Genomic DNA, 228,488 nt, shown 5'->3' on the forward strand with positions numbered 1-228,488 from the left:
CCGACGCCGAGGAACTGCGGGTCATGCGCGACGTGCTCGACCCTAAGGGCCTTCGCGAGCGAGAGGTCCCGGCCTGATGGAGCAGCTGCTCGACACCCCGCTGACCCGGCTGACGGGCGTGCGGCACCCGGTCGTCCAGACGGGCATGGGCTGGGTGGCCGGGCCGCGCCTGGTCACCGCAGTGGCGAACGCGGGCGGCCTCGGGATCCTGGCGTCGGCGACGATGACGCTCGACCAGCTCGCGGACGCGATCCACGAGGTCAAGGACCGCACGGACGCGCCGTTCGGCGTCAACCTGCGGGCCGACGCAGGCGACGCGGGCGACCGCATCGACCTCCTGATCAAGGAGGGGGTGAAGGTCGCCTCGTTCGCGCTGGCGCCGAAGAAGGAGCTGATCGTCAAGCTCAAGGACGCGGGCCTCGTCGTGATCCCGTCGGTGGGCGCGCGGCGGCACGCGGAGAAGGTCGCGGGCTGGGGCGCGGACGCGGTGCTGGTTCAGGGCGGCGAGGGCGGCGGGCACACCGGCGCCGTCGCCACCACGCTGCTGCTCCCGCAGGTCGTCGACGCGGTGGACATCCCGGTGATCGCGGCCGGCGGCTTCTTCGACGGGCGCGGCCTGGCCGCAGCGCTGTCCTACGGGGCGGCGGGCGTGGCGATGGGCACCCGGTTCCTGCTGACCTCCGACAGCTCGGTGCCGGACGCGGTCAAGCAGGTGTACCTCAAGACCGGCGAGACGATCGTGACCCGCCAGGTCGACGGGATGCCGCACCGGGTGCTGCGCAGCGAGCTGGTCGACGAGCTGGAGTCGTCCGGCCGGGTCAGCGGCCTGGTCCGGGCGCTGCGCAACGGCGCCCGGTTCAAGAAGCTCTCCGGCATGTCGTGGCGCGCGATGATCGCCGACGGGAAGGCGATGAAGCACGGCAAGGACCTGTCCTGGTCGCAGGTCCTCATGGCCGCCAACACCCCGATGCTGCTCAAGGCGGCGATGGTGGACGGCCGTCCCGATCTCGGCGTGATGGCGTCGGGCCAGGTCGTCGGCGTCATCGACGACCTGCCGAGTTGCGCGCAGCTGATCGACGGGATCGTCGAGCAGGCCGTGCAGGCGATCGCCGGGCAGCAGGCGCTGCTGGTGCGCTAGCCCGCGCCGTTCCCTCCGAGGCCGCGCAGCACGGCCGCCAGTCCCCCGCGGAACTCCTCGTCGGGGCCGATGTGGCGGGCGTGCCGCGCGGTCTCGGCCATGTTCGGGAACTCGTCTTCGGGGAGCGCGGCGATGGCGAGGGTCCCCTCGCCCTCCAGCGGGCCCAGGTGCTCCAGCTGGATCGCGCCGATGATGTAGGCGATCACCGCCCGCAACGCGATGGCCGCCCGCGGCCCGGTGATGCCGGCCTCCGCGAGGATGCCCGCGACGGTCTCCCCCCAGCACAGCGACCCCCGCGAGTCGTGCCGGTGCGTGAGCGTCAGCGGCATGATCGCCGCGTGCGCGACGAACGCGTCCCGCAGGCGCAGGGCCATCGTCTCGATCCTGGCGTCCCACGGCCCGGCGGGCGGCGGCGCGGGGTCGACCTCCGCGTACACGAGGTCGACGACGAGGCCCTCCAGTTCCTCGCGGTCGCGCACGTAGCGGTACAGCGCCATGGTGCTGAGTTTCAGCTCCTTGGCGACGGCGCGCATGGACAGCCCGGCGAGGCCGTCCCGGTCGATGACGGCGAGCGCCGCCGCGGCGACCTGGTCCTGGGTGAGAGAGCGGGGTCGAGGCATGGCGCTTGACAGCGTACGACATACGCCTACCATCGTAGGTGTACGCCATACGCTTAAGGAGCGACGCCATGCGCCTGGCCCCCGGATCCGACGTCCCGGCCCGCGAGCTGACCCCGGTCGGCGGCCCGCCGGTCCCCGTGCCCGACCCCGCCCGCCTCGTCCACCTGCAGTTCCGCCGGTTCGCGGGCTGCCCGATCTGCAACCTGCACCTGCGCTCGTTCGTCGTCCGGCACGCCGAGGTCGAGGCGGCGGGCATCCGCGAGGTCGTGGTGTTCCACTCGCCCGACGAGGAACTGCGCAAGCACGTCACCGGCCTGCCGTTCCCCGTGGTCGGCGACCCCTCCAAGAAGCTCTACGCCGAGTTCGGCGTAGAGTCCGGACGCCGTTCCCTGCTCGACCCGCGCGTGTGGAGCCCGCTGGTGCGGGCGGTCCTCACCGGGACGTGGCAGACGATCCGGGGCCGCGAGCACCTGCCCTCGTCCAGCCCGGCCGGCGGCCGGCTGGGCCTGCCCGGCGACTTCCTCATCGGCCCCGACGGCCGCGTGCTCGCGGCGAAGTACGGCGAGCACGCCTACGACCAGTGGTCGGTCGACGAGCTGCTCGCCCTGGCCGCCCAGGCCCCCGACCCGGCGCGGAAGCCGTGACCGTGGAACCCTCCGACCGCGCCGCCGACGCCGCCCGCTACGAGGTGATCAGCGGCGGGTACGACGAGGCCCTCTTCGCCGCCGCCGCCATCCCTCCCGCCGGGCGCGTGCTCGACATCGGCTGCGGCTACGGCGCGACCTCGCGCCGCGCCGCGCGGCTCGCCGCGCGCGGGAGCGTCCTCGGCAACGACATCGTGGAGCCTCTGCTCGTCCAGGCACGCGCGTTCGCCGACGGCGAGGGCCTGGGCAACCTTGTGTTCGAGGCGGCCGACGCGCAGACGCATCCCTTCCCCCGCGGCGAGTTCGACGTCACGATCAGCCGGTTCGGCATGATGTTCTTCCGCGACCCCGTCGCCGCCTTCGGCAACGTCCGCCGGGCCCTGCAGGCGGATGGACGGCTGGTGTTCACGACCGTCGGGCCGCCCGAAGGCAACGACCTGCCCGGCATCGTCGCCGCCGCCATGCCCCCGGCGCCGGCGGGCGCGCCCCCTTCCGACGTGCACTCGCTGTCCGACCCCGACCGGATCGCCGCCGTGCTCGGCGCGGCGGGGTTCGCCGACGTCCGCTCCGAACCGGTCGAGACCTCCCTCGTCCTCGGACCGGACGCGGAGGCGGCCGCCTCGTTCCTCCTCGCCTGGGGCGCCTTCGGCGGCGCCTTGGACGAGGCCGCCGCCGGACGCGCGCGGGCCGCACTGGCCGACGCGGCCCGCCCGTTCGAGACGCCCGGCGGCGTCCGGCTGCGGAGCACCGCATGGCTGGTCACGGCGGTGTGAGCGTCAGCCGCGCACCGCGAGGACGAGCTTGCCGGTGGTGGCGCCGGACTCGATCCGCCGGTGCGCCTCGGCGGCCCGCTCCAGCGGCAGCGACTCGACCCGCACCCGCAGGTCACCGGAGGCCGCGGCGGTCACGGCGCGGTGCAACGCACGGCCCGCGTCCGCGGGGAACGCGGCCGAGAACGCGGCGAGGTTGAACCCCGACACCGTCTTGTTGGCGAACCACAGCTCGTTCGCCGACACGCCCACGTCGTCCGCTCCGGACGCGTTTCCCATGACGATCATCCGGCCCATCGGGGCGAGCGCGTCGAGGCTGGCGCGGCGCGCCGGACCGCCGACCATGTCCACGACGATGTCGAACCCGCGCCCGCCGGTGAGGCCGGCGACCCGGTCCGGCAGCTCGTCGCGGAGCACGACGTCGTCGTAGCCGAAGCCGCGGGCCGTCTCGATCTTCGCCGGGCCGCCGACGGTGCCGACGACCCGGCCCGCGCCGAGCAGCCGGGCGGCCTGGCCGAGCTGGCTGCCCACTCCCCCGGCGGCCGCGTGCACCAGCACGGTCTCGCCCGGCTCGATGCGCGCCACCCGGTCCAGCACGAGGAACGCCGTCGTGCTGTTGGACGGCACGGCCGCCGCGACGTCCAGGCCGAGATCGAGGCCGTCCAGCGGCGCGACCAGGTCGGCGGAGGTGACGGCGACCTCGGCGTACCCGCCGCTGTCCACGATCGTCAGCGCGGCGACGGGCTGGCCGGGCCGCAGGCCCTCGACCTCGGGGCCGACCGCGCGGACGTGCCCGGACACCTCGATGCCGGGGACGAACGGCAGCGGCACGTCCACGACGCCCCGCCGGTACAGCACCTCGGCGAAGTTGGCGCCCGCGTAGGCGACGTCGATCGACACCTGGCCCGGCCCCGGCTCGGGGACCTTGACCTCGTCCACGCGCAGTACGTCGGCCTCGCCGAACGCGGGAATGGTGACGGCCTTCATCAGTAACGCCCTCCAACGGCCGCGGGAACGGCGTCCAGCTCGGCCAGGTCGGTCTCGGTGAGGTCCAGGTCGGCGGCGGCGGCGTTGTCGCGCAGGTACCGCTGCTTCTTGGTGCCGGGGATCGGGATGACGTGCTCGCCCTGCGCGAGCGTCCAGGCGATGGCTACCTGCGCCGAGGTGGCGCCGTGCCGCTCGGCGACCGCCTTGACGACGTCGACGATGCGCAGGTTGGCCTTCAGCGCCTCCTCCTGGAAGCGCGGGTTGGCGCCCCGGAAGTCGCCGTCCTCGAAGTCGGCGGCGGTGACGGTCCCGGTGAGGAAACCGCGGCCGAGCGGCGAGAACGGCACGAACGCGGCGCCGTTGGCGGCGCACCAGCCGACCACGTCGCCCGCGTCGCCGGTGCCGCCGACACCGGAGGCGGGGCCCGCGCCGTCGCCGGAGGCGCCCGCCGCCGGCTGCCCCAGCGCGTCCCGCGTCCACAGCGACAGCTCGGACTGGATCGCCGCGACCGGGTGGATCGCGTGGGCCTCGGCCGCCTGCGCGACGCTCACCTCCGACAGCCCGAGCCGGCGCACCTTGCCCTCGGCGACCAGCTCGGCCATCGCGCCCCAGGTGTCGGCCAGCGGCACGTCGGGGTCGATGCGGTGCAGGTAGTACAGGTCGATCACGTCGGTGCCCAGGCGGCGCAGGCTGTCCTCGGCGGAGCCCTTCACGTGCTCGGGCCGCCCGTTCCGGACGATCTTCCGGGTGGCGAGCGACTCCACGACCAGGCCCGTCTTGGTGGCGAGCACCGCGTCGTCGCGGCGGCCGGCAAGGGCCCGGCCGACGAGCGTCTCGTTGTGGCCGTCGCCGTACGGCTGCGCGGTGTCCAGGAACGTGACGCCCAGGTCGAGCGCCTCGCGGATCAGCGCCACCGACGCGTCGTCGTCGCGCTCGGACTCGGTGTAGGCCCAGCTCATCCCCATGCAGCCCAGGCCGACGGCGCCCACCTGCGTACCCGCGAAATCGCGCTTCCTCATAATCGCTCTCTCTCCTTCATCCGGTTCGTTCGAGAACGATCGTGCCGGACGGGGCGGAGAGCAGACAGACTCCGTTCATCCTGGGTGTGCCACCACCACCCTGGCGGGCGGGGGTCAGCTCGCGGCGGCGAGCCCGCGGCGCGACATCAGCCTCTCCAGGCGTTCGAGGGTGCCGGTGCCGGGGCGCGGGTTCTGCAGGACGAGGTTGGTGCCGGGACGGTCGGCCAGCGGCAGCAGCGTCCCCTCGAAGATCATCTCGCCGGCCTCCGGGTGCCGGACGCCCTTCACCGCCTGGGCGGCCGCGCTCACCTCGTGCCGGGGCCACAGCTCGGCGAACTCCGGGCTGGCCGCCATCATGTCCTCGGCGATCCGGCCGAACTCGGGATCGTCGGGATGGCGGGCGGCGTCCGCGCGGAAGCGCGCCACGACGTCCGGCGCGGCCGCGGCCCATTCCATGTGCATCTCCCGGTAGCGGGCGTTGGTGAAGAACGACACCAGGCAGTTGTGGTCGGTGTCGCCGAACCCGAACACCGCGCGGGCCGCGTCGTTGATCGCGACGAAGTTCCAGTGCCGGTCGCGGACGTAGGCGGGCCGCGGCGACCAGGCGTCCAGCACCCGCCGCAGCTCCGGGGTGATCGGGGCGGCGGGCCCGGCCTCCCGCTGCGGCGGGTTCAGCCCGGCCAGCAGGTAGAGGTGCTCGCGTTCGGCGGCGTCGAGCCGCAGCGCCCGGGTGATGGCGTCCAGCACCTCCCCGGACACCTTGATGTCGCGGCCCTGCTCCAGCCACGTGTACCAGGACACCCCGACGCCCGCGAGCACCGCGACCTCCTCGCGGCGCAGGCCCGGGGTCCGGCGCCGGCCCGCGTCGGGCATGCCGACGTCGGCGGGCATCAGCCGGGCGCGGCGGGTGCGCAGGAAGTCGCGCATCTCCTCGCGGCGGCGGTCGGTGGCGGAGGCGGGGGTCGAACGGGCCATGGCGCCACCATATCCGGTGGCCAGGCCGTGATCGCCGAGGACGGCGGCCGCTCCCGCGCCGGGCCGGTCACGTGGCCAGGACGGTCCCGGACGCCCGCAGCCGCTCGATGGCCGCGCCGTCGCGTCCCAGCTCGCGCAGCACCGCCTCGGTGTGCTCGCCGAGGGCCGGGACCGGGTCCATCCGCGCCTCGACGTCGGCGAAGGTGATCGGCGGGCGGATGGCGCGGATCGTCCCGACCGGGGAGCCGACCTCGCGCCAGCGGTCGCGCTCGGAGAGCTGCGGATGCGCGATCAGCCCGTGCCCGTCGTTCAGCGACGCGTTCGCCACGCCCGCCTCGTCCAGCCGCCGCAGCAGTTCCTCGCGGCCCATCCCGGACGTGACGCCGGAGACGATCGCGTCCACCTTCTCGCGGTTGCGGACCCGCGCCTGGTTCGTGGCGTATTCGGGATCGGTGACCAGGTCGGGACGGTCCAGCACGCCGGTGGCCAGCGCCGCCCAGCCCCGGTCGTTCTGCACGCCGATGACGACGTCGACGCCGTCGGCCGTGGGGTAGGCGTCGTACGGGGAGATCACCGGATGGCTGAGCCGGGTGCGCGGCGGCACGGCACCGGTGTAGAGGGTCGTGTACATCGCCTGGCCCATCCACTCGGCGACCGCGTCGAACATCGTGACCTCGATCGCCGCGCCCTCGCCGGTGGTGCCGCGCCGGACGAGCGCCGCGAGCGTCCCGGAGAAGGCGTACATCCCGGCGGCGATGTCGGCCAGCGGCGAGCCCGCCTTCACCGGCGTCTCCGGGGTGCCGGTGACCGAGATCAGCCCGGCCTCGGCCTGGACGAGCATGTCGTAGGCGCGTTTGTCGCGGTACGGGCCGCGCGTCCCGTACCCGGACATGTCGACGACGATCAGCCGCGGGTCGCGGGCCCGCAGCGCGTCCGCGCCGAACCCGAGGCGTGCGGCGGCGCCCGGCGCGAGGTTCTGCAGGAACACGTCGGCGCCCGCGACCAGCTCGGCCAGGATCGCGCGCCCCTCCTCCTGCTTGAGGTCGAGCGCGACCGACTCCTTCGACCGGTTCAGCCAGGCGAAGTGGGTGCCGAGGCCGCCGCGCACGTTGGCGTCATAGGCGCGGGCGAAGTCGCCGCCGTCGACCCGTTCGACCTTGATGACGCGGGCGCCGAGGTCGGCGAGCTGCCGGGTGGCGAACGGCGCCGCCACCGCTTGCTCCAGCGCGACGACGGTGATGCCTTCGAGGGGGAGCACGAAAGATCAGCCCTCCAGCAGCCGGCGGCCGATGATCATCTTCTGGATGTCGGCGGTGCCCTCGCCGATCAGCAGCATCGGCGCCTCCCGGTAGAGCCGCTCGATCTCGTACTCCTTGGAGTAGGCGTAGCCGCCGTGGATGCGGAACGCGTCCTCCACGACCTCCTTGCAGTACTCGCTGGCCAGGTACTTGGCCATGCCGGCCTCCAGGTCGTTGCGCTCGCCGGAGTCCTTGCGGCGCGCCGCCATCACCATCATCTGGTGGGCGGCCTCGACCTTGGTCGCCATCTCGGCGAGCCGGAACATCACGGCCTGATGCTCGGCGATCGGCTTGCCGAACGTCTCGCGCTGCCGCGCGTAGTCGATCGCCAGCTCGTAGGCGCGGCGGGCGACGCCGCAGCCGCGCGCGGCAACGTTGACGCGTCCGACCTCGACGCCGTCCATCATCTGGTAGAAGCCGCGCCCCGGCGCCCCGCCGAGGACCTGCGCGGACGGGATCCGGTAGGAGTCGAAGACCAGCTCGGTGGTGTCGACGCCCTTGTACCCCATCTTCTCGATCTTGCCGGGGACGGTCAGGCCGGGCGCGACCTCACCGAAGCCGGGCGTCTTGTCGACCAGGAACGTCGTCATGCCGCGGTGGCCTGCATCGGGGTCGGTTTTGACGAGCGTGGCGACGAGGTTGGCGGAGCCGCCGTTGGTCAGCCACATCTTCTGGCCGTCGATGACGTACTCGTCGCCGTCGGGGACGGCGCGGGTCTTGATCGCCGACACGTCCGAGCCGCACCCCGGCTCCGACATCGAGAACGCGCCGCGGATCTCCCCGGTCGCCATCTTCGGCAGGTAGTGCGCCTTCTGCTCCGGCGTGCCGTGGTGGGTGATCATCCAGGCGACGATGAAGTGGGTGTTGACGATGCCGGACACGCTCATCCAGCCGCGCGACAGCTCCTCCACCGCCAGCGCGTAGGTCAGCAGCGACTCGCTGAGCCCGCCGTGCTCCTCGCCGATCGTCAGCCCGAACAGGCCGAGGTCCTTCATCCCGTCGACGATCGCCTGCGGGTAGGCGTCGGCGTGCTCCAGCTCCGTGGCGACCGGGAGGATCTCCTTGTCGACGAACGCGCGCACCGTCGCGACGATCTCCCGTTGCTCGTCCGACAGCCCGTAGGTCTGCTGCAGCCTGCTCACGTTCCGTTCCTCCCGAGTCGGACACCTGCGCTGGACATGTGGGGGCGGCGGCTCAGCGGCCCTCGAAGCGGGGCGGGCGGCGCTCGGCGAACGCGGCGCGGCCCTCGGCGAAGTCGGCGGTGCCGAACAGCCCGGCCTGCTCCTCCCGCTCGGCCTCCAGCAACCGCTCCAGGCTGTGGTCGGCGCGAGCGAGCAGCCGCTTGGCGGCGGCGACCGACAGCGGGGCCAGCGTCGCGGCCTCGGCGGCCAGCTCCAGCGCCGCGTCCAGCGCCTTGCCGGAGGGGGCGAGCGAGTCGGCGAGCCCGATGTCGTAGGCGCGCGTCGCGGGCACAGTGCGGCCGAAGACGAGCATCTCCTTGGCTCGGCCCATTCCGACGCGCTGCGGGAGCGTCCACAGCAGCCCGCCGTCGGCGACGAGGCCCACCTTGCCGAAGGCGGCGACGAACCGGGCGTCCTCGGCGGCCACCACGTGGTCGCAGACGGCGGCGAGCGACACCCCGAGCCCGGCGGCGGCACCCTCGACGGCCGCGATCACCGGCGTCCCGCAGGTCGCGATGGTCCAGACGGCCTGGTGCACGGGTGCCAGCCGCTCGCGCACCGCGTCGGGCCCGGCGCCCTCCATCGAGCGCAGGTCGCCGCCCGCCGAGAACGTGCCGCCCGCGCCCGTCAGCACGACCGCGCGGACGTCGGGGTCGTCGGCCGCGCGTTGCACCTCTTCCAGGAGCCGCAGGCGCATCGGGATGTCGATCGCGTTGCGCGCCTCGGGACGGTTCAGCGTCAGGACGCGGGTGGCGCCGTGGTCGGTCACCGCGACCACATCGTCCGGCCGGTCGCCGGCGATGCCCTGCTGGCCCATCGGTCCCTCCTGGCTATTTTTTATACGATTCATCCCGGTCGCGTTCAGGCGGTCTGGTCGGCCCAGAACCCCTGCGCCTCAAGGTGGACGACGAGCAGCGTGCCGGCGTGCCGGATGTGGGCGCGCATCGCGTTGCGCGCGCCGTCGGGATCTTCGGCCCGCAGCGCCGTCAGGATCAGATGGTGGTCGTCCACCGACGCCTGGGGCCAGCCCTGGATGCTGGAGTAGAACCGGCGCGGCGCGTATCGCACCACGAGCTGCAGCAACCAGGCCGTCTTCGGCGACTGGGCGCACAGGTTGATGACCCGGTGGAACTGGTGGTTGGCGCGCTCGATGCCCTCGGCGTCACCGGCCTTGGACGCCTGCTCCAGCAGCCCCTGCGTCCGGTCGAGGCTCTCCAGCTCGGTCTGCGCGATCTTCTCGGCGGCGCGGGCGGCCAGCTCGCCGGCGAAGTACGCCTGCGCCTCGAACAGGTCCTGGACGTCCTGGCGCGACAGCGGCGCGGGCATGAACCCGCGGCGCGGCTCCAGCGTGACGAAGCCCTCGCCGCGCAGCGAGAGCAGCGCCTCGCGGACCGGCGTGACGCTGATCCCGAGGTCCTCGGCGATCCGTTCCAGCCGCAGGAACTCCCCGTGCCTGACCTGGCCCGACATGATGAGCTCGCGGACGTAGGCGGCGACCTCGTCGCTGAGCTGGCGGCGCCTGCCGAGGGCCGGGCCACCGGAAACCACCACGTGTAATCGTCTCCCGCGCGCTGCGTCCGCCGGCCGTCGTCACGTTGACAACCGGTGTTTTCAAATCAAATATATGAAAAGGCGTTCGAAAGCGCCAGGGGCGGGAGGAGACCGGCAGCCGTGTTCACGCTGAGCGAGGAAGAACGGGCCGTCGTCGAGGTCGTCGCGGACTTCGTCGACAAGGAGGTCCGGCCGGTGGCCCGCGACCTGGAGCACGCGAACGAGTATCCCGAGCACCTCATCGCCCGCATGAAGGAGCTGGGCGTCTTCGGGCTCGCGGTGCCCGAGCCGTACGGCGAGGTGTCGGTCTCCAAGACCTGCTACGCCCTGGTCACCGAGGAGCTGGCGCGGGGCTGGATGTCGCTCGCGGGCTCCTTCGGCGGGCACACGGTCGTCTCGCACCTGCTCGCGGTCTTCGGCACCGAGGAGCAGAAGCGCCGGTACCTGCCCCGGATGGCGACCGGGGAGCTGCGCGCGACGATGGCCCTGACCGAGCCGTCCGGCGGCTCCGACCTGCAGTCGATGAGCACCACCGCGCGCCGCGAGGGCGACCGGTACGTGATCGACGGCGCGAAGATGTGGATCACCAACGCGCGGACGTCCGGCCTGATCGCGCTGCTGTGCAAGACCGACCCGGAGGCCGTGCCCCGCCACCGCGGCATCAGCGTCCTGCTGGTCGAGAAGGGCCCGGGCCTGACCGTCTCGCGCGACCTGCCGAAGCTCGGCTACAAGGGCGTGGAAAGCTGCGAGCTGTCGTTCGACGGCTACGAGGCGCCGCTGGACGCCGTGCTCGGCGGCGACGAGGGGCGCGGCTTCGCGCAGATGATGCGCGGGCTGGAGGTCGGCCGGATCCAGGTCGCGGCGCGGGCGCTCGGCGTCGCCCGCGCGGCGCTGGACGACTCGGTCCGCTACGCGCAGGAGCGCGAGGCGTTCGGCAAACCGATCTGGAAGCACCAGTCCGTCGGCAACTACCTCGCCGACATGGCCACCGAGCTGCGCGCGGCGCGGCTGCTCACCCTGGACGCCGCCGAACGGCTGGACGCGGGCGAGCGCTGCGACATGGAGGCGGGCATGGCCAAGCTGTACGCCTCCGAGGCGGCGATGCGGATCGCGCTGAACGCCGTCCGGATCCACGGCGCGGCGGGGTACTCCACCGAGTTCGACATAGAGCGCTACTTCCGCGACGCCCCGCTGATGATCGTCGGCGAGGGGACCAACGAGATCCAGCGCAACGTGATCGTCAAGCAGCTGGTGGAGCGGAACCGGATCTGACGCGCGGCGGGGTCAGGGCCCCTCGTCGGAGTCCTCGCCCGCCCGGATCCAGTCGAAGGTGCGCTCCACGGCGCGCTTCCAGTTGTCGTACTCGTGATCGCGGCGGCCCGCGTCCATCGCCGGGACCCAGCGGGCCGCGCGGTGCCAGTTGCGCCGCAGACCCTCCAGCCCCGCCCAGTAGCCGACGGCGAGCCCGGCGGCGTACGCGGCGCCGAGCGAGACGGTCTCGACCACCATCGGCCGCGCGACCGGCACGTTCAGCATGTCGGCGACCATCTGCATGAGCAGGTTGTCCGACGTCATGCCGCCGTCGGCCTTCAGCTCCTTCAGGCTGAGCCCGGAGTCGCGGTTCATCGCGTCCACGACCTCGCGGGTCTGCCAGCCGGTCGCCTCCAGCACCGCCCGCGCCAGGTGGCCCTTGGTGATGTAGGAGGTCAGGCCGACGATGATGCCGCGGGCCTCGCTGCGCCAGTGCGGCGCGAACAGGCCGGAGAACGCGGGCACGATGTAGCAGCCGCCGTTGTCGCTCACGGTGCGGGCGAGCGTCTCGATCTCCGGCGCGGTGGAGATCAGCCCGAGGCCGTCGCGGAACCACTGGACGAGCGCGCCGGTGATCGCGATCGAGCCCTCCAGCGCGTACACCGCCGGCTCGTCGCCGATCTTGTAGCCGACGGTGGTGAGCAGCCCGTTCTCCGACCGCACCGGCTTGGTCCCGGTGTTCATCAGCAGGAACGCGCCGGTGCCGTAGGTGCACTTGGTCTCGCCGGGCGCGAAGCACGTCTGGCCGAACAGCGCGGCCTGCTGGTCGCCGAGCGCGGCGCCCACCCGCACCCCGGGGAACACCTTGCGGGCCGTCCCGTAGGTCTCGGTGGACGACCGGATCTCCGGCAGCATCGCCCGCGGCACCCCGAAGAACGCCAGCAGGTCGTCGTCCCACGACAGCGTGTGCAGGTCCATCAGCAGCGTGCGGCTGGCGTTGGTGACGTCGGTGACGTGCACGCCGCCGTCGACGCCGCCGCTGAGGTTCCAGATCAGCCAGCTCTCCATGGTGCCGAACAGCACCTCGCCGCGCTCGGCGCGCTCGCGCAGGCCGGGCGTGTGGTCGAGCAGCCAGCGGATGCGCGGCGCGGAGAAGTAGGTGGCGAGCGGCAGGCCGCTGCGCTCGGTGACGATCGCGGCCCCGGGTGCGCGGCCCAGCTCGTCGACCAGCGTGCCGGTCCGCATGTCCTGCCAGACGATGGCGCGGCCGATGGGCGCGCCGGTGAGCCGGTCCCACAGCACGGTGGTCTCGCGCTGGTTGGCGATGCCGACGGCCGCGACCTGGTTCGCCGTCACGCCCGCCTGGGCGAGCGCCTCCGGCGCGATCCGCTCCAGGTTGCGCCAGATCTCCATGGGGTCGTGCTCGACCCAGCCGGGCTTCGGGAAGTGCTGCCGGTGCTCGCGCTGCGCCACCGACACCAGCCGGCCGCCGTGGTCGAACAGGATGCACCGGGTCGAGGTGGTGCCCTGGTCGATCGACATCACGTAGCGTTCGGTCACGTTGCGCCCTCTCCCCCGCCGTGCCCCTTCCCCGTCACCGGCGGCTTCCCCATCACCGGCGGCTTCCCCGTCGCCAGCGGCCCCCGGGCGTCACCACCGCGAGCCGCCGAGGTCGCGGGAGACGGCGCGGGCCGCGTCCCGCACGAACGCCACCAGCCGGGGCTCGGGGACGCGGGCGGCATCGCAGATCCGCTCGACCGCGCCGGATATCCCGATGGCCCCGACGACGAGTCCCCCGTACCCGCGGATCGGGGCGGCGATGCCGGCCTCGCCGATGGACAGCTCCTCGACCTCCGCCGCCCAGCCGTTCTCCCGGACCCGGGTGGCGGCCCGTGCGAGCAGGCGCGGATCGGTGATCGTCCGGCGGCAGTACGACTCCAGCTCGGTGTCGCGGATGGACGCCGCCGCGTTGGCGTCGTGCGCCAGCAGCGCCTTGCCGAGCGCGGTGGCGTGCAGCGGAAGCAGCGACCCGACGTCCAGCGCCTGCAGGGTGTCGTCGGGCCGGAAGACGTGGTGGACGACCAGCACCTTCCCGTCGAGCAGGGTGCCGATCCGGACGGCCTCGCCGCTGCGCGAGGCCAGCGCGTCGGCCCAGTTGATCGCCCGGGAGCGCAGCTCGTTGACGTCCAGGTAGCTGGTGCCGAGGTGCAGCAGGGCCGCGCCGAGCTGGTACTTTCCGGTACCGCCGTCCTGCTCGACGAAGCCGACCCGCTCCAGGGTGCGCAGGATGCCGTGCGCGGTGCCGCGGGCGAGCCCGAGCGAGCCGGCGATCTCGCCGACGCCGAGGCGGCCGGAGCTGGCCGCGAGCAGCCGCAGGATGGCGGCGGCCCGCTCGATCGACTGCACAGGTCCGGGCATGAATCCGATGCTAGTTCTCGGGCCAGGGTGCCGACAATGTCGGCAGTCGTCGTCATCACCGCCGTTTCCGTTCCGAACTGCCCGGATTCTGTGATCTGGTGCACAGGGGGGAGGGTAACCGGCGGCGGGCGATGGCGAAAGTGTTCGACATTGTCGACAGCCCACCGTTGTATCCGGTTCGTCCGCGTCTTACGTTCTGGCCAGCCTCACGGGGCTTCGCGTCCACCCCCGCAGCCGAGGAGCACAGACATGGCGGAACGCCGGAAAATCCCACCCCTGGCCGGTGAGCTCGCCGCCGAGTTCGCCGGGACGATGATCCTCATCCTGTTCGGAGTCGGCGTCGTCGCGCAGGTCGCCGGGGCCGACATCGGCGACCACGACAGCATCGCCTGGGCCTGGGGCCTCGGCGTCACGCTCGGCGTCTACGTCGCCGCGCGGATCAGTGGCGCCCACCTCAACCCCGCGGTCACGGTCGCGCTGGCGGCGTTCAAGGAGTTCTCCTGGCGGAAGGTGGCGCCCTACGTCGCCGCGCAGACCGCCGGGGCGTTCATCGCGGCGCTGATCGTCCGGTGGAACTACAGCGAGATCCTGGCCAAGGTCGACCCCGGCCACACGATCAAGACCCAGGGCGTGTTCTCCACGCTGCCGGGCAACGGCAGCCTGCCGGTCGGCACCTGGGGCGCGTTCCGCGACCAGGTCATCGGCACCGCGATCCTGCTGTTCGTCATCAAGGCGCTGACCGACGCGCGCAACGCGCCGCCGCTGGCCAACCTCGGCCCGTTCCTCATCGGGCTGCTGGTGGTGGCGATCGGGATGGCGTTCGGGTCCGACGCCGGGTACGCGATCAACCCGGCGCGCGACTTCGGGCCCCGGCTCGCCTCGTTCTTCACCGGCTACGGCGGCGCCTGGAAGGACCAGAACGGGGACCTGTACTTCTGGGTGCCGATCGTCGCGCCGCTGATCGGCGGCGTGCTCGGCGCCGGGCTGTACAAGTTGCTGATCGGCTGGTTCCTGCCGCCCGACGACGCGGAGCCGGACATCGCCAAGCCCGAGCCGGAGTACGAGACCGCATGAGCGAAGCGATCCGGGGGGTGTGGGGGGTCGTCCCCCCACGGGCAACCCGCATGAGCGAAGCGATCCGGAAGGCGTGGGGGCCGTCCTCCCACAGGCAACCCGCATGAGCCGGTCCCGTCCGTCCCTTTCCACTGGAGATTCCGCACATGGCTGACTTCGTCGGAGCGCTCGACCAGGGCACCACCAGCACCCGGTTCATGATCTTCGATCACGGCGGCAACGAGATCGCCCGCCACCAGCTCGAGCACGAGCAGATCCTGCCGCGGGCCGGCTGGGTGGAGCACAACCCCACTGAGATCTGGGAACGCACCCGCGCGGTCATCCAGAGCACGCTGAACAAGGCGAACCTCGGCCACACCGATCTCGCGGCGTTCGGGATCACCAACCAGCGCGAGACCACGCTGGTGTGGAACCGCCGCACCGGTCGTCCCTACTTCAACGCGATCGTCTGGCAGGACACCCGCACCGACCGCATCGCGTCCGCGCTGGAGCGGGAGGGCAAGGGCGACGTCATCCGGCGCAAGGCCGGGCTGCCGCCCGCCACCTACTTCTCCGGCGGCAAGATCCAGTGGATCCTGGAGAACGTCGACGGGGTCCGCGAGGCCGCGGAGCGCGGCGACGCGATCTTCGGGACGACCGACAGCTGGGTGCTGTGGAACCTCACGGGCGGCCCGGACGGCGGCGTGCACGTCACCGACGTCACCAACGCCAGCCGCACCATGCTGATGGACCTGGAGACCCTCGACTGGGACGACGAGCTGCTGTCGTTCTTCGGCATCCCGCGCTCGATGCTCCCGGAGATCAGGCCGTCCTCGGCGCCCGGCGGCTACGGGGTCACGCGCGCCGACGGCCCGCTCGGCGGCGAGGTCCCGCTGACGGCCGCGCTCGGCGACCAGCAGGCCGCCACCGTCGGGCAGGTGTGCTTCTCGCCGGGCGAGGCCAAGAACACCTACGGCACCGGCAACTTCCTGCTGCTCAACACCGGCAACGAGCTGGTGCGATCGAAGAACGGGCTGCTGACCACGGTCTGCTACCAGTTCGGATCCGATAAGCCGGTGTACGCGCTCGAAGGCTCGATCGCGGTGACGGGGTCGGCGGTGCAGTGGCTGCGCGACCAGCTCGGCATCATCTCCGGCGCATCCCAGAGCGAGAACCTGGCCCGGCAGGTCGAGGACAACGGCGGCGTCTACTTCGTCCCCGCCTTCTCCGGCCTGTTCGCCCCCTACTGGCGCTCGGACGCACGCGGCGCCATCGTCGGCCTCTCCCGCTTCAACACCAACGCCCACCTGGCCCGCGCCACCCTGGAATCCATCTGCTACCAGTCGCGGGACGTCGTCGAGGCCATGCGCGAGGACTCCGGGGTCGCCCTCGACACCCTCAAGGTCGACGGCGGGATCACCGCCAACGAGCTGTGCATGCAGATGCAGGCCGACATCCTCGGCGTGCCGGTGTCGCGGCCGGTGGTCGCCGAGACCACCGCGCTCGGCGCCGCCTACGCCGCCGGCCTGGCCGTCGGATTCTGGAACAACACCGACGAACTGCGCCAGAACTGGAACGAGGACAAGCGCTGGCTCCCCACCTGGGACGACGAGCAGCGCGAGAAGGGCTACGCCGGCTGGAAGAAGGCGGTCGAGCGCACCCTCGACTGGGTCGACGTGGACTAGACCCGGCCGGGACCACGACGCGCGGCGGGGCCGGGAAACCGGCGCCGGCCCCGCCCGCACCTTCCTGACCGACCACTCCTCATCGGGAGCATGCAGTGACATCCGTAGCCCTCGGCCCTCGGTACCGCGAGGACACCCTGCGCGCCCTGGCCGAGACCGAGTTCGACGTCCTGGTCGTCGGCGACGGCATCGTCGGCGCGGGCGCCGCGCTCGACGCGATCTCCCGGGGCCTGTCCGTCGCCCTGGTGGAGGCGCGCGACTGGGCGGCCGGCACCTCCAGCCGCTCCAGCAAGCTGATCCACGGCGGGCTGCGCTACCTGGAGCAGCGCGACTTCGGGCTGGTCCGGGAGGCGCTGCGGGAGCGCGGCCTGCTGCTGCACCGGCTCGCGCCGCACCTGGTGCGTCCCGTCCAGTTCCTGTATCCGCTGCGCAACCGGGTGTGGGAGCGGGCGTACGTCAGCGCGGGCGTCACCTTGTACGACACCATGGGCGGCGCCCGGTCGCTGCCCCGGCACCGGCAGCTCACCCGGCGCGCCGCGCTGCGGGAGGCGCCGGCCCTGCGCTCGGACGCCCTCGTCGGCGCGATCCAGTACTACGACGCGCAGGTCGACGACGCCCGCTACACGATGATGGTCGCCCGCACCGCCGCCGAGTACGGCGCCCGGGTCGCCACGCGCGCCGAGGTGACGGGGTTCCTGCGCGAGGGCGAGCGGGTCACCGGCGCGCACGTCGTCGACCTGGAGGGCGGTCGGGAGATCACCGTCCGCGCGCGCCGGGTCGTCTGCGCGACCGGCGTGTGGACCGACGGCGCGCAGGCGATGACCGGGTCCCGCGCGGCGTTCGCGGTGCGCGCGTCCAAGGGCGTCCACCTGGTGGTGCCGCGCGACCGCATCCCGATGAGCACCGGGCTGATCGCCCGGACCGAGCGCAGCGTGCTGTTCATCATTCCGTGGGGACGGCACTGGCTCGTCGGGACGACCGACACCCCGCACGACGAGGGCCCGGATGAGCCGGTCGCCGACCACACCGACATCGGCTACCTGCTCGACCAGGTGAACGCGGTGCTGCGCACACCGCTGACCATGGACGACGTCGAGGGCGTGTACGCGGGGCTGCGGCCGCTGCTGTCGGGGAAGATCGACGACACCGCCCGCCTCTCCCGCGAGCACGCCGTCGCCGAGCAGGTGCCCGGCCTGGTCGTGGTGACCGGCGGCAAGTTCACCACCTACCGGGTCATGGCGCGGGACGCGATCGACGTCGTCGCGGAGGGCCTGGACGAGTCGGTGCCCGCGTCGGTCACCGGACGCCTGCCGATCATGGGCGCGGTCGGCTTCGAGGTGCTGTGGAACGAGCGGCGCCGGATCGCGGCCCGGTCGGGCCTGCACGTCGCGCGGATCGAGCACCTGCTGCGCCGGTACGGGTCGTGCGCGCAGGACCTCCTCGCCCTGGTCGCCGGCGACCCGGCGCTCGGCGCCCCGATCCCCGGCGCGGAGGACTACCTGTGCGCCGAGGCCGTCTACGCGGTGACGCACGAGGGCGCCCTGCACCTGGAGGACGTCCTGGCGCGGCGGCTGCGCGTGTCGATCGAGGCGTGGGACGGCGGCCTCGCCGCGGCGGAGCACGTCGCCGGGCTGATCGCGCCCCGGCTCGGCTGGTCCTGCGAGGACGCCGCCGACGAGGTCAAGCGGTACGTCCTGCAGATCAGGGCGGAGCGCCGAGACGGTCCGGCCGTCGTGGAGCCGCCCGTGACGGCCGCCTAGGCGGAGTCCTTCAGGCGGTGGTGAACGTCGCGGTCATCGCGGTGACGCCGCCGGGCGCCTCGATCGACAGCTCCCCGTCCGGCGACCCGGCCGCCACGAACGGCTGGTGCGCGTAGACGGGCCTGCGGGCGCGGAACGACAGTTCCGTCACCTTCAGGCCCGCCCTGCGCGGCAGTTCCAGGCAGAGGATCGCGAGCAGCGGCCCGTGCACGACGAGCCCGCCGTGCCCCTCGACCTCGGTCGCGTACGTCTCGTCCTAGTGGATGCGGTGGGCGTTGTAGGTGAGCGCGCTGAACCGGAACAGCAGTACCGGGTCGGCGGTCACCGGCAGCGTCCACGGCGTCGTCACGTCGGGCGCCTCGAAGGACACCTCCGGCGAGCGGGACGCCGCATCGCCGCTGCGGTAGACGAGATCCTGCTCCTCGACCGCGATCTCGGCGCCGTCTCGTAGGAAGGTGTGGCGGACGGTCACGAACAGCATCTCGCCGCTGCGTCCCTGCTTGACCGCTGTGGAGGCCAACCCCGCGCGTCGCGTGACGGTGTCACCGATGCGCAGCGGTTCGCGGACGCGGAACCGGCCACCGGCGAACATGCGCCGCCGGTCCGGAATCGGGGGCAGGAAGTGCCCGGCGAGCGGGTGACCGTCGGGGCCGAGTTCGCGCTGCGCGGGCCGTTCGAGGAAATGCAGCCAGTGCCACAGCGGCGGCAGCTCCGTCCCCGGCGGCTCGGTGTCCAGCACCCCCGCGAGCGCGGCCGACGGTGCCGCGTCGATCACCTCGGCGGTCTCCACCGGTTCCGGCGACCAGCCGTCGACGTCGATCATCAACCCACCCCTCGGCCGCCCGTCGTTCCCCACGGATTATGCCGACGCACGGAAACGGCACCGGGCCCGGCCCCCGCGAGGGCGCGGCGTGCGGCTACTTCGCGAAGGCGTCGACGCCGGTCAGCTCGGCCGAGTACGCCCACAGCCGGGCGGCCTCGTCCGGGTCGGTCGCGTAGGGCCGGACGCCCACGGGCGCGGGCTGGCCGGCGGTCCGTCCGCGCACCTCGGGCACGTCGTCCGGCGTGGGCTCGGCGATGTCGCAGTCCATGCAGTAGACGCCGCCCATCCCGTCCAGCCGCGGCGACGTCGCCGCCCACACCGCCGTCGCGGCGCCCTGCTCCGGGGTCTTGAAGCCCTGGCCGATCTCGTTGCCGTCCTCGTCGATCCACCCGTAGGCGATCTTGTCCTCCTTCGGGATGTGGCGCTGCAGCGGCGTGAGGATGCTGCCCGGGTGGAGGGAGAACGCGCGCACGGCGTCCTTCGCCAGCGCGTCGAGGTGCACGGCGAACAGCACGTTGGCCGTCTTCGCCTGCCCGTAGGCCTCCCACCGGTCGTAGCCGCGCGTGAAGTGCGGGTCGTCCCAGCGCATCCGGGAGAAGTGGTGGCCCTGCGAGGACACCGAGACGACGCGGGCACCCGGCCTGACTGCCGGCCACAGCCGGTTCACCAGCGCGTAGTGGCCGAGGTGGTTGGTGGCGAACTGCGCCTCCCAGCCCGGCCCGACGCGGGTCTCCGGGCAGGCCATGACCGCCGCGTTGCCGATGATCATGTCGATGCCGCGTTCGGACTCCAGGAACCGGTCGGCGAAGCCGCGCACGCTCTCCAGGTCGCCGAGGTCCAGCTCGTCCACCTCGGCGCCGCCGATCCCGTCGAGCGCCTCCTTCGCCACCGCGGGACGCCGCGCCGGGACGACCACGTGCGCGCCGGCCCCGGCCAGGGCGCGGGTCGTCTCCAGTCCGAGCCCGGAGTAGCCGCCGGTCACGACGGCCAGCCGCCCCGACAGGTCGATGCCCGCCAGGACGTCGCGCGCCGTGCTCTCGAACCCGAAACCCGAATCGATCCTGCGTTGCGGAGTGATCATGCTTCCACGCTACGAGTTAGAGCGCACTCTAGGTCAAGCCGGGATCTCCGGGCAGTGGGTGCCGGTGTAGATGGTCGGCATGCAGCGGTTGCAGTGGATGCACAGCGACCGCGTCGCGGGGTCCTCCGCGATCCTGTTGACCAGGTCGGGCTCGCGCAGGAGCGCGCGTCCCATCGCGACGAACTGGAAGCCCTCCGCCATCGCCCTGTCCATGGTCTCGCGGTTGGTGACGCCGCCGAGCAGGATCAGCGGCAGGTCCAGCTCGGCGCGGAACCGGCGGGCGTGTTCGAGGAGGAACGCGTCCTGGTACGGGTAGGCGCGCAGGAACTTCGTGCCGGACATCCGGATGCCCGCCCGCAACGGCTGCTTGAAGTTGGCGGCGAACTCCTTCACCGGCGTGCCACCGCGGAACAGGTACATCGGGTTGAGCAGGGAACTGCCCGCCGTCAGCTCCAGGGCGTCGACGGTGCCCTCCTCCTGCAGCCACCGGGCGACCTGGACGCTGTCGTCGATCTCCAGCCCGCCCGGCACGCCGTCCCGCATGTTGATCTTCGCGGTGACGGCGATCCGGTCGCCGACCTCATCGCGCACCGCGCGGGCGATGCCGAGCGCCACCTTGGCGCGGTTCTCGATCGGCCCGCCGTATTCGTCGTCGCGCTTGTTCAGCCGCGGGCTGAGGAACGAGCTGGCCAGGTAGTTGTGTCCGAAGTGGATCTCGACGGCGTCGAACCCGGCCTCGATCGCGAGCCGCGCCGCGTCGGCGTGCGCCCGCGTGACCCGCTCGATGTCCTCGGCCGTCGCCGCCTTGGTGAAGCGCATCCCGAGCGGGTTGAAGAACCGCCCGGCCGACAGTCCCCGCATCTTGTTGGAGCTCGCGTCGGCGACCGGCCCGGCGTGCCCGATCTGCGCGGACACGGCGGCGCCCTCCGCGTGCACCGCCTCAGTGAGGCGCCGCAGCCCCGGAACGGCCTCGGGCCGCATGTAGATCTGCCGCCGCTCGGTGCGCCCCTCGGGCGCGACCGCGCAGTAGGCGACGGTCGTCATCGCCACTCCCCCGGCGGCGGGCCGCCGGTGGTACTCGATCAGGTCGTCGGTGACGAGGGCGTCCGGCGTCATGCCCTCGAACGTGGCGGCCTTGATGATCCGGTTCCGCAGGGTCAGGGGCCCGAGCCTCGCGGTTTCGAAAACGTCCACGACGATCTCCGATCCGGGGGTGGGGGTAGCGCCGGGCCCGCGGCCGTCCGCGGGCCCGGTCCGGTCAGAGCCGTTCGAGGATGGTGACGTTGGCCTGGCCGCCGCCTTCGCACATGGTCTGGAGGCCGTAGCGGCCGCCGGTGCGCTCCAGTTCGTGCAGCAGGGTGGTCATGAGCCGGGCGCCGGTGGCGCCGAGCGGGTGGCCGAGGGCGATGGCGCCACCGTTGGGGTTGACCTTCGCCGGGTCGGCGCCGGTCTCCTTCAGCCAGGCGAGCACGACCGGCGCGAACGCCTCGTTGATCTCGACGGCGTCGAAGTCGCCGATCGTCATGCCGGTCTTCTTCAGCGCGTGCGCGGTGGCGGGGATCGGCGCGGACAGCATCCGGATCGGGTCCTCGCCGCGCGCGGAGATGTGGTGGATGCGGGCGCGCGGAGTGAGGCCGTGGTCCTTGACGGCCTGCTCGGACGCGATGAGCAGGGCGGCGGAGCCGTCGGAGATCTGGGAGGCGAGCGCGGCGGTGAGCCGGCCGCCCTCGACGAGGGTCTTCAGCCCGGCCATCTTCTCCCGGGTGGTGTCGCGGCGCGGGCCCTCGTCGGTGGTGACGCCCTCCAGCGGGACGATCTCCCGCTCGAACCGGCCCTCGTCGATGGCGCGGATGGCCCGCTGGTGCGACTGGTACGCGAACTCCTCCATCTCCTCGCGGGAGATGTCCCAGTCGCGGGCGATCATCTCGGCGCCGTTGAACTGCGACACCTCGGCGTCGCCGTACCGTTCCGTCCAGCCCTTGGAGCCGGCGAACGGGCCCTGGGTGAAGCCGAGCGGCTCGGCGGCGGTCATCGCGAACGAGATCGGGATCTGCGACATGTTCTGCACGCCGCCCGCGACGACCAGGTCGGACGTCCCGGCGAGGACGGCCTGCGCGGCGAAATGCACGGCCTGCTGCGAGGAGCCGCACTGCCGGTCGACGGTGACGCCGGGGACCTCCTCGGGCAGCCCGGCGGCGAGCCAGCAGGTGCGGGCGATGTCGCCGGCCTGCGGGCCGACGCTGTCGACGTTGCCGAACACCACGTCCTCGACGGCGGCGGGGTCGACCTTCGCGCGGTCCATCAGCGCCTTCAGCACGTGGGCGCCGAGGTCGGCGGGGTGGACGCCGGCGAGCCCGCCCTTCTTGCGGCCGACCGGCGCGCGGACCGCTTCGACGATGTAGGCCTCGGCCATGGGGGGTGTCTCCTTCGGGACTAGCTCGCCTGGATGCCTTCGAGGACCATGGCGAGGTACTGCTTGGCGATGTCGTCGGCGGACAGCCGCCCGCCGTGCTGGTACCAGTTGGCCGCGACCCAGACGGTGTCGCGGATGAAGCGGTAGATCAGCGTCCGGTCGAGGTCGGCGCGGAAGGCGCCCTCCTCGACGCCCTTGTCCAGCAGGGAGAGCCACATCTTCTCGAAGCGGCGCTGCGATTCGAGCAGGTAGTGGAAGCGCTCGCTGGTCGCGAGGTGCTTGGACTCGTTCTGGTAGAGGACGACGGCGGGCCGGTGCCGGTCGATCGAGCGGAACGACTCGACGATGACGCCTTCCAGGGTGTCGCGGGCGCTGAGCCCGGCGGCGAGGACGCGCTCGTAGGACGCCCACATCTCGTCCAGGAAGGTCGACAGGATCTCGTCGGCCATCGCCTCCTTGGAGTCGAAGTGGTAGTAGAGGCTGCCGCCGAGGATGCCGGCGGCGTCGGCCACCTTCCGGACGGTGGTGGCGGCGTAGCCCTGGGAGGCGAACACCTCGGCGGCGGTGGCGAGCAGTTCGGCCCGCCGCTCCGCGCGTGCGGCGGCGGTGCCCTCGGCGTCGCGCCGTCGTGGACTCATGGTCGGTTCCTAAGCGTGCTGAGAGGACACGGAGACGACCTCCCCGGTCATGTACGAGGAGTAGTCGCTGGCCAGGAAGACGATAACGTTGGCCACCTCCCAGGGCTCGGCGTAGCGGCCGAACGCCTCGCGCCGCGTCAGCTCGTCCAGCAGTTCCTCCGAGGTCACCTTGACCAGGTGCGGGTGCATGGCCAGGGACGGCGAGACGGCGTTGATCCGCACGCCGAAGTCGGCGGCCTCCAGCGCGGAGCAGCGGGTGAGGGCCATCACGCCGGCCTTCGCGGCGGCGTAGTGGGACTGGCCCTTCTGCGCGCGCCAACCGATCACCGAGGCGTTGTTGACGATGACGCCGGCGCCCTGGTCGCGCATGATCCGCAGCGCGGCGCGGGTGCAGCGCATCGTGCCGTTCAGCGTGATGTCGAGGACGCGTCCCCACTGGTCGTCGGTCATGTCGACCAGTTCGGCGGTGCCGCCGAGGCCCGCGTTGTTGACGGCGACGTCGATCCGCCCATAGCGCTCGACGCCGAGCGCGTACAGCGCCTGGACCTGCTCCTCGTCGGTGACGTCGCAGGGCAGCGAGGCGACCCGGTCGGCGCCGAACTCCTTCTCCAATTCCTGCGCGGACGAGGCGAGCCGCCGCTCGTGCGCGTCGGAGATCAGGACGCGGGCGCCCTCCTCCAGGCAGCGGCGGGCGGTGGCGCCGCCGATCCCGGCGCCGGCCGCGGCGGTGATCACGACGGCGCGGTCCTTCAGCAGGCCGTGCCCGGGAACGTAGGGGGGCGGCGTCATCCGCGAGCCTCTCTGGGGAGCCCGAGCACGCGCTCGGAGATGATGTTGCGTTGGATTTCGTTCGACCCGGCGTAGATCGTGTCGGAGCGGGAGAACAGGAACAGCCGCTGCCAGTCGTTCAGGTCATAGGGCTGTGTTTCCTCCGTTCCCCTGTCGGGGGCCCGCCCCCGCCGTCCGTCGGCGACCATCCCGGCGGCGCCGAGGACGTCCATGGCCAGCTCGCCGAGTTCGCGGTGCCAGGTGCCCCAGACGAGCTTGGAGATCGACGACTCCGGGCCGGGAGCGCCGGACGCGACGCCCGCCATGGTGCGCACCGCGTTCAGCCGCATGACCTCCAGGCCCATGTAGGCGCGGGTGAGCCGGTCGCGCAGCAGCGGGTCGTCGATAGCGCCGGTGCGGCGGGCGAGGTCGAGCACGCCCTCGAACTCGCGGCGGAACCCGACCTGCTGGCCGAGGGTGGCGACGCCGCGCTCGAAGCCGAGCGTGGCCATCGCGATCTTCCAGCCCTCGCCGGGCGCGCCGACGATGTTGCCGGCGTCGGTGCGGGCGCCGTCGAAGAACACCTCGTTGAACTCCGAGGTGCCGGTGAGCTGGACGATCGGCCGGATGTCGACGCCGTCCTGCCTCATGGGGACGAGCAGGTAGGACAGGCCGCGGTGGCGGGAGGAGCCGGGCTCGGTGCGGCAGACGACGAAGCACCAGTCCGATTCGAGGGCGTTGGACGTCCAGACCTTCTGCCCGTCGATCGTCCAGTGGTCGCCTTCGAGCGCGGCGCGGGTCTGCACGTTGGCGAGGTCGGAGCCGGCGTTGGGCTCGGAGTAGCCCTGGCACCACAGTTCCTCGACGGCGACGATCGGCGGCAGGAAGCGGGCCCGCTGCTCGTCGGTGCCGAACGCGATGATGGTGGGGCCGAGCAGGTTCTCGCCGATGTGGCCGACGCGGGCGGGGGCGTCGGCGAGCGCGTACTCCTCGTTGAAGATCACCTGCTGCCGGACGGTGGCGCCGCGGCCGCCGTGCTCCTCGGGCCAGCCCACGCACGTCCAGCCCGCCGCGGCCATGTGCCGCTCCCAGGCCAGCCGCTCGTCGAACGCCTCGTGCTCGCGGCCGGGCCCGCCGAGCCCGCGCGCGTGCGCGAACCCGCCGGACAGGTTGTCCTCCAGCCAGCCGCGGACCTCGGCGCGGAACGCCCGGTCCGCCGGGGACTCGTTCTGCTTCACGCCCGGCACTCTACCAAACAGTTGTTAGAAAGAATCGGCCTCCAGGGCCGGTTCCGCCCCGGCCGCCCGCCCGGCCGCGGGCGCGCGCTCGGGCGCGGGCACGGCGGGCCGCTCCTTCACGGCGGGCTCAGGCACCTCGGGGAAGTCGCCGTGGAGCAGGTCGAACAGCCGGTCCCAGCGGGCGAGCACCGCGTCCGGACGGAAGCGCTGCACCGACGCGCGCGCCTCGGCGCCGAGTTCGCAGCACAGCTCCGGGTCCTCGATCAGCCGCTCCAGAGCACGGGCGAACGCGGCCGTGTCACCCGGCTTCACCAGCAGGCCGCCCGTCTCCTCGCCCCGCTCGCCGAGCAGCAGGCGGACGCCCGGCGCGCAGTCGAACGCCACCGTCGGCAACCCGTAGGCCATCGCCTCCATCACCGACATGGGCACGCCCTCGGCGCGCGACGGCAGCGCGAACACCGACGCCTCGACCAGCGCCTCCTCCACGTCAGCGACCACGCCCCGGAACTCGACCGTGCCGTACAGGCCGGCGTCCGCCGCCTGCTCGCGCAGCGCCTCCTCGTCCGGGCCGTCGCCGTAGATGTGCAGCCGCCAGTCCGGATGGTGCTCGTGCACCCGCTGCCACGCCTCCAGCAGCAGGTCGACGCCCTTCTCGTAGGACAGCCGCCCCACGCAGGCGACCGCCGGGAGATTGAGCGTCGGGTAGACGGCCGGGGTGACGTGCAGCGCGTTCGGGATGTGGTCGGCGTTGGTCATGCCATCCCTGGCCCACGCGTCGGCGTCCTCGCAGGTCAGCGTGAGGAACCGGTCGACGTCCGCGAAGTGCCGCTTCACCCGCTCGTACCGCGAGGACTTGCGCGTCGCCTTGTACGACTCGTGGCTCATGCCGACGACCCGCATTCCCGAGGTGTCCGCCCGCCGGACCCACTCCATCGCCCACACCTGCGGCACGATCACCACGGCGCCCGGACGTGCCGCGGCGAACATCCGCGTCAGGCGGGCGGCGCCGCGCCGCTGGACGGCCGCGCGCCACACGTCGCGTCCGCGCGCCGCCATGTCCAGCCGGTCCCGCAGCCTTCCGGGCCGCCACTCCAGCACCGGCGGGCGCCAGGTGTCGTGCAGGACCTCCACGGTGTAGGAGCCGTCGCGGCCGTGGTGGTGCTGCACGGTCCCGCGCGTGACGCCGACGAGGGTGACGCGGTCGCCGCGTCCGGCCAGCATCTGCGCCATGTGGTGCGCCCAGCGCTGCAGGCCACCCATCTCGTCGACGTTGTTGCAGACGATGAAGACATCGCGCGGCGCGCGGTCAGCGGTCCCGGTGGGAACCATGGGCGCTCCTTTCTTCGAAGTAACGGTCGACCACGGCGCGGGCGGCGGTTCCGCGGTCGTGCTCGCCGAACCGCTCGGCGAACGCGCGGCGCCGCGCGGCGTGCGCGGATCCGGAGGCGTCCAGGTCCGCGAGTGCGGCGATCAGCTCGTCCTCGGTCCGCGTGACCGGGCCGGGCGCGTGCAGTTCGAGGTCGAAGTAGCCGGCGGGGTGCTCGGTGTCCTCCGGCAGGTGCAGCACGATCGGCCGGTCCAGCAGCGCGTAGTCGAACATGATCGACGAGTGGTCGGTGACCAGGGCGTCGGCGAGCAGCAGCAGCGGCGTCACGTCCGGCACTCCGCCGACGTCGCGCATGACCCGCGCGGCCGACGGCGGCAGGTTCGCCCGGCACAGGTAGTGCGGCCGGACGAGCAGGACGACCTCGTCCCCGAGCTCGCGCGCGAACCGCGCCGGGTCCACGGGCGGCTTCATCAACCGGACGGGGCCGCCCTTCGGCCCGGTCCTGAACGTCGGCGCGTACAGCACGGCGCGGCGCCCGTCGCCGAGCCCGAGGGAGCGGCGCAGCTCATCGACCTCGGCGGCCAGCTCGGCGTCCCCGTCGACGCCGGTGACCAGCGGGTCGTTGCGCGGATATCCCGCCGGCAGCAGCTCGGCCCGGACGCCGAGGCTCTTGGCGAGGGTGTCCACGTCGTGGTCGGAGCGGACGAGGAAGCAGTCGAAGCGGTCCACCATCCGCTCGAGCCGGGCCCGGCCGGACGCGGGGCCGCTCTTGATCTGCGGCTGGTCGACGCCCATCAGCTTGTACGCCGACCCGTGCCAGGTCTGGATGTAGGTCGTCTCGGGACGCTTGCGCAGCCGCTCCGGGTAGCCCTGGTTGTCGATCCAGAACTGCGCCCGCGCCAGAGCCAGGTGGTAGCGCCAGGAGCCGCGTCTCACCAGCGTCGCGTCGGACGGGAACCCCTTCGCTGACGACGCGTACGACCAGACCGCCTCGACCGGCCGGCCCGAGCGGCGCAGCTCCCGGTAGATGTACTTCGGGTTGTCGGAGTACTGCCGGCCGAGGTGGCTCTCGAACACCACCAGGCCCTTGCGGACCGGCAGCCGGGACAGCACCCGGTTGAACACCGCGGCCTTGGTCCGGCCGGAGGTCAGCGTGCGGCGCACGGACCGTTCCAGCCGCCGCGCCCGCCGCCAGCCGAGCCGCGCCGGCGGGCTGCCGGCGGCGCGCGCGGCGGCGATGGCGGCGCGCCGCCTCTGCGGGTCCTCGGTGCCGAGCGTGAACGCCAGGTGCCCGCCGTCGGTGACGTAGGAGCGCAGCGTGTCCCCGGCGAGGCGCGTCAGCAGCGGACGGACGGGCAGCCCGACCCCGGCCAGGTCCGGCGCCCCGGGGCCGGCGAGCGGCCCGGGGCGGACGATCATCTCCTCGCCGTCCACCTTCACGCGGAGCCGGACGTCCCACACCGGGTCGACGAACCCGAGCGGCCGGACGCGGGCGCGCGGATCGAACCGGGCGCGCCAGGCCAGCCGGTCGCCCTCGTGGACGATCTCGGCGGGGACCCGTGCCCGGCGGGCCGCCCGGCGCCGGTCGCGGAACTCCAGCGAGGCGGCCAGCTTCGCGCCCGGCGGGATCCGGTCCAGCGGGTTCAGCACGTGTCCGGCCATGTGCGCGCGCCCGTCCCGCACCTCGAATCGCGTGACGACGGCGGCCGGGCGCAGCTCCCCGAGCGGGCGCAGATGGAAGCCGAAGTCGGTGACGTCCAGGACGCGGCGGCCGAGGTCGCCGCGCGGCCGGCCCGCGCCCCAGAAGATCCGCCCGTCCCGCTCCACCAGCGGGGCGTGCAGCTCGGATCCCCGGTCCGGGAGGTGCTCGGCCGCCGCGAGCGCCCCCGCCTGGTCGCCCTCCTTGATCAGGTACGCGGCGATCGCGGGCAGCGGGTTCGCCGCCTCGAACACCTCCGGGTCCAGCCCGGCCAGGTAGCCGGCGGCCAGGTCCAGGAACCGGGCCCGGTAGACCGGGTCGCGGTCGCGCAGCTCGCGCAGGTAGAGCAGCAGGTCGTGGTTGACGAACTTGACGTCCTTGGCGTGCTTCAGCCCGTCCGCGCCGCGCAGCTCGAACAGCATGTCGATGCGCCGGTGGATCTCCAGCCGGTCGGCGAAGTTGTGCAGCTCGTCGCGCCGGTTGGAGATCGTCGGCATCACCGTCCGGTCCCGGACGAGCCAGTTGTAGACGCGGTGCGGGATCAGGGCGGTGCGCCGGGCGGCCAGGTAGGCCTCGGCGCTGAACAGCAGGTCCTCGTAGTGCAGCCGCTCGACGAACCGGAGCGCGCCTTCCTCGAGGAATCCCCGCCGGTAGAGCTTGTTCGTCGACAGGGTGTCGTAGAGCAGGTCGGGGTTCTCCTCCAGCGACCCGTACACCACGCTGCGCCGGTACAGCCACGGGTACCAGGGGCGGATCCGGTCCTTGGCGCCTGCGGGCAGGTCCAGGAAGACCCGGTGGCAGAGCCCGGAGACCAGGTCCGCGTCGCTCTCCTGCGCGGCCGAGAGCAGGTTGAGGCAGGCGTGCCGGTCGAGCAGGTCGTCGCTGTCCAGGAACATCACGTACCGGCCGTCCGACCGTTCGACGCCCACGTTGCGCGGCCGTCCGCAGCCCCCGGAGTTGACCGGCAGGTGCACCGCCCGGACCCGGCCGGGGTGCGCGGCGGCCAGCCGGTCGGCGGCCTCCCCGGTGCCGTCGGTGCTCGCGTCGTCGACGATCACGGTCTCGACGCCGCGCAGCGACTGCGCCAGCGACGAGGCGACCGCCCGCGGCAGCCGCCGCGCGTCGTTGTAGGCGATCACCACCACGCTGACATCCGGGCGCACCCGCATGGGCATCCCCTTCCGCTCTCCGGCGTGCAGGGATTCCTTTCCAGCAAGGCGGCGTCAAGGGCCAACAGTGATCAAAAGCTGTCAATGCTTAGCATTACCCGACAGGCTCTGGCAGATCACCAGGGAACGCCGAAGGCGCCCGGCCGGGGCCGGGCGCCTCCATTCCCGTCGAAAAACGATCTTTCCGAGCGGGGCGGGCGATCAGGACTTGGCGTAGTCCGGGTACCCGTAGCCGACGACCTCGGACTTGTCGCGGACCTTCTCCTTGACGGCGTTGTCCGTGTTGCCCTCGATCGTGGAGATCGTTCCGTTGCCGTTGTCCTTGACGACGAGGCCGACGTGGTCGATGTCGTCGATCCCGCCGCGGGACCCGTTCTGCCAGTCGAAGAACACGACCGCGCCCGGGCGGGCCTTCGTGCCCCACTTGCCCTTGTCCTTGAACCAGCTGGCGTGCTGGACGGTGTAGGCGTCCCAGCCCATGTTCCGCACGCCGGTCTGCGCGCTGAGCCAGGAGACGAACATGTCGCACCACTCGGCGCCCTTGTAGTCGTGGACGCTGCCGCCGTCGCGCCGGGCGGTCACCGCGGCGTGCGAGGTGGAGGCGTACCAGTTCGCGTACTTGGTGAACCCGTTGCGCCCCTCCTCCACGCCGACCTGCGACTTCGCCAGCTTGATCACGGTGGACGCGGCGACCGCGCGGGAGGCGGACCGCGCCTCGCGGGCCGACCGCCCGGACTCGGCGCGCCCGGACTTCGCGTGCTCGGACCCGACGCGCTCGCCGACGGCCGCCGCCCCGGCGCGGCCGGCCACGGCGGCGGCCTGCGCGGGCGTCTCGGCGGACGCCGTGTCGCCGGTCAGGGGGTTGAAGATCGCGAGCCCGACCGCCCCGGCCATCACACCCGCCACGGCGACGCCCACGGCCCGGTCCTCGGGGCTCATGCGGGCGAGCGCGGCGCGGGGGGCGGCGCCGGTCGGGCGCAGCGCGCTCAGTCGGGGGGCGATGTTCTCGATTAGACGATCGAAACGACCGGTCATGCAGGGAATCTCCTTGTCTCCCATGACGCCTACCGGGTTAGCTGACGGATTCGGGCATGGAAGAGCCCTACGGCGGGTCCCGAAGGACGCGCCGATTCACCCCTGGAACCTTGGGTCCCCGGCTCCGTCCGGTCGGGTGGACCTGGACGGACTCGGCCTCGCACCGCGCGACGCGGTGCCGGATATTCGGATGTGTCTCAGCGACTGATCTCGAGGAGGGCGCGCATACAGGTGGCGCGCGTCGCGTGCGGATTCCGCTCCGCGACCCTCGGCCGCGCATGGAAGCGGCCGGCGTGCAACGCATGGAACGCGCTGCGTGATTCGGAAATGAAGGTACCAACGCTCAGCGGAAAAGCAAACCAGGCGCAAAAGGATCTTTTGCCTGCTCAGGACCCTTCCCCGGGGTCGCCGGCCGCCCTCGTCGGACCGGTCTTCGCGATCTTTGCCGGAGACACCGGAAGCCCTTATGGGAAAGGGCTTCGCGAATGCCGCGCACGCCTCGCGAAAGGTAAAATGATCAAATGGCGCCGGGCGCCCGCGCCCGCGCGGACGCGGCCCGGCGCGCGGCGCAGATCACACGAACCCCGCCGCGCCGGAACCGATGTGGCCTGCATCACCCCAGGTCGCCGGCCGGTCCGACCAGCGGATGATCACTCCACGTGCAGGGCGAACATCGTGGTGTCGTCGGCCGCCCGGTCGTGCTCCATCCGCGCGAGCACCTCGTCCAGCGCCAGTTCCGGCCCGGCCGAGGACTCCCGCAGAATGCCGGTGAGGCGTGCGATCCGCTCGTCCAGATCCGCGTCGCGGCGTTCCACCAGGCCGTCGGTATAAAGAAAGATCAGGTCTCCCGGCAGCAGTTCCGTGGAGATCGTCGTGTACTCCCATTCCGGCAGCGCGCCGAGCAACGGGTCGCGATAGACCTCCAGCGGCGCGGCCCGCCCGTCCCGCACCAGGATCGGCGGCAGGTGCCCGGCGCACGTCCACTCCATCACGCGCCCCTCCGGCCGGAAATGGCCCACGATGGCGGTGCCCGTCGCCGGGGGGTCCATGCTGCCGACCAGCTCGTTCAGCCAGCCCACCAGCCGCCCTGCGGGCTCCCCCGTGCACGACAGGCCCAGCAGGCCGTTGCGGCTGCGCGCCATGGCCGCCGCGGCCGGCAGCCCGTGTCCCGCCGCGTCCCCGATCGCGAACAGCGCCCGGCCGTCCGGCATCGCGCGGGTCGCGAACCAGTCCCCGCCGATCCGCGCCGTGCTCTCGGCGGCCAGCGCCCGGATCGCCACCCGCAGCCCCGGCAGCGCCTCGACCTCCTCCTCGTCGGGCAGGATCGCCCGGCGCAGCGTCACCGCCACCTTGCGCTCCTGCGCCGTGCGCGCCTGCTGCTTGAGCATCTGCCGGCGCGTCTCGGCCAGCGCCCGCTCCACCCCGCGCCGCCGGGTGATGTCCTGCGACACGATGTTGATCGACACCGGCAGCCCGGAGTCGTCCAGCACCGGCTCGGCGAACACCCACAGGTGCCGCGGCGCCCCGTCCTTGCCGATCACCCGGTGCTCGGCCTCCACGGGCTCGCGGCGGGAGAACATCGTCTGGACGGCCTCCTCGACCAGCGGCAGGTCGTCGTCGGCCACCACCTTCGGCAGGTCGTGCGGCGCGGGCGGCACCTCGTCCGGGCCCAGCCCGTAGTTGGCCAGCATCTGCGGCGTCCAGTCCGCCTGCCCGGTGACCAGGTCCCACTCGCCGAACCCGATCAGCGCGAGCCGCTCCACCCGCTCCAGCCGCCGCGCGCTGCGGTCCTCGCCGGAGTGGTACCGCCAGGTGATGCAGACGCCCGTCGGCACCTGGACGCACCGCACGCTCATCCTGGACGAGCGCGACAGCCCGCCCTGGACGGTCGAGTACATGATCGAGTCGCGGTCCAGGGTCGTCCCGCCCTCCAGCACCGCCACGTACTCCTCGAAAAGCCCGCTGAGCGCCGCACCCGGATCCGTCCGCAGCAGCCGCAGGCCGGTCAGCTCCTCGGCGCCGCGTCCGAACAGGTCGCGCGCGGCCGGGTTGAGCTCGACGTACAGGAAGTCCTGAACCTCCCCGCCCGGGCCCCGCACCGGCACCAGGTGCGCCACCGAATCCAGCGTCCCGTCCAGCAGCGCCCGGGCCACCGGGTCCGCGGGCAGCCCCTCGACGAGCTCGGCGTCCCCGCCGGTGTCCTCGGCCGCCAGCCGGTGCAGCAGGTCCTCCGCCTCGGACACCACGCCCCGCTGGTCGGTGCCCTCCGCGCGGGGCGGCCGCCGCCCGGCCACCACCGCGCCCTCCGTCCCCACGCCCCCGCCCTGGACGACCATGACCGCCGCCTCCGGCAACTCCATCTCCAGGTCCCGGGCGAGCCAGATGAGGTGCTGCAGCGCCTCGCCGGCGGGCACTCCCAGCCGCCGGGCCAGCACCACCCGCGCCTCGGCGACGACCGCTCGGTCGTGCGCCGCCCCCCGCAGGCCCTCGAGGTCCGCCGCGTGCACTCCGGGCGGTCCCCACGTGCCGTCCGCTTCCGACACCCCAGTCCCCCATTCGGCGTTTCATGCCCTGGGAGAAAAAAGCTACATACGTCGGCGAAGGTCCGTTGGCCGCCATCTTCGTTAGCAGCCCGGATCTTTACGCGCCTTTTTCTTTTCGCCCCGATAAGACCGCTTTCACTGACCGTCCGGGGACGAACCCATGGCCACCCCTGTGACCCCCATCACATGCCGCGCCAGCGCCGTCACGCGCCCCGCCGCCGCCTCGGCGGACGTACCCTCCGGATGCAGCGTCAACACCGCGACGATCCTGCCGTCCACCAGCCCCGTCGTGTGCAGCGCGGGCCGCCCGAGCCCCAGCGCCTCCGGCGCGGGCCGCCGGTCCGGCACGTCCTCGAACCCCGACCACCCCTGCTTGACCGCCCACTCCCCCGCCACCCGCGGTAGCCCGAAGACCTGATCGAACCCGTCAGCCGCCCTGGGCGCCATCCTCCGCAACTCCCGCAGCACGAACCGCCCCTCCGGCACCCCCAACGCATACCGATAAACCCGCACGACGTCCGCGGCACTGATCCCCGTATAACCCCACCACCCAGCCATGTCCGCCGGCGGCGGCACCGTCTCCCGCAACCCGATCCGCCGCACCATCCGCTCAACGATCTCGGCCCGTCCACCGCGCTCCCACACCTCACTGGCCGCCGCGTCATCACTCACCCGCAACATCGCCTCGACCAGCCCGCGATCCCGCCCGACCACCACCCGGCCCCTCAGGAAGTCGAGCGCCAGCAGAACCTTCACCACCGAAGCCGCCCGGAACACCTCCGCGGCCCGCCGCTCCACGACCACCCGTCCCGCATCCAGATCAAAGACCACCCACGAGGCCCACACGTCCACCGCCCCACAACCCGGTACGCACGACCCCCCGGACTGCGCTAGAGTAATCACGCCCGCTGCGACGGGCACCGGGACGTAGCGCAGTTTGGCAGCGCACTTGACTGGGGGTCAAGGGGTCGTGGGTTCAAATCCCGCCGTCCCGACAGAGAAAGGCCAGGTCAGAGGGGCTTCGGAGATCACTCCGGAGCCCTTTTTCGATCTTGAAGGTCGATGGGGAGCCAAAAGGGGAGCCACCGCTACCCGACCTACGCCGAACTTGCTCGGACCGAACACCGCGTCGACGACCTCCGCGCCCTTGGTGATCACCGGCCGGAGCTGGTGCCGGTAGACCTCCCCGGTGACCGCCGGGGAGGAGTGCCCGCACAGATCGGCGATCGCCTCGATGGACAGCCCGCCGTCACTCATGATCCGGCATCAGCACCACGCCGTTGCGCGAGGCGCTGCGCCGGCTCAAGAGCGACGGGCTGGTCGAACTCGACGCGCACCGCGACGCCCGTGTGACGCCGTTGACCGCCGAGGAGGCGCGGGACCTGCTGGAGATCCGCAGGTCACTGGATCCGCTGGCCGCGGCGCTGGCCGCCGAGCGGCGCACCAAGGAAGACATCCGCGAGCTGCGCACCGCCATCGAGGGCTTGGAGCCGCTGCCCGGGAGCCCGTCGATCGACCAGCTGGTGGCCCACCGCCGCTTCCACCGCGCGATCTATCTGGCCTCCCACAACGACCTGCTCATCGAGACACTCGAGGGGCTCTGGGACAAGGCCGACCGGTACCGCATGCTGGCGCTGAAGGTCGACAGGGGGCAGGCGGCACGCGACAAGAAGGCGGCCGAGCACCAGCAGCTGCTCGACTGCCTCGTCGCCGGGGACGTCGAGGGCGCGGCCGCGGTGATGCGCGGCCACATCGACACCAGCCTCGGCGCCCAGGCCGCGTGGCGGCTGCGCAAGCCGTCCGACGAGACCCCCGGCGCCCCGGCCTGACGACCGGCCGATGGTCTCCCCGCCCGCCCGCCTGACCTGGATCCTGCTCGCGCATTCGGTGGTCACCCAGCTGATCACCTTCGTGCTGCGGCCCACCATGTCCTACCGGGCGCTCGAACTCGGTGTCCCCTCGGCCGGGCTCGGCGCGCTGGCGGCCAGCTTCGCCTTCGCGCCGCTGCTTCTCGCGCTCCCCGCCGGACACCTCGTCGACCGCGTCGGCGAGCGGCGGGTCATGGTGTTCGGGGCGCTGTGCATGACCGCCTCGAGCCTGGCGTTCGTAGCGCTGGGCGGGCACGTCGCCGGTCTGCTGTGCGGCAGCGTGCTGCTGGGCATCGGGCATCTCGGCTGCGTCGTCGGCCAGCAGGCCTTGGTCGCCAACGCCTCCAGCCGCGCCGCCTACGACACCGCCTTCGGCCGCTACACCTTCGCCGCGTCGCTCGGCCAAGCCGTCGGCCCCGCCCTGATCCTGCTCTTCGGCGGCGGCAGCAGGATCCCCCACACCGGCTTGATCTTCGCGTCCTCCCTGGCGGGAGCGGCCCTGCTGGTCGCTCTGTCGGCGGCGCTGCCGGCCGGGTCACGGCCCGGCCCCGCCGCGGCCCGGCACGTCGAAGGCGTCACCGGGCTGCTGCGGCTGCCAGGACTGCTCCGTGCCCTGACCACCAGCTGCATCGTCCTGTCCGCGGTCGACATCACCCTGGCCTACCTGCCCGCCCTCGGCACGGAACGCGACCTGACGTCCGGCACGGTCGGGCTCCTGCTGACCGTCCGCGGCTCCGCGTCGATGATCTCCCGCTTCCTCCTCGGACGCCTCGCGGCCCGCATGGGGAGACGACGCCTCCTGGTCACCAGCACCCTCGGCGCCGGCGCCGCCATCGCCTTAATGCCGGTCGACCTGCCGCTGTGGACGCTGGTCACGCTCCTGGTCCTCGCCGGTCTCGGGCTCGGCGTCGGTCAACCGCTGACCATGTCCTGGCTCGCCGAGGCCGCACCTCCCGGACTGCGCGGCCGTGCCATGTCTCTCCGTCTGGTCGGCAACCGGACGGGCCAGATCGTCCTGCCCAGCGCGGCGGGTCTGCTGGCAGCGGGCCTGGGTGCCGCCGGCGTGCTCTACGCCACCGGCCTCACGCTCGGCTGGGCCGCCTTCTCCGCTCGCAACCTTCCCATCGACTCCGCCTCATCCTGACCCCACCGAGGAGCACCACGATGCACACCCCCACCGCGGACCTCTATGACCAATACGGGGACGACCTGGCATCGTGCAGTCTCCAGTTCCGGCAATACGGTGCCCGAACCGCATTCCAAGGCACCGTCACCACCGTCCGCTGCCACGAGGACAACGTCATTCTCAAAAGCGTGCTCGGCGAGCCCGGCACCGAACGCGTCCTGGTCGTCGACGGCGGCGGCTCCCTCGATGCCGCCCTGATGGGCGACATGATCGCCACACTCGCCGCCGGAAACGGCTGGGCCGGCGTCATCATCAACGGCGCCGTACGTGACACCGCCGTCCTCGACACGATCGACCTCGGCATCAAGGCGCTGGGAAGCAACCCCAGAAAGAGCACCAAGAACGGCGACGTTTCCGTCACCTTCGGCGGCGTCACCTTCCACCCCGGCGCCACGCTCTACAGCGACGACGACGGCATCCTGGTCAGCCGACCATGACATCCAGAACCCTGTACAACCGAAATGTGACGTCGATCCCCTAAACGCGCCCTTCGCCTCTCGGAGATAGGCACTGGCCACATCTGCGCCGCGCTGATCCGCGCCGCACAGATCAGCGTCGCGCAGGGGGTGTGGCCGTCGGGGATAAGCCGATTGCAGGCGGCTCGCCTCCATCTCGCGTCAGTCGAGTCGGCTCTCGTCAATCGAGGTCAGGCGATCGGCGGCGTCGGGGTCTGCTTCGCCGATGCGGTTAAGCAAGTGGCGCAGCAGGGAGTGGAGAGCTTCGAAGTCCTCCGGACTGGTCAGTTCGACCCACCGCTGTTCGATCCGGTCCCCTGCTCCGGCCGCCACCGGCTGGACCGCGCTTCCCCGCTCGGTGAGCATGATCAGCCGGGACCGGCCGTCGCGCGGATTGGGGCGGCGTTCCAGGTAGCCGGCCCGCTCGAGCTGGTCGACCGACTGCGCCATGGTCTGTTTGCGCACGCCGGCGCGAACGGCCAGGTCGCGGACTGCGATTCCCTCCGGCGGGACGAACGGGAAGACCTTCGCGTCCCCGGACCGGATGTCACCGAAGCCCGCCTCGGCCAGAGCCGCCTCGATGCCGACGGTGTACTCGCGGTGGAGCAGACGCAGGAGCAGCGACAGCCGCAACCGCCTTGAAGAGAGGTCCCTCTGCATATTGACAGGCTCCTGTCTACTTTTTAAGTTGGTCAGGTACCTGTCTAGTATGTCATTTCCCTGGGGAGCCCCGCCATGCCCACCGCACATGCTCTGGACTCGACGATCTTCTACCGGGAGGCCGGCACAGGGCCGACCCCGACGGTCTTCCTGCACGGCAACCCCACGTCGTCGCATCTGTGGCGGCACATCCTGCCTGCCGTCGGGGCGGCCGGCCGGTGCCTGGCACCCGACCTGATCGGCATGGGCGAGTCCGGCAAGCCCGGCATCGCCTACAGCTTCGACGACCACGCGCGGTACCTCGACGCCTGGTTCGACGCTCTCGAACTCGACCGGGTCGTGCTGGTCGGCCATGACTGGGGCGGCGCGCTCGCCTTCGACTGGGCCGCCCGCCATCCCGGACGGGTGGCCGGCATCGCGTTCACCGAGACGATCGTGAAACCGATGTCCTGGGACGAGTTCCCCGCCGGCGCCCGCCCGCTGTTCGAATCGATGCGGACGCCCGGGGTCGGCGAGGCGATGGTGCTGGAGGAGAACGCCTTCATCGAGCAGGCGCTGCCGCGTACCATCCCCGGTCTGAGCGAGGAGGACCTCGCGGTCTATGCCCGGCCCTACCCCAACCGGCGGAGCAGGGTGCCGCTGCTGCAATGGCCGCGGTCGATGCCGCTGGACGGCGAGCCCGCCGACGTCGTCGCGAGAATCGACGCCTACGACCAGTGGCTGGCCGACAGTGCGGACGTGCCCAAGCTCCTGCTCGCCTTCGAACCCGGCGAGAGCACGATGATGAGCGCGCAGATCATCGACTGGTGCGCGGCGCACATGTCCGCTCTGGAGATCGAGACGCACGGACCCGCCGGCCATCACACCCCCGAGGACCAGCCCGAGGCCATCGCCTCCTCGCTCGTCGCCTGGCTGGACAAGCACGACCTGCTTTCCGGCGAGGAGGGCCGAGCGTGATGCGCGCGATCCGACAGCATGCGTTCGGTGGCCCGGAGGAACTCCGGCTGGAGGAGATGCCCGACCCCCGCCCGGCCGGTGACCAGGTGCGGATCCGCGCCATCGAGGAGGAAACATCGTGCTCCACCGCATCCTGCGCGTAGCCACCGCGGCCGGTCTGCTGGCCGCCAGTCCGGTCATCGCCGGCGCAACCGAGCCTTCCACGCAGTGCCGGGAGATCAGCGTCCCTGTCTCGCTCACCCAGGGCCAAGCAGCCCAGCACCAGATCTGGGGTCGGCTGTGCACCCCCGCCGACCGGCCGGCCGACACGGTACAGGTGCTGATATCCGGTCTGAACTACAGCCACGTGTACTGGGACTTCCCATTTCGGCCCGGTCACTATTCCTACGTCCGCCACGCGAACTCGGCCGGCTACGCGACGTTCGACTTCGACCGCATCGGCATCGGACGCAGTTCGCACCCGGCCAGCGCCGATGTGACCCTGGAGTCCAACGCGAACACGGTCCACCAGGTGGTGTCCGCGCTACGTGGCGGCGCGATCGCCGGTCGTCGCTTCGGATCCGTGATGCTCGTCGGCCACTCCTACGGCTCGGAAATCGCCAAACTGGAAGCCGCGGTCTACCGCGATGTGAACGCGCTCGTCCTGACCGGCAGCGCGCACACCATCTCGCCGACGACCGAGCAGCTTTTGGCGCAACTCGGCCAGCCCGTCGACCAGGTACCGCGCCTGGCCGCTGAGGTACCGGTCGGCGACAACGGCTACGTGACGGTCCAGGACGTCCAACGTCCCGAGTTCATGTACAACGTGACCGACGCCGATCCGCGCGTCATCGCGCGCGACATCGCGACGAAGGAGACCAACACCCTCGGGGAGCTCATGACCATCGGCGACGCCGACGCACCGGGCGTGACCCGGCAGATCACGGTTCCGATCCTCATCGCCGACGGAGCCGACGACAGACTTGCATGCGCACCCGACGCCACCGACTGCTCCTCGGCGGCGACCCTCGCCGCGGCCGAGCAACCCTTCTACCCGCATGCCCGCGTGGACGCCGTCGTCATCCCGCACGCCGGTCACGCGATCAACCTGCACCGCAACGTCGGTCTGGCCTACCACAGCATCATCACTTGGACCGACCGCGCCCTCGGAACCCGAGCACCGTCCGCGCAGAGACGGCCGCGGCAATGATCGGCCCCTGAGAGAGTGCCTCAAGACAGCCACCACCGGCAACTGCAGCGATTCGCACGCGCCTGGCCGCAGGCCCGCTGGGTTATCGAAGGCGCCCGTGGCCTCGGCGCACCGCTCACCGCACGGCCGACCGAAGACGACTTCGCCGCGCTCGGCGTGCAACCTGAAACCGGAGGGAGCTCTCCGGACGGCGGCGACATACTCCGGGGACGGCGAGACCTTAGGCGGGTCGGCCTCCGGCACGTTCCCACTGCGCCTCGTCCCACTCGACATATTCGAGCTGCACACCACCAGGCATCTTGGCGGTCAGGTTCCTCCCGGTGGGAACGGCCTGCGGGCCCCGCACGATCTGTGCTCCCGTCCGGCGGAGACGTACCTGGCACTCATCGAGGTCGTCCACGATCAGTGTCGCTGCCGTCGCCAGGTATGGCTCGAGTGACCGTTCATCCCCCGCTACTACCAGAACCTGGCCGACGGCGGCCAACTCCAGGCCATTCGGCATCGTGAAGCGACTTGTGATCGGCTCATCGGCAATGGTGCTGAGCGGTGCGAGTACCGCATCCAGGTCGGAGGCATAGACGCGCGCGTAGGTGCGAAAGATGCGCATGCCTACCAGCAAGGCGTGATGAGCGATGGCTATTCCGCTCTCCACCCGCGACGAGTACGCAAGGAGGACCTCACGCGACAAGGGCGTGGGGTAAGAGGGAGTTCCGTCCTGTATCTGTGGTGTCAAGTGTCTCACCAGGTGACAGTGGCCTCGCCGGTGAGACGGCGGCTCATCAGGTCGATCATTGCGACGTGGACCATGGCTTCGGATCGGGCCGGCGAGGTGTCGTAGTCGCGTGCCAGGCGGCGGTGCAACATCAGCCAGCCGAACGTGCGCTCCACCACCCAGCGCCGCGGTAGTGGCACGAATCCTTGGTGGCGGGGTCGCGGCGGACGGGCTGCAGGTCGATGCCCAGGGTGGCGGCGTGGTCGATGACCTTGGGGCGGTAGGCGGTGTCGGCCCGGTGTCGGCGCACGCCTTGATGATCGTCGGTTGTGTCGCGGCCACGCCGGTCAGCAGCTGCATGCCGGCGGTGCCCATCCGGCACGCTGGCCGCGGTGACCAGCACCGCCGGCAGCAGCCCGAGGGTGTCGGTGACGATCAAGCCCGCCGGGTGGCCGAGGACATCCGCGCCGCGGGCGGCCGCGCTGAGGCGTTCGCCGCCGATGTCACCGAGGAGGCCGCCGTGACCGACCTGGTCGCGCAGGTGACGGACCGGCTCGGCGCGATCACCGTCCTTGTGGTCAATGCGACCGGCCCGCAGCCAGCGGTCGCGGTGGAGGATCTGACCTGGGAGGCTCATCTGGACCAGCTACGATTCTTCGTCAAGAGCCCAACGTTGCTGTTGCAGGCCGTCATGCCTGGGATGAAGGCCGGTGGAGGCGGTCGCGTCATCCAAATCGGCTCTGACATCTTCTACGGTGCGCTGTCCCGGTCGCTGCCCACATGGTCGCTGCTCGGCTTGCTCGGGCTCGTGACGATTCCCGCGGGGCTTGCCCACGACTGGCCCTGGTTGTGCGTGGCCGTTGTCGGCACCGGGTTGCTCACCTCGCCGACCCTTTCAGCGGTGGCCGACGCGGTGAGCCGACTGGCGCCGCCCAGCGTGCGGGGTGAGGCGACAGGTCTGCAATCCTCGGCGCAGAGTGCGGGTTACGCGCTTGGGTCCCCGATCGTCGGGATGGCGATCGACGTCTCCGTGCCAGCGGGCGGTTTCGCGGCGGCCGGGCTGGCCGGACTCGCCACCGCGCTGACCGGGTGCCTGCTGTCCCTTCGCCGTCCGCCGTCGCGGCCGCCCACTTCAGCTCGTCGCGAGTCGGCGAGAAGAACAGATGCGACTCATGCTCACTGATCAGCCGCTTGAACCGGCTCGGCGGGCCCGGTGAGCGGCCGCCGGCGGCTCGGGCGTCGGCTGCGTGCGATGGGGCGGCGAGCGCTCTGTAGAGCGGCGAACCATGCTGCTACCGGTTTCGCTGATGAGGTGGGCTCAGGTTTGGGCATCGAGGAGCACCCTGCCGAGAGGACGATCGTCGATGACGCGTCTCTGGGCCTCGGCGGCTTGTTCCAGCGGATAGATCCGGTCTATTGCGGGCTGGATGGTGCGGGCGGCGAGATGCTCCAGCAGGGTGCGGTAGGTGTCGGCGAGTTCCTGCTGGGTGAAAGCGGTGAACAGGAAGCCCTCCAGCCGCGTGGTCTTCCAGATGAGGTCGGTGACGTCGATGGCGGCCTTTGTTCCGGCGGTGTAGCCGATGCTGACCAGGACTCCCCCGCGCCGGAGCGTGCCGAGTGCCGGGCCGGTGAGGTCACCGCCGAGGCCGTCGAGGACGACGTCCACTCCCGCGCCGTCGGTCAACCGTGCGACTCCGGCGCTCAGCGTTTCGTGCTCGAGGTCGATGACCGCGAGGTCGCCGATGGGCGGGACGGCGGCGAGGCGGTCGGCGCCGCGGGCGGTGGAGATGACCTGTGAGGCGCCGAGGAGCGGAGCCACCTGAGCGGCGGCGTAGGCGACCGCGCCGTAGATCCCGGGTGCGAGGACGACCTGCCCCGGCCGCATTCGGGCGGTCTTGGTCAGTGCCAGCCAGGCGGTCAGATACCCCGCTCCGGCTACCAGGCCGGCGGCGTCGTCGTCGCTGACATCGTCGGGAATGGGGACGAGGTGGCTTGGCGGGACGGCCGCCAGTTCCCGCCAGGTGCCGTCGCGTGTTGTGCCGTAGCCCCAGCCGCATAGCAGGACGCGCGCGCCGGGCGCATGGCCGGACGTGCCGGGATCTGCCACGCGGCCCACGGCGCCGGCTCCAGGCACCAGCGGCAGCGGTTGGTGCATCGACGCAGGCAGGACACCTGTGCGGACCTTGTCGTCGAGCGGGCTGACGCTGGCGCGGGAGATTCGGATCACCACGCTGTCGGCGTCCGGTCGCGGCTGTGGCAGCTGGTCGATCTGCAGGGTGTCTGGCCCGCCGAACTCGTGGAAGCGTACGGCGCGCATCAGGCCAGCCTTTGCGCGTTGAGCCAGACGGTGCCGGGGTTGAGCCGGTCCGGGTAGCGGTGAGTCATCTCGTCGAAGAACGTCTGCGCTGTGGGCTTTTCGGTGAGCACCCGGCGGGCGGTGCGCAGGTATTCGGCGGTCTCGTCGAGGATGCGTGGATGGTCGGTGCGGCTGAGGTCCTTGTGGCCGGCGACCACGGCGGCCGGCCGCAGGGCGCGCACCGTGTCGATGGCGCGGAGCCAGGCATCGATGCCGCCGTCGAGCCCGCCGTCGGCGAGATACTGGTGCACGTTGTTGTAGGCGACGTCACCGGCGACGACCACTCCGAGCGCCGGCACGTGCAGCACCGTGGAATCGTCGCAGTCGCTGTGCCCGACTTCGATCACATGCAGCGGGTGCCCCTCCAGGGTGAGGCCGTCGGCCGGGAGCACCTGCGCGGAAACCTGGACGTCGGGGAGCTGTCCGGGAAACAGGTTGTCCCAGAACGCCTTTCGCCGCCCGGTCGCCGACTGGCGCATGAGCCGGATGGTGCCCTCGGTGGCGTGAACCGGCACCCCGGCAAAGCGTTCGGCCAGCAGTGACGCGCCGAACCAGTGATCGCCGTGGCCGTGGGTGATGTAGATGAGGGTCAGCCGCTTGCCGGAGCGTTCGACCCAGTCACCGACCCGGCGGGTCTGCTCGACCGTGAACGGCGGGTCGACCAGGACCGCGTCGGCATCGCCGGAGATGAGGGTGGTCGAGATCGGCGACCACTGCTGCCGCGCCCCGGTCGGCAGCGTGCCGGTGGTGGGAATCGGCTCGGACACGAACACCTCGTACGACAGCGCCGCCGTACTCGACTCGGGCATAGCCTGCTCCTTACGGGATCTTCTTGTATCTTTGAGATGGAAGGTATCTTAAAGATAGAAGGCTGAGGGAGTGGATCATGTCACATCGCCGACTGGACGTCGAACACCTGCGGCCGTACTGCCCGTACTACGCCGCGGCGATGGACATGATCGGCCGCCGTTGGGCCGCGACCGTGCTGCGTGCGCTGCTCGGCGGCGCCAGCCGGTTCAGCGACATCGCGGCGGCCGTCCCGGACATGACTCACAAGCTGCTGTCGCAGCGGTTGAAGGACCTCGAGGCCGACGGGCTCATCGAGCGCAGCGTGCACCCCACCACTCCGGTGCGGATCGACTACCGGCTGACCGAGAAGGGCGCCGCGCTCGGCCGGGTCCTGCTCGACCTCAATCAGTGGGCGCTGGAGTGGATCGAACTTCCGGCCGAGCCCTGACACCATCAGCCTCAGTTTCATCCGCCGGACTAAGAAGTCATAACAAAACGTGCATGTGGCGCGACATGTAGTGATGGTCGGGCGTGGTGTGGGCGGGCGCATAAGGGCGAGCAATCCCCGTGGATCGTGTCCGACAGTCTGTGGGAGCGGATCGAGCCGCTGCTGCCGAAGGTGGAGCGCTGTAAGCGCCACGCCGGACGCAAGCGGTGGGACTACCGCATGGTGTTGTGCGGGATCTTGTTCGTGCTGCACACCGGGATCCGGTGGGAGTTCCTGCCCCAGGAGCTGGGGTTCGGGTCGGGGATGAAGTGCTGGCGACGGCTGGCCGAGTGGCACCAGGCCGGCGTGTGGGAGCGGCTGCACCGTCTTCTGCTGGAGGAACTGCATGCCGCCGGGCAGTTGGACTGGTCCAGGGCGGTGGTCGACAGCTCCCACGTCACCCAGTTGATGCCGCTGCTGGCGGCGGTGCCACCGGTCCGGGGCCGGGTCGGCCGGCCTCGTCGAAGACCCGGGCGGCTGCTGGCCGACCGTGGCTACGACCACGACAAGTACCGGCGGCTGGTCTGGGCCAAGGGCATCAAGCCGGTCATCGCCCGACGCGGCGCCCCGCACGGGTCTGGGCTCGGCGTCCACCGCTACGTCGTCGAGCGCACCATCGGGCTGCTGCACTGGTTCCGCCGCTTACGCATCCGCTGGGAGATACGCGACGACATCCACGAAGCCTTCATGACCCTCGCCGCAGCCATCATCTGCTGGCGACGCCTCGTCCGCTGACTCTGTCACGACCTCTTAGCGTCTGGTCTCGCGAACGAAAGGCAAGTGAGCGACGGAGGTCGGTCGGCGGTGTCGTCCGAGCGCAGCCACTCGCGGGCGGCCGCGTCCAGGGCGAGCCCGCGGCGGCGGTGAGTACGTGTCCATCCCCCGTCGTCGCCGAGGCGGTGGCGAACGGTCTGGTCGGCGCCGCCGAAGCCGCAGAGACCCGGGCGGAAATGCGAGAGCAGCCGGGCAGTGAAGGCCGCGCCGATGGAGGCAAGACTGCGATCCGACGTCGTGTTGGTTACCCCTCAACTAGCCGCGCTGGCCGTGGCGTGGGTGATGGGGGGCCGCACGGTGCCTCGAAGCACCCTTCCAGTCCAGGCTTCGATGGATCTCCACCAGCGCCTCTCCCCCACCTTGGGGGTGGAGTTCCTGTTAGCTTGTCGCCGGTCCGGTCAGTGCGGTTCTGGTGTGGTGTGGTGTGGTGCTGGTCGGATGTTCGGTGGTTGACGTGCAGGATGTGGCCGGTGGGAAAAGGACGGCCGACCGGCCAGCAGGAGCTATTGAGATCTGAGCTTGTGGCGATGCCGCGCCCAGGATCTGTGTGACGTCGGCGACGGGGGCTGGAATAACGAACGCCGCGTCGGAGGTGAGTCGGGGGTGAGGTGGATCCGGACGCCCGCAGTGTTTTCGAGGCGGCCGTCCGGATCCGCTGCGACCGCTCAGTTGGCGGGCTCGGCGTTCAACTTGGCGAGCAGTGCCTGCGCTGCGGCAAGGTTGGCGCCGTACTGTCCTGGTTGGCCTTCGTCGAGTAGCTGAAAGATCTGTACGGCTTCGGTGGCACCGGTGACGGCCTGGTCGTGGTGTCCTCCGCCGTCCAGCGCGGGGGCGATGGTCGTGATGAGCCAGTCGCCGAGGAACGGCTGGTACGCGGTGTCGGCGGTGGTGAGTGCGTGGCCGGCCTCGAGCGCTTGGGCGGCGGTGTCCGCGGCTTGGGCGTGGTCGTGGTGGTCCGAGTAGCGGGCGGTGAGGGTGACCAGCGCGTTGGCCCGGTCGAGGCGGTAGCTGAGGTTGGCGGCGTCCTGCGCGGTCAGCTGCTCGAACAAGTTCGCGGCTTCCTGACATGCGCTGATCGCGCCGGGCAGTCGGCCGGCGGTGCTGTAGGCGGACTGGATGGGCCACAGCAGCCACTCACCGAATGACTGCCGGCGTGCCGGATCAGCGGTCGCCATGGCTCGGGCGGCGTCCGCGGCCTGGACGGCGGTGTCGACGGCCAGCTGGGTGTCACCGTGGTCCAGGTAGCGTTCGACGAGGCTGACCAGCGGCGCGGCGTGGTCGTAGGCGTAGACGCTGTTCGTCGGATCGCTCTTGAGTAGTCCCGCCGCGACGTCGATCGCCTCCTGGCATGCGCTGATGGCCTCGGGCAGGCGCCTTGCGGCTGCCAGGGCCGCCTGCAGCGGCCAGACCAGCCATTCTGCGGCAGCCTGCTGATACGCGGGTGTCGCCGCGGCCAGTGCGCGTGCAGCGGTGATGGCTTGGTCGGCGCTGTCGGCTGCGAGCGCGAGGTCGCCGTTGTCCCGGTAGCAATCCGTCAGGCTCACCAGTGCTCTGACCTGGTTGTAGCGGTAAGAGTCGTTCGCAGGGTTCTGCTGGGCGAGGTCGGTGAAGACCGTGAAGGCCTGCTGGCAGGCGACGATGGCGTCGGCTTGACGTCCCCCCGCGGTCATGGCGGCCTGGATCGGGTAGAGCAGCCACTCGCCCCGGTTCTGTTGATAGGTGGGGTTGGCGGCCACCAGCTGTCGCGCGACTCCGTCGCTCTCGAACGCGCGGATCGCGGCCTCGCCACTGACCCGGTTCTCCAGCAGCGTCGCAGTGTGTTTCACCACTGCCGCCGTGTGGTCTGGCGTGGCCGGGAACGGGCTCGCGGCCACGGCCGGTTGCTGCACCGTGATCGGCGACGGGATCTGGCAGTGCTTGAGCGACCAGTCCGGGGCGACGAACATGACATCGCCGTTGAAGTTCTGTCCCATGGCCTTGCAGACGTCGAAATGACCGGCAGGTACGGCGCTTCCGGGCGGCGTAAGGGCGACCGGCGTCGTCCAGGGCTCCTCTCCGGACCTGGTCACGGTCTGGATCGCGCCGTCCGCCGCGATCCACAGCACGGTCGCATCGCGCGTGAATGGTCGGGTGAAACCGGCTAGCACGGCCCCGGCGGGTACGGTCCCCGGGGGCGTCGCCGGCGCCGGGCCGGTGAACGTCGCATCGCCGACCTCGTTGCTGTAGACCTGCACCGCCCCGTCGGCTGAGGCGAACGCGACCAGCAGCCGATCAGGTTGAGGCCGCTGCGGATTGGCTTGCAACACCAGGCAGAGGTCGCCACCGGCCGGGACGCTGCCGGGCGGCGCCACCAGGGCGGGCAGCTCCCAGGCGTTCATGGCCTGCTTGGACAGCACCATGTCGTACACCGCGCCGTTCGCGCCGACGTACACCAGGTCGAGCCGGTCCGCCGAGCCGTCCGGCGGCGGGGGCAGGCCGTCGCCGGAGTTGGGGGGCGGCGGGTTCTGGTAGCGCTTGACCAGTTTGATCGCGCCGTCGGCCGCAACGGTGCCCTTGGGCGCGATCAGCACCGGCGCGCTCCAGCCGCCGAACCTTCCGGTCAGGAGGATGCTCTGAAGGGCGCCCTCCGCCGTGGCGTAGGCGATGATCTGCTCCGCCCCGAACCCGGGCGTGGGGACCTGGGACAGCGCCACTGCAGAACCCGGCAGCACGGTGCCGGGCGGAGCGACCTGCTGGAACTCGCCCCACTCGCCGGTCGTCGCCATCCGCAGCGCCAGCACCGAGCCGTCATGGCCCGCGAGCGCGGCGACGGCCTCGCGGTAGACGATGCCGCCCGGTGCCATGTATTCCCAGCCGCTGACCGCTATGGGCGTACCGGGCTTGGCGGTGCCGGCTGGGAGGATCTCGTCCAGCGCGGTCCAGCCGCTGGCGGTGGTGTTGATCGCCTGCACCGAACCGTCGGCGCCGGCCACCAGGGCCGTGAGTTCGTTGGGGCGGACCATGCCGACCGGGGTCCCCGGTTGCAGGCCTGCCGCGATCGGCTTGGGACCGACCTTGAACGGACCTTCCCACACGAAGACGCCGTTCGGCAGGTTCCACTGGATGAAGTGGTGCACCCAGGTCTCACCGCGGACCCAGGCGAACAGTTCCAGGGGTGCAGTGTCGTCGCCGGAGCGTCTTTCCTGGTCCTGCGCCTGGAACACCGACAGCTCGTCGTACAGCAGGACCCCGACGGTGCCGGCCGGGCGCCAATGGTCGATGGGCTCCTCGCCGTCGCCGTTCGGGCGCCAGTAGTGCACGAATCCGCCGGTGACGCTCGGTGCGAGGAGTTCGTAGTTGCCCTGGTGGCGGTTTCCGGTGCTCCCGCGGCCGAGCCAGCCGCTGTCGTAGGCGCGGTCGGACTGCACGATGGCCGGACGGCCGCGCGCCCCGGTAGGTGCGACGGACTGGTCCTCGAGGTGCTCGTAGCCGTTGGTGTCGACGTACCGCTCGGCGGTCCAGATCTTCCCGTCGCCGGACACACCGGCCAGGATCGGGTAGCCCCGCTCGCTGCTGTCGTCCCAATTGACGTTCCCCGACCACACGGTCCCCAGTGCCCAGCCGACCCCTGAGGTGTGGCCGTAGGCGCCCCCGACCATGTCGCTGGTTCCGATGGTTGTCCAGTCCGGCGGGCCCTCGCCGTACATCGAGGTTTTGATGAGCTCGATGCCATCGCCGGCGCGCGGCGCGTACACGTACATGGTCTCGTGGTACGGCTGACCGTCCGGGAACGTCTTGTCGTGGTGGTGTCCGCGTCCCAGCGTCACGCCCACCGCGGGCTTGTCCATCGGCAACTGAGGACCCTGATGCCACGCCAGCGCCCCGGCGTTCTCCCGCCACCAGTGCTGCAGCTTGCCGTCCTCCTGGACGGCGATCAGCTCGAAGTCCGCCTGGTCACCGTTGTCCTGCAGGTGGTAGTCGCCCTCGATCCAGGCCAAGGTCAGGATCTTCGGGCTGCCGGGTGGAGTGCAGGCGTATGGGCCGTGCCAGCCGTCAGGGTCCCGGTAGAAGCCCACGAAGCCCCCGTCGAGCGCGGGGAGGAAGAGCTCCCAGTTGTGGGTCGGGCCGAAGCTGGTCTGCTGTGCGAAGCCCGATGAGTATCCGATCTGTCCCATGATCCCCCCGAGGGAGCGTCGCTGGATGGAACTCGATACAATTAGCTTGAATCTGATTCCATCGAATATCAACCGGAGTCGCCGATGGACAAGCGCCGCTACTCCACCACGTTGCGCGCCGAACAGGCCGCCCTCACCCGCCGCCGCGTCCTGGATGCCGCCGCCCGCCAGTTCACCGACCACGGCTACCTGGGCACCACCCTGGCCGGGATCGCCAAGGCCGCCGGGGTAAGCGTCCAGACCGTCTACAACGTGGTCGGCGGCAAGAGCGCCGTGCTCAAGGCCGTCTACGACACCGTCCTTGCCGGCGACGACGAACCGGTGCCGATGGCCCAGCGCCCGCTCTTCCGCGCCATGATCGAGGCACCCACCGGCCGTGAATGCCTGACCCATTACGCCGCGATCGCCCGCCTTCTGAATGAGCGCGTGATGTCCCTGCTCACCATGGCTCTCGCACAGGCCGCCACCGGAGACGCCGAACTGCGGGCTTTCACCGACACCATCGAGGGCGAACGCGCCATCGGCACTCGCACCCTCGCACGCCACCTCGCCGAGCACTTCGGACTGCGCGAGGGCATGGAACCCGACACCGCGGCCGACGTGATCTGGGCTCTCACCGCACCCGAACTCGCCCACCGGCTGGTCGCCGACCGCGGATGGAGCTGGGACCGGTACCAACACTGGCTCACCACCACCATCACCGACGGACTGCTCGGCTCAGAAAACGCCACCGAGCCCGGTTAGTTCTCACCCACCATCGTCTCGGCAAGGGACCGGTCGCACGGCTCACATCCACCGCCCAGCAACGGGCACGTGATCGCTCGCTGGGCGCTGGATTACGCTGCCCGCACCGACCGCGCGCACGTACGGCGCGGCGCGTTCGCCGCCCGCCTGGCGGGTGAAAGATCACCTCGCCAGGCCCCCGGCATCAGCCAATATGACTCGATCAAATGTTCGATAAAGCCAAGACGGGTGCCCCTCTGACACCTGGTCTCGACGCCGTGACGACCACTGAACCGGCCGAACCGTGCCGTGGTTTCTGGGCCGAGACCGCCCGGATCCGCTCCGGCTACCTGGCTGAAGTACCGACCCAGACTCTGGTGCTGAAGGTCGCCGAAGAGGTCGGCGAAGTCGCCGAAGCCTACATCGGAATGACAGGGGGCAACCCCTGCAAAGGCGTCCACAAGACCCGGATTGACGTCCTGGACGAACTCGCCGACGTCATGCTGACCGCCGCAGTGGCCATGTTCGACCTGGCGGGCGGCGCCGGCCAGGCCGAAGCGCACTTGGTCAGACGGCTCGCGGTCGTCTCTACCCGTGATGTCGCCGCTCCACCTGCCGGTGCTGACACCGCCAGCGCCTTGAAACGAGCTCCCGCATGGCCATCGCCGCCCGATGCGACTTGCTAAAGGCCGCCCTCGGCGCCCTGCCCGAGCGGCCCTGCCGAGCGGATGGCGGTCCGGCGGTCGGCGTCCTGGTCGATGATGGCCTGCCCGATCCAGTCCTTGCGGAGCTGCGCCGAGGATCGGGTGCACGTGTGGTCTCCGGTTCCTCGGAGACCAGCTTGTAGCCGGTGCGGCGCGGTTGCCGCACCGACCGATATGCCCGAACAGATCTGCGCCCGCTGCGGTCATCATGGCCGGCAGCACCGCTGGTGGGGCCGCCGGGACGACGGTGTGATCTTCCCGCGCTGTCACCTCACCGAACGCATCCCCTCCCTCCTGGATTATTCAGAAAGGGTTCACCTGTTGACCAAGAAACTGAACTATCCGGATTGGCGCGTTTAGGTCCGGTTCACTAGGAAAGTGCTTCCCGCATCGCGACCAAAACGCGCACACCGGTCTTGGTGATCGCGCATTTCGATGGAGAAATGATGGCACTTACGGCGCTATGGACCCACGGTAATGCAGTCGTTCCCGAAACGCCCCACCTCCTCGAGGAGATCGCGTATCGCGGTTTTGGTGCGTACGTAAGACTCCAGAGAGGGACTCAGCAATGGTTTCACGTTCCCATGCCCACGCCGGTATTTATTCGAGACTCTCGCCCAAAGGTGAGGAAGATCATGATCCTCGGAAAATCGGACGTCAGCAGCTGCATCCGCAAGGTGCACGTATTTGATAATGCCAAGCGAGTGGAAGATCATTCGGTAACCATTTGTGGCGACAAGCTTGCACTGAGCTCGGGTAATACTATTTGGCCGAACGATCTTACGATCTATTTTGGACTAGGCATTTCGATGCTAATCGATGCACAAACATTTTCGGCGGAATTTAATTTCGCGGGATTCGGGGCCGATTGGGAACACCCTTAAATCCTGGCATTGGTGTCGTGGTGGCGACGCCGCTGTGTCGGGTGCCGTGCACAGCGCGGCGGCGGCCAGGGCCGCGGTCAGGGCTACGCCTCGGGGCGAGGTCTTACCAATGATCGCCATGATCGGGCCTCTCGTGGGGGACGACGGGAAGGACCGTGCGGGTCGAGCGGGTCGGGTACGGGCTACGGCTTGATGAGTGCGCCGTCGTAGTAGCCGCCCTCGCAGTACTCCGTCGGTGCGTCTAGGTCCACGGCGACCCCGATGATGCCGGTGCCGTCGTCGATCGGTTTGACCTTGCCGTCGCTGTAGTCGCCCTGGTCGGTGGTGATCTCGGGCGGGGCGCAGCGACGGCGGTGCTGGCGTTGGTGACGGGGGTGGCGGCGGACGCCGGTGCGGTCGGTGCCGTCCACAGCGCGCCGACGGCGGCCAGCGCCGCGCCGAGGGCCAGGGGCGTGCGCATGTTCACCAGCAGCGTTGAGTCGGCCCTCCGGGAAAGGGGCGATGTTCCGGAGGGCCGTGGACATGATGCCTTAAAGAGGATCGGGCCTCCCGATCGGCAGCCAGCGCACGGCCCGTAGGAAGCCGGGGGGCGGGGTCAGGTGGGCGGGTTTTCGTCGAGCACTTCGATGACCTCGACGCCGGCCGCGGGCAGGATGTGCGCGCCGTCGATGTCGTAGCCGGTCCACCAGGTGTCACGGTCGATGGGCCGTCCGGCGCGGCCCCATTGGACCAGGGTCGTCACCTGGCCGGCCTGCCAGGGCCGGCCGTCGCCCGGCCATGGGTCGTCAGGGGCGGCGGTGGTGGTCTAGGTGGTGATCCGGACTCGGGCGGACCAGGTGTGGCCGTACCGCGCCGCGTATACCGGGGTCGGATACTGTCATCCCTGTAGGCGCGCAAATTCGCCCCGGCGGCAGGGGAGAAGATCATGACGAGGGCTACGGTCGGGCGGATGGCCTGTTTCGGTCTGGCGGCGATCATACTTCCGTTCACCCTCGCCGCCGAATGCGACAAGCCGCCCGCGACGTCGGAACTCACCTGGGCCGTCTACGACCAGGATGCCAGCGATACCAAAGAACTGTCGCAGAACTCGAAGGCGTACGCGTCGGCGGGGCACCGCGTCATCGTCACGTTCCGCGCGAGCGACCCCGGCGGGGTCACCAATGTCGCCACCTGGGCCGACCAGCGATGGTCGAGCGTGCTCTGCCGCGATACCATCGGCGCCTCGTACGAGATCGGGTCGCAGGTCGGCTTGCCCCACGTCGACACCCCGATCAATTCCGGCCTCTACTACGGCTTTTCCATGCGTCCGGCGATGGTGGCGAACCAGCTCTCCTGCGGACGGCATGACGTCGGCGACAACACGCTGCTCAACTTCCACGTCGTGAGCGGAACCATCCGGTACCAGGGCGAGGAGACGACCGCCAACGGTGACAAGCACGAGGTCTTCTTGGACGTGCAGTTCATCCCGTAGGTACCCGGCCTGGCACCTCCCGCCACCGCCAACACCGGAGCAAACACCGCGTCCCTGCGCATCCCACCAAGCAGAACACGCCCACACACCAGACAAGATCCCTCACCCACCACGACAACGCCGAGACGGGCCGCACGGCCAAGCCCACAACGCCAAACCCAACTACCGCCACAAGATCAAAACCCAAGGCCCAGGTTTAAGGACACTCACTCAGCTTGTTCCTTATCTACCGGCCTCGATGTCAGCGCCCAGTTAGGAATTCCCCACCGGCGGCCAGATGGTGGGGAGGCACCTAGCCGTCACTCGTCACTCTGTGTGAATCCAGCCTGGCGTGCATCTGGGGAAAGTTCGTGAAGGTGGCGGACGCTAGTCTGCCGATGTGGCTGAGACTTGGAGCGAAGATCGACTCGTTGCCGACGGCTTTCGGCGTGTCCTCGTCGAACTGGATCGGTATGACGGCGTACGCGCAGGTCTTGCCGAGGTAGACGGCAAGATGCACTACTTCCAAAGCCTCAACCAGCTCGACATGGTTGATGAAGTTGAGTACTACGTGTGGCCCGCGAGCGACGACGTTGCGGCGATGGAACGCGAGCAATGGGTCATCTATGTCGAGTGGAACCGGCGTTATGAGGCCGGAGAGGCCGAGGTGGACAGCCATCCAGGGCACGGAGGGATCGACGCGCGGTATGACGAGCTGACATCGTTGCTCATGCCGCACCGCCGGGCGCCGGCTGATGCGCTGCGCCTGGTGGCCGAGTGGCGGTTCGGCCCGGGCGCCCGCTACCGGGCCGAGGGGATCGACACCTGGGTCCGGTGGAAGGCGATCGGGTAAGTCGGCAACGAACACGACCGGCCACTCCCCGGCCCTTTGGCGAACGACCCTGACGCTCAAGGGCAGTCACAGAGAGTGCTCACCTAACTGGCCGTACATGGGGACTCTGCTCTGGCCGCTGTCACCTCGAACGGCATCTCAAGCTGAGTCGCTCATCTGAGGGTTTGCCGGACATGAGGGCGGCCTTCGCCTGATCATGTGCTCCGACCAAGGTGCACTGACCGAGACGAAGGCCGTGAGGGTGAGTCTGCTGCCTGATGCTGTCCAGAGGGAAGCGTTCGCGCAAGCGTCACGCTTCCGGAGCGAGTTCTACGAGTGTCTGACTGCTCGACGCGATGAGTTGTTCGAGCTGATGGAGGCGGTGCTTTGTGCGGACGGGGCGGTGAGGTCCCCGGTGGATCTGACGCTGCTGCCCGAACATCGTCGTGGGCACGGAGCGATGTACGGCGGCCTGAACCGCGGCCGGATCGACCTCGATCGGCTGCGGACGGTGCTGGCCGGGCTGCCGCTGCCTCGTTTCAAGGGCGGGCGCCGGTCCTGGTGGTCGATGTGTCACCGTGGCTTCGCTCGGACGCGCCGTGCTCGGCCGAGCGGCTGTTCTGCCTCGTCTACGGCCGGGCGAAGACAGCCATATCGTGATCGTCAGTGACGCCGGATATGACGTCACCCGCCTGGCGTGGGTTCTGCGTGACCTACCCGTCGAGCTGGTTAGCAGGGTCCGGTCCGACCACGTCATGCGGCTGCCCAAGCCGCCCCGTCAGCCGGGAACCAACGGCCGGCCGCCCAAGCACGGCCCGGAGTTCCGCTTCACCAAGCCGCAGACCTGGCCCGAACCCGCGATCACCACGGTCACCAACACCACCAACTACGGCAAGGCCCAAACGCAGGCATGGGACCGGGTCCACCCCCGGCTCACCACCGTTCCTCATGGCTGGACCACGACGGAGAACTGCCCTTGGTCAAGGGCACGTTGATACGGCTGAAGGTCGAGCACCTGTCGAAGGACCGGGATGCTCGGCCGGTGTGGCTGTGGTCCTCGAAGATCGGTGCCACTGCCGACGATGTGGATCGTTTCTGGCAGGCATTTCTCCGCCGTTTCGACCTGGAACACACCTCCCGCTTCGCGAAGCAGACCCTGGGCTGGACCACCCCAAGACTCCGTGCTCCCCAGGCGGCGGACCGCTGGACCTGGATCCTGATCGTCGCTCACACTCAGCTCCGACTCGCGCGACTGCTCGCCACCGACCTCCGTCGGCCCTGGGAGAAACCCACCGCCTCGGACCGGCTCACCCCGGCCCGGGTTCGCCGGAGTTCAGGAACATCCGCGCTCACCTCGCCTGCCCGACTCGTGTTCCCAAACCCCAAGGAACCGGTCCCGGGCGTCCACCCGGCGCCAAGAACAGACGCCGGGCACCCCGCTACGACGTCGGCAAGACTGTCAAACGCCCCGAAACCCTCAAGGCCATCGGCAAGCCTGGAAGATCTTGGTAGATAAAGAACAAGCTAACACCGTGTGCCGCTCGATTAGTGAGTTACGTGGCCTGAGCTGTAGCTATGCGGCGTGATGGTATTCGTTGACCACGCCCGTGACGGCGGGTCTTCGCCGGATGGATCGCAGGTCGTTGGGTTCAACCGGGTCCTGGACGGGCTGGGCTTCGGTGTCCGGGGGAAGTTGGTTTCGAGCTGGGTGCGGCCGATGGCCGTTGTAGTGATCCAGGTATTCACCGAGCACCAAGACCAGGTGCCGCTCCCCCAGGACCAACACCCGGTCCAGCAGTTCGCGACGAAGGGTTCCGATCAGCCGTTCGCAGACAGCGTTCATCCGCGGCGTCTGCGGAGGGGTCCTGATGATCCGGACGCCTTCGGCTTTGAACACCTCATCGAAGGCGCCAGTGAAAACCGGGTCGCGGTCGTGGATAAGGAAACGTAGCGTGCTGATGCGGTCGGCCAGGTCCATGGCCAGGTGGCGGGCCTGCTGCATGGGACAACGCCGCAAACCAGACCCGGTCGCCATGACCCCAGCGCGGACGACCTGCTACCTGACGGCGCAGCACCTGGTTCTCATGACGCAGCACCAGCAGCTCGACGTCCTTGGACGGATCAGACCGGACCAGCATCACCAGCAGGCCGAGCAGGCTCCGGACCAACCGGTACAGCAGAGACAACAACGCCTTGAGATGGTCGCAGTGACTGCCGCGGCACCGCAGCAGATCCCAGCTCACAGCATGAAACCGAGTATCCGAGCGGCACAGGATGGTTAGGCGAGCGCCGGGGGGTCGACCGGGCTGGTGACCAAGCCCGTAAGGGGTATGGCCATGGTGGGCGTGGAAGCAACGTCTGCATGGCGGCCGGCCAGTTGGTAATAGCCCGCGCGTTTGCTGTTGGCGAACCCTGCCAGCATTAGCCATCTTGGGTTCCCCTGGGTGAGACGCGCCGACCGTACATGGCCCGCTCATGCACCGCTCGGCGTCTCTCGAGATTCGGTGGGCCCTGTAGGCGACGTGTCGCTCTGTCGCGTCGAGCGGCCATGCACGCCGCTTGCCTGCGCCCACCTGCACAGTGCCGGCCGGACCGCGCTCGCCATGGTCAGGCCGGGCGGCACTGATCAATCGTGGCGCCTTGGACCGCTGCGGGTTTCGCGCCGCTCGCAGTAGAGGCTGCCGACCACGGAGCCGAGATGGACGACGACCCCGGTGGCGACCAGCCACGACATGATGACCATGACGACGCCGATCGATCCGTAGCTCTGCTTGTTGGCGACGATCTCGTCCGAGAAGAAGCGGGATGAGAAGACGCCCAGGCCGACCCAGCAGACGCCGGTGGCCAGCGCGGAGGGGAACAGCGACCCCCAGTCGGCGGCCTTCCCCAGCATGACCTTCATCGTCCACCACCAGAACAGCGTCGCCAATGTCAGACCGGTCATGCCTTGCAGAATCGGCCCACCGAGCGCGCCGGACGCTCGTCCGAGCACGGCTTGCACGGCGGCGTACCCGAGGAGCCCTGCGAGCCAGGACGACTGGGCGAGCAGATCCCGCAGCCCGCGGCTCCGCACGTCGAAGACCCGCTGATACCAACTCTGCAGGGTCCCGGCGACCGCCATGGCCCCGAGGACCAGCAGGCACGCGCCGAGCACGGTGAACGAGCCCGCCGCCGGGGCCGCTTCGAAGAGATCCTCGACGGCGCGTGCAGCCGGAGTGTCCAGCCCCAGCCAACGGATGATCACGGTGGCGGCGTCCTGCCCTGCAGCAGTCGTGATCACGATGAGGAACGGGAAAAAGCAGAGGATCGCCAGCGCGGCGAGTTGGAAGGAGTTGCCGAAGAAGTCGACCGCCGTCAACCGGGACCACAACGGGTTCTTCCCGATTCCCTCCAGACGCCGGACGCCGCTCACGTGGCTCAGCCGCGCGAGTGCGGCCCGGACGCGCTCGGGACGGCGATCGCCGAGCCGTTCGGGTGCTGCCTCGTTCGAAGTCCTGTGGCGTCTCAAGGACGGTCCGTTGCCTGTGTGCGGCCCGTGCCGGCGGCGGCTTCCGGTCCGCATCGTTGCTCGTCAGTCCAGCTTACGCGCCGGGATGCCCATGGCCGGATCTCATCCCTGGTGGGTGAGCCGCGCGCGTCCCCGCCGATCGGCCCCCGGGGGGCCGCGCGCATCGGGCGGAGTGAACGCCGCCCCGCCCCTGAGGCGGGCCGGTCAGGACCTGGGCGGTATCACAGCCGCCCAGGTCCTGCCCGCGTCAGGCGCCCGGATGCGAGGCGCCACAGGCGCCGCCAGTCCAACGGTGGGCGCGGAGGCGCCAGCCGGCGCGTGTGCGGCGGCACGCGGACGCGCAGCACACCCGGCCGTATCTCGCACACGACGGGTGTCCGGAGAGTGAGCGCCTCACCGTCGACACCGACCCGGATCTCGGCGGCCTCGGAGTCGACGACGACCTCACAGGCCGTCAGCGAGGACGCTCCCGGCCCGCGCCGGCCGCGCAGCAGCCCCGCGGCCTGGGCCGCGCTCGCCACCCGGACGCCGAGGACGCCCAGGACACCGCCGTCGAGTCGAGCACGGCGCCCCAACCCGGCGATGTCGCCGCCCTGGTAGGGATTGTTGCTCATCGAGGACCGCCTGCGGATTTTCGATGACGACGTTGCCGGCCCTGACCTCCAACCGCGGTGCGCGGTGCTCGGCGAGCAGGTCGGGAAGCATCTGCAGGGCCGTTCGAACCTTGTCGGCGCGGTAGGCCGGGCTCTGGACGATCGTCGCGTACGCGCCGAAAGAGGCGTTGTTCACGAAGGCGCGGTCCGCGATGCGGCCGAGGTCGACGCGGAGGTCGACGCCGTCGGTGAGCGCGTCCAGGCAGGTGGAGGGGTCGTCCCGGTCGAGGCCGAGATCCAGGGCGAAGTGGTTGCGGGTGCCGGCCGAGACGACGAGGAACGGCACGTCATGGCGGGCCGCGACCGCGGCGACCAGGGCCTGGGTACCGTCGCCGCCCGCCACCCCGAGCAGATCGGCGCCGGCGACCACCGCGCTCTCGGCCAGCTCCGCGACGTCCTGCGGCCGAGCGGGATCGAGCACGACGACCTCGGCCCCGAGCTCACGCGCCTTCTCCACCAGCCCGAACCTTTCGACCTTGCCTCCGCCCGACCGCGGATTCATGATGAGGAACGACCGTCGTGACGACCAAGGCCGCCGCTCCCACCGCCAGGAGGGCGATGCTTCTGACCCCTGCCGACAGCAAGAGCGTCAGGACGGTCGATGCCGCGGACAGGAGCGCTAGCCTCGCCAGCCTCTTGTCACGGTCGCGGTGGTCCGGCGTTTCGGAATTCCATGCAGGCACGCCTTGACGCTATCGATCAGTCGGTCACTGTACGTCACTCCACGCGGGTGACGCCGGCGTCGCACCAGAGCTGTGCGAGACGCCCGATGCCCCATCGAGCGCAGAAGTCCGGCCCGGGGAAGGCCGCCCCCGGGCCGGACGCGCCGCGCCAGCGGGGTGGTCGCCCCGCCGGCGCTCGTTCTTAGGTCCGCCGGACGACGCGGCGTGCGGTGCGGTGTGCGATCCTTCTGGCTCCGAACATGTGGAGCTCCTTTCCGTTGCGGGGCGTTCAGCGGCCCGTCGCAGTCTCCGAAGTCTCCATGTCCTGCAGCCGTCGCGCCTCCTGCGCGGTGTGCAGCCCGATCTCCACGAGGTCGAACGGGCTGACGAAGGCGTCACTGATCCGGAAGCCGTTCGCACGCATGATCGCGTCACGCAGCGCCACCGCCCAGTGGTTCTCGATCAGCAGGAGCGCCGCGGCGGTTCCGCTGGGAATGTCCGCGATGGCATCCCCGGCGTCCTCTGCGGCGGGCAGCACATGAACGCCCTCGACGGTCGATCCCGGCGAGTACGGAGAGGACCGCCACGGCGAGTCCCAGTCCCGTCCGGTGCGGGCTCTGTCGGAGAGCGCGACGACGAACTCGACGACGCCTCCGACCAGCCAGGCGATGCCGACGATGACGGCCAGCACCGTGAGGGTCTGGGGCACGTCACGCAGGGCGAGGCTCCCACGACGAGCGATGCGGCTCCGAGGACGGTGAAGAGCGCGCGAGTTCGCTTCGACCTCCGGGGAGGCGGCCTGCACTAGGCGCAGGATGCCGCCGACGATGAACTGCAGCCCGATGAGGACGGCGATGACGCCGATGGTGGCTTCCTCCCAGGCGACGATGGCGAGCCCAGGGCGAAGGAGAGCACTATGGCGAGGACGGCCAGGGCCGTGCCGCCGCCGGCCAGCCGCATGAGCAGGGTCCTGTCCACTCCTTCGGATGATCGGTGCACATTGGCGCCGGTACTCGGCTGCGTCATGGACATGGTGGTTCCCCTCCGGGGCGATAATGCCGGTCCTTACCTCGCTCGGCGTGAATCGTCGTATCGACCGTGTCCCAGGGACATCACCCGCCGCAGGTGGCGCGCGTGGCACATCGACATTCGGGCTCGGCCAGGCGGGCGGGCGCCGGGAAGCCAAGACTCCTCGCGGGGGGATGTCCGGCTGGCACGGGCCGTCGGACGCTGGCACCGTGCGTGCCGTCGCTCACAGAGAGCGGCACACCACGCAAGCAGATGAGCGGCGCAAACAATCCATAACCCAACCGGGGGGCGACTTTGAGAAGAAGAGTCGAGCGCAGCTGCCAGAGTGAATCGAAGGCATGGCTTCGAGATGTGGATCGGAGGCGTCGCTGATGGATGGCTATGTCCACATCGCCGAGCATGGAATGGTCGGTGATCTGCAGACCGCCGCACTCGTGTCCTCCGATGGGACGATCGACTGGTGGTGCACGCCCCGATTCGACTCCCCGAGCGTTTTCGCCTCGCTGCTGGACGGCGCGCGCGGGGGGCACTGCGGACTGAGGGCCGTGCCGGAGCAACCGAAGAGCGGGACGGTCCGGCAGCTCTACCTGTCGGATACGGCCATCCTGATCACCAGGTTCATGGCGCCCGAGGGCGTCGGAGAGATCGCGGATTTCATGGTGCCGATCGAGTCGGCCGAGCCGACCGGCAGGCACCGTCTCATCAGGGTCGTGCGGGTCGTCCGCGGCGGTCTCGCCTTCGCTTTCGACTGCCGTCCGCGGTTCGACTACGCGAGGGCGTCCCACGAACTGGTCCGGCCCGGTGAGGATTCCGCGGTGTTCCGGGGGCCGGGTACGGACCTGCATCTCCAGGCTGTCGGGCCCGTCACGCTCGAAGCGGTGGAAGGCGACATCACGTCGCGGTTCCGTCTCGAGGCCGGCGAGACGGCGGCGTTCGTCCTGACCAGCGACACGGCGGGCGCACCGAGGCCCGCCGCACCATCGGCCGCCAACGTTGCGGCCGAGTTCGAAACCTGCAACGCGTTCTGGCTCCGCTGGCTCCGCAGGTCGACCTACCGAGGCCGCTGGCAGGACATGGTGAACCGGTCGGCGATCACTTTGAAGCTCCTCACCTACGCCCCCACGGGCGCCCCGATCGCGGCACTGACCATGGGCCTGCCGGAACAGGTCGGAGGCGAACGCAACTGGGACTACCGCTACACCTGGATCCGCGACGCCTCGCTCTCCGTGCGGGCCCTTCTCGATCTCGGATTCGCCGAGGAGGCGGCGGCCTTCCGCGGGTGGCTACGCGACCGCCTCGCCTCCGGCGGCACCGCCTCGGGCGAGCCGCTGCAGATCATGTACAGGATCGACGGTGAGCCCCACCTCACCGAGGAGGTTCTCGACCACCTGGAGGGCTACCGGGGATCGGCGCCCGTACGCGCGGGCAACGCGGCCGCCGATCAGATCCAGCTCGACATCTACGGGGAGGCCGTCTACGCCCTGGCCCAGTCCGGCGACATCGGCGGAATCCGGGAGTGGGAAGACGTCACGAAGGTCATCGACTGGCTCGCCGACCACTGGGACAGGCCGGACGAGGGAATCTGGGAGACCCGCGGCGGACGCAAGGACTTCACCTACAGCCGACTGATGACCTGGGTCGCCTTCGACCGGAGCATCCGCCTGGCGACGGCCTGCTCCCGTCCGGCCGACGTCGCGCGGTGGACCGGAACGCGGGACGCGATCTTCCAGCAGATCATCGAGCGGGGCTGGCACGACGGGCGCCAAGCCTTCGTTCAGCACTACGACACCGATGTACTGGACGCATCGATCCTGCTCATGCCGAAAGTCGGCTTCGTCCCGCCCCGCGACCCGGCCTGGCTGTCGACGCTCGACGCGATCGGGCGGGAGCTGGTGAGCGACAGCCTCGTCTACCGGTACAACCCCGAGGCATCACCGGACGGGCTGCGCGGCTCGGAGGGCACATTCTGCCTCTGCAGCTTCCTGTACATCGAGGCGCTCGCGAAGGCCGACCGGCTGCGGCAGGCCCGTTACGCGTTCGACAAGATGCTCACCTACGCCAACCATGTCGGCCTTTTCGCAGAAGAGATCGGGCCCACCGGGGAGCAACTGGGGAACTTCCCCCAAGCGTTCACGCATCTCGCCCTCATCTCGGCGGCCGTGGCGCTCAACGATCGCATCGAGCAGGCGAGCGACCGATGACGCGCTGCGGGGCTGACTCCCTCGGAGCCTGGAGAGAGGTCGACGCCGGTGGATGAGACACGAACATCCCCGGAATCGCCGGTCCGTTCGCAAAGGGTGCTGCTCCCGCTCGCACTCGCCCAGTTCATCTGCAGCTTCGCCGGGTCGAACATGAACGTCATGATCAATGACATCAGCCGCGACCTCGACACGACGGTCCAGGGCGTGCAGATCGCCATCACCGCCTTCCTACTGGTGATGGCGGCCCTGATGATCCCCGGCGGCAAGCTGACCGACCGTTACGGCCGGAAGCGATGCCTGATGGCCGGCCTCATCGTCTACGGTGCGGGCGCCCTGCTGTCCGCGGCGTCACCCGGCCTCGGCGTCCTCATCCTCGGCAACTCGCTGCTGGAGGGGGCCGGCACCGCCCTGCTGATACCTCCCGTCTACATCCTGACGACCCTGATGTTCTCGGACCTGGCCTCGCGCGCCCGCGCCTTCGGGGCGATCACGGCCTTCGGGGGCATCGGCGCAGCTGCGGGGCCGCTGATCGGAGGGCTGATCACCACGGCTCTCAGCTGGCGGGCGGCCTTCGTCTTCCAGGCGCTCGTGATCGTGCTGATCATCATCCTGGGCAGGGCGGTCCGGGACCCCGTGCCCCCCGATCCGGCGCGTCCCTTCGACGTCCGGGGGGCGGTACTGTCGGCCATCGGCCTCATCCTGATCGTGGCCGGCGTCCTGGCGGCCAAGAACAACGCCTGGCTCACGCTGGGTCTGCTCGTCGCCGGAGCGCTCGTCCTCGCCTGGTTCCTCCGGTGGATCCGCGCCCGTGAACGCGCCGGTGAGGAGCCGCTTCTGTCGACGAGCCTGTTCCGCGACCGGACGTCCAATCTCGGGCTCGTGACCCAGAACGTCCAATGGCTCATGCTCATGGGGACCTCGTTCACGGTCGCCGCTTACCTGCAGGTCGTGCGGCACTACGATGCCGTCCGGACCGGAGTGATCTTCACTGCGGCCACCGTGGGCCTGCTGGCGTCGTCGCTGACGGCCGAACGGCTCGCCAGGCGGCGGGCGCAGCGGACCCTCATCGTCTCGGGCTTCGCCGTCACCATCGCCGGCATCGCCGTCCTGATCGCCATGGTGCACGCTCTCTCGGATCCCTGGGCTTTCGCTCCCGGCCTCCTGCTGACCGGACTGGGCATCGGCGTGATGCTCACCCCGTCCGTCAACGTCGTGCAGTCGAGTTTCGGAGAGGGCCGGCAAGGTGAGATATCCGGTCTGTCCCGCAGCGTCTCCAACCTCGGTTCCTCGCTCGGCACCGCCATAGCCGGCACCATCCTCGTCGCCGGGCTTTCCAAGCACGCCTACGCGGCAGCGATGATCACGCTGGCCGTGATCGGTGTCATCGGCCTCGTCAGTGCCCTTTTCCTGCCGCGGACCGGCACCGCCACCACCGCAAGACCCGGCTGAGGCGGCGTCGCCCGGGATGGCGAGGTTGTCCCTGCCGAAAACCTCGTCCGCGCAGGTCAAGCAGCATGTTCGTACTCGTTGAGAATCCCTCTCAGCCGTTGCCTTCTTCGGATGTTCAGGTGAGCGATCTGGTTCGGTTCGGTGATCGCTGAAGGCAGCGGCTTCAGCGGGCGGGCGTTGGCGATGCCCTGAGGAGGCCGATGCTCGTTGTAGAAGGTCTCGAACTCGCGGAGGCGTGGAGCAGGTGACGCTGGTTCCAGATCAGAGTCCGGTCGAGCAGTTCACGGCGGCAGGTCTGTACCCACCGCTCCATCACCGCGTTCATCCTGGGCATCCGCGCCCTGGTCAGCACCACCCGGATATTCGCATCGGCCAAGACGGCGTCGAACAAGTCGGGGAACTTACCATCGCGGTCGCGGATCAGGAACCGTGCCCGGCAGCCGGCGTCCTGCAGATCCATGACCAGGTTCCGCGCCCCTTGGGTCACCCACGCTGTGGTCGGGTGGCCGGTGGCGCCCAGAACCCGGACGCGGCGGGTGTGGTGCTCGATGACCTCCAGCACGTACATGCGGGCGACGGTGAGAGTCACGGTCTCCAGGAAGTGACACGCCAGCAGCACCTCGGCCTGGGAGCGCAGGAGACCGGCCCAGGTGGTGGCGGAACGCTCAGGCGCCGGATCGACGCCAGCGCCGTTGAGGATCCGCCAGACAGTGGAAGGCGCCACCTTGATGCCGAGCACCAGCAACTCGCCGCGCACCCGCCGGTAGCCCCAGCCCGGGTTCTCCCGCACCAAACGCAGAACCAGCAGCCGGATGGAACGGACGGTCAGTGGCCGGCCTGGCCGCTTGGGTTTCGAGCGGGCAGCATACCGACCGGCGATCAGGTCTCGGTGCCAACGCAGCACCGTGTCCGGCCGCTCCACCTCGCCGCGGCCTGTCCATGCGACTGATCAAGCCCCGTGTCGGAGTCCACGTCCTGCACGTCTCACCTGCACGGACGTAGTTTTCGGCAGGCACAGCGGGCGTCTCCGAGCAACTCCGTGGCACGGCTGGAACGGGCTGGAACGGGGTCATGGAACCGGGCTGGAACGCCTTCTGGGTGACAGGTCCGGCGGGAAAGGCGCCTCCGGATCGCGAGATCCGTGGAGAGGCTCATGGCGAGATCAGCTCGGAACCCGAGCGGGCGGGCCCCGGTGCCGTGCGGCGTGGGTACGGACGCACGGCAGTTCCTGGCCCCGCAGGACGCCACCGATGAAGTCCTGCGCGTGTTCTATCGGACGATCCGCGCGGGTCAGGAGCGGTTGGCCGGCGGCGGGGGCCCGTTCGGCTTCGATGTCACCGTCGCCCTGCTGGTCGATGACCTGATCGACGCCTACGGCTGCGACGCGGTCGTCGAGACCGGCTGCCATCTGGGGGACACCGCCGCCTACCTGGGGCGCCGCTACCCCGGCCTGGCGGTCATGACCTGCGACATCGATCCCGAGTACGCGCGGTTCACCGCGCACCGGGTGCGCGACCTGCCGAACGTCACGGTCACCTGCCAAGACTCCCCCGCGCTGATCGCGGACGCGGCCGAGGCGTTCGACCGGCCCTTCTACTTCCTGGACGCGCACTGGGGCGCGTGGCCATTGCCGCGGGAACTGGCGGCGATCCGCGCCGGTGTCGTCCTGATCGATGACTTCGACATGGGTCACGTACGGTTCGGCCACGACGCCTATGAGGGCGTCTCCTGCGGACCGGACGTTCTCGCGGCGATGACGCCCCCTCCGGCCCGGTACTGGACTCCCGTGCCCGGAGCCGAGCGCCGGCTGCCATGCCTGCAGGTCGGCCGCCGCGCGGGCGTCGGGCTCTTCGTGGCCGGCCTGGACGACCGCCCTCTGGACGAGCATCCCGCGCTCACCGGCCACATCCTCACCACCGAGGAGATCCGATGAGCGGCCCTGCACCCGCGATCACCTGTACCGATCCGCTCGCCGACCTCGGCGGCCTGCCCTTCGTGGACGACGGGTTCCGCTCCCGGCGGCTGCTGGCGGCGGCCGCGGCGGCCCGGCACGTCCTGGCCGAGCGGCAGGGCCGGACCCGGGGGCTGTCGGAGCGGACGCTGGAGGGCTGGCTCGCCCCGGCGCGGGCACTGACGTTGGTCGACGGACCGGCGATGCCCGCCCGGCCGCTCACCCGGGTCCAGCGCGGCCAGGTCGCGCAGGCCCGCGCAGGCTTGGCCGCCGCCGTCCCGGAGTGGGGGCCGCTGCTGGACCTGCCGGTCAGGTACGCGCTGCTGCATCCCGACGGCGGTGCGATCTCCGCCTCGTCCAAAGCGTGGCCGCAACACGTCCTGCTGGCCCGCGCCGCCTTCGACGCGCCGCTGGAGGTCCGCGAGCAGCTCCTGCACGAGCTGGCGCACCAGTGGCTCTACCTGATCGAGGAGGTGTGGCGGCTCCAGCGGCCCGGTGCCGCGCGCCGCACGCTTCCCTCGGGCACCGCGGACCGCTCGCCGGCCGAGGTGCTGGGCGCCGCGCACGTCGCGACCGCGCTGACGCGCATGTACCGGGTGTGCGGCGACGCCCCACCCGGCCGCCTCGCGCACCTGGCGGTGTACCGGGCCGGCTGCCTGGACCTGCTCGACCGGGCCGCCTCTGACCTGACCGACATCGGACGCGCGTTCGTCCGCCGACTGCAGGAGACCACATGACCCTCACAGCACCCAGTCCCGCGCCCGCACGGCGCCCCGACCGGTTCGCGCCGTTCGCGGCCTGGGGCAGCCCCCTCTACGTCGCCGACATCGCCTCGGCCGGTGAGCTCCTCCCATCGTTCCGTGACCTCATCCTGGAACGCACCGGCACCGATCCCGAGGCGTCGAACTTCGGGGTCATCACCGCGACGAAGGCCAACCAGGACATCCTGCAGTGGGACGACCCGATCGTGGACTGGTTCAAGGGCCGGATCGTCGACGCCGTCAGCGCGCTCACCCGCGCCACCCTGGGAGAGGCGGCCGACGAGGTCACCCAGGAGGTGATCGCCGAGGCGTGGACGGTGGTCTACGCCGAGGGCGGCAGCCTGCGCCCGCACACCCACCACGACTCCGCCTGGTCCGGGGTGTTCTACGTCGAGTCCGGCGACGGCGGCGACACCGGCGAGGCCGGTTACCTGCAGCTGCTGGACCCGCGGCCCGCCGCGGTGGCCCGCTTCGCCTCCCAGGGCGTCTACCGGGTGGAGCCGGTGCCCGGCCGGATGGTGGCCTTCCCCGGATGGCTGCCGCACTCGGTGCAGGCCACCCTCACCGGCGGCGGCCGGCGCATCTGCGTCGCCTGGAACGTCGCCTACGACAAGGACTGGGCGGGCATGTCATGACCGCCTCCACGCTCATCGCGCCCAGCGCGGCCGACCCCTCGCCCGTCCGGCTGCTGTGGGGAACCAGTGTCCTGGTCGGCAACGTCGACCTGGACGGCATCGTCCGGCCGGATCTGACGGCCATGGACCCGCCCGGCACCACCGGCGGTGCGGCCTGCCGGGAGATCCCGGCGGACGAGGCCCTGAACGACCCGCGCCGCCTCGCCGCACTGTTCGCCGAGGCGATGGACGCGGCGGCCGACCGCAAGCGCACCGCCGGCGACGTGGACCTCACCGTGCAGGTCTGGGAGGCGGGCCACGGTGTCCCCGCCGAGGCCCGGCCCGCCACGTGGGCCGGCTGGTGCTACCTCGCCGCGACCCCGGCGCCCGCCGCCCGCGAGTCGGGCTGCCTGGCCCTGGCCGATCCCCGGCCGGCCAGCGACCAGACGGCCGTGCCCGGCCTGCCCTGGGGCCGGGCGATCCTGGCCCGGCCCTCGCGCGGCGTCATGGTCGTCGCCCCCGGATGGCTCACCACCTCGGTCGTTCCCGTGGAGAACGGCCAGCGGCTCATCGTCGCGATCGCTGCTTCGGCCCGGTAAATCCGCCGGGCCGGACGTCCAGGAAAGGAAACGCACCATGGCACAGCCCACCGAACGCGCCGCCACCAGCCTGCGGCTGGCCGGCCCGGCGCTCGGCCTCGGCCTCGAGGAGACCGACGTCGACGCCTACCTTGAGGCCGCCCGCTCAGGCGCCATCATCCCCGAGACCAGCTGCGACAAGGGGATGCAGGACAACCACGCGCTGCGCACCGCGACCAGGACCAGCCTCCCGACCGCCGAGCTGCAGTCGGCCTGACCGGCCAGTTCTCCAGCGGCCCCGGTCCCATCGCGCGACGATGGGACCGGGGCCCACCCACGTCCGCCGCCCAGAAAGGTGAACGCCGTGAACACCGATCCACGGAGCAGCCGGTGAGGATGCCCCGACCCCTCCCCCGCCGACTGGCCGGGGCGATCGCCCTGGCGCGCGAAAACCCGGCATGGAGACGCTATTTCGCGGCCCGCTGGGTCTCGGTGACCGGTTCGACGGTCGCGCCGATCGCGGCCGCCTACGCCGTGCTGGGCATCGGTGGCGGCGCCACCGGAATCGGTCTCGTCCTGGTGGGCGGCCCGATCGTGTTCATGGCGCTGTCTCCGGTCGGCGGCGTCGTCGCGGACCGGTATCCGCGCCGGACGGTGCTGGCCTGCTGCCAGTACGCCAGCGCCGCCGTGCAGGGCACCGTCGCCGTTCTGGTGCTGACCGGATCGGCGTCGGTGACCGCGCTGGCGGCCTTGCAACTGCTCCAGGGCGCCGTCACGGCGTTCTTCGGTCCCGCGGCGAGGGGGTTGCTGCCGCAGCTGGTGGACAAGGAAGCACTGCCCGACGCCAACGGGCTGGCGCAGATCTCCAACAACATGGTCGCGATCGGCGGCCCGCCGATCGCCGGCGTCGTGATCGCCTTCAGCGGCCCGGGCTGGGTGCTGGCGTGGGACGCGGCCTCGTTCCTGCTGTCGGGGCTGCTGTTCGGCGGGCTGGCGGTGCCGCCCGTCCGGCCGCGTCCCGCCGCCCGGTTCCGCGCCGAGATCGCCGAAGGCTGGCGGGTGCTCGTCGGCCTGCGCTGGGTCGCGGCCATCGCGCTGCTGTCGGCGACGTCCTCGGCCCTGTGGGCCACCTGCATCACCGTGCTCGGGCCGGTGTGGGCGGCCGACCGCTATGACGGGGCGGTCACCTGGGGGCTGTTCAGTAGCGCGCTGGGCGCGGGGCTCGCCGCCGGGTCGATCACCGCGGTGCTGGTCCGCCCGCAACGGCCCGGCCTGATCTGCTGCCTGGTCATGCTGCCCGAGGCGACGCTGCTGGGCGCCATGGCCGCGGGACTGCCGTTCCCGCTTGTCGCCGTCGCCGCCGTGGTGTGCGGGGCCGGCGGCACGCTGGAGCTGGTCGTGTACCAGTCGGCGCTGGGCGCGTGGCTGCCCGAGGAGCACATCAGCCGCGTCCAGTCCCTCATCGCCCTCATCGGCACCGTCCTGGTGCCGGTCGCGATGGTCGGCGCGGGCCCGGCCGCCGCGGTCCTGGGCGCGCCGGTCGTCCTCGGCGGCTGTGCTGTCGTCGCCCTGCTGGCCGCGGCCGCCGCCTACAGCGTCCCCGACGTCCGCGCGCTGCGCGCCACTCCCCCGCCGGTGCCGGTTCCGGCCATGTCCGACCGGGCTGCGGGCTGAACCCGGGCGGGATCACCGCCGTGCCCTAGACGTCGGCGGTCTCGCACGGGGGTCAGCTGTGAGGACATCACCAGGGCCGGGTTCGGTCGTCATGGGCAGTGGCGACCTGGGCGACGGCGTCGCGGAGAACGGGACGACGGCCTTACTGGCAGCAGAACACGCGCTGCTGGTGGACGGCGACCCGTGGACGGCCCGCGGCCTCTTCGCGGCGGCCTACGACGAGGCCGAACACAGCGACGACCCGGACACGCTGGCCCGCGCCGCGCTGGGGCTGGGCGGGATCTGGGCGCAGGAGCAGCGCACGGTGGCGGACGCGGCGGCGACCCGGACCCGGCAACGCGCCGCGCTGCGCCGCCTGGCCCCCCGGTCGGTCCTGGCGCTGCGGCTGCGCATCAGGCTCACAGCCGAACGGGCGTACCGCACCGGGGAGCCCGGCCCGATCCTCGCGCAGGTCGCCGAGGCCCGCACCGCCGGGGACAGAGTGGCCAAGGTGGAGGCCCTCACGCTGGCGCACTACTGCGCGATGGGTCCCGGGCACGGGCCGCTGCGACTGGAACTGGCCCAGGAGCTGATCGGCGAGGCGTCCAGGACGGGCCGTCCCGGCGACCTGCTGGTGGGTCTGCTGCTGCACACCGTCGACCTCTTCCTCGACGCCCACCCGCACGCCGCCCGCAGCCTGGCCGAACTGCGCGAACACCTCGCGATCCACGAGCACCGGGCCGTCCGGGCCATGGTGGAGGTGATCGAGGTGATGCTGGGCGTCCGCGCGGGCCGGCTCGCGGCGGCCGGTGCGGCGGCCGACGCGTGGGCCGAGCGCGGCGCCACCGCCGCGGGCGTCAACGCCCGGGCCTGGTACGGCGGGCAGCTCGGCACGATCCGCTGGTTCCAGGGCCGCATCGCCGAGCTCCGGCCGATGCTGTCGGACCTGGTGGACTCGCCCACGCTCAGCGAGACCGACTACTCCACGTACGCGTCCCTGGCGCTCGCCGCGGCTTCGGCGGGCGACCGTCCGCTGGCCACGAGCATGCTCGCCCGGCTGCGCGGCCGCGGGCTGGCCGCCCTTCCGCAGGCGGCGACCTGGCTCCTGACGATGTACTGCGTCACCGAGACGGCCTGGCTGCTCAACGACACCGGCGCCGCGGCCGAGGCGGCGGCTCTGCTGGCGCCCTACGCCCGGCTCCCGGTGATCGCGGGGCACGGGATCACCTGCCTGGGCTCGGTCCACCACTGCCTGGGGATGGCCGCGCTGACCACCTGCGACACCAGCGCCGCGGTCCGGCACCTGCGCGCGGCCGTCCAGGACAACATGACACTCGGGCACCGGCCCGCCACCGCGCTCTCGCGTGCCCGCCTCGCCCATGCGCTCGCTCTGCCGGGCCGGTCCCAGGACCTGGCCGCGGCCGACGCGGAGCTGATCGCCGCCGCCGAGGAGGCCGCGGAACTGCACATGCCGCCGCCCGGCATCGAACGAGGCACCGCGCGCCTCCGGGACGGCGATGCCGGTGCGCCCGGGCGCGGAACCCCGGCGATGTGCCGGCGCCGCGGCACGCGCTGGGATGTCGAGCTGGGCGGACGGGCCACAACCGTCGATCACTGCCTGGGCCTGGAGTACCTGGCGGTACTGATGGCCAATCCGGGCCAGGAGATCCCCGCGGCCGACCTCGCGGCCGGTCACGGCGGGCAGGACGCGGCACGCCCCGCCACGACCGGCCAACCGCTGCTGGACGAGGCCGCGAAGCGCCAGTACAGGCAACGGCTTGCGGACTTACAGGACCAGGCCGACCGATCCGAGATGGCCGGCGACCCGGACCGTGCCGCGGACCTGCAGCGCGAACGGGACTGGCTCATCGCCGAGCTGGCCTCGGCCACCGGGCTCGGCGGCCGGGCGCGCCGGTTCGCCGACAACGACGAGCGGGCCCGGATCGCCGTGGGGAAGGCCATCCGGCGTGCCCTCGACCGGATCACCGACGCCGACCCGCTCATCGGTGCCGAGCTGCGCTCACACGTGCGGACCGGACTGCGATGCTGCTACCTCGGCTCCCGAGCAGAACACCGTCAGCGTGCGGCGCCGAGCCCGTAACCCCAGCGCCAGCGGTGACGCCTAGGAACGTGTCCCACGTGGTCTCTCGGTGATCGGCCGGGATGATGTCGGACTGTGGTGTTGTCAGAGCCGGCGCGTCGGTTGGTTCTGATGCACCGGGCCGTGTTGGACGGGTTGGGCGGCTGCGGCATGGTCGACTGGAGAAGCACGATCGTGGACGCAGCCGCCGTCCGGGCGAAGAAGGGGGTAGCGGCTTCAACGGGCGTGCGTTGGCGATGCCCTGGTGAGGTCGATGCTGGTTGAAGAAGGTCTCGAACTCACGGAGGGCGTGGAGCACGTGCCGCTGGTTCCAGATCAGCGTGCGGTCGAGGAGCTCCCGGCGGCAGGTCTGCACCCACCGCTCCATCACCGCCTTCATCCTGGACATCCGCACCCCAGAAACCACCGTCTGGATGCCGGCATCGGCCAGGACGGCGTCGAACAGGCCAGGGAACTTGCCGTCCCGGTCGCGGGTCAGGAACCGTGCCCGGCAACCGGCGTCCTGAAGGTCCATGACCAGGTTCCGCGCCGCCTGGGTCACCCAAGCTGCGGTGAGGTGGGCGGTGGCGCCCAGAGCCCGGATGCGGCGGGTGTGGTGCTCGAAGGCGGTCGGGTCGTCCGGATCGTCGTAGTAGGAGAACTCCCCGACCTCGATCAGCGGGGAGGTGACCAGCGGCTTCAGCAGCACCACCCGCGGCTGGCCGGGCATCGGATGCACCACGGTCGGGTCGGCGGGAGCGGACATCGCGCATCATCCTTCTTCGGGGAAGCGGGCGGGGAACGTCAGATCTGCGTCACCGACTCGTGGTGTTCTCATGAACCCGCGGGGCGGGGCTCGCCGGCCGTGCCGGTTCAGTGCTCTTGATCAGCCACAGGCCGGTGAACACGGCGGTGGCCAGGGTGACGATGCCGGCCACGACGAAGGCGCTGTTGAGCCCCTGCTCGAAGGAGGCGCCACCGGACTGCCGGGTGCGGACGACGGCTCCGAGCACCGCCACGCCGAGGACCGCGCCGATCTGCCGGGTGGTGCTGCTGACGCCCGAGGCCAGGCCGCCCTCCTGCGGGGCGACCGACTGGATGGCGGCGCCGGTCAGCGGGGACATGGTCAGGGCGAAACCGATACCGACGACGGCCAGCCGCCACCACACGTTGGTGTAGCCGGTGTCGGCGTGCACGAAGCCCAGGGCCAGCAGTCCCAGCCCGGCCAGCGTCAGGCCGATGGTGACCATGATCCGGAAGCCGTACCGGGCGGCGAGCCGGCCCGCGAACGGGCTGACGACGACCATCGCGAGCGTGGCGGGCAGGGTCTGCACCCCGGCGCGCACGATCGAGCTGCCCTGGACGTAGACGAAGAACTGGGAGAAGAAGAACGACGACCCCATCAGCGCGAAGCCCACCACGACCATCGCGGTGTTGGACACCGTGAACAGCCGTTGCCGGAACAGCCGCAACGGCAGCATCGGCGCCGGGACCCGTCCTTCGACGACCACGAAGGCGGCGAGGATCACGGCTCCGGCGGCGAAGCTGCCCAGGATCACCGGTGAGGTCCAGCCACGGGAGCCGCCCTCGATCAGCCCGTAGGTGAGCGTCCCCACGCCCAGGACGGACAGGACCGTTCCCGGGACGTCGATCGCCGGGGCGCTCGGGTTGCGGGACTCGCCCAGCGTGCGCAGGCCGGCGACCAGCAGGACCGCGCCGACGGGCACGTTGACCAGGAAGATGGCGGGCCAGCCGAAGGCCTCGGTCAGCACGCCGCCGGCCAGCGGTCCGGCGGCCAGGCCGATCCCGCTGAGCCCGGCCCACAGGCCGATCGCCTTCACGCGTTCCTGCGGAGCGGGATACGCGCTGACCAGCAGCGCCAGCGAAGCGGGGCTGAGCGCCGCGGCCCCGATGCCCTGCGCCACCCGTCCGGCGATCAGCCAGCCGATCGAGGGCGCGACGGCGCACAGCACGGACGCGGCGGTGAACACCACGACGCCGGCCAGGAAGATCCGCTTGCGGCCGAAGCGGTCGGCGAAGACGCCGCCGGACAGCAGCAGCATGGCGACCAGCAGCACGTAGGCGTCGACGATCCATTGCAGCCCGGTCAGCTGGGTGTGCAGCCGCTCCTGCATGTCGGGCAGCGCCGCCCCGACGATCGTGTTGTCGAGCAGCACCATGAACTGCCCCAGGCAGGTCACCGTGAGCAACGCCGCCCGGTTCGGCTGGGCCACCGGCGGTGCAGGCTTCATCGTTCCTCCTAATGCAGTTCGTTACTGCTTTAGGGAAGTTAGCCGATCGGCCACCTAAACGCAACTGCCAACTGCGCTAAGGTGGGGACATGGGAGAGCGAGAACCGGTCCGGCGGCCCGGCGGACGCAGCGCCCGGGTCCGGGCGGCGGTGCACCAGGCCGTCACCGACCTGGTCGCCGAGCGCGGCTACGGCGAATTCACGGTCGGTGACGTCGCGGCCCGCGCGGGCGTGGCCGACACCAGCATCTACCGCCGGTGGGGCACCCTGGAGGCCCTGCTCACCGACGTGACGCTCACGCGCCTGAACGCGCAGTCGCCGATGCCCGACACCGGGAGCCTGGCCGGTGACCTGCACGCCTACGCGGCCCAGGTGGCACGCGAGATCACCGGACCCGACGGCCTGGCGGTACTGCGCCTGACCGTCGCCCTGTCCAACCGGGGCGAACAAGGCCTGCGGGCGCGCGACGACTTCCTCGCCGAACGCACCAAGTTCGTGCAGGCCATGCTCGACCGCGCCGGCGAACGCGGCGAGCATCCACCCGACGTGCTGGACGTCCTCGACCACATCATGGCCCCGATGTACATCCGCGTCCTGTTCGGCGCGGGCCCGCTCACCCCGGACTACATCACCGGGCTCGTCGACCGGCTGCTGGCGCAGCCCTGATCTCCCTCTTGGCCCGCAGTGCGGTCACCGGTCATCCCACCGGGTGAGGCTAGGAGACCGGGGCCTGACGAGCATCACTGCGAGAAGTCGCGGAAAGCGGCCCGGAGCGCGTTCCTTGGCGTGGCATTCCGCGCCGATGCGCGTGGGTGGCCGAGCGCGTATGGGACGCGTATGGGGCCTGCTCGCCGACCCCACCGGCTGGCCTACATTCGACCCGGCCATCCACGAAGTGCGCATCACCAGCGGCGGCGCCGTCACGGTGGACACGCGTTTCACCCTCCTACAACAGCGCCAAGCTGCACGCCGAGCTGACCCGCTGGCTCGACACGATCAAGACCGCCGCGGAACAGTCATGACAGGCGGTCGTGACAAGCACGACGTTCCTTACTTCTGCTGGTGAAAACCGGTTCGCCAGGAGGGGTGACGGGGTTGCCATCCCAGGGCGGTCGCTTTGTGGTTGCGGGCGCCGCGTTCCCATCCGGCGCGGCCGTGGCCAGGAGCGGGCGCCGGTTCGTCAAGGGCGGTGGCCAGTGCGGGGAGCCAGGCGCGGGCGGGGGCGGGTTCGTGGTCGACGATGTTGATGGGGCCGTTGGGCCAGGTCAGGGCGAGCAGGGCGGCTTGGGCTGCGTCCTGGACGTGGACGAAAGAGGTCACGGCGTCATTGGCGAGCAGTTCACCGGCTCGCAGTCGTGCAGCGATGAGGCCCTGGGGGGCGTACCAGGTGTCAGGCCCGTACAGGGTGCCGTAGCGCAGGATGACGTGGTCGCTGATCTCGGCGGCCGCGGTCTCCAGTGCGTGGATTCCGCCGATGGTGGTGGCGCGTGGTGGGGGCGCGGACAGGTCGAGCGGGACGGATTCGTCGGCGGGCAGGTCGCCGGCCTCGTAGGCCCAGGCGATCGATTGGGCGACGATGCGGCCGACGCCGGCCTTGCGGGCGGCGTCGACCAGGTTGCGGGTGCCGTCGCGGCGGATGCGGGCGTTGTCGGCCGGGCTGCCGTCGCCGAGCGCGGTGAGTTGGTGGATGAGGGCGTCGGGTGCCGTGGTGAGCAGCGCGTCGGTGACGGCCTCTCGGTCGAAGACGTCGAGGGCGATGCCGGTGGCGCCGGCGGCGCCGAGACGGGCTGCGCCTCGGGTGGTACGGGAGGTGCCGGTGACCTGGTGGCCCGCCTGCAGCAGGAGCGGGACCAGGGCGCGGCCGATGACGCCGGTCGCACCGGCAAGGAAGACGTGCATGTCAGGCCTCCGTTCGTGCGCGGCGGTCGCGGCGGGCGTCGAGTTCGTCGTCGACCAGGGCGAGCATGGGCAGTCCCGGCGCGCCGATCATCACGACGAGCAGGCGGGTCCAGGCGTCCGGGAGATTGTTGGCGGCTTGATAGTGGATGACGTCGCCGCCCGGTTCCCAGAACGCCTCGCCGGCGCGGATCACCCGGGGCGGTTCTCCCTCCAGTTCGAAGAGCAGTTCGCCTTCGAGGAGATAACCGAAGACCGGGCCGGAGTGGCGGTGGGGCGGGGTGCCCGGGTCGCCGGGCGGCAGTTCGAGCGTCGCCGTCATCACCTCGGCGCCGTCGGGGATGAACGGCGGCACCTGATGCAGCAGGGTCGTCAGAGTCGTGGAGCTCATGGTTCCTACCTGTGAGAGGTTCGGGCCGTGCGGTTCAGGAAGAGGAAGACGAGGGCGGCACCGAGCAGTACGACGCAGGCGTCCACGAGCAGGCCGGTGCGGATGCCGGTCAGGGTGTCGTGCGCCGAGCCGATCCGGGCGGTGGCGATCGCGCTGATGACCGGGATCCCCACGGTGATGCCGACCTGCTGGGTCATCGAGGCCAGTCCGCTGGCCAGGCCTTGCTCGGAGTCGGGCAGGCCGGAGGTGGCGGTCACCATGTAGGAGACGACGGCGCCGATATGGCCGAAGGCGCCGACCGAACTGGCCGCGAGGAAGAGCACCAGTCCGCTTGTGTGGGCACCCATCGCGAGCAGCGGCACGGTGGCCAGGCCCTGGACGAGCAGGCCGAGCCACAGCGCGGTGCGGCTGCCGAGCCTGCCGATCACGCGTGGTGCCGCCAGGCCGCCGGCGAAGGCGGCGACGCCCATGGCGGCGAAGGCGAAGCCGGTGGCGATCGGCGAGTAGCCCAGCACGTCCTGCAGGTAGAGGGTGGCCAGGAAGATGACCGAGCTCTCCATCGTGAAGGTGATCAGCCCGCCGACGTTGCCCCAGCTGACGGTGCTCAGGGTCAGCACCCGCATCGGGACCAGCGGAGCGGCCGCGCGCAGCTCGATCCGCCAGAACGCGAACAGCAGCGCCACGGCGGCGGCCAGCGCCGCCATGGTTCCCGGGGCCGTCCAGCCGTACCGGCCGGCCGAACTGACCCCGAACACCAGCGCGAACAGCCCGCCGGTGACCGTGGCGGCGCCGGGCAGGTCCAGCCGGGTGCGCTCGCCCCGGCTCTCAGCGATCACCCGGGGCACGGCGAGCACCATGACGACGGCCACCGGCACATTGATGAAGAACGCCCAGCGCCAGCTCAGCAGCGAGGTGAGCGCTCCGCCGAACACCGCGCCCAGAGTGAACCCGGTGGACAGCAGGGTGCCGTTGAGCCCCAGCGCCCGGTCCCGCAGCGGCCCCTCAGGGAAGGACGTGGTGAGCAGCGCCAGCGCCGCCGGCGTCGCCAGGGCCGTCGCCAGCCCCTGCACGACGCGAGCCGCCAGCAGCACCGACGGTGAGGCCGCCAGGCCGCCGGCCAGTGACCCGGCTCCCAGCAGGACCATTCCGGCCAGGAACAGGCGCCGCCGTCCGGCCAGGTCGGCGATCCGGCCGAACAGCAGCGTGAGGCCGGCCGCGGGCAGCATCATCGCGGTCCCGATCCACTGCAGGTTGCCCAGGCTGAAGCCCAGGCCCTCACCGATGGTGGGCAGCGCGACGTTGAGGATCGAGAAGTCCACCGACATCATGAACTGCGAGCCAAGCAGCACCACCAGGATGAGCTGCTGCCGCCGGGTCATCCGCGGTCTGGCCTCGGCGGCGGCCCCGGGCTGCGCCGTGGGCGCGCCGGCCGATGAGGGTGGCACTTCGGTGAGTGCGGTCATGGTCGAACGTCCGATCGTTCTGGTTGGAGGGCAGGCGTCATGGACCCGAGGCCCTGGGGGGCCGGGTCGGACGGGCCTGTCGGCGGGTGAGGGAGAGCGGCGGCTGAGCGGGCCCGGAGAGCAGGGGCCGGCTACGCATCGGCGCGTGGAGCGGAGGGACCGCAGGGCGCCCAGCGGCCGCGAAAAGGGTCTTACGAGCGGGTCAGGGCGGGCCGGTGCCGGCGACCCTGGTCCGGCCTCACTTGTCGATCGCGAGCTTCCCGGCGATGCCGAAGCTGTCGGCGGGGGTCTCCTCGATGAAGACCATGACCGTCTCGGCCGGGATCCCGTACGTCTCGACGAACGCGTCGGTGATCTTGCCGATCAGTTCCCGCTTCAGCTCGACGCTGCGGGGACCCTGCTGAACGGTGACGGCGGGCATGAGCCGCTCCTTCTGGCTGCGCTTTTCGGACCTGTCCAGACTCGTTGACCGGGATATCCGCATCAAGCGTGGTCTGTGGCACGATCGGTGAACCGGACTCACCGATGGGGGGCGGGCGGATGGAGCGCCACGAGATCGAGACCTTCCTGACGCTCGCCGAGGAACTGCATTTCAGGAAGACCTCCGAACGCCTGGCACTGGCGCAGGGCCGCGTCAGCCAGATCGTCAAGAAACTGGAGCGCCAGATCGGCGTCCCGCTGTTCGAGCGCACCAGCCGCCGGGTGGCGCTCACCCCGGCGGGCCGCGCGTTTTACAACGATCTGAAACCCGCCTACGACCAGGTCCTCGAGGCCGTCTCCACAGCGGTCGAAGCCGGTCGCGGCATCACCGGCACCCTACGCGTCGGCTACTCCACCCCCTTGGTGCGGCGACCTGGTGGTCCGCGCCGGGGACGCCTTCCGCGCTGCCCACCCCGGCTGCGAGGTCCACTTCCGCGAGATTCAGCTCAACGACCCCTACGGCCCGCTCCGGGCCGGCGACGTCGACCTCCAACTCACCGAGTTCCCCGTCGACGAGCCGGACCTCGCCGCCGGCCCAGTTATCATCTCCGAACCCCGGGCCCTGATCGTCCCGGCGAACCACCCCTACGCCCGCCGCGAGACCGTGTCACTGGAAGACCTGGCCGCGATCCCCCTCGTGCCCATCGCCAACGCCCCCGACCACTGGCTGGACCACCACTACCCCTCCCACACCCCCTCGGGCAGGGAAATCCCGCGCGCCCCGGCTGCCACCTACTGGCAGGAAACCCTGACCCTCGTCGCCGGCGGCCACGGAGCGGCCCCGGCCGCGGCCCGCGCCGAGCGCTACCACGGCCGCCCCGGAGTGGCCTTCGTTCCCTTCAGCGACGCGCCACCCATCCAATACGGACTCATCTGGTCCACCACCGGCCACAACGCCCGAGCCCGCTCCTTCATCGAGACCATCGTCCGAACACCGAGCGCCCGGCGTGAACCCCCGCCAACCGCAGGAACATGAACACCGCCACCAACCTGGCCGCGCGATGGCTCTTCCCCGGACGACGCGCTGGCCAGCCCCTCAACGCCACCGGACTATGCGATCAGCTCCGCGAACACGGTTACCTGACAGGCAAAGCCCGGCCCGCCGCTCTCCGCCAGCTCGTGCTCCAAGCCCCTGCACCAGTCGTCGCACGCTCGCTCGGCTTCCATGACCAGAGCGCCGCCCGCATCGCCGCCGAGGCCGGAGGAACCCGGAACGCTAGGCCCCCGGCAACCACACCGGTGACCGAGAAGTCCACGCCACGGACGAATACGCGCTGGACGATTACGCGAGCTCACCAGCATTCAAGCCCAACGCCAAGGCGGAATCGGAGCCTCCCTGGACACACCTTCGACGGGCATAGCTGCATTGGGTCTACCGCTGCCGAGGAGATGCGATGACCGGGCTGTTGTGGCTGGGTGGGTTTCTCGTCGTCTGCTGGTTGATGGTTGTCGGAAGTGTCGCCATCGTGCGCTGGCAGAGCTACCGGGCCTCGATCAGGCCAGAGGAGACCGACTCCGAACGGCAGGCGAGGATCAGGAAGCTGCTGGACCTGCCCGCCGATGGAGAAGACGAGCGTGAAGGCTACTGGCGGACTGACTGAGGCGAGGTAGCGGCGCCTGTGTCCGTGGCGGGGTGAGCAGCCGGCGGCCCGCCGCGTCGAACGCTCCGCGAGTCACGCGGCCTGAACGACCGCAACTGACCCGCAGGTCTTGACCACTGCCCCCCTCAGCCCGGCAGCAGGGTCGGCGCATCGGGTCGATGAGTTTGCCGGTTGCCTTAAGTCTTCCTTGCGACCTTTCCGCCCCGTCGGCGGATCAGGAGACGCCGGCCCCGGTGTCATGGAGGAAAGATGGTGGCCAGGATGAACAATCCGATTCGGCTGTACATGTCGATGTCGCTCGACGGCTATATCGCCGGCCCGGACGACCGGCCAGGGCAAGAGCTCGGACGCGACGGTGGACGGCTCTTCAACTGGCTCGACGACCGGGAGTCCGACGGTCCGAGCGGCCAGGTCTACCGCGAAGCGCTGGCAACCGGCGCGCTGATCTCCGGCCGTCGGACCTTCGAACTCGCCGGGCGCTGGCAGGGCGACCACCACGACGGCGTGCCGATCTTCGTCCTCACCCACCAAGTGGAGGACGGGGACGTGCCACCCGGCCACGCACGTTTCGTCACCGATGCCAAGGACTGCGCCCGTCAGGCTCGTGCAGCCGCAGGGGACCGGCCGGTCATGGTCCACGGGGCGGGGGCGGCCCAAGCACTTCTACGAGCCGGGCAGCTCGACGAGATGGAGATCCACCTGGTTCCGGTCCTCCTCGGGGACGGCCGACGGCTGTTCGACCACCTGGGCAGTGACCACATCGAACTCGACCTCATCCGACGGCTCGAGGACCGAGACGTCACGCACCTCCGCTACCGGGTGCACCGAACCAACGAAGAAGGTTGAACCGCGTGAAGACGCTCTTCGTCTCCTACCGCGTCACCGACCTGGACCGCTCGGTCGGTTTCTACACCGCCTTGGGCTACACCGAACTGGGCAGGGTCGAGACCGGCGACAGGGCTCGCCTCGTGATCCTCAAGTTCCCTGACGAACCGGCGGCCTCGCTCGAACTGGTCCACCGCCCCGGTGACGGACCGGTCGACGTGGGCAGCGGTTTCGACCACCTCGCGATCCAGGTGGAAACCCTCGCCACCACCCTGGAGACGCTGACCGAAGCCGGCCTGGGGCCCGAACCCGTCCAGTACCCGGGCGGCCCGCACGGCCCGAAGACGTCGTGGCTGACGGACCCGGATGGGTACCGGATCGAGTTGGTGGAGTGGCCGCCGGGACATTCCCACGGCATCACCGCAGCAGACTTCGCCTGAGGCGGTCGCCCTCGGCGCGACCGCGGCACAACGCGAGGCGGCATCCCATCCACAGGTCTTAACGATTACTCGCCGTGTCTGACGGGCTGAACCTGCTCAGGGACAAAGCGCTTAGGTCTGGGGGCGGTGGCTTCCCGGTTGGCTCCCGGACGGGTCTGAAGATCGAAAAAGGTCCCGGAGTGATCTCCGAGCCCCCTTGTCGACCTGCTGAAACGGGGTGCGCGATCCTGGGTTCGAACCAGTGACCTTTTCGTTGTGAACACGACCGATCATGCCTCGGTTGATAACCGTCCCATCCAACCTTCGGGACAGTGATTGCCGCTCACGCTGCGCGCTGGCGAGATCGCACGGCGATTCGGGCTGCATGTTGCTACGCCCTCGCGGCCGGCCGAGGAGCCCACCACAACGTTTGGGCTGCACCAGGGGCTCGACCGGAAGGTGGGAATCGATCTCCGGCTGCGGTATCGGACGGTCTGCGGGTGCAAGTGCAGCAGCCGGGATGCGTCGACGATGCGGCCCTGGGATCGCAGCCAGGCGTAAAGGGTCTGGGTCAGCCTTTCCCTGGTGGGCGGGGTGAAGTGAGCGAAGGGGGCCATGCAGCGTTCGACCAGTAGCTGGGTGAGTGATTCGTCCTGCAGCAGCAACAATGTCGTCAGATGTTGGCCGCAAAAGACCGGGTAGTCGGGGATGGTGCCGCGGCGGGCGAGGTCGAGTCCGTGGCGGGCAAGGCGCAGGGACAGGGACGCTTGCCTCAACGCGACGGTGGGTCCGACGCTGGCCTGGGCGTCCTTGAGGGCGCGCGGCCAGGGGTCCAGGGCTCGCCGAGCGCCACACAGGCCAGCGTGGGAGGCAATGGCCAGCGAGCTTGTTCGGCGAGCTCGGCGATCCGGGTGGATGATGCAAGGGAGGGACCGGCGACGAGGAGTTCCAGCAGTCGCTGGCGTTTGCGCTGGATGTCGCCGGCCGGTTCGGCGCTCAGCGCCGCGTATCCGTTGACCGCGTGGGCGCCGGCCTCTTCGACGAAGGCGAATACCGTCTGGGCGAGCAGATACATGGTGTCGGGTGACAGGTGGGCGTGCTTGCCGAGCCGGGAGTAGAACCGCCAGCTGACCCGGGCGCCGACTCTGAACGCGCTTTGCAGAGAGTCCAGGCTGCGTCCTGCGATGTACTCTGACCGGCCGAGCGCCCGATACAGCGAGGCGTTGTGTTCGGTGGCGCGGGCCGGGTCGGCGATGCCGTCGATGAACTGGTGCAGCCCGCGGGAAACGGCGGTGTGCGGAGGCGCGGTCCGCCTCGACCAGGGGATCGAATTCCGGGAGGCACCGCTGAATCTCGGCAACGATTTCGTGGGTGAGTGCTTCGACCTGACGGCGAAGCAGATCGGTCAGTTCGTCAGGCAGCGCCGCGAATGATGCGGCCGCCCCAGAATTCGCCGTCTGCGCCATGTCTGCCCCTCAGTCAAAGCCGACCGCGCCCCAACGTGACGACGGTCACGGTAATCACGTCTTGGCGACCGCGCAATTGTGCCTGGGACCGGTCTATTCGATCCGCTGACGGTGAGCGTTGGTTGGGTCACTCTGAGGTGATGGGGCGTGGTGGCTTCACCGATGCCGAGTGGATAGTGGCGCACCCGGAAACAGACCATCGACTGCGCTGACCGTGTCGCCCTCGTCGAGGGCGCCCGGATCGTCGAGGAGGACGCGGTGACGGACTCCTGCGCGGCAGCGACCGCGAGGCCGAATTCTGGAACATGCCGATGACGGCCGCGGCGAACGAATGAGCCGCCCATTCAGTGCGCGACGCCACGAGTGACCTGGTGGACACTGCTGTGCAATCGGCGACAGTTCTGCCGGTTGCTTGAGAACTCCATCGGCGGGCGAAGGCGCGTCCGATTCGAAGGTTACCGAATGGGCGACTACGGTACGCACTCACGTCGTCACAGTCTCCTTTGAGGACTCGAGCGTGCAAATGCGCGGGTTCGCCCAGGAGGCACAGGGCCCTGACAAACCCCTTTTCGCAGTTCACTGCGGGATTCAATCTCTGATTCCTTGTGTTCACGGGCGCATGGTGGTGCAATGCGACGTGAGGTGATGCGCGTCACAGGATCACCTTTTGAGGACATGGGGCCGCGGCGAGAGGCTTGGGAATGCTCGGAGAACGGCATGGACGCAGGCCCGCGCCGCCATTGCGGGGGTGCCGCCGATGACCCCCGTCGCCGGCCCGGGCATCGAGCCGTCCCCAGGCCCTCAACCCGCGCACCGCAGGGCTCCTCGGCGGCGTACGATCCGGACACAGTTGGTGCTTCTGCTCCTGGTGCCGCTGGTCTCCCTCGTGGCGCTGTGGGGCTTCGCCGCAAGTCTGACCCTCGGGCCGGCCCTCACCAAGAACGCCGTCTCGCGGGCCTACGACAAGATCGGAATCCCGGCCAGTACGCTGTCCATCCAGCTGCAGCTCGAACGCGGCAACTCGGTCATGTACGTCGCGTCGGCCCGCCGCGACGGCGGCGCTCTCGCGGCCCAGCGCGCCAAGACCGACCGGGCGCTGGCCGCGTTCCGCCGCACCGCGCTGAAGGCGAAGCTGAGCGGCCCGTCCGACAAGCTCGTCAAGCAGCGGATAGGCGAGCTGGTCGACCAGCTCGGACGCCTCGGGACGCTGCGCGGCGGCGTCGACCGCCACTCACTCACCCGCCTGGACATCATCGACCGGTACGGCTCGATGGTCGGCCGGGCCAACGAGCTGTTCAGCAGCCTGTCGCTCGTCAACGACCTCGGCGTCTACCAGTCCGCGCGCGCGCTGAACAGCCTGAGCTGGGCGGTGGAGTTCATGCAGCGGGAGAGCACGCTGGCCGGCGCCGCCGCGCTCGGAGGCGGGCAGCTGAGCGTGCCGGAGCGGTCGGCGCTCGGGCAGTGGGTCGGAGCCGGACGCCAGTACTTCGACACCGGACTCGCCGAGCTCACCGGCAAGATGCGCGCCCCTGTGCAGCAGGTGGCCGATTCGCAGGACTACGTGCGCTTCCGGCAGCTGGAGACGTCCCTGTTGGAGGCGCGCGGCCGGCCGGCCGCCCAGACCGCGGGCGCCCTGGGCCAGCTCGCCCCCCGGCTGCTGCAGACTCTCGGGCAGGCGGTCATCCGCTCGGGCGCCATCCTGACCGGGCAGGCCAAGTCGATCGGCAACCGGATCATGGTCAAGCTCGTGGTCGCGGGCGGCATCGGCCTGCTGGCCGTGATCGCCTCCGTCCTGCTGTCGGCCCTGTTCGGCCGCAGGCTGGTCCGCGAGCTGCGCGACCTGCAGAGGGCCGCGCGGATGCTGGCGGAGGAGCGATTGCCCCGCCTGGTCGGCCTGCTGCGCCGCGGTGAACCGGTCGACCTGAACGCGGAGCCGCCGCCGATCAGCACGGCCCGGACGACCGAGATCGGACGGGTCGCCGACGCCTTCACGCAGGCCCAGCGCGTGGCCGTGCAGAGCGCCGTCGGAGAGTCGAAGCTGCGCCAGGGCGTCAGCCGCGTGTTCCTCAACCTGGCCTGGCGGAGCCAGTCGCTGCTGCACCGCCAGCTGCGCATGCTCGACGGCATGGAACGCCGGGTCACCGACCCCGAGGCGCTCCAGGACCTGTTCCGGCTCGACCACCTCACCACGAGGATGCGGCGCCATGCGGAAGGCCTGGTCATCCTCTCCGGCGCGCCCCCCGGCCGCGAGTGGAGCAAGCCCGCCCGGATGGAGGACGTGGTGCGCGCCGCCATCGCCGAGGTGGAGGACTATGAGCGGGTCGAGGTGCGCACGGCGGAGCCGACCGCGCTGACCGGCGCCGTGGTCGCCGACGTCGTGCACATGCTCGCCGAGCTGATCGAGAACGCCACGGCCTTCTCCCCGCCCAACACCGAGGTGCTCGTGCGCGGCGAGACCGTCGGCAACGGGTTCGCGATCGAGATCATCGACCGGGGCATCGGCATGAACGAGCCCGAGCGTGCGCGGCTGAACGAGCTGCTGGCGAGGCCGCCGGAGTTCGACCTCGCCGACACCGACCGGCTCGGGCTCTTCGTCGTCTCCCGCCTCGCCGCCCGGCACGGCATCAAGGTGCGCCTGCAGGAGTCCGGCTACAGCGGGACGGCCGCGATCGTGGTGCTGCCCAGGAGCCTCGTGGTGGGCGCCCTCCAATCGCCGGCCGAGCGTCCCCGCCCGGTGCCGGCCGCCGAGCGTGTGCAGCCGGTGATCCCCTGGCAGGACGAACCGGCCTCGCCGTACGGGACGGCGACGGTCGCCCGGGCCGAGCCCCTGTACCCCAACGGCGGCCCCGCCGTCCCGTCGGCGGAGCACGACACGCCGGCGGATCCCGCGGGCCCGCGTCCGCCCCTGACACGCCGGCGGAAGATGGCCAACCTCGCCCCGCAGCTGCGCGATGTCAGGACCGGTGCCGAGAGCGTCCCGGCGCCGGGGCAGCAGGAGGGCCCGAACGACACGGGCGCGAACGACACGGGCACGAACGGCGGCGGGCTGGGCCATTCCGCCGATGCGTCGCGCGAACTGTGGAGCTCGTTGCAGGGCGGCTGGAGTCGCGGGCGGGAAGACAACGGGGAGGACATATGAACGGACACGCTGCATGGGAAGGGCCGTCACCGGTGTTCGCGGACGCGGGCGCGCTCGGCTGGATGCTCGACGACCTCATCGAACGGGTCGGCCAGATCCGCAAGGCACTGGTCCTGTCCCGCGACGGGCTGGTGATGGGCGCCTGCCGCGATCTGTCACGGGACGAGGCGGAGTACCTGGCCGCGCTCGCCGCCGGCCTGTACAGCGTCGCGAACGGCGCCCAGCCCCACCTGGACGCGGGTGAGGTGAGGCAGGCGGTCATCGAGCTGGAGGCGGGGCTGTTCTTCGTCGTCCCCGCCGGATCGGGCAGCTGCCTGGCCTTGCTGAGCGAGGCGGGCGCCAACGCGGGACTGGTCGCCTACGAGATGACAATGCTGGTGAAGCGGGTCAGCCAGCATCTCGCGGCACGGCCGCGGGCCGACCTGCCGTCCTCCGGCGCGGGGTGATCCGCGATGGCCTCCACGCGTCCTGAACGCTGGGTCGACGCGGACGCGGGGCCGTTGGTGCGGCCGTACGCCATCACGCGCGGCCGGACGCGGCCGCGCGGCCAGCGCCTCGACCTCGTCACGATCCTGGCGGGGACGGGCCGCCCGGCCCCGGAACCGGGCCTGCTGACGCACGAGCACGAGAGGCTGCTGGCCTTGTCCGGCCGCTCGTACACCGTCGCGGACCTGGCCTCCGAGCTCGAACTCCCGCTCGGCGTCGTCGCGGTGCTGGCGGGAGACCTGATCGAGCTCGGCCTGCTCACCGTCGCGCGCGACGCGCCGGCGCAACGGCCGGACCTGGACATGCTGCGGAGGATTCGCGATGAGCTACGAGCCCTCTGAGCCGCGGGAGGGCCCCCGCGTCGCCATCAAGATCCTGGTGGCGGGCGGTTTCGGCGCCGGCAAGACGACCCTCGTGGGCTCCGTCAGCGAGATCCGCCCGCTGCGGACCGAGGCGTACATGACCGAGGTCAGCGTCGGCGTCGACGACGTCCGGGGCGTCGAGGGCAAGGAGACGACCACGCTGGCGATGGACTTCGGCCGGATCACCCTCAGCGACGGCGTCGCCCTCTACCTGTTCGGAACTCCGGGCCAGGAGCGCTTCTGGTTCATGTGGCAGGAGCTGTCCAGGGGCGCTCTGGGGGCGGTGGTCCTGGTCGACACCCGGCGGATCAGCGCGAGCTTCGGCGCGATCGACTTCTTCGAGCAGCGCGGCGCCCCTTTCGTCGTCGCGGTCAACTGCTTCGACGGGGGCCACGCCTACACGGCGGAGGAGGTCCGCGCGGCCCTCGACGTCGATCCGCAGGTCCCGGTCCTCCTTTGCGACGCCCGCTTCCGCGCATCGGCCAAGCAGGTGCTCGTCGCACTCGTCGAGCACGCCATGCGCCCCTACGAGCAGGACGCCCCCAGAACCAGAACCGCAGACCGCATCTGAAGACGTGCTCAACAAGGGCGGCCACAAGGACGCGACGTTCCACCTCGCCAGCACAAAAGCCATCGTGCTCACCGACGACGACGGCCAAGACGTGGCAGTGCCGAGATGACGACGGTATGCGCGAGACCGCGATGCCGAGGGACCGTATCGAGGCACCGGAGGCAGTCGCCGCCGCCCTCGCCGAGGTCCTCGCGACCGGCGAAGTGACGCCGGCACACCACGCCACAGACTCGCGCGGGCGCCATCGAGACTGAGAGGTCGTAACGGACAGATAGTCGTCCCTTGCTGATCGAGCGTTTCGGGGGCGTCGTCCAAGACCTCGTGTTACTACTGTCGGTGTCGCCTACGGAACGGTGAGTACCGATGAGTCGTGATGAGACCGTCAAATCGCATGACGAGGTGGTGTATCTGGCGGCCGGGGTCGCCGACGTGGTGCTGGGCGGCGCGCGGAGCGTCCTGCGGCGGCTGCCCGGATGGGGCGAGGTCCGCCGGGAGCTGCGGGCGCGCGGTGAACTGGCGTGGGGCCGGACGGCGCCGGTGTCCGAGTCCCATATGGAGGTGCTGGCCCGGCGGGTGGGCGAGCGCGGGGCGCGGCGCGTGAGCGATGCCGGTGAGTGATCTCCGGGCCCGGGTGGACCGGGCGCTGGAGGAGTTCCTGGACGATGAGATCGCCGAACTGGTGGCGCTGGACGCCGTCCTGGCGCCGGTCGCCGAGCAGGCGCGCGTATCGGTGGCGGGCGGCAAGCGGATCCGTCCCGCGTTCTGCTACTGGGGATGGCGGGCGGCCGGGCAGCCGGACACCGAGTCGATGGTGCGGGCCGCCGCGGCACTGGAGCTGGTGCACGCGGCGGCGATCGTCCACGACGACGTCATCGACCGCAGCCCGATGCGGCGGGGCCGCCCCACGGCCCACGAACGGCTGGGCGACGGGCTGGCGATCATGGTCGGCGACCTGCTGCTGGGCTGGGCCGGGCAGCTGTTCCACGCCTCCGGGCTGCCGCGCACGTTCGTCGCGCGGGCGGTGTCCCTGTGGACGGCGATGGGCCGCGAGCTGATCGCCGGTGAATGCCTGGAGCTGCTGAGCACCGGAGCCCCCGCCGACGTCGGGCAATCGCTGCGGATCGTCCGGTTCAAGACCGGCTCCTACACCGTGGAATGGCCGCTGCGGATCGGCGCGGTGCTCGGAGGCGCCGCCCCCGTGATGCTGGAGGCGCTGGCGGGCTACACCCGTCCGCTCGGCGAGGCGTTCCAGCTCCGCGACGACCTGTGGGGCGTGTTCGGCGATCCGGCGGCCACCGGCAAGTCCGACCTCGACGACCTGGCCGGCCGCAAGCCGACCGCGCTGCTGGCCCTCGCCCTCGAACACGCCGGCCAAGCCGACCGCGAGGAGTTGCGCGGGCTGCTGCGCGGCGCGGTCGGCGTCCCCGAGGCCGACCGGATCAGGCAGATCATGCGCCGGTCCGGTGCCGCCGACCAGGTACGGCAGATGATCGGCGAACGCGCCGGAGCCGCGCGGACGGCGCTGGCCGGCGTCCGGCTCGCGCCCGAGACCACCCGCGCCCTGACCCTTCTGATCGATGAGGTGACCGCAGATGCCTGACGCCCCGGCCTCGCCCGGCCTGCCGGGCACCGGCCCCTATGACGACGCCTTCATGGACGCCTTGCGGCTCCAGGGCGACGAACTGGCCGACACGACCGTGGAAGCGCTGTTCACCGGCGGCCACGTTGCGCGGTTCAACACGTTGATGCGCTGGTTCACCACCTCCGGGCAGCCGCTTCCCGACGGGCTGCCCGATGCCGCCCGCGACTACCTGAACGCCACTGCCCCCGCGCCCGACTGGGTCGACTGGACGGTGATGGAGGAGGCCCGGCAGTTCTTCATCGACAACGACGTGCACATCTCCACCGCGCTGTCGTTCGCGTCCATGCCCGCCTGCTACATGGTCCCGCACGTGGCCAGGCTGCTGGCGGTGACGCACTCGCTGGACTACCCCTCGCGCCGCATGGCCGAGACCGGGCAGTTCACCGTCTACCTCATGCAACCGGACGCCTTCGAGGCCGGCGGACGGTTCCTGCCGTCCGCGCAGAAGGTACGGCTGCTGCACGCCTCCATCCGCCGCCACCTGCGCGAAGCCGGCCGCTGGCCCGAACCCGTGCCGATCTGCCAGGAGGACATGCTCGGCGGACTGATGATGTTCAGCATCCAGGTCCTGGACGCCCTGCACCGCCTCGGGATCCACATGACCCAGCAAGGCGCCGAGGCCTACTACTACGCCTGGCGCGTCGTCGGCACGATCCTGGGCTGCGACCCGGCCGTCATCCCGCCCGACCTACACGCCGCCCGCGAGTTCTCCGACCGCTACATGCTGCGCCACATGGGCCCCTCCGCCGAAGGCGCGCACCTGACCCGGCAGCTCATCGACCTGTACGCGGACGTCGTCCCCGGCACCCTGCTCGACCCCGTGGTGCCGGCCCTGATCCGGTTCCTGATCGGCGACACCGCAGCCGGCTGGCTGCAGGTCCCCCGATCCCGCTGGGACGGCGTCATCAAGATCGCGCCTGGGCTGCTCGGCGTCATCGAACGCTTCGAGGACCGCGGCCCATGGGCCGCCCAGGTCTCCGACCGGCTCGGACGCCTGGTCACCCACCTGGAACTGACGTCCCTCACGCGCGGCCGAGTCATGCACTACGCCATTCCCGAGGAACTGAAACCGCACCACGGCGTCCCCGTCACCACCCGATGGGTCCCGCCACCGCCCATCGCCGCCCCATGACCATCGAAGAGTGAGGTATTCGCAGGTCAGCTGAGGACGAGGAGCGTCTCTCGCCGGTCGCGTCCAGCGGAGTGGTGTATGAGTTGATCGCTATGTCCCGTGGCCGCCCGGTCACCGCTTGCCGCCGCAAGCGCCAGGCCGCCGGGCGCATCGGAGTGGCCGACGGCGATAGCGCGAGTTCCCACCCGCTGGTACCGCCGCTGGCCGGCCGGTTGCCGCTCGCGCCCCGACTAGTGCTCGGGAGTCAGGACCGGGCTGTTGTGGTAGGCGGCGATCAGCCACTGGCCGTCGCGCTTCTCGAAGACCCAGGTGGCGTTCACCTTGCGGTGATCGTCGGTGATCTCGGTTTCGCCGGGGAAGAGGACGGCGGATTCGCTGACGAGGATCGCGGCGTCCTGACCGATGAAGCGGATGCTGAGCTGCTTGTTCTGGGTGGAACTGCCCTTGAGGGGGCCAGCGAAGGCCTGGGCCATGTTCTGGCGGACCATCTCGCGGCCGTCGCGGAGCGAGCCGGTCATGATGGCGGTCGCGTCCGTGGTGTAGTCGGCGACCATGCCGTCGGCGTCGCCGGCCTCCCACGCTTTGTAGGAGGCGGCCAGCACGGCCTGGATCGCGGCCTCGTCCTGGGCACGGGTGTTCGGCATCGGGTTCTCCCTTGTGATCGGCTCGCCCGGGGTGTTCCGGAGAGCTCGCCGATACATACCGGCGGTGCGGGCCGAACTCATCGCACCGTCGTCAGGAGATTTCGGCGGGCAGGCCGAAGGCCGCGAAGAAAGCCAGGCGCGCTGCTCGGTCGTGGACGGCTGGCCGACCGGTTCCTGTTGAGCGTCGAATTAGTCGTCAGCGAGCGACGTGGAGTAGTTGTCAGCGCGTGGGGCCGTCGGCGACGGTGCCGTCCGGGTTGCTTGGTTTGAGAGCGCGCGGGCGGTCGGCTTACCGCAGGTTGTAGGTGCGGGTCACGGCGGTCAGGTCGCCGTCCTCACGCGTGGAGGGCACCAGATCGCGCGGCGGCGGCACGAAGCCGGGCACGGTCGTGAGACCGGTCGTCTCCGCGATCGCGGTGAGCCGCCGGCCGCCCGGTACGCGCACGGTGATCGAGGCGCCGCCGGCGGGGAGGCCGCGGAAGCGGACCTCGCCCGGCCAGGTTTTGGGTCGTGTCCCGTCGACCGCCACGCGTGCGGACCTGGAGCCCGGTACGGCCGCCGACGCCTCGGTGATCGGATGGTCGAAGCGCAGCGTCACCGAGCGGGCGCCGCGTCCGGTCCTCACCCGCAGCCGGACGAGGTCGCCGTCACGGGAGACGATCTGGACCCTGGGCTCGGCCGCCCGCATCGGCTGAGCCGGACCCGTCCACCGCAGGTTGCGCGCGTATCCGGGCGGAAGCCCGCCCTGGTCGTGGCCGGACACGTACCGCCGGGTCCAGGAACCGGGATCGGCGTCGCCGCTCACCCAGTGCGCGGTGCCGCTGTCGGCGTTCTTCACGTAGGCCAGGTGGGTGCGGCGGGGGCGCGTCTGGTCGTACCTCTCCGCGGTCAGCCCGGTCACGGCCAGCGCGACGGCGAGCGCGAGGGCCGCCGGCACGGCGAGCGCGGCCCGCCGCTCGGGGAGAACGAACTCGGCGAGGGGAAGCAGCGTCAGCCCGAACAGTGCCAGCGCCAGTGCGGGCACGCCCGCCAGCGCGAGCCCCATGCCGTCGAAGGCCGCCTGCGCCCACGCCGGCAGCAGCAACCCAGGGACAACGAGCCCGAGCATCAGCGCCGCAAACCGCCCGCGCGGCAGCAGGACGGCACCGAGACCGCCCAGCGCGCACGCCAGAGCGGGCAGCGTGCACAGGAACGCGGCGCCCGGCGCCACCCACGTGAGCAGGACGCCCAAACCCGTCGGCCAGGCGAGCGCGCCGACCGCGAGCGCAGCCGGGCCGACCCTGCGGCGCAGCGGGACGTACCACAGCGACAGCGCGAGCACGGCCAGCGCGGCGACGGCCGCCCGGTAGGGCACCGGCCGGTGCAGCAGGCCGCCCATAGTGTCGTAGTCGGGCCGCACGCCCGCCAGGACGCTCCACAGCACCTGCGCCAGTACGGCCGCCAGCAGCAGCGGCAGCACCGCGGACACCGCGGCGATCAGCACGCGCGGCAGGCTCGCGAGCCGCCGTTTCCGCACCGCCGCGACCAGCCCGCCGAACGCCAGGACCGACACGACGGTCAGCACCGGCACCAGCGCCCCCGGGGAGGTCACCATCACCCCGGGCAGCCGGAAATAGGTCGCGTCGCCCCGACCCTCCAGATCGGCCAGATCGGTGTTCCCGAGCGTGCGGGTGAGGGCGAGCATGGTGGCGCCCTGGTGCTGGAGGCTGCCCCGATCTAGGTTGCCGATCGAGTCCGTGGCCGTGTGGTAGTGGGAACCGCGCTGGATCCAGGCGAAGTTCATGCCGCGGAACCCGGCCTCGGACAGCGGGGTGAAGTCGGTGTTGTTCGGCAGCATCCGGTAGAGCTCGACCATCGAGGAGTCACCGTGCGGCCTCGGCGCCGCGTCCGCGAACACGCTGACCAGCCGCGCATTGTTCCGGGTCGTCTCGAACATCAACATGGGGCCGCCCGCCCCACGCGCCTCGAAGTTGAGGAGCACGCCCCTGGCCCGGCCGAGCGGATGCTCCCGGACGAACGCCTCGGCGCCGAGCACGCCGTCCTCCTCCCCGTCGGACAGCAGCAGGACCAGGTCGTTGCGCAGCGGGCCGCGCTCCCGCAGCGCGCGGGCCGTCTCCAGGATCGCGGCCACGGCCGCACCGTCGTCGGACGCGCCGGGCCCCATCGCCGCGGAGTCGTAGTGCGCGGCCAGCATGATCGTCCCGGTGGGGTCGCTGCCCGGGAGCGTGGCGACCACGTTCTCCACCCGCCCGAACGTCGCCAGCCCCGCCCCCGAGGAGGCCCCGATCGCACGCTGCACCTGCACGCCGAACCCTTCGGCGCGCAGGCGCTCGACGAGGTAGTCGCGTGTCCTCGCGCTCGCCGCACTGCCGATCGGCCGCGGCTCGGTGGCGAACCGGCCGAGATGGCCGAGAGCCCTCGCGGCACTGAACTCGTCCGCCCGAGCGTCCACGGGCAGCGGGCGCGGTGGGCCGTCCGCCATCGTCGCGGCGAACATGGCCACGCCGAGGGCCAGCAATCCGAGAACGCCGGCGAGCACACGGCGTGATGCGTCGAGCAATCTCTCCGTCACGCAACCCGACGCTAAGCCCGCCCGCGCAGGCCCGGAATGGGGTGCGCAACCCCGTCAAACTGCGGTTTCCCGCACCCCCGTTCATGTTGACCCTTTCAATGTGCGGACCAAACCGCCGGCGATGTCCGCCCCTCGCTTGCGAATCGATGGGCCGTTCGGATCGGCGGACGACTGTGAACGCACCGCCTGCTCGGTTGCGGCACCGATGGCCGACCGTGGCGGCTGCACGTCCGGGCGGCCGTCGCCGAGCCGACCGACCATCCGCGCGGGGAGCGTCACCCGGCCCGGGTAGTGCACGGGTCACGGTGCGGCTCACCCGGTGCGGCCAGGGCGCGGGGCCGCTCCTGCTCGTCGGGCCGTGCCGGACGATGACGCGCGGGCCGAGCGCGACGCCGCGGCGGCCGCCGTCTTCACCGCCGCAGTGGGAACAGCCTGATGGTACGGATCGTGTAGCGGTCCGGGTCGTAGGGGTCCATGTGGACGACAAGCAGGCGCGGCCGGTGGCGGCCCGGGTCGGAAAGCGGCGGGTTGCGAGGCAGGTGAGCGGCGCCAAAGCCCGTCCGCAAGCCCAGACCGGTTCAAACGGGGGCAGCGTAAGCCCCCTCGGTTCTGGGGCCTGATGCGGACGTCATAGCGGATTGCTGATCTGTCCAGTGGGGGCCTCCGGCCAAAGCTCCACGGTCTGTCGTGGTGGGTGGTCGCCTCCGACGTATGCCGGTGGAATTCCTGACTGACGAACAGGCCGAGGCGTACGGGAAGTTCGTCGAGGAGCCGAGACGCCCGGAGTTGGAGCGCTTCTTCTTCCTGGACGACGCGGACCGCGACCTCATTGCGCTGCGGCGTACGCAGCACCACCAACTGGGCTTCGCCTTCGCAGGGGCTGGGTGGTCAGAGTCGGCGCTCGTCGGGGAGCTGGGTGACCTCGGCGTGTTCGGCGCCGTCGATGAGAGCGCCCGAAGCCGGCTCCAACGGCTTCGGGCACTCTTTTCGTGGCCGGCATTCCAAGGCTCCGGTGATCCGGGCCTACCGGGCCCGTGTGCCGCCGTCGGTGTCCGAGTGCATCCGTCCCGGGGTGGGTTTCAGATCCAGGTGGGCACGTGCCCCTCGGTGTAGCGGGCGCCGAAGCCGCCCTGAGGCAGGATCTCGTCAATGGCCTTGAGGTCGGTGTCGGTGAGGGTCAGGTCGGCGGCACCGGCGTTTTCCTGGACGCGCTTCGGGCTGCGGGTGCCGGGGATCGGCACGACGTGCTCGCCCCGGGTCAGGAGCCAGGCCAGGGCCAGCTGGGAGACGGTGGCGCCCTTGGCCGCCGCGAGCTCGGCGAGCCGGTCGACGGCTTCGATGTTCTTCTCGAAGTTGCCCGGCTGCCAGCGCGGGTCGACGTTGCGTATGTCGGTGGCTTCGTACTGGTCGGCGGGCTTGGCGGTGCCGGTGATGAACCCGCGGCCGAGGGGAGAGTAGGCGACGAAGCCGATGCCGAGTTCGTCCAGGGTGGGGAAGAGCTGCTCGACGTCCCGTTCGAACAGGGAGTACTCGGTCTGCAGGACGGAGACCGGCTGCATGGCATGCGCCTTGCGGATCGTCTCGGGTCCGGCCTCGCTGAGGCCGAAGTGCTTCACCTTGCCCGCGTCGATCAGTTCCTTGACGGTGCACGCGACCTCCTCGATGGGCACCTCGGGGTCGACGCGGTGCTGATAGAAGACGTCGATGTGGTCCACGCCGAGGTAGCGCAGGCTGTTGTCGGCGACCTTGCGGATGTTGTCGGGCCGGCTGTCGAGTGCGCCGCCGATCCGCTCTGGAGGCACGGACATGTCGACGCCGAACTTGGTGGCCAGGACCACGTCGTCGCGGAAGTCCCTGACCGCCTTGCCGACCAGGATCTCGTTGGCTCCGGTGCCCCGGCCGTACATCTCGGCGGTGTCGAAGAAGGTGACGCCCAGGTCGTGCGCGCGGCGGAGGGCGGCGAGGCCGGCCTCCGCGTCGGTGGATCCGTAGGCCATCGTCAGGCCCATCGCGCCGTAGCCGATCGCCGAGACCTCAAGGCCCTGGCTTCCGAGTGTCCGGTGCTGCATGACTCACTCCTCGGAAAGAAACTGGAAGGCGATTTCTGGCGGACCGTTGTGTCAGTGCGCTGCGGCGGTCAGTCCGGCGCGGTGGATACGGGTGTGCTCGGCGACACGCCGGCCGAGGTGGCGGGCGGTGTTCAGGTCTGCATCGTGGACGGTGGGGGTGTCGTTGAAGCTCTGTGCGCCGGCGCCGAGGTAGAAGCCGAGGCGGTTGTCGTCCTGGGGGCCGGATGTGGTGGTGTTCCAGCCCGGCAGGAGGTTCAGGCTCACCCAGAGCATTCCGTGCTGGGCCGCCAGGAGCGCCAGGTACTGCAGGGTGTGCAGTTTGTCGCCGCTCATGGAGCCGGAGTTGGTGAATCCCGCCGCGAGCTTGTCGCTCCAGGCGCGGGTCATCCACCGCTTGCTGGTGGCCTCGGCGAAGGCGTGGAACGCCCCCGACGCGGTGCCCATGTAGGTGGGAGTACCGAAGATGATGGCGTCCGCGGCGTCCATCAGGTCCCAATCGGCGTCGCTGAGGGAGGCGACGTCCACGCGGTGGACGTGCGTCCCGGCGATGGAGCGCGCGCCGTCGGCGACGGCAGTGGCGATCTGCGCGGTGTGGCCGTAGCCGGAATGCGACGCGATGACGATCGAGATATCGGGCACGGGTGTTCCTATCCTGCCGCGATGGCGGCGTGTTCGGTGGTGTGCCGGCAGACGATGAGCTGCCCGCTGCGGCGGTCGGCCGCGCTGCTCCACGAGTGGGGAACCGACGGCCCCTGCCGAGGTGCGGCGCATGCCCAGGTCGCGGGCCGACGCCGACCACCATCAGCATGGATCGTCGTTCCGCTCTAGACAGTAACACCGATAGAGCAGCGATACGCAATATGGGATATCGTTGTTCCATGAACGAGGCACGACGCGCCGCGCGGCGCCAGGTACTGCAGGTGGCGGCCAAGCTCCTGGAGGAGGGCGGCAGCGAAGCGGTCTCCACGCGCGCGGTCGCCGCAGCCGCCGGCATCACGGCCCCCGCGCTCTACCGGATGTTCGACGACAAGGACGGACTCCTGGCCGAGCTGGCCGCCTACGGGTTCGAGATGTACCTGGCCGAGAAACGGGAGGCACTGGCACTGACCCCGGACGACCCGGTGGCCGACCTCTACCGCGGCTGGGACCTGCACGTCGACTTCGGACTGCGGCACCCCGCGTTCTACATGCTCATGTATGGCACTGTGCGGCCCGGGCGGCGGCCCCCCGCCGCGGACGAGGCGCACGCCCTGCTGGTGAGACTGCTGGGCCGGGCGGCCGAGGCCGGGCGCCTTCGGGTTCCGGTGGGGCAGGCGACCCGCGTCATCCATGCGGCGACGACGGGTGCCACGCTGGCGCTGATCGGTGAAGAGCCCTCGCAGCGGGACCTGACCACTTCGGCGCGGCTGCGGGACACCGTCATGGCCTCGGTCACCACGGACTCGCCCGCCTCATCCGGGTCCGACCTGGCCTCGCACGCACTCGCCCTCGATGCCGCACTTGAAACCGCGCTCAGCACCGGGGTACCCCTGCGAGACACGGAGACGGCTCTGCTGCGCGATTGGCTACAGCAGTTGGCAGGCTGAAGGGGCCGCCTACTCCGCAGGCGGTGGGCGCAGTCGGTTACGCCGGCCGTGCAGAAACTCGATGTGCGTGTCGGCAAACGACCGCCCTCGCCTGCGACCACGACATCAGCCGCGGCACCATCCGCACCGCCATCCGCACCGCCGTCGCCGACCTCCTGCCCGAGTACACGCCCGCCGGCCCCGGCGCCCCGGCCCCGGAGCCGTCCGTCGTCGACATGCGGGGCAAGGTCGTCGACTTCCTCCGCGCCGCCGAGCTGGACGACGTCGAGCGGGCCGCGCTCGACCACGGCCCGGTCCAACTCCGGCACGGTCAGTTCCAGTGCGCCGAGCAGGCGTTCGACTAGCAACGGCGGCAGCGAGCCGAGCGCGTCCCGCACCGGCGAATCGCCCGCCCCGGGTCGGCTGCCATGGGGTGTCCACGCCCCGGCCCGGTGCCTGGTGATCGATCCACGGATCGGCCACGTGCCGTCGGCGGTTGCCCGCAGCCGCCCGGCCTCGGCCGCCGGTCCCTTCGGAATGCGGGCCACGACCAGCGGAATCGCCCCCGCTACCGGTCCGGCCAACTCCTCCAGTAATGCGTCAGGAACCTCGACCACAACAGCTCCGGTCGCCACCACGTACAAGACGACACAAAAGTCTAGCCACCGACATAACCACTGGTAGCCACAACAGATAGCAGGTAGCCGAGGCAGATCGGCGGCCTCCGTCCGACCCAGCACCATCCACAAAACGGGTACCGGCGAGCCGCAGATCGTCGACACAAGAAACAATCTGCGGCATGAGAGTTCATCACCATGACAGTCATCACCCGTGCAGATCGTCTGCACGCCAGAGCTCTAGAGGTGATAGACGGCGAAGCGAAGGCGGTCGCTGTCGGCAGTGCAGGCCACATCGTCGGTCCCGGCGCGGCCGCCACCGGCGAAACCGCCGATTTGAGACAAAATCAGCCGTCGGCTTGATCTGCAGTGTCGCCCCATGCTCCGCGGGAGGGGTAGCGTCAGTGGCAGCCCGACTGACCGGGGCGTTCCGGGGTCGTGGCCACGCGGCCACCGGTCGGACTTCCACGGAATCCGCGGGTGCGGGAGACGGGAACGGAGGGGTGTATGAGCGCGCGTTTCGAGGAGATCGACTGGCGTCAGACGGCCAAGGGCGCCATTAGTCTGCGGCGGCGACGGGACCCGGCTTCGGGCACCGAGGTGTACGAGGTCAAGCTCGACGATGACTTCCTCATGTCCAGTCAATTCACGGCCGGAGAGATCGCGCTGGCCCGGCTCGGCCTGGAGCCGCTGGCAGACACCCACCTCGACGTGATCGTGGGCGGGCTGGGTCTCGGATACACCGCCCATGCCGTGCTGGAAGACTCGCGTGTGCGTTCACTCACCGTCGTGGAAGCACTCGATGAAGTGATCGGATGGCACCAACGACGTCTGGTGCCCCTGGGCGCAGACCTGACGTCAGATCCGCGTTGCCGCCTCCTCCATGCAGACTTCTTCTCCCTCGCCGCCGATCCCCACGGCTTCGATCCGAGCATTCCGGGACGCCGCTTCCACGCCATCGTCGTCGATATCGATCACTCGCCGCGACATGTGCTCGACCCCGCCCATGCGCCCTTCTACGAGCCCGGCGGCCTGCGCGGACTCGCCGGCCGGCTCCACCCAGGCGGTGTGTTCGCCCTATGGTCCAACGACCCGCCGGACGAACACTTCAATGCCGTACTCGCCCAGGTGTTTTACGTTTCACAAGCACATGTCGTCGAATTCCACAACCCTTTCCAAAACCGGGCCGCGACCAACACGGTCTACGTAGCAAGAACACAACCGGCCCAGGCGTAACGCCGACCAACCGATCTGCGCCACGAGAGGGCGTCGACAATCCTCAAGGACTGGGCCAGGATCGGCTGCGTAAGAGGACGAGTGGAGGATTTGATCCGTGCGGCCGTCTCCCCCGGAGAGCAGTTGGCGACCCCAACGGGTCGCGGCGGCTTCGGCGTTGCCCGCTACACCACCGATGGGCTGGCGCTGCTCCTTGGCCGGGCCGATGTCCCCGATCTTAAACCGCTGGACAGGATGGCCGGTCCAGACCAACTTAGATTGGCGCCTTGCTTGTATCGTTGACCGTCCAAGGATCGGCGCGTCGGGGCTGCTGCCGAGCTCGCCGATAACCCCCATATCGTGGCGTGTCGCGAATGCGACCTCCGCGTATCGGATGGCGCTAGTATTTGTCCTAACTGCGGCATTGAGTGGCCGGATGGTGTAACGCAACTGGAAATCAACGGTTTCTCGACTGGCCGGGACTATCGTACCGATGCTGGCCTGGATCGACTCAAACCATGTGGGGACCCGATGGGATTCCTTGGGCTCGAAGCGAGCCTCCCACGGAGATGCGACCAATGGCTACGCAGGGCGCAACCTGCGCCCAGGGTGAAACTGGTGCCGAGCACCGGGGCGGCCAGCATCAACAGTCCAGGGCCAGACTCCCGCGACGTCGGCCTCTTCACGCGAACGGGCCCCGGGGGCCGCCGGTGTTCCTCCGGGGGTCAGATGCGGCGATGTGCCGGCAGGCGCCGGCGACCGACACATTTCCATAGCTGACCACATGTTGCCCGCGCGCTTGACCCCCTATCAGCGTTCGGGCTGTAGTGAGGGCGGCGACGCCGCCAAGGCGTCCTCGAACGGGGGAGGGCATCGTGCCCACTGCAATCAGCCAGAATGACCTGCTCAACGACCTGAACGGCTGGTACCAGGCCGAAGCCCACCTCATCGACACGGCATACAACCTCAAGGGCGGCGGCTGGGAGCAGTGGGCCATCGTCCAGTTCCTGTGCTGGCAGATTGCCCATCGCGGCGCGCAGGCCCCGAGCTACCAGCGCGAGTACATCGCGCCGCCGTTCCCGGACCGGGCGTACGACATCGCTTACAACATGCCACACGAGGTCCTCGTCGACAGCCGCCACCCGCTGATCCTTACGCAGTGGAAGGCGCTCAAGGACGGCAACGCGGCGAGCATGGGAGCCCAAACCGACATCGGGACGCTCCAAGAGGTCCGCCGGGTCCTCGGCCAGACCGTCCAGCTGTACCCCATGCTGGTGATTCTGAGCCCGCAGGATGTTACCTTCCCGGGCCATGGCGTGGTCGGCCCACTGAGCCCGGGCGGTGTCCGCCTGTACGTCTCCAGCCCCGCGACGTTCCCCGGTTAGCTATCAGCTACCTGCCCCACGGTCGGGGGCGGTGGCCGGGGGGACGGGGGACGTGCGTCCGCGACCCGCCTGACGCTCCGGCTGATGCCCGACGCCATCACTGCGGACCACAGTCCGCAGCCGTCCACGCCCGGCGGACGCGAAGCCCTCGACCGCACCAAGATCTCGGCGTCCTTCTCCCGATCGGTCAGCGGAAGCAGACGCAGCACCGCGAACGTGTTAGCCACGGTCGAGTAGGCCAGTCGCAACGGCACGACCGCCCATCATCCCGAGGCGAGGGCAGTGTCGCGGCATGCCCCGCGACAGTTCCCCGCCCTACGCCGCAATCTGCCGGACATCACGCCTCTCACCTGCGCAGACGTACATTTCGGCAAGCACAGGGACAAGGTCCAGATAGTCTTCGACGCTTGGACGGCGGCCGGGGACGGCTCTCTCCACGCAGCGGGACGGACTGCGACGCCCTGGCCCGTCGCTGGGCGGCGGTCCGGCTCGCCGACGACGAGGGCGGCGCCGGCTCCCTTGAACCGGCACACTGGCGGGAGCAAGCTTTGCGCGAACCACCGGCGAGCCGGCGCACTCGCGGTTCGATGAGTTTGCGGGCGCGCGGCACAGGACGCCGGTGTCCGATGCCGGCAGAGGAGCGACCGGGCTCCGACGGAGTGTCTGGAGGCGGTACGTGCTGACCGTGGGCGTTGAGGAGGAGTACCTCCTGATCGATGAGCACTCGGGTCTGCCGGTCGCCGACAGCCGCAGAGTCAGACAGGCCGCACGCCGGATGTGCGACCCGCACCCGGACGAGGTCCAGCTCGAACTCCTCCAGGCCCAGATCGAGATCGCGACACCGGTGTGCGACACCCTCGACCAACTCAGCGACCACCTGCGGCGGCTGCGCGGGAACGTCGGCGAGGCGGCCCGCGAGACGGGGCACCAGCTGGCCTGCACGGGCTGCGCCCCCTACCGCACGCCGCAACCCGTCCCCGTCACCGCGACCGAGCGCTACCACGCCATGCGCGACAACTCGCGCATCCTCGCCGACGAGCAGCTCATCTGCGGGATGCACATCCACCTCGGCATACCCGACAGGGACGTGGCGGTCAGCGCGCTGAACCGCATGCGCCCCTGGCTCCCGCTGCTCCTCGCCTTGGGCGCCAACTCACCGTTCTGGGAAGGGAACGACACCGGGTACGCGAGCTGGCGCACGCTCATCTTCGGCCGGTGGCCGGTCAGCGGCCCGCCGCCCGCCTGCACCGGCGCCGCCGACTACGACGAGCGCGTCGCAGGCTTGATCGACGCGCGCGTCATACCCGACCGATCGCATCTGTACTGGCACGCACGGCTGTCCGACGGGCATCCCACGCTGGAGATCCGTGTGCTGGACGTCCAGCTCCACGCCGACACGGCCGTCGCCCTCGCCGGCCTCACCCGGGCCCTGGCCACGGCCTGTCTCACCGGGGGCGCCCCCGACCGCCGGTTCGACCACCCCGAGATCCTCCAGGGCACCACGTGGCTCGCGGCGCGGCACGGCCTGGACGCCGAACTTGCCGTCCCCCTCACCGATCGGCCCCGTCCGGTCCGCGACCTCACCAGGGCGCTCATCGAGCATCTCGGCTCCCGCACCGATGATCCCGCCTGGCCCGCTGTCAGTACCGAGATCCACCGGCTCCTGGACCAGGGCAACGGTGCCCAGCGGCAGCGCCACGCCGTCGCCACCGGAGACAGGGACCGTCTGCTGCGCACCATCACCGCCGGCTGCTGACCCCGGCCGTGGGAACCGTGGGCCCCGTTGACACGCCCCGACGGAGCGGTTGCGAACGGCCAGGACTGGGGTGCCCGGCCCGCCGCCGGCGGCGACGGCCTTGAGGTCAAAGTGTCCTACCGATGCACCACCATGGCCGGAACCGTCACCGCGACAGCGGCTTTTCCGGAGGAGAACCATGGCTTTTCCCACCCTTCCCCAGCCCGCGCCCGGCGAAGTGCTTTTGGTGTCCACCTGCTTCAGGGACGGCGCGCCATTATGGGGCGGGCTGCTCAATGAGATCCGAGGTCGCCGGGAAGGTGATGTGCTCGTCGTGGACGGCGATGTACGGCTCCGCCTGGTCGAAGGCCCCGCCTGGAATTCCCTGCACGGCGGGAACGTACCGGCGGTCGTCCCTGACGGCGGCCCGGCGCAGCAGGTCGCCGTCCTGGCGGACATCTCGGTGGCCTATGGCGGGGGCGGGCCGCTGCTGATCGACCTGGCCGGCGCGCCCGGACGCGGCGTCCGGGTCCCGCCGGCCCGGCTCGGCGAGGTCCTGACCGCCATGACGAGCGGCGCCCTCACGTTCGACCGGCTCGTGCGCGACATGGACGTGTTCGGGATGTACCAGGGGGACGGAGGCCGGCCGGCCTTCCCCGCGCCGACGGCGCCCCCGCACCGGGCCTTCCCGGCGCTGCCCGCCACGGACGCCGCCCTGCTGGTCCGCACCTGCTTCGACGACGAGGACGGCTGGCGCGCCCTGCTCGCCGCCCTGGACGGGGGCGACGAGCAGGGCTGGGTCGGCGCGGACCTGGACCTGGAAGAGATCGACGTCGAGAACTACCCGCTCACGGCGCGGGTCGTCGACGACCGGGCCTTTGAGGACCTCCAACCGGGCCAGGTCCCCGCGCTGGTCCCGCCGGAGAAGCACACCACGCTGGTCGCGCTCGCCGACGCCAGGACTTTCGCCGAGGCGGGCCGCCCGCTGACGGTCGTCGACCTCTACGACACCCCTGGGCAACCTGCCGTCCTTCCTTGCGACAAGGTCGGATCGCTGGCGTGCAATTTGGAGCTCGCCAACATGGACTTCCACGAATTCGTCGCTCAGAAGGACGTCGAACCGTGGTGGGAGGCTTCCTGAAGCCGCCCGCCGCGGAGGCGGCCGGCGGCGGGCGGCGTTCTAGGCGACGGTGACGGTCGGGCGTTGCGGGTTGCCGTCGCTGGCGGCGCCGGAGACGTCCGGCTGCCCGTCGGGACGGACGTCGTCGTAGCTGAAGGCGTATCCGATCGGGGTGTTGGCGTACAGGATCCCTGCCCAGTGGTCGGTGGTCGGGTCGCGGTAGCAGTCCGCCTCCCGGGTGCCGTTTGAGCGGACGTTAGGGAGAAACCCGGACGGACGCCCGACGGCGTGTCACCCAGGACTTCCGAACATTCGTTCTCAGAGCTGTAGCGACTGAGTGCCCAGGACGACGGCGAGGTCCAGGCGGTCGGCGTCCTCGGTGCCGGGCTCGGCGGTGTAAACGGTGATGCGCAGGTCGTCCAGGGCTACGAGCAGCGTGTCGCAGTCCAGGGTGATCGGGCCGACCGCCGGGTGGTCGATGGTCTTGCGTCGGGACGGGTCGGCCGGGGGTGGCGGTGCCTGGGCGTCCCAGAGCTCGGCGAAGCGCGGGCTGCCGGAGGTCAGGTCGGTGATCAGGCGTCGCAGCGCACGGTCGGCCGGGTAGCGCGAGGCGGTCAGGCGCAGGTCGGCCACGAGCCGGGCCTCGTGCTCGGCTTGCTCCTGAGGGGTGTGCACGACCCGTGAGGGCAGGCGGGTGACGTTGCGCCAGACGGCGTTGCGGTCCAGGCCGCGCCAGGTGGTCGTGTCGCCCATGAGCGCGTCGTAGGGCGCGTTGGCCAGCACGAGTGTCCAGCTTGCGTCGTAGACGACCACCGGGGTGTGCGAGAGCCGGTCGAGCAGCCGTTGCACGCTTGGGGTGATCCGGGACGGCACGATGTCCGGGCCGGGTGCGGCGTGCCCGGCCAGCCGGTAGAGCAGGTCGCGTTCGGTGTCGGCCAGGCGCAGTGCCCGGGCCAGTGACTCCACGACCTGCGCTGACGGCGCGGTCGCGCGTCCCTGCTCGAGGCGGGTCAGGTAGTCGGCCGAGATGCCTGCGAGCGCGGCCAGCTCCTCGCGGCGCAACCCGCTGGCCCGGCGTCGGCGGCCCGCCGGCACGCCGATGGCCTCGGGTGCCACCCGGTCGCGCCAGCGGCGTACCGTCCGGCCGAACTCCCACGCTTCCACGGGCTCCAGTGTGCGCCAGGCCGCGCTGGGTTGTCCTGGCCCTGGCAGTCCTACGAAAACCGGACGACTGGCTGCGCCCGGCCAGGTCTCGCAGGCTGCGGTCATGACCGAACCTGGAACTGTTCTGATCACCGGTCCGACCCGCAACCTGGGCCGCCACGCCGCGCTGGCCGTGGCCGGCCGCCCGGACGGGCAGCGACCCGACCTGCTGTTGGTCGGCCGTGCCGGGCGCGACCTGACAGCGGTCGCCGACGAGGCCCGTGCCCTGGGGGCGCGCGTCCACGAGATCGGCTGCGACCTGGCGAGTCTGGCCGACGTCCGTGCCGCCGCGGCCACCGTGCGCGACCTGCTCGCCGCGGGCGCCGTCCGGCCGCTGCGTGCGCTGGTCGCCAACGCCGGCACCATGTCGCCCGATACCCGGCGGGCCTCGCCTGACGGCTACGAGATGACCTTCGCCGTCAACTACCTCGCCCACGCCCAGCTCACCGGCGACCTGCTCGGCTCGTTCACCGTCCCGGCACGGGTCGTGCTGCTCGGCTCGAACACCTATCACGCCAACGTCTGGCGCAAGCTGCTGGGCGTGGCCGAGGCCAAGTGGGCCGACCCGATCGAACTCGCTCGCCCGGCCACCGGTGGAAAGGCCCCGGGCATGGCCGCCTCCGGCGTCGCCTACTCCAACGCCAAGCTGGCGATCCTGTACTACGCCCACGAGCTGCAGCGCCGAGCCGGCGCCGGGATCAACGTGTCGGTGTTCGAACCGGGCTGGATGCCCGGCACCGCACTCGGCCGTGGCACCCCGAAAACGTTCCAGGCGATCGGCCGCGCCCTGGGCCGGATTCCGGGCGTATCGACGCCGTGGCGCTCAGGGCCGCTGCTGGCCGCGATGGCCCTGGACGACAAGTGGGCGCACCTGCGCGACGGCGCGTTCGTGCTGAAGACCAAGCCGACCGAGGTGCAACCGGTCGCCCACGACCGCGACCGCGAGCGACGCCTGTGGGAGGCGACCGCCGAACTGTTGGAACGCGCAGGCGCGTCGCGTTAGTACACACCGCCCCGGACAACGGCGCAGCCGGCCCCGGACGGTCGGCGGCCTGTGCGGCAAGCGACGTCTTGATTCAATGGTGGAGCCGCTTCTCGTGAACATTCAGACCAACCGCCCCCAACCAAGTGGTGCCGAAGCTGACGGACAAACGGTGCCCGTCCTCGCGAACGAAACCACCCTGGACGCGGGCGCGCGAACGTTGCTCTTGCCGAGAAGTCGGCGACCCGGCGCTCGGTGACCGGCGACCGGCATCAGGACGGCCCGGGCATCTCGTCGCCGACGAGGGCTGCTCCGACGGCATCGTCCGCACCTATCTGCGACGGCCCGCCTCATCGACACGGCGCAACGCGTTGTCGTTCTCGGCCCGGATCACGAGAAAGAGGTGAGCGGCCATGTCGACGTGGTCGGCAGCCGGTCGGCCGCGCGGCCGCAGTACGCGCGGGCTTGGGGCCACCTGCCGGGCGTACCGCTCTGACCTCTTGACACCACAGGAGATGATCGTTGGATGCAGTACCTGATCTCCGTGATCCACGACCAGGCCGGACTCGCCACCCCGGAGGAGCACGCTGCGATCGACGTGTTCAACGACCGGCTCCAGACCGACGGCCACTGGGTCTTCGCCGGCGGCCTGGCCTCGCCCGAGACGGCCACCGTCATCGACGACCGGGGCGAGCAGACAATGGTCACCGACGGGCCCTTCGTGGAGTCGAAGGAGTACCTCGCCGGCTTCTGGATCATCGAGGCCCCCGATCTGGACGTGGCGCTCAAGCTCGCCGCCGATGGGTCGAGGGCCTGCAACCGGAAGCTCGAGGTGCGGCCGTTCCTGTGAGCGACGTCGACGCCCGCGAGGCGGTCACCCGGACCCAGCCCGAGAAGTGGGCCCGGTCCGCGCCCGCCCACACCGGCCTCGAGCACGGCGGAGCGACCTGCGGGGCTTCGTTATCCCGGTTCGGAGCCTGACCTGCGAGTTTCCCGAGCGGGATCATGCTGTGGTCGGGCAGGCTGGGCCGCCATCTTCTCCCGACGCCATCTGGAAACCGTGCTCAGGATCTACGCCGATCATTTCAATGGTCACCGTCCGCATCGTTCCGTGGGACGACGACCTCCTACTCCCCCGCCCGAACCGACCTCCATCAGCAGCAACGCCGCCATCCGCCGGACGCGCCTCCTCGGCGGTGTGACCAACGAATACCGCAACGCCGCATAGCGATCACCACGCCCGAAGCGACACGGAAGTCCAGGTCAGAGCGAGAATCCGGCCGGTGGCCGCCTGCGGGTTTGCAGTCGCGGAGCTTCCCACCGGTGGTGGGATACCAGCTGGGGATGCGGAACCTCTTGGTCGGGCGCGGGGTGTCGGCGTCCTCACCGGGGCCCGCATCACGCCTTCGCCGGGGACACCCTGGACCGTCGACTCCCGGCGAGCACCGCCCGGCGGTCCGGCCGCGCCTTGGACCCGCGACCAGATGGCCGCCCGCGCCGCCGCCGAACCCGCCGACGGCGACTACGTCAACTGCGAGTCAGAAGAAGCCGGCGGCGATCGAGCAGATGGTCCAGAGCCGCGCCCAGTTCGGCTCGGTCGGCACCGTCCTGCTCGGGCTCCCGGTCGCCGCCGGCATCGTCGGGTTCAACGCGGTCATGATGGCCATCGTGCTGGTCGGGCACGACATGATCCGCCGAATCGCCAGGATCGCAACGGTGGTGGCCCCATGTTCATCGCCATGACGGGTGAAGCTGCTTCTTGATCTCCCCCAGGCCCCTGCCCTCGCGCCCAGACGAAGTCGTCCGCGTGGGTGCTCAGAAGGGGCGAAAGCACAATCCCGGTCATGCCTTATTGCGCCAGGACATCCTGCGGCCGGATCGGCTTGTCCAGGAATCCGAGCCTGGTCATCGTGTCGGAGACGTGCTTCATGGCTGTGGGGTCGTTGTCGGTCTGCCAGGTGGTGGGAATGGCGATCGATGATGCCTGTGATGGGGTCAGGTGCATGAAGGTGGGCAGTGTCCTACGAACGAGGCCCGGGTCGCGCTGAGCGAGTTGGGAGGCCTCTTTCAGTGCCGCCTTGAACTTGGTGACGGTGTCGCGGTGGCTGTTGATCCATGCGCCGGTCCCGGCCCATCCGGCGATCGGGAAGCCCGCGGCGCTGCCGGCCCAGGCGTCGATGATCCGGGGATTGCCCGCCGATCTCGCCTGGCTCTCCTGCGTGCCGGTGAGCCACGAGGCGTCGACCTGGCCGTTGTTGAGGGAGGACAGGGCGTTGGGTACCGGGACCTGGACGAACCTGACGTCCTTGGGACCGATGCCCGCCTCGGCGAGCCGCAGATCGGTGACCAGATCGGCGATGGAGCCCGTGCCGGGAACGCCTATCTTCTTGCCCCTCAAACCGGCCATGGAGCGGATCGCGCTGCCCTTTCTGGTGAAAATGCCGTCGGCCCCGGCCTGGCCGGCCCGTGACTGCGCGACGAATTTCAGTTTCAGGCCGTGGGAGACGCCGGAGAACACCGTGACGTAGTTGACCATGCCGATGTTCACCCCGCCGGACTGCAGTGCGGCGACGATGGAAGAACCGGATTGGCCGGCTGCGACGGTCACGTCCAGGCCCTGCTTGGCGAACAGGCCCTTCTCCTTGGCGATGTAGATGGGGGCGACGTTGGGCTGGGGCGACACGAGGATTTTCAGCCTGGTGTCGCCGGATGCTCCGGAGGATCCGGAACCCGACGAGCAGGCCGAGGCGGCGACGGCCAGCATCCCGGCCGCGACGAGGATCGAGGTCTTGCGGGCATGGCGAACAGAACGCATGACGGCTCCAGGGGTGGGATGGATGAGCGAAAGACGTTCAGGAACTGTGGATGAGGTCGTAGATCTTCGCGCGGATGTCGAGGTACTCCTCGAGCCGCTTGGTGTCGACCTGGTCGCGGGGATAGGGCAGGTCGACAGCGACGGTCGCCATGACGTGCGAGGGACTGCCGGACAGCACGAGGACGGTGTCGGCGAGGTAGACGCTCTCGTCGATGTCGTGGGTGACCACCACGATGCTGGTGGCGGTGTCGGCCCGGATGGTCAGGACCAGGTCTTCCAGGTCCGCGCGGGTCTGGGCGTCCACGGAGGCGAAGGGCTCGTCCATCAGCAGCAGCCGGGGCTCGGTGACCAGTGCCCGGGCGATCGCCACGCGTTGTTGCATCCCTCCCGACAGCTGCCAGGGGTACTTGCGGACCGCGTCGGCGAGCCCGACCATCGACAGGGCCTCCTGGGCGCGCCGATGCCGTTCGGCTCTGCCGAGGCCGATGCCGCGCAGCGGGAACTCCACGTTGCGGATCACGCTCAACCAGGGGAACAGCGAACGGCTGTAGTCCTGGAACACGACCCCGACGCCCTCGGGAATCCCGCGGATCGCCTCGCCTGCGAAACTCACGACACCGCGGGTGGGGGTGACGAGGCCGGTGAGGCAGCGCAGCAGGGTCGTCTTCCCTGCGCCCGAGGGGCCGACGATCGACATGGCCCGGGTCGCCTGGAGTTCGAAGTCGATCGAGGCGATCGCCTGGTGTGACCGGTCACCGGTTCCGTAGCGGTGCTCCAGCCCCTTGACCGCGAGGATGGGAGGGGTCACTGAGTCCTCCTTAGGACATGCCATCGCAAGGCGTGTTTCTCGATGAGCAGGAACAGGGCGTTGAACAGCACGCCGAAGAACGCCAGCACGGTGAGGGTGGCCCACAGCGCGGAGACGTCGAAGGTGTTCTGTGCCTGCAGTGCGGCGCCGCCCAGGCCGCCGGCTCCGGCGAACATCTCCGAGCCGACCGACAAGACGATGGCCAGGGACATCGCCACCCGCAACCCGGCGAACATCTTCGGCGCGGCCGCGGGCAGCAGCACGCGGAAGAAGCGTTTGGCGGGGCCCAAGTGATTGAGCCTGGCCACGTCGACCTGGAGGGGTTCGATCTCGGCGACACCTGCGGCGGCGTTGAGCAGCACCGGCCACACACAGCCGAAGACGACCACGGTCAGGTGCATCGCGGTGCCGACGCCGAGGACGGCGATGGACAGCGGCACGACGACGATCGGCGGTGTGCTGCGCAGCAGCAGGAGCGGCGCGCCGGTGTAGTCGCGGGCGGCGGGCAGCGCGCCGATCACCGCGCCGGCGACGATCCCGGCGCAGGAGGCGATGACCCAGCCCGCCAGTGCGGTCCGGAAGGTCTGGCCGATGGCCGACCAGGCCGTCTCGGAGACGAACAGGTGACCGGCGGGGCCCGACAGCCAGTCGGTGCGCAGCCGATCCCAGATCGCCGACGGCGCGGGCAGGAAGAAGACCGGGTGGACGGTGACCCGCCATTGCCAGACCGCGATGATCGCGGTCATCACCAGGACGCCGCTCAGCACGCCGGTGCCGCGCCTCATCGGGCCCGCTCCGCGGCCCAGGGGCAGGTCAGCCGGGACGCCAGTGCGACGGCGGCACCGATCAGGATGCCGAGGACGCCGGTCAGCACCGCGGTGGCCCACAGCACATCGACGTCGCCGGTGGAAGTGGCCTGGATCAGCACGCCGCCGAGCCCGTGCCCCGCCGAGGCCAGATACTCGGCGCCGATCACGATGATCAGGGCGAGCGGGGCGGCGGTGCGCAGGCCCGCCATCAGGAACGGCAGCATCGAGGGCAGCACGACCCGGACGACCACCGCGAGCCGTCCGCAGCCGAGGACGCGGGCGGCATCGCGGGCCTGGGAGTCGACCTGCCCGACGCCGTAGACGGTGTTGAACAGCATCGGCCACCAGCAACCGAACGCGCCGACCACCACCTCCATGGTCTGGCCCTGGCCGAGCGCGAGGATCGCCAGCGGGATGAAGGCGACCGCCGGGACGGGACGCAGGATTTCGAACGGCAGCCCGAAGGCGCGGTAGGCCGACCGGCTGGATCCGAAGGCGACACCGATGACCACGGCCGCGGCCGAGCCGGTCACCACCGCCATCCCGACCGCGATGACCGTCGCCAGGACGGCGGCGGCGAAGCCGTCCGCCGTGACCAGCTCGCCCACCTGAGCGGCGAGCCGGCCCAGTCCGGGCACGGCCCACCGGCGCGGGCCCCACGCCGCCAGCATCTGCACCGTCAGCGCCAGCGACGCGAGCCCGAGTCCCCCGCGCAACGCCGTACGCACCTTCGGACCGCTCATGTGCGCCAGGTACCGCCATCGCCGGGCGGGCACTGGGCTGGTTTCTCTGGACGTGGTCGGCTCCTCACCTGAGGTGTTGCAGGTCACATCGAGTCTTCATTTTGACGTCCTGAAGGTCAAGACTTATGTCCTGAAAATCGGATCTGCTTGCGCGCGTGTTCCCGGGTGCGCGTCTCACCTGCCAAAAGGGTGCGCCGAAGGCCCGATCGGCGCGGTGGGCGCCGGGCCTCGGCAGTCGATCAAGGGTGGACGACCGCCATCCACATCGGTTCCGCGCGGGACAGGACGGCCGCCATCGCTTCGGGCGCGTCGCGGAGCGCGAACCGGTGGGTGATCAGCTCGTCGGCCCGGAGCCGTCCGGAGGCCAGCAGCCCGAGCACGGCGGAGGTGTCCTCACGCGTGCAGCCGCGGGTGCCGACGACCTTCCAGCACCGGGTCATGATGACGCGGATGGGGAACGGCAGCCGGTCACCGCTCCCGCCCATGTGGACCAGGGTCCCGCCGGTCGCCAGCGCCTCCATCGCCTGCGCCGTGCCGGGGCCGCCGGGCAGGTAGTCCAGCACCGCGTCGGCGCCTTCGGGCAGCAGTTCGCGAAGCCGACCGGTCAGCGCCCCCGTCTCCGCCCAGTCGGTGCCGAGATCCTCCAGCGCGACCGTGCGGACCGGCACCGAGCCGGCGAGAGGCCGCACCGCCTCCAGCCGCTCGGCCGACCTCCCGACCAGGATCAGCTCTCCCACCTGGAACGATTCGGCCAGCTTGGCGGTCGCGGTGCCCATCGCACCGGTCGCCGCGGTCACCACGACACTGGCGCCCGGGTGCAGGCCCGCGCCGGTCAGCGCCCGGTGGGCGTTGCCCAGTTCGTGGAGCTTGGCGGCGATGTCGAAGCCGACGTGGTCGGGCAGCGGATCGACCAGCCGTACCGGAACCCGGACGTACTCGGCGAGCCCGCCGTCGTGGTAGCGGGCGTACATCTCCATCGGCCCGGTCCCGAACGCGGCATTGCCGATCATCGCGGCCTGGGCGCACATCTGCTGCCGCGCGGTCGTGCAGTACCGGCACGACCCGCACGACAGCATCGGATGCACCCGGACCCGCGCCCCCACCAGGGACCGCCCGGTGTCCGCCCCCGCGTCGACCACCGTGCCGGCCACCTCGTGCCCGGGCGTGCTGGGCAGGTGGGTGAAGCGTCCACGCGCCAGGTGCTTGACGATGCTGGGGGCCAGACCCGCCGAGGCGACCTTGACCAGCACGTCCTCGGGGCCGAGCTCGGGCACCGGCGCCCGGTCCAGATGCAGGTCGAGGGAGCCCTCCCGGACGCGGACCGCGAGCATGTCCGTCATCGCAGCGCCTCCAGTTCGGCCGAAGTGATCGGACGGGCCTTCTTGGTCGTCTCGGCCACCTGCGGCATGGTCTCGACGGTGGCCACCACCAGGTGCGTGCTGGGCCCGGAGTGGAGACCGGCAAAGGCGACACCGCGCGGGATGCGAACGAAGTCGCCCGGCACGAGGTCGACCGTGCCACGCTGCGTCACCAGGGTCCGGGTCCCGCTGACCTGGTACTGGATCTCGTCGGCGTCGAGGTGGCGGCGGTAGAGCCGACCGTCGGACGAGGCGGCCACCACCTGCCCGATGAGGATCTGCGGGGTCGCGTACAGCCAGGCCGTCTGCCCGCAGCGCACCAAGGGGATGCGGGCGTCGGTGCGCTTGGCCCGACCGATCAGGAGCCGCTCGTCGGCCGGCGCGACACCGATGCCCTCGCCCTGCCCGCCGCGCATCGCGGTGATCATTTCGTTCTGCACGACCGGTTCCCAGCCGGGGAAGGGCGTCTCCAGGCATTCGGCGACCCGGGTCGGCGGGAGGCGTTCCACGACCGGGCCGGGGCTGTAGAAGAGCAGGTGGATGTCGGCGTCGCCGAGGTTGTCGTGCGCCACCCCGGTCGGGATGCGGGAGAAGTCACCGGCGGTGTGGGTGATCGTCCCGAGCTCGCTGATCAGGACCCGGCGGCCGGCCACCTGGTAGGAGAACTCCTCCACATCGGCGTTGCGGTGGTAGAACCCCTGGCGGCCGGTCATCGTCTGGATCTCCATCCGCAGGGAGTCGCTCTGGAACAGGCCCTTCGGGTGGGTGCGGCCGCGGTTGACGTACTCGGGGCTGAAGTGGACGACCTCGATCGGGTCGTGGTCGCGCAGGGCGCGCGCGCTGATCGGCAGCGGCTCGCCGATCAGGAGCTCCTCCCGGCGCTCCAGCACCATGGGCGGTCCGGCGAAGGGGAAGGCGTCCAGGTGCTCATGCACGAGGCCCATGTCAGAGGTATCCCCTCTCCTTGTAGAAGGCCGCCGCACCAGGATGTAGCGGTACCGGCGGATCCAGCGGCAGGCTGCGCATGTCGATCGGACTGGTCATCGCGGCCGTCGGTCCGGTGAACCGGCCGGAGATCCGGTCTTTCTGCTCCTCCAGCGCCTCCAGCACCAGGCGCGCGGTCTCGTCCGGCAGGTCCTCGCCGCAGTACAGGATCCAGCCGGAGAAATCGATCGTCGGCACGTCCCGCTCGACTCCCCGCAACCGTCCCTTGCGCAGCACGCCCGGCCGCATCCCCAGCTCGGCGCAGCGGGCCAGGACGTCGGCCTCGATCGGCAGGTAGTCCAGCTCATGGGTTTCGCTGATCCGCTTCCACCGCCAGGTCATGACCGCCTCGTCGAAGACCGCGTCGAACGACGGGTCGACCGGCACCGACTCCGGGAGATTGGGGTACTTGGGCCGGTCGTGCAGGATCCGGCCGCCCCACGACTCCAGGTCGGCGACCGTGAAGCCGTAGAGGGAGAACAGCTGCTCCAGCGCGATGGCGGCGGGGTGGCCCGACTCTCGCGTGGGCATCGAGATCTTCAGTGGAAGCCGCCGATCGCGCACATCGCGCAGGTTCGCGACGCCGTGCTCCTTGCGCACCGCCAGCACGAGTTGGTCGTCGTGCGCGAAGCAGGCCAGGGTGCGCAGGCCCTCCTCGCCGCTCAGATGCCACGCCGGCGTGGTGATCGCCGCCTGGTAGTGCCCCTGCCTGACCAGCTCGGGGCCGTTCAGGGCCAGTTCCGCGTACGGGGTGCCGGTGACCGTCGAGACCGTCGAGCCGTGCGGCAGCCCGCCCCGCGCGAGACCGTGCGCGATCAGGCTGCCGACGTCGGTGAAGTTGCCGCCGGGACAGAGAAGCTTGAGATCTACCACCGTGTTCTCCCTTGCGAAGGTTCCGGCAGAGTATCCTGTCTCGTAATTCATGACTAGAGTCCTGATAAGCGGGACTGCCAACGGACACCGCCCGACTCCGCAGAACCACGAGGAGCAGCGGCCCGCGGGGTACCGGCTCGGGCCGAGAGTCTTCGAGCGGGCGCGGCTGGCCCGCAAGGGGATCCGGGCTGTCGGAGGTCGCGCGGCCGGTGATGCGGGAACTGGCCGACCGGGTCGGCGAGGCCGTGCTGCTGACGCGCCGGACGGGCGCGACGGTGGTCTGCCTCGAGCGGGAGGAGGCCGACCACCCCGTCCGGCTGTCCTACGAACGAGGCCATGTACTGCCCGTCAACGCGGGGGCCTCGGCGCTGGTCCTGCTGGCCTGGGCGCCGGACAAGGAGATCGACGAGATCATCCAGAACAGCGGGCTGCCCAGATTCACCGGAGCGACGGTGACCGACACCGGCGTGCTGCATGAGCGGCTGGCGATGATCCGCGAGTGCGGAACGGCGGTCTCGCGCGGCGAACTGGACGAGGACGCAGGCGGCACCGCGCTCCTCATACCGCGCGACTCGTCGCTGCGGCTGGAGTTCCACCGGGCCGCCGTCCGTCCCGTGCCGCCGCCCGCCTGCCAGCTCGGACGGCCTGCCTCAAGCCGACCCGGACGGACGTCGCCGTGCTGCCGCACCAAACGCGGCGGCTCGTGCCCATGCCATTCGGCCCCTGCGACTCGGGCAGACCGCACCACGCTCAAAAGGGTCGGTGTTATCCGTCGACGAGTCGTGACAGCAGGGTGATGAATCGGCGCCGCTGGGCGGCCGTCAGAGGCGCGAGAAATTCGTCCTGGATGCCGTCGATGACCTTGTCGAGTTCGAGGAGCCGTTCGACGCCCGCCGGTGTGATCGTGACGATGTTCCGCCGCTTGTGGGCGGGATCGGCCGCGCGCTCGACGAGGTCGCGGGACTCGAGCTTGGTCAGGGCGGCGGTCACGTCGCTGCGGTCGATCCCGGTCATGCGGCCGAGGTCGGCCTGGCTCGCGGGCCCCCACTCCTCCAGCGCGGCGAGGAGCCGGTAGTGGTAGCTGCGCAGTCCGTCGCCGTGGGCCTCGAAACCAGCGCCGAGCAGGCCCGATGCGCGTGCGTGCGCTCGGCTGACCAGCCAGGTCGCGCGTCCTTGGAGCCGGGCGGGCGTACGGCCGGCGTCGTGATGGGGCATGGGCACCCGCCAAGTCTAATAGTTGTGGGTCGCGCCAACACTCGCTATGTTGGCCATACCAACACTCGAAGCCGGGTTCACCGCCCCGGTGTCCGCCCATCCACGACGACCCTTCATGGGGCCGGGCGAGATTTTCGGCCATGCCGCCGAACCGCGGCCGGTCTCGAAATCCGCCGCCAAGGAGATCTGACAGTGAACACTTCGCCGAAAACCGAATCCGGCCGCGTTCTCGTCATCGGACGCAGCCCCAGCGTGCTCCTCGCCACCGTCGACATTCTGCGCGCCAAAGGCTATTCCGCGGACACCACGAACCAGTTCGACCGGGTCCTCGACGACTACGACGTCACCGATCTCGACGTCCTGGTCTTCGGCGGCATGGTCCCCGCCGACACGAAGCGACGCTTGCGCGAGGCCGTCTCCGCGCGCAACCCGGACGTGACCTTCGTCCAGGGCCTCGCCGGCATCGCTGGTCTCATCGCCGCCCAGGTACAAGCCGCCTCGGCCGGAACGTCCGAAGGCGGCGAGGTCGTCTACGACGCCGCACAGCGCTCGATACGGCTCGCGCTCGACGATGCCGCCACCGTCACCGTCGAGGCGTGGTGGCACACATCGTTCGTCCCCCCGGAGCCCAAGAGCGCGTCGGGGCTCGTGTTCGACGGCCGACTCGACGCGGGAATGCACGTCATCCCGCTCCCTGGCCAGGTGCCGCCCGAAGCGTCCTTCGCCGCCGTCACCATCGGCTCGTCCGTCCGCGTCTTCACCGTCGGCCCCATGCCCGACGCCGTCAGGCGGCTGGCGCCCACCTCGGCCGCCGACGATCGGCTTCCCCAGGTCGACCGGGTCACGACCGGCGACGACGACCGGTAACGCGACCGCAGCGGCACCGCGCCGTCCGGTCATCGCCTTCGCGCGGTTCCTGGTCGTGCTCGACGGCACGATCATGATCGTCACGCTCCCGAGCATCCAGGGCTCGCTGAAGATCTCTCCGGCCGACCTGAACTGGGTGGTCAACGCGTACTCGCTGACGTTCGGCGGGGCTGATGCTCGTCGCCGGGCGGGTCGGCGACGTCTACGGCCGCAAGCGGGTCTTCCGGACCGGCCTGGTGCTGTTCGGCGCGGCCTCGCTGTTCGGCGGGCCGGCCCCCACCGGCGGGATACGTAATTTTCGGCAGGCACAGCGCCCGGCGCAGCCCCCGAGCGGCCGGCCGATCCCGCGCGGCCCGGTGACCCGCACCGTCCAGGAGATCCTCGCCAACGTCGCCGCGAACCAGGGCGTCACGCCGGTGCCTGCGCACGCCGTCAAGTACTTCGCCCCGGCGACATCGCCTACATTCCGATCCACGACTCGCCCGGCCTCGAATGGGCGCTCATCTGGCGGAACTCGGGAGAGCCGTCGCTCGTCCGCGCCTTCGCCCAGATCGCTCAGCACCTGCGTGAGCGCCGACGACGGTCGAGCGGCCGCCCCGCCTGATCGTGGTCGCCGCCCTGATCGCGGGCCCCGCCGGAGCCGGTCCCTCGTCCCGCCGCCGCGGTCGCGTGTCCATCCGCAGGATCGAACTGCTCGCCGGAGCGCGTGAGCAGTTCCGGGATCGGGCAATGCGCAACCGTTCGCCCTACGAAGCGGGGCGGCCGCGTGCCGCCGCGAATGTCGCGGCGGTGTCGGCGAGAGCGCGGATGCGGGCGTTCTCGCGGGCGGTCACCCAGATGGGACCGATCGGCATGGCGGAAAGGTCGTGGATGGGGATGAGCGCGATGTCGTCGCGGTGGGCGAGCTGCGCGGTGAAGGCGTCGATGCTCGGATGGACGATGTGTCCGCGCGCGACCGCGGCCGTCGCCACCCCGTAGGCATCGTCGTCGCCGAGGTCGTAGGTGCGGTGAATCGGTTCGCCCGAGGGGGTGGCCGGTGGGATGAAGTGGTCGAAGAGGGCGCGGGGGAACAGGGCCGGCCGTGTGGCGGTGCGGCGGCCGGCGAGGTCCTCGATCGATATCGAGTCCCGGCCCGCCAGCGGATCGGCGGCCGCGACCGCCAGTACCCGGGAGGCGTGGTGGATCGCCGGACCTGCGGTCAGGTCGGACTGCTCGCGGGGGTCGAGGATCAGGTAGGAGATCAGGACATCGATCTCGTTCCGCCGGAGCGGTTCGTAGAGGGCGCGATAAGGGATGTGACTGAGGGCGATCCGGCTTCCGGGATGGCGGGCCTCGTGGGCGCGGACCAGGCGGTTGAGGGTTTCTCCACCGGTCGGCAGAAGGAATCCGATGCGCAGCGTCCCGGCGATCTGGCCGGCCTCGGCGCGGGCGTTGCGGAGAGCGTCCTGCAGCATCCGGTAAGCGGGTTCCGCCTCGGTGCGGAACCGGCGCCCCAGCGGGGTGAGGCGGACGCGGCGGCTCGTGCGTTCGAACAACGGTGCGCCGATGTGGCGTTCCAGGGCGGCCACGGCCCGGCTCACCTGGGGCTGGGTGAGGAGGAGCCGCTCGGCGGTGCGGCCGAAATGCAGTTCCTCGGCCAGTGTCAGGAAGACTTCCAGTTGCCGCGCGTCCGTCAATCGAGGTCACCCGCCCCGGGTCGGTCACGATCCATGCAGTTCCGGCATCGATCGTTGCACACAACGGTGTTGCTGGTCGATCTCGCCGCCCTGCACGCTCGAAGGAAGGGATCAGGCAGGGAGTTCGGTGTGGACGGGGCAGCCGGTCGCGCCGCCGAGGAGGACCCGTGACCCAGGTGATCAGGACGCCCGTCGACGCCTCGGACGGGCTGCGGCTCTCGCAGCCCGCCGGCCGGTGGGTGGTCGTGGCCACGGCGCTCGGCGCAGGTCTGGTGCTGCTGGAGACCACGGTGCTCAACGTCGCGCTGCCTCCGATGGCGCGCGACCTGGGCGCGGGCATGGCCGGGATGCAGTGGACGGTGAACGCGTTCGCGCTGGCGCTGACGGGACTGATCCTCTTCGGCGCCGCGCTCGGGGACCGTTACGGGCGGCGGCGGATCTACCTGGCCGGACTCGCCCTTTTCGCGACCGGCTCGCTGCTGGGCGGCTTCGCCCCGGGCATCGGCTGGCTGATCACCGCGCGGGCGGTGCAGGGCGTCGGCGGCGCGTTGCTCGTGCCGGGGTCGCTGGCCCTCATCCAGGCCGCGTTCCACCCTGGCGACCGGGCGCGGGCGGTCGGCGCCTGGTCGGGCATGAGCGGGGTGGCGGGGGCGGCCGGTCCGCTGCTCGGCGGCGTGGTGGTCGATGCCGCGGGCTGGCGCTGGGTGTTCTGGATCAACGTCCCGATCGCGGCGGTGGTGGCGTCGCTGGTGGCCCGGCACGTCCCCGATGCCGGCGGGACGGCCGAGCGCGGCCGCCTCGACGTGGCCGGGGCCGTCCTGGCGGCGATCGGGTTCGGCGGCCTGACCTACGGCCTCACCGACGCCGCCGGCGGGCCGCCCGCGGCGGCCGCCGCCGCGATCGGCCTGCTCGGGATGGCCGCCTTCGTACTGGTCGAGCGGCGAGCCGCGGCGCCGATGCTGCCGTTGGAGCTGTTCGCCGTCCGGGAGTTCAGCGCGGCGAACCTGGCGTCGTTCTGCCTCTATGGCGCGGTCGCCGGGATGTTCTTCCTCCTACCCATGCAGCTCCAGATCACCGCCGGCTACTCGCCGCTGGCGACCGGGCTGGCGCTGCTGCCGATCACCGCAGTCGTGCTGGTCCTGTCTCCCCGCACGGGAACGCTCGTCGCCCGCGCCGGCCCCCGCGTCCTGCTCACGGCCGGGTCCGTGACCTGCGCGGCCGCGGCCCTGCTGGCGGTGCGGATCGGCGCGGACGCCTCCTACCTGGCCGAGGTGCTCCCCGTCGTCCTCGGCGCGGGCCTGGGCATCTCGGCGATCACCGCCCCGATCAGCGTCACCGTGCTGTCCGCCGTCGCCGGCGACCGCGCCGGCATCGCCAGCGGCGTCAACAATGGTGTCGCCCGCGCGGCCGGACTGCTGGTCGTGGCGGTGCTACCGCCGCTGGCGAACCTCCCTCAGGACGCCACCCACAATCCGGAGGCGCTGGACCGCGGGTTCGACGTGGGCATGGTGGCCTGCGCCGGGCTGTACCTCCTCGGCGCCGCGGTGGCCTGGTGGGGCACCGGGCGCATCAGGCCAGCCGCGGAAAGCGGCCGTCGGCCCTGATGGCCCGACCACCGAACACTCGTGAACTGGCCGCCTCCGGGATCCTCGTGCCGGCCGACATGGGCTACGTCAGCGCCGGCCCGCACCGGGGTGCGGATGCCGAGAATGAACGCGGTGACGGAACGGTGGGTCCAGACCTGCAGCCGCGAACCTCTCGACTGGACGTTGATCTGGAACCAGCGGCACCTGCTCCACACCCTCCGCGAGTTCGAGGCCTTCTACAACCGGCATCGGCCGGCCGGGGCGGGCGGTGGTCACCGGTCGCCGGTGACCGTCGCGAGGTAGGCCTCGGTCTTGGCAGGGTCGAGCAGCCAGTTGTCGAAGTCGGCGGGGTTGGCGTAGCCGTGGGCGAACCGGTGGGCGACGGCCTCGTTCGTCGCCGCGAGCGCCAGGACCTTCTGCACATGTTCGGGCAGCGGCCCGAGCATCATGTTGGTGTAGGCGGTCGGGTATCTGGCGTACTCCCAGTAGGCGTCGAACGTCCGCTGCATCCACGCGGCGTCGAACGGCCGGTCGCCGTGGCCGAGGATCGACCGGAAGTAGATTTCGGCGCAGCGGGTCGCGTTGTTGGCGCCCTGGCCGGTCACCGGGTCGTTGGCCACGACCACGTCGCCCATGCCGAGGACGAGCGCGGACGCCGACAGTCTCCCGACCGGATGCCGCACGACCGGTGCGTACCCGCCGTAGAGGGTGCAGCGCGCGTCGGTGGGCTCGGCATCGACGGTGCGTTCGTACTCCCATGGCGCGTACCGGCGCATCAGCTCCAGGGTGCGGGCGAGATGGTCCGCGGGGTTCGGACGGTCCTGCCAGCAGTCGAACGGGCCGCCGGGCACGGCCTCCCAGAGCAGGATGTCGCAGGGTCCTGTGTTGGTGTAGCCCGGCATGAAGAACAGCTCGCCGATCTCGGGCGTGGCGGTGATCCGCACATGCGGCTCGGGGTGGTCGGGCCACGGCGTCATCCCGTGCAGGTAGATGCAGGAGAGCTGCCGCTGCGGGCGGTCATAGGGCGAACGGTCCGGGTCGCGGTCGAAGAGTTCCACCAGCTCGCCCTTGCCCGCCGCGATGATCGTCAGGTCGTAGAGGGCGCAGAGGCCTTCCAGGTCCGACGTCATGACGCTGTGGTAGACGACGTTGCCGCCGCGCTGCTCGAACAGCTCCATCCAGCCCGCCATCTTGACCCGCTGGTCCACCGACTGCGCGTAGTGGTCCCAGCGGCCGAGCGTCTGGAAGGCGCGCGTTCCGGGCGGGTCCGCCACCGTGACCCGCTGGGCGACGATCCGCGGCGCCTGCTCCTCCCACAGGTTCAGCCCGTGGTCGCGCTCGATCTGCAGCTGCGGCCAGAAGATGCACTGGGTGGACATGATGCGGCCGTACCGGATCTCCTCCGGCGTCCGCGCCGACATCAGCGTGACCTCGTATCCCTCGGACTGCAGGCTGAGGGCCAGTTGCAGGCCGGCCTGCCCGGCTCCGACGATCAGGATCCTTCGCAATGCTTCCTCCTCGGGCCGGGGCGCCTTCGCCTGGACGTGCGGGCGTGCGGCCCCGGCCTGCGTTCCGGCGGACGGGGGCCGGGGTCACCGGGCGGCGAGCCTGCCGGTGCCGCGGCCCGCGGTGGTGTCCAGAGTGTGGCCGAGCGTCGTGGTGAGCGTCTGCACGACCGACCCCCGGTCGCGGGCGTCGCAGGTGACCAGGGGCACCCCGGGCTGCAGCCGCAGCGCCTCCCTGACCTGGGGCAGCGCATGGGTCTGCCGCCCGTCGAACAGGTTCACCGCCACGATGAACGGCACGTCGGAGTCGTTCTCGAAGTAGTTGACGGCCGCGAACGAGACCTCCAGCCGCCGCGTGTCCACCAGGACGACGGCGCCGCTGGCCCCGCGGCACAGGTCGTCCCACATGGGCCAGAACCTCGGCTGGCCGGGCGTCCCGAACAGGTACAGCACCAGGTCGGAGGACAGCGTGACGCGGCCGAAGTCCATCGCCACGGTGGTGGTGGTCTTGCCGTCGGCCTCCGCGAGCGGGTCGATGGTCTTGGCGGCCTGCGTCATCCACGCCTCGGTGTTCACCGGCGGGATCTGCGAGATCGACTCCACCAGCGTCGTCTTGCCGACGCCGAACCCGCCCGCGACGACGATCTTGACCGAGGTGCGGGGCGCCGCGCCGCGCCGGTCCGGCGGGACCGCCGGGCCCGTCCGCGGGACGCCGGCCGGCGGCCTGCCGCCGGAGGGGTCAGGCGAGCTCGCGTAGACCATCGATCACTCTCTCCAGGACGTGCGGGTCGTACGGCGAGGCGCCCTCCGCGGCGATCACGACCCGGTCGCCGGCGGCGAGGTCGGCGAGCAGGACGCGGGTGACCCCGAGCGACACGCCGCAGTGGGCGGACAGTTCGGCGACCGACTCGCTGACGGTGTGCACCCGCTCGTACAGCGCCCGGGCCTCGGGCAGCAGCCGCTCGGCGAACGCCGCGTCGTATCCGCCGCCGGAGACCACCGTGTGCACCAGCAGGTGCCGCCTGCCCCGGGTCCGTCCCCCCGTCAGCACGTACGGCCGCACCCACGGATTCGCGGCGGTCACGGCATCGCCTGCTCGGTCATGCGGCGCAGGTCGTCGCGCATCTGCGGGGTGAGGACGTGCCCGACGCCGTGCACGAACTTCGTCATCTCGTGGGCGACGGCGCCGAGGTTGGCGCCCTCGCCGACCACCACCACGAGCCCGGCCAGCTGGCCGATGCCCATGAACAGCAGGTGCCCGGTCGCGAACTTCAGCATGACCTGGTCGCAGCCGCCCGCGCCGACATGCTTGGCGATGTTGTTGCTCAGGCTGATCATCCCGCTGGTCAGCGCGGCCATCGGGTCGACGAAGTCGGACGGCATCGCGCCCGACTCGACCAGCGCCAGCCCGTCCGACGACACGATCAGCGCGAACGTCACGCCGGGCGTCGAGGAGGCGAACTGCCGGAGCAGCCACCCGAAGTCCTGTGGCCCCGCGGGTCCCTTGGAGGCGATGCTCACTGCCGTCCTTCCTCCCGGTCGTGCTCGTCCCGCGCCGCGGCGGGCCCCTCGGTGCGCGTGCCGGGCGGCTCGCCGGCGGGCGCGTCACCGTAGGCGCGCGTTCCCGCAGCGAAGGCGTCCAGGTCGGCGGCGAACGATCCGCGCCCGGCGGCCGGGGCGTCCCCGCCCGGCTGGGACGGCGGAGCCGGGGCGGGAGGCGCGGCGACGGGGCGCAGGCTCGCGCGTTCCCGGCGCGGCAGGCCGCCGAGGTCGGGCTCGCCCGCGACGTCGCGCAGGGACGCCACCGTCGGAGCCGCCGGAGCCGCCGGAGCCGCCGAGGCGGGGCGCTCCGCCCGACGCGCCATGGCCAGGGGCGCCAGGCCCGCGGACGCCTCACCCACGCCGGACCCGTGCGGTTCGTCGGGCCGGATCTCGCAGAGCAGCGACGGCGGGACGGTCACCATGGCGACCGTCCCGCCGGTCCTGGCGGCGAGCCGGACGCCGACGCCGTGCCGGCGCGCCAACCGGTGCACCACGGGGAAACCGGTCTGCCGGGACGTCTCCCGCGTCATCGGCGGGACGGGCGAGGCCAGTGCGGCGTTCAGCCCGTCCAGCTGCGACGCCGACATGCCGATGCCCGAGTCCTCGATGCGGATCATCACGCCGCCGTTGTCGAGCAGATGCGCGCTGACGGTCACCTTCGACGGCGAGTACCGGGTCGCGTTGTCCAGCAACGCCGCGACGAGCGAGGCCAGGTCCTCCGCCGCGTAGGCGGGAACGGCGAGGTCGACCACGCGCAGGATCGCGACCTGCTGGTACTGCTCGATCGACGACTCCGCCATCCGCACCACGTCCAGCAGGGAGGTGTCGTGCCGGACGGCTCCTCGCCGTCGCGGCCCGCGAGCACCCGCAGGTCACGGGCGGCCCTGCGCATCCGGGTCACGCCGTGGTCGATCTGGTACAGGGCCTCCAGCCGCTCGGGATCCTCCTCCTGGCGCTCCAGCAGGTCCATCGCCGGACGCATCTTCTCCGCCAGGACGAGCAGCTGCAGGCAGAAGCGCTCGCACAGTTCGGGCCACACGTCCGCGTCGCCGCGGCGGTCCACCATGTGGGAAGGGTCCGCCGCGGGTCGCGCCAGGGCCGGTGCCACTTGCTGCGCCGTCGGCTGTGGCACGGGTTGCGCAGTCGGCTGTGGCACGGGTTGCGCAGTCGGCTGTGGCACGGGTTGCGCAGTCGGCTGTGGCACGGGTTGCGCAGTCGGCTGTGGCACGGGTTGGGCGGGCGGCGCGAACTGCGCGGGCGGCGGTGCCGCCTGCGGTGGCCGCCCCGGTTCTCTGCGCCTCCACCAGCTCACCGGCATGGCCCCCGGTTCTTCGCGGGCACGCTCCCGCCGTGGACATCCCGGCGTTGGGTCACAGCAGCCTTCTCCACCTGAGCACGTGCAGAGGACGTCACCGGCAGGGGCACCGGTGAGACGCGTTCGGTCTCGGATGGCCGCCGTCTGCCGGGAGCGCGGCAAGCCTGGCACATGAACAAGCAGTAAATCAACGCACACAAAGCGAGATGCCGGTTATCGCAAGAAAAATGCCTCCTTTTCCTTTTAGTGGTTATCGTGCACAGGTGACCGGCATCACGGACGAGATCAGCGACCGCGGATCGGGATGTGCCGATCGTCGGTGAGCACCGACCATGCACCGGTAGCGGTCGACCGGGAGTTCCGTCGGCCAGGGCGCCGCCGTCCGCGATGATCGGCCGGGGTCTCGCCCGGCCGCCCCGGCCGGCCAGGGGGGACGATGACGAGGAAGACCGCGCCGAGCAGGCATGGCGCGCATTGTGGCCTCAGCCCGAACGGGGCGAAAGCCCACCTGAACTTCCACCCCGTTCACTCGCCCACTCAGAGGCGATGCAGGGCTTGGTGCGCTGTGCGGGTGGCGTCCGCCAGCGGCCCCGAAGTCATGTGCGGTTGTTCAGCGGAAGGCGTCCGGTAGGTCGATTCCGAACCGCTCGCAAAGACGGGGAACGTCATGGCGGTCGACGGTTCGGGGCGGAAAGCCGGTGTGCCAGCGCACCGCCCAGCGGGGGTCCTCACAGCGGACTGGCGTTCCGCCGATGACCCCGCGTCCGGCGAGCGCTTCCGCGGGGAACACCACGCCGTCGGCCGCCGACCCGTAGCGCAGCGATCCGTCCGGAAAGGGTTCGTAGAGGTGCAGGTCGACGCGGAGCCGGTCGCCGTCATGGAGGACGAAGTTCCAAGGCCGGTCGCCCGGCCAAGGGTAGATCCGGTCGATGCCGCGGTCCGCGAACACAACGAACAGCCGATGGAGCTGAGCGGCAGGCACCCACAGGTCAAGGTCGGAGTGCTCGCGTGTCTGCTCCTCCAGCAGCGCGTCCACGCCCCAGCCGCCACCGATGCGCGCATCCACCTGTCGGCCGTTGAGCCCGTCGAGCAGCGCGATCACGTCCGCCGCCGCCATGACGTGTCGGCCCACCGTCTCCTCCTGATCGATACACATCACGTCACATCACGCCGCACTCAGCACACTGGCCGGAGCGTCACTACCTCGATGGCATCCGGCAGAATCCCACTGCGCGCTCGGAACCGTCCCTGTCGACGGCGCTGCCGACCCGTAACGTCTCCCCCAGCCACGCCCACACCGTATGCGTTCCCGCCATGGTGCTCACCGGTTTGCCCACGGCGGAATCCCAAGCCGCCTGCAATGCCGCCGTGTGGTAGATGAGCGGGTCCGTGGAAGAAGAGGCCGTTCCGCCTGCAGGTGGCACGACAGCGAGGTGATGCCGTCGCGGCGGGCCGCGCGCGCCGCGACGAACTATGCACGGAACGGGACAGAGACCCGTCTCTGGGACCGCCCGCACGCCCGCGGGTCCCCGGGGACCGAAGTCGTTACGGCCCGGCGCCCCCGCGCGGCGAACGGGGCAACGCTCGGCGCAAGGACCCGGACCGTCGAGTTTGCCGGAGATACGGCGAACCGCCATCCGGCGAACGGCTCGTCGACGAACATCGGTGACGACGTCGATCGCGTCCTGCCAATGCGCCCGCTTCTCGGCGCGGCGCGGCGCGTCCCGGCCGGCGCCGGCGGCCACCTGAGCCGGCCCACAGCCGACACTCACCGCACGTCGAACCGCGCGTTAGACCGCTTTGTCGGCGGGGTGGTTCGCCGGCGTGCCCGCTCGCGCCATTGGCGCTGGCGAATGTGGCCCAGGACGAGGATCCAGGTGCACATGGCGGTGATCACGGTGAAGAACAGAGCGAGACCCAGCGCCGAGCCCCAGTCCAAGCTGGTGTCGTCCGTGGGCGGCGTCCGGAACGACCGCCATGCCGTTACGCCCGCCCAGATGTCCAAAGAACCGAACAAGGCGATGACGGCGCCGCATCCCACGGTGAAGCCGAGCATGAACCGTCTGCTCTGGGGCCGCTTGATCTCCGGTTCCGGCTCGTGGTCGGCGGAAAGGACCTCATACGGCTCGATCTCGTCTCCATGTTGGAGGCTGGGGAAGTCGAGGCCGACATCGAGCCAGCCGACCCGCGCTTTGGTGCCGTAGTCGACGGCCACCTCCCGGAGCATGCCCGGCTCGTGGACGAAGCCGATGGTCAGTCCGTCGGCCACGACGACCTGGTCGCGCAGGACCCGTGCGCGGTGCCCGACGGCCAGTTCCTCTCCTCCATGGGGCGAGAACTGCACCGGCTGGACACGCGCTACGGCCACCATGGCATTCGACCCCGCGGACATGACGGTGAGGAGCCGCTTGCGTCCCTCGGTCTGCCGCGCAGGCAGCACGTCATACGCCTGGACGATGTCTCCGGGACGCACATCGAAGTGGCCCAGGACCAAGGTCCCTGCACTTCCCCGCGGAAGCTCGTCCAGCGGTCCGCCGTCTCCGTCCGCAAGGGCCAGCAGGCGCAGCGCCTCGACGACCGGCCGCCCGTCGCGCACCACCCGCACTCGGGCACCGACCGCCAGCCTGCCTTCGGCCACGACGGCCCGCGCGACGGGCCCTGCCAGGGGATCAGCGGCGACCTCGCGGACCTCCGCTCGTCCGAGCAGGCGCCGTTGTTCCGGGAAAGGATCCTGGTACCCCAGAACAAGATCGGCTCGGACTCCCGCCGGGTTCGCGCGGACATAGGCCTGGATCTGATCGCCGTCGAAGACGTGCCGGTGACCGATGGCCAGTATGCAACGGCCCAGGATGTCGACCCGCTCCTTGGCCTCCAGCCGGGAGTTGAGGGCGGTCCTTCTCATCAGGGCCCCGATACGGAGATCCTCGGCGATCAGCACGCCGTGCCGGAGCAGCCTCGCCCGTGCACCCCGCAGGATCTTCCCGCCTCCGTTCACCCGGCCCTCGGGAAGAAGACCGAACCCCGGTACGTCCTGGAAGCCCGAAACGGTCACCTGGCACAGCCGCTTCTCGCCGACCCAGATGGACTGCATCCCCATGTTCATCCTCGTGACGCGATCTCCGGTGGACCCTGTTCCGGATAGGACGGGAGCGACCATGGCGTCCGTTCCAGAGCCCAGCCGCACAAGCTTGCCAGTGAACACCGGCATTCTCACTCGGCGGGAGGGGTGATCATCTGTTCGCCGGGGCGGTTCGGGTACGGGTGGAGATGGACCACGTGGCCGTCCACGATGCCGACCCCGGCCTCGTCGTCGACGACGTTGAGCATCGTGCCCGCGATCGCGTGCCGGAGCGGCCCGCCGACCAGGAACTCATCCAACGCGTAGAAGACCTCGACCTTGTCACCGTGCCCGCGCAACCGGAAACCCTCGGTTCCCGACGCTGCCCGGGCTCTGCGGTCGGCTGGCGGCGGATTCGCCCCTTTTCGTTTGTGACAAAGCGATCGGCTCGCGGCGTCTGTAGGGACGGAACCGACGAACGACGCTGGGAAGGCCCGATGGCCAAAGATCCGCATGGATTTCACGAGTTCGCCGCCGCGCGCGGCGCCTCGTTGTTTCGCACCGCCTGCCTGTTGTGCGGGGACCGGCACCTGGCCGAGGACCTGGTGCAGACGACGCTGGGAAAGCTGTACGCGTCGTGGCGGCGCGTGCAGCGTGCCGACAACCCGAGCGCCTACGCACGGGCCGTGCTGATGCGCACCTACCTGTCGCATGTGCGCAAGCACAGCAACCGGGAGACGCCGTCGGGGCGGCTGCCCGAAACGGCCGCCTACGACCCCGACCAAGCGCTGCGGGTGACGCTGCTGGACGGCCTCGCGCAGCTTCCCCCGCAGGACCGCGCCGTGCTGGTCCTGCGCTACTGGGAGGACATGAGCGTGGAGGACGTGGCGTCCGCGCTGCGGCTGAGCGGCGGGGCGGTGCGCAACCGCAGCATGCGGGCGCTGGACAGGCTCCGCGAGGCGCTGGGCGAGGAGTTCGAGGAGTTCATCCGATGACGCGGGAACGGGACGCCGAGATGTATGGGGAAGCGGGAATGAACGCGGTGGAGGACCGACTGGCCGAGGCGATGCGCCGCACCGCCGAAGGACTGGAGACGCCGCTGGACGGGCTCGTCAGCGGGGGCCTCGCGCGGGGGCGGCGGCGACGGCTCCGCAACCGTGCGAGCATCGCCGCCTCGGCGGTCACGGCTGCGGCCGTCGCCGCGGGCGCGGTGGTCGTGGCCGGCACCGGCGGGAACGGGACCGTTCCGCCGCGGCCGCCCGCCGTCCAGCTGGTGAGCGCGGCACAGGTGCTGGGCAAGGCCGCGCAGACGGCTGAGGCGCGCCCGCCCGTCACGCCACGCCCCGGCCAGTGGTGGTATACCAAGGCGGTCGAGATGGGGCCCCTCGCCGAACACGGCCCCAAGCCGCACTACTCGGAGGACTGGATCAAGCTCGACGGCTCGCAGGACGCGAGCCTGCTGAACGGCAAGCTGGTGATCTACCGCCACACGGGCGAGGGGGCCAAGAACTCCAAGGCCGAAACCGACCGTCTGATGTCGCTGCCCAGCGACCCCCGGAAGCTGCGCACCCTGGTCTATCAGGAGGTGGACGCCACACCCGCCCGGGACCGGATGGTCAAGGATCGGGACGGCCAGGCCTTCCGCGACGCCGCCCAGATGCTGTGGGACGCGCCGGTCACCATGCCGCCCGCGACGCAGGCCGCTCTCTACCGGGTGCTGGCCGCAATCCCCGGCGTCAAGATCGACCGGAACGTCAAGGACGGCGCCGGACGGTCGGCCATCGCGCTGTCCCACGGGTTCGGCGAACAGTTCCTGCTGGACCCGGCCACGTACCAGATGGTGGCGCAGCGGACGGTCAACACCGGCCGCAACGCCCCGATCTCCGCGACCAGGGGCAGGGACCCCCGCTACCACGTCCCGGTGGGGACCGTCATGTACTCCCTCACCCGCGTGGTCACCAAGCTCGTCGACCGGGCCGGCCAGCGGTAGAAGCGAACGACCTCGATGAAGTTCTCACGAATGGAAGGTTCTCCCGTGCCCGCCATGAAGGGCAGCGTGATCCGCGCCGGTGCCGTCGCGACGATGCTGGCGGCCGTGGTGGCGGCTCCACCGGCGGCCGCGGCGATGGCCGGCACAGAGGCGACGCCCGCGGTGAAGACGGCAGGGTCCGACGGGTGGCAGCGCTTCGAGGTCCCCGTCCGGGGAAGGGCGAACCTGCTCAGCGTCAGCACGACGGGACCCGACGCGGCCTGGGCCGGGGGGTTCACCCTCAACGAGGACAGCCCGGGCCCGCAACCCTCCGGTGCCGCTTTGCCGCAAACCTCCGGGACCATGATGCCCCGGCGCCCTGTGGCCGCGTCCGGTGAAGACTGCTACGGCAGGGACACCTTCATCTCCCTCATGATGCGCTGGGACGGGCGCCGCTGGCAGCAGTCGCCCATCCCCAAGGTCGGCCGCGTCAACCATGTCAACGCGTCGAGCACGAACGATGTCTGGGCGTCGGCCGACTGCGGTCTCCTGCACTGGGACGGGCGGAATTGGTCATCGGTGCCGATCGAGGCGGTCCCCGACGCGCAGCAGTCCGCCGCCGAAGCGGTCAAGGCCGTCGGCCCGGAGAACGCCTGGCTCACCGGCGGTACCTATGACAGCGGCACGGAGGTCATGCGCGGGATCGTCCAGCGGTGGGACGGACAGCGCTGGCGGAACGTCCCGCTCCCCGACCTCGGCGACAACTTCAGCCTCGACGCCATCGACGCGCAGGGCCCGCGTGATGTGTGGGCCGCGGGGACGGACTTCACGGGCGGCGACGCCCAACGCGAGCAACTGCTGCTCCTGCACTGGAACGGGCGCGGCTGGAAGCGGCTGCCCGAGCCGTCCACCGGCGAATGGACGAACCGGCTCACCAGCGTGCGCATGGTGGCGGCGAACGACGTCTGGGTCTCCGGCTGGGGCAAACGCACCCCCGACGGCGCCGAGATCCGCCGCCCGCTGCTTCTGCACTGGGACGGCGGCGAATGGTCCACCGCGAACACACCGGACGGGCGCGGTGAGCTGTTCGACATGGCGGTGAGCGGCGGCCGGGCACTTGCCGTCGGCGACACCTTCACGCCGTCGGAGACCGACTACACGGCGTATGCGCTGCGCCGCACCCGGACCGGCTGGCGGAGGCAAGCGGTCCCGGCGGTGGGAAAGGCGTCCTTGTTCGGGCTCGCGCCGGTTCCCGGCGGCGGCCTTTGGAGCGTCGGCGCAACCGGGGATGACGAGCACATGCGTCCGCTCATCGCCCGCTGGAGGTAACCCTCCGTCCGAGGCCGCGCCTGCAGCGTTCAGCCCGGGGCCGTCAGTGCCTGGGCGACGGGGCGGGTCGGCCTGTCGTCAAGGACGCCGTCACCAAGTGCACGCGAGCGCGTTGAACCTGGTCAGCGCCAGGCGCGAGGCCCATCGTCGGCGGCAGAGACGGCGGGCTGCTTCCAGGCCGTTGTTCGTCTTGCGGATGATGTCGCGGCGGCGGTCCTCGGCCAGAGCGAGGGCCAGGTCCAGGATCAGAGAACGTTCGGTGTGCTCGCCGGCGGCGATGCCCTCGTGTAGATAGGGGTAGCCGGTGGCCTGGAAGACGCCGGCGTCACGGGCCAGGCAGTGCACGCAGCCACGCTCGCGGAACCAGCGCAGCACCAGCACCGCTTGGCGAAACGAGCCCGGCGCCCGCGAGCCCTTCGGGGTGCGCAGCCGCCTGCGGTTCGCATCAGGCAGACGGGCCAAGCGCTCCATCACGGGGCGCGGGACGTCGGGCACGGCAACATAGGTGACCGACGTGAAACCCCTGGTTCTCCCGGACATGATCTTGGCAGACCTGCCCTACCAGGGGCTTCACGGCTCCCCGAACTCGGTGCACCGCCCGGCCCGTTGCACCAGACCGAAAGATCCACTCGCTGAGAAGACCTCAGTGGATAGGAGCCAGGCTGGGCGCAGCCCCAGGTCCCGGTTGCCTATGCGGCCGCACCCGTTGAACCGGCACGCGGCACGCTCGTAGGACGGTCGGCCGCATAGGTTGCCCAGGTCCAGCTCACACCGGCAGTTCTTCAGGGCGGCCCCACAGCCGGCGGACCCTGGCGGAGAACGGCCTGCCGGGCCATGGTCGAGCGGGGCTTCTTGCTGAAATGGCAAAGCGGGTCCGCGGGATCGCGGAACCTGGCACATGATCGTGATGTACCGGCGGCGAGGATCGGCTGAGGAGGAATCATGGCACAGGCGGCTCAGGCCACGCGGACGCACCGCATGGTGCCGTCCCCGGCGGGGCGGATCCACCTGGTCGAGCAGGGCGCGGGGCCGCTGGTGCTGCTGCTGCACGGATTCCCCGAGACCTGGCATTGCTGGCGCCGCCAGCTCCCGGTGCTGGCCGCCGCCGGTTACCGGGCGGTGGCCGTGGACGTGCGCGGGTACGGCCGCTCGTCCAAGCCGGAGCCGGTGGCGGCCTACCGGATGCTGGAACTGGTCGCCGACAACGTCGCGGTGGTGCACGCCCTGGGCGAGGAGACGGCGGTCATCATCGGACACGACTGGGGGGCGACGATCGCCGCCGACAGCGCCCTGGTCCGGCCGGAGGTCTTCACCGCCGTTGGGCTGCTGAGCGTGCCCTACACCCCTCGCGGCGGCCCGCGGCCCAGCGAGACCTTCGCCGCGATGGGCGGCGAGGAGGAGTTCTACGTCGGCTACTTCCAGGAGCCGGGCCGCGCCGAGGGCGAGATCGAACCGGACGTCCGCGGCTGGCTGGCGGGCTTCTACGCCGCGCTGTCGGCCGACACCATGCCCGCGCCCGGCCGGCCCGACCCCCATTTCGTGGCGCCCGGGGCCCGGCTGCGCGACCGGTTCCCGTCCGGCCCGCCGTCCTGGCTCGGTCGGCAGGAGTTGGACCTCTACGCCGCGGAGTTCGAACGGACCGGTTTCACCGGCGCTCTCAACCGCTACCGGAACATGGACCGGGACTGGGAGGACCTGGCCCCCTGGGACGCGGCGCCCATCGTCCAGCCGTCCCTGTTCATCGGCGGCGCGCAGGACGCCTCCACCACCTGGCTGGCCGACGCGATCGACGCCTACCCCACCACCCTGCCCGGCCTGCTCTCCTGCCACATCCTCGACGAGTGCGGACACTGGATCCAGCGGGAACGCCCCGACGAGGTGAACCGGCTGCTGACCGGCTGGCTCGCATCCCTGCCGGCCACCTGAACCTCGCCCGCAACGCCAGTGCCGTCGGGTGGTCCCGGCGGCCCGAGCCGCGGAACGCCGTGGTGGCTTCGAGCGCGGCCCGTCCGGTCGTCACCTGGTTCACCGATGGGATCCAGGCCGGGCGCAACGGCGCCCGGCCTGGACGTTTCGTTTCGGTTCAGAGGATCTGCTCAGTTCCGGAACGACACGCGCCGGTCAAGGCCCCCGGCGTAGTGGGGTTATGTCTGGAAGAACCGTGCCCGCGGTGCGATCATCATCCCTGCCGTGGACCGGCCGGCCGCAGGCTGCCGGGTGAGGTCAGCGCGGTACATAGGTGAGGATGACCGACCCGTTCTGCAGTCGTTTCTCGTTGGTGAGCCTGAGGTCCAGCCCTGCGGTGTCCACGTGTTCGAAGAGCCGTTGCCCCGAGCCGGCCACGACGGGCATGTACCAGAAGCGGAACTCGTCGATCAGGTGGTCTTGGACGAGGGTGGCGTCGAAACGAGTGGTGCCGTACTTGATGAGGTCCTTGCCCGGCTGCTTCTTCAGCTTCGCGATCGCGCCGGACGGGTCGGGGCCCAGCAGGGTGGCGTTCCATGTGGTCTCGACCAGTGATCGGGACGCGACGTGCTTGGGCATGGCGTTGATGCGGTCGATGTAGGGGTTGCCGGTGACGTGGCCCCAGTTGGCGTAGAAGGTCTCGTAGGTCTTCCGCCCCATGACGAACGCGTCGTGGTTGCCGAGTTGTTCGAGCGAGTACGCCGAGGACTCGGCGTCGAAGAGGGCCCAGTGTTCAGGGGCTTCGATGACGCCGTCCAGCGTGACGAGCGTCGACTCGATGAGTTTGCGCACGGTGGTTCTCCTGGCTCTGTGTGGATGAGGTTTCCGGCCGCCTCGGCGATGACCGCGGTGGTCAGTCGGCGGGCGCGGGCTCTGGGACTTGGCTTTGCAGGACGGTGGTGGTCCCTGCGATGTCGGTACGCCTGATGAGCAGTAAGGCGATGGGGATTCCGGCCAGGGCGACGAGTCCGCAGACCCAGAAGGCGGTGTGGAATCCGCCGGTGAGCGCGCCTGCGATGGTGTGGCCCTGGATGCGGAGGTCGCGGGTGCGGGTGGCCGCCACGGTGGAGGCGATGGCGATCCCGACGGCGCCGCCGAGTTGCTGGGAGGAGTCGATGAGACCGGAGGCGACGCCCGCGTCCCGTTCGGTGACGCCGACCAGGGCTCCGATCGATACCGGAATGAAGATCCAGGTGACGGTGCCGGTGAGGAGGAAGGGGCCGGCCAGGCTCGCCCAGAAGCCGCCGTGGGCGGGCGCCTGGGTCGCCCACAGGATCCCGGCGCCGGTCAGGGTCAGTCCGGCCGCCAGCACCAGTCTGATGGAGGTGCGGGTGACGAGCATCTGCGCCGGCCCGGCGAGGACCACTCCGGTCAGGCCGACGGTGAGCCAGGCGAGGCCGGTGCTCATCGCGGAGTAGCCGAGCACTTGCTGCATGTAGAGGGTGCCGATGAAGATGTACCCGTAGAAGCTCGCGCCGAGCAGGAACCCGACGGCGTTGGACCCGGCGAGGGTGCTCAGCCGGAACAGGCGCAGCGGCAGCAGCGGCGCTTGTGCCCTGGCTTCGATGGCCACGAACGCGACCAGCAGGGCAGCCGACGCCGCGATCGGCGCCAGGGTCCGGGCGGCCGTCCACCCGGCGGTCGGCGCCTGCGAGATGGCGTACACCATGATCGCTAGAGCGGCGGTCACGGTGACGGCGCCGAGCGGGTCGTAGCGGCGGCGTGCGTCGCTCAGCCTGCTCTCCGGCACCACACGCCGGGTCAGGAGCAGCGCGGCCCCGCCGACGACCACGTTCAGGTAGAAGATGTACGGCCAGCCGGCGTAGCGGGTGAGGGCGCCGCCGGCCAGCACGCCGACGGTCGCGCCGCTGGCGCCGATGGCGCCCCACAGGCCGAGTGCCTTGTTGCGTTCGGTGCCCTCGGTGAACATGTTCATCACGATCGACAGCGCGGCGGGCAGCACCAGGGCGGCGCCCAGGCCCTGGACGCCCCGCATGACGATCAGGAAGATGCCGCTGGTGGCCAGGGCGCAGGCCAGCGAGGCCGCGGTGAACAACGCCAGCCCGGCGGTGAACACGCGCCTGCGTCCGAGCAGGTCAGCGGCTCGGCCGCCCAGCAGCAGGAACCCGCCGAAGGTGAGCGCGTAGGCGGTCACCACCCACTGCAGGTCCGCCTGCGCGAGGCTGAGCCTGCGGCCGATCGTCGGCAACGCGACGTTGACGATCAGCATGTCGACCGCCGTCATGAAGTACGCCACGGCCAGCAGCGAGAACGCCCGCCACCGGTGCGCCCGGCCCGATGGCGCGGCCTTGCCGGCGCCGATCTCCACCGCGGTCACGGCTGCGTCCGCTCGTTCGGGTCCTGGGCGCGCGGTCGCCGGCGGGGGTCCTTCATGCGGTGTGTTGACGGCTCTGGCATCGGTCTCTCCTGGACTGATCGGGTGATCTCAGGAGGAGGACGAATGGCGGGCGCCGGAACCGGACACGCCGCTAGGAGATTTTCAGGCTCTCGATCCGCCGCTCGAACGCCGTCCGCTCGGCGGTGCTGCGGGCCAGCGCGATCGCGTGCTCGTAGTGCCCCCGGGCTGCGGCGTGGCGGCCGGCCCGCCGTTCCAGGTCGGCAAGGGCGGCCCAGTAGAAGGGGTACCGGGACAGCTTGGGCTCTTCCGCCAGGGCGATCAGCTCGCGGCGGCCGTCGTCGACGCCGTCCCGTTCGGCCACGGCCAGCGCGCGGTTGAGCGCCACGACGGGGCTCCAGGACCGTTCGGCGAGGACCTGGTAGAAGCCGATGATCCTCTCCCAGTCCGTCTCCTGGACCGACGGCGCGATCGCGTGCTCGCAGGCGATGCCGGCCTCCAGATGCCAGCGGGACAGGTGATCCCCGGTGGCCGCGTGGGCGAGATGGACCAGACCGCGCTCGATACGCGCCCGATCCCAGCGGCTCCGGTCCTGGTCCTCCAGGGGGACGAACACCCCGTGCTCGTCCATGCGCGTCGACAGTCGAGCGGTGCCGAAGCAGAACAGGGCGGCCAAGGCGTGGATGTCCGGATGGGCAGTCGACTTGGCCTGCAGCAGCAACTCGGTGAGACGCAGGGCGTCGTCGCACATGAAAGGACGCACCGGGTCCTGCGGGTTGCTGCCGTGATAGCCCTCGTTGAACAGCAGGTACAGCGATCGCAGGACCGAGCCCCGCCGGGTGTCGAGGTCGGGCAGGTCGTCCACGTCGGGCAACCGGCCCAGCTCACGCAGACGTCCGCGACCGCGATGCAGGCGTCGATCGATGGTCTGGGTGTCCACGAGGAACGCTTGACCGATCTCCTTGGGCGACAGCCCGCACAGCCACCGGAGGATCATGGTGACGTGCGTCTCGCGGCTCAGGCCGGGGTCGCAAACGGCGAACATCATCGACAACTGGCCGGCTCCCTCGGCAGCCGGAGCCAGGGCCGCTTCGATGGTGTCGGTCAGCGCGGTCGTCGTCGCCAGTTCGGGCAGCAGAGAGCGGCGCCGCTGTTCCCGGCGGATGATGTCGACCGCCCGGTTGTGGGCCGCCCGGACGATCCATGCCTTGGGGTCCTTCGGCAGCCCGAAGCGCCACGCCTGCATGGCGCTGACCAGCGCGTCATGGACGACGTCCTCGGCGAGCGGGATGTTCGATGGGCCCAGCACCCGGATCAGCGCGCTGACCAGGTGCGCGTACTCCCTGCGAAACAGATCCTCTACCAGTTCCGCAGACGAGAGTGCTTCGGGCCCGTCGTTCACCGGGGTCAGATCCGATGATCCTGGATCGGCCGTACCTCGACGGACCCGCCGAACTCGTACGTCGGGCACCCGCGCGCGACCTCGACGGCGTCTTCCAGAGAGGCCGCCTCGAAGATCATGCTGCCGGTCACGAGATCCTTCGACTCGGCGTACGGGCCGTCGGTGACCAGGTCCCGACCGCGGACCGTCGCCCCGGGCCCGTCGAGCGCGGTTCCGGTGTTGCGCCTGCCCTGTCCGGCCAGCTCCTCCGACCAGCGATACCACTTCTCGACATGAGCCTGAAGCTCGGACGGCGACAGGTCATGACGCGAAACAGCACCTCCACGGAAGATCAACATGAACGTGCTCCGCGGGGTGTGGTCCTCGCCATCGGGTTCCGGCATCACGGCCTCCATGTTTCCGCCACCAGGCTTGCTCGGATCCAGCGATCACCTGGGCCCGACCCCAGCGCCACACCGACGGCGACAAGTCCGGCCCGAAAGCAATACCACAGCATCGGCCGGCGGATGCGCCAGTGGCCGCGGATCCAGGTGGCCAGGCCGGCGGGACGGGCCTGGTGGGCGGCGAGGCTGGTGAACGGCGAGCCGGGGGTCCCCCGCGCTCTACTCGATTACTATTCGTCTCCTCAATACCGTCCATCCAGGAGAATGATTTCCCGGCTCTGTCGGGGTTCAGGCACAGTTGGGGCATTCCCAACTCAAATTAGCGAGACAACCCGTATACACCTGCACAGTCACGAACTGGAACGGCTGGAGAGCAGTTGCCCGCACAAGCGCATTCCACCGGGCCGCGCCGCTGGCGCGAACAACGATGGCTGGTCGACGAGGCGATCAGGAACAGCGGCATCGAATGGGATCAGCCGCGCTTGGCCTACACCCTCGGCCCGGTCGGCGGTGACGGCGCCGCCGGAGACATGCTGCAGATCCGGACCAGAGTGCGGAAGGTCTCCGACTTCGTCCCCGTGGTGAGCTCCGTGGCCCTGCGGCGCGAGCGCCTGGCCCAGGCCGCCGAAGACGACGGCCACCACCTCACGGCAGGCGAACACTGGTTCGCCGCCGCGCTGCTGTGGTCTCTGGCGTGCTGGCCTCTCTGGGAGACCACCCAAGAACTCATCGACATCGACGCCCGCAAGAACGCCGCCTACCTCAAATGGGCCGCCCACGCCCGCCACCAGGTGGAGCGCGTCGACATCCCTTTCCAGGGAACGACGCTGCCGGCCTGGCTTCACCTCCCGCCCGGCTACGACGGCATCACACCGCTACCGACCGTCCTCGCCTGCGGCGGCATGGACGCTCCCCGGGAGACCGTGGTCGCCAGGCAGGAAGACGGACTCCTCGCCCGCGGATGCGCAGTCCTCGCCTTCGACGGCCCGGGCCAGGGCGAGGCACCGATCCACGGCGCACACGTCACGCCGACCGCCTGGATCGAGGCCGGCGAAGCGCTGATGACCTGGGCACGGAACAGACCCGACATCGACGCCGACCGGCTGGCGTGCTGGGGAACGAGTTTCGGCTCCTTCTGGATCACCCAGCTCGCCGCGACCCAACCGGCGCTGCTCGGCTGCGCAGCAGCCCTGCCGGTCTTCGAACCCGGCGCGACCACCGTCTTCGAACAGGCCTGCCCCACCTTCAAAGCCCGCCACATGTGGATGGCGGGCCTGAGCGACGAGGCCGCCTTCGACCAGATGGCCGGCGGCTACGACCTACGTCCCCTCGTCAGCGAGATGACCGTTCCCTGGCTGGTGGTCGGCGGCGAGGCGGACGAACTGTCCCCGGTCGAATGGGTCCACCGGCTGGCCGCGACCTGCCCGGCCCCCAGCACCCTGCTGATCTACCAAGGCGCCCGGCATTCCATGACCGAGTCCATGGCGCCCGTGCTCGGACCACCGTGGCGATCCGCCATCGCGGACTGGATCGCCGACCGCATCGCCGGCCGCGAAGCACAAAGCAAATACCTGTACGTCACCACCACCGGAAATGTGGAGCACCGCCCCCACCCCCGCGAAACCGACACCGCGCCATAGGCCGGCAGTCCGTCCTGTGGAGGAACCTCACAGCCCGCCTCGCGCGTCCGCCACAGCCTGACGTCGTTGTTAATGGCGGCCGCGGCGGCGGTGCTGGCCGGAGCGACATCGTTCACCGCGGTCGGCGAATGGGTCGCAGACGCGCCGCCGCATGTCCTGGCCGCTCTGGGCGTCCGCCATAATCCTCTGACCCGCCAGATCCGGCCGCTGGACGACGGGAAGTGGCGGACCGTCACCGTCTACGCCATCACCAGCCTGGACGCCCACCAGGCAACCCCCTGCCCAGTTCGCCGTCTGGATCCGCGGCCACTGGCAACTGCGCCCAGCATGAATAAGACGGACATGACGCGGTACGCCGAGGCCCTGGAGGTTGTTTCCTCTGCCGTTCCTTCACCGCCTGGCCCTCGCAGACGGTGAAGTTGCCGGAGGTGGCTGCGTTCGCTCAGGTGACCCGCGCGGCCACCAGGGTCTCGAAGGTATAGGGCCGCAGCCCATCGGTACGGCCGGCGAAGTACCGCTGCTGGAGGTCTGCACGTGCGGGATGGTCCACGACCTTCAGCCCGCACCGGCTGATCAGCCTCTCGATCTCGATCACCGGCCAGCCGGGCTGAAGAGGCTCGCCGACAGAAGCCGCGATCGGCGTGTAGATCCGGGCGAATTCCGTCCCCACGTCATCCAGCACAGAGTCCTCGGCCCGGTAGGAGAACACCACCTCAGACCCGGGAGCAGCCGCCGCGATCGTGCGCAACATCGACTCGATCGCCTGTGCCGTCAGATAGGGGGCGACACCCGTCCAGCAGAACATCGCCGGCTGCGCCCAATCGAACCCGGCCGCGCCCAGAGCATCCCGAACCGGTTCGGCCTCGAAATCAACCGGCACGAACACCTGCGAGTCGCTGAGCGGCAGGCCGAGTTCCCTGACCCGCTCGAGCTTCCAGGCCTGGGAAGCAGGATGATCAACCTCGAGCACCGTCAGCGAGCCGAGCAGATCCGGCCGCCGCCACGCCAACGAGTCAAGCCCCGCGCCAAGAATCACGTACTGCGTGAAGGCGCCAGCGGCCAGCCGGTCCTCGGCGTACCGGCTGCGGGTGCAGACAGCCGCGCGGGACTCGCGACGGACCGGACCGGGGAACAGCGGATCGAACCGGTCTCGCAGCTCCCGCCATACCGGGCCGACAAGCACCAGGGCCAGCACATCATCCAGTACCCACGGCGACGCCGTCTCCAGGCGAAACAATCCACGCGACACGGCCGCGAACATCGCCGTCCTGCTCGGCGCGCTCTCCATGCATTCCTCCTCGCCGGCCAGAGCCCACGCGCGCCCACTCTGCGCACTTCACAGGATGCGCCTGAAACGCCCTGACGGCCACAGCCAGATCGCCTGCCGCCACGATCTACTCGCCATCGGGATCCTCCAAGACGGCCGGGCAGACCACCACCACAGCCCCCTTGCAGGCACCACGCCCGCGACGCCACCAAAACCCTCGAGATCCACCGACTCGACCCAGTATGAATAAAACGGAAATAACGCGACTATACCGAGGCCTTGCAGATACTGGAGGGCCACCATGAGGGCGAAGCTGTGGAACGGGCGTAGCGCCCAGAGCAGGAATCCATAACCGTCGGATCGTATCGGATGGGGAACGGAGCCAGCCGATCCGCACGTAGTCGAAGCTGTCGTTGAACCACAGCGCGGGACGGTAGGCGGCACGTGAGCAGCAACCGAACGGCCAACGACGATAGCGCGCCGGATCGGGCGGAGTCACCGCCGTCCACGGCTCGGATGTGTGCCCCATCTTTCGATCATGATTGAGGGGGCGGAATCCTCGGGTCGGGCAGCAGGTCGGCCAGTGCGGTGCGCACGGCGACTCGAGCCGGTCCTGGCCCCTGGACGCGATGGGCGACACCGGCCGCGCCCGCGAGCTGTTCGCGGCCATCCAGCACCTGCGGCACGAGGACGGCTCGTACTGGACGGGCTGGCAGTTCGCCAACGAGCGCCACTTCAGCCGGTGCGCAGCGGCCGCTGAGACTCAGCGGTCCCCGCCGGAGGGGGGCACCGTCACGGCCCGGGCGAACAGCTCGGCGTGGGCGGTCATCCGGCGGCGCGCGTCGCCCCGCTGCTCGGCGGTGGCCTCGCCGTGCAGCCACATGAGCCGGGCGTGCGCGATCGGCGCCATCAGGGCATAGGCGAGGTCCTCCGGCGAGCCGAGGTCGTCGCGGATCCGCCCCTCCTCGATCCAGCGGGCGAACAGTCCGGCGAGGCCGCGGAGCGCCCCTTCGATGCCCTCCTCGATCCCGTCGTCGTGGATCAGTCCGTCCCGCACCGCGAGGCCGATGGCCTGCCGAGCCCGCGGGGTGTCCCAGGCGGTGACGACCCGGTCGGTGAACGCGCGGATGAACTCCGCCGGGCCCGCCCCGGCCGGCGTCTCCTCCAGCGCGACCACCGCCACCAAGGGCCCGGCCACGCGCATCGCCGCCTCGTGGATCGCCTTCTTGCTCGAGAAGTGGGCGTACAAGGCGCTCTCGCTCAGCCCGACCTCCCGCGCGATGGCCCTGATCGAGGTGCCCGCGAAGCCGTTCCGTGCGAACAGCCGGAGCGCGGCGTCGACGAGTGCCGCCTTGGTGTCGCCCGCCTCGGACTTGGCCGGGCGCCCGGGCCCCCGCCGGGGCCGGTCATTGCTGGTCATGCTCACGTTCGCATCCAATCACCGATCACTGCGCTTGAAAATAACCGATCGATCGATTAATTTATGACGGCCATCCGGAGCACGAGGAGCGATCGAGATGTCCCAGCCACCCATCCCGGCCCGCGAGATCGCCGAGCGGCCCGACGGCTACCAGGGCCCGAACCTGTCACCCAGAGGGCTCACGCTGGCGCCGCACCGCCTCGCCGACGGCGTGTACGCCCTGATGGCGACCCTCCCGCCGAAGGACAACAACGGCCTCGTCGCCGGCCGCGACGCCGCTCTCATCGTCGACGCCGGGATCACGCCCGAGGTGTCCACGCGCATCCGGGCCCTCGCCGGCGAACTCACCGACCGGCCGCCGCGCTACCTGGCCAACACGACGTACCACGGGGACCACACGTTCGGGAACATGGGCTTTCCCGACGACGTCGTCATCGTCTCGTCGCGGCTCAACAAGGAGAACATGACCGACCTGGACTACGAGAAGAAGGTCCGGTCCGGGAACATGCACGGCGACGAGGGGCTGCTCGACACGGTGACCCGCTGGCGCACCCCAGACGTGGTCTTCGACTCGTTCGCCGAGATCGACCTCGGCGGCCGTACCGTCCAGCTCTGGCACTTCGGCCCGGGCAACGGCCCCGGCGACACGATCGTGTACGTCCCCGACACGCGCACCGCCTGGACGGGGAACTTCCTCGGCCACGCGGGCGTCGCCCACATGCTCCTGCAGGGCGGCCCCGAGCCGTACGTGGGCTCACTGCGCCGGATGAGGGAGGCGCTACCCGAGTTGCGCACCATCGTGCCGGGCCACGGGCCGATGGGCGACGGCCCGGCCGCCATCGACGCGCTCATCGCGTACCTCGAACGCCTGCACGACGAGGTCGCCGCGTCCGTGGAGGCGGGACGTACGCTCGCCGAGACCGAGGCCGCCTGCACCGACCCGTGGGCCGACGATCTCGATCCCGCCCTGGCGGAGGCCATAGCCGCCGCCTACGACGTTCCGCCTGAGCTCGCCCGGCGCGGAATGCTGGAGCTGTGCCGCCACCTGCACCGGCTCAACGTCCTGAGCACCTACCGCCTTTACGAGGCAGGCCCGGCGGAGTCGTAGAGGTCGCGGAGGCGGCGGACTCCCCGGTCAGCCCACCCCACCCCGCCGCGGCCGACCGGTGTCGGCGAAGTCCGTGATCAGCTTCGTGAGCTCGGCGGGCCGCTCGGCGAGCATCGCGTGGCCCGCGCCCTCGACGCGTACGACCGCAGCGGGTTCACCGGACCGTGACCAAACTCGCCTTGTTCACACCTCCTGCCCGGCCAGTACGCCGCCCACGACCGCAGGTGCGCCGGGACCCGGCCGCGTTCGACCACGGCGCGGTGCATGTCGCGGTGAACGATCGTCACCACCGCCGCCTGGCGCCGCTACCGCGGCGCTGAGCGGTGGAGCGCACGCATTTCCTGATTGAGCTCGGCAGGTGTTGCCGAAGGGGACGCGACTTAATAAAGAGGAGTTGCATAATTAACAAGCGATCTTGTTTTCTGGCTCTCAATCGTGGGCGCTGGCCGACCTGTGCGATCTACATGCCCCTCGTTGGACGGGATTTGATGCCGTGAACCGCCCGCAACCGTTGTCAGGATCTGCTGACGGCAACTTGATCTGGCATGCCGCAACGCTAGCGGCTGCAAATCCCGATCTTCCGCTGTTTAGCCATGTACGTTTCGGGCCCGGGGAGGAAGAGGCCCGCTCGCGGCTGACCAGGGCTCAGACGATCGAATCCGCCAGGAGCCTCGGCGGCCGCCTAGCGATGGTCGCCGACCCGGGAGAAAGGGTCGCGATCCTCGCGCCAGAGGGCCTGGACTATGTGATCGGGTTCATCGGCGCGATGTACGCCGGGTGCATCGCCGTGCCGCTGTTCGCTCCGACATCGCTGTCGTCCAATGAGCGCTTGGGCGCAGCTCTGCGGGACTGCGAGCCCACGGTGTGGCTGGTCCTGCGAAAGGACGTTCGCGACGCCGCCGAGTTGCTCAGCGATGGCACGCTGCCCCCGCCGAGGGAGATCGTGCCGATCGACGGCGACTACGCCCGCTGGGGCGAGAGCTTCGAGGGACGCCACTGCGACCTCGCCTACCTGCAGTACACCTCCGGGTCGACCCGTTCGCCGCGAGGTGTAATGGTCGGCCATGCCAACGTCATCGCGAACGTCCGCCAGCTCGTGGAGGCGTTCGGCGCGACCGAGGATGGGACGTGCGTCGGCTGGTTGCCGCTCCACCACGACATGGGTCTCGTGCTGACGGTATGTGTGCCGCTCGTCACCGGCCTCTCCTCCGAGTTCATGGACCCGGTCTCGTTCCTCAAGCGGCCGGCGCGTTGGCTGTCGCTGTTGTCGCGGCCCGGACCCGCGTACACGGCGGCGCCGAACTTCGCTTACGACCTGCTGCTGAGGCGAGTCCGGCCGGAGGAGACCCATGTCGACTTGAGTGGGGTGAAGGTGTTCCTGAACGGAAGCGAGCGGGTCAGGGCGGAGACCTTACGGCGGTTCACCAAGGCATTCGCACCGCACGGGGTGACGCCGGAGGTGTTACGACCGTCCTATGGGCTGGCAGAGGCAACCGTCTTCGCCGCGACGACCGAGACGGGCGCCCACCCCACAGCGCGCGACTTCTCCCGCGAGGCCCTGGAGAAGGGCGTCGCGCAGCCGGCCTCCGAGGACACCGTCTCCCTGGTGTCCTGCGGCCGGCCCATCGGTCAGCAGGTACGCATCGTGGACCCCGGGACCCGCGAGCCTCTGGTCCCGGGAAACGTCGGCGAGATCTGGCTGCGCGGGCCGAACATCGCCCAGGGCTACTGGGCACGGGCCGAGGAGTCCGCGGAGACCTTTGGAGCCGTCTTGGATGGTGTCCCCGGCTGGCTGAGGACCGGCGACCTCGGGTTCGAGCACGACGGCGATGTGTTCGTCAGCGGACGGCTGAAGGACCTGATCATCGTCGACGGCCGCAACCACTATCCCGACGACATCGAGGCAACGATCCGGGAGTCGGCGCCCGACCTGCGTCCTGACAGGATGGCCGCCTTCGAGGTGACGCGGGACGGGCGGACGGGAGTCGTCGTCGTGGCCGAGCGGACGGGGCGCGCCCCGTCCGCAGAGCGAGACATCCGAGCCCAGGAAGCGCGCGTCCGCGCCGCGGTCAGCGAACGACACGGGACGACCTTGCTCGCCTTCCACGTCGTCCGTCCGGGCACCTTGAAGGTGACCAGCAGCGGAAAGGTCGCGCGCGGGGCATGCCGCCGCGCATACCTGGCCGGTCACATCGCGCCGGAGGCCGACCGTTGACCGGCGGGCAGAACGTCGCCGACTGGCTCACCCGCAGGCTTGGTGAGATCAGTGGGCTCGCGCAGAGCGAAGTCGACCCGCACCGTCCGTTCAGTGAATTCGGGCTCTCCTCGCAAGAAGCCGTGGCCCTCTCCGGAGAACTGGAAGAGCTCACAGGCCTGGAGGTGCCCGCGACGGTCGTCTGGGAGCAGCCCACCATCGCGGCACTGGCATCGTGGCTGGCGAGCGCGCCCGCCGCTGCGTCGGCCCCGGCCGCCGCGCGGTCCGCCGGATGTCCGTCCCGCGCCGGCGCGATCGGTGCGGACTCCGTCGCCGTGATCGGCATCGGCTGCCGGTTCCCTGGCGGAGCCGACGGGCCCGACGCCTTCTGGCGCCTGCTGTCGGAGGGACGCGAGGCCGTGCGCCGCGTCCCCGAGAGCCGCTTCAGCGGACCACTCGGCACCGGCTCGTGGGCCGGCCTCCTCGACGACGTGCACGGATTCGACGACCGGTTCTTCGGCATCGCGCCCCGCGAGGCGGCCGCCATGGACCCCCAGCAGCGGCTGCTGCTGGAGGTCTCCTGGGAGGCGCTGGAGCACGCGGGTCTGGCGGCCGACGCCCTGTGCGGAACCGACACGGGCGTCTTCGTGGGCATCTCCTCCAACGAGCACGCGCACGCGCTCTTCGCCCCCTCTTCGGCGGAGGCACCCGAGCCGCACGCCCTCACCGGCTCGGCGATGAGCGTCGCGGCCAACCGGCTGTCGTACTTCCTCGACCTGCGCGGACCGAGCATGGCCGTCGACACGGCCTGCTCGTCGTCGCTGGTCGCCGTCCATCTCGCCGTGCGGAGCCTGCGCTCCGGCGAATGCGAGACCGCGATCTGCGGCGGTGTGAACGTGCTGCTCTCCGGGACGATCACGGCGGCCTTCGACCGGGCCGGCGCCATGGCGGCGGACGGCCGTTCCAAGGCGTTCAGCGCCGACGCCGACGGTTACGTCCGCGGCGAGGGCTGCGGCGTCGTGGTCCTCAAGAGGCTGGAGTCCGCGCTGCGGGACGGGGACAGGGTGCTCGCGGTGATCCGCGGTTCCGCCGTCGGCCAGGACGGCCGGTCCAACGGTCTCATGGCCCCGCGGCCGGAGGCACAGGCCGAGGTGATCCGCCGCGCCTGCCGCGACGCCGGTGTCGCACCCGGCGACGTCGACTTCGTCGAGGCGCACGGCACCGGCACCCTGCTCGGCGACCCGATCGAAGCGCGGGCGCTGGGTGAATCCCTCGGCGCCGGACGCCCCGCGGAGCGACCGCTCTACGTGGGATCCGTCAAGACGAACATCGGGCACCTGGAGGCCGCCGCGGGGATCGCCGGCCTCATCAAGACCGTTCTGGCGCTCTGGCACCGGCGTCTGCCGAGGAACCTGCACTTCGGCCGCCCCAATCCGCACATCCCCTTCGCGCGACTCGGCATCGAAGTCGTGAGCCGGGACATGCCCTGGCCACGCCCCGAGGGCCGCAGGATGGCCGGAATCTCCTCGTTCGGCTTCGGCGGCACGAACGCGCACGTCGTGGTCGAGTCGGCCTCGCCCGCCCCGGTGAGCGAGGCGGACCGGGAAGGAGCACCGGTACGGCTGCTCCTCGGCGCCCCCGACCGCGATCGCCTCGCCGGGGCGGCGGAGCGACTGGCCGCCTTTATCGAGGACATGCCCGGCGAGGTGGACCTCCGCGATGTCGCGCACACGTCGTCGCGCAGGTGCTCCGGCCGGGTCCGCGGTGCGGTCGTGGCGCGTTCCGTGCCCGAAGCGCTGTCGCGGTTGCGCGCCCTGGCCAACGGGCGGGAGGACCCGCTGACCGCCCTGGGAACGGCGACGCCGGCCGGGGCGGTGTGGGTCTTCTCCGGGCAGGGCTCGCAGTGGCCCGGCATGGGACGCCGCCTCCTTGGCGAGGAACCGATCTTCGCCGCGGCCGTGGACGACCTGGAGCCGCTGTTCGCGGCGGAGGCGGGCTTCTCGCTGCGCGACGTCCTCCTCTCAGGCAGGGAGTTGACGGAGATCGACGCCGTGCAGCCGGTGCTGTTCGCCGTCCAGGTCGCACTGTCGCGACTCTGGCGCGGTCACGGCGCCGAGCCGGCGGCGGTGATCGGCCATTCCGTGGGAGAGGTCGCCGCGGCCGTCGTCTCCGGAGCGCTCGACGCGGCGGACGGTCTGCGCGTCGTCGTGCGCCGCTCCCGCCTGATGAAAAGGATTGCCGGCGAGGGAGCCATGGCCGTGATCGGGCTGCCTGCGGGGGACGCCGACGTGCTCGCCGCACGGTTCCCCGGCGTCGAGACCGCCGTGTACTCCTCACCGTTGCAGACCGTCCTCACCGGCCCGTCCGCCCGGATCGACGCGCTGCTGCGCCACGCCGAGGAGGCCGGGGTGCCGGCGCGCGCCGTGGCGGTCGATGTCGCCTCCCATTCCGCGCAGGTGGAGCCCCTGCTCGCCGAACTGGAAAGCGGGCTGGGCCGGCTCACCGTCCGCCGCCCGTCGGCCGACTTCTACGGCACCGTCCTGCCCGACCCGCGCGCGGTGCCCGGATTCGACGGCGGCTACTGGAGCGCCAACCTGCGCCGGCCCGTCCGGTTCCAGCACGCGGTGGAAGCCGCGCTCACGGACGGCCACACGGTCTTCGTCGAGATCGCGCCGCACCCGGTCCTGCTGGCGGCGATAGACGAGATCGCCGGCGGCGGCGACGTTGGCACGGTCCACACCTTGCGCCGGGGACCGGACGAGACGTCCGCCTTCCACGGTGCCCTCGCCCTCCAGCAGGTGCTCGGTCTCGCGCGCCCCGCGACCCGGGGGCGTCTCATCAACCTGCCGACAGCCGCGTGGCGTCACCGCCGGCCGGGGTCGGCACGACCGCAACCGGGGACGACGGAGCAGCCCGCCGGACCGCCCGTTCCATCCCCGGGGCCCGCGGCGGGTCTTCCGGGAACGCTTCTGGGCGAGCGCAGCAGCGTGGGCCTGCAGCCTGCCTGTGACGTCTGGCGGAGCCGGCTGTCGCCCGCCTCGCCGCCCTACCCCGGCATTCACACCGTGCGGGGCCTGCCCGTGGTGCCGGCTTCGGTACTGCTGGGCAGCCTGCTCGCCGCCGCCGGTGAACTCGGCCGCTCGGCCCTCGCGACCGTGGACCTGCTCCGGTTCGTGCCGCTCGACCAGCCCGCGGAAGTACAGGTCATCGCGAGAGACGAAGGGCTGGACCTCGCCATCCGCCCGGACGGCGGCTCATGGAGCACGCATGCGACGTCGCGCATGACGGCCGTCGGCGCGCCGCCTCCGGCAGAGGCCCGCCGCGTGCTGGACGAGCCCGGCCGCAGCGGCATGTCTCCGGACGAGTTCGAACGGATCCTGTCCGGTCTCGGGATCGACGGCCGTGCGTTCCCCTGGCGGATCACCGAGATCGCCCGCACCGGCGACCACCTCATGGCGGAGGTGTGCGCGGGCGCGAGCAACAGTCCCGCGACGGCGGGCGGCCTCCCGTGCGCACTGGACGCGGCCCTGCAACTGGCTCCACTGGCCGGTGCACACCATCCTGAACTGCTCGTCCCGGCGCACGTCGAGGTCCTGTGCCCGGTGCGGGAACCAGGTGAGCGCTTCCGCGTGTTCTCCCGGCGGCGGACCGGCACCGGGACCGACCCCGGTTTCGACATCGAGGTCACCACGGCCGACGGCGACCTCCTGCTGTACCTGACGGGCGTCCGTTACACGCGCCTGGCCGGACCGCCCTCCGCGACCGGAGTTCCGGCGGCCCAGCCGATCCGCACGATCGAGTGGGTATCGCGCCCGGACGGCCCGCGCCGACCGATCGGGACGGTCGTCCTGCCGGGAACTCCCCATCCGCTGGCCGAGCCGATCGCCCGGTACCTTGAGGACGAGGGAGTCGAGGTCGTGCTCGCCGATGATCCGGCGACCGCCGCGTCCGCCGACGCCGTCGTCCTCCTCCCCTCCCCGGCGGGGGGCGGTGGTGATGGCGACACCGTCGACGCAGTGGTGCAGCGCTGCGCCTCGGCCGTCAAGGCGATCCGCTCGCGAGCGGTGGCGGGCCATGGCCGGTTGTGGGTGCTGACCGCGGGAGTGAGGGCGGGCGCCCGCGCGGGCCTCGGGGAGGCCCCACTCTGGGGTCTCGGGCAGGTCATGGCCGCCGAGTTGCCCGATCACTGGGGCGGGATCGTGGATCTGGACCCGGGTGACAGCGCGGAGACGTCAGCGAAGGCCGTCGTTGCGACGCTGCTGCACGGGGCGCCGGACGTCACGGGCGTGCGCGACGGTGTCGCGACGCGGCCGGAGCCGGTTCCGCTGGGCGCGCTGGAGAGCCGTCCACCTCTGGTATGCGACCCGGACGGTGTCTACGTCGTCACGGGCGGTCTCGGCGCCCTCGGTCTCATCGCGGCAAAGCATCTGGCGGCCCGCGGGGCCAAACGGCTCCTCCTGCTCGGGAGGACGCCGCTTCCACCGCGGGAATGCTGGGACGATGTTCCCGACGAGGACGTCCGCGCACGCATCAACGCGGTCCGTGCCCTGGAGACCGCGGGCGTCACCGTGCTGACCGAACCGGTCGACGTCGGGGACCTGGATGCGCTCGCGGTGGTCCTGCGCGCCCACACGCCGATCCGCGGCGTGGTCCACGCGGCGGGGACAGCCGCCGACCTGCCCGTCGACCGGCTCGATGAACAGGCGATGCGGGACATCCTGCACGCCAAGGTCGGCGGAGCGGACCACCTCCACCGCCTTTTCCCGCCCGGAGATCTGGACTTCCTCGTGCTCTTCTCGTCCGCCGGGGCGCTGGCCGGGATTCCGGGGCAGGGCGCCTACGCCGCGGCCAATGCTTACCTGGACGCGCTGGCCGCGCACCGGTCTCGGCAGGGGTGCCACACGGTGAGCATCGGCTGGGGGCCGTGGCGCGGACTCGGCATGGCGGTGACGTCCGGCGGCGCGGCCGTCCGGGACCTGATGCGGCGGACCGGCATGCGGCCGCTTGAGGAGCAAGAGGCGCTCGCCGCGTGGGACCGGGTGCACCGCAGCGGCGTGCACCACGCCCTTGTCGTTGCGGGAGCCGCGGACGATCTGCTGCCGCGTCCGCCGGCGGCACTGGACCGGTGGGCAGGGTTGTCCGCGACGGCGCTCCGGCAGGAGCTGGCCGATCTCGTCAACGCGACGGTGGCGGACGAGATGGGGACGGCGGCCGGGGACCTCGAGTCCGGCACCCCGCTCGCCGAGCACGGGCTCGACTCGATCATGGCGGTCGCCATCTGCCGCCGCCTCGACCGCGCGACCGGGATCCGGCTGCCGACGACGCTGCTGTGGCGCCATCCGACCACCGAGGCGATCATCGGCCATCTCGAGCAGCGCATCGGGCAGGAGCTCGGCCACACGCCGGCTCCGGCGACGATCGCGCCGACCACCGCCACGCCGACAACCCCCACGCCGACGACCGCCGAACCGGCGTCCGCGGAGCACAGCCCGTTCACGGTCCTGCTCGATGAGATCGAAGCCCTGGGAGGCGATGCGGCATGACCGCGGCGAGCATCACCGAACGACTCCACCAGCTCTCCCCCGGCCGGCGCGCCGAGGTCGCCGCCCGGATGAGCCGGGCGGCGGAGGCCGTGCTGAGCGAGCCCATCGCGCTGGTCGGCATCGGCTGCCGCTTCCCTGGCGGGGTCAGCGGTCCCCGCTCCTACTGGCGGCACCTGCTGGCGGGATGGAACGCGGTCCGCGATGCGCCGTCCGACCGGTGGGACGTCGACACCGCCCCGGCCGGCGCCTCAGCGCCCGTCCCCGGCCGCGCGACGTCCCGCCGCGGCGGATTCCTCGACGACGTCGCCGGGTTCGACGCCGAACACTTCAAGATCACCTCTCAGGAGGCGGCGGCGATGGACCCCCAGCAACGACTGCTGCTGGAGGTCGTCTGGGAGGCCCTGGACGACGCCGGCGTTCCGCCGCCGGCGATGGCCGGCACCCGGACGGGGGTCTTCGTCGGCGTGTACTACAACGACTACCTCCGCACAGGCCATGACGACATCGCTGCAGTGGACGCCTACACCACGACCGGCAACGCCCACTCCGTGACGGCGGGCCGGCTGTCGTACCTACTGGACCTCAACGGCCCGTGCATGGCGGTCGACACCGCCTGCTCGTCGTCCCTCGTCGCCGTCCACCTGGCCTGCCAGTCGCTGCGGCTGCGCGAGTGCGACACCGCGCTCGCCGGTGGCGTCAGCCTGATGCTGGCCCCCGAGACCCAGGTCGCACTCTCCCAGTGGGGGATGCTGTCTCGAAAGGGGCGGTGCGGAGCGTTCGACGCCGACGCCGACGGGATCGTCCGCGGCGAAGGCGCCGGCGTCATCGTGCTCAAGCGGCTTGTGGACGCGGTCACCGCCGGGGATCAGGTGATCGCCGTGCTGCGGGGATCGGCGACCAACCAGGACGGCCGGTCCCAGGGACTCACCGCGCCCTCCGTCCTCGCGCAGCGCGACGTACTGACCGAGGCCCTTGCAAAGGCCGGGATCGCGCCCTCGTCCGTGGGCTTCATCGAAACCCACGGGACGGGCACCTCGCTCGGCGACCCGATCGAGTTCGACGCCCTGTCGATGGTGTACGGAAGAGGCGGCGGACGATGCGCCCTCGGTTCGGTGAAGACGAACATGGGCCACCTGGAGGCAGCGGCGGGCATCGCGGGACTCATCAAGGCGGCGCTCGTCGTCCGCAGCGGCGTGATACCGCCCAACCTGCACTTCCGGCGGTGGAATGCCGCTATCGATCCGGGGCCGACGGGCTTCTACGTGCCGACCGAGGCGACGCGCTGGGACGCCGCGCCGCACCCGCGCGTCGCGGCGGTTTCCTCCTTCGGCTTCGGCGGGACCAACGCGCACCTGCTGGTCGAGGAGGCCCGGCTCGACACCGGCGCCCGGCCGCTCCCCGGCGAGGACGACACCACCACCGCCGCGGCGGACGATCCGCTCCCCATCGACCGGTGGCGCCATGAACGCTTCTGGCGAGGCCGGACCGAACCGAGCCCGCCTTCCGGATCCGCCGAGGACGGCATCCCGCCCACGTCCGGCGACGGCGTGGTGGAGATCCTCCAGGACGTCTTCCAGCGTGCACTCGGACGCAGGCAGGTGCGCCCCCAGGACAACTTCTTCGAGCTCGGCGGCGACTCCCTCACGGCGATGCGGGTGGTCTCCATGGCCAGGGAGCGCGGCGTCCACCTCCGAGTCGAGGACCTGCGGGAGGCGTCGGTCACCGGGATGGTCGGCAGGCTCGCGTCCGCCGCCGCCGCATCCCCCGCGCCCGCCGCGCCCGCCGCCGGGGCCGATGCCGGGGCCGATGCCGGGGCCGATGCCGCGCCGGAAGTACCGCTGACCCCGGTGCAGTACCACTACCTGCACCTTGCGGGCCCCGCCCCGGAGGCATGGGACACGCAGGCCCTCCTGGACTGCGACGAACGCATCGACCCCGATCTGCTCCTCCAGGCCGCCAGCCGGGTCGTCGACCGCCACGACGCCCTCCGGCTGCGCCTCGCGCGAACGCCGTCGGGATGGCGGCAGACGCTGGCGCCACCAGGCTCCGGACCGGCGCCGCACGTAGAGTTCCTCGACCTGAGCCGCTCGTCCGACGTCGCCGCCCTGGCGATGATCAGGTCCGGCGCCGGGGAATTGCAGGCCGCCCGCGACCTGCGCACCGGGCCGCTGATGTCCCTGGTCGTCGGCGACCGGGGCCCCGGTCGGCCGTCCAGCGCGCTTGTCTCGGTGCACCATCTGGCCGTGGACGGCCACTCCATCTGGATGCTGATCTACGAGTTGTTCACGACGTACCGCGCGCTGCGCGAGCGCCGGCCCGTGGAACTGCCGGAACCGACCACGCCCTACGCGGTCTGGGCCGGGCAGGAGGCGAAGCGCGCGGCGAGTGGGGGCGTCAGAGCGCAGCTCGCCTACTGGGCGGAGCAGGACGCCGTCGAGACCGTCCAGGTCCCGGTGAACCACGATCGCGGACCGGCCTTGCTCGGATCCATGGAGTCGAGCACGGCAACCCTGGACGCCTCCGCCACATCCTCCCTCCTGGCTGCGGACCCCGACCTCGTCCCGCTCCTGCTGACGGCCCTCCTCACCAGCCTCTCTGACTGGGTGCCCGAAGGGGAGATCCGGGTGGACCTCCGGGACCACGGACGCCGGTCCACCTCGCCCGACCTGGATCTCGCCTGGACCATGGGCTGGTTCACCAGTGTCTATCCGGTCGTCGTCCCGATCGGCCCGTCCGTCTCGCTGGAGGGGGTGCGGCGGCGGCTGACGGGAGTCCCGGATCACGGCTCCGGCTACGGCGCGCTCCGCCACCTCACCGAGGAGGGGGCCCGCGAGCTCACCGGACGCTCCGAGATCTCGGTGAACTACACCGGCCGCCTGGACGGCGGCGGCGCCGGCGGGCCGGTGCGCTACGCGGCCACCCAGGCACGCGCCTTCCCCGACCGCCGCATCCCCATCAGCAGGCTCATCGAACTGAAGGCCGTGATCATCGGGGAGACACTGCAGACAACACTCGTCTACAGCCGCGACCGCTTCCGCGCGGACTTCATGGACGCGGCCACCGGCCGCCTCGTCGCCGCCCTGCACGAACACGCGGCCATCTGATGGTGCTCGACGCCGAGACCGTCTCCAAGAGCTTCGGGCCCGTGCGGGTGCTGGACGGCATGGACCTGCGCGTCGCCGCCGGACAGGTCGTCGCACTCCTCGGCCGCAACGGGGCGGGCAAGTCCACCTTCATCTCGATCGTCGCGGGCCTCCTGCGGCCGGACGGCGGCCGGGTCCGAGTCTGCGGAACCGACATAGCCCGCCATGCGCGGCGCGCCCGCGCGAACCTCGGGATCGCGCCGCAGGACCTCGGTCTCTATCTCACGCTCACGCCGGAGGAGAACCTGGACCTCATGGCCCGCCTCGCGCGGGTGCCCGGCCGCGACCGCCCGGCGCGTGTCCGCGACGTCGCCGAGCGGCTCGCGCTCACCGACTTCCTGCGCCGTCCGTGCCGGACCCTGTCCGGCGGACAGCAGCGCCGGGTCCACACGGCCATGGCTCTGATGGGCGGGAGAGCACTGATCCTGCTGGACGAGCCGACGGTCGGCGCCGACGTCCAGTCCCGCAACGCGATCACCGACACCGTCCGGGAGCTCGCCGCGGCGGGGAGCGCGATCCTGTACACGACCCACTACCTGCACGAAGTGGAGGCCCTGGACGCCGACGTGGTCATCATGAACCGCGGCCGTATCACCGCGGCCGGTACGTGCGCCGACCTGCTGAACGCCCACGGGGACACCGGCCTGGAAATCCGCTTCGACGGGCCGCCGCCTTCGCTGCCCCTCGACCCGCAGGAGAGCGCCACGCTCGTGACACCGAACACCGTGCACGTCGCCACCCGCGATCCGTCCGGGACGATGGAACGGCTGCTGCCAGACCTCACCGCTCGCTCGGGCTCGCTGGCGCAGGTCCAGATCGTCCGGCCGACCCTCGAAGCGGTCTTCCTGTCCCTGACCGAGCCGGCCGGCCCCGGCACCGCCGCCGCTGAGTCGCCCGCGAGCCGGGAGGTGAGCGTGTGATGGGCCGCGCGGCCGTCCTGCTGGCGATCTGCCGCCACGAACTGCGGCTCTTGCGACGTTCACCATCGGTGCCGCTGATCTTCATCGCGACCCCGATCGTCCTCGTCGCCTTCGTCGCGCCGGCGGCGCAGGCCGTCCTGCGTGCGCGCGGCGACGGCTCCGGCGTGCTCTTCGCCGTGCCGGGGCTCTCGGTCGTCTTCGCCTTCTCGGTCACCGGCACGATCGGCTTCTCCTTCTTCCGCGAGCACGGATGGCGCACCTGGAATCGCCTGCGCGCCAGCCCGGCCGCGTCGTGGGAGATCGCGGCGGGCAAGGCGCTGACCGGGCTGCTGGTGGTCGCCTTCCAGCAGATCGCGGTGTTCTCGCTCGCCGCCTCGCTGTACGGGTTCCGGCCGCGCGGGTCGATGCTCGCCACCATGCTCGTCGCGCTGTCGCTGTCGGCGTTCGTCGTCTCCTACTCGCTGCTCGTCACCGCGTTGTCGCGGAGCGTTCAGCAACTGAACGCGATCAGCAACCTCGGTGGCCTGATGATGGGCGGGATCGGCGGGGCGCTCGTCCCACTGGCTTCACTGCCGGGCTGGATGCGATCGGCCGCGCCGGCGTTTCCCACCTACTGGGCCGTCCAAGGATTCGAACACGTCGTGCTCTCACCCGGAGGGCTCCCCGCGGTGATCACGCCCATGGCCGTCCTCTGGGCGTACACCCTCGTCACGGCCCTGCTCACCCTCCGCCTGTTCCGCTTCTCCGATACCAAGGTGTCCTGGGCTTGAGACCGCTTGTCCTCCAGCGCGCATAGGCAAGTACTCAGGATGTAAGGGGACGTCACCCTACACGGGACAAAACGATTCATCAGAATATGTACCTGCGCCAAACTTATCGACCGGACATTCATGGACCTGACTCAAAGAATTGGATTTCCAATGCGAAGGCATGCATTCGCAAGCGTTGCCTCCATCACCCTTCTCGCATTCACCTTCGCGCCGTCGGCGCCCGCCGCGGCGTCTAGGGAGGCATGGGCCGAAGCCAACTCCGCGACAGCATGTTCGATCACTGCCAAGAGCGATACCGGAACCATCACCGTGAGAGAAGCCCCGGACGAGACGTCTCAATTCATGGGCTTGCTCTCGGCTGGCAAGGCCTACGCTGCCTCCTGTAAGCCGACCACCGCCTGGACGCCGACCGCCTACACCCTGTGCGGAGGTACCAGCACGTGGTGGGCAGTGATCGAGTGGAACTCCGAAATGGGTTTCGTGCCGCTGCAATGCGTTTCACTCGTCTCCAGCTGACCCGAATCCGCGATTGAAGATTCGGCGCGCCCGCGGGCCGGCGGCACCACGACCGGCGAGCCCGGGCACCCAGCGAGACGGGCGAGTAATCCACTGGGCAGATCGATCAGTCAAGAAGGCGAACAGTGCGGGACGAAACCACAACCGGCTCCTCGTTCGCACGGCCGACGCCAGCGACCGTGCCCCACCGACCGCCGCGTGCGGCTGAGTATCCAGACGGCCGAGCACGAACACGGCAAGACCGGTGCTGCATCACTCCGCAGCAGGTCACCAGTGCCCGTAATGTGACGGATCCGAGGGACCTGGGCTCGAGCCGTTGCCTTGAGATGCCGGGCACTTCTTTCCACCGATGATGACGCCGAGCGCCACCTCATCGCCGCCATGCGCACGCACGAAAGGAGTAGCCGACCGTTTGGCGAGGTGTAGCCCCGATGCATCGGACGGTGCTGGAACTGGGGCGCTTGCGGGCGTGGTCAACTGGAGCAGTGCGAATGCGGAAACCGCCCTCTAGTGGAAAGGAGATCCACTGACAGGCCCGCACTAGGTCGACCGCGCCGAGCAGGGAGCAAGCTCCACGTGCTGAACGATGCCGAGCGCCTGCGCTGATCGTAGAAGTCTCGATCGCCGGCAATCTGAGCTGCTGTGTCGCCGCCGCCTAAGCATCCGGCTACGAGCGCCACAGCCTATCCTTTTACCGCTTTCCTGACCCTCGTCGCCGCCCTGAACGCGGTGTGGCCATCACAAAGCGCAGACCACCGCGGGTCGGGCTGCGCCAGTGGTCAGGACGTCTTTTCTGCGAGGGAATGCTCGTTGAGGAAATGGGCTACCTCGGAGGCAATGAGTTCGGGGGCTTGGAGGTTGAGCAGGTGGTTGACGCCTGGGATGTCGGCGTCTGTGCACTGCGGGAAATGTTGGTGGATGAGGTCGCGGCCTTCGGTGAAGAAAGGTCCGCTGCGCATTCCGAGGACGGAGAGGACGGGTGCTCGCACGGCGGAGGCGAGGTCGGGGTCGAACCTCCAGGCGTCCAGGGACGGCCTTTCTCCCCGGTAGAAGATTTCGGTGTCGCGGACGGCCGCGCCGAAGGCGTCGGCTCCGGCAGTTGCGATGAGTTCTGACCAGTTGTCGCCGCCGAGTGAGGCGAAGGTGGCGGTGACTGCGCCGGCCATGTCGCCGGCGCTGTAGCGGTCCATGACGTGGTGCATGCCGCTGAAGAACCTGGTGGCGCTGGGCACTTGTTTGAGGATCGGCTCCAGCAGGATGAGGCTGCGGGTCCGCTTGGGCGCGGTGAGCGCGGTCTGAACGGCGACCGTCGCGCCATAGGAGTATCCCGCGATGTGGGCGGAGGGCAGGTCGAGGGCGTCCAGCAAGCCGAGGGCATCGGCGGCGTCCTGTTCGATGCTGAATGGTCCGCCGCGGCCGGTGCTGCCGCCCATTCCGCGCCGGTGGTAGCGCAGCAGGCTGAGCGAAGGTGCGCTGCGGCTCAGCGCGGTGGCCAGCGGGCGCAGGCCGGTGGCGATGTTGGAGCCGTGGATGAGCAGCATTGGCTCGCCCTGGCCTGTCAGCTCGTACTGGATGTCGACGCCGTTGACGTGTGCTGTGTTCATGACGTCTTCTCGTCTTCTGCGGTGGGTTGGTGGTGCGGTTGCTACGCGGCCGGGCAGCCGCACGCGCCGCCGTGGGGAGGGCGTGCAGCCACCGGTCAGCGGTAGCCGGTCATCTGTCGTCGGGGTTGGTCATTGGCCGGGGAGGAGGCTGGCGACGACCTCGATGTGCTGGATGGTGGGCTCTTCGGCGAACAGTTCCGCGCCGGCCGCGCGCAGCGCCGGGCCGTTGACGTCCAGGTGAGCCTGGCGGTCGGCGTCGTTGCGGAACGCGTCGTAGATCGCGAACGTCGTCGGCCCCAGCCGCAGCGCGAACCAGGCGACCGCCTTGCCCTCCTTGCGCACGATCTCCACCACCTGCTTGAACCTCTCCTCGACCTCGGCGACCTTGTCCGGCTTGGCCTCGACGCGGATGAACAGTCCCTTGGTGACCATCAGAACCTCCCAGTTCTGTAGTGTTCGTTCTAGAAGTACGTTAGCAGGGCATCTCTAGCGATCGCTATAGAATTGGGGGATGAGAACGGGACGGCCCCGGTCCTTCGACCGGGACAAGGCACTGAACACCGCCATCACCGTGTTCTGGGAGCACGGCTACGACGCCACCTCCATCGCTCAACTCACCCAGGCATTGGGCATCGGCGCACCGAGCCTGTACGCCGCGTTCGGCGACAAACGAGCTCTTTTCCTGGAGGCGCTCGACCGCTACCTGGCCACCTACGCCGCCTTCGCCCACCAGGCGCTGGCCGAGGAGACCGGCGTCCGCGCGGCCATCCAGCGGCTGTTGCACGAGGCGGCCGCCGCCTACACCCGCCCGGACCGCCCGCACGGCTGCATGCTGATCAGCTCGGCGACCAACTGCTCCCCGCAGTCCGCCGACATCGCCGCACACCTGCGCGACCTGCGCACCGCGAGCCTCCGCGCACTCCAAGACAAGATCGCCGCCGCCGCCCGGACCGGCGAGATCCCCGCCGACACCGATGTCCGAGCCCTCGCGACCTTCTACTCGGCCGTCCTGCAGGGCATGTCCGCCCAGGCCCGCGACGGCGCCACCAAGGCCGACCTGGAACGGATCGCTCAGGCAGCCCTTCACGCCTGGCCCCGAACCGCAGACGCGCAGACCACCGCCGGCACGCAGACGGCATCCGACCAGGGCGCAACTCAAGGCTGAGGGGCCGAACATCGACCGAACGCGGTCGCAGTGTTCGAGGGCTCGATCGACGAGGGCCGCCGCAGCACCGAGGTAGTTCTCCGGGGCGAGCAGCCGGCCGAGTTCGTTGAGGGTGAGCCGTTCGGCAAGTTCCGGTGCGGCGAGCAGTGCTTCCGCCAACGTGGTACCCGTGCTCTCCGCGTGGGCGGTGGTTCGGCCGACGGATTCCTTGGCCTCGGCCTTCTCCACGACCGGGGACGATCTGGCGGCGATTCGCTCGGAGACGATGAGCCCTCGGTTGAGGTCGAGGTTGTCGCGCATCCTTCGTGCGGGCGGCACCAGTCCCTCGGTTGGTATCGAGCTTGGCCGGTTCCGCCTCGACGTCGACATTGATGACGCCGAAGAAGTTGATGTCGTCGCTGTGGCCGGACGAGGGGTCGCGGCGCCGATGCCGCTGCTGGCCCCGGTGACCAGCGCGACGGCTCTGTTCAGCGGCTGATCGGGCATCACTGCCTCACTCTCTGGTGTCGAGGACGGCACGGAATCGAACCTCGCCGGAGATCATGCGGTGATACGCCTTCGGGGGCCTCGCTCAGCAGGGACACCTCCTTGCGGGAGCGGATGCCGTGCTCGAGGGTGAACCGCAGGTCGTTCCCGTTCTCGATGGCCGTGCCGGTCACGCTGCCGCGCGGGGTGCGGCCACCGAATATGAGGTCGGTCGTCGCCACCTGGATCGGATCGGGCGCGGCTCCAACCATGACCAGCCGGCCCCAGCCCGAACCCCGGGATCAGCGGCGACATCGACGCCGGGAGAGGCGGCTACGGCTATGCGCTTCCGTTCGCGGATCGGTCACGGGTCTGTTCTCCCAACGCACAATTCGATGCTGAAGTTTTCTCGAAGAGGACCGTCAGGCCGACTCAGCTCGAACGGGGATGGTGGGAGTGACCGCCAGCGCGTGACCGACGGATCCCGAAGTCGACGTCATGTCGCCCTATGCCCGCCATCGCGGGCATAGCATCGATCTTTCGGAATGGCGCGTTTCGGGGGTAGTGGTGCACGGGTTGGCGGTGGAGACGCGGTGGCTGGACACGACCGGGCAGGCCGAGCTGGTCGCGTCGGGGCAGGTGACGGCGCTGGAGTTGCTGGAAGCGGCGATCGAGCGGATCGAGGCGCTGGACCCGGCCATCAACGCGGTTGTCATGCGGTGGTTCGATACGGCCCGCGAAACGGCGTCGGGACAGCTGCCAGACGGGGTCTTGTGCGGGGTGCCGTTCCTGCTCAAGGACTGGGTGGCGGCGTGTGCGGGGCAGCCCCTGTGCAACGGCAACCAGCGGCTGAAGGAGCTCGCGCCGCTCTCGCCTGCCGACACCACGTTGGTCTCCCGCTTCCGGCGGGCCGGGCTGGTCATCGCCGGCCGCACCAGTACGCCCGAGTTCGCCAACCAGGCGACCACCCAGTCACGGGCATGGGGCATCACCCGCAACCCGTGGAACCTGGCCTACTCTCCCGGGGGATCCAGTGGCGGTGCTGCTGCCGCGGTCGCGGCGGGCCTGGTCCCGGTGGCGCACGCGACCGACGGTTCGGGATCCATACGCATTCCGGCCGCCTGCTGCGGGCTCGTCGGCCTCAAGCCGTCCCAGGGACGGATCAGCGCCGGCCCGTTCGGCGACGAATCCGGATCTGGCGTAGAGCTGTGCGTCAGCCGTACGGTGCGGGACACCGCCGCCGTGCTGGATGCGGTACACGGCCCCGGCGTGGGCGACACGGTCACCACGCCCGCACCCCGCCGCCCCTACCTCCAGGAACTGTCCGGTGACTCCGGCCCACTGCGCATCGGGCTGCTCGACCACCATCCCCGCGGCGGTGCCGTCCATCCCGACTGTGCCCAGGCCGTACGCCAGACCGCTCACCTCCTGCAGGCGCTGGGCCACCACGTTGAGCCGGCCTTCCCCACCGCCCTCGGTGATCCCATGATCACCGACCGGCTCAGCATCGTGGCCTCGAGCCATATGGCCCAGATGATCGCTCGGCTCTCCGAGACACTCGGACGCGAGGCCACCCCCGACGACGTGGAGCACCACACCTGGGCGCTCGCGCGGAAGGGACGCAAGGCCGGCGCGGTGGAGTACGCCCAGGCCCTGGCCGCCCTCACCCGCCATCGGCGCGCCATGCACCAGTGGTGGGCCGATGGCCACGACCTGCTGCTCACCCCGACCACCGGCGAACCACCCGCGCACCTCGACGCCTTCACACCCGACCCCAGGGACCCACTGGCCAATCGCCACCTGCAGGCGAAGTACACGGCCTTCACCCGCGCTTTCAACCTCGTCGGCCAGCCCGCGATCAGCCTCCCGCTGCACTGGAACGACGCCGGACTGCCCGTCGGCGTCCAACTCGTCGCCGCCTACGGCCGGGAGGACCAGCTCATCAACATCGCCGCACAGCTCGAAAAGGCCAAGCCTTTCAGCTCGGTCAAGCCCTCCGACTAGATAGCGGCCGCTTCCACGTCCGAACGACCGACGGCGGTAACTCCGCCCGAACCGGCTCGCAACATCAGCGGCCCGCTGGTCGGCTACGCAGGTCCGGGTGTCGATAGCTTCGACGGACCGCTGGTGCGCGGAGACGCCCCACCTCTCCGTACGACCGGGCGCCCGGCACCGCGCCGACCAGGAACGTTCACAGCGGCCCGAAATCGGATACCGATGCCGCTGCATCGAGCCACGCCTGGCCCGCCGACGCCGCGAGAAGCACCCAGCCACCGGCTGCCGATCTTCTCTCGGAACCATCTGCAAGCCGTGCCGAGTGTTCGCAGACCCGGACCGGCTCGACATCACCCGCACCCCCGCCAGGCACCTGAGGTTCGGGCTGGGTATCCACTTCTGCCTCGGAGTGAACGGCTGCCTCGACGACCGGCAGGAGTCGATCTCTTCTGGTGGACTCCTCCGGGGCCGATCAGGGGCGGGCGGCGGGGAGGATCACTCGGTCGACGATGTCCTCGATGAGGGACCGGGGCGGCGTCGTCCCGAACATCAGCAGGTGCTGAAACAGCAGCGCGGGCCCGGTTCTGGCCAGGATCGGGACCGCGGCCTGGGCCCGGACCTCGCCCCGGTCGACTCCTTTGAGGAGTGCGTCGAGAACGATTTGCAGGCGTGGTTCGAGTACGCGGTCACGGACGACGGTGACCAGGGCGTTGCCGGCAGGGTCGTGCAGTTCGGCGGCGAGGGCCTGGAGCGCGAGCCGGCCGGTCCCGTCCAGGAGCCGGTGCATCTGCTCGAAACAGGCCAGGAGATCCCCCCGTACGCTGCCGGTATCCGGTGCCTGCTCCAGGGGCGGGAGTGCGTGGGCAACCGCCTCTGCGACGAGCTCCTGCTTGCTCGACCAGCGTCGGTACAGGGATGCCCGGCCGATCTTCGCTCGCTGGGCGATCCGGTCCAGGGCGAGGCCCGTGTATCCGATCTCGGCCAGTTCGCTCAGTGTCGCGGCATAGATCGCGTTTTCCAGCGCGGCGCCTCTGCGGCGTGCGGGACCGGCGGCCTTCTGGGGCACCGTCCCCCCTCTCCTGTGTGAGGTCGCCCGGACCCTGGCCGGGCGACATCCTGAAGCGTACAGAGCATCCCTCCGCCCTATTGCCTATGACTAGCAGATACAACACGTTAAGATACAGACTGTCTACTATTTTACGGCAACGAGGAGGACGGATGGGAACGGAGCCGGCCGGACGCGCCGAGCAGGTGGAGGTGGTGATTGTGGGAGCGGGACCGACCGGGCTGACCGCCGCCCTCCGGCTCACCCAGATGGGCGTCCGGCACGTGGTGCTCGACGCCGGCCCGGCGCCGACACAGACCTCGAACGCTGCCCTGGTGCACGCCTCGACCCTGGAGATCCTTGCCGAACTCGGCGCCGCCGACGAACTGGTCGAGGCGGGCGGGAAGGTGAACCGTATCGTCATGGTCGACCGGGGACGCGTGCTGGCCCGCGTGGGGCTGACCGACGTGCCGAGCAGCTTTCCGTTCGCCCTCGGCGTGCCGCAGAGCACCACGGAGGAGATCCTCCTGAGGAGGCTGAACGGGCCGGTACGGCGCGGGCACCGCGTCACCGCGGTCCGCGAGGACGGCGACGGCTACCTGGTCACCGGTACGGCGGCCGGCCCGGACGATCCCGTCCCCTTCGAGGTGCGGGCCCGATACGTGATCGGCGCCGACGGCTCGCATAGTGCGGTCCGCTCCGCGATAGGGCTGGACTTCCCCGGGGAGACCTATCCGTCGCAGTTCGTTCTGGCCGACGTCGAGCTGGGTGAGCGGCCGTTCGGCGACGACGAGGCCACCATCAACCTGTCGGCGCGCGGAGTCACCGTGATCGGCCGGCTGCCCGGCGGCACTCATCGGATCATCGCGACGGTGGACCCGGGGTCCGAGGTCCCGCAGGCGCCCGGCCGGGCCTACCTGGACACCGTGCTCAGCGCCCGCGGCATCGACGTACGGCTCGCCGCCGCCCCGGTGTGGTCATCGCGGTTCCGGGTCCACCACCGGGTCGCGGACCGGTTCCGGTCCGGTGGCGTGTTCCTCGCCGGGGACGCCGCGCACGTCCACAGCCCGGCGGCAGGCCAGGGCATGAACACCGGCATCGCGGACGCCTACGACCTGTCGACCCGGCTGGCGGCGGTCCTCAACGGGCAGGCCGCCGAACCGGTCCTCGACGGTTACGAGACCGAGCGCAGGGCGGCGGCGCTGGAAGTGCTGCGGTTCACCGACCGGCTGACAAAGCTGGCGATGCTGAGCAACCCGGCCGCCCGCGCGGCGCGCCGCGCCCTCCTCGGCACCGGAAGCCGGGTGCGGCCGCTCCGGCACCGGGTCACCCTGTGGATCACGGGCCTCAAACGCAGCCCCCTGCGGAGCGACCTGCCCGCCGTCACGCCCCGCCGCCCCGAACCGGCGAAGCCCTGATGTCCGGCTTCCCCCGGCTGTCACTGCGCGAACGCGACCGTCGCTGGGACCTGGCGCAGCGGCTCATCCGAGACCGCGATCTGGCCGCCCTGCTCGTGTACGGCGAGCCCGAAGGCGCCGGAGTCCCGCACTTCGCCGCCGACAACTACTTCACCAACGACCGTACCGGCGGGGTCGTCCTCATCCCGCGCGACGAACCACCGCAGCTGTTCGCACCGGTCCACCTCATGGTCGGCGGCCACTACGAGGCAGTACTGCGCGGCGATGACCACTGGCTCGAACCCGGCCAGTTCATCACCCATGCCGGCGACATGCCGGCCGGCGCCGCGCGGGGCGGGGCGTTCATCGCCGCGTGCCTGCACGAGCGCGGCCTCGCAACGTCCGAGATCGGCGTCGTCGGGCTCGGCGCGGCGGCGTTCCACCCGGACGGCATCATCCCGGCCGGGACCTGGCGTGAGCTCACCGAACGGCTGCCCGCGGCGACGCTGGTGCCCGCCGACGCCGACTTCATCGCGCTGACCCGGTGCCTCAGCGACGAGGAACGCGAGCTGGTGCGCTGGTGCGGGCACGCGGGGGAAGAGATGTGCGCCGCCATCATCGACGCGATGGCCCCCGGCGTGCCGGAAACCGTGCCGTACGCGGCCGGCGTCGCCGCGAGCCTGCGGGCCGGTGCGCATAACAGCGGCAGTGTGTTCGTCGTCGCGCCCGGCGGCGAGAGTGTCGAATGGGGCCCGCCGGCCTGGACCTACCGCGCCCAGCCCCCGCGCGTCCTCGCCGAGGGCGACGTCGTGCTCGCCGAGCTCTTCCCCGTATACGGGATGAGGGAGACGCAACAGCAGCTCACTGTCGCGATCGGGAAGGTCCACCCCGACACCGACAGCGCCGCGGCCGCCGCTGGCGCGAGCTACGACGCCGCGATCGCCGTCATCCGGCCTGGCATCACCCTCGCCGAGGTCGTCCGTGCCATGTACGAGCCGATCGAGGCGGCCGGAGGCTGGAACCTCACCCCGCTGATCCACTCGCTGAACCCCCTGGACGCGTTCAGCGCGTGCGGACTGCCCAGCGGGCAGGTTCCGGCCATCGACACGTACGGAGCGGTGGGAGGTGTGCCCACCGTGGGCGGTGACCTCGTGCTGAAGGCGGGCATGACCTTCGCGCTCGAACCCAACTGCGTCCTCGGCCGCCGGCGCGTCAACGTCGGCGGCACCGTCATCGTCAACGAGAAGGGCGTCGAAGAGGTCAACACCCTGCCGAGGGCCATGCGCCGGATTTAAACACCCGTCGGCGCACCAGATCGCTCTCGCCGAGCCCGCGGAACATCAGGGCGTCCGGCGAGCTGCTCGACCGCCAGGTCGGTATCAAGCTCTGGGGGCAGTTCGCCGTGGGCGGTGACCGATCGGGAGAAGGACGCAGAGGCGACTCCCTCCAGGGTGTTGCGGCGAGTTTCGGCAAGCGCAGGGTCGCACTAGAGAAGACCTCGGCCGCGGCCACCGCGTCCACGGGACCGGGCTCGCGAGGACGGGGCGAGGAGGCCGAGTTCCGCGCCGGTGGGGTCGGCTATCACCGCGTGGCGGCCCGGCAGGACGTCGGACGGCGGGATGCGGATCCCCGCGCCGAGGTCCGCGGCGAGGCCGGTCGCGGCGTCGCAGTCGTCCACCTCGAAGTAGGGCACCCAGTGCGGGGGCTCGGCCGGTCCGTACTCGTCGGAGTCGACCATGCCCGCGACGGCCGAGTCGCCGATCCTCCAGTCGGTGTGCGCGGGGTCGGAATCGTCGCGTGCCACCTCGCTCCAGCCGAAGACCTCGCCGTAGAAGCGCCGTGCCGCGCCGGGGTCGTGGGAGGCCAGTTCGGCCCAGCACATCGTGCGGGGCTCGATCGGCCCCTCGGCACTTGGTTCGGAGCCGTAGCGCTGCCAGACGCCGAAGTCGGCGCCCTCGGGATCGGCGAGAAAGGACATCCTGCCCAGCTGGCCCACCTCGACGGGGTCGGCGAGGTCCTGCCCGCCGCCGGCGCGCACGGCCCGGGCGGTGGCGTCCACGTCCTCGACCATGAAGAAGGAGGTCCAGGACGGTTCCTCGGTGTCATCGGGGAGAGGCTGCATCCCGGCCACCCGGGGCCCGTCCGGTCCCTCGATGGTGAAGATCTCGTAGTCGCCGAGCCGGTCGAGCGTCAGGGTGTAGGAGTCCCAGCCGAACACGTCCCGGTAGAAGGCCTTGGACGCGGCGAAGTCGGGCGAGGCCAGGTCCGCCCAGCACGGCATGCCTGCGCTGTAACCGGTCGCAGGGCGGACGGACATCCCGGTGTCAGCTCGCATGCGGTCCACGCTACGAGCGGATCGGTAATCGCCGCGGACGGCACCGTGCAAGGAACCGCCAACAACGCCAGGTATTCGCACAAAGCGGGATGTGGCAGGTTCATGGCCGGAAGCGTTCGATCAGTCCCGGATGGCGGGCGCGGGGTTCGGTGCCCAGTTCGCGGAGCGTTTCCCGGCAGTCGCGGTGGTGTGCTCAGCGGGCCAGATTCACCGCCAGCGCGGCGGCGGCCAATGCGAAGAACGCGGCCCAGTTGGCAAGCCGGTAGTAGCGCACCCGCAGATGCGCGATCAGGGCTCCGACGAAGAACAGGACGAGACCGATCGCGGCGGCCGTCCCGATCGCCGGCACCGCGAAGCCGATCAGCAGGCCGACGGCGCCCGCTGCCTTGAGCGCGCCCAGAGGAAACGCCCATGTCAGCGGCACGCGCTTGATCTCCATCACGGCTATGACCTGCTCGTTGCCGGAGAAATCCAGATAGGCGGCGTAGGAGTTGGCGATGGCGGTCACGAGGGTGACCGCGGCGTAGACGGTGAACACGGGACCTCGTTCAGGCGGTCAGGCCGCCGTCGACGGAAATCTTCTGACCGGTGATCCAGCGAGCGTCACCGGAGGTGAGGAACGCGACGGCACCGGCGATGTCGCCAGTGTTGACGGCGATGCGGTCAGCGTGTGCCATGCGTTCCTCCTTGATTGATCTGCAGGCGGGACGGTGAGCCCGCGGGGCGGGCGTCGCCCCACCCCGTCATGTCGCCGGGGCGCCGAACCAGGAGCGGAGGGCGTCCTCCACCTCCTTGGGCCCGCTGGTCCAGCAAACGTGGCCGTCGGGCCGGACCAGCATCGCCGTCGAGGGGACGTCCTCATGCGGCTTCGCACGGACATGGTCGACCCGGTCGGCCCACGCACGGGCCGGGTCCGAGAACTGACCGCTGGAGGTGAGGTCGAGCAGCAGGCCCCGCCCGGTGTGCATGAGCGAATGGCTCCTGCGGTGTTCGCCCGCCACGGTCAGGTCGAGGTCGGGCATGCGCATGCCCACCAGAGGGTCCTCGGATCCCCCGGGGATGTCGTACCGGATGTCCAGGCCGGTCATCATCCCCGCCAACCACCCCATGGCTTCCGGTACGCGGAGAAGTTCGGCGAGCAGTCCCCGCACGGCCGGCAGATCCGCGTTGCCTGTGCCCGCCCAGTCCATCAGCAGGCCCTGTGTCTGTGTGTTGGCCAGGACGCGAGCGCCGACCGGGTGCCGTTCGGTCTGGTAGGTGTCGAGCAGCCCTTTCGGAGCCCAGCCATGTACCGCGGCGGCCAGCTTCCAGCCGAGATTGACCGCATCACCGAGACCGGTGTTCAGGCCCTGCCCTGCCAAAGGCAGGTGGATGTGTGCGGCGTCACCGGCGAAGAACACCTGTCCCACTCGATAGGACGTGATCTGTCGGGCGGAGTCGTCGATCCGGGCTGCCCGGCGTAGCGCGACCAACTCGACCTCATCGCCGTAGACGGCGCGGAGCCGCATGCGCAGCTCGTCCGCGCTCACCTCGGCGTCCCTGGGCGCCGCTCCCCCAGGTCCGCCCGCGACCAGTCGGCGCACGGGCGCCTCCAGCGGGAACTGGATGACCCAGTGCCCGTCCCGGCTTCGTTCCAGCCCCTGACGGGTGCGCCCGGCCAGAACGGCTTCGGCGGTGATCGCGGTCGAGGAGCCCTGCCGTCCGGGGAAGTCCAACCCCAGGATCTTGCGGATCGTGCTCCGCCCCCCATCGGCGGCCACGAGATAGCGTCCCCGATGCAGCACCACACCATCGGGCGCGTTGGCCGTCACCGTGACGCGGTCCGCCTCGGCCGTCATGTCGACCACCCGGTGCCCGCGAAACACGGGAACACCAGCGTCGACCAGACGGGCCTCGAGGAGCTGCTCGATGCTGCCCTGCGGGACGTTGTAGGCGGGGTGCCGCGTCGGAGTCACTCGGTAGTCGACCGGCAGGCCGGCGAAGTGGCCGATCTCCGTCGTGGGGTAGTCGCCAGTCGCCAGCAGCGGTTCGAGCAGGCCCCGCTGGTCGAACAGTTCGGCGGTACGGCAATGGATCACGCCCGCGCGCGACATCGGGTTGCGGGCGGTCAGGGCGTCCAGGACCATCGGACGCGCCCCGGCCAGCATGAGTTCGGCGGCGGCCATCAGACCGGTCGGACCCGCCCCCACCACGATCACGTCCGCTGCGGCCATCCGCCCTCCACCTCACCCTCGTCCCGCCGGCTCTCGAAGCCCGCGTCGCCCGCCACTGTGCGCGTAAGGCGCACCAGGTACCACTCAGCTTGATCAGAACCGCCAGTTTCGACATCCAATAGCCTCTGTGAGGTGAAATTCGACTTCTTCGATGACATCGACCGGCAACTCGCCCACGCACTGCAGATCGCGCCCCGGGCCGCGTTCAGCCGGATCGCCGGCGTCCTGGGGGTGTCGGACCAGACCGTGGCGCGCCGCTTCGCCCGTCTGCGATCCAGCGGGGCCCTGCACGTCCGAGGCCTCACCGACCCGTACCTGCACGCCAGCGCGCCGTGGTTCCTGCGGTTGTGCTGCGCCCCCGCCGCGGCGACCTCGGTGGCCGAAGCGCTGGCCCGGCGCGACGACACCGCCTGGGTCCGCCTGACCTCCGGCGGCACCGAGATCGTCTGCATGGTGACCAGCCACGGCGGCGGCAGCGAGGCGCTCCTCCTGGACGCGCTTCCGCGTACCCCCCGGGTCGAGGGCATCACGGCGCACCGTCTGCTGTGCACCTACTGGCGGGGCTTGCACCGGCTGGTCGCCGAGCACAGCGGCCTCACCCCCGAACAGATCCGATCACTCCAGTCGCGCGACACCGCACCCACCGGCGGGCCGACGACGCTCAACGACGGAGATCGGCTGCTGTTGGACGCCCTGGCGCAGGACGGGCGCACCGGGATCGGTGATCTCGCCGCCGCCACCGGCTGGTCACGCTCCACCGTGAGCCGTCGAATCGCCGAACTGGCCGCCGGCGGGATCCTCTACTTCGACATCGACGTGGACCAGAGGCTGTTCCCCGCCCTCGCCGCGTGGACCGTGCTGTGGCTGTCCGTCGAGCCCGCTGCACTCGAAACGGTCGGCAACGCCCTCGCCGGGCACACCGAGGTCGTTTACGCCGCCGCCACCACCGGACCGACCAACATCTACGCCAGCATCACGGGCCCGAACGCACCGGCGCTGTACAACTACATGACCAACCGCATCGCACCGCTTCCAGGTATCCGGCACATGGAGACCGCACCCGTCCTGCGCAACGTCAAGGGCAACAGGTAGGAGGGTTCTACCCTTTTCACGCCCGTCCGCCTTGCGCGGGGGCGGGTTCCGCGAGGAGGTGGCGCTGCAGGAATGACAGCTCGGCGTCGACGGCCTGCTCGTGCGCGGCGAGGAACGGGGCGTAGTGGCTGCCGGGCAGGTGAACCGCTTCTCCTTGGGGCGCCTGCTCTGCCACCTGGATGACGGCGCTGGGGAGAGTGGTCGTGTCCTCGTCGCAGACTACGACGAGAAGCGGGCACTGGACGCGGGACGCGGCTCGGCCGGGACGGTAGAACACAACGACGCCGAGCGCGGAGCGGGCGGCGACGGTCTGCTGCCATTCCGGGTATTTGTTACCGGGAGCGAGTGCACGTGAGCCGTCCAGGCCGTCCGGCGTCGTGAGGAAGGAGAGGGTGCCGGGCTCGCCGGCGAGCGGGACCAGTCTGGGCGGGCGGCCGAAGAGACCGGCGATGGCGTCGATGATGCCGATGGCGCTGAAGCGCACCATGGCAAGCGGCTTCTGGAAGGACGCCGCGCTGCGCGTGGCGGTCAGGTCGCCGGTGTACGGGGTCTGCGCGATCACCGCGGCGACCTGCGGGTTCTCGGCCGCGACGCGGATCGCGTGGCCACCGGACATCGAGAAGGCCCAGAGCGCGATCTTGGCCGGGTCGACTCCCGGCAGGGTCGCGGCGAAGGCGATCGCGGCCTGCCAGTCGGCCAGCTGGTCCTTGACGGGCAGGACCAGGCGCGGCTCTCCGCCGCTCTCCCCGATGCGGCGGTAGTCGAAGGCGAGGACGCCGAACCCGGCGTCATTGAAGCGCTTGGCGAACAGGTCGGTGGCCGGCTCCTTGGTCACCGAGAAGCCCCCGACCATGATCACGCAGGTGCCGTTGGACCCCGGATAGTGCCATGCGACGCACTCAGTACCGCCGCTGACGAAACGAACCTTTTCCCGCTCCATGGACATGCACCTCCGGGTGGACGAGATTCGTCCTCGGCAAGAGTGAACCACGTGGTTCACAAGATGTCCATTTCCGGGGTACCGGTGGCTACTCGTCGGCGGCCTCCTCCCGCTCCAGCGCACGGATCAGGGCCTCGACCCCTGCGCCGAATCCCGCGCTCTCCCTGCTGACCGCCTGGTGCAGCAGGAAACCCCGAAGCGTCGCCAGGATCATCTCGGCGACTTCGAGCCTGCGCTGGTCGGACCAGTCCGCCGGGCAGAAGGACAGGAGAATGGGCAGATACTGCTGCGACGCCTCCCGGCCGAGCTCGGTGTAGCGGACGGGGTCATACATCGCCAGGCCGATGGCCTGATCGAGCACCCGCTGCAGACCCGACTCCTCCTTCATGAGGCTTTGCCACATGACGCGCACACGATCGGCCAGCGTCCCACCCCGCGGCTCTGCGGTGAGAGCCGCCAGCACGTTGGCGATACGCCTGTCGCGCAGCTTGAAGACCGCCTGCCTGAGCAGGTCCTCGGCTCCCTCGAAGTGGTAGAGCAGCACCTTGTGCGTGGTGCCGGCCGCCCGCGCTGCGCGCCGGAGCGAGAAGTCCGCGAGTCCGTTGACCGCGAGATCCTCGGTGACGCGTTCGAGCAGTTCCCGGCGCCTGGCCTCACCGCGCGGGGACCCTGCCGATCGACGGTAGCCGCGGGTGCCGGGTGAGCGGTCGTCGGCGGAGATGTTCACGGCTACAGCGTCCATGGCCAGACGTTCTCACAGTAGCCAGGGCGGGAGGCGGCCCGGCATCGGTCGCCGTCTCGTGCGGCGCGGCCGTCAAGGCCGCCCTCGCGGGTCACGTCCGGATCGGTCTTCTCACGTTGCTCGGGGATGGGAGCCATGGCAGCAGTGTGACGTACCGGTGGCGGGCCGCCACCATCCCGGGGGCCAGGACGACCGCCTTCGCCCGGTCGGGCGAGTCCACGCCCAGCTGGCGTTCTTGAACCGAAAGGTGGGCTGGGGGGCGGCGTTCACCAGCTCCAGTTCGGCGGATGCGGATGTGGGCGCCCGTCTCACCGCGTTGCGATTGCGCCATCTCGAAGGCGTCCAAGGTGTGACGTGCAGCGCCGAGTGTCGCTGATTCTGCAACGGTATTCGTCGTGCTCGGATCGACGGGCGCTTGGTCATGTTCGTCTGACGAGCTTGGGTTCTCGACAGCTCAACAGGAGGAGCTAAGGGGTCATTGGCGTAGCGGAGAGAGGCCATGCCCCGCTTCCTGGCCTGGGTGGACGGACGCGGCTCCGTCCCCTTGGGCGACCCGGTGGGCAACGTCGTCGCCGCCGCGCTGCGCCACTACCGGACGGCCCTTCCCATGCCCATCATCGCCGGACGCAGCGTCATGCACGACCCGCAGCGGGCGCTCCGGCGCGCCGAGCTGGTGCCAGGCGCCGAGGTGGAACTATGGGCCACGGCGACCCACGCGCTCTCCGGCCAGTGCGCCGACGAGGTCAAGGCCCGCGTCCTGCGCTTCACCGACCACACCGACGAGACTCCCGCCTGAGCGGCCCGCGCGGCTCGGTCATCGGAACCGCCATGTCGGGGTCGCCGTAGTACTCGGGAATGTTCGGGCGTATATAGCTGACCAGCGGAGACAGCACCGAGTAGGCCCGCAAAGGATCGGAGCGGTCAGTAATGACCGGCTGAGGATCGTGGTGCCGGTTCGGTGACGGCCCCGGTCAGGTGGGCTGGTCGGGCAGCAGTTCGGCCAGCGCGGTCCGGACGGCGGCTCGGCTTACTCCATCACCGCGTTCATCCTCGGCATCCGTACCCCGGTCGGCACCGTCTGGGAGCGGGTATCGGCCAGGACGGCGTCGAACAGGTCTGGGAACTTGCCGTCCCGGTCGCGGATCAGGAACCGTGCCCGGCAGCCGGCGTCCTCAGGTCCATGACCAGGTTCCGGGCCGCCTGCGTCACCCATGAAGCGGTCGGGTGAGAGCGGTGGCGCCCAGAACCCGGATGCGGCGAGTGCGATGGTCGATGACCGCAAGCCCGTACATGCGGGCGCCAGTGAGCGTGACGCCGGAAGGCCGGGCGGGGCGCGGTGATCGCGCCCCGCCCGAGCGTCAAAGCCGGGTCCGTCACGGGAAGCAGTGGTTGCCGATGACCCGCTGGGGCGTCTGGGCTGTGCCAGCGTGCCCGAAGGAATCCGGGGTGCAGGTGAAGGTGGCGCCGGTTTCCCGGCTGGTGATGGTGAAGGGGTCCACGAGGGGGCCGCTGGGAAAGGCGCCCCCGGACGGAACGCAACGATCGACCCCGTCCCACTGGTTGCCGCCCTGCGACACCAGGCGGTCGCAGGTGTAACCGTATGCGTAGTCACATAACTACCGCTCGAGCGGGGCTGATTTCGTGGCGACGGGTCCCACCAGCGAGGGCCTGCTCGCGAGTACCTGCGAGCAATGGCACGCCGATGGCGTCCACCTCATCGTGGTCAGCCGCGGCGGCGATGGAGCCATCGCATCCCCCAAATGGCGAACGCTTCACCGTCCCGGCCCGCCCGATGACCCCCGTCGACACCGTCGGCGCCGGTGACGCGATCACCGCTGGCCTTCTCCACCGCCTCCACCAAGGCGGCGCGCGGGGCGCCAAGCTCGACGCGCTCGACCCCGACCTGCTCGGACGGGCGCTGACCTTCGCCTCCGACGTCGCCCTTCGTGTAGGGCGTCGTGGTGTTGCGGGGAGACTCAGCGGATGGACGAGCCGATGCCGATTCCGCCGTCGACGTCGAGGACGACTCCGGTGATGTAGCGGGCCTCCGGCGAGCAGAGGAAGGCGGCTGCGGCGGCGATGTCCTCGGGCTGTCCGGTGTGGCGCATGGGCACCTTGCCGACGAGCTTGTCGCGCGCCGGTCCGTTCATCGAGGCGAGCATGGGGGTCTCGATGAGACCTGGCGCGATCGCGTTCGCGGTCACGCCGTGCTTGGCGGCCTCAAGAGCGAACCCGCGGGTGAAACCGACGACACCGGCCTTGGCGGCGACGTAGTTGACCTGGCCGAAGTTGCCTCGCCAGCTCATGGAGGAGAAGGAGAGGACGCGTCCGTACCGCCGCTCTCGCATGTGCGCGAAGGCGGCCTGGGTGCAGTGGAACGCGCCGCTCAGGCTGACGGCGAGGACGGCGTCCCAGTCCTCGCTCGAGATGTTCTCGATCCTGTTGTCCCGGATGATCCCGGCGTTGTTGACCAGCACGTCGATGCGGCCTTGGTCGGCCGCCACGCCGTCGATCCAGGCCCGCGCTGCGGTGGGGTCTGTGATGTCGACCTGGGCGAACGCGTGACCGTCGCCGTCCAGGCTCGCGAGCACCTCGGCCCCGGCAGCGGCGTTGAGGTCGGCGAAGTGCACGCGCGCCCCTTCGGCAGCGAATCGCTGCACCATGGCGCGGCCGAGGCCTTGCGCGCCACCGGTGACGAGCACGACCTGGCCGGCGTAGCGGTCGGTGAAGCCGTAGGACATCAGGAGGCCTCTCGGTTCCTTCTCAGGAAGGTGCGCAGGGTTTGCGGAACGTCGTGCGCGAGCCAGTGTCGGTCGAAGGCGTCCAACTCCCGGTCGCGGTCGGTCGGTGACAGGCGGCCGTGTGTCTGGTCGAGGAGCCGCTTGTAGGCGCCCCGCGCTGTGGCCGGTACCGCGAGGAGTTTTCCGACGACCGCGGCCACCGCGTCGTCGAGGTCCTCGGGTGCTGTGACGGCGCGCAGCCACGAGGCGAACGACGGGGCCTCGGCGAGCAGGAGCTCGCCTGTGAGTGCGAGCCAGGTCGCCGTGGCCCGGCCAAGGGTCCGCTCCATGCGGACGCTGGCGCCTCCTCCCGGCATCAGGCACTGCCGTACGTGCCCGTCGCCGATGAGGGTCCCGGCCGATGCCACCACGACGTCACAGGCCAGGGCGAGTTCCAGGCCGCCGGCGATGGCGTGTCCGTGCAGCACCGCGACGTAGGTCACCGCGCTGCGTTCCATGGCGAGGGTGAGGTCCCAGATGGCGGTGAGGTGGTCGCGGGGAGTCCGGCCGCGTGCAGGGTCGTAGGTGCTGAGCAGCGACAGGTCGGCGCCCGCGCAGAAGCTCGGACCGGCCCCGCGCAGCACGACGACCTCGGTGCCGGTGGCCTCGGCCGAGGCCACCGCAGCGCTGAGCAGCGTGATCAGGTTCTTGTCGAGCGCGTTGCGGACCGCGGGTCGGTTCAGCGTCCACGTCTCGACGGGCCCGTGGCGCTCGACCAGCAGCTCGCTCACTCCGCGGTCCCGGCGTCGGAGGAGCGGGTCATCGAGCGCAGCACCGCGCGCTGGATCTTGCCGCTCGGCGTCTTGGGCAGCGAGTCGGCGAAGGTGACCAGGCGCGGGTAGGCGTGCGCGGCGTACCGGGTGCGTACCCAGTCCTGGAGCTCACGGACCAGAGCGTCCGGGTCGTCCGGGGTCATGGCAGGCACGACGTGGGCGTGCACGACCTCACCGCGGACCTCGTCCGGAGTCGCGACGACGGCGCACTCGACCACCTGGGGATGGGTGGCCAGGACGCTCTCGACGTCGAACGGGCCGATCCGGTAGCCGGCCATCACGATGACGTCGTCGTCGCGGGAGGAGAACCTGATCAGCCCGTCCTCGCCGACCGAGGCGAGATCACCGGTCAGGTAGTGCGACCCGTCAGCGGTGAAGCGGGAGGCGCGGTTGTCTCGTGCCGTCCCGTAGCCGGTGAAGGTGAAGAACGGGCTGCCGGCCACCTCGACCGCCAGGCGACCGACCTCACCGACCGCTGCCGGCTGATCGGCCTCCGTCTGCAGGACGGTCATGCGCCAGCCGGGCAGGGACTCCCCCATGGCGCGAGGGGCGACCGGGCGGGCGAGGTCGGCGTGTTGCGCGAAGCCGGCGGTCATGCCCAGCTCGGTCTGCCCGAAGTGGTCGTGCACGTCGAGGCCGAACCGTTCGCGGCTCCACTCGATCACCTCGGGAGTGAGGGGCTCACCGGCGGTCGACAGTCGCCGCAGCGCCGGCAGCGGTACTCCTGGGTCACAGGCGCGCAGCGCGCGCAGCGCGGTCGGGGCGGCGGCGTAGTCGGTCACCTCGAGTTGCTCCAGGATCCGCCACGTCATCTCGGGCTTGAAGGTGCCGCACGTGAAGATGCTGGTCGTGCCGGCGGCGAGAGGCCCGATGATGAGGGTGTACAGGCCGTAGGCCCACCCGGGGTCGGCTCCGCACCAGTAGGCCTCGCCCGGGGCGAGACCGAGCTCCACGTAGGACTGCCATCCGGCGGCGTAGGCCAGCGGGTGCACGACGACCTTGGGCTTGCCGGTCGTACCCGAGGTCGCCATCTGGACGATGGGCGTCTGCGGGCCCGTCAGCGGTGAGGGCTTCGCCCACTCCGGACCGTCGATCAAGACAGCGCCCAGGTCGTCGTGCGCAAGTCCCTCATGGTGCTGGTCCGTGTTCGCCACCATGACATCCACCGCCAGATCCCGGACCTTGGGCAACTGCTCGGTGTCGGTGACGACGAGCTTCACGCCGGCATCGCTGATGCGCTCCTCGACGGCCGCCGCGGCGAATGCCGTGAACAGCGGCACGTAGACCGCTCCCAGGCGCCAGATTCCCAGGATCAGGGCCGGTAGGTCGGGCCCCTTGCCCAGCAGACCGGCCACCCGGTCACCGGGTCCGATGCCCCGCTGAGCGAGCGCGTGGGCCGCACGCCGCGACCGTCGCGCGAGCTCGCCGTAGGTCATGTCGTTCACTCGCAGGTCGCCGTCCACGAACCGGAACGCCACGGCATCGACCGGATGCCGGTCGCACACCAGCCACGGTGCCGTGGCGTCGGTGGCGTCGAAGGCGGCATGGATCTGGAGGGCTCGCTGATGCGGGCCGGTCGGACGGCCTTCTCCTGCTGGCTGCGTCGTGTTCGTCAAGGCGAGTGCCTACCTCTCGGTCTCTCCGCCGACCGTTCCCGAAGTGCAGAGTACGGATCTGGATACGAACGTACTCTGGATGTTACTGTCCTCACAACTTGCGGAGCCAGCGGAGCCACCCCCGGCCTTCTTCGAAAGGACAGCTCCTTGCACGACATCGAGATCGACCTGGACGTTCCCGTCCCCATGCGCGACGGCACGGTGCTGCGGGCGCATGTGTTCCGTCCCGCCGGGGAGGGGCCCTTCCCGGTCCTGTTGACCCGCCACCCCTACGACAAGAACGCCCTCCTCAGCGGACATCTCGACACCATGACGATGGTGCGCGCCGGCTACATCGTGGTCCACCAGGACTCCCGCGGCCGCTTCAGCTCCGATGGCGAGTGGCTGCCCTGGAAGTACGAGCGCGAGGACGGCTACGACACCGTCGAGTGGGCGGCCTCGCTGCCGAACGGCAACGGCAAGGTCGGCATGTTCGGCGGCAGCTACCTCGGCAGCACGCAGTGGAGTGCCGCCATCGCCGGGGCGCCGCACCTGGCGTCCATCGCCCCGATCACGACCTGGGCCGACCCGGACAACGGCCTGATGTTCCGCGGCGGGGCGATCGAGCTGGGGCTCAATTCCTGGTGGGCGCTGACGACCGCCCTCGGTCAGATTCCCAAGGCCGGGCTCTCACCCGAGGAGACCATGAACCGGCTCATGGCGACCGTCCACGATTACGACTCGATGAGACAGCGGACGTACTGGCAGCTGCCCTCCGGCGCCATGCCCGCCCTCAAGGCCTCCGGCCAGCCCGACCTCGGGGTCGCACGTGCACTGGCCGACCCGGGCACCCTTGAGGAATCGCGGGTCTCGAACAGGTACGACGAGATCAACGTCCCGAGCATCGGGTTCGCCGGCTGGTACGACGTCTTCCTCCAAGGCGATCTCGACAACCACGTCGGCATGCGCACCCGCGGCCGCACCGCACGCCTGGTCGTCGGCCCCTGGAGCCACCTCAGCCTCGGGATGCCGTCACAGGGAGGCCAGGTCGGCGAGGTCAACTTCGGGCTGTCGGCACTCACTCCCGGCGGCAGGACGGTGACCGACATCCAGCGCGAGTGGAACGACCACTGGCTCAAGGGCATGCCCGCCACCGAAGCGCACCGGTCCGGGGTCCTGATCTTCGTGATGGGGATCGACCAGTGGCGAGCCGAGGAGGAGTGGCCGCTCGCCAGGGCCCGCGACACCGCGCTGCACCTGAGCCCGGATTCGACGCTGACATGGACCGCACCGGACGCCGAAGAGGCCCAGTCCGGTTTCGTCTACGACCCCGCCGACCCCGTCATCACGCGGGGAGGCAACCTCGTCATGTCGACCGAGTTCCCGGCCGGACCGTTCGATCAGCGCGAGGCGGAGGCTCGCGACGACGTGCTCGTGTTCACGACCCCGCCGCTCGAGGAGGACCTCGAGATCACCGGCAGGGTCCGGGCGACGCTCTTCGCCGCGACCGACGGCCCGTCCACCGACTGGGTCGTGAGGCTGTGCGAGGTCGACGCGAACGGGGTCTCGCGGAACATCGTGGACGGCATCACCCGGGTGCGCACCGAACCCGGGCGCATCGACGAGGTCGAGATCGACCTCTGGTCGACCTCCATCGTCATCAAGGCAGGCCACCGGCTCCGCGTCCAGGTGACCTCCAGCAACTTCCCCCGCTGGGACCGCAACCTCAACACCGGCGAGCCGGTGACCGAGGGCACCACCATCCGGGTCGCCCGGCAGCGGATCTACCACGACCGCGACCGGCCCTCGCGGCTCACCCTCCCGATCGTCCCCAGCTGACACGGAAGGCGGGCGGACGGCTGAACGTGGGCGGAGGCGACATCGAGTCGCCCCGCCCACCGCCTTTCATGCCTTGCCGCTGCGCACCGCGAGCCCGTGGACGAGCAGCTCACCGAGCTCGGCGAAGGCCTCACCCGCGCTCAGTCCGGTGGCCTCAAGGACCTCGCCGGACTGGACCCCGTCCATCAGGTACGCCACGGTCAACGACGCCAGTGCGGCGTCGGCCGACCGGAAGATCCCGTCTCGCAGGCCCTCCTCGATCATGGCCTGCACCCGGTCCGCCGCCGCCTGCGAGTTCAGGCGGTAGATCTCCGCCGTGGGCGGGTAGCTCACCATGTCCTCGTAGAAGGCCGGCGAGTTGCGGTCCATCGCCTCGCCCACCCCCTTCAAGTACTCCACGATCCGCCCGGCCGGGTCCGTCGTAGCGGACACCTTGGCCTCGATGGCGGCCGTCGAGTGAGCGAAGAAGTGCCGGACGACCGCCTGGATGATCTGCTCGCGGGACCCCGCGACGCTGTACAGCGTCGACTTCGAGCACCGCAACCTCTTGCACAGCTCATCGGTCGTCAGCGAACTGAACCCCTCGGCGAGGAAGATCTCCTCCAGGTCCTGCAGCAGCTGCTTGCGCCTCGGGTCCTCACGCGTAGGCCGGGAACGCCGTTCCCGCGCGGGATCGACGCCTGACCGAAACGCTGTGGGCATGGATCGAGTCTCTCACAACACCCATCTCGCCCCCCGGGCGAAGACTCATCCGCACCCAGCAGGCCCGCGTCTGCTGTCACACAGCACGGCCCATGTGCGGGCCCGAAGATGCCGTTCACCGGACGGAGGTTTGGTGGTAGGCCGGTCGGCGGGGATCGGCGTCCGGCATGACCTCGTTGGTATCGATCGGATCGATAGTGTGAGGGCGTGGAGCTGCGGAGTCTGGACTTAAATCTGCTGCTGGCTCTTGATGCGTTGCTGCAGCATCGCAGTGTGAGCAAGGCCGCGCAGCAGATGGGGGTCGGGCAGCCGGCGATGTCGGCGTCACTGGCGCGGCTGCGACGGCACTTCGGTGATGAGCTGTTGGCGCGGGCGGGCAACCGGTACCGGTTGACGCCGCTGGCGGCTGAGTTGCGGGAGCGCACCCGGATGGCGGTGTCCGGCGTGGAGCGGGTGTTCGATGCGCGGAGGGAGTTCGATCCGCCGTCGTTGACGCGGGAGTTCTCCCTGATGGTCAGCGACTACGGTGAGGGGGTGCTGGGGAGGGCCGTGGCAGGCGTTCTTGGACGGGAGGCGCCCCGGGCGCGGCTGCGGGTGATGGGGAACATCGCGCAACCGCTGGATCGATCCGACGCGCGGATGCTGAGCACCGACCTGGTGATCATGCCCCACGGCTTCGTCACCGACCTGCACCATCAAGACCTTTGACCGTGGCGATGTGGTGGCATCCGGTGCACGACGACGATCCCGTGCAGGCGTGGTTCCGCGGCGTTGTCGTGCGTGCTGCGCAGGACGCGACCAGCGGCGAGTAGGACGGGTATCGATCTGGTCGATAACCCCCATCCTTCATTGTGTGTTCCCGCGACCGGAATGGCCTCTTACTGTGGTCGGCGCTACCGCCCCCTGGCGCCATTCGAGGAGAGTAATGAGAGTTTCCCGTCACGGTCGCCGGTTCGCCGCCCTGGAGCGGTGGCGATGAGCGCGGTGCGGAAGGTCCTCGTCCAAGGCGGCGGCATCGGAGGGCTGACCCTGGCCACGGCGCTGGCCCAGCGCGGGATCGAGGTCGACGTGGTGGAGGCCAGCGGTCCGGAGGCCGTCCTGGGTGTCGGCCTCAACCTGCCGAACAACGCGCTGAGCGCGCTGGAGAAGATCGGCGTCCGCGACACCTGCCTGCAGGCCGGGTTCCCGTTCGAGCCCTTGGTGATCTGGAACGCCGCGAGCGTCCAGGTGTCAGCCATACCTCCCCCGCAGGGACGCTATGGCAGCCCCTCGAACACCGCGATCAGTCGGCCGCTCTACAGCGGCATCCTGCGCGATGCGGCCGAGAAGGCCGGTGCCCGCATCATCACCGGTGCCACGATCTGGGAGATGATCGAGGACGGTGACGGCGTCGAGGTCGAGCTGGCCACCTGGACCGGCAAGCGCACCCCGCCGCTGCGCCGGGAGAATGCGGCGGGCCACCGTTACGACCTGGTCGTGGGGTTCGACGGCGTCCGCTCCAGAATCCGCGAGCACCTGTTCGCGGACGCCTACACACCGAGATTCACCGGGTTCGCCAGCTGGCGGGTCACCATGCCCCGTCCGGCCGACCTCACCCACATCGCCTTCGCCATGTGCAAGGACGTGAAGGCCGTCCTGACCCCGATCAACGCCGATCAGATGTACGTCGGGTTGGTCACCCCGGAACCCGGCAACCCGCGCCACGCTTCTTCCGACTTCACCCGGCTGCTGCACGAACGCATGCGGGGTTTCTCCGGCCTCCTGGGCGAGCTGCGCGACGCCATCACCGACGGCCATCAGATCAGTTACGCACCGCTGGAGCACCTCGTGGTCCGCGAGCCGTGGTTCCGCGGCCGGATCGCGATCGCCGGAGACGCCGCGCACACCAGCCCACCGCACCTGGCCCAGGGCGCGGCCATGGCGGTGGAGGACGCCGTCACGCTCGCCGCCGCCCTGCAGCAGCACTCGGCCCTGCCCGCCGCCCTGCATGCCTGGTTCACCCGGCGGCGAGACCGGGCGCTGTTCGTCGCCGACATGTCCCTGGCCCTGCTCAAACAGGAGACCGGGACCGAACTGACCGCCGAGGAGGAGGACCTGGTGGAACTCGGAATCCCGGGAGCACAGGCCCGACTCGCCCAGGAGGCCTACTGACGATGCGCGCCTCCTCGGTCAACCCGCACGACGCCATGGTGGCCACCGGGGCCGCCGCCCGATACATGACCTACCACTACCCCGTCGTGCTGGGCAGCGTTCCCGCGCGAGTGGGTGGCACCCGCCCCCGCCGACCTGGACGATCGTTCCGCAGGTGCACTGGGCCTGGCGGCCCTGACCGCGCCGCCCACGTGATCGCAACCGCCCGCCCCGGCCAGGAAGAACAACACGTCCGCAAGCTCGGGTCACCGAGGTCTGGGTTGCGGCGGTGGGCCGCCCATGGGTGCCTGTTGGCGGAAGCGGATGGGGGTTTTGCCGCCTCCGGTGGCGAAGATCAGCGGATCGTCTGCAGGAGGTCGGCGGCGACTGAAGCGGCGTGTTGGAGCGCGTCGTGCATGGAGGATCCATGTCCGGCGGCTCCTCCGGTCACGTGAACGGGTATTCGGAGCCTTTCGACCAGTCCGCTAACAGGGGCGGCCCGCTTGACGCCGTGGGAGGCGAGTACCGGTCCCCGGGTCGGGATGGTCGTCCGTCCGTCGGGGCCGTCCACCACGAGGTGGTCGTGCCGGATCGTTCGGACGTGATAGCCCATGCGAATACTGACCCTCGGATTACTCGCGAGGCGGTTCGCCGATGGGTTCCTTGCCCGCGGTCCTGCTTCCGGAGCCAGCGTCGGCCCAGCTCCGACGATCTGCACCTCGCCGCCGTGGACGGCGATGTGGTCGGCCACGGCCATCGCCGCCCGGTCGAAGCCCCAGACCGTACACCGCTCCGGGAGAGCACCACCGTGCCGCAGCCACTCGCGCACCTCTAGCACGTGCGGTAGGTCGGCGCCTTCCACCTCCGGAGCGTGGACGCGGCCGCCCGTGGCGATGACCAGCGCAGCGGGGTCCAGCGCTGCGACGACGTCGTGGTCCGCACGCGTACCGGTGTGGAGAACGACTCCTAGCCGGTCCAGCTCGTCGGTGTACCAGTCGAGGATGGCGTGGTACTGCGGGAAGCAGAGGAGTCCCGCGGCCAACGCGAAGTCTCCCCCGGCTCGGTCCTCCCGCTCGAGGAGGTGGACGCGGACACCCCGGCTCGCCACACGGTGCGCCACCTCCAAGCCCGCCGGACCTGCGCCTACGATCACTACGCCGCTCCCAGGAGGTGACCCCTGAGAGGCCTTGCGCCGACGAGCTAGGGAGGTACCCGCCTCTGGGTTGACGGTGCATGGCACCGGCTCGCCGCTGTGCAGCCGGTCGATGCACAGGTTGCAGGCGATGCATGGGCGGAACGGCTCTCCGGCCAAGACGCGGTTCGGCCATCGCGGATCGGCATGCAGAGCGCGGGCCAGGCTGACGAAGTCGGCTTGGCCTTCGGCGATCACTGCTTCTGCCGCGCGCGGCCTGCTGATCCTTCCGGCGACGCCGACGGGTAGGCCGAACGATCGATACGGCTTCGCGAGCGGCGCCAAGACGCCGGGCGGTTGCTCACCGGGCTGCACCATCCATTCGGCCGCCTCGTAGTTGCCGGCGGAGACGTCGATGAAGTCGAGCAGGTCCAGGCGAGCGGATCCGACCAGTTCCAGGGTTCGCGAGGCGTCCAGGCCGTCCGGTACCCCTTCGAACGCCGAGATCCTGATGCCGACGCAGAGGTCGGGTGCGGCCTGCCGGACGGCTTGCACGACCAGGTCCAGGAAACGGGTCGGGTGGGCGAACTCGTCCGTGCGCAGGTTGATGAGCGGAGAGAGGAACTGGTGGATCAGGTAACCGTGGGCCGCATGGATGGAGAGCACGTCGACACCGGCCTCGCGACAGCGCCGGGCCGCAGCACCGTAGGCGTCGACGAGATCGTGGACGTCCTCGTGTCCCAGGGCGTCCGGCAGGTCTCCTCCCGCGGGCAGGCACGGGACGGCGGACGGGGCCACCGGACGCGTTCCGCTGACCCGGCTCTGCACCGTGCGGCCGCCGTGATTGAGTTCGACGCCCACCTTGCTGCCGTGGCGATGGATCGTTTCGGCCAGGGCGGCGATGCCGGGGATGTGATGATCCTCGGCCACCCCCATCTGACGTCCACGTCCCTTCCCGTCCGCGCGGACGTAGGCTGCTTCGCTGAACACCAGAGCGGCGCCGCCGATCGCGCGTTCCCGCAGGTAGCCGATGTAGGCATCGGTCACCTTTCCATCTGGTGTGCAGTAGTTGCGTTCCATCGGGGCGCTGACGATGCGGTTGTCGAGGGTGACCTGGCCCAGCTTCAAGGGGGTGGAGAGGGAGGGGAGGTCCGTCATGCCGGGTCGGGCCCGTCACTTCGGCGTTCGCACAGGTTCTCCAGAGCGACGCCGTAGCCCCGCCAGCCGAGCCCGGCGATGTAGGCCGTGGCGAGACCGCGGAAGAGGTCTCGGGCGTCTGTTCCTTCGTGCCGGTACAGCTGGGTGATGTGCACGACGGCCACGGGCAGGCCGGTGTCGGAAAGCGCGTCGTAAAGCGGCTTGCCGTAGGGCGTCAAACCGGCGGGGTTCACGATGAGCGCGTCAAGGTCGTCTTGGTGCTCGTGCAACCAGTCCACGAGTTCCCCCTCGTGGTTGGACTGGATGTGAGAGACGCGGACGCCGAGCCGCGCAGCGGTCTTCTGGAGGTGGGCCAGAATGTCGGCCAGGGTGTGGCGGCCGTAGCGGTCAGGGCGCCTTTGCCCGAGGCGGTTCAGATTGGGTCCGTTCACAACACCGACGTGCATCAGTTCGCGGGTGACCTTTCTGTGCGGGTACGTGTTGCCCGGGCATCGGACGGCGCGGATCGCATCGGCCGGCTTCCTGCCGGTCGCGGCATCGGAATCCTTCGGCGCGGTGAGCAGGATCTGCGGGCCGTCGCGGGCCACGGCGCCGAGCAGTTCGTCCTCCTCCCCGTAGGCGGCCTCAAGTGCTGGGCAGCTCGCCGTGAGGGCCGTACACGAACACCAGCCACAGCGGCTCGCGACCGGTGTTGATGTGCTGGTGCTTGACTCCCTTGGGAATGAACATGAAGGTGTTCGCTTCGAAGGCGGTGCGGTGCCCGTCCTCGGCCACCACCTCGCCGGACCCGCGCACGATGTAGTTGATCTCTTCGGACTCGGGGTGGTCGTGCAGCGAGCTGGCCTCACCGGGCTCGAAGATGGTCAGCCCGCCGACGAGGAACTCGCTCTCGTTCAGCTGCTGATCGACCACCTTGAAGACCTTGCGTCGGTGGCCGTCGTCCTCCAGGCCGAGCCAGAGCGGTCGCGCCTGGGCGAATGGATCGATCACGCGGATCATGACGTTCCTTCCTGGGGGAAGACACCCTGGTAGATGTCGTTGGTGTTCCAGCGGCCGGGTGTCGGCACCGGCTCATTGACCACGGGCGCCTCCACCAAGTCCGGGCGCCTGCGGGCCACGGCCGACCGCAGCGCCGAGCCAAGGCTTCGGGCATGGGGATGTCGTATCCGTCGGCGCCGCGAATCTCGGCGAAGCCAGCGAAACTCGGGCTCTGGACGCCGAGAGCGGCAGCGGGCCCGAACCCCATGGTGGAGGTGCTCTGCGAGCGAGAGCAGCGCCTCGCGTCCGGTCCCCTCCCGCGGCCCTCCGCCGAGGTAAATGAGCAAACGGCCCGGGTCGGCGTGGCGGTTGACCTCCCGGTGCGGATGCCGACCGTGACAGTGGACGTAGCCGTCGGCGGCGTGCGCGGCGGCCTGCTCGTGCCGGGCGATGACGAACTCGATGGGGCTGCGGCCGAGCGCGTCCAGCAGCGCGATGTTGGTGTGGCCGCAGGTCCCGAACACATCCTCGACTCCGAAGGGGTCTCGCGGGCGGACGAGGTCTCCGGCGGCGGTCACGGTAGCGGCCCCGCCTGTCCGTCGGTCGCGGTGCTGGGCGTCCACGGCCATGGGGGTCGTCTCCTCGGGTCGGGGCGGGCTGATCCGGGCCGTGCTCGACAAGCCGAGCGAGGGTTCGGCGACGCCTGCGGGATGGATTCAGGGATGCCGGCCACCCCTGCCGGCATCCGGCCTTCCCGCCGGCCGGCAGGGTTCGCAGTCCAGACGGGATTGTGGAACGGTCTTCCTGTGCTGCTACGCGGACCTCAAGTCAACGCAAGGACACGAGCGCAGTCGACAAGGACCAAAGGTGGGTACGGGGCACTGCTTCCACGAGGCTGATCCGATCATGCCTACAGCCTCGGCCTACGACCTCCTAATGTTCGAACCAGTGAGTTAGTTATATGCGACGGATGCCATGAGAGGAAGACCCTCCGTCAACTTCGGACCAACTTCTGCGATACCGCCTGATGGTCCGCCTAGGTCGTCATACGGACTCCATGGAGCGCTAGGCCACGGCCACCCTCGCTCCTGGAGGCCGCCGATCCGCAGCAGCGACGGTCCTTGGCCACGAACACTCCCCCGCTGACGCCGGGACGCACCTCGATGAGCCCGCGCATCGGATGCACTATCTCCGACCATCTCTTCTGAACGCCTCGGAACCCGACCGCCGACCTCAATATCGGAGGTCCATCACGCGGACTGTTGACACCGTTCAATGGCGATCAACGCGCAGTGGAGCCTGGCAGCAGGCTTCCGACGGAGAAAAAGGTGGCGCAGAGCGGAGGTCACGACAGTCTTGTCGATCTCCGCTTGGCGTGGCAGGGTCAGATGCGTACGGCTAGCGGACCGAAAGGTCCACTAGATGGACCCGAGTGCGAGCAGGTAAGGAGAGGCTCCATGACCACCTTTCATCGTCGCGCCGTCCTACGCGGCGCCGCCGCCACCGCGCTCGGAGCCCTCGTCGGCCAGACCGCGACCGAGCTACCGGCGGCGGCTGCCTCCGCCGCGAGTCCGTCGAGTCTCGGCACCGCCAAGCCCCTCGACGGGCGCCCGGCTCCCGGCTACGACTACAGCCGCGCGAACAAACTGCCCCGCGAGATGACCGGATACTGGGAGAAGCGCTTCGAGCTGAACGGCGTGCCGCGCACCGCCAAGGTCTATATCTCACCCGAAACGCCGATCCGCTCCTATTACACGGTGCTGGCCATCCCCGACGGCGTCGAGACCGGCGATTTCCTGCGCCGGACGGGATGGCGAGACATCGCCGACGAACGCGGCGAGGGCCTGTTCGTCCTCGAACCGGGCGAGTCCGGCTGGGGTGCCGCAGCCGCCGAGCGCGCCTACGTTGACGCCGCGATGGCCTTTTACCAGGCCAACCCCTATTTCTCGATCTTCGGCCTGGACTACCTGGTGGGGTACGGGGCCGGCGCTCCGGCTCTCGAAGCGCGGGCAGCGGCATTCCCACTGCAAGTCATCAGCCAGGTGTACCTGGACTCTCCCGGCCTTCCCGCCGCCTATCTTCGCGACATCGGATCTCAGGAGTTCGACGGCACCACTCAGGACGGCTACACCGACGTGGTCTTCCCCGAAGGCTTCGACCTGATCAGACACGACGAGGTTGTGGTCCCGACCTGGTACCTCAATCCCCAACGGAGCGCCTCCTCCAGTCTCGCGTACTGGCGTGGCGCCAACGACACCGACAAGCCCGGCGTCCATGACGGGCTCCTTGGCACGGTGTACCGCCAGCGCCGCAAATCGCGGCGCTGGATGACCTCCTTTTCAGGACCGATTTCCAAGGTGGCGGTACGGGAACGGCCGACCGAGTACGGAAACCAGCGCACCACCCGAGAACTGCTGGCCTTCCTCACGCCCTACTCGCGGTACGAGAACTTCTTCGCCTACGGCAACCAACTCGTGCGGCGCGCCGACTACGACCGTCTCGGCGTCGAGGTCCAGACCATGACCGTCGAGGGCCGGCTCCGCGAATTCCTCGTCTACGTGCCGGAATCCGCACGCCGGCTCTGGAGTCGCCGGGCACCCGTGGTGTTCATCTGGCCGGGGAACACCCAGACCGACAAGGTGTTCTTCGACTCCGCCCAGTGGTGGCAGGTCGCCCAGAGGGAAGGCTGCATTCTCGTGGTGGCCTGCGAGCAGTACAGCAGCTCGGCGATCTCGGTAAGCCACAAGGACTCCGACGTGTTCTTCCGTCAGCTGCGTGAATTCGTGACGAGGAAGTACGACGTCGACCCCACCCGGTTCTACTGCACCGGGCAGTCCGCCGGCAGCGGCGTCACCCAGTTCTTCGCGGCCGCCAAACCGGAATACTTCGCGGCCGTCGCCTCGACCTCGTTCGCCCCCGCCCCCGACAAGTCGGGGACCATCACTTTCGAGGGGGTGAGCTACCCGGCGGCCAGACAGACGATCCCCACCTACCTGGCATACGGCTACGGCGACCTGGCATTCCTCAAGGGCGATCTCTGGGACGACATCCAGAACGACCTCGACGCCTGGGCCGCCTACCACCTCGGGGTCAACGGGCTCGCACTACAGGATGTCGACCGCCGCGAGGGGCGGCCCAGCGGCTGGTACAACCGCTTCCGGACCTGGACGTGGCGCAAGCCCGGATCTCCGGCACCAATGGTCAAAGTGACCAAGAACCTGTACCGGTCCCACAACAACATCCCCGAAGAGACGCCGATGCTCTGGGAATTCATGCGCCACTATCGCCACGAGGTCGACAAGACCGGACACGTCACGCGGTACTACAGCCCCTCCGGGTTCAGCCGGCATGGGGACGAGAGGGTCATCCCGACATAGCACCAACCCTGCGCGACTCTGGTGCCCGACCTTCGCGCGCAGCTCATCGTCGGCTTGTAGTTGGCGGTCGGTGCACGGCTGCGCGGGGAACCGCGGGATCGGCACGGCCGCGCCCCGCGACCCCGCTTGCGCCGGTGAACCGGCGCAAGCGGGGTCGCGGGGCGCGGATCCGGTCAGTCGACCAGGGCGCCGGCGGAGATGTTCACCTGCGTCGAGGTCATGGTGGCGGCGTGGTCGGACACCAGGAAGGCGGCGATGCGGCTCACGTCCGCCAGGGTGGTGGCGCGCTTGAGGAGGGTGGCGTCGACCATCTGCTGCTTGACCGGGTCCATCTCCGGCCCGTCCGGCATGGATTCGGCGACGCCCCCGGTCTTCATCGACAGGACGCGGACCGAGTGCGGCCCGAGCTCGCACGCCCACTGCCGCCGCATCGCCTCGACCAGCTCGCAGCCGACCTGGACGTTGCCGAGGCCGGGCGAGCGGTTCCCGCTGTCGGAGCCGCCGAAGTGCAGGATCACGCCCGAGCCCTGCTTGACCATGTGGCGGGCGGCGGCCCGAGTGGTCAGCATGAGGGTGCGGGCGATCTTCTCCAGGGACCGGGCGAAAGCGTCGACCGGCAACTCCATCAGGGGACCGAACAGCGTCTCGTGGGAGATGACGTTGACCGAGATGTCGACGCTGCCGGCGGTCTCCACGACGGAGTCGACCCAGCCGTTGACGGCGTCGCCGTCCAGGGCGTCCACGCGGGCCGTCTCGGCGAGGCCGCCGGCGGCCCGGATGTCGTCGGCGACCGCGTCGAGCGTCGCCGGGGTGCGGCCGGCGAGGAAGACGCGCGCGCCCTCGGCGGCGAAGCCGCGCGCCATGGCGCCGCCGATCGATCCGCCGCCGCCGTAGATGACCGCGGTCTTGTTCTCCAGAAGCATCGCCGTTCTCCGTCCGTCCGAGGTGTTCGGGGGTGATGGCGTCGACAGTAGGAGCGCGGCCGGACGGCCCGCATCGGTCGCCGAACGGGAATTGAACGGCGCTGGTCAGAAGGCGGATGAGCGCTCGGAACACGGTCTCGCGCAAGGGGTGCCGCACGGGCGCGGCGGCGCGGCTAAGTCATGTGTCCGATACCAGGCGGGCCAGTTCCATGCGGCGGGTGACGCCGATCTTCGGATACGCCTTGTAGAGGTGGTGCCCGACCGTGCGGGGGCTCAGGTAGAGCTGCGCGCCGATCTCGCGGTTGCTGAGTCCGGCGGCGGCGAGCCGCACGACCTGCAGCTCCTGCGGGGTGAGCCGCTTCAGCGGGTCGGTGTCCCCGGCGCTGGCCACCGGGCGGTCGCCGAGGACCTCCAGCTCGGCGCGAGCCCGTTCGGCCCAGACGGCGGCGCCGAGCCGGGCGAAGGCGTTCCGGGCGGCGGTCAGCTCGGTGCGCGCCTCGGTGCGGCGGCGCCGGCGGCGCAGCCATTCGCCGTAGAGGAGCCTGGTCCGCGCGGCATCGTAGGCCCGGTCCCCGTGCAGGCCGAGTGCGGAGCGGTAGTGCTCGTCCGCCTCGTCGCCCTCGGCCAGGAGGGCGCGGCACCGGGCGATCAGGGCCGTGCAGGACGTGGCCGCGGCCCATGCCTCGAACGCGGGCAGATGGGCGCGGGCCAGGTCCGGGCGCCCGGCCCGCACCGCGGCCTCCGCGTGGTCGGGGACGGCGCGGATCAGCACGTCGTACCGGGCCGGGCCGGAGCACACCGCGTCCAGCCGCTCCAGGGCCTCGCCGGCGTGCCCTTCGGCGAGGTCGAGCAGGCCGAGGCCCCAGGACGCCAGCGCCGCGTTGGTGGGGTGCACGTCGGCATGGCCGAGGACGTCCGGCGCCAGGGCACGACTGCGCTCCGGATCCGATTCCAGCCGGACCGCGATGCATTTCATCGCGGTGACCTGCATGTCCATGCCGATGTCGGCGGCCAGCGACATGCCCTCGGCCGTCGCCGCGTCCGCGCCGTGCAGGTCGCCGAGCAGCACCCGCCCGATCGCGAGCGCCTCGGAGATGTACGGCAGCCAGCCGAGCGCGCCCTCGGCCCGGGCCTCGGCGACCATGCGCTCCAGCAGCTCGATCGCGGCCCGGTCGTCCGCTACGAGCAGGCCCATGAAACCGCCGATGAGGCGTTCGATGACGTCCTCGATCTCGCCGGTCCGGGCGGCCTCGAACAGCGCCCGCATCGGCCGGACGTCGTCGGGCGCGTCGTCCACCAGCCGCCGCCCGTAGGCGATCAGGGCGCCCGCCACCAGCGCCTTCGCCGAATCAGCGGGCGGCTTCACCTTCCTCAGCAGCTCGACGCTCTGCCGCACGAGACTGTGCGCGCCCGCGTCCCGCGCGGACCAGACCGCCTCCGTCAGCATGGACACCGCCTGGTCGGGATCGCTCTCCACGATCAGCGCCGCGCCCTGCAGCGCGAGCTCCGCGTCGGCGGCGGGCGAGGTGCGCTCGTAGGCGACCTGGGCGCGGATGAACGTGGCCTCGGCGACGACCCCGTCGTCCCCGGTGAGGTGCTCGGCCTCGGCGGCCAGCCGGGTGGCCTGGTCGGGGCGGCCCGCGTCGTAGGAGGCCCGCGCCGCGTGCACGAGCCGGCGGGCCTTGCCCTCCGGCTCGGTGCTGAGCCGCGCGGCGCGCTCGTAGGCGGCGGCGACCGCGGCCGTTCCGCCGCGCCGCCCGGCGCGGTGCGCGACCCGCTCCAGCTCGGCGGCGACCTCCTCGTCCGGGCCGGTGGCGGCCGCCGCGCGGTGCCAGGCGCGCCGGTCGGCGTGCTCGTCGCCAGTGAGGACCCGGGCCAGGGCGCCATGGACGGCGGTCCGCCGGTGGTGGGCGGCGTCCTGGTAGGTGACGGCGCGGATGAGCGGGTGCCGGAACCGCACCTCCTCCCCGTCGAGGACGACGAGCCCGGCCTCCTCGGCGGGTTCGAGGTCGGCGAGGACGAGCCCCAGCGCGTCCCCGGCGCGCAGGACGACGCCCAGGTCGGCGGTGCCGTCGGCGGCGACCACCAGGAGCAGCCGGCGGGTGGCGTCCGGCAGTTCGGCCAGCCGTCGCCGGAAACTCTCCTGGACCTTGCCGCCGACCGGCAGCGGCCCGGCGTTCCGGGCGGGCCGCGACCTGAGGGCGTGCGCCAGCTCGATGAGGGCGAGCGGGTTGCCGGCCGCCTCGTCCAGCAGCCGCTCCCGCACCGGGACGGTCAGCTCCGGCGCGTGCGCCGCCACGAGCTCGCGCGCGGCGGCCCGGTCCAGGCCGGCCAGCCGGACGACGTCGAGCCCGCGGTCGGGGAACGGACGGACGCCGTCCCGCACCGTGAAGACCATGGAGATCGGGTCGGCGCCGAGCCGGCGGGCGGCGAAGAGCAGCGCGTCCAGCGAGGCGCTGTCGAGCCACTGCGCGTCGTCGACCAGGCAGAGCAGCGGGCGGTCGGCGGCCAGCTCGGACAGTAGGGTGAGGGTGGCGGCGCCGATCAGGAAGCGGTCGCCGGCCGGCCCGGAGCCGAGTCCGAACGCCGACCGCAGCGCCGCCGCCTGCTGCGCCGGCAGCGCGTCGAACCGGTCGGTGAAGGGGTGCAGCATCAGGTGCAGCCCGCCGAATGCCAGCTCGCTCTCCGACTCGACGCCCGCGCCGCGGATGAGCCGCATGTCCCCCGCGTCGGCCGCGACCTGCTCCAGCAGGGAGGTCTTGCCGATCCCCGCCTCGCCCCGGATCACCACCGTGCTGCTGCGCCCGGAACGCGCGTCCCGGAGCAGCCCGGCGAGGTGGCCCCTCTCACGATCCCGCCCCATGAGCACGCGAGAACAGTACAACCCGGGCACGCCGCCGAGGAGCCATGTCGTGAGCCGTTCTGTGGCGTCGATGGTCTTCGGTTGCCGAGGGCGGCATGGTCGGTTGTCAGCATCAGGCTTGGGGTGCCGCCGGCTCTAAGCTTGTCTTTCCGACCTCTGGCCGGAGGTGCATTTGTTCGAGGTTGTGCATGGCCCCTCATAACGAGAGCGTGTTCCCTCCGAGCAGCCCGTGGGCGGCCATGGTCTGTGCTGGTGCCGATGATGCCGACACGTGGCGGGGCACGGCGATACTGATCAGCGATACGCATCTGCTGACGTGCGACCATGTGGCCACCGGCGACGACCTCTGGGTCGAGTTCCCCCTGGCCGAGCACAATGACGAACGCCGCATCAAGGTGGTCCACGTCGAGCGCGCCCCCCGGTACGACCTCGCGCTGCTCACACTGGGGGAACCGGCGAGAGTGCCCGCCGCTCCCCTGCGGCACACCGCACCGGACGGTCTGCTGGACCGCGCCTGGTCGGCCTTCGGGTTCCCCATCGGGGAACCGCATGGCAACGACGCCCACGGCACCGTCGGAGGCAGCGTGCTCGGGCGCGGATTCGTCCGGCTCGACGCCCATCCCGGCTCTCGCAACGTGCTGAGGAAGGGGTTCAGCGGAAGCGGCGTCTGGTCTCCCGACTACCAGGCCGTCGTGGCGGTCGTCGTCCTCGAACACGAGGGGGACGGCAAGGCGATCACCATTCACCGGGCGGTCTCCTGCTTCCCGGACGCGGGCATCGACAGGATCGGTTCGTGGAGTCCGGCGGACGCCGACGGCTCGGCGCGGTCCGCCTGGAGCCTGCTGCCGGACCCGAACCGGGCGCTGCACTGGAACCCGCGGGCCCGGGGAGTGCTGATCGACAGCGAGCCCGGGCACCGGTTCCACGGCCGCCGCGCGGCGCTGACGCGGATCGTGGACTGGATGGACGGCGCGTCTCCCGACTACCGCGTGCTCGTGATCACGGGCGCGCCCGGGGCGGGGAAATCGGCCGTGCTCGGCCGGATCGTGACGACCGCGGACCCCGCGCTCCACCGGCGGCTGCCGCCCGACGACACCGCCGTCAGGGCCCGTCCCGGCTCGGTGCACTGCGCCGTCCACGCCAAGGGCAAGACCGCGCTCGAGGTGGCCGCCGAGATCGCCCGCGCGGCCTCGCTCCCGCTCCCCGCGCGGATCGGCGACCTGCCGCCGGCGTTGCGGGACGGACTCGGCACGCGGTCCGGTCCCTTCTGCGTCGTCATCGACGCCCTCGACGAGGCGAGCACGCCGGTCCAGGCTCGCGCGATCGCCACGGAGCTCGTGCTGCCGCTCGCGCAGACCTGCGCGGACGTGGGCGTCCGGATGATCGTCGGCACCCGGAAGCACGACGATGCCGGCGACCTGCTCCCGCTGTTCGGGCCCGCAGGGCTGGAGGTCGATCTCGACGACCCGCGCTTCTTCGCCGTCGACGACCTGACCGCCTATGCGCTGGCGACGCTGGAGCTGCGCGGCATGGAGCGTCCCGGAAACCCGTACGCCGACCGGCCGGTCGCCGCCGCGCTGGCGGCGCGGATCGCCGCATTGGCGGGCCGCAATTTCCTCGTCGCCGGACTCGTCGCCCGCAGTCACGGACTGTACGACCAGGTACCGGCCGATCCGGAGACGCTGACGTTCTCGGACCGGGTGAACAACGCCCTGCACGAATTCCTGCGCCGCGTCCCGCCCGTCGAGGGCGTCCCGGCCGCCGACATCCTCACCGCACTGGCCTTCGCGCAGGCGCCGGGCCTCCCGGTGCCGCTGTGGTGCGCGGCGGTACGCGTTCTCACCGGGACGGCGCTCAGCGAGCGGCAGCTGGAGCGGTTCGCGCGCTCATCTGCGGCCAACTTCCTCGTCCGGTCCGCCGACGACACGTTTCAGCTCTTCCACCAGTCGCTCAACGACACCCTTCTGGAGAACCGCGCCCGGGTCGCCGGCCGTGCGAACGACCATCGGGCCATGGCCGCAGCCTTCCAGGACCATGGTGCGAGCGTCGGCTGGGATAACGCCCCCGAGTACCTGCTGCGCTCACTGTCGGTGCACGCAGCCGCCGGAGGCGTCCTGGACACGCTCCTCGACGACGTCGACTATCTGCTCCACGCGGACCTGGAGCGTCTACTCGCGGTCGGGGACGCGGCGCGGAACCGGCGCGACCGGATCCAGTTGCTGCGCCTCACACCGCACGCCCTCGGAGCGGGCCCTGCCGAGCGCCTCTCCGCGTTCGGGCTGACCGAGTGCATGGAGCGGAGCCTCGGACATGACTTCTCCAGGGCCGCGCGATCTCGGCGGGCGCCGTACCGCGCGGCATGGGCCGTCTCCCGCGGCAGGACGGAACTCGGCGCCTACACCGAGCACACGGACCCGGTCCATGCCGTGTGCACGATCCGCGAGCCGGGCGACCGCACGCTTCTGGTCTCCGCCAGCGGGAGCATCCATGGCCGGGACGCCGCGCTGCGGATCTGGTCCCCCGCCACCTCAACGACTCAGCACACCGTCACCTTCACCACAGAGCGCGTCTCCGCGATCTGTGAGCTGCCCGGACCCGAGGGTCGATCGCTCCTGGCCATCTCCACCGCGGCCGGCTGGGCCGCCGACTCGGGCACGCTGCGGATCTGGGACCCGGACACCGCCACCACTGCTCGCACCATCGCCCTCGACCACGGTTTCGCCGAGATGTGCGCAGTCTCCAGGCCAGGGGAACGACCGGCCCTGGCGATGATCGCGAAGGGGCGCGTCTCCATCTGGTGCCCCGAGACCGGGACGACCGTCCGCTCGCTGGACCACGCCGAGTGGGCGACGGCTCTGTGCGCCTGGATGCTGCCCGATGGACGCGTCCGCCTGGCCACCGCGGAGCATCCGTCCGGCCCCATCCGGAACAGCACGGTGCGGATCTGGGATCCGGAGACGGGCACCGAAGTCCAGACCTTGCGGGATTCGCAGGGAGTCGCCTCGGTGTGCGGCTGGACGCGGCCGGATGGCCGTACCTTCCTCGCCACCGCCAACGCACGGGAGGAGGTGCGGATCTGGGACCTCGCCACCGGCGAGATCGTTCGCGTCGTCACCACCCCGAGCTGGCCGAAAACGATCACTGCGTTCACCGGTCCCGAGGGCGACACCCTGCTGGCCGTCGGCGGCAACGACCGGACGGTGCGGATCTGGAGCCCCGAGGTGACCGCTCGTGCCGACGCCGACCCCGGGAAGGTCGCGGCCGTCTGCGCTCTGGACGAGCCGGGCACGCCGCCCCTCCTCGTCACGGCGGACCGTTACGGCGCCGTGCGCATGTGGGATCTCGGCACCGGATCCCACATGCGCACGCTGGCCGATACCGGCGAGTGGACCAGCACGCCCGTCGCGTGCGCGCTTCCCCGAGCGGGGGCCGGCGCGCTGCTGGCCACGGCGGACAACGGCCATTCGGTGACCGTCTGGGAGCCCGCCGCGGCGACCCCGATCCGTCGGCTCGGCCACCCCGCTCGCATACGCCGTGCCTGGGCCGCGCCGTGGCCCGGCGGCCGGACAATGCTGATCACGGACGCCGAGGACCGCGTGGTGCGGATCTGGGACCCGGATACGGGCACGGTGCTCCATTCGCTGGCGAGCGAACCGCACTCCGTGCTCGCGGCCTGCGCGGTGCCCGCACCCGGTCGTCCTTTGATCGCCGTCTCCTGTACCGACGGCTCGGTACTGCTGTGGGACACCGTGGAACGAGCGGTCACCAGGGCGTTCACCGATCGCGCGTACGTGTTCACGATGTGCCCGGTGCCGTTGCGCGACGGGCGCGTCCTGCTGGCCACGACCGGCAACGACCACGTCCTGCGGGTCAGGGACCCGCACCGGCCGGACGAACCGATCGTCACCATGGAACACACCGACCTGGTGAACGCGCTCTGCACCGTCCCGGGTCCGGATGGCGACCCCTTCCTCGTCACCGGCGGGCAGAACAACACGGTCCAGATCTGGGATCTCAGCGGTCGCAAGCTGATGGCCATTCCCGTGCTGCGCGAAGTGCTCGCGATCGCCGCGATCCCTTCGGGTCTGGCCATCGGCATGGACCACGGCGTCCTGGTGGTCGATCTGTCCATGGACGCATGACAGACGACGAGGTGCGCGCTCCGGCAGTGGTACTGCTCAGGACGCGCCAGTGTCCTGCGCCTCGTCCTCCGGGGGCTCTTCGGCGGGAGCCTCGTCGACCGGCGCGACCGGCGCGGGCGCCCCGGGACGCCAGACGAGCTTGATCTCGAAGTTGGCGTCCGTGGCGGCCTGGGCGACCATCCAGTTCGTCTTGCCGGTGACCTTGACGCCGAACTTCACCTCGACCTCGTCGGGCGCGGCCTCCTTCAGTTGCTCCAGGACGACGCGAGCCGCCCCCACCACGGGCTCGACCGCGTCCCGTACATGTCCCGCGACCTCACTGACGCCCGCCGGCCGGAACCCTGCCTGTGGGACGGTCTCGAACTCCACCTGCGTCCCGTCGTCCAGCTGGTACCGCACCACCTCGGCCATCCGCCCCTCCTAGCGTCTCGGCGCACACCACGTCCCACAGACGCTGCCACGTCCACGACGGTTCAGCCCATCTGCTGCTTCGACGAGCTCCCGGCCGACCGCGCTTGCGCTCGGCTCGCCTGATCACCCTGAACCAACGCCGCCGGTTCCGGAACGCGAGATCACCGCTTGCTCGACCCGAGCCGCGGTCCACACGACTGCGCGTGGACGCCAAGCAGGCCCGCGGCCGCTTGGGGCGGCCGCGGGCGCGGTACGGGTCACCGTGAGCTGTGGATCAGCTCGCGTTGCAGGTGACGGTGGGCCAGGTCGTGTTGCCGTTCTTCATAATGGTCACGCCCCAGTTGTTGCCATTGGCGTTGGGTTTGGCGGTCATAACGTATCCGCTGCTGTCCCAGCTGGCGCTGATGTTCCAGGTGGCGCTGATCCTCTCCGGGTACGGCACGGTCATCACGACCGTCCAGTTGTTCGATCCGGTGACGCTGACGTTGAGGTTGTAGCGGTCGGACCAGGACTGGCCCGCGGACATGGTCGCGGTGCAACCGCCGTTACCGCCGCCGGTGCCGCCGTTGAGGGCGTCGAGGACCGCGGTGTAAGCGGGCTTCTTATTGCCGTTGCCGTCGAACAGCAGCGGGGTGTCGCCGGACCGCCAGGAGTCGCTGTCCCGCACGCCCCAGACGGTGATGCCGACGCAGCGCGACACGGCCAGGCATGCCTTGGTGACGTTGGCGTAGTCCGTGGGCGAGGCACCGGCGATGTCCAGCTCGGTGATCGCGACGTCCACCCCGAGGGCGGCGAAGTTCTGCAGCGTGGTCTGGAAGTTGCCGGGCACCGGGTTGCCGCTGTTGAAGTGGCCCTGGAAGCCGACGCAGTCGATCGGCACGCCGCGTGACTTGAAGTCCTTGACCATCGCGTAGACGCCCTGCGTCTTGGCGGCGCTCCAGTTCTCGATGTTGTAGTCGTTGTAGCAGAGCTTGGCGTTCGGGTCGGCGGAGCGCGCGGTCCGGAACGCCACCTCGATCCAGTCGTTGCCGGTGGCCTGGAGGTTGGACTGGCGCCGGCCGCCGCTGCCGTCGTCGGCGAAGGCCTCGTTCACCACGTCCCAGTAGGCGAGCTTGCCCTTGTAGTGGGCCATCACGCCGTTGATGTGGTTGATCATCGCCTGGCGCAGCGCGCCGCCGCTGAGGCTCTGCACCCAGCCGGGCTGCTGGGAGTGCCACGCGAGCGTGTGGCCGCGCACCTGCTTGCCGTTCTGCGTGGCCCAGTCGTAGACCCGGTCGCCCGCGCTGAAGGTGAACTGCCCCTGGTTCGGCTCGGTGGCGTCCCACTTCATCTCGTTCTCGGGCGTGACCATGTTGAACTCGCGGTTCGCGATCGTGGTGTACGCCGAGTCGCCGAGCTTGCCGGAGCTGATCGCGGTACCGAAGTACCGGCCGGTGGCGGCGGCCGCGGCGCCCAGGGTGGTGGCGGCCTGCGTGCCGCCACCGCTCGTGCTGTTGAGGCCGAGGAAGTCGATGGCGCGTTGGATCATGCCGCTCTGCGGCAGGCTGTGCCCGGCGCCGGAGACGCTGATCCCCTCGACCGGTGCCTGCGTCGTGTCGGTGCCGTAGCGGGTCCGGGTCCAGCCGGACTGCGGGCTGTCGCTGCGGACGGGTGTCTGGCCGACGCCCCGCAGGTTCGTCCACTGCTTGATCTCTTCGCCGAAGTTGTTGTAGTTCAGCGTCGTGTCGGCGGTGCCGTGCCACAGCTGCATGCGCGGGTAGGAGCCGCTGTACCCGGGATACATCGCTCGCGCCGCGTCGCCCCACTGCTGCGGCGTCTTACCGACCTGGCCGTTCGCGCACTGGCCGTTCCAGGTGCTGGTGCTGCTGCCGGTCGCGAAGCAGGTGGCGGGCACCCCCATGAACGCCGATCCGGCCTTGAAGACGTCGGGGTATTCGGCGGCCATGACATTGGTCATCATCGCCCCGGACGAGACGCCGCTGGCGAAGACGCGGTTCGGATCGACGTTGTAGTGGGACTTGGCGTAGTCGACCATCGACACGATGCCGACCGGGTCGCTGCCGCCGCCGCGGGTGAGTGCCTGCGGGGAGTAGACGTCGAAGCAGTTGCCGCTGCGAGTCGCCTCGGGGAAGACGATGATGTAGCCGTACTGGTCGGCGGCGGTGACGTAGTCGTGGAAGTAGCCGTCGTAGAGCGCGGACGCGCTCCCCTGGCAGTAGTGCATGGCGACCAGCAGCGCCGGATGCGAGGCGACGTTGTTCGGCACGTAGACGTACATGTTGAGGTTGCTGGGGTTGTCGCCGAAGTTCGTCACCTGCGTCAGCGAGGCCGCGGCGGCCGGCCGCGCGCCCAGCAGGACGGTCCCGGCGAGCAGCGGGAGCATCGCCAGGGCCACCAGGGCTCTGAGGAATCGGTTCATCAGGAGCAGTCCTTCCTCTGGCGGGCCCGGTCCGGCCGTGCGGAGGAAGCGACGCAAGGGCGTTCCGGCTCCGCCCTCGCCCACGTATTGACGCGCACCGCCGCCACCGAACCGGGGTGATCCTGGCGCGATACTCTTCGAAAACTTGCGATAGAACAACAGGTCTTCCAGCGCTTTTCATGGTTTCTTACGGCTCTACTTGTGACAGTTGATGCGGACTAGCTGCACAGCAATGCAAGAAATCTTTCGAAACTTTTCGAAATTTGATCTCTATGCACGCATCGAACTGTCGTCCGTTTCGGGGTCGTGGCGTCGCGGCCCGGTTGGCGGCTGATCGCTGTCACGGTTGCCGATGCTCGCCGCGTCTGCGCAGACCGAGCCCGATGAGCGCGGCACTGGCGAGGGTGAAGGCCGCGTTCGCCGTCAGTGCGAGGTGGATGCCGCCCAGCTCGGACGTCCGGGCGGAGGCTATGGCGCTCAGGATGGGGATGCCGATGGTGATGGCGACGTTCTGGGTCATGGTGGTGAGGCCGGTGGCCAGGCCCTGCTCGCCGTCCAGCAGGCCGGACGTGCCGGTGACGGTGTAGGCCACGATGGACGTCACATGCCCGAAGAAGCTGAGGACCAGCATCGGGACCAGGACGGCCAGCCACACGCGGTCGGGGCCGACGACGATGAGCGGGACCGCGGCGAGGCCCTGCATGGTCAGGGCCGCCGGCAGCACCGTGCGGTAACCGTGGCGGCCGATGAGGCGGCCGGCGACCGGGCCCGCCAGTACGGCCGCCAGGCCCGGGACGCCGAAGACCAGGCCGGTGACGAGCGGGCCGAACCCCAGGACGTTCTGCAGGTACAGCGTCATCATGAAGATCATGGAGGTCTCCATGCTGAACAGCACGAGCCCGGCGTAGTTGCCCCATTTGACGTTCGGGCGCCTGAGGATGCGGACGGGGGCGAGCGGAGCCGGTGCACGCAGCTCGATCAGCCAGAACGCGGCCAGCAGCACGACGCCGACGGCTCCCGCGATCATGTTCCTCTCGATGACCGCGTAGACGGCGGCCAGCAGGCCGCCGGTCGCGGTGACGGCGCCGGGAACGTCCAGCCTGACCCGGTCGGGCCTGCGGCTCTCGCTGATCAACGAGGGTGTGAGGACGAGGATGGCAACGGCGACGGGCACGTTGATGAAGAACGCCGAGCGCCAGCTCAGGAGCCCGACCAGGGTGCCGCCGACGAGCGCGCCAATGGTGAAGCCGCCGGACAGCAGCGCCCCGTTCAAGCCGAGGGCGCGGTCGCGTGTCGCGCCTTCCTCGAACGTGGTGGTGAGCAGGGACATCGCGGCCGGAACCGACAGGGCGGTCGACAGTCCCTGGAGCGCCCGGCCGGTCAGCAGCATCTCGGGACCGGTCGCCAGGCCGCCGAGCAGGGAGGCGGCCGCCAGCAGGACCATGCCCGCGAGGAACAGCCGGCGGCGCCCGAACAGGTCGGCCAGCCGTCCGCCTAGGAGGGTGAAGCCCGCGGCGGGCAGTGCGTAGGCGGAGGCGATCCAGGGCAGGGCGGTCAAGTTCAGTCCGACGCCGTCGCCGACCGTCGGTAGCGCGACGTTCAGGATGGAGAAATCGGCGGACAGCATGAAACCGGCGCCGAGCAGGACCAGCAGGATCAAGCGCTGCCGGCCGGTGAACCGGGTTGGTGCAGCCGTGATCGGCGATGAGGTCGTTTCGGTCGTCAAGGGACGGTTCCCTTCTCGAGGACCGTGTCATGGCATGCGGTCGCGTCGGCAGGCGTCGCTCTCTGGTGCGTCCAGCGTCAGCGCCCATGGCTCCAGGAAAGTGTCGATCTGGTCGATCAGCTCGCCGTGCAGGGTGAGCACTGTGGTGTGGTGAATTCGAAAGCCGCCGGCCGCGGGGTCCCAGAGATCGGCCCGGGCGGCGAGTTGGCCGCTCGCACGGGTAGGGGTCAGCCGCCATCTCAGGCCGCCGCCCAGCGGCCTTGTTCGGAGGAAGGCCGCGACCGCGTCGCGGCCGCGGTACCACGTCGGGGTCGGAGGCATCGCGATCGTCGCGCCGTCGGTCAGCATGGCCACGATCGCGCCGACGTCGTTCCGCTCCCAAGCCCGGACGTATCGGTCGACGATCTCTCGCAGGCGTGCGTCACCAAGCGAGCTGAGCGTCGCCTGCTGGCTGGGTTCGGAGAGACGGCGATCGACGGCCCTGTGGGCGCGCTGCAATGCGCTGTACACCGACGCCGGGGTCGTCCGGAGCGCCGTTGCGACCTCGGCGCCGGAGAAGCCGAGCACATCGCGGAGGATGAGCACCGCCCGCTGGCGGGCCGGCAGATGTTGGAGCGCCGCGATGAACGCGAGTTCGACGCTCTCGCGCTGCTCGTAGCGGGCCTCGGGACCGGCAGGGCGGTCGGCGAGAGCGAGCCGCTCGTCCGGATACGGCTCGATCCAGGTCGAGTCGGTCAGCGGCTCACCGAGCGGCCGGTGGGGATCAGCCGGCGGACCGTAGTCGATCGGCAGGACGCGTCCCGGTCGGCGCTCGATCGTCCGCAGGCAGACGTTCGTCGCGATCGTGTACAGCCACGAACGCAACGAGCTCCGGCCCTCGAACGACGGCAGGCTCCGCCACGCACGCACCAACGCCTCCTGCACGGCGTCCTCGGCATCGTGGACCGAGCCGAGCATCCGGTAACAGTGGGCGTGGAGCGGACCGCGATACGGTTCGACCAGCTCGGCGTAGGCCCGCTCGTCGCCGGCGACGGCGGCCTTGAGCGGATTCGGCTCGGTCATCCCATCCTCTTCCCAGGGCGGCGCTTGGGCTGCCACGGCGCGATCCCGCCGCCCTCACCGGTGGCCAGCACGCGCCTACGCCGGGACCGCGACCATCGCCGCCATCTGCCGTTCCACGTCCTTCGGCGAAGAGTGGAACTGCTTGCCGAAGGCCGCGGCGAACGGGTCCGGGAAGATGTCCTCATCGCCCGCCTCGACGCCGTCGAGGATCGCCTTCGCGACGTCCTCGGCCGAGGCCTTCTCGAACTGGGGCGGGAGGTCCTTGGTCATCTCGGTGTCGACCGGCCCCGAGTAGACGCCGTGCACCGCCACTGCCCGGGCCGCCAGCAGCGCGCGGGCGGCCTGGGTCAGCGAATGCTGCGCGGCCTTGGACACGCTGTAGGTCGGCTGGAGCGGCACGTTGGTGAGTCCGGCCGCCGAGACCACGTTGACGATGGCGCCGCCGCGCCGCGCCAGCGTGTCCGTGAAGGCCCGCACCATCCGCAGGGTCCCGAAGTAGTTGACCTCCATCTCGCGCCGGGCCACCTCGACGATCGCCTCGTCGGCCAGGTCCGTCGGCTCGAACGCGCCCGCGTTGTTGACCAGCAGATCGACGTCTGCGGCCAGGCTGGCGGCCTCGGCGACCTGCTCGGCGTCCGTGACGTCCAACCGCACCGGGACCAGGCGGGAGCCGTGGCGTCCGCGCAGCGCCTCCAGCGTCTTCGGGTCGCGCGCCGCCGCGTAGACCTTGGCGGAGCCGCGCTCCAGCAGCGCTTCGGTGATCGCCTGGCCGATACCCCGATTGGCGCCGGTCACCAGTGCCACCGATCCTTCGATTCGCATGTCCGCTCCTCTGATTCGCTTCTACGAATAGAGATCCGGAGACGGACCCGAATCGGGCGGGCGAGGTGCCTTCAATGTGTGTGACGAGCGTCACATGGCGCGGCGTCAGTCCGCGCCTCGATGAGCTGCGGCGTCTTCGGCATCCCCTCGGCGTCCCGGTCCGGCGGCGTGGCATTGGGCAGGACCTGATCCCCGCCTCGTCGCGGCGGTGGCGGTCAGTGTCGCGCTGTGGCGCGCAGGGCGGAGGTGAAGGTGCGCAGCGCCCTGCGGGCGGCCGGCTCGGACGTGCGTGATTGCAGGACGACGCTGCGGGCGGGCAGCGGGGGGAGGCCGAGTGGTTCGCCTATGTCCATGGTGCCGGGTGGGGCCACGCGCGGGCTGAGCGCCGCCACGGCCAGGCCTGCTGCCGCGGCCGCACCGATGGTTGCCATACCGCCGCCCACGAACACCTCTTGCCAGGCGATGCCCGCTTGGTCCAGCGCGGCCACCGCCATCTGGTGCACATGGCATGACTCGGCCTGCAGGGCGAGGCGCAGAGGCTCTCCGGAGCGGTGTTCGAAGTCGGGTGAGGCCATCCAGCCGAAGGACTCCTCCATCAGGACTTCGCCGTCGGTGCGGCGGCCCTCGTGGCGCAGCACGATGGCCGCGTCCAGCGCACCGCTGTCGAACAGGTCGAGGAGCTCCCATGAGCTGCCGATGCTCACCTCCAGCGTCAGGTCTGGCTCTGCGCGCCCGATCTGGCGCAGGAGGTGGGGCAGTTCGGCGCCGACGACGTGGTGGCTCATGCCGATCGACAGGCGTTGCCGCTGGACGCCGAACGAGCCCAGCGCGCCCGCATGGGCGTCCAGCAGTTCGCGAGCGGGCCCGAGGAAGGCGGCGCCGTCTTGCGACAGGCGGACCAGGCGGGGCGTGCGGTCCAGCAAGCGGCGGCCCAAGGCGCCCTCCAGCCGCTTGATCTTCAGGCTCACGGCGGACTGCGTGGAGTCCATCGCCTCGGCCGCGCGCGTGAAGCTCTTCATCTCGGCGGTCAGCACGAAGGCCTGCACGGCGTCCAGGGCGAGCATCTTCATCGTCACACCGATCATTGAAATATTTAATGACTGAAATATCTTAAGATGACTTTTTTGAATGATCAAGTGATGGCTACGCTGCGAACCGTCCCGAGGAACGGAGTCAGACCATGCCCTTGGTCCAAGTGTCGTTGCGGCGAGGCAAGTCCGCCGAGTACCACCAGGCCCTCTTCGAGGGCGTCTACCGCGCCATGCGCGAGACCTTCGACGTGCCGGAGGACGACCGCTTCATGACGATCACCGAGCACGACAGCAGCACCTTCAGCGTCAGCCCCACCTACTACGGCGTCGAACGGAGCGACGAGGCGGTCATCATCCGGATCACCGCCAACAACACGCGCGACCTCGCCCAGAAACAGGCGCTCTACCGGCGCATCGTCGAGTTCTTGCAGGCCGACCCCGGCGTGCGCCCCGAAGACGTGTTCATCAATCTCGTGGAAGTACTGCCGGAGAACTGGTCATTCGGCCATGGCATCGCGCAGTACGCGGTGCAGCAGGGCTGAGGGGAACGGTTCGCTCCGCGCCTTCTGTGTTCCGGCGACGTGTGACGTCGCGCGCTCGCACCGCGCGGACACTCCAGAGCCGATCCATGATCATCCGATTTGAAGGGAACCGACCGCCGCGCAGGCGTCGAGCAGCAGCCGCAGCGTCGGGGTCGGGGGCCCGCCGCGCACGGCGAGGTGAGTGGTGACGGCCGGGCCGTCGAGCGGCCGGACCGCCACCCGCCGCTGCGGAAGGTGTTCGGCCGCCGCCGCGTAGAGCACGGTCCAGGAGGCCGCGGCCGTGCCGATCTCGGCCATGCTGTCCTGGAGGTTGGTGAACGGCGGCCCCGGCGCCGGGGTGAAACCGGCCGCGCGGCACGCCGCCGTGATCAGGTCGCACAAGGGCTGGTTGTCCGCGCGCGCGGCGAGCCGCAGGGGCAGTTCCGCCAGATCTTCGAGGCGCACGAGCGGAGCCGCCGCCAATGGATGGGACGCGGGCAGTACGGCGACGAGCCCCTCGGACCACACTGGCAGCAGTTCCAGGCCGGGTGCGCTGTCCAGCACCCGGACGAACGCCGCGTCGTACTCGCCCGAGCGCACGGCTTCGAGCCGGGCCGGCAGGGTGGCCGAGACGAGCTTCACCCGCAGCCGGGGCGCCGACCCGGCCAGATGCTGCAGGACGAGGTCGATCCGGTCTCCGAGCCCCTGGCTGGTGCCGAGCCGCAGCACACCGTCGAGCCCGCCCGCGATCCCGCTCGCCACCTCCCGGATCCGCGCCTCGGCCGCCAGCAGGGCGCGGGCCTCCGGCAGCAGCCGTTCACCCGGCCCGGTCAACCGGACGGTGCGCCGCGACCGGTCGAACAGCGGCACGCCGAGTTCCCGTTCCAGTCGCGCGACCTGCTGGCTCACCGCCGGCTGGACGATCCGCAGGCGGTCGGCGGCCCGCGCGAATCCGCCCTCGTCCACCACCGCCACGAAACAGCGCAGCTGCCTGATCTCCACGTCCGCTCCCATAACGACCGGTGATGGAACGGCAGGGAAAGCGCTTCTGGATCAACCGATGTTCCCAGGATCCAATGGACCGCATGAAAGCAGTCGTCACCACCGCCTCCGGCCCGGTCATCGACACGGTCCCGGACCCGGCGCCCCTGCCGGATCAGACGCTGATCGGCGTCAGCGCGTTCTCCCTCAATCGCGGCGAACTGAGCCTGCTGAAATCCCGCCCCACCGGCTGGCGGCCGGGACAGGACGTCGCCGGAGTGGTTCTCGCACAGGCCGCCGATGGCTCGGGCCCGCCCGCCGGAACCCGTGTCGCGGCCCTTGTGGAACAGGCGGGCTGGGCCGAGCAGGTCGCCGTGTCCCCCGACAGGCTCGTGCGGTTGCCGGACACCGTCTCCTACGAGCAGGCCGCGGCGCTCCCGCTGGCCGGGTTGACCGCACTGCGCGTCCTGCGGCTGGACGGCTCGCTGCTCGGCCGCCGCGTCCTGCTGACCGGCGCCAACGGGGGCGTCGGCCGCCTGCAGGTCGAACTGGCGGCCGCCGCGGGCGCGATCGTCACCGCCGTGGCCGCCCCGGAACACGCCGAGAGCCTCCTGGCGCTGGGCGCAGCCGAGGTCGTCGCCGATCCGGACGCCGCATCCGGCCTCTTCACGTTCGTCTCCGAGTCAGTGGGCGGTACGTCACTGAAGTCCACGCTCGACAAGACCGCTCCCGGCGCCACCATTGCCCTGATCGGTGCCAGCGGTGGAGAGAAGACACCGATCGACATCTACGACTTCATCGGGCACGAAAACGTGCGGGTGGTCAGCTACTTCTCCTACGCCCACCCCGAGCCGCCCGCAGCGGATCTGGAAACGCTCGTCGAACTCGTCGCCGGCGACCGCCTCCACCCCGAACTCGGCCTGGTGGACGACTGGACGCACCTGGACGCCGCGCTCGCCGCCCTCGCCGAACGCCGGCTCAGTGGCAAGGCCGTACTGACGCTCGGGAGTTCGGCCGCGTGAATCGTCCCCATGCACCCGAAGAAGGAGCCCACGACCGCGTCCCGTGAGCCTGCACGTCCGGTTCGCGCCAACGGTCAAGGATGCGTTCACCTCGCCCGCGATCAACTCCCATGCAAATTTAAGGCGTCTACCTACCGCGCTCTCGCGGCATTGAGTGCTTCTTACTCATAAAATCGAGCCAAGCGCTGTAATGGTGGAGGGATACCGCCGGACGCGCTGCCGCTGACCCCGCCGACCCGGACCGGATCAGCCAGTCATCGCAAGGTTGCGCATGAGGACGACGCTGCCGGCGCGGAGCCGCCAGGAGGTCGTGATGACCTGCCGGTTCCCTTGGTAGCCGCTGTTGGCCATCACGGGCGCTCCCCCGGCATGCCCCGTCCGCACCCCGAATCGCGGTAGGCCGTGCAGTCGTTTGGCGTCCACAATCAATACCGTCTCCGAACTATGCCGGCGGATGACCGGGGCCAACGCCAGCAGCGGCGCCAGGTGATCGAGGACACGATGCGCGGCAAACTTGGACACCCCGAACAGCAGCGCGATCCGCCGCAGCGTCAGGTTGGTGCGGTCAGTTCATGCCCGTGGATCCCTCCTCGCCCACACCGGGAGACCCACGGGACACGACCGGATCGGCTGTCAGGCGACGAAATTCTTCGAGTTGCAGTAGGGCTCGATCAAGCCGTTGCGGTCGCTCAGGCAGACCGTGAGCCGCACCGGACTGCCGTCCTTGACGCTGACGACCTTGTACTGGATGTTGCGGCTCTTACCGCTCTTGTTCTCCATGGTTGCGAGGACCAGGTCGGGACCCTTGCGAATCAGGTCGAGTTCCACGTACACCCACTTGTGGTCGCCGCCCTGATTGTCACGGGCGGCGATGACGGATTTGTTCTTCGGCTGCGCGCCGTTGCCGTCATACCAGAAGAGGCCCGTGCCGCCCTTCGGCCCCGAGTCTCTGGTGTTGACGGACCCGCTCGTTCCGTGCGCCATCGCGCTGACCTGACCCGCATGGGCAGCCTGGGCGGACAGCGCCGGTAAGCCCAACGCCATCGGGACGATCATCGCCGACAGAGCCAGCCGCTTCTTCATGGTGGCCTTCCTTCTACGCGTCGAACTCGTACAAGGGTTAAGACAGTTCAGCCACTCGAAATGTGACGCCTACAATACGAATGTGATGTAGATCATGTTCAACAGGGCGGCACCCATTGGGACCATCTGCCGATCCGCCGCGGACTCGCCTTCCGCGACGAGATCGACCATCTGCATGGCACCGCGGGCCCCTACGCGCTCCAGCCCGCGATGACCGCCTGCCATGCCCACGCCGACCGGGCCGCTGGCACCGACTTGCCACGCATCGCAGCCCTCTACGACAGACTCACGCAAATCACCCGGTCACCCGTCGTCGAACTCAACTAGCGATCGGCACGCTTACCACTGCACCGTACGCTCACCGCGCACCTGAGCTTCCATGCGGTTCTATCCCCATCGGTTCGCGCCGGCTGAGTCCTCAACGAGCGCAGCGCTGTCCAGGCCGCCCATGCACGGCGCTGCCCACGCCGCCCGGGCACCGGCTTTCGCACGGCCGGCCTGCCGCTGCCGGCCAGCGCTCCTCGCGACTACGAACGCGCGTGCAGAGAACTGGCCGCCGGGTCGGCTACGTGCTCAAGGACCGGGTGGTGGTCAACGTCGCCGACTTCGTCGCCGCGCTGCGCCACGTACTGGACGGCGGCACGGTGGTGGACCCGCAGGTCATCCGCCAGCTCATCCACCGCCGCCGGGACCCCTCGTCGCGCTGTCCCCGCGCGAGCACGAGGTGCTCGCGCTCATCGCCGAAGGGCACTCCAACGCCACCATCGCCCGGCGCTTGGTCGTCACCGACGCGGCCGTTTCCAAGCACGTCCGCAGCATCCTGGCCAAGCTCGACCGGCCCCAGACCGAGGACACCCACCGCAGGGTCCTCGCCGTCCTGGCCTACCTCCGTGGCCGCCCCGCCGACCCGGGCCCGGTTTGATCCTGCCGACCTGCGGCCACCCGGGCGCCGGAGGATGGCGACTCCCCAGGACCGACACGGAAATTGGAGCACCCGGCCACATCCGTAACCGAGACGCGACGTCAGCGCCTTCCCGCCTACTCACGAAGAAGTACAGATGATCTTGCTTGTGACGCGGAATTCCAGGCTGGGTAGTCCCTATTCCCCGCTGGTCAGCGAGCTTCGTCGGTAGCCCGGAGCTAGCAAGCTCATTACCCGGGCCTCGTCAGGGCGCAGTGGTTACACGTGCGGCAAGTCTGGCCTGCCGCTGCCGATGGCGGCCAGACCACGGGGGGCGCCACCGCGGTCGCCTCGACGAGCACGAGCCAGAAACCGATTTGCTATTTGGTCTAAGCGGACGCGACGCAGCCATGGGTTCCATGTGTTCTGTTACCTGTTGAGCGTCGCGCAACCATGCGAAATGGCCATGACGGCAACCGGAAAGTGAGATCATCGGGGGTCTCCTAGAAGAAGAGTTCGCGATGATTCATGTAACGCTCAAAGCATCGGTGACGGTGCTGGCAGTGGTGTCGGTGGCGGGATGCGGTACGGAGCATGCCGGAAGCCGCCCGCCGAAGGCCGCCGCGAGCAGCCCGCGCATAGAGGCCACCATCATGAGCCCGCAGGACGAGGCCGCGATCCCCAATCCCGGCACCGGTACCGCCGACCCGAGACTGACCGCCGCGTTGCTGACCCGCTTCGAAGGGGCAGTTGAGAGCCCGTATCAGCGAGGCGCAGCAATCCGATTACCGCTCCGCAACACCAAGTCGATGTTCATCGCGATGCGTCAGGTCAGTAGCTACTATCGCGCCCAAGCTCCGGAGTGCGAAAAGTGGACGGGCGGATTGTGGTACACGTTGATCCGCGACTTCAGCCATGCGCCGGGAGCCCAACTCGCGGTGACCCGGCTGGATCCGCCGATGCGCACCCGTCCCGACCAGAAGCCGCCTTCGGTTCTGGTCTTCAGTGAGTCGATAATCACCGCGCCTGCGCCGGTGCTGAACCGGCTCGCCGACGGCCGCGTCCCTGCTGCGTGTGGACGGTTGACCGCCCCGGCCAGCTCCCCGGGCGACAGCACCGCGGTGATCAAGCCGATCGAGGTGGCGCCGCTGGCAGGCGCGTCAAGGGGATTCGTCATCGCGGACGGCCAAGGCGTGGTGTCGCACTGGGTGGAGATCGTCCAGTTCGGTAGCTATCTGCTGGAGGTCAGGATCCCCAACCAGTCATCCCCGCCGCGCGGCGACCGTGTCGCGGCACTGCAGCGGATCGCGCGGGCCGCCTACGACCGGGCGGCCGCGTCACTGCGTTGACCAAGGCCCGTTCGCCCCAACTCCGATGATGTCCGTCCATGGCGTCCACTCCGACTCCGGAGGGCCCAGCACGCCCTCGTGGACTACCAGGACACACGCTCGGCCTGGGCAGACCTGCCCGGCCCCCGGTCATCTCCGGAACGGCGATCCGGCTCCAGGTGGGCAGACGCCCTCCGGCGGCGCGCCCAAGCCGATCTGGTTGTGGTGGTCGGGGACCGGCGCCACCAAGCACGAGGTCGATCGGATCGGGAGCGCCTCCCTGCGCCACTTCGACCTGGAGCACACCTTCCGCCTGCTCAAGCAGACGCTGGACCAGCCCACGGCAGCGCTCCTCGGCGGCCGCCGACCGCTGGACTTGGCCTGGCCGGCTCGGCCGGGCCGGTCTCTCGGGGGCCCCGGTCTGCCTACATTGGCCGCGCCGGGTGGAACTCCGGTTGTCCGGCCGGCCGGTACACGTGCACGCCGACGCCCCTTGCGTCGGTGTGGGAGCTGATGACCTCGAGCGCGGCGGCGGGCCCATCGTCTGGGAACAGCCGCATGCCCTGTCCGAGGAGCACGGGAACGACCAGCAGCGTCAGTTCATCGACGAGGCCGGCGGCGAGCAGCGAGCGGATCAGGGTCGCGCTCCCGTGCACCTGGATCTCGCCCGATGACGATTCCTTCAGTTCCCTGATCGCCGCGGTCGCATCCCCGGACAGCAGCGTGACGGGTCCCCACGACGGTTGCTCGAGACTGTTGGATGCGACGTATTTCTGCGCCCCGTTGAGCGCGACCCCGATGGGGTGCGCCTGCATCTCCGGCCGGGTGCCCCAGGTCTCGGCGAACATCTCGTACGTGCGCCGCCCGAACAGGAACGCGTCCGCCCGCTGATAGGTCCCGGTGATCATCTCGCCGGTGTCGTCGGCGAATGCCCCGAGCGCCCAGCCGTCCCGCGTGAACCCGCTCGCCAACTCCTCGGGAGTCGCGTGACCATTGCCCTGCATTACACCGTCCACGGTGACCTGTGTCATCGTCGTCAGCCTCATGTGGCCATCGTGTGCGCACCGGGCGTCCCGTGGCAATCATGCGTGCCGAAACAGCAACAGCGCGGCCGCAGCCGACCGGCCTTCTCTGGATGGCTCGGAAGGGATTGATCCTGTCCGTCCGGAAGACCGTGCTCTTCTAGCAACGTCGTAAGACGAATGAGCAAGAGGTCGAGCATGGCGCCCCCAGCTTGGGCTGCTGATGCCGCTGGCGAGACTCTTCCGGCTGCCGCTCGACGACCTCGTCGGCGCACCTGCCCTCGGAGCCCCCGGGTCCACCCGCGTCCGCGAGTCCGGGACGGCGTCGTCACGATGCCGCTGTCCAGCGGTTCGGGAGCGTTGGAGGCGTTCAAGCAGGTGCATCCGCCGGCGACGCCGTCGAGTTCGACACGCGAGTACCGCACGGCTGCGGCAACCCGGGCCCGAGGTCCTCGAAGTGCTGTGCCTGTTCAACTCTGACGGAGCGAAGTTGCACAGCCGGGCAGTCGAGATGGGAGAGGCACCGGACGATGCCGACTGAACGTCCGGCCATGCAGGTCGGGCGGCCTCAGAAGTGCCGCGCCGAGCCCATGCGGCGGCCGTGCCTGCGACCCGGCTGGACGACCGCCCGCAGCGGCAGGACCGGAATCCGAGGACGGCCCGCCGGCCGTGTTCGCCGGTCGACCGGATGCCATGCCGGGCTTTAGTGTTCGGGCTGGGGTTCCTCTGACCGCTGCGTTCTCTGCCGGATGGGGCAACAAGCGAGGATCGTCAGCGCAAGGAGTTGGCACCCGATCGCTCCGGCACGGAAGCCATGCAGGACCGGCTCGCGCCAATGCGGTAGATACGAGAGCAGAGGGCTTGCATCCTCGGTGTCCATGGTAAGCAGCGAAACAAACATCCACATCGTCGCCGCATAGAAGGGGCTGAGGGCGCCGACCACCACCATGGTGGCGAGTGAAGCGCCGTACCTCAACAGGACCACGCCGCACACGGTGAGAGGAACCGCCCAAATGGCGAACAGCACGCTTAAATGCAGGTTTTCCATATGGACGGACCAGGAGCCATTGATGTAACCCAGTTCCCGGGGACCCGGACGTTTCTTGGCCTCCGGTGCCGCGGACATGGCCACTTCGATGGCGATGGCGGTAACGATGACATACGCCGCCGCGAAGCCGAGCGTGCACACCAGCAGCCCACCCGCGCACCGGGCGCGCAAATCCGCCCTGGTATCGCAGAGCGCGGCCGGCCCGCACACCCAGCCGGCGGTTTCCTTCCCGCTCAGCACCGCCACCGCGGCGATCTGCGCGATCAGGGAAAGGACCAGTAGCACGGTCAGGGTCGGCTGATACCAGGCCGGATTTGCCTCATCGGTGACGTAAGCCTCAAAAGTTATACGCGTGTTCGGCCTGTCGGTGAAGCCGCTCACCGGGCCGACCTCGTACACGATAAAGCAGGCGAAGACCTGCATTGCGACGAGGACACCGGCTGGCACCGCGATCGCCCCGGGCCGACGCAATCGGCCTCTCCACACCGCCCACCCCAGGACGGACCACACCAGTCCCGCCGCCACGAGCACGGCCGCGATCTCAAGCGTGCGCTGCACACCGAACGCGGAGTACCGCGCAACGGCGTCACCGATCGGATGATCGATCGTCTCTGGCGATGTCGTCGACAGACGGTGACGAACCTGAAACACAGCGAGCCCATTGACCGCCGAGATGAGCAAGGCGAACAGGAGCACACTGCACATCAAAACGGCGCCTGTACGAACCTCACCAGGCCGAGCCCTCACGCCCCGGAGGGTAGCCGACACGACGCTTCCCGATCCAGAGCCATCCCGCGCAGCCATCTCTGCTTTCCGGTTCAGCCAACTGGCGACTCACGCTCACCGCGCGGTCATCGACCACATTCGTCCCGACGTTCGCACATCGTCGTGGCGGCGAACGGCAGCGGTTCACGGAGTCATCAGGACGGCATCGACCCACTCTCGGAGATGCAGCAATGCGTCCTCGTCACCACTCCAGGGGACTCAACAGTCGTCCTGGAAAAGGGACATCTGAGTGATCCTCGAGGCTTGCTCCTCAACCTCCCGTGGCTCCTGGAAACCCTCAAGTGGGGCGTGCGGTGCTGTTTCGATGGATGGCCTGGAGCATCGCGACCGCAATCTTTGTGAAAGGGGACACAAATTCCTCTGCTTGGTCCGACTTCCTCGGCATGACCGCCTTCCAACAACCTGCGGAGTGTCTCAGCGGCTATCCCACAGTCTCGGCTGGCGCCTCGCCTTTGGTGATGTCCAGGCTGCCCTGCCCGGAAGGCCTCGGAAGCAGAGTGCCGGGAACTGCCGATGGCAATGTCCGGGGAACTACGGAACTTGGCGCGGGGTGCTATCCAGTCGGATGATCGCCTGGCTAGGGTGAGGGCTCGCGTTTGGACACCTGCCCCTGCTCCCGATGAGGGAAGCTCGATGCCGACGCTTCTGCGTATCACCGCCAGTGCGCTCACCGTCGTCGCGGCCTTGTCCGGCTGCTCGTCCGGCGACCACCACGCCTCCCCGCACCGCTCGACGGCGGGGCGTAAGGCTCCGCCGGCCGCCTCCGCCCGCGCGACGCCCGGTTGTTCACCGCAGCCGTGCGCGCGCACCGAGGACTACCCGTCGGTGACGGTCTACCTCAGCGACTTCCACACCGAGAAGCATCCGGAGGTCAACGTTCTCGGCGCACCGGACGGCAAGGTCGCCCAGAAGATCACCTTCACCTGGCGGTACGAGAACCGCAGCAGCGACGACCTGGACATCGACCCCGACTCCTTCGAGTTCTACGACGCGCACAACGCGAAGATCGACACCCTGATGTTCGACCAGAGGCTCTGCCCTTCTAGCCAGTACAAGACCATTCAGGTACCGCGGGCAGGCCAGGGATCAGGAAAGGCGTGCGCCGCGCTGCTGGAAGTGCCGGCGCGGGTCGACATGCCGTACGGTCCCACCCTGCCCGTGCGCTGATCACTTCACGAAGCCGTGTGTGCCGATAACGTCCTCGTTACTGGTCCGCTGCGCCAGGGCACCCCTACCTGCGCCGCCCAGCAGCCCTGGCCTGAGGAACGACCGGGCTGCTGCGCAGCGCAGCGGCAGCGGGCCCGAGGGTCAGCTCTTGCGGCGATAGCGGATGTGGGTGGTCAGCGGAGAGTGGAGCACCTCGGCGGGCTCGAAGTCGAAGTCGACCCCCTCGAAGATCCGCTCGCCCGAACCGAGCAGAACGGGCGCGATGTCGAGGGTGAGTTCGTCGATCACCCCGGCTGCCAGTGCCTGCCGGACGCTCGAGGCACCGCCGGCGATGTCCACGCCCTTGTCGCCTGCGGCCTGGCACGCCGCGGAGTATGCCGCGTCGAAGCCGTCGGTGACAAAGTAGAACGTCGTCCCCCCGTCCATCGGGATCGGGTCATGGGGGTGGTGGGTCAGGACGAACACCGGCGCGTGATAGGGCGGTTCGGGGCCCCACCAGCCCGACCAGTCCTCATCCCAGTCCCCGCGGATCGGGCCGAACATGTTGCGGCCCATGACGTAGGCGCCCCTCGGTCGCATCAGCCACTCGTTCGCGATCTTGTCCGCCTCGTTGGCCCGCGGGTCGCCGATGTGCCAGCCGTGCAATTCCCGCCCCCGCTTTCCCAAGGGGGCCTCACGGCTCTGGTCGGGTCCGGCGACGAAGCCGTCCAGTGAGATCGACATATGGCAGGTGGTATTCGACACCATGAACTCCATCTAGTGGTTGCGCCTGGGAAACCGGGCGTGCGGACGCTGGTCAGATGCGATCGCCGGTTCGCCAGGTCATCTCCGATCGATCTCGGTGACGTAGGAAGCCAGATTGCTCAGGGTCTGCCCGCCAGCCTCGATCGCGTGGTACTTCTCGACCGCCTCGTCGCGCAATTCTTTGGTGGGGAACACCGTGCGCATCTCGATCCGAGTCGCCTCGCCGTCCGGCGCGAACGTCAGGACCGACTCGAAGGCGTTCGGGTCGCCGCGGGACTCACCGTGCAGCAGCACGATCCGCTCCGGCGGGGCGATTTCCCGCCATGTGATCCACTCCTGGTAATCCGTCCCGTCCGGTCCGTGCATCACGAAGTCCCACTCCCCGCCGACGCGGAACTCGAACGCCCGCGTGGTGGTCGTGAACCCCTCCGGTCCCCACCACCGCGACAGGTGCCGGACTTCGGTGAACGCCTCGAACACCAGCTCTCGTGGGGCGTCGATGACCCGGGAGATCACGACTTCGCGGTCTGCCGTCGCGGACTGCGCGGGCGCGCCTCGTCCCCTCTCGCTCATCAGCTACTCCCCCCTACCTTGCTTGCTTCAGGTCCTGCACGTACGCGTCCAGCCGGTCGAAGCTCTCGTTCCAGAACCGCTCGAACCCGCCGGTCCATTCGTGGACCGGTCGTAGCCCTCGGGCGTCGAGGGCATACAAGCGCTGCTTGCCTGCCTTGCGGTCCCGCACCAGCCCCACCTCCCGGAGCACCCGCAGATGCTTGGACGCCCCCGGCTGGGTCATTCCCAACTCCTGGGCCACCTCGGTCACCGGTCGCTCACCCGCCCGCAGCAGCGCCAGGATCTCCCGGCGCTGCGGCTCGGCGATCGCGTTGAAGACGTCCGACGTCGTCGCCGCTCGTGCCATGGTCACCATCATATGCCCATATCGGCATGTGTCAATGAATCCCCTTAGCCGGTCGCCCGTTAGACCCACCACGCAGCGCGGTGACGACCTCACCCCAGGCGGCCCACGTGGGGTCCGGTATCCGTCTTGCAGGACGCGCGGTACCGGGCACGTTCGGAGCCACGACGGCTGACGCGGCATCGGTGATCGGCTGGCCTCGCCGGTGACGGCCTCAGTTGAGTGCAACTCGTTCTGAGTGCACGCGGGTCGTCCGGGCGGCGGTGGTTGTCAGGCCGCGGGGACGGGTGAGAGCCGGTAGGTGTCACCGTGGGTGATCACGTGGCCGGCGGTGGGCGGGGGGAAGTGGGTGCCCAGCACGAGGGCGCCGGTGCCAGCGAGCGAGGCGAGGAGCTTGCGGCGTGTGGCCTCGGACTGTTCGGGGTCGATGTCGACGCACGAGCCGATCGCGGGGTGGGCGAACTGGACCGGGTGGTGGACGCAGTCGCCGGTGATCAGCGCCGTAGCGCCCTGGCTGGTCAGCCGGACGGCGATGTGCCCAGGGGTGTGCCCGGGAGTGGGGATCAGGCGCAGACCAGGGGCGATCTCGGCGCCCCCGGCGGGGACGCCGATGGTGTCGAGCAGTCGCGCCTCCTCGATCGGGATCACGGAGTCGCGGAACATCTGCTTGCGCGGCTCGTCCATGTCGTAGCCGGACCAGAACTCCCGCTCGGCACGGGAGGTGACGTAGCGGGCGTTGGGGAAGGTCGGGACCCACTCGCCGTCCACCTCCCGCGTGTTCCAGCCGACGTGGTCGGTGTGCAGGTGCGTGAGGATCACCAGGTCCACTGTTTCGGGGGCGAAGCCGGCGGCCGTGAGGCGTTCGAGGTAGTCGGTCCGCAGGTCGTGCCAGGCGGGGTTGGCCCGTGTCTTGCCGTTGCCGATGCCGGTGTCGACGAGGACGCGCAGTCCAGCGAGGGTGAAGGCGAAGCTGTGGCTGTCGATGTGCAGGATGCCGTCGGAGTCGGCGAAGTCGGGGCGCAGCCAGTCCTGTCGGGTGACGAGGTCCGGGGTGGCGTCGGGCAGCAGCCAGGGGCCGGTCGCGGGCGGCAGAAGAACCTCGTCGATGCGGTGGACGGTGACATCGCCCACGGTCCAGGAGCCGGCGGGTGAAGTGCTCATGATGGTCGTTCCCTTGGTCTTAGCGAAGGTGGTCTGCTGCGGTGGGGACTGCCCTGCGCCGAGACGCGCCGAGCGCCGCCACCGCCGCGGCGGCGAGGACGGCGGCTCCCGTGGCGTAGACGTGGGAGGCGGTCCGCAGTCCGAAGTGCTGGGTTGCGGCACCTGCGGCGATGGCGGGCAGGCTCATGGACAGGTAGCTGAGGACGTAGTAGGCGGCCAGGGTCGCGGCGCGGTCCCGTTGGCTGAGCGAGGCGAGCAGCATGCGCAGCGCGCCCTGGGAAACGGCCCCGAAGGCGACGCCGGCCAGGGCCGCGCCGCCGTAGACGGCGGGCAGGCCGGCGCCGTGCAGACCGAGCAGGCTCAGGGCCGCGGACGCGATGACGACCAGGCTTCCGCCGGTGGCGGCGGCGAACGGCGCCGTCCGCCGCAGCGTCCACACGGTGAGCGCGGCTGCGGCGCTGACGGTGAAGAAGACCATGCCGCCGACGGCGTGCGGGGCGTCGGGGGCCACGAGGCGTACGAGCGCCGGGCCGAGGGAGGAGTAGAAGCCGCCGAGTGCCCAGATGGCGACGACTCCGGTGCCGGCCGTCAGCAGTGCGCGGCGGGCCGATGGCGGCACGGCGAGCCGCGGGCGCAGGGATCGCAATGCTCCGGCGTGCGGCCGGGCCGTCTCCCGGGTGAATGTCGCCGCGATCGCCTGGGCGACGAAGAGCACCGCCAGCAGGACGTACACGGTGGCCGTGGGGGCGGGCGCGAAACGGACGAGAAGCGTGGCGACCAGTACGCCGGCGGCCATGCCGGCGACCGGGGCGATGCCGTTGGTCAGGGCGGACCGGCCCGGACGGCGGGGATCTTCCAGATCGAGGAGGGCGGCGCCCGCGGCGCTGGTGGCCGCGCCCGTGGCCGCTCCCTGCAGAACGCGGGCGGCGATCAGCTGGCCGGCGCCGTCCGCCGAGGCCAGGAGCAGCATGGAGGCTGCCTCCAGGAGCAGGGCGCCCATCAGGACGGGGCGCCGCCCCAGGTGGTCGGAGAGCGCTCCGGCGGTGAGCAGGGCCACCAACAGCGTCAGGGAGTAGACGCTGAAGACGACCGTGATGGTCAGCGCTGTCAGGCCCCACCGGTCCTGGTACAGGGGGTAGAGGGGCGTCGGCGCGCTGGACGCCGCCAGAAGGGCCGCCAGGATCGACGCGTCGAGGACGAAGGGCACCGTGCGGTCCGCCGTGCGGGGACGGGCGTGGGGGCAGGGTGCGGGTGCGCCGGATGTGACGCCGGGCATGGAACTCCTCTCCCGCTAAATGCAATGGGTTTGCTTTAAGCCACCGTAGGTCCTAGAGTCTCGTTAAAGCAAACCGTTAGCTTTTGGCGTGGGGCTGCCCCGTCGCCCCCGCCCGGTCAGGAGAGAACGCTCATGTCCGCCGATGAACTCACACCGCCGGAGGCGGCCCGCTGGGCCGGCCGCGCCGGCCTCCCGCTGCCGGCCGACCGCCACGCCCCGGTGGCCGCCACCGCCGACCACATCCACTCCGTCATCGCGGTCCTGCGGGAACTGGACTTCGGTGACACCCCGCCTGCCGCCGCCTATCGCGCGGGAGAGGACGAGCACGATGCAGCCGTATGAACTGTCCCTGACCGCAGCAGCCGACGCGATCCGCGCCCGGAAGCTCTCCCCCATCGAGCTTGTGGACTCCGTGCTCGACCGCATCGAGAAGGTGGAGCCGCACCTGGGGGCCTACGTCGCCATCACCGCGGAACGGGCTCGTGGGGCGGCGCGCGAGGCCGAGCAGGACGTCGCGGCCGGGCGGCTGCGCGGCCCGCTGCACGGCATCCCCATGGGTCTGAAGGACCTGATCGACGTCGCCGGCACGGCCACCACGGCCAGCTCCCGGGTCCGCGCCGGGCACCGCGCCGAGTCCGACAGCACGGTCGCCGCCCGCCTGACCGCGGCCGGAGCGATCCTGATCGGCAAGACCCACACCCACGAGTTCGCCTACGGCCTGACCACCCCGCAGACCGCCAACGCATGGGACCGGGACCGGGTCGCCGGCGGCTCCAGCGGCGGGTCCGCCGTCGCCGTCGCCGCGGGAGCCGCCACCTTCGCCCTGGGCACCGACACCGGCGGATCGATCCGGGTGCCCGCCGCGCTCAACGGCGTCGTCGGCCTCAAGCCGACGTACGGCCTCGTCCCCCGCCACGGCGTCACCTCGCTGTCATGGTCGCTGGACCATGTCGGACCGATCACCCGCACCGTCGAGGACGCCGCGCTGGTCCTGGACGTCCTGGCCGTCCACGACCCCCGCGACCCCGCATCCCTCGCCGCGCCCGCCGCGGACCGCCGGCCGGGCGCGGGCACGGACCTGGCCGGGCTGCGCGTCGGAGTTCCGCGCAACTACTACTTCGACCACGTCGCCCCGGAGGTCGAGACCGCCGTCCGGCGCGCCATCGACCATTTCGAAAGCCTCGGCGCCCGCCTTGTCGAGGTCGAGATCCCCATGACCCGCTACATCCAGGCCACCCAGTGGGGCCTGATGGTCCCGGAGGCCACCGCCTACCACGAGCGCACCCTGCGTGCGGTCCCCGAGCTGTACCAGGCGGACGTCCGCATCCTGCTGGAAGCCGGCGAGCTGATGCCCGCCGGCGATTACCTGCGCGCCCAGCGCTCCCGCACCCTCATGCGGCAGGCTTGGGCCCGCGTACTGGAGGACGTCGACGTGATCGCCGCCCCGACCGTCCCGGCGACCGCGGCGAAGGCCGACCAGCCCACGCTCACCTGGTCCGACGGCACCGTCGAGGGCGTCTCCGACGCCTACGTACGCCTCTCGGCCCCGGCCAACGTCACCGGGGTGCCCTCGCTCTCGGTACCGGTCGGCCACGACACCGCGGGCCTGCCGATCGGCATGCAACTGCTCGGCCGCCCCCTCGGAGAAGCCGTCCTGCTGCGGGTGGGCCACGCCTACGAGCAGACCCAGCCCGCGCGCGAGCTCGCGACGACGTGACGATCGGCGAGCACGGCCCCGGCCGGCCGCCCGGGATGGCCGGGGCCCGGGCCCTTGAAGCAATAGATTTGCTTTAAGCTGGTTCCATGGGTCGAAAACCACTGGTGCGCCCCGGTGGGCGCAGCGCCAGGGTGCAGGCGTCGGTGCACGCCGCCGTACGCGAACTCGAGTCGGAGCTGGGCCGGGAAGCGCTGACCGTCCCCCTGGTGGCCGCCCGGGCCGGCGTCACCCCGTCCACCATCTACCGCCGCTGGGGCGACCTGCAGGAGCTGCTGTCGGACGTGGCGGTCGAGCGTCTGCGGCCCGAGACGGCACCGGATGACAAGGGGGATCTGCGGTCCGACCTGGAGGCCTGGGCCGAGCAGTTCCTCGAGGAGATGGCCTCCCCCACCGGCCGCGCCTACATCCGAGACGCCCTGCTCGGCGACCCGGACGGCAGCAACGCCGGCCAGTGCTCGGACTACGCGGCCGAGCAGATCGACGTCGTCCTCGCCCGCGCCGCCGACCGAGGGGAGAGCGCGCCCGCGGTCGAGACGGTCCTCGACCGCATCGTCGCCCCGGTGATGTACCGCATCCTCTTCCGCCCGGACGGGCTCGACGCCGCCTACGCGCGCCAGCTCGTGACCGGCCTCCTCGACTCGACATCCGGGAAGGTCACGCCACACGCTCGTACTCCTTGAGGACTCCGCCGAGGCGTGGCCCTACCAGGGGCGGGAGGTGGCGCGCGGTGTTCGGCGCCACCTCCCGGGAGTTGCGGCTACAGGTGCTTGACCAGTTTGGGGGCAGCCGCCTTCCGCCAGGTCCGGGGTAGGTCGGTCAGGGGGTCGTCGTACCGCTGGAGCGTGGTCAGCGCCCCCAGCGTGTAGGCGTCGGACGTGCCGCCCGGCTCGGGGGCCATCTGTTCCAGCCGCCTGGCGGCGACGATCCTGTCCTGGTTGTCGCCGAGGACGTCCTGCAGCTTCTCGGCGCGCCGGGCGATCTCGGCGGCCGGCTTGCCGAGGACGGGCTCGGCCGCCTCGGCGGTGTGGCGGAGCCGCTTGGCGGCCTTGCGGGTCTTGTGCAGGGCGGCGTTCCGGTCACCGCCCTGCGGCGCCTTCTGCGCCTCCTGGTAGGCGTCGGTCATCTTGCGCCAGGCCTTGGCCACGATCTTCCGCTCCCGCTTGCGCGCCGCCTTGTGCGCCTTGCGGTGGACGGGCGGGTCGGTGACCATCGCGTCGATGCGATCCAGCAGGGCCAGATAGCGCTGGCTGCGCAGGAGGCCGCGCAACCGCTCTCGGGCCTGGAGTTCCTGATGCTCCATCTCGAGCAGCCAGCCCGGTTCGCCGGGACGTCCCGGCAGGCCGGCGAGCTGAGCGCGGAACCGGGCCCGGAGCACCTCCAGGTCGCGGACTTCGCCGAGCGCGTCGGACAACCACTTGAGTTCGGCGTCCAGAGGCTTGACGCTTGACCGGTCCAGGACCTTGCGGTGTGTGCGCAGGATGCTGCGGAACCGGCGGATCGAGGTGCGCATCTTGTGCACCGAGTCGTCGTCATGGTCGGCGAGCCGTACCCGGGGGTCATAGGACAGCATGCGCGTTGCCTGTGCGCTCAGATAGGCGGACATCACCTGGGCGGTGCTGCGCAGCTCGACAGGACGGCCGCCGGGTGCGGCGTCGCCGCCCAGCACGACCGACAGCTTGTTCGGCGCCTCGCTCGCCCGCGCGCCCGAGCCGGTGAGGTGGTCGCCGACGGCGTCGAGCACGTCCTGTCCCCCATCGACGAGCTCCACCTCCAGTTCGCGCCACGTGACCACGCCCCCGGCGCGCGGCTCCAACCGGATGCCGGTGACGTTGTCGTCGACGAGCTGGGCCAGCACCGTGCCGTTGCGGCCGAGCAGTGCGCGCTGGGTGCGGTCGGTGCGGATCTCAGCCACCGCCACCAGCGGGCGGCCGCGGGTGTGGGCGAGGAGCAGGTCGGCCAGTTCGGGGGGCGGCGGGCTTCCGGCCTCTCCGGCGGGCCGCTGGATCTCGTCCCGCCCGCCCTTGGCCCTGGGCAGTTTGAGGTGCCAACCGTCGTCGGTGCCGCCCGTGCGGCGCCGCAGGGTGATGCCGCGGCGCGCCAGGCGTAGATCGGCGGTGTCGTAATAGTGGGCGGTGAGGGTGAGGGTTCGGGGCTCGGCGGCGGCGCTCAGACCGGGCACCTCCCGCAGATCCGGAAGGCTGTAACCGCTGCCGGCCTCGTACTTGCGTTCGACCTCCACATGGGCCGCCACTTCATTCCTCCTTTACGAGAACTTGCCGTCTCCCCTACCCGTCCTCTTCGTTCTACGCGTCCTGGCCGGATCGGCCTTCGGGTGTCTCAGCTGCGTGATTCAGGACGACACGCAGGACATCGAGCCGATCGCCGCGCGGCCTCAGGCCGCCGAGTCCCCGCCGACGCCTGCCGAGCTCTTCACCGCCCATTACGGCGGCATGGTCCGGCTGGCCCGGCTTCTCGGCGCCGACGATCCGGAGGATCTGGCGCAGGAGGCGTTCGCACGGCTGTTCCGGCGCAGGAGGAACCTGCGCGACCCGGGCTCGGCGCTGGCCTAGTGCGGGCAACCGTGTGCAATCTCGCGAGGAACCGGTCGCGGCATCTGCGGATCGTCAGGCTCCGCGCCCCCGACCCTCCCGAACCACAGGCGGCGGCCGAACAGTTGGCGATCGTCCGGGAGGACCACAGGGGACTGCTCACGGCCCTCGCCGCACTGCCGCCCAAGCAGCGCGAGGCGCTGGTGCTGCGCTACTGGCTGGACCTGTCCACGCAGGAGATCGCCCAGACGATGAGCGTCTCCCCCGGGACGGACAAGACCCACATCAGCCGCGGGCTCGCCGCGCTCGGACGCAGACTGGAGCACGGCAGAGCATGAACAGGCTGGAAGAGGAACTCGCCGAGGCTCTGCGCGACCATGCCGAGCGGTTCACCCCCGGTCCCGACGGCTGGGCGCGCACGCAGGCGCGGCTGGAGCGGTACCGCCGTCGGCGGTGGGCCGTCACCGGGCTGGCCGCGGCCGCGACCACCGTGGTGATCATCGCGCTCCTCAGGCTGGCCCCACCGACGGCGCCGGACCGTTTCACCTGGTACTGGTTCGGCACTGGTGTGATCGACGGGTCCGGACGGCCCGGCTCCGCCACGCTGCTCTTCTCGGACGCGACCGGCCGTCAGCTCGTCTCCCGCCGAGTGACCGTCCTGCCCAGGCACGTCCCGATGCCCCGGTGACACGGCTTTGCCGCCGCGGGGGTGAGGCGCTCATCCCCGCGGCGGCGGTGGCGGAACCGGGGACGTCCGGCGTCCGCTAACACCCGACCGCCAGAACGACCTCGCCGAACCAAGTCATCTCCGGAAGGTGCCGGCCCGGCGCGGTCTCATGGGCGGGCGTCAGGGCGGGTCGACACGCCCTTGTTCGGACGGTGCGGCTACAGGCCCAGTTCCTGTGCGGCCAGTGCGGTGCCTTGGAGGCGAGCGGCGATCTTGGCGAACGCGGTGTCCCGCGATGTGGAGGTGTCGTCGGCGAAGGGGGCGAAGCCGCAGTCGTCGCAGGTGCCCAGACGATCCGCGGGAAGGTGCCGCGCCGCGGCCAAGACCCGGTCGCGGACTTGCTCGGGTGTCTCGACGGCGGGGTCGATCGGGTCGATGACGCCGATGAAGGCACGGGCGTTGGCGGGCAGATGCTCGGCGGCGACGCTCAGAGCGCGCTCGGGATCGGTCTCACCGGCCATCTGGAGGTAGAAGGCGCCGGCGTTGAGCTGGAACAGCCGGGGCAGCAGCGCGGCGTAGTCGACGTCGAGGCTGTGCGTGGAGTCCAGGTCCGCGCCCGGGCAGGTGTGCACGCCGATCCGGGTGCGCTCGTCACTGGAGAAGCGGTCCAGCACCCGGTTGTTGAGCGCGATGAGATTCTCCAGCAGACCGCCGGAAGGGTCCAGCTTGAGCGCCAGCCGCGCTTCGGTGAAGTCGAGTTGCACCACGTGCGCGCCGGCGTCCAGGCAAGAGCGGATGTCGGCTTCGGCCTCGTTGGCTAGGTCGTCGAGGAACGCCTGTTGCGGGTATCCGGCGATGCCGTCGGACGGATACAGCAGGCTCAGCATCGACGGGGCGATCACCGCCTGCTTGACGGGCACGCTCGCGTGGCGCTGCGCCGCCCGCAGGTACTGCGCGGCGCGGTTGGTGTAGCGGAACGGCCCTTCGGTCAGCCGCGGCAACTGCCGCTGGTGCCCGTCGGCGAACGGGACCACCACGCCGTCGGCCGCAAGGCCCGGCAGTCCCGCGATCGGGTAGGTGGCGAAGCTCGGCTTGGACTGCTCGCCGTCCGACACCACCGGCGAGCCCAGTTCCTCCAGGCGTTTGACGGTATCGCGGACGGCGCGGTCGGTGGCGGCCGACGCCTCCGACGCAGGGCCGGCCGACAACTCGGCCGGGCGGGGGATGCTACCGATGGGTTCGGTGGGGATGGGCATGCGGTGAGCCTAAGTGAACCCACAGTACGTGATAATTACTTCCAGTCATCAAATCTGTGGCCGCCGCGTTGCCTCACTGCATCCTGCGGCCTCCTGAACGCCACCAGCAACACACTGCTAACACCGCACCACCGCGACGCCCGACACGCACAAAAACGCGCACGCCTTCCGACTGACACCCTTCAGCTCAGCCGATACACCGTCTCCGGCCTAGCCCCGATGCTCGACGTTCCGCTCCGCGATGAGCACTTCGATCACGCGCCGGGCCATCCCGGGGTCGACCCGGCGGAGGTGAGTCCGCCGGCGCGGTAGCTGGTGTGCTCGATCGTCGTGGGGAACTCGACCATCAAGTCGTATTCGGGCACCTGTTCGATCGAAAATGGAGCCACTCCCCGACTTGAATCCACCGCAGCCCATTTTGTTACGGCAATCGCGAGCAGGCTCACTCAACGCCAGAAGACGAGCTGCACTAGTCGAGACGATCGGTTTAACGAATAATAGTGGCCGCCTGCTGAGCCGCCTTCACAACGGCGCCCCAGTCAGGACGGGAGATCACCTGAGCATCTTCGAGTCTGGTGGGCAAGGAGTCCAGGAGCGGGTCCAGGACAGCGGCCAGACGTTCGATCGCTTCCGCCTCTGCCTCGTTTTCCAGCGTCAGACCGATCTGAGCTCGAGGGTCCTCCGCGACCGAGGTGTCGTCGTACAGGACGTTGACGTTGTGCGTCAGGTCATCGTAGAACCCTGGCCGTGGATAGGCATGCTCCACCCAAACGCGGCGCTGATACTCCGGATCAGAAAGCGCCTGCAGGGCTTCGATGACATCACGGCGCATGTCAGGGAACTGTACGGCCACGAAATCAAACCTTAGCATCCGTCAGGGGGAGCTCCAACTACCCCATGTCAGCCACTCCGACAGGGGAATGTGAGCCTGTTCCCAGTTCTCTTTGATCGATCCTTCCAGCGGCTGACCGTTTCGCCCGATCACTTTACCGTTGACGCGGACGACGACATGGTCGACACGTTGAGCGGGCTGGGGATTGTTCGGGTTCCCCTCGTCTATCCTGATCCCATTACCCCGGTTCTTGGGATCCGTTCAGCGGTGGCCAACACCCTTCTTGTTCGGATTGCCGTCTCCCCACTCATCCGGCACCTTCTCTTGTGCCTCTGAGGGAGGCTTGCCGTCGACCCATCCACCCTCCTCTCCTGCATTTCCAGCTCCGACCTCCTTCTCGAGAGCACCCTGCAGCGATTGGGTCTCAGCGTCGGTGGGCTGGACTTTGGGGGCGTTGGTCGCGCTGTCTTCGGTGGCTTGGATGATGTGTTCTGCCAGGGCTCCGAGGCTCAGGCCGCTGACGATCGCCAGGAGTGTGCCGGCGATGGGGACCAGGATGCCGCGGGCGATGGCGGCGTCGACGGCGATGGCGCCGGTATCGGAGGCGCCGCCGGGGGTGAAGAAGCCTCCGACGCCCAGGATGATCGAACCGAGCACGCCGGCGGCGCCTAGTTCCCATTCGGCTTTGGTGTGCGCGTGGTCGACGGCGTCGGCGTACTTGTCGCAGGCGTCCGCCACGTTGTGGCCCAGCCGGGGCAGTGTGTACAGCACGGCCCGCTCGCTGCACGGACCCTAGAGTCGGGACCAGGCGGAGTCGATGACCTTGGCGTCGCCGGTGGTGTTGCCGCCGGTGACCGAGTGAATCGCGGTTCCGAGCCTTCCGGTGGCGGTGGCCACGCGGTCGCCCGCCTCCCGCCACGCCCGCGCGGCGGTGCGTAACTTGCCCGGGTCGCCCGTCGGCCACAGGTCGGCGAGTTGTGCCGGCATCCAGGACGATGCCCCGCCCAGGGCCGGTGGGGGCATCGCCATCGTCTTGTCGGTGACGACCTGGCGGCCGACCTGCCAGAACGGCACCGACTGCTGCGCCGGAGTTCGGACGACACCCGTGCCGGTCGGGGTGGTGATGGTGGAGTGGCGGTCGGCGTTGAGGTAGTTCCCCGCCGTCGTGCCCAGGCACAGCGAGAAGCCGCCGACGCTTTTGACCGCGGCCTGGAAACCGTGCCAGGTGGCGTTCACGGCCTGGTTGTAGTGCGGGGCGAACGCCAGCGCCGCCTTGTCGGGTGCGTGACCGGCCATCCCGTCGCAGCCGGCCAGGGCCGAGGCCAGCACGTCACAGGCGCTACTGATCGTCCATTGGCCGGTGGCGAACGTCGAGGCGGCCTCCTGCACCACCGACGGGTCGATCCGCACGTCGGTCACAGCGGCGTCCACATCCGCTGGTTCGCTGCGTGCGCGGCCCGGAAGTTGCGGTGAGCGACCTGGATGCGACGGTGCAGGTCATCGATCTTGCGGGCGATTTCGCGGGCGGCGCGGTGCCAGGAATCGGCCGCGGCCTGATAGGCGCGGCGGTCATCGCCGTCCCATTCGTCCAGATGGACGTTCAACTGGTGTTCGAGCCTGGTGAGGATCTCCTCCATCGAGTGCAGGGCCTGCCGGAAGCAGCGCTCACTCTCCTCGAACTTCCAAAAATCGGCCTCGATCAGTCCCATCCCACCCCCATGTTTACGAGGCGTGACAAACATGGAAAAACTAGAGCAGCCTCGGTCGCCGAAGCAACCGTTCACCACGGCCCTGTCGGGTTCGCTCGTCACTCAGAGCGAGCCTTGCCTACTTAGACGCCTTTCCCAACGCGGTCCGGCAAGGTGGGGTGCGAGCGACCAGCGGAAGGCATGCAGCAGCTAAGAATTCTCGTATGCGGTGCCGTATACCGTGCCTGCGCGGGAACCTTGACGGGCACTCAGGTCTGATCGGATAGGCGAGGCCGATGAGCTTGGCTCATGGATGCCTACGAGCAGGGGAACAGGCAGATTAGGAGGACCCGGTGCAGGTCCGGTCGGGCTGGTGGGTGTTTGCGGGGCCCAAGAGCTCGGGAAGCCGACCATGGCCAATGGAGCCGGTGAGTGCTAGAAACCTGGCTGCAGTACGCAAGGCGTCGCCAGCACGGGTAGGCCCGGGGGTGTGACGGTAGGGTGCTCGGGCTGCTCGGTCGTAGGTGTCGGCGGCGCCGGTGTAGGTGACCATTGCCGGTCACTGCGGTGGCGAACCGGAGCGCGTCTGAAGCTGCCCAGCAGGCGCCCTGTGCTGCGTACGGATTGGTGGCCAGGCGCCTGGTCGCCAGCCGCGGCATCGGCTACGCCGAATGGCTGCTGCGTCTGCGCGTGCTGCCGTCCGGCGCCGTCGCCTTGGTCCGGGCGCTGGCACGTCGTCCCGACACCGCCTGGGTGACCGTGCTTTCGAGCGGCTTGTCGGAGCGTCTGCCCGGGCAGCGGGTGGCGGGGTTCAATGGCGACCATGATGCGTACAGGAACGCCATCCACCGCCGTCGTCGCCGTCGTTGCCGCTTGCGTGTTCGCCGCTCTCACGTCGTGTTCCTCGGATTCTTCGGACGAGTCCTCCGCCAAGGGCCCGGCGCCCAGCGGGTCCGGCTCCGGGTCACCGTCGCCCTCGCCGACCGGGCAGTGCGCCGACGGGACGTGCGAGATCAAGGTCGCCGTGGGCGACGTGGTGACAGTGCCGGAAAAGTACGGCCTGGGGCCGATCAAGGTAACGGCGATCACCGACGACAGGGTCGAGATGGCCGCGCCGCTGACGGGTTCGGGCTACAGCGTTTCGGGCTGTTCCGGTGGCGGCAGCGTGTCGTCGGAGAACGGTGGCGGCGTCGGGCTCAGCTGCGGCGAGGGACCCGCAGCGACCATCAACCAAGCCATGAGCCTCAAGGTCGTAAAAATTCTCGACAAGTCCGCCGTCCTCCGTATCGAACCCGCGCGGTGACGCCGACGGCCGCCCAACGCTGGAGGGCTCGAGAAACAGTCATCTCTGCGAGGCGACTGCCCCCGGGTCATGCCCGATTCGTGGGGCCACGGCTTCGATCTGGAGGAGGGGCAAGGTCGGGTGCCGACTGCGGAACGGCAGGCCCGGATCGAGGCCGTCCTCGCGCAGATCGAGGATGACCAGCCGGGTGACCGAGCAGCGAGAAGACGGCCTTGGGGACGGCGGGCCGCGCCCATTTTCCGGGCCTGCCGTGCCCGAGACCGTCGTCGTGCCGTCATGTCCGGCTCGTCTCGCCACGGAAACTGCCATCCGTTCCGCTACAGACCGCCCGTCGGGAGATGGGACCGTGCCTGGTCAATACCGGTGCCGGTCGTAGGGACTGGCGCAACGAGTTGGCTGGGCCAGGGGCCGCTACATGCCCAACCGTGCGCGCTGCACGGACTGCACCGCGGCGGTGGGCCCGCTGACCTCGACGTGCGCGGCGTCTTTGCGGCCGAACATGTAGAGGAGAAGTTCGCCTGGAGGGCCTGTGACGTGGGCGCTAGGTTGGCCGCGTCGTGCTCGGACGGTGTTGGTGGTACCCGCCCATTGGAGTTCGAGGCCCGCGCCCCGCAGGCGCCGGGCCAGGAGCCAGGGCGCGCGGGTGAGGCCGTGCCACAGGGCCCGGTCCATGGCCGGTTCGGTGGACCGGGGCGCGCGGGCGTTGGCTCGGCGCACGTCCTCGTGGTGGACGAAGAACTCGAGCAGGTTGGGGACGCGGCGGACCCACCCGATCCGGAAGAAGCCCGGCGGCGGTCCCGACCGGATCGTCGCTACGAGCGCGGTGAAGTCGTTGGACGCGAGTGCTGCTTGTCGTCGTTCGGCGAAGCGGTTCCACGCGCCAGGCAGGACCAGGCCCGGCCCGGCGAGCGGATCGTTCTCGCGAAGGGCCAGGTGTGCGGCCAGATCACGGGTCGTCCACGGCGTGAGGAGGGTCGGTGCCTGAGGGCCGAGTTCGTCGAGCAGGTCGGCCAGTTGTGCCCGTTCGACGGCGTCCAAGAACAGACCGGCCATACCGGCGGAGTGTAATCAGACCGACGAGTTAGGAGCCTAGGCCTGGCCGCATGAGGCCTGCTTACTTCGGCGGGCAGAACACCGCCTTGACGGACTCCGACACGGCCCGCATCGCCGTCTCGCGCTCCTGGTCCCGGCCGGCCACGGTGGTGGAGACGGCGTACTGCAGGCGGCCGTCGGAGGAGGTGTAGGTGGTGGCGGTGAAGCCGGGGGCGGCTCCCACGTGTCCGGGGAGCAGTTCGGAGCTGCCCGCGCAGGGGCCGCCGGGCGGCAGCGGGGCCTGGCCGGCCGGCGGGTCGGTGATGACCTTCTGCAGGTCCGCGGGCAGGAGCCTGCCCTGCTGGAACGCCCGCTGGAACCGGCTGACGTCGCGCGCGGTGGAGATCACGCCCGCGGCGCCGAGGAAGGTGCTGGCGTTGAGCCGGTCGACATCGCGCAGCGTGCCGGTCTCGTCGGCCCAGTAGCCGTGCCCGTGCGGGCCCTTGATGCCCTGCGGCGGCCTGGTCGCCATATAGCTGTCGGTCATCTTCAGGGGATCGAACAGGCGCCGGTCGAACTCGGCGGCCAGGCCGCGGCCGGTCACCTTCTCGATGATCATGCCGAGCAGCAGGTAGTTGGTGTTGGAGTAGTTCCAGGTGCCGAGCTCCACCGGCCGCGGCTCGCCGCGAGAGATTTCCAGCAGCTCGGTCGGGGTGTAGCGGGTGGTGAAGTCGAAAGGGTCGACCGGGAGGTAGTCGGGGATGCCGCTGGTCAGGGCGATGAGGTGGCGCACGGTGATGTCGGACGCGCGCTCGACCAGGTCGTCCCCGGCTACCTGCGGCAGGACGTCGCTGAGCTTGTCGTCCAGGCGCAGCCTGCCCTCCCTGACCAGCTGCATCACGATGGTGGCGGTCATCTGCTTGGTCTGCGAGCCGATCCGGTAACGGGCGTCGGAGGGGATCCAGCCGCCCTTGTCTCCGAGCAGGCGCGAACCGGCCGAGCCTTCGCTAATGCGCTTGCCGTCGTAGTACACCTCGCCGATGACGCCCACGACGCCCGGTGTCGCGGCCACCTTCTCCAGCGCCTGCTGCACGCCGGCGAGCTTCGGCCGGTCGGCGCTCCGGGTCGCGGCGCCTGCGGCCGTCGTGGCGCCGGGCAGCGCGGCGGTCAGGGCCAGCACGACGCATCCCCAACCGGCCATCTTTCGAGCAGTCACCCGCATCACCGGGTCTCCCTTCCTGCGGACGCGCCGGTAGCGCAAGGTGAGAGCCCTGTGAGGAACTTCCGGCGCCGCAACGGTCCAGGACCAGGTCTAGAGGACCCGCCGTTTCCTCGGTGTTTGCAACGTGAAGCCTCCGATCCTGCAGGCGACCCGGGCGGCTTCGGTGGTGCCGCCACCCGGGAGAGGAGCTGCAAGCACGCCGCTGGAGTGCCCGGCCGGGGGTGAGCAGTTCGCGGGCGCGGGTGGAGGGGACGAGGCCAAGGCGCGCCCCGTTCCGGAGGCGGCGCAGCGGATCCGTTTTTCTGGTGCGCTCCATCCTTCTTTTCGTAAGCCTGTGAAGGCCGGGAAAGGTGAACGGAGCGAGCGGAATGGGGAGGGGCCTGCGGCCCGCATCTCCGCAACTAAGCCGACAATCCGGATAAATTCGGACAACAGAATTGCATTCGGCCGCGCCGGAGACCGCGGACCGGCGGGAGATGATCGGATTTCCGGCGCCGCCGCGGTGCGCCAAAAGCCCATCGTGGTGCGCTAAAGAGCCCACCGAACTGCCCTTTTGCCGGCCGCGCGGCCGAATGCGGACAGCGGCTCGATTATGGCGAGATCAAAGTTATCGAACCCGTCCGGTCAACCCCCTGAAGCGGTCCTCTTACGGACAGTTGGCGCCTCCCCAGTCACACCAGTCACACGGGTCACGACAATGAATGCCGCCCGAGAATATTTCCTATCAACCTGATAGGTTTGATTTGTTTTTAGACCCCCTGGATTTATCGCCGAGTCCGTGGTTACCGTGTTCCCGTTCGCCGAGAAGTTCCGGTCGGCGCCGGAAGGGGCGAACCGATCAAGGGCGGCATTCGATCTTTGCGTGCGTAGGGCGGCACTCTAAACGCGCAATGAGAGCGGTGATCCTCATGGTGGATTTCAATTTCAGTGTCTTCTCGGCTGCCCCTGCGGCCGACGCCGAGGACACGGCTCTCACCGATCTCCTCGCGACCGCGATCGGCCGGTCACCTGCTCCGGAGCGGTGGCGGACGGGCCGGGCCGGCATGTGGTGCACCGTCGTCCCCGACGGGGCGTCCCGCCACTCGCAGGGCTGGAAACTGCACGTCGCAGGCACTCCGGGGGCGGCACCTGAGATCCTTGAGCGCTGTCTAGGGGTCCTGCTCCAGGCGGGCTCGGCGTTCAAGTTCGCCGCCACGACCGACTACGTGGCGGCCCTCAACTCGCGCAACGCACCACGCGGCCATTCGGGCAAGTTCATCACGGTCTACCCCGAAAATGATCAGGAGGCCGTCCGGCTCGCCGCCGCGCTGCACGAGGCGACGGACGGCCTTCCCGGCCCGCGCATCCTTTCCGACCGGCCCTACGCGACGGACAGCCTCGTCCATTACCGCTACGGCGCTTTCACCGAGGACCGGCGGCTCACCAATGACGGATTCTACGCCTGGATGATCATCGACCCGGAGGGGAATCCGGTCGAGGATCGGCGCGTCGGACGCTACACCCCTCCCCCCTGGGTCACCTGCCCCTTTCCCGACAACGGCAGGACCGTCACCCGCACGGAAGGCGGTTCCCGAAAGGACATCGTGATCGGCGGCCGCTTCGCGGTCGAGAACGCGATCCGCCACACCAACAAGGGCGGGGTTTACCGCGCCGTGGACGTCCGCACCGGGGACCCGGTGGTGCTCAAGGAAGCACGGCCGCATGTCGCCGCCGATCCGGAGGGCCGCGACACCCGGGACCGGCTGCGCGCGGAGGCGCGCGCGCTCGAACGGATTCAGGACCGGAGACTCGCGCCCCGTCCGGCCGGATTGTTCACCCAGAACGGCCATCTCTTCCTCGCGCAGGAGATGATTCCGGGAACGCCGCTGCGGGAATGGACGGCCGATTCCATCCGGGAGTCCGGATGGGGGCCGCACCTCGCTCCGGCGCTCGACATGGCGCGCCGGCTGGCCGACCTGATGATCGAGGCGCACGCCGCCGGGCTCGTCCTGCGCGACTTCAACCCCAACAACGTCATGGTGCGCCCGGACGGCACGCCGGTGCTGATCGACCTCGAACTGGCCGTGGTGGCCGGCGAAGGCCAGGACGCGCCCCTGCGGGCGGGCACCCCCGCCTTCAGCGCGCCGGAGCAGTTCGAGGGCGCGCCGCCCCACGCGACGGCGGACTACTACAGCCTCGGCGCGACCCTGTGCTACGTCCTCACCGGCGGACCGCCCTACTTCCTGGACGAGCACCCGCGGCCCCGGCCGCTGACGCAGCGGCTCACCGAATGGCTGGCGGCCCGCACCCAGGGCCTGGACCTGCCCGAGCCCCTGCGGGCGGTGCTGGTGGAGCTGATGGCGGACGACCCCGCACGCCGCGGCACGCCGGCGCGGGCCCGCTCCGTCCTGACGTCGTGCGCGCCGTGCCCCGTCCCGCCGCAGGCGCAGCGGGCCGGGAGGCACATCTCCGGCGGGGACACCGACCCCGGCGAGGCCGCGCCCGCGTGGCTGCGGGAGACCTGCGAGCAGGTGATCAGGGGCATCACGGGGCAGCTGCTCTCGGGCATGGAACCGGAGTCGGCGCAGGCGCTGTGGCCGATGTCCTGCGTGCACGGCGCACCCGACCCGTGCAGTCTCCAGCACGGTGCCGCGGGATGCACGGGCGCGCTGGTGCGGTACATGCGGTACACCGACGACCCGCGCCTGCCGGACGCGG

208 protein-coding genes, 1 tRNA gene, 9 pseudogenes and 1 riboswitch (2 of these 219 only partly in view) are annotated in these 228,488 nt (G+C 70.4%); of the genes and pseudogenes, 99 read left to right on the plus strand and 119 right to left on the minus strand.

Features of this window, described 5'->3' with window-relative positions; genetic code table 11:
* Together QP089_RS06815 and QP089_RS06820 are read left to right on the plus strand one after the other, a co-directional pair.
* Positions 1-77 carry the final stretch of a CoA-transferase subunit beta gene (locus QP089_RS06815; RefSeq protein ID WP_285910480.1) on the plus strand. Its footprint begins 655 nt before the window's first position, so 77 of the gene's 732 nt are visible here — the last part of the coding sequence; its start codon lies off the left edge, out of view; it ends in the stop codon at positions 75-77.
* The gene (locus QP089_RS06820; RefSeq protein ID WP_285910481.1) at positions 77-1,138 is read left to right on the plus strand and encodes an NAD(P)H-dependent flavin oxidoreductase; all 1,062 of its coding nucleotides are present in this window, start codon (positions 77-79) and stop codon (positions 1,136-1,138) included. The genes QP089_RS06815 and QP089_RS06820 overlap by 1 nt, the downstream gene beginning before the upstream one ends.
* Here the strand turns inward: QP089_RS06820 and QP089_RS06825 are convergent.
* Positions 1,135-1,758 carry a TetR/AcrR family transcriptional regulator gene (locus tag QP089_RS06825; RefSeq protein WP_285910482.1) on the minus strand — a complete coding sequence of 208 codons (624 nt, stop codon included), beginning with the start codon at positions 1,756-1,758 and terminating at the stop codon, positions 1,135-1,137. The genes QP089_RS06820 and QP089_RS06825 overlap by 4 nt on opposite strands.
* Positions 1,759-1,826: 68 nt before the next feature.
* Here QP089_RS06825 and QP089_RS06830 point away from each other — a divergent pair, with 68 nt between their 5' ends.
* Positions 1,827-2,402, plus strand: coding sequence for a peroxiredoxin-like family protein (locus tag QP089_RS06830; protein ID WP_285910483.1), 576 nt, complete (start codon positions 1,827-1,829; stop codon positions 2,400-2,402).
* Complete coding sequence (locus QP089_RS06835; RefSeq protein ID WP_285910484.1) at positions 2,399-3,175, plus strand: class I SAM-dependent methyltransferase; 777 nt, start codon at positions 2,399-2,401, stop codon at positions 3,173-3,175. The genes QP089_RS06830 and QP089_RS06835 overlap by 4 nt, the downstream gene beginning before the upstream one ends.
* 3 nt (positions 3,176-3,178) lie before the next feature.
* Here QP089_RS06835 and QP089_RS06840 read toward each other — a convergent pair whose 3' ends face one another.
* The 7 genes from QP089_RS06840 to QP089_RS06870 all read right to left on the minus strand — a co-directional run bounded on the left by QP089_RS06840 (position 3,179) and on the right by QP089_RS06870 (position 10,183).
* Positions 3,179-4,159: a quinone oxidoreductase family protein gene (locus QP089_RS06840; protein ID WP_285910485.1), complete on the minus strand. Its 981-nt coding sequence runs from the start codon at positions 4,157-4,159 to the stop codon at positions 3,179-3,181.
* The gene (locus QP089_RS06845; RefSeq protein WP_285910486.1) at positions 4,159-5,178 is read right to left on the minus strand and encodes an aldo/keto reductase; all 1,020 of its coding nucleotides are present in this window, start codon (positions 5,176-5,178) and stop codon (positions 4,159-4,161) included. The genes QP089_RS06840 and QP089_RS06845 overlap by 1 nt, the downstream gene beginning before the upstream one ends.
* Positions 5,179-5,292: 114 nt before the next feature.
* Positions 5,293-6,153, minus strand: a complete 861-nt coding sequence (locus QP089_RS06850) for a helix-turn-helix transcriptional regulator (RefSeq protein WP_285910488.1) — start codon at positions 6,151-6,153, stop codon at positions 5,293-5,295.
* 67 nt (positions 6,154-6,220) lie between these two features.
* Positions 6,221-7,411: a CaiB/BaiF CoA transferase family protein gene (locus QP089_RS06855; protein WP_285910489.1), complete on the minus strand. Its 1,191-nt coding sequence runs from the start codon at positions 7,409-7,411 to the stop codon at positions 6,221-6,223.
* A gap of 6 nt (positions 7,412-7,417) precedes the next feature.
* Complete coding sequence (locus tag QP089_RS06860) at positions 7,418-8,593, minus strand: acyl-CoA dehydrogenase family protein (protein ID WP_285910490.1); 1,176 nt, start codon at positions 8,591-8,593, stop codon at positions 7,418-7,420.
* A 52-nt stretch (positions 8,594-8,645) separates the two neighbouring features.
* Complete coding sequence (locus tag QP089_RS06865; RefSeq protein WP_285910491.1) at positions 8,646-9,449, minus strand: enoyl-CoA hydratase/isomerase family protein; 804 nt, start codon at positions 9,447-9,449, stop codon at positions 8,646-8,648.
* A 44-nt stretch (positions 9,450-9,493) separates the two neighbouring features.
* Positions 9,494-10,183: a GntR family transcriptional regulator gene (locus tag QP089_RS06870; RefSeq protein WP_285910492.1), complete on the minus strand. Its 690-nt coding sequence runs from the start codon at positions 10,181-10,183 to the stop codon at positions 9,494-9,496.
* A 120-nt stretch (positions 10,184-10,303) separates the two neighbouring features.
* On the opposite strand from QP089_RS06870, the gene QP089_RS06875 reads away from it, so the two are divergent.
* A complete protein-coding gene (locus QP089_RS06875) occupies positions 10,304-11,455 on the plus strand; it encodes an acyl-CoA dehydrogenase family protein (protein WP_285910493.1) in 1,152 nt (383 codons plus the stop codon).
* A gap of 12 nt (positions 11,456-11,467) precedes the next feature.
* On the opposite strand, the gene glpK (QP089_RS06880) is transcribed toward QP089_RS06875, so the two are convergent.
* On the minus strand, positions 11,468-12,994 hold the full coding sequence (gene glpK, locus QP089_RS06880) for a glycerol kinase GlpK (protein WP_285910494.1): 1,527 nt from the start codon (positions 12,992-12,994) through the stop codon (positions 11,468-11,470).
* 90 nt (positions 12,995-13,084) lie between these two features.
* Entirely contained in the window at positions 13,085-13,852 is a 768-nt protein-coding gene (locus tag QP089_RS06885) for an IclR family transcriptional regulator (RefSeq protein ID WP_285910495.1), read from the minus strand.
* Between the two features lie 249 nt (positions 13,853-14,101).
* Here QP089_RS06885 and QP089_RS06890 point away from each other — a divergent pair, with 249 nt between their 5' ends.
* The 3 genes from QP089_RS06890 to QP089_RS06900 all read left to right on the plus strand — a co-directional run bounded on the left by QP089_RS06890 (position 14,102) and on the right by QP089_RS06900 (position 18,350).
* Complete coding sequence (locus tag QP089_RS06890) at positions 14,102-14,926, plus strand: MIP/aquaporin family protein (protein WP_285910496.1); 825 nt, start codon at positions 14,102-14,104, stop codon at positions 14,924-14,926.
* Between the two features lie 146 nt (positions 14,927-15,072).
* Positions 15,073-16,590, plus strand: coding sequence for a glycerol kinase GlpK (glpK, locus tag QP089_RS06895; RefSeq protein WP_285910497.1), 1,518 nt, complete (start codon positions 15,073-15,075; stop codon positions 16,588-16,590).
* Positions 16,591-16,685: 95 nt separating this feature from the next.
* Positions 16,686-18,350 carry a glycerol-3-phosphate dehydrogenase/oxidase gene (locus tag QP089_RS06900; RefSeq protein ID WP_285910498.1) on the plus strand — a complete coding sequence of 555 codons (1,665 nt, stop codon included), beginning with the start codon at positions 16,686-16,688 and terminating at the stop codon, positions 18,348-18,350.
* Between the two features lie 10 nt (positions 18,351-18,360).
* Here the strand turns inward: QP089_RS06900 and QP089_RS06910 are convergent.
* The 12 genes and pseudogenes from QP089_RS06910 to QP089_RS06965 all read right to left on the minus strand — a co-directional run bounded on the left by QP089_RS06910 (position 18,361) and on the right by QP089_RS06965 (position 33,936).
* Positions 18,361-19,173, minus strand: a pseudogene (locus tag QP089_RS06910) (HTD2 family dehydratase).
* A 94-nt stretch (positions 19,174-19,267) separates the two neighbouring features.
* Positions 19,268-20,254 carry an SDR family NAD(P)-dependent oxidoreductase gene (locus QP089_RS06915; protein ID WP_285910502.1) on the minus strand — a complete coding sequence of 329 codons (987 nt, stop codon included), beginning with the start codon at positions 20,252-20,254 and terminating at the stop codon, positions 19,268-19,270.
* Between the two features lie 33 nt (positions 20,255-20,287).
* Entirely contained in the window at positions 20,288-21,448 is a 1,161-nt protein-coding gene (locus tag QP089_RS06920; RefSeq protein ID WP_285910503.1) for an NADH:flavin oxidoreductase, read from the minus strand.
* Between the two features lie 64 nt (positions 21,449-21,512).
* A complete protein-coding gene (locus QP089_RS06925) occupies positions 21,513-22,667 on the minus strand; it encodes an acetyl-CoA C-acetyltransferase (RefSeq protein WP_285910504.1) in 1,155 nt (384 codons plus the stop codon).
* 20 nt (positions 22,668-22,687) lie between these two features.
* Entirely contained in the window at positions 22,688-23,305 is a 618-nt protein-coding gene (locus QP089_RS06930) for a TetR/AcrR family transcriptional regulator (RefSeq protein ID WP_285910505.1), read from the minus strand.
* A 9-nt stretch (positions 23,306-23,314) separates the two neighbouring features.
* Positions 23,315-24,094, minus strand: a complete 780-nt coding sequence (locus tag QP089_RS06935; protein WP_285910507.1) for an SDR family oxidoreductase — start codon at positions 24,092-24,094, stop codon at positions 23,315-23,317.
* A complete protein-coding gene (locus tag QP089_RS06940; protein ID WP_285910508.1) occupies positions 24,091-25,311 on the minus strand; it encodes an acyl-CoA dehydrogenase family protein in 1,221 nt (406 codons plus the stop codon). Before QP089_RS06940 ends, QP089_RS06935 begins: the two co-directional genes overlap by 4 nt.
* 24 nt (positions 25,312-25,335) lie before the next feature.
* Entirely contained in the window at positions 25,336-26,640 is a 1,305-nt protein-coding gene (locus QP089_RS06945) for a glycosyltransferase (protein ID WP_285910510.1), read from the minus strand.
* On the minus strand, positions 26,618-29,506 hold the full coding sequence (locus QP089_RS06950) for a bifunctional glycosyltransferase/CDP-glycerol:glycerophosphate glycerophosphotransferase (protein WP_285910511.1): 2,889 nt from the start codon (positions 29,504-29,506) through the stop codon (positions 26,618-26,620). The genes QP089_RS06945 and QP089_RS06950 overlap by 23 nt, the downstream gene beginning before the upstream one ends.
* Before the next feature lie 201 nt (positions 29,507-29,707).
* Positions 29,708-30,541, minus strand: a complete 834-nt coding sequence (locus QP089_RS06955) for a CHAP domain-containing protein (protein ID WP_285910512.1) — start codon at positions 30,539-30,541, stop codon at positions 29,708-29,710.
* Between the two features lie 12 nt (positions 30,542-30,553).
* Positions 30,554-30,709: riboswitch (cyclic di-AMP (ydaO/yuaA leader) on the minus strand.
* Positions 30,710-31,191: 482 nt separating this feature from the next.
* A complete protein-coding gene (locus QP089_RS06960; protein ID WP_285910513.1) occupies positions 31,192-33,084 on the minus strand; it encodes a SpoIIE family protein phosphatase in 1,893 nt (630 codons plus the stop codon).
* 135 nt (positions 33,085-33,219) lie between these two features.
* Positions 33,220-33,936: a serine hydrolase family protein gene (locus tag QP089_RS06965; protein ID WP_285910514.1), complete on the minus strand. Its 717-nt coding sequence runs from the start codon at positions 33,934-33,936 to the stop codon at positions 33,220-33,222.
* A gap of 69 nt (positions 33,937-34,005) precedes the next feature.
* Between QP089_RS06965 and QP089_RS06970 the strand changes: the two genes are divergently transcribed.
* The 4 genes from QP089_RS06970 to rraA all read left to right on the plus strand — a co-directional run bounded on the left by QP089_RS06970 (position 34,006) and on the right by rraA (position 36,575).
* Positions 34,006-34,079 (plus strand) — tRNA-Pro (locus QP089_RS06970).
* Positions 34,080-34,364: 285 nt separating this feature from the next.
* Positions 34,365-34,913: a GntR family transcriptional regulator gene (locus QP089_RS06975; RefSeq protein WP_353070556.1), complete on the plus strand. Its 549-nt coding sequence runs from the start codon at positions 34,365-34,367 to the stop codon at positions 34,911-34,913.
* Between the two features lie 10 nt (positions 34,914-34,923).
* Complete coding sequence (locus QP089_RS06980) at positions 34,924-36,096, plus strand: MFS transporter (protein WP_285910515.1); 1,173 nt, start codon at positions 34,924-34,926, stop codon at positions 36,094-36,096.
* A 20-nt stretch (positions 36,097-36,116) separates the two neighbouring features.
* Positions 36,117-36,575, plus strand: a complete 459-nt coding sequence (gene rraA / locus QP089_RS06985; RefSeq protein WP_285910516.1) for a ribonuclease E activity regulator RraA — start codon at positions 36,117-36,119, stop codon at positions 36,573-36,575.
* A 180-nt stretch (positions 36,576-36,755) separates the two neighbouring features.
* Here the strand turns inward: rraA and QP089_RS06990 are convergent, their stop codons facing one another.
* Positions 36,756-37,253 (minus strand): MarR family winged helix-turn-helix transcriptional regulator, encoded by a 498-nt coding sequence (locus QP089_RS06990; protein WP_285910518.1) that lies wholly within the window; start codon positions 37,251-37,253, stop codon positions 36,756-36,758.
* Positions 37,254-37,328: 75 nt separating this feature from the next.
* Here QP089_RS06990 and QP089_RS06995 point away from each other — a divergent pair, with 75 nt between their 5' ends.
* The 3 genes from QP089_RS06995 to QP089_RS07005 are packed head-to-tail and all read left to right on the plus strand — an operon-like array spanning position 37,329 to position 39,399.
* Positions 37,329-38,210 carry a haloalkane dehalogenase gene (locus tag QP089_RS06995; protein WP_285910519.1) on the plus strand — a complete coding sequence of 294 codons (882 nt, stop codon included), beginning with the start codon at positions 37,329-37,331 and terminating at the stop codon, positions 38,208-38,210.
* The gene (locus QP089_RS07000) at positions 38,207-38,353 is read left to right on the plus strand and encodes a hypothetical protein (protein ID WP_285910520.1); all 147 of its coding nucleotides are present in this window, start codon (positions 38,207-38,209) and stop codon (positions 38,351-38,353) included. Before QP089_RS06995 ends, QP089_RS07000 begins: the two co-directional genes overlap by 4 nt.
* Complete coding sequence (locus QP089_RS07005) at positions 38,329-39,399, plus strand: alpha/beta fold hydrolase (protein ID WP_285910521.1); 1,071 nt, start codon at positions 38,329-38,331, stop codon at positions 39,397-39,399. Before QP089_RS07000 ends, QP089_RS07005 begins: the two co-directional genes overlap by 25 nt.
* Positions 39,400-39,619: 220 nt before the next feature.
* Here QP089_RS07005 and QP089_RS07010 read toward each other — a convergent pair whose 3' ends face one another.
* Positions 39,620-40,087 (minus strand): hypothetical protein, encoded by a 468-nt coding sequence (locus QP089_RS07010; RefSeq protein WP_285910522.1) that lies wholly within the window; start codon positions 40,085-40,087, stop codon positions 39,620-39,622.
* A 50-nt stretch (positions 40,088-40,137) separates the two neighbouring features.
* Positions 40,138-40,341: pseudogene (locus QP089_RS07015) on the minus strand (IS5/IS1182 family transposase); the annotation flags it as partial.
* Positions 40,342-40,370: 29 nt separating this feature from the next.
* On the opposite strand from QP089_RS07015, the gene QP089_RS07020 reads away from it, so the two are divergent.
* Positions 40,371-41,294, plus strand: a complete 924-nt coding sequence (locus tag QP089_RS07020) for an SDR family NAD(P)-dependent oxidoreductase (protein ID WP_285910523.1) — start codon at positions 40,371-40,373, stop codon at positions 41,292-41,294.
* A gap of 135 nt (positions 41,295-41,429) precedes the next feature.
* Here QP089_RS07020 and QP089_RS07025 read toward each other — a convergent pair whose 3' ends face one another.
* Positions 41,430-42,428 carry a quinone oxidoreductase family protein gene (locus QP089_RS07025; protein ID WP_285910524.1) on the minus strand — a complete coding sequence of 333 codons (999 nt, stop codon included), beginning with the start codon at positions 42,426-42,428 and terminating at the stop codon, positions 41,430-41,432.
* Complete coding sequence (locus tag QP089_RS07030) at positions 42,428-43,234, minus strand: MBL fold metallo-hydrolase (RefSeq protein ID WP_285910525.1); 807 nt, start codon at positions 43,232-43,234, stop codon at positions 42,428-42,430. Before QP089_RS07030 ends, QP089_RS07025 begins: the two co-directional genes overlap by 1 nt.
* 119 nt (positions 43,235-43,353) lie before the next feature.
* Between QP089_RS07030 and QP089_RS07035 the strand changes: the two genes are divergently transcribed.
* The gene (locus QP089_RS07035) at positions 43,354-43,704 is read left to right on the plus strand and encodes a winged helix-turn-helix transcriptional regulator (RefSeq protein WP_285910526.1); all 351 of its coding nucleotides are present in this window, start codon (positions 43,354-43,356) and stop codon (positions 43,702-43,704) included.
* A gap of 138 nt (positions 43,705-43,842) precedes the next feature.
* On the plus strand, positions 43,843-44,478 hold the full coding sequence (locus QP089_RS07040) for a transposase (RefSeq protein ID WP_446474013.1): 636 nt from the start codon (positions 43,843-43,845) through the stop codon (positions 44,476-44,478).
* 704 nt (positions 44,479-45,182) lie between these two features.
* Here QP089_RS07040 and QP089_RS07045 read toward each other — a convergent pair.
* Positions 45,183-48,743, minus strand: a complete 3,561-nt coding sequence (locus QP089_RS07045) for a hypothetical protein (protein ID WP_285910527.1) — start codon at positions 48,741-48,743, stop codon at positions 45,183-45,185.
* 12 nt (positions 48,744-48,755) lie between these two features.
* Here QP089_RS07045 and QP089_RS07050 point away from each other — a divergent pair, with 12 nt between their 5' ends.
* The 3 genes from QP089_RS07050 to QP089_RS07060 all read left to right on the plus strand — a co-directional run bounded on the left by QP089_RS07050 (position 48,756) and on the right by QP089_RS07060 (position 50,982).
* The gene (locus QP089_RS07050) at positions 48,756-49,415 is read left to right on the plus strand and encodes a TetR/AcrR family transcriptional regulator (protein WP_285910529.1); all 660 of its coding nucleotides are present in this window, start codon (positions 48,756-48,758) and stop codon (positions 49,413-49,415) included.
* Between the two features lie 206 nt (positions 49,416-49,621).
* Entirely contained in the window at positions 49,622-50,080 is a 459-nt protein-coding gene (locus QP089_RS07055) for a MazG-like family protein (RefSeq protein WP_285910530.1), read from the plus strand.
* A gap of 437 nt (positions 50,081-50,517) precedes the next feature.
* Positions 50,518-50,982: a DUF6623 family protein gene (locus QP089_RS07060; RefSeq protein WP_285910531.1), complete on the plus strand. Its 465-nt coding sequence runs from the start codon at positions 50,518-50,520 to the stop codon at positions 50,980-50,982.
* Positions 50,983-51,164: 182 nt separating this feature from the next.
* On the opposite strand, the gene QP089_RS07065 is transcribed toward QP089_RS07060, so the two are convergent.
* Positions 51,165-51,392 carry a hypothetical protein gene (locus QP089_RS07065; protein ID WP_285910532.1) on the minus strand — a complete coding sequence of 76 codons (228 nt, stop codon included), beginning with the start codon at positions 51,390-51,392 and terminating at the stop codon, positions 51,165-51,167.
* Positions 51,393-51,577: 185 nt separating this feature from the next.
* Entirely contained in the window at positions 51,578-51,724 is a 147-nt protein-coding gene (locus QP089_RS07070; protein WP_285910533.1) for a hypothetical protein, read from the minus strand.
* Between the two features lie 207 nt (positions 51,725-51,931).
* Here QP089_RS07070 and QP089_RS07075 point away from each other — a divergent pair, with 207 nt between their 5' ends.
* From QP089_RS07075 to QP089_RS07090, 4 genes are all read left to right on the plus strand, one after another.
* Entirely contained in the window at positions 51,932-52,453 is a 522-nt protein-coding gene (locus tag QP089_RS07075) for a hypothetical protein (protein WP_285910534.1), read from the plus strand.
* A gap of 379 nt (positions 52,454-52,832) precedes the next feature.
* A complete protein-coding gene (locus tag QP089_RS07080) occupies positions 52,833-53,285 on the plus strand; it encodes a hypothetical protein (protein ID WP_285910535.1) in 453 nt (150 codons plus the stop codon).
* 352 nt (positions 53,286-53,637) lie between these two features.
* Positions 53,638-53,934 (plus strand): transposase, encoded by a 297-nt coding sequence (locus tag QP089_RS07085; protein WP_285910913.1) that lies wholly within the window; start codon positions 53,638-53,640, stop codon positions 53,932-53,934.
* Complete coding sequence (locus QP089_RS07090; RefSeq protein WP_285910536.1) at positions 53,921-54,259, plus strand: transposase; 339 nt, start codon at positions 53,921-53,923, stop codon at positions 54,257-54,259. Before QP089_RS07085 ends, QP089_RS07090 begins: the two co-directional genes overlap by 14 nt.
* A gap of 578 nt (positions 54,260-54,837) precedes the next feature.
* On the opposite strand, the gene QP089_RS07095 is transcribed toward QP089_RS07090, so the two are convergent.
* From QP089_RS07095 to QP089_RS48720, 5 genes and pseudogenes are all read right to left on the minus strand, one after another.
* The gene (locus tag QP089_RS07095; protein WP_285910537.1) at positions 54,838-55,266 is read right to left on the minus strand and encodes an integrase core domain-containing protein; all 429 of its coding nucleotides are present in this window, start codon (positions 55,264-55,266) and stop codon (positions 54,838-54,840) included.
* 624 nt (positions 55,267-55,890) lie between these two features.
* Positions 55,891-56,622: a YhjD/YihY/BrkB family envelope integrity protein gene (locus QP089_RS07100; protein WP_285910538.1), complete on the minus strand. Its 732-nt coding sequence runs from the start codon at positions 56,620-56,622 to the stop codon at positions 55,891-55,893.
* Positions 56,623-56,993: 371 nt separating this feature from the next.
* Complete coding sequence (locus QP089_RS07105; protein WP_285910539.1) at positions 56,994-57,386, minus strand: diacylglycerol kinase family protein; 393 nt, start codon at positions 57,384-57,386, stop codon at positions 56,994-56,996.
* A 250-nt stretch (positions 57,387-57,636) separates the two neighbouring features.
* Positions 57,637-57,927: pseudogene (locus QP089_RS48715) on the minus strand (diacylglycerol/lipid kinase family protein); the annotation flags it as partial.
* A 449-nt stretch (positions 57,928-58,376) separates the two neighbouring features.
* Positions 58,377-59,324: a DUF308 domain-containing protein gene (locus QP089_RS48720; protein ID WP_353070557.1), complete on the minus strand. Its 948-nt coding sequence runs from the start codon at positions 59,322-59,324 to the stop codon at positions 58,377-58,379.
* A gap of 163 nt (positions 59,325-59,487) precedes the next feature.
* Here QP089_RS48720 and QP089_RS07120 point away from each other — a divergent pair, with 163 nt between their 5' ends.
* Together QP089_RS07120 and QP089_RS07125 are read left to right on the plus strand one after the other, a co-directional pair.
* Positions 59,488-61,317, plus strand: coding sequence for a glycoside hydrolase family 15 protein (locus QP089_RS07120; RefSeq protein WP_285910542.1), 1,830 nt, complete (start codon positions 59,488-59,490; stop codon positions 61,315-61,317).
* Positions 61,318-61,413: 96 nt separating this feature from the next.
* Positions 61,414-62,766 (plus strand): MFS transporter, encoded by a 1,353-nt coding sequence (locus QP089_RS07125; RefSeq protein WP_285910543.1) that lies wholly within the window; start codon positions 61,414-61,416, stop codon positions 62,764-62,766.
* 163 nt (positions 62,767-62,929) lie between these two features.
* On the opposite strand, the gene QP089_RS07130 is transcribed toward QP089_RS07125, so the two are convergent.
* Positions 62,930-63,688, minus strand: coding sequence for a hypothetical protein (locus QP089_RS07130; protein WP_285910544.1), 759 nt, complete (start codon positions 63,686-63,688; stop codon positions 62,930-62,932).
* 282 nt (positions 63,689-63,970) lie between these two features.
* Here QP089_RS07130 and QP089_RS07135 point away from each other — a divergent pair, with 282 nt between their 5' ends.
* The 7 genes from QP089_RS07135 to QP089_RS07165 all read left to right on the plus strand — a co-directional run bounded on the left by QP089_RS07135 (position 63,971) and on the right by QP089_RS07165 (position 70,424).
* On the plus strand, positions 63,971-64,699 hold the full coding sequence (locus tag QP089_RS07135; protein WP_285910545.1) for a hypothetical protein: 729 nt from the start codon (positions 63,971-63,973) through the stop codon (positions 64,697-64,699).
* Positions 64,696-65,454 (plus strand): aKG-HExxH-type peptide beta-hydroxylase, encoded by a 759-nt coding sequence (locus QP089_RS07140; RefSeq protein WP_285910546.1) that lies wholly within the window; start codon positions 64,696-64,698, stop codon positions 65,452-65,454. Before QP089_RS07135 ends, QP089_RS07140 begins: the two co-directional genes overlap by 4 nt.
* Positions 65,451-66,113, plus strand: a complete 663-nt coding sequence (locus tag QP089_RS07145) for a putative 2OG-Fe(II) oxygenase (protein ID WP_285910547.1) — start codon at positions 65,451-65,453, stop codon at positions 66,111-66,113. The genes QP089_RS07140 and QP089_RS07145 overlap by 4 nt, the downstream gene beginning before the upstream one ends.
* Positions 66,110-66,691 carry a hypothetical protein gene (locus tag QP089_RS07150; protein WP_285910548.1) on the plus strand — a complete coding sequence of 194 codons (582 nt, stop codon included), beginning with the start codon at positions 66,110-66,112 and terminating at the stop codon, positions 66,689-66,691. The genes QP089_RS07145 and QP089_RS07150 overlap by 4 nt, the downstream gene beginning before the upstream one ends.
* A gap of 37 nt (positions 66,692-66,728) precedes the next feature.
* A complete protein-coding gene (locus tag QP089_RS07155) occupies positions 66,729-66,947 on the plus strand; it encodes a hypothetical protein (RefSeq protein ID WP_285910549.1) in 219 nt (72 codons plus the stop codon).
* A gap of 119 nt (positions 66,948-67,066) precedes the next feature.
* Positions 67,067-68,344: an MFS transporter gene (locus QP089_RS07160; RefSeq protein WP_285910914.1), complete on the plus strand. Its 1,278-nt coding sequence runs from the start codon at positions 67,067-67,069 to the stop codon at positions 68,342-68,344.
* 91 nt (positions 68,345-68,435) lie between these two features.
* Positions 68,436-70,424 carry a hypothetical protein gene (locus QP089_RS07165; protein WP_285910550.1) on the plus strand — a complete coding sequence of 663 codons (1,989 nt, stop codon included), beginning with the start codon at positions 68,436-68,438 and terminating at the stop codon, positions 70,422-70,424.
* On the opposite strand, the gene QP089_RS07170 is transcribed toward QP089_RS07165, so the two are convergent.
* Both QP089_RS07170 and QP089_RS07175 read right to left on the minus strand, forming a co-directional pair.
* Positions 70,324-71,169, minus strand: coding sequence for an integrase core domain-containing protein (locus QP089_RS07170; protein ID WP_285910551.1), 846 nt, complete (start codon positions 71,167-71,169; stop codon positions 70,324-70,326). The two genes, QP089_RS07165 and QP089_RS07170, sit on opposite strands and share 101 nt — an antisense overlap.
* A 49-nt stretch (positions 71,170-71,218) precedes the next feature.
* Positions 71,219-72,655 carry an MFS transporter gene (locus QP089_RS07175; RefSeq protein ID WP_285910552.1) on the minus strand — a complete coding sequence of 479 codons (1,437 nt, stop codon included), beginning with the start codon at positions 72,653-72,655 and terminating at the stop codon, positions 71,219-71,221.
* Positions 72,656-72,744: 89 nt separating this feature from the next.
* Here QP089_RS07175 and QP089_RS07180 point away from each other — a divergent pair, with 89 nt between their 5' ends.
* Positions 72,745-73,320 carry a TetR/AcrR family transcriptional regulator gene (locus tag QP089_RS07180; protein ID WP_285910553.1) on the plus strand — a complete coding sequence of 192 codons (576 nt, stop codon included), beginning with the start codon at positions 72,745-72,747 and terminating at the stop codon, positions 73,318-73,320.
* Between the two features lie 384 nt (positions 73,321-73,704).
* Here the strand turns inward: QP089_RS07180 and QP089_RS07185 are convergent, their stop codons facing one another.
* The 4 genes from QP089_RS07185 to dmpI form a co-directional block, all read right to left on the minus strand.
* Complete coding sequence (locus QP089_RS07185) at positions 73,705-74,553, minus strand: NAD-dependent epimerase/dehydratase family protein (RefSeq protein WP_285910554.1); 849 nt, start codon at positions 74,551-74,553, stop codon at positions 73,705-73,707.
* A 1-nt stretch (position 74,554) separates the two neighbouring features.
* Positions 74,555-74,941, minus strand: a complete 387-nt coding sequence (locus QP089_RS07190) for a cupin domain-containing protein (RefSeq protein WP_285910555.1) — start codon at positions 74,939-74,941, stop codon at positions 74,555-74,557.
* A gap of 5 nt (positions 74,942-74,946) precedes the next feature.
* The gene (locus QP089_RS07195) at positions 74,947-76,404 is read right to left on the minus strand and encodes an MFS transporter (RefSeq protein WP_285910556.1); all 1,458 of its coding nucleotides are present in this window, start codon (positions 76,402-76,404) and stop codon (positions 74,947-74,949) included.
* A gap of 238 nt (positions 76,405-76,642) precedes the next feature.
* Complete coding sequence (dmpI, locus tag QP089_RS07200; protein ID WP_285910557.1) at positions 76,643-76,825, minus strand: 4-oxalocrotonate tautomerase DmpI; 183 nt, start codon at positions 76,823-76,825, stop codon at positions 76,643-76,645.
* 119 nt (positions 76,826-76,944) lie between these two features.
* Here dmpI and QP089_RS07205 point away from each other — a divergent pair.
* The 5 genes and pseudogenes from QP089_RS07205 to QP089_RS07225 form a co-directional block, all read left to right on the plus strand.
* Positions 76,945-77,070, plus strand: a pseudogene (locus tag QP089_RS07205) (LysR family transcriptional regulator); the annotation flags it as partial.
* 190 nt (positions 77,071-77,260) lie between these two features.
* Positions 77,261-77,860, plus strand: coding sequence for a LysR substrate-binding domain-containing protein (locus QP089_RS07210; protein WP_285910558.1), 600 nt, complete (start codon positions 77,261-77,263; stop codon positions 77,858-77,860).
* Positions 77,861-78,278: 418 nt separating this feature from the next.
* A complete protein-coding gene (locus QP089_RS07215; protein ID WP_285910559.1) occupies positions 78,279-78,485 on the plus strand; it encodes a hypothetical protein in 207 nt (68 codons plus the stop codon).
* Between the two features lie 249 nt (positions 78,486-78,734).
* Positions 78,735-79,331, plus strand: a complete 597-nt coding sequence (locus tag QP089_RS07220) for a dihydrofolate reductase family protein (protein WP_285910561.1) — start codon at positions 78,735-78,737, stop codon at positions 79,329-79,331.
* Between the two features lie 5 nt (positions 79,332-79,336).
* Positions 79,337-79,750 (plus strand): VOC family protein, encoded by a 414-nt coding sequence (locus QP089_RS07225; RefSeq protein ID WP_285910563.1) that lies wholly within the window; start codon positions 79,337-79,339, stop codon positions 79,748-79,750.
* A gap of 269 nt (positions 79,751-80,019) precedes the next feature.
* Here QP089_RS07225 and QP089_RS48725 read toward each other — a convergent pair whose 3' ends face one another.
* Positions 80,020-80,346, minus strand: coding sequence for a PucR family transcriptional regulator (locus QP089_RS48725; protein ID WP_353070560.1), 327 nt, complete (start codon positions 80,344-80,346; stop codon positions 80,020-80,022).
* Positions 80,347-80,501: 155 nt separating this feature from the next.
* Complete coding sequence (locus QP089_RS07230) at positions 80,502-81,089, minus strand: PucR-like N-terminal domain-containing protein (RefSeq protein WP_285910564.1); 588 nt, start codon at positions 81,087-81,089, stop codon at positions 80,502-80,504.
* A 959-nt stretch (positions 81,090-82,048) separates the two neighbouring features.
* Between QP089_RS07230 and QP089_RS07235 the strand changes: the two genes are divergently transcribed.
* The 7 genes from QP089_RS07235 (at position 82,049) to QP089_RS07265 (ending at position 88,527) form a co-directional block, all read left to right on the plus strand.
* Positions 82,049-84,334: a nitrate- and nitrite sensing domain-containing protein gene (locus QP089_RS07235; RefSeq protein WP_285910565.1), complete on the plus strand. Its 2,286-nt coding sequence runs from the start codon at positions 82,049-82,051 to the stop codon at positions 84,332-84,334.
* On the plus strand, positions 84,331-84,780 hold the full coding sequence (locus QP089_RS07240) for a roadblock/LC7 domain-containing protein (RefSeq protein WP_285910566.1): 450 nt from the start codon (positions 84,331-84,333) through the stop codon (positions 84,778-84,780). Before QP089_RS07235 ends, QP089_RS07240 begins: the two co-directional genes overlap by 4 nt.
* 6 nt (positions 84,781-84,786) lie before the next feature.
* The gene (locus QP089_RS07245) at positions 84,787-85,161 is read left to right on the plus strand and encodes a DUF742 domain-containing protein (protein WP_285910567.1); all 375 of its coding nucleotides are present in this window, start codon (positions 84,787-84,789) and stop codon (positions 85,159-85,161) included.
* The gene (locus tag QP089_RS07250; protein ID WP_285910568.1) at positions 85,142-85,753 is read left to right on the plus strand and encodes a GTP-binding protein; all 612 of its coding nucleotides are present in this window, start codon (positions 85,142-85,144) and stop codon (positions 85,751-85,753) included. The genes QP089_RS07245 and QP089_RS07250 overlap by 20 nt, the downstream gene beginning before the upstream one ends.
* 363 nt (positions 85,754-86,116) lie before the next feature.
* The gene (locus QP089_RS07255) at positions 86,117-86,371 is read left to right on the plus strand and encodes a hypothetical protein (protein ID WP_285910569.1); all 255 of its coding nucleotides are present in this window, start codon (positions 86,117-86,119) and stop codon (positions 86,369-86,371) included.
* A complete protein-coding gene (locus tag QP089_RS07260; RefSeq protein WP_285910570.1) occupies positions 86,364-87,353 on the plus strand; it encodes a polyprenyl synthetase family protein in 990 nt (329 codons plus the stop codon). The genes QP089_RS07255 and QP089_RS07260 overlap by 8 nt, the downstream gene beginning before the upstream one ends.
* Positions 87,346-88,527, plus strand: coding sequence for an oxygenase MpaB family protein (locus tag QP089_RS07265; RefSeq protein WP_285910571.1), 1,182 nt, complete (start codon positions 87,346-87,348; stop codon positions 88,525-88,527). Before QP089_RS07260 ends, QP089_RS07265 begins: the two co-directional genes overlap by 8 nt.
* A gap of 230 nt (positions 88,528-88,757) precedes the next feature.
* Here the strand turns inward: QP089_RS07265 and QP089_RS07270 are convergent, their stop codons facing one another.
* Positions 88,758-89,171 carry an SgcJ/EcaC family oxidoreductase gene (locus QP089_RS07270; RefSeq protein ID WP_285910572.1) on the minus strand — a complete coding sequence of 138 codons (414 nt, stop codon included), beginning with the start codon at positions 89,169-89,171 and terminating at the stop codon, positions 88,758-88,760.
* A 289-nt stretch (positions 89,172-89,460) separates the two neighbouring features.
* A complete protein-coding gene (locus QP089_RS07275; protein WP_285910573.1) occupies positions 89,461-91,743 on the minus strand; it encodes a M20/M25/M40 family metallo-hydrolase in 2,283 nt (760 codons plus the stop codon).
* 711 nt (positions 91,744-92,454) lie between these two features.
* Between QP089_RS07275 and QP089_RS07280 the strand changes: the two are divergent.
* A pseudogene (locus tag QP089_RS07280) lies at positions 92,455-92,613 on the plus strand (DUF4158 domain-containing protein); the annotation flags it as partial.
* A gap of 209 nt (positions 92,614-92,822) precedes the next feature.
* Here the strand turns inward: QP089_RS07280 and QP089_RS07285 are convergent.
* Entirely contained in the window at positions 92,823-93,812 is a 990-nt protein-coding gene (locus QP089_RS07285; protein WP_285910574.1) for an aldo/keto reductase, read from the minus strand.
* 51 nt (positions 93,813-93,863) lie between these two features.
* Positions 93,864-94,451, minus strand: a complete 588-nt coding sequence (locus tag QP089_RS07290) for a flavodoxin family protein (RefSeq protein WP_285910575.1) — start codon at positions 94,449-94,451, stop codon at positions 93,864-93,866.
* Between the two features lie 239 nt (positions 94,452-94,690).
* Here QP089_RS07290 and QP089_RS07295 point away from each other — a divergent pair, with 239 nt between their 5' ends.
* The 7 genes from QP089_RS07295 to QP089_RS07325 all read left to right on the plus strand — a co-directional run bounded on the left by QP089_RS07295 (position 94,691) and on the right by QP089_RS07325 (position 101,470).
* Positions 94,691-95,398: a TetR/AcrR family transcriptional regulator gene (locus QP089_RS07295; RefSeq protein WP_285910576.1), complete on the plus strand. Its 708-nt coding sequence runs from the start codon at positions 94,691-94,693 to the stop codon at positions 95,396-95,398.
* Between the two features lie 23 nt (positions 95,399-95,421).
* Positions 95,422-95,742: a hypothetical protein gene (locus QP089_RS07300; RefSeq protein WP_285910578.1), complete on the plus strand. Its 321-nt coding sequence runs from the start codon at positions 95,422-95,424 to the stop codon at positions 95,740-95,742.
* 450 nt (positions 95,743-96,192) lie between these two features.
* Positions 96,193-96,357: a hypothetical protein gene (locus tag QP089_RS07305; protein WP_285910579.1), complete on the plus strand. Its 165-nt coding sequence runs from the start codon at positions 96,193-96,195 to the stop codon at positions 96,355-96,357.
* Between the two features lie 144 nt (positions 96,358-96,501).
* Positions 96,502-97,230, plus strand: a complete 729-nt coding sequence (locus QP089_RS07310; RefSeq protein WP_285910580.1) for a spermidine synthase family protein — start codon at positions 96,502-96,504, stop codon at positions 97,228-97,230.
* Between the two features lie 854 nt (positions 97,231-98,084).
* Entirely contained in the window at positions 98,085-98,594 is a 510-nt protein-coding gene (locus QP089_RS07315) for a hypothetical protein (protein WP_285910581.1), read from the plus strand.
* A gap of 676 nt (positions 98,595-99,270) precedes the next feature.
* Positions 99,271-100,350: a carboxylate-amine ligase gene (locus QP089_RS07320; RefSeq protein WP_285910582.1), complete on the plus strand. Its 1,080-nt coding sequence runs from the start codon at positions 99,271-99,273 to the stop codon at positions 100,348-100,350.
* A gap of 178 nt (positions 100,351-100,528) precedes the next feature.
* Positions 100,529-101,470, plus strand: a complete 942-nt coding sequence (locus tag QP089_RS07325; protein ID WP_446474011.1) for a DUF6924 domain-containing protein — start codon at positions 100,529-100,531, stop codon at positions 101,468-101,470.
* A 39-nt stretch (positions 101,471-101,509) separates the two neighbouring features.
* On the opposite strand, the pseudogene QP089_RS07330 reads toward QP089_RS07325, so the two are convergent.
* Both QP089_RS07330 and QP089_RS07335 read right to left on the minus strand, forming a co-directional pair.
* A pseudogene (locus QP089_RS07330) lies at positions 101,510-101,680 on the minus strand (beta-1,3-glucanase family protein); the annotation flags it as partial.
* An 87-nt stretch (positions 101,681-101,767) separates the two neighbouring features.
* Entirely contained in the window at positions 101,768-102,613 is an 846-nt protein-coding gene (locus QP089_RS07335; protein WP_285910584.1) for a helix-turn-helix transcriptional regulator, read from the minus strand.
* A gap of 103 nt (positions 102,614-102,716) precedes the next feature.
* Here QP089_RS07335 and QP089_RS07340 point away from each other — a divergent pair, with 103 nt between their 5' ends.
* Together QP089_RS07340 and QP089_RS07345 are read left to right on the plus strand one after the other, a co-directional pair.
* Positions 102,717-103,655 carry an SDR family NAD(P)-dependent oxidoreductase gene (locus QP089_RS07340; protein WP_285910585.1) on the plus strand — a complete coding sequence of 313 codons (939 nt, stop codon included), beginning with the start codon at positions 102,717-102,719 and terminating at the stop codon, positions 103,653-103,655.
* Positions 103,656-104,160: 505 nt separating this feature from the next.
* Positions 104,161-104,484 (plus strand): YciI family protein, encoded by a 324-nt coding sequence (locus QP089_RS07345; protein ID WP_285910586.1) that lies wholly within the window; start codon positions 104,161-104,163, stop codon positions 104,482-104,484.
* 999 nt (positions 104,485-105,483) lie between these two features.
* Here the strand turns inward: QP089_RS07345 and QP089_RS07350 are convergent.
* From QP089_RS07350 to QP089_RS07380, 7 genes are all read right to left on the minus strand, one after another.
* Entirely contained in the window at positions 105,484-106,449 is a 966-nt protein-coding gene (locus tag QP089_RS07350) for an ABC transporter substrate-binding protein (protein WP_285910587.1), read from the minus strand.
* Between the two features lie 37 nt (positions 106,450-106,486).
* Complete coding sequence (locus QP089_RS07355) at positions 106,487-107,257, minus strand: ABC transporter ATP-binding protein (protein WP_285910588.1); 771 nt, start codon at positions 107,255-107,257, stop codon at positions 106,487-106,489.
* Entirely contained in the window at positions 107,254-108,042 is a 789-nt protein-coding gene (locus tag QP089_RS07360) for an ABC transporter permease (RefSeq protein WP_285910589.1), read from the minus strand. Before QP089_RS07360 ends, QP089_RS07355 begins: the two co-directional genes overlap by 4 nt.
* Positions 108,039-108,809: an ABC transporter permease gene (locus QP089_RS07365; protein ID WP_285910590.1), complete on the minus strand. Its 771-nt coding sequence runs from the start codon at positions 108,807-108,809 to the stop codon at positions 108,039-108,041. Before QP089_RS07365 ends, QP089_RS07360 begins: the two co-directional genes overlap by 4 nt.
* Before the next feature lie 239 nt (positions 108,810-109,048).
* Entirely contained in the window at positions 109,049-110,149 is a 1,101-nt protein-coding gene (locus QP089_RS07370) for an alcohol dehydrogenase catalytic domain-containing protein (RefSeq protein ID WP_285910591.1), read from the minus strand.
* Positions 110,146-111,111 (minus strand): hypothetical protein, encoded by a 966-nt coding sequence (locus QP089_RS07375; protein ID WP_285910592.1) that lies wholly within the window; start codon positions 111,109-111,111, stop codon positions 110,146-110,148. Before QP089_RS07375 ends, QP089_RS07370 begins: the two co-directional genes overlap by 4 nt.
* A gap of 1 nt (position 111,112) precedes the next feature.
* Positions 111,113-112,024 (minus strand): TAXI family TRAP transporter solute-binding subunit, encoded by a 912-nt coding sequence (locus QP089_RS07380; protein WP_285910593.1) that lies wholly within the window; start codon positions 112,022-112,024, stop codon positions 111,113-111,115.
* A gap of 188 nt (positions 112,025-112,212) precedes the next feature.
* Here QP089_RS07380 and QP089_RS07385 point away from each other — a divergent pair, with 188 nt between their 5' ends.
* A complete protein-coding gene (locus QP089_RS07385; protein WP_446474014.1) occupies positions 112,213-112,821 on the plus strand; it encodes an IclR family transcriptional regulator in 609 nt (202 codons plus the stop codon).
* On the opposite strand, the gene QP089_RS07390 is transcribed toward QP089_RS07385, so the two are convergent.
* Positions 112,790-113,239: a MarR family winged helix-turn-helix transcriptional regulator gene (locus QP089_RS07390; protein WP_285910916.1), complete on the minus strand. Its 450-nt coding sequence runs from the start codon at positions 113,237-113,239 to the stop codon at positions 112,790-112,792. The two genes, QP089_RS07385 and QP089_RS07390, sit on opposite strands and share 32 nt — an antisense overlap.
* A gap of 192 nt (positions 113,240-113,431) precedes the next feature.
* Between QP089_RS07390 and QP089_RS07395 the strand changes: the two genes are divergently transcribed.
* Positions 113,432-114,106: a hypothetical protein gene (locus QP089_RS07395; protein WP_285910594.1), complete on the plus strand. Its 675-nt coding sequence runs from the start codon at positions 113,432-113,434 to the stop codon at positions 114,104-114,106.
* A gap of 746 nt (positions 114,107-114,852) precedes the next feature.
* On the opposite strand, the gene QP089_RS07400 is transcribed toward QP089_RS07395, so the two are convergent.
* Complete coding sequence (locus QP089_RS07400) at positions 114,853-115,782, minus strand: LysR family transcriptional regulator (RefSeq protein ID WP_285910595.1); 930 nt, start codon at positions 115,780-115,782, stop codon at positions 114,853-114,855.
* Between the two features lie 167 nt (positions 115,783-115,949).
* Between QP089_RS07400 and QP089_RS07405 the strand changes: the two genes are divergently transcribed.
* Positions 115,950-117,386, plus strand: a complete 1,437-nt coding sequence (locus QP089_RS07405; protein WP_285910596.1) for an MFS transporter — start codon at positions 115,950-115,952, stop codon at positions 117,384-117,386.
* 114 nt (positions 117,387-117,500) lie between these two features.
* Entirely contained in the window at positions 117,501-117,671 is a 171-nt protein-coding gene (locus tag QP089_RS07410) for a hypothetical protein (RefSeq protein WP_285910597.1), read from the plus strand.
* Here the strand turns inward: QP089_RS07410 and QP089_RS07415 are convergent.
* The 8 genes from QP089_RS07415 to QP089_RS07450 form a co-directional block, all read right to left on the minus strand.
* Positions 117,641-118,876, minus strand: a complete 1,236-nt coding sequence (locus QP089_RS07415) for a styrene monooxygenase/indole monooxygenase family protein (RefSeq protein WP_285910599.1) — start codon at positions 118,874-118,876, stop codon at positions 117,641-117,643. The two genes, QP089_RS07410 and QP089_RS07415, sit on opposite strands and share 31 nt — an antisense overlap.
* 84 nt (positions 118,877-118,960) lie before the next feature.
* Positions 118,961-119,635: a GTP-binding protein gene (locus tag QP089_RS07420; protein WP_285910600.1), complete on the minus strand. Its 675-nt coding sequence runs from the start codon at positions 119,633-119,635 to the stop codon at positions 118,961-118,963.
* Positions 119,613-119,957 (minus strand): DUF742 domain-containing protein, encoded by a 345-nt coding sequence (locus QP089_RS07425; RefSeq protein ID WP_285910601.1) that lies wholly within the window; start codon positions 119,955-119,957, stop codon positions 119,613-119,615. The genes QP089_RS07420 and QP089_RS07425 overlap by 23 nt, the downstream gene beginning before the upstream one ends.
* Positions 119,954-120,394, minus strand: coding sequence for a roadblock/LC7 domain-containing protein (locus QP089_RS07430; RefSeq protein WP_285910602.1), 441 nt, complete (start codon positions 120,392-120,394; stop codon positions 119,954-119,956). The genes QP089_RS07425 and QP089_RS07430 overlap by 4 nt, the downstream gene beginning before the upstream one ends.
* Positions 120,391-121,215: an ATP-binding protein gene (locus QP089_RS07435; protein WP_285910603.1), complete on the minus strand. Its 825-nt coding sequence runs from the start codon at positions 121,213-121,215 to the stop codon at positions 120,391-120,393. Before QP089_RS07435 ends, QP089_RS07430 begins: the two co-directional genes overlap by 4 nt.
* Positions 121,216-122,340: 1,125 nt before the next feature.
* Positions 122,341-122,862 (minus strand): nucleotidyltransferase domain-containing protein, encoded by a 522-nt coding sequence (locus QP089_RS07440; RefSeq protein WP_285910604.1) that lies wholly within the window; start codon positions 122,860-122,862, stop codon positions 122,341-122,343.
* A gap of 636 nt (positions 122,863-123,498) precedes the next feature.
* Entirely contained in the window at positions 123,499-124,827 is a 1,329-nt protein-coding gene (locus tag QP089_RS07445) for a hypothetical protein (protein ID WP_285910605.1), read from the minus strand.
* Between the two features lie 113 nt (positions 124,828-124,940).
* Entirely contained in the window at positions 124,941-125,147 is a 207-nt protein-coding gene (locus tag QP089_RS07450; protein ID WP_285910606.1) for a hypothetical protein, read from the minus strand.
* A gap of 138 nt (positions 125,148-125,285) precedes the next feature.
* On the opposite strand from QP089_RS07450, the gene QP089_RS07455 reads away from it, so the two are divergent.
* The 3 genes from QP089_RS07455 to QP089_RS07465 are packed head-to-tail and all read left to right on the plus strand — an operon-like array spanning position 125,286 to position 128,086.
* On the plus strand, positions 125,286-125,783 hold the full coding sequence (locus tag QP089_RS07455) for a SigE family RNA polymerase sigma factor (RefSeq protein ID WP_285910607.1): 498 nt from the start codon (positions 125,286-125,288) through the stop codon (positions 125,781-125,783).
* The gene (locus QP089_RS07460; protein ID WP_285910608.1) at positions 125,780-126,778 is read left to right on the plus strand and encodes a CU044_5270 family protein; all 999 of its coding nucleotides are present in this window, start codon (positions 125,780-125,782) and stop codon (positions 126,776-126,778) included. The genes QP089_RS07455 and QP089_RS07460 overlap by 4 nt, the downstream gene beginning before the upstream one ends.
* Before the next feature lie 45 nt (positions 126,779-126,823).
* On the plus strand, positions 126,824-128,086 hold the full coding sequence (locus QP089_RS07465; protein WP_285910609.1) for a hypothetical protein: 1,263 nt from the start codon (positions 126,824-126,826) through the stop codon (positions 128,084-128,086).
* A 90-nt stretch (positions 128,087-128,176) separates the two neighbouring features.
* On the opposite strand, the gene QP089_RS49015 is transcribed toward QP089_RS07465, so the two are convergent.
* Positions 128,177-128,548, minus strand: a complete 372-nt coding sequence (locus QP089_RS49015; protein ID WP_446474012.1) for a hypothetical protein — start codon at positions 128,546-128,548, stop codon at positions 128,177-128,179.
* Between the two features lie 480 nt (positions 128,549-129,028).
* Here QP089_RS49015 and QP089_RS07475 point away from each other — a divergent pair, with 480 nt between their 5' ends.
* A complete protein-coding gene (locus QP089_RS07475) occupies positions 129,029-130,012 on the plus strand; it encodes an alpha/beta fold hydrolase (protein WP_285910610.1) in 984 nt (327 codons plus the stop codon).
* Positions 130,013-130,309: 297 nt separating this feature from the next.
* Here the strand turns inward: QP089_RS07475 and QP089_RS07480 are convergent, their stop codons facing one another.
* The 4 genes from QP089_RS07480 to QP089_RS07495 all read right to left on the minus strand — a co-directional run bounded on the left by QP089_RS07480 (position 130,310) and on the right by QP089_RS07495 (position 134,192).
* Positions 130,310-130,843, minus strand: coding sequence for a dihydrofolate reductase family protein (locus QP089_RS07480; protein WP_285910611.1), 534 nt, complete (start codon positions 130,841-130,843; stop codon positions 130,310-130,312).
* A 61-nt stretch (positions 130,844-130,904) separates the two neighbouring features.
* Positions 130,905-132,389: an MFS transporter gene (locus QP089_RS07485; protein ID WP_285910612.1), complete on the minus strand. Its 1,485-nt coding sequence runs from the start codon at positions 132,387-132,389 to the stop codon at positions 130,905-130,907.
* Positions 132,390-132,540: 151 nt separating this feature from the next.
* On the minus strand, positions 132,541-133,809 hold the full coding sequence (locus QP089_RS07490; protein WP_285910614.1) for an RNA polymerase sigma factor: 1,269 nt from the start codon (positions 133,807-133,809) through the stop codon (positions 132,541-132,543).
* A gap of 5 nt (positions 133,810-133,814) precedes the next feature.
* Entirely contained in the window at positions 133,815-134,192 is a 378-nt protein-coding gene (locus tag QP089_RS07495) for a YciI family protein (RefSeq protein ID WP_285910615.1), read from the minus strand.
* A 590-nt stretch (positions 134,193-134,782) separates the two neighbouring features.
* Here QP089_RS07495 and QP089_RS07500 point away from each other — a divergent pair.
* Positions 134,783-135,832 carry an alpha/beta hydrolase family protein gene (locus QP089_RS07500; protein WP_285910617.1) on the plus strand — a complete coding sequence of 350 codons (1,050 nt, stop codon included), beginning with the start codon at positions 134,783-134,785 and terminating at the stop codon, positions 135,830-135,832.
* 442 nt (positions 135,833-136,274) lie between these two features.
* On the opposite strand, the gene QP089_RS07505 is transcribed toward QP089_RS07500, so the two are convergent.
* Together QP089_RS07505 and QP089_RS07515 are read right to left on the minus strand one after the other, a co-directional pair.
* Positions 136,275-137,120 carry a class I SAM-dependent methyltransferase gene (locus tag QP089_RS07505; RefSeq protein ID WP_285910618.1) on the minus strand — a complete coding sequence of 282 codons (846 nt, stop codon included), beginning with the start codon at positions 137,118-137,120 and terminating at the stop codon, positions 136,275-136,277.
* Positions 137,121-137,862: 742 nt separating this feature from the next.
* The gene (locus QP089_RS07515) at positions 137,863-138,519 is read right to left on the minus strand and encodes a TetR/AcrR family transcriptional regulator (protein WP_285910619.1); all 657 of its coding nucleotides are present in this window, start codon (positions 138,517-138,519) and stop codon (positions 137,863-137,865) included.
* A gap of 97 nt (positions 138,520-138,616) precedes the next feature.
* Between QP089_RS07515 and QP089_RS07520 the strand changes: the two genes are divergently transcribed.
* From QP089_RS07520 to QP089_RS07550, 7 genes are all read left to right on the plus strand, one after another.
* Positions 138,617-139,627 (plus strand): MBL fold metallo-hydrolase, encoded by a 1,011-nt coding sequence (locus QP089_RS07520; protein WP_285910621.1) that lies wholly within the window; start codon positions 138,617-138,619, stop codon positions 139,625-139,627.
* Positions 139,628-140,162: 535 nt separating this feature from the next.
* Positions 140,163-141,842, plus strand: a complete 1,680-nt coding sequence (locus QP089_RS07525; protein WP_285910622.1) for a fatty acyl-AMP ligase — start codon at positions 140,163-140,165, stop codon at positions 141,840-141,842.
* Positions 141,791-147,364 carry a type I polyketide synthase gene (locus QP089_RS07530; protein WP_285910623.1) on the plus strand — a complete coding sequence of 1,858 codons (5,574 nt, stop codon included), beginning with the start codon at positions 141,791-141,793 and terminating at the stop codon, positions 147,362-147,364. Before QP089_RS07525 ends, QP089_RS07530 begins: the two co-directional genes overlap by 52 nt.
* Entirely contained in the window at positions 147,361-150,468 is a 3,108-nt protein-coding gene (locus QP089_RS07535) for a beta-ketoacyl synthase N-terminal-like domain-containing protein (protein ID WP_285910624.1), read from the plus strand. The genes QP089_RS07530 and QP089_RS07535 overlap by 4 nt, the downstream gene beginning before the upstream one ends.
* A complete protein-coding gene (locus tag QP089_RS07540; RefSeq protein WP_285910625.1) occupies positions 150,468-151,427 on the plus strand; it encodes an ABC transporter ATP-binding protein in 960 nt (319 codons plus the stop codon). The genes QP089_RS07535 and QP089_RS07540 overlap by 1 nt, the downstream gene beginning before the upstream one ends.
* The gene (locus tag QP089_RS07545; protein WP_285910627.1) at positions 151,427-152,197 is read left to right on the plus strand and encodes an ABC transporter permease; all 771 of its coding nucleotides are present in this window, start codon (positions 151,427-151,429) and stop codon (positions 152,195-152,197) included. Before QP089_RS07540 ends, QP089_RS07545 begins: the two co-directional genes overlap by 1 nt.
* A gap of 150 nt (positions 152,198-152,347) precedes the next feature.
* On the plus strand, positions 152,348-152,713 hold the full coding sequence (locus QP089_RS07550) for a hypothetical protein (protein ID WP_285910628.1): 366 nt from the start codon (positions 152,348-152,350) through the stop codon (positions 152,711-152,713).
* A gap of 779 nt (positions 152,714-153,492) precedes the next feature.
* Here QP089_RS07550 and QP089_RS07555 read toward each other — a convergent pair.
* The gene (locus QP089_RS07555) at positions 153,493-154,317 is read right to left on the minus strand and encodes an alpha/beta fold hydrolase (protein WP_285910629.1); all 825 of its coding nucleotides are present in this window, start codon (positions 154,315-154,317) and stop codon (positions 153,493-153,495) included.
* 129 nt (positions 154,318-154,446) lie between these two features.
* Entirely contained in the window at positions 154,447-154,749 is a 303-nt protein-coding gene (locus QP089_RS07560) for a putative quinol monooxygenase (RefSeq protein ID WP_285910630.1), read from the minus strand.
* A 79-nt stretch (positions 154,750-154,828) separates the two neighbouring features.
* Between QP089_RS07560 and QP089_RS07565 the strand changes: the two genes are divergently transcribed.
* Positions 154,829-155,482 carry a TetR/AcrR family transcriptional regulator gene (locus QP089_RS07565; RefSeq protein ID WP_285910632.1) on the plus strand — a complete coding sequence of 218 codons (654 nt, stop codon included), beginning with the start codon at positions 154,829-154,831 and terminating at the stop codon, positions 155,480-155,482.
* A 99-nt stretch (positions 155,483-155,581) separates the two neighbouring features.
* Here QP089_RS07565 and QP089_RS48730 read toward each other — a convergent pair.
* Positions 155,582-155,710: pseudogene (locus tag QP089_RS48730) on the minus strand (hypothetical protein); the annotation flags it as partial.
* Here QP089_RS48730 and QP089_RS07570 point away from each other — a divergent pair.
* Both QP089_RS07570 and QP089_RS07575 read left to right on the plus strand, forming a co-directional pair.
* A complete protein-coding gene (locus QP089_RS07570; protein ID WP_285910633.1) occupies positions 155,652-155,960 on the plus strand; it encodes a hypothetical protein in 309 nt (102 codons plus the stop codon). The pseudogene QP089_RS48730 and the gene QP089_RS07570 sit on opposite strands and share 59 nt — an antisense overlap.
* 485 nt (positions 155,961-156,445) lie before the next feature.
* Positions 156,446-157,951: an amidase gene (locus QP089_RS07575; protein WP_285910634.1), complete on the plus strand. Its 1,506-nt coding sequence runs from the start codon at positions 156,446-156,448 to the stop codon at positions 157,949-157,951.
* 463 nt (positions 157,952-158,414) lie between these two features.
* Here QP089_RS07575 and QP089_RS07580 read toward each other — a convergent pair whose 3' ends face one another.
* Positions 158,415-159,008: a TetR/AcrR family transcriptional regulator gene (locus QP089_RS07580; RefSeq protein ID WP_285910635.1), complete on the minus strand. Its 594-nt coding sequence runs from the start codon at positions 159,006-159,008 to the stop codon at positions 158,415-158,417.
* 152 nt (positions 159,009-159,160) lie between these two features.
* On the opposite strand from QP089_RS07580, the gene QP089_RS07585 reads away from it, so the two are divergent.
* The gene (locus tag QP089_RS07585; protein ID WP_285910636.1) at positions 159,161-160,405 is read left to right on the plus strand and encodes an FAD-dependent monooxygenase; all 1,245 of its coding nucleotides are present in this window, start codon (positions 159,161-159,163) and stop codon (positions 160,403-160,405) included.
* A complete protein-coding gene (locus QP089_RS07590; protein ID WP_285910637.1) occupies positions 160,405-161,679 on the plus strand; it encodes a M24 family metallopeptidase in 1,275 nt (424 codons plus the stop codon). Before QP089_RS07585 ends, QP089_RS07590 begins: the two co-directional genes overlap by 1 nt.
* Before the next feature lie 191 nt (positions 161,680-161,870).
* On the opposite strand, the gene QP089_RS07595 is transcribed toward QP089_RS07590, so the two are convergent.
* The 4 genes from QP089_RS07595 to QP089_RS07610 form a co-directional block, all read right to left on the minus strand.
* Positions 161,871-162,719 carry a VOC family protein gene (locus QP089_RS07595; protein ID WP_285910638.1) on the minus strand — a complete coding sequence of 283 codons (849 nt, stop codon included), beginning with the start codon at positions 162,717-162,719 and terminating at the stop codon, positions 161,871-161,873.
* Positions 162,720-162,912: 193 nt separating this feature from the next.
* The gene (locus tag QP089_RS07600) at positions 162,913-163,257 is read right to left on the minus strand and encodes a DoxX family protein (protein ID WP_285910639.1); all 345 of its coding nucleotides are present in this window, start codon (positions 163,255-163,257) and stop codon (positions 162,913-162,915) included.
* A 10-nt stretch (positions 163,258-163,267) separates the two neighbouring features.
* A complete protein-coding gene (locus tag QP089_RS07605) occupies positions 163,268-163,396 on the minus strand; it encodes an SDR family oxidoreductase (protein WP_285910640.1) in 129 nt (42 codons plus the stop codon).
* A gap of 66 nt (positions 163,397-163,462) precedes the next feature.
* Positions 163,463-164,932 (minus strand): FAD-dependent monooxygenase, encoded by a 1,470-nt coding sequence (locus QP089_RS07610; protein ID WP_285910642.1) that lies wholly within the window; start codon positions 164,930-164,932, stop codon positions 163,463-163,465.
* Positions 164,933-165,064: 132 nt separating this feature from the next.
* Here QP089_RS07610 and QP089_RS07615 point away from each other — a divergent pair, with 132 nt between their 5' ends.
* Positions 165,065-166,024, plus strand: a complete 960-nt coding sequence (locus tag QP089_RS07615) for an Lrp/AsnC family transcriptional regulator (RefSeq protein WP_285910644.1) — start codon at positions 165,065-165,067, stop codon at positions 166,022-166,024.
* Positions 166,025-166,040: 16 nt separating this feature from the next.
* Here QP089_RS07615 and QP089_RS07620 read toward each other — a convergent pair whose 3' ends face one another.
* Positions 166,041-166,964 carry an alpha/beta hydrolase gene (locus QP089_RS07620; RefSeq protein ID WP_285910645.1) on the minus strand — a complete coding sequence of 308 codons (924 nt, stop codon included), beginning with the start codon at positions 166,962-166,964 and terminating at the stop codon, positions 166,041-166,043.
* Positions 166,965-167,052: 88 nt separating this feature from the next.
* On the minus strand, positions 167,053-167,691 hold the full coding sequence (locus tag QP089_RS07625) for a TetR/AcrR family transcriptional regulator (RefSeq protein ID WP_285910647.1): 639 nt from the start codon (positions 167,689-167,691) through the stop codon (positions 167,053-167,055).
* A 514-nt stretch (positions 167,692-168,205) separates the two neighbouring features.
* Between QP089_RS07625 and QP089_RS07630 the strand changes: the two genes are divergently transcribed.
* Complete coding sequence (locus QP089_RS07630) at positions 168,206-168,502, plus strand: hypothetical protein (RefSeq protein WP_285910648.1); 297 nt, start codon at positions 168,206-168,208, stop codon at positions 168,500-168,502.
* A 231-nt stretch (positions 168,503-168,733) separates the two neighbouring features.
* Here QP089_RS07630 and QP089_RS07635 read toward each other — a convergent pair whose 3' ends face one another.
* Positions 168,734-168,919: a hypothetical protein gene (locus tag QP089_RS07635; protein WP_285910649.1), complete on the minus strand. Its 186-nt coding sequence runs from the start codon at positions 168,917-168,919 to the stop codon at positions 168,734-168,736.
* Positions 168,920-169,444: 525 nt separating this feature from the next.
* Here QP089_RS07635 and QP089_RS48735 point away from each other — a divergent pair.
* Entirely contained in the window at positions 169,445-169,741 is a 297-nt protein-coding gene (locus tag QP089_RS48735) for a PfkB family carbohydrate kinase (protein WP_446474015.1), read from the plus strand.
* On the opposite strand, the gene QP089_RS07640 is transcribed toward QP089_RS48735, so the two are convergent.
* From QP089_RS07640 to QP089_RS07650, 3 genes are read right to left on the minus strand one after another with little or no spacing between them, the layout of a single operon-like run.
* Positions 169,683-170,447 (minus strand): SDR family oxidoreductase, encoded by a 765-nt coding sequence (locus tag QP089_RS07640; protein ID WP_285910650.1) that lies wholly within the window; start codon positions 170,445-170,447, stop codon positions 169,683-169,685. The genes QP089_RS48735 and QP089_RS07640 overlap by 59 nt on opposite strands.
* Positions 170,447-171,217 (minus strand): enoyl-CoA hydratase/isomerase family protein, encoded by a 771-nt coding sequence (locus QP089_RS07645; protein ID WP_285910651.1) that lies wholly within the window; start codon positions 171,215-171,217, stop codon positions 170,447-170,449. Before QP089_RS07645 ends, QP089_RS07640 begins: the two co-directional genes overlap by 1 nt.
* Positions 171,214-172,875, minus strand: a complete 1,662-nt coding sequence (locus tag QP089_RS07650; protein ID WP_285910652.1) for an AMP-binding protein — start codon at positions 172,873-172,875, stop codon at positions 171,214-171,216. The genes QP089_RS07645 and QP089_RS07650 overlap by 4 nt, the downstream gene beginning before the upstream one ends.
* Before the next feature lie 147 nt (positions 172,876-173,022).
* On the opposite strand from QP089_RS07650, the gene QP089_RS07655 reads away from it, so the two are divergent.
* A complete protein-coding gene (locus tag QP089_RS07655; RefSeq protein WP_285910653.1) occupies positions 173,023-174,693 on the plus strand; it encodes a CocE/NonD family hydrolase in 1,671 nt (556 codons plus the stop codon).
* Between the two features lie 66 nt (positions 174,694-174,759).
* On the opposite strand, the gene QP089_RS07660 is transcribed toward QP089_RS07655, so the two are convergent.
* The gene (locus tag QP089_RS07660) at positions 174,760-175,395 is read right to left on the minus strand and encodes a TetR/AcrR family transcriptional regulator (RefSeq protein WP_285910654.1); all 636 of its coding nucleotides are present in this window, start codon (positions 175,393-175,395) and stop codon (positions 174,760-174,762) included.
* A gap of 207 nt (positions 175,396-175,602) precedes the next feature.
* Between QP089_RS07660 and QP089_RS07665 the strand changes: the two genes are divergently transcribed.
* Positions 175,603-176,103 (plus strand): LysR family transcriptional regulator, encoded by a 501-nt coding sequence (locus tag QP089_RS07665; RefSeq protein WP_285910655.1) that lies wholly within the window; start codon positions 175,603-175,605, stop codon positions 176,101-176,103.
* A gap of 267 nt (positions 176,104-176,370) precedes the next feature.
* Positions 176,371-177,546, plus strand: a complete 1,176-nt coding sequence (locus tag QP089_RS07670; protein ID WP_285910656.1) for an FAD-dependent monooxygenase — start codon at positions 176,371-176,373, stop codon at positions 177,544-177,546.
* Positions 177,547-177,880: 334 nt separating this feature from the next.
* Here the strand turns inward: QP089_RS07670 and QP089_RS07675 are convergent, their stop codons facing one another.
* The 4 genes from QP089_RS07675 to QP089_RS07690 are packed head-to-tail and all read right to left on the minus strand — an operon-like array spanning position 177,881 to position 181,422.
* Complete coding sequence (locus QP089_RS07675) at positions 177,881-179,815, minus strand: oxidoreductase (protein ID WP_285910657.1); 1,935 nt, start codon at positions 179,813-179,815, stop codon at positions 177,881-177,883.
* Positions 179,812-180,402 (minus strand): type II 3-dehydroquinate dehydratase, encoded by a 591-nt coding sequence (locus QP089_RS07680; protein WP_285910658.1) that lies wholly within the window; start codon positions 180,400-180,402, stop codon positions 179,812-179,814. The genes QP089_RS07675 and QP089_RS07680 overlap by 4 nt, the downstream gene beginning before the upstream one ends.
* 37 nt (positions 180,403-180,439) lie before the next feature.
* A complete protein-coding gene (locus QP089_RS07685; protein WP_285910659.1) occupies positions 180,440-180,814 on the minus strand; it encodes a cupin domain-containing protein in 375 nt (124 codons plus the stop codon).
* Positions 180,811-181,422 carry a thiamine pyrophosphate-binding protein gene (locus QP089_RS07690; RefSeq protein WP_285910660.1) on the minus strand — a complete coding sequence of 204 codons (612 nt, stop codon included), beginning with the start codon at positions 181,420-181,422 and terminating at the stop codon, positions 180,811-180,813. Before QP089_RS07690 ends, QP089_RS07685 begins: the two co-directional genes overlap by 4 nt.
* A gap of 828 nt (positions 181,423-182,250) precedes the next feature.
* Between QP089_RS07690 and QP089_RS07695 the strand changes: the two genes are divergently transcribed.
* Complete coding sequence (locus tag QP089_RS07695; RefSeq protein ID WP_285910661.1) at positions 182,251-184,170, plus strand: alpha/beta hydrolase family protein; 1,920 nt, start codon at positions 182,251-182,253, stop codon at positions 184,168-184,170.
* A 173-nt stretch (positions 184,171-184,343) separates the two neighbouring features.
* Here the strand turns inward: QP089_RS07695 and QP089_RS07700 are convergent, their stop codons facing one another.
* Positions 184,344-185,093: an SDR family NAD(P)-dependent oxidoreductase gene (locus QP089_RS07700; RefSeq protein ID WP_285910662.1), complete on the minus strand. Its 750-nt coding sequence runs from the start codon at positions 185,091-185,093 to the stop codon at positions 184,344-184,346.
* Positions 185,094-185,271: 178 nt separating this feature from the next.
* Positions 185,272-187,956: an ATP-binding protein gene (locus QP089_RS07705; protein WP_285910917.1), complete on the minus strand. Its 2,685-nt coding sequence runs from the start codon at positions 187,954-187,956 to the stop codon at positions 185,272-185,274.
* A gap of 209 nt (positions 187,957-188,165) precedes the next feature.
* Between QP089_RS07705 and QP089_RS07710 the strand changes: the two genes are divergently transcribed.
* The gene (locus tag QP089_RS07710) at positions 188,166-192,098 is read left to right on the plus strand and encodes a trypsin-like peptidase domain-containing protein (protein ID WP_285910663.1); all 3,933 of its coding nucleotides are present in this window, start codon (positions 188,166-188,168) and stop codon (positions 192,096-192,098) included.
* 36 nt (positions 192,099-192,134) lie between these two features.
* Here QP089_RS07710 and QP089_RS07715 read toward each other — a convergent pair whose 3' ends face one another.
* From QP089_RS07715 to QP089_RS07740, 6 genes are all read right to left on the minus strand, one after another.
* Positions 192,135-192,509: a CU044_2847 family protein gene (locus QP089_RS07715; RefSeq protein ID WP_285910664.1), complete on the minus strand. Its 375-nt coding sequence runs from the start codon at positions 192,507-192,509 to the stop codon at positions 192,135-192,137.
* A gap of 274 nt (positions 192,510-192,783) precedes the next feature.
* Positions 192,784-194,928 (minus strand): extracellular catalytic domain type 1 short-chain-length polyhydroxyalkanoate depolymerase, encoded by a 2,145-nt coding sequence (locus tag QP089_RS07720; protein WP_285910665.1) that lies wholly within the window; start codon positions 194,926-194,928, stop codon positions 192,784-192,786.
* A 340-nt stretch (positions 194,929-195,268) separates the two neighbouring features.
* Positions 195,269-196,654 carry an MFS transporter gene (locus tag QP089_RS07725; RefSeq protein ID WP_285910666.1) on the minus strand — a complete coding sequence of 462 codons (1,386 nt, stop codon included), beginning with the start codon at positions 196,652-196,654 and terminating at the stop codon, positions 195,269-195,271.
* 27 nt (positions 196,655-196,681) lie between these two features.
* Positions 196,682-197,716, minus strand: a complete 1,035-nt coding sequence (locus QP089_RS07730) for a sigma-70 family RNA polymerase sigma factor (protein ID WP_285910667.1) — start codon at positions 197,714-197,716, stop codon at positions 196,682-196,684.
* Positions 197,717-197,791: 75 nt separating this feature from the next.
* Positions 197,792-198,538, minus strand: coding sequence for an SDR family oxidoreductase (locus tag QP089_RS07735; protein ID WP_285910668.1), 747 nt, complete (start codon positions 198,536-198,538; stop codon positions 197,792-197,794).
* Between the two features lie 215 nt (positions 198,539-198,753).
* A complete protein-coding gene (locus QP089_RS07740; RefSeq protein ID WP_285910669.1) occupies positions 198,754-199,623 on the minus strand; it encodes a LysR family transcriptional regulator in 870 nt (289 codons plus the stop codon).
* 95 nt (positions 199,624-199,718) lie between these two features.
* On the opposite strand from QP089_RS07740, the gene QP089_RS07745 reads away from it, so the two are divergent.
* A complete protein-coding gene (locus QP089_RS07745) occupies positions 199,719-200,111 on the plus strand; it encodes a tautomerase family protein (protein WP_285910671.1) in 393 nt (130 codons plus the stop codon).
* Between the two features lie 90 nt (positions 200,112-200,201).
* Here the strand turns inward: QP089_RS07745 and QP089_RS07750 are convergent, their stop codons facing one another.
* Complete coding sequence (locus QP089_RS07750) at positions 200,202-201,092, minus strand: LysR family transcriptional regulator (protein WP_285910672.1); 891 nt, start codon at positions 201,090-201,092, stop codon at positions 200,202-200,204.
* 23 nt (positions 201,093-201,115) lie between these two features.
* Here QP089_RS07750 and QP089_RS07755 point away from each other — a divergent pair, with 23 nt between their 5' ends.
* Positions 201,116-202,093 (plus strand): zinc-binding dehydrogenase, encoded by a 978-nt coding sequence (locus tag QP089_RS07755; protein WP_285910918.1) that lies wholly within the window; start codon positions 201,116-201,118, stop codon positions 202,091-202,093.
* A 417-nt stretch (positions 202,094-202,510) separates the two neighbouring features.
* Here the strand turns inward: QP089_RS07755 and QP089_RS07760 are convergent.
* A pseudogene (locus QP089_RS07760) lies at positions 202,511-202,657 on the minus strand (transposase family protein); the annotation flags it as partial.
* A gap of 69 nt (positions 202,658-202,726) precedes the next feature.
* Positions 202,727-203,176: a hypothetical protein gene (locus QP089_RS07765; RefSeq protein ID WP_285910673.1), complete on the minus strand. Its 450-nt coding sequence runs from the start codon at positions 203,174-203,176 to the stop codon at positions 202,727-202,729.
* A gap of 551 nt (positions 203,177-203,727) precedes the next feature.
* Between QP089_RS07765 and QP089_RS07770 the strand changes: the two are divergent.
* Both QP089_RS07770 and QP089_RS07775 read left to right on the plus strand, forming a co-directional pair.
* Positions 203,728-204,098: pseudogene (locus QP089_RS07770) on the plus strand (response regulator transcription factor); the annotation flags it as partial.
* A 500-nt stretch (positions 204,099-204,598) separates the two neighbouring features.
* Positions 204,599-205,426 (plus strand): hypothetical protein, encoded by an 828-nt coding sequence (locus QP089_RS07775; RefSeq protein ID WP_285910674.1) that lies wholly within the window; start codon positions 204,599-204,601, stop codon positions 205,424-205,426.
* A gap of 404 nt (positions 205,427-205,830) precedes the next feature.
* Here the strand turns inward: QP089_RS07775 and QP089_RS07780 are convergent, their stop codons facing one another.
* Both QP089_RS07780 and QP089_RS07785 read right to left on the minus strand, forming a co-directional pair.
* On the minus strand, positions 205,831-206,451 hold the full coding sequence (locus QP089_RS07780; RefSeq protein ID WP_285910675.1) for a dihydrofolate reductase family protein: 621 nt from the start codon (positions 206,449-206,451) through the stop codon (positions 205,831-205,833).
* Positions 206,452-207,130: 679 nt separating this feature from the next.
* The gene (locus tag QP089_RS07785) at positions 207,131-208,171 is read right to left on the minus strand and encodes a hypothetical protein (RefSeq protein WP_285910676.1); all 1,041 of its coding nucleotides are present in this window, start codon (positions 208,169-208,171) and stop codon (positions 207,131-207,133) included.
* Positions 208,172-208,894: 723 nt separating this feature from the next.
* Here QP089_RS07785 and QP089_RS07790 point away from each other — a divergent pair.
* The gene (locus QP089_RS07790; RefSeq protein ID WP_285910677.1) at positions 208,895-209,428 is read left to right on the plus strand and encodes a hypothetical protein; all 534 of its coding nucleotides are present in this window, start codon (positions 208,895-208,897) and stop codon (positions 209,426-209,428) included.
* A gap of 141 nt (positions 209,429-209,569) precedes the next feature.
* Here QP089_RS07790 and QP089_RS07795 read toward each other — a convergent pair whose 3' ends face one another.
* From QP089_RS07795 to QP089_RS07815, 5 genes are all read right to left on the minus strand, one after another.
* The gene (locus QP089_RS07795; RefSeq protein WP_285910679.1) at positions 209,570-210,184 is read right to left on the minus strand and encodes a dihydrofolate reductase family protein; all 615 of its coding nucleotides are present in this window, start codon (positions 210,182-210,184) and stop codon (positions 209,570-209,572) included.
* Between the two features lie 66 nt (positions 210,185-210,250).
* Positions 210,251-210,745 (minus strand): SRPBCC family protein, encoded by a 495-nt coding sequence (locus tag QP089_RS07800; RefSeq protein WP_285910680.1) that lies wholly within the window; start codon positions 210,743-210,745, stop codon positions 210,251-210,253.
* A gap of 13 nt (positions 210,746-210,758) precedes the next feature.
* The gene (locus tag QP089_RS07805) at positions 210,759-211,091 is read right to left on the minus strand and encodes an ArsR/SmtB family transcription factor (protein WP_285910681.1); all 333 of its coding nucleotides are present in this window, start codon (positions 211,089-211,091) and stop codon (positions 210,759-210,761) included.
* Positions 211,092-211,358: 267 nt separating this feature from the next.
* Positions 211,359-212,249, minus strand: a complete 891-nt coding sequence (locus QP089_RS07810) for an MBL fold metallo-hydrolase (RefSeq protein ID WP_285910682.1) — start codon at positions 212,247-212,249, stop codon at positions 211,359-211,361.
* 19 nt (positions 212,250-212,268) lie between these two features.
* Positions 212,269-213,525, minus strand: coding sequence for an MFS transporter (locus QP089_RS07815; RefSeq protein ID WP_285910683.1), 1,257 nt, complete (start codon positions 213,523-213,525; stop codon positions 212,269-212,271).
* Positions 213,526-213,657: 132 nt separating this feature from the next.
* Here QP089_RS07815 and QP089_RS07820 point away from each other — a divergent pair, with 132 nt between their 5' ends.
* From QP089_RS07820 to QP089_RS07830, 3 genes are all read left to right on the plus strand, one after another.
* Entirely contained in the window at positions 213,658-213,867 is a 210-nt protein-coding gene (locus QP089_RS07820) for a hypothetical protein (RefSeq protein WP_285910684.1), read from the plus strand.
* Positions 213,854-215,242: an amidase gene (locus QP089_RS07825; protein WP_285910685.1), complete on the plus strand. Its 1,389-nt coding sequence runs from the start codon at positions 213,854-213,856 to the stop codon at positions 215,240-215,242. The genes QP089_RS07820 and QP089_RS07825 overlap by 14 nt, the downstream gene beginning before the upstream one ends.
* A gap of 86 nt (positions 215,243-215,328) precedes the next feature.
* Positions 215,329-215,922: a TetR/AcrR family transcriptional regulator gene (locus QP089_RS07830; protein ID WP_285910686.1), complete on the plus strand. Its 594-nt coding sequence runs from the start codon at positions 215,329-215,331 to the stop codon at positions 215,920-215,922.
* A 77-nt stretch (positions 215,923-215,999) separates the two neighbouring features.
* Here QP089_RS07830 and QP089_RS07835 read toward each other — a convergent pair whose 3' ends face one another.
* Positions 216,000-217,493, minus strand: a complete 1,494-nt coding sequence (locus tag QP089_RS07835; protein WP_285910687.1) for a CYTH and CHAD domain-containing protein — start codon at positions 217,491-217,493, stop codon at positions 216,000-216,002.
* Between the two features lie 94 nt (positions 217,494-217,587).
* Between QP089_RS07835 and QP089_RS07840 the strand changes: the two genes are divergently transcribed.
* From QP089_RS07840 to QP089_RS07850, 3 genes are read left to right on the plus strand one after another with little or no spacing between them, the layout of a single operon-like run.
* Positions 217,588-217,812, plus strand: a complete 225-nt coding sequence (locus tag QP089_RS07840) for a sigma factor (RefSeq protein WP_285910688.1) — start codon at positions 217,588-217,590, stop codon at positions 217,810-217,812.
* Positions 217,813-217,823: 11 nt separating this feature from the next.
* Positions 217,824-218,129: an RNA polymerase sigma factor gene (locus QP089_RS07845; RefSeq protein ID WP_285910689.1), complete on the plus strand. Its 306-nt coding sequence runs from the start codon at positions 217,824-217,826 to the stop codon at positions 218,127-218,129.
* Positions 218,126-218,479, plus strand: coding sequence for a hypothetical protein (locus QP089_RS07850; RefSeq protein WP_285910690.1), 354 nt, complete (start codon positions 218,126-218,128; stop codon positions 218,477-218,479). Before QP089_RS07845 ends, QP089_RS07850 begins: the two co-directional genes overlap by 4 nt.
* A 197-nt stretch (positions 218,480-218,676) precedes the next feature.
* Here the strand turns inward: QP089_RS07850 and QP089_RS07855 are convergent, their stop codons facing one another.
* The 5 genes from QP089_RS07855 to QP089_RS07875 form a co-directional block, all read right to left on the minus strand.
* Positions 218,677-219,714, minus strand: a complete 1,038-nt coding sequence (locus tag QP089_RS07855) for a cobalamin-independent methionine synthase II family protein (RefSeq protein ID WP_285910691.1) — start codon at positions 219,712-219,714, stop codon at positions 218,677-218,679.
* A gap of 487 nt (positions 219,715-220,201) precedes the next feature.
* Positions 220,202-220,567, minus strand: a complete 366-nt coding sequence (locus QP089_RS07860) for an SCO4402 family protein (protein WP_285910692.1) — start codon at positions 220,565-220,567, stop codon at positions 220,202-220,204.
* Between the two features lie 240 nt (positions 220,568-220,807).
* Positions 220,808-221,317: a hypothetical protein gene (locus tag QP089_RS07865; protein ID WP_285910693.1), complete on the minus strand. Its 510-nt coding sequence runs from the start codon at positions 221,315-221,317 to the stop codon at positions 220,808-220,810.
* Between the two features lie 21 nt (positions 221,318-221,338).
* Positions 221,339-221,965: a hypothetical protein gene (locus QP089_RS07870; RefSeq protein ID WP_285910694.1), complete on the minus strand. Its 627-nt coding sequence runs from the start codon at positions 221,963-221,965 to the stop codon at positions 221,339-221,341.
* Positions 221,962-222,255 (minus strand): WXG100 family type VII secretion target, encoded by a 294-nt coding sequence (locus QP089_RS07875; RefSeq protein ID WP_285910696.1) that lies wholly within the window; start codon positions 222,253-222,255, stop codon positions 221,962-221,964. The genes QP089_RS07870 and QP089_RS07875 overlap by 4 nt, the downstream gene beginning before the upstream one ends.
* 793 nt (positions 222,256-223,048) lie before the next feature.
* Between QP089_RS07875 and QP089_RS07880 the strand changes: the two genes are divergently transcribed.
* Positions 223,049-223,537: a hypothetical protein gene (locus tag QP089_RS07880; protein WP_285910698.1), complete on the plus strand. Its 489-nt coding sequence runs from the start codon at positions 223,049-223,051 to the stop codon at positions 223,535-223,537.
* Positions 223,538-223,948: 411 nt separating this feature from the next.
* Here QP089_RS07880 and QP089_RS07885 read toward each other — a convergent pair whose 3' ends face one another.
* Both QP089_RS07885 and QP089_RS07890 read right to left on the minus strand, forming a co-directional pair.
* Complete coding sequence (locus QP089_RS07885) at positions 223,949-224,590, minus strand: TIGR03085 family metal-binding protein (protein ID WP_285910699.1); 642 nt, start codon at positions 224,588-224,590, stop codon at positions 223,949-223,951.
* A 61-nt stretch (positions 224,591-224,651) separates the two neighbouring features.
* Positions 224,652-225,749: a serine hydrolase domain-containing protein gene (locus QP089_RS07890; protein WP_285910700.1), complete on the minus strand. Its 1,098-nt coding sequence runs from the start codon at positions 225,747-225,749 to the stop codon at positions 224,652-224,654.
* A gap of 950 nt (positions 225,750-226,699) precedes the next feature.
* On the opposite strand from QP089_RS07890, the gene lanL reads away from it, so the two are divergent.
* On the plus strand, positions 226,700-228,488 hold the 5' portion of the coding sequence (gene lanL / locus QP089_RS07895) for a class IV lanthionine synthetase LanL (RefSeq protein ID WP_285910701.1). Its footprint extends 1,016 nt past the window's final position; only the first 1,789 of its 2,805 coding nucleotides appear in the window; its start codon is at positions 226,700-226,702; the stop codon falls past the right edge of the window.

Origin of the sequence: Actinomadura opuntiae, assembly GCF_030283205.1 — a bacterium.
Taxonomy (GTDB): Bacteria; Actinomycetota; Actinomycetes; order Streptosporangiales; family Streptosporangiaceae; genus Spirillospora.

What these genes read in the sequence shown, in the direction of transcription:
- QP089_RS07535 (WP_285910624.1), top strand. Translation starts at nt 147,361, where the DNA reads ATGACCGCGGCGAGCATCACCGAACGACTCCACCAGCTCTCCCCCGGC.
- QP089_RS07245 (WP_285910567.1), top strand. Translation starts at nt 84,787, where the DNA reads ATGGCCTCCACGCGTCCTGAACGCTGGGTCGACGCGGACGCGGGGCCG.
- QP089_RS07190 (WP_285910555.1), bottom strand. Translation starts at nt 74,941, where the DNA reads ATGAGCTCCACGACTCTGACGACCCTGCTGCATCAGGTGCCGCCGTTC.
- QP089_RS07165 (WP_285910550.1), top strand. Translation starts at nt 68,436, where the DNA reads ATGGGCAGTGGCGACCTGGGCGACGGCGTCGCGGAGAACGGGACGACG.
- QP089_RS07755 (WP_285910918.1), top strand. Translation starts at nt 201,116, where the DNA reads ATGGAACGGCAGGGAAAGCGCTTCTGGATCAACCGATGTTCCCAGGAT.
- QP089_RS07120 (WP_285910542.1), top strand. Translation starts at nt 59,488, where the DNA reads ATGGATGGCTATGTCCACATCGCCGAGCATGGAATGGTCGGTGATCTG.
- QP089_RS07350 (WP_285910587.1), bottom strand. Translation starts at nt 106,449, where the DNA reads ATGCGTTCTGTTCGCCATGCCCGCAAGACCTCGATCCTCGTCGCGGCC.
- glpK (WP_285910497.1), top strand. Translation starts at nt 15,073, where the DNA reads ATGGCTGACTTCGTCGGAGCGCTCGACCAGGGCACCACCAGCACCCGG.
- QP089_RS07640 (WP_285910650.1), bottom strand. Translation starts at nt 170,447, where the DNA reads ATGTCCTACGGCTTCACCGACCGCTACGCCGGCCAGGTCGTGCTCGTC.
- QP089_RS07630 (WP_285910648.1), top strand. Translation starts at nt 168,206, where the DNA reads ATGCCCCGCTTCCTGGCCTGGGTGGACGGACGCGGCTCCGTCCCCTTG.
- QP089_RS06830 (WP_285910483.1), top strand. Translation starts at nt 1,827, where the DNA reads ATGCGCCTGGCCCCCGGATCCGACGTCCCGGCCCGCGAGCTGACCCCG.
- QP089_RS07790 (WP_285910677.1), top strand. Translation starts at nt 208,895, where the DNA reads ATGCCGACGCTTCTGCGTATCACCGCCAGTGCGCTCACCGTCGTCGCG.
- QP089_RS06840 (WP_285910485.1), bottom strand. Translation starts at nt 4,159, where the DNA reads ATGAAGGCCGTCACCATTCCCGCGTTCGGCGAGGCCGACGTACTGCGC.
- QP089_RS07670 (WP_285910656.1), top strand. Translation starts at nt 176,371, where the DNA reads ATGAGCGCGGTGCGGAAGGTCCTCGTCCAAGGCGGCGGCATCGGAGGG.
- QP089_RS06885 (WP_285910495.1), bottom strand. Translation starts at nt 13,852, where the DNA reads ATGCCCGGACCTGTGCAGTCGATCGAGCGGGCCGCCGCCATCCTGCGG.
- QP089_RS07220 (WP_285910561.1), top strand. Translation starts at nt 78,735, where the DNA reads ATGGTGGCCAGGATGAACAATCCGATTCGGCTGTACATGTCGATGTCG.
- QP089_RS07805 (WP_285910681.1), bottom strand. Translation starts at nt 211,091, where the DNA reads ATGGCACGAGCGGCGACGACGTCGGACGTCTTCAACGCGATCGCCGAG.
- QP089_RS07575 (WP_285910634.1), top strand. Translation starts at nt 156,446, where the DNA reads ATGTCGCCCTATGCCCGCCATCGCGGGCATAGCATCGATCTTTCGGAA.
- QP089_RS07460 (WP_285910608.1), top strand. Translation starts at nt 125,780, where the DNA reads ATGACGCGGGAACGGGACGCCGAGATGTATGGGGAAGCGGGAATGAAC.
- QP089_RS07885 (WP_285910699.1), bottom strand. Translation starts at nt 224,590, where the DNA reads ATGGCCGGTCTGTTCTTGGACGCCGTCGAACGGGCACAACTGGCCGAC.
- QP089_RS07780 (WP_285910675.1), bottom strand. Translation starts at nt 206,451, where the DNA reads ATGAGGCTGACGACGATGACACAGGTCACCGTGGACGGTGTAATGCAG.
- QP089_RS07515 (WP_285910619.1), bottom strand. Translation starts at nt 138,519, where the DNA reads ATGACCAGCAATGACCGGCCCCGGCGGGGGCCCGGGCGCCCGGCCAAG.
- QP089_RS07310 (WP_285910580.1), top strand. Translation starts at nt 96,502, where the DNA reads ATGAGCGCGCGTTTCGAGGAGATCGACTGGCGTCAGACGGCCAAGGGC.
- QP089_RS07565 (WP_285910632.1), top strand. Translation starts at nt 154,829, where the DNA reads ATGAGAACGGGACGGCCCCGGTCCTTCGACCGGGACAAGGCACTGAAC.
- QP089_RS06955 (WP_285910512.1), bottom strand. Translation starts at nt 30,541, where the DNA reads ATGACCGGTCGTTTCGATCGTCTAATCGAGAACATCGCCCCCCGACTG.
- QP089_RS07445 (WP_285910605.1), bottom strand. Translation starts at nt 124,827, where the DNA reads ATGGGGATGCAGTCCATCTGGGTCGGCGAGAAGCGGCTGTGCCAGGTG.
- QP089_RS07530 (WP_285910623.1), top strand. Translation starts at nt 141,791, where the DNA reads ATGCCGCCGCGCATACCTGGCCGGTCACATCGCGCCGGAGGCCGACCG.
- QP089_RS06995 (WP_285910519.1), top strand. Translation starts at nt 37,329, where the DNA reads ATGCCCACCGCACATGCTCTGGACTCGACGATCTTCTACCGGGAGGCC.
- QP089_RS07620 (WP_285910645.1), bottom strand. Translation starts at nt 166,964, where the DNA reads ATGGAGCGGGAAAAGGTTCGTTTCGTCAGCGGCGGTACTGAGTGCGTC.
- QP089_RS07025 (WP_285910524.1), bottom strand. Translation starts at nt 42,428, where the DNA reads ATGCGCGCCGTACGCTTCCACGAGTTCGGCGGGCCAGACACCCTGCAG.
- QP089_RS07830 (WP_285910686.1), top strand. Translation starts at nt 215,329, where the DNA reads ATGGGTCGAAAACCACTGGTGCGCCCCGGTGGGCGCAGCGCCAGGGTG.
- QP089_RS07825 (WP_285910685.1), top strand. Translation starts at nt 213,854, where the DNA reads ATGCAGCCGTATGAACTGTCCCTGACCGCAGCAGCCGACGCGATCCGC.
- QP089_RS07635 (WP_285910649.1), bottom strand. Translation starts at nt 168,919, where the DNA reads ATGGGTGACGCAGGCGGCCCGGAACCTGGTCATGGACCTGAGGACGCC.
- QP089_RS07550 (WP_285910628.1), top strand. Translation starts at nt 152,348, where the DNA reads ATGCGAAGGCATGCATTCGCAAGCGTTGCCTCCATCACCCTTCTCGCA.
- QP089_RS07735 (WP_285910668.1), bottom strand. Translation starts at nt 198,538, where the DNA reads ATGCGAATCGAAGGATCGGTGGCACTGGTGACCGGCGCCAATCGGGGT.
- QP089_RS07520 (WP_285910621.1), top strand. Translation starts at nt 138,617, where the DNA reads ATGTCCCAGCCACCCATCCCGGCCCGCGAGATCGCCGAGCGGCCCGAC.
- QP089_RS07545 (WP_285910627.1), top strand. Translation starts at nt 151,427, where the DNA reads ATGGGCCGCGCGGCCGTCCTGCTGGCGATCTGCCGCCACGAACTGCGG.
- QP089_RS07420 (WP_285910600.1), bottom strand. Translation starts at nt 119,635, where the DNA reads ATGGTCTACGCGAGCTCGCCTGACCCCTCCGGCGGCAGGCCGCCGGCC.
- QP089_RS06925 (WP_285910504.1), bottom strand. Translation starts at nt 22,667, where the DNA reads ATGGCCGAGGCCTACATCGTCGAAGCGGTCCGCGCGCCGGTCGGCCGC.
- rraA (WP_285910516.1), top strand. Translation starts at nt 36,117, where the DNA reads ATGCACACCCCCACCGCGGACCTCTATGACCAATACGGGGACGACCTG.
- QP089_RS07340 (WP_285910585.1), top strand. Translation starts at nt 102,717, where the DNA reads ATGACCGAACCTGGAACTGTTCTGATCACCGGTCCGACCCGCAACCTG.
- QP089_RS07590 (WP_285910637.1), top strand. Translation starts at nt 160,405, where the DNA reads ATGTCCGGCTTCCCCCGGCTGTCACTGCGCGAACGCGACCGTCGCTGG.
- QP089_RS07560 (WP_285910630.1), bottom strand. Translation starts at nt 154,749, where the DNA reads ATGGTCACCAAGGGACTGTTCATCCGCGTCGAGGCCAAGCCGGACAAG.
- QP089_RS07745 (WP_285910671.1), top strand. Translation starts at nt 199,719, where the DNA reads ATGCCCTTGGTCCAAGTGTCGTTGCGGCGAGGCAAGTCCGCCGAGTAC.
- QP089_RS07690 (WP_285910660.1), bottom strand. Translation starts at nt 181,422, where the DNA reads ATGGCCGTGGACGCCCAGCACCGCGACCGACGGACAGGCGGGGCCGCT.
- QP089_RS06820 (WP_285910481.1), top strand. Translation starts at nt 77, where the DNA reads ATGGAGCAGCTGCTCGACACCCCGCTGACCCGGCTGACGGGCGTGCGG.
- QP089_RS07360 (WP_285910589.1), bottom strand. Translation starts at nt 108,042, where the DNA reads ATGAGGCGCGGCACCGGCGTGCTGAGCGGCGTCCTGGTGATGACCGCG.
- QP089_RS07740 (WP_285910669.1), bottom strand. Translation starts at nt 199,623, where the DNA reads ATGATCGGTGTGACGATGAAGATGCTCGCCCTGGACGCCGTGCAGGCC.
- QP089_RS06890 (WP_285910496.1), top strand. Translation starts at nt 14,102, where the DNA reads ATGGCGGAACGCCGGAAAATCCCACCCCTGGCCGGTGAGCTCGCCGCC.
- QP089_RS07240 (WP_285910566.1), top strand. Translation starts at nt 84,331, where the DNA reads ATGAACGGACACGCTGCATGGGAAGGGCCGTCACCGGTGTTCGCGGAC.
- QP089_RS07685 (WP_285910659.1), bottom strand. Translation starts at nt 180,814, where the DNA reads ATGATCCGCGTGATCGATCCATTCGCCCAGGCGCGACCGCTCTGGCTC.
- QP089_RS07435 (WP_285910603.1), bottom strand. Translation starts at nt 121,215, where the DNA reads ATGGCGGAGTCGTCGATCGAGCAGTACCAGCAGGTCGCGATCCTGCGC.
- QP089_RS07730 (WP_285910667.1), bottom strand. Translation starts at nt 197,716, where the DNA reads ATGACCGAGCCGAATCCGCTCAAGGCCGCCGTCGCCGGCGACGAGCGG.
- QP089_RS07810 (WP_285910682.1), bottom strand. Translation starts at nt 212,249, where the DNA reads ATGAGCACTTCACCCGCCGGCTCCTGGACCGTGGGCGATGTCACCGTC.
- QP089_RS07365 (WP_285910590.1), bottom strand. Translation starts at nt 108,809, where the DNA reads ATGAGCGGTCCGAAGGTGCGTACGGCGTTGCGCGGGGGACTCGGGCTC.
- QP089_RS06990 (WP_285910518.1), bottom strand. Translation starts at nt 37,253, where the DNA reads ATGCAGAGGGACCTCTCTTCAAGGCGGTTGCGGCTGTCGCTGCTCCTG.
- QP089_RS07095 (WP_285910537.1), bottom strand. Translation starts at nt 55,266, where the DNA reads ATGCAGCAGGCCCGCCACCTGGCCATGGACCTGGCCGACCGCATCAGC.
- QP089_RS07605 (WP_285910640.1), bottom strand. Translation starts at nt 163,396, where the DNA reads ATGGCACACGCTGACCGCATCGCCGTCAACACTGGCGACATCGCCGGT.
- QP089_RS07505 (WP_285910618.1), bottom strand. Translation starts at nt 137,120, where the DNA reads ATGGAGAGCGCGCCGAGCAGGACGGCGATGTTCGCGGCCGTGTCGCGT.
- QP089_RS07815 (WP_285910683.1), bottom strand. Translation starts at nt 213,525, where the DNA reads ATGCCCGGCGTCACATCCGGCGCACCCGCACCCTGCCCCCACGCCCGT.
- QP089_RS06825 (WP_285910482.1), bottom strand. Translation starts at nt 1,758, where the DNA reads ATGCCTCGACCCCGCTCTCTCACCCAGGACCAGGTCGCCGCGGCGGCG.
- QP089_RS07775 (WP_285910674.1), top strand. Translation starts at nt 204,599, where the DNA reads ATGATTCATGTAACGCTCAAAGCATCGGTGACGGTGCTGGCAGTGGTG.
- QP089_RS07880 (WP_285910698.1), top strand. Translation starts at nt 223,049, where the DNA reads ATGGCGACCATGATGCGTACAGGAACGCCATCCACCGCCGTCGTCGCC.
- QP089_RS07700 (WP_285910662.1), bottom strand. Translation starts at nt 185,093, where the DNA reads ATGCTTCTGGAGAACAAGACCGCGGTCATCTACGGCGGCGGCGGATCG.
- QP089_RS06865 (WP_285910491.1), bottom strand. Translation starts at nt 9,449, where the DNA reads ATGGGCCAGCAGGGCATCGCCGGCGACCGGCCGGACGATGTGGTCGCG.
- QP089_RS07270 (WP_285910572.1), bottom strand. Translation starts at nt 89,171, where the DNA reads ATGCCGAACACCCGTGCCCAGGACGAGGCCGCGATCCAGGCCGTGCTG.
- QP089_RS07075 (WP_285910534.1), top strand. Translation starts at nt 51,932, where the DNA reads ATGGCCTGTTTCGGTCTGGCGGCGATCATACTTCCGTTCACCCTCGCC.
- QP089_RS06930 (WP_285910505.1), bottom strand. Translation starts at nt 23,305, where the DNA reads ATGAGTCCACGACGGCGCGACGCCGAGGGCACCGCCGCCGCACGCGCG.
- QP089_RS07370 (WP_285910591.1), bottom strand. Translation starts at nt 110,149, where the DNA reads ATGACGGACATGCTCGCGGTCCGCGTCCGGGAGGGCTCCCTCGACCTG.
- QP089_RS07345 (WP_285910586.1), top strand. Translation starts at nt 104,161, where the DNA reads ATGCAGTACCTGATCTCCGTGATCCACGACCAGGCCGGACTCGCCACC.
- QP089_RS07595 (WP_285910638.1), bottom strand. Translation starts at nt 162,719, where the DNA reads ATGCGAGCTGACACCGGGATGTCCGTCCGCCCTGCGACCGGTTACAGC.
- QP089_RS07155 (WP_285910549.1), top strand. Translation starts at nt 66,729, where the DNA reads ATGGCACAGCCCACCGAACGCGCCGCCACCAGCCTGCGGCTGGCCGGC.
- QP089_RS07180 (WP_285910553.1), top strand. Translation starts at nt 72,745, where the DNA reads ATGGGAGAGCGAGAACCGGTCCGGCGGCCCGGCGGACGCAGCGCCCGG.
- QP089_RS07250 (WP_285910568.1), top strand. Translation starts at nt 85,142, where the DNA reads ATGAGCTACGAGCCCTCTGAGCCGCGGGAGGGCCCCCGCGTCGCCATC.
- QP089_RS07695 (WP_285910661.1), top strand. Translation starts at nt 182,251, where the DNA reads ATGACCACCTTTCATCGTCGCGCCGTCCTACGCGGCGCCGCCGCCACC.
- QP089_RS06945 (WP_285910510.1), bottom strand. Translation starts at nt 26,640, where the DNA reads ATGGTTCCCACCGGGACCGCTGACCGCGCGCCGCGCGATGTCTTCATC.
- QP089_RS07145 (WP_285910547.1), top strand. Translation starts at nt 65,451, where the DNA reads ATGACCCTCACAGCACCCAGTCCCGCGCCCGCACGGCGCCCCGACCGG.
- QP089_RS06850 (WP_285910488.1), bottom strand. Translation starts at nt 6,153, where the DNA reads ATGGCCCGTTCGACCCCCGCCTCCGCCACCGACCGCCGCCGCGAGGAG.
- QP089_RS07850 (WP_285910690.1), top strand. Translation starts at nt 218,126, where the DNA reads ATGAACAGGCTGGAAGAGGAACTCGCCGAGGCTCTGCGCGACCATGCC.
- QP089_RS07215 (WP_285910559.1), top strand. Translation starts at nt 78,279, where the DNA reads ATGACCGGGCTGTTGTGGCTGGGTGGGTTTCTCGTCGTCTGCTGGTTG.
- QP089_RS07325 (WP_446474011.1), top strand. Translation starts at nt 100,529, where the DNA reads ATGGCTTTTCCCACCCTTCCCCAGCCCGCGCCCGGCGAAGTGCTTTTG.
- QP089_RS07390 (WP_285910916.1), bottom strand. Translation starts at nt 113,239, where the DNA reads ATGCCCCATCACGACGCCGGCCGTACGCCCGCCCGGCTCCAAGGACGC.
- QP089_RS07585 (WP_285910636.1), top strand. Translation starts at nt 159,161, where the DNA reads ATGGGAACGGAGCCGGCCGGACGCGCCGAGCAGGTGGAGGTGGTGATT.
- QP089_RS06980 (WP_285910515.1), top strand. Translation starts at nt 34,924, where the DNA reads ATGGTCTCCCCGCCCGCCCGCCTGACCTGGATCCTGCTCGCGCATTCG.
- QP089_RS48725 (WP_353070560.1), bottom strand. Translation starts at nt 80,346, where the DNA reads ATGGCCCCCTTCGCTCACTTCACCCCGCCCACCAGGGAAAGGCTGACC.
- QP089_RS07675 (WP_285910657.1), bottom strand. Translation starts at nt 179,815, where the DNA reads ATGACGGACCTCCCCTCCCTCTCCACCCCCTTGAAGCTGGGCCAGGTC.
- QP089_RS07150 (WP_285910548.1), top strand. Translation starts at nt 66,110, where the DNA reads ATGACCGCCTCCACGCTCATCGCGCCCAGCGCGGCCGACCCCTCGCCC.
- QP089_RS07720 (WP_285910665.1), bottom strand. Translation starts at nt 194,928, where the DNA reads ATGAACCGATTCCTCAGAGCCCTGGTGGCCCTGGCGATGCTCCCGCTG.
- QP089_RS07105 (WP_285910539.1), bottom strand. Translation starts at nt 57,386, where the DNA reads ATGAGCAACAATCCCTACCAGGGCGGCGACATCGCCGGGTTGGGGCGC.
- QP089_RS07050 (WP_285910529.1), top strand. Translation starts at nt 48,756, where the DNA reads ATGGACAAGCGCCGCTACTCCACCACGTTGCGCGCCGAACAGGCCGCC.
- QP089_RS07820 (WP_285910684.1), top strand. Translation starts at nt 213,658, where the DNA reads ATGTCCGCCGATGAACTCACACCGCCGGAGGCGGCCCGCTGGGCCGGC.
- QP089_RS07285 (WP_285910574.1), bottom strand. Translation starts at nt 93,812, where the DNA reads ATGCAGCACCGGACACTCGGAAGCCAGGGCCTTGAGGTCTCGGCGATC.
- QP089_RS07195 (WP_285910556.1), bottom strand. Translation starts at nt 76,404, where the DNA reads ATGACCGCACTCACCGAAGTGCCACCCTCATCGGCCGGCGCGCCCACG.
- QP089_RS07855 (WP_285910691.1), bottom strand. Translation starts at nt 219,714, where the DNA reads ATGCCCATCCCCACCGAACCCATCGGTAGCATCCCCCGCCCGGCCGAG.
- QP089_RS07160 (WP_285910914.1), top strand. Translation starts at nt 67,067, where the DNA reads ATGCCCCGACCCCTCCCCCGCCGACTGGCCGGGGCGATCGCCCTGGCG.
- QP089_RS06915 (WP_285910502.1), bottom strand. Translation starts at nt 20,254, where the DNA reads ATGATCACTCCGCAACGCAGGATCGATTCGGGTTTCGGGTTCGAGAGC.
- QP089_RS07055 (WP_285910530.1), top strand. Translation starts at nt 49,622, where the DNA reads ATGTTCGATAAAGCCAAGACGGGTGCCCCTCTGACACCTGGTCTCGAC.
- QP089_RS07170 (WP_285910551.1), bottom strand. Translation starts at nt 71,169, where the DNA reads ATGTCCGCTCCCGCCGACCCGACCGTGGTGCATCCGATGCCCGGCCAG.
- QP089_RS07455 (WP_285910607.1), top strand. Translation starts at nt 125,286, where the DNA reads ATGGCCAAAGATCCGCATGGATTTCACGAGTTCGCCGCCGCGCGCGGC.
- QP089_RS07085 (WP_285910913.1), top strand. Translation starts at nt 53,638, where the DNA reads ATGGAGGCGGTGCTTTGTGCGGACGGGGCGGTGAGGTCCCCGGTGGAT.
- QP089_RS07035 (WP_285910526.1), top strand. Translation starts at nt 43,354, where the DNA reads ATGTCACATCGCCGACTGGACGTCGAACACCTGCGGCCGTACTGCCCG.
- QP089_RS07555 (WP_285910629.1), bottom strand. Translation starts at nt 154,317, where the DNA reads ATGAACACAGCACACGTCAACGGCGTCGACATCCAGTACGAGCTGACA.
- QP089_RS07140 (WP_285910546.1), top strand. Translation starts at nt 64,696, where the DNA reads ATGAGCGGCCCTGCACCCGCGATCACCTGTACCGATCCGCTCGCCGAC.
- QP089_RS48735 (WP_446474015.1), top strand. Translation starts at nt 169,445, where the DNA reads ATGGAGCCATCGCATCCCCCAAATGGCGAACGCTTCACCGTCCCGGCC.
- QP089_RS07265 (WP_285910571.1), top strand. Translation starts at nt 87,346, where the DNA reads ATGCCTGACGCCCCGGCCTCGCCCGGCCTGCCGGGCACCGGCCCCTAT.
- QP089_RS06935 (WP_285910507.1), bottom strand. Translation starts at nt 24,094, where the DNA reads ATGACGCCGCCCCCCTACGTTCCCGGGCACGGCCTGCTGAAGGACCGC.
- dmpI (WP_285910557.1), bottom strand. Translation starts at nt 76,825, where the DNA reads ATGCCCGCCGTCACCGTTCAGCAGGGTCCCCGCAGCGTCGAGCTGAAG.
- QP089_RS07185 (WP_285910554.1), bottom strand. Translation starts at nt 74,553, where the DNA reads ATGCACGTCTTCCTTGCCGGTGCGACCGGCGTCATCGGCCGCGCCCTG.
- QP089_RS07610 (WP_285910642.1), bottom strand. Translation starts at nt 164,932, where the DNA reads ATGGCCGCAGCGGACGTGATCGTGGTGGGGGCGGGTCCGACCGGTCTG.
- QP089_RS07475 (WP_285910610.1), top strand. Translation starts at nt 129,029, where the DNA reads ATGGCACAGGCGGCTCAGGCCACGCGGACGCACCGCATGGTGCCGTCC.
- QP089_RS07255 (WP_285910569.1), top strand. Translation starts at nt 86,117, where the DNA reads ATGAGTCGTGATGAGACCGTCAAATCGCATGACGAGGTGGTGTATCTG.
- QP089_RS07540 (WP_285910625.1), top strand. Translation starts at nt 150,468, where the DNA reads ATGGTGCTCGACGCCGAGACCGTCTCCAAGAGCTTCGGGCCCGTGCGG.
- QP089_RS07175 (WP_285910552.1), bottom strand. Translation starts at nt 72,655, where the DNA reads ATGAAGCCTGCACCGCCGGTGGCCCAGCCGAACCGGGCGGCGTTGCTC.
- QP089_RS07705 (WP_285910917.1), bottom strand. Translation starts at nt 187,956, where the DNA reads ATGGGGCGGGATCGTGAGAGGGGCCACCTCGCCGGGCTGCTCCGGGAC.
- QP089_RS06950 (WP_285910511.1), bottom strand. Translation starts at nt 29,506, where the DNA reads ATGCGGGTGCGCCCGGATGTCAGCGTGGTGGTGATCGCCTACAACGAC.
- QP089_RS07795 (WP_285910679.1), bottom strand. Translation starts at nt 210,184, where the DNA reads ATGGAGTTCATGGTGTCGAATACCACCTGCCATATGTCGATCTCACTG.
- QP089_RS07295 (WP_285910576.1), top strand. Translation starts at nt 94,691, where the DNA reads ATGAACGAGGCACGACGCGCCGCGCGGCGCCAGGTACTGCAGGTGGCG.
- QP089_RS07495 (WP_285910615.1), bottom strand. Translation starts at nt 134,192, where the DNA reads ATGCCGGAACCCGATGGCGAGGACCACACCCCGCGGAGCACGTTCATG.
- QP089_RS07800 (WP_285910680.1), bottom strand. Translation starts at nt 210,745, where the DNA reads ATGAGCGAGAGGGGACGAGGCGCGCCCGCGCAGTCCGCGACGGCAGAC.
- QP089_RS06845 (WP_285910486.1), bottom strand. Translation starts at nt 5,178, where the DNA reads ATGAGGAAGCGCGATTTCGCGGGTACGCAGGTGGGCGCCGTCGGCCTG.
- QP089_RS07375 (WP_285910592.1), bottom strand. Translation starts at nt 111,111, where the DNA reads ATGGGCCTCGTGCATGAGCACCTGGACGCCTTCCCCTTCGCCGGACCG.
- QP089_RS07715 (WP_285910664.1), bottom strand. Translation starts at nt 192,509, where the DNA reads ATGGCCGAGGTGGTGCGGTACCAGCTGGACGACGGGACGCAGGTGGAG.
- QP089_RS07305 (WP_285910579.1), top strand. Translation starts at nt 96,193, where the DNA reads ATGACAGTCATCACCCGTGCAGATCGTCTGCACGCCAGAGCTCTAGAG.
- QP089_RS07660 (WP_285910654.1), bottom strand. Translation starts at nt 175,395, where the DNA reads ATGCCCACAGCGTTTCGGTCAGGCGTCGATCCCGCGCGGGAACGGCGT.
- QP089_RS07875 (WP_285910696.1), bottom strand. Translation starts at nt 222,255, where the DNA reads ATGGGACTGATCGAGGCCGATTTTTGGAAGTTCGAGGAGAGTGAGCGC.
- QP089_RS07765 (WP_285910673.1), bottom strand. Translation starts at nt 203,176, where the DNA reads ATGAAGAAGCGGCTGGCTCTGTCGGCGATGATCGTCCCGATGGCGTTG.